This is a genomic window from Microbacterium faecale, assembly GCF_014640975.1.
Classification (GTDB): Bacteria; Actinomycetota; Actinomycetes; order Actinomycetales; family Microbacteriaceae; genus Microbacterium; species Microbacterium faecale.
Genome location: NZ_BMHO01000002.1, coordinates 169,689 through 346,695 on the forward strand (window position 1 = coordinate 169,689; position 177,007 = coordinate 346,695).

At 68.9% G+C, this 177,007-nt stretch carries 172 protein-coding genes (1 of these 172 running past the window's edge); 72 read left to right on the forward strand and 100 right to left on the reverse strand.

Translation table 11 applies throughout. The annotated features are described in order from the left end of the window. Together IEW87_RS13755 and IEW87_RS13760 are read left to right on the forward strand one after the other, a co-directional pair. Positions 1-294, forward strand: the 3' end of a protein-coding gene (locus IEW87_RS13755) for a L,D-transpeptidase family protein (RefSeq protein WP_188712966.1). The gene continues 1,224 nt to the left of window position 1, outside the view; only the last 294 of its 1,518 coding nucleotides appear in the window; the start codon falls outside the window, past its left edge; it ends in the stop codon at positions 292-294. 50 nt (positions 295-344) lie between these two features. Further along, a complete protein-coding gene (locus IEW87_RS13760; protein WP_188712967.1) occupies positions 345-800 on the forward strand; it encodes a GNAT family N-acetyltransferase in 456 nt (151 codons plus the stop codon). Between the two features lie 90 nt (positions 801-890). On the opposite strand, the gene IEW87_RS13765 is transcribed toward IEW87_RS13760, so the two are convergent. From IEW87_RS13765 to IEW87_RS13800, 8 genes are all read right to left on the reverse strand, one after another. Next, positions 891-2,705: an ABC transporter ATP-binding protein gene (locus IEW87_RS13765; protein WP_188712968.1), complete on the reverse strand. Its 1,815-nt coding sequence runs from the start codon at positions 2,703-2,705 to the stop codon at positions 891-893. Then, on the reverse strand, positions 2,702-4,564 hold the full coding sequence (locus IEW87_RS13770; RefSeq protein WP_188712969.1) for an ABC transporter ATP-binding protein: 1,863 nt from the start codon (positions 4,562-4,564) through the stop codon (positions 2,702-2,704). The genes IEW87_RS13765 and IEW87_RS13770 overlap by 4 nt, the downstream gene beginning before the upstream one ends. An 83-nt stretch (positions 4,565-4,647) precedes the next feature. Next, positions 4,648-6,255 carry a bifunctional phosphoribosylaminoimidazolecarboxamide formyltransferase/IMP cyclohydrolase gene (purH, locus tag IEW87_RS13775; RefSeq protein WP_188712970.1) on the reverse strand — a complete coding sequence of 536 codons (1,608 nt, stop codon included), beginning with the start codon at positions 6,253-6,255 and terminating at the stop codon, positions 4,648-4,650. Between the two features lie 23 nt (positions 6,256-6,278). Further along, on the reverse strand, positions 6,279-6,857 hold the full coding sequence (gene purN / locus IEW87_RS13780) for a phosphoribosylglycinamide formyltransferase (RefSeq protein WP_188712971.1): 579 nt from the start codon (positions 6,855-6,857) through the stop codon (positions 6,279-6,281). Positions 6,858-6,866: 9 nt separating this feature from the next. Continuing rightward, positions 6,867-8,165 carry a cell division protein PerM gene (locus IEW87_RS13785; RefSeq protein ID WP_188712972.1) on the reverse strand — a complete coding sequence of 433 codons (1,299 nt, stop codon included), beginning with the start codon at positions 8,163-8,165 and terminating at the stop codon, positions 6,867-6,869. Between the two features lie 145 nt (positions 8,166-8,310). Continuing rightward, positions 8,311-9,213, reverse strand: a complete 903-nt coding sequence (gene sucD, locus IEW87_RS13790) for a succinate--CoA ligase subunit alpha (RefSeq protein WP_188712973.1) — start codon at positions 9,211-9,213, stop codon at positions 8,311-8,313. A 16-nt stretch (positions 9,214-9,229) separates the two neighbouring features. After that, positions 9,230-10,396: an ADP-forming succinate--CoA ligase subunit beta gene (gene sucC / locus IEW87_RS13795; protein WP_188712974.1), complete on the reverse strand. Its 1,167-nt coding sequence runs from the start codon at positions 10,394-10,396 to the stop codon at positions 9,230-9,232. A gap of 17 nt (positions 10,397-10,413) precedes the next feature. After that, on the reverse strand, positions 10,414-10,587 hold the full coding sequence (locus IEW87_RS13800) for a hypothetical protein (protein ID WP_188712975.1): 174 nt from the start codon (positions 10,585-10,587) through the stop codon (positions 10,414-10,416). 100 nt (positions 10,588-10,687) lie between these two features. On the opposite strand from IEW87_RS13800, the gene IEW87_RS13805 reads away from it, so the two are divergent. After that, the gene (locus IEW87_RS13805; protein WP_188712976.1) at positions 10,688-11,920 is read left to right on the forward strand and encodes an acyl-CoA dehydrogenase family protein; all 1,233 of its coding nucleotides are present in this window, start codon (positions 10,688-10,690) and stop codon (positions 11,918-11,920) included. A 9-nt stretch (positions 11,921-11,929) separates the two neighbouring features. Here IEW87_RS13805 and IEW87_RS13810 read toward each other — a convergent pair whose 3' ends face one another. Further along, positions 11,930-13,132, reverse strand: a complete 1,203-nt coding sequence (locus tag IEW87_RS13810; RefSeq protein ID WP_188712977.1) for an SseB family protein — start codon at positions 13,130-13,132, stop codon at positions 11,930-11,932. A gap of 35 nt (positions 13,133-13,167) precedes the next feature. Further along, positions 13,168-15,552 carry an ATP-dependent helicase gene (locus IEW87_RS13815; RefSeq protein WP_188712978.1) on the reverse strand — a complete coding sequence of 795 codons (2,385 nt, stop codon included), beginning with the start codon at positions 15,550-15,552 and terminating at the stop codon, positions 13,168-13,170. 169 nt (positions 15,553-15,721) lie between these two features. Between IEW87_RS13815 and IEW87_RS13820 the strand changes: the two genes are divergently transcribed. Beyond that, entirely contained in the window at positions 15,722-16,387 is a 666-nt protein-coding gene (locus tag IEW87_RS13820; protein ID WP_188712979.1) for a GntR family transcriptional regulator, read from the forward strand. On the opposite strand, the gene IEW87_RS13825 is transcribed toward IEW87_RS13820, so the two are convergent. Further along, positions 16,388-17,341 (reverse strand): glycerophosphodiester phosphodiesterase family protein, encoded by a 954-nt coding sequence (locus tag IEW87_RS13825; RefSeq protein ID WP_188712980.1) that lies wholly within the window; start codon positions 17,339-17,341, stop codon positions 16,388-16,390. A 120-nt stretch (positions 17,342-17,461) separates the two neighbouring features. Here IEW87_RS13825 and IEW87_RS13830 point away from each other — a divergent pair, with 120 nt between their 5' ends. The 3 genes from IEW87_RS13830 (at position 17,462) to IEW87_RS13840 (ending at position 20,399) form a co-directional block, all read left to right on the forward strand. Further along, positions 17,462-18,361, forward strand: coding sequence for a Bax inhibitor-1/YccA family protein (locus IEW87_RS13830; protein WP_188713123.1), 900 nt, complete (start codon positions 17,462-17,464; stop codon positions 18,359-18,361). 212 nt (positions 18,362-18,573) lie between these two features. After that, the gene (locus tag IEW87_RS13835) at positions 18,574-19,122 is read left to right on the forward strand and encodes an ArsR/SmtB family transcription factor (protein ID WP_188712981.1); all 549 of its coding nucleotides are present in this window, start codon (positions 18,574-18,576) and stop codon (positions 19,120-19,122) included. A gap of 86 nt (positions 19,123-19,208) precedes the next feature. Further along, complete coding sequence (locus IEW87_RS13840; protein ID WP_188712982.1) at positions 19,209-20,399, forward strand: MFS transporter; 1,191 nt, start codon at positions 19,209-19,211, stop codon at positions 20,397-20,399. Between the two features lie 85 nt (positions 20,400-20,484). Here IEW87_RS13840 and guaA read toward each other — a convergent pair whose 3' ends face one another. The 6 genes from guaA to IEW87_RS13870 form a co-directional block, all read right to left on the reverse strand. Beyond that, positions 20,485-22,062, reverse strand: coding sequence for a glutamine-hydrolyzing GMP synthase (gene guaA, locus IEW87_RS13845; RefSeq protein ID WP_188712983.1), 1,578 nt, complete (start codon positions 22,060-22,062; stop codon positions 20,485-20,487). After that, positions 22,059-22,613 carry a DUF3817 domain-containing protein gene (locus IEW87_RS13850; protein ID WP_188712984.1) on the reverse strand — a complete coding sequence of 185 codons (555 nt, stop codon included), beginning with the start codon at positions 22,611-22,613 and terminating at the stop codon, positions 22,059-22,061. Before IEW87_RS13850 ends, guaA begins: the two co-directional genes overlap by 4 nt. 46 nt (positions 22,614-22,659) lie before the next feature. Beyond that, positions 22,660-23,505: an SURF1 family protein gene (locus IEW87_RS13855; RefSeq protein WP_229731215.1), complete on the reverse strand. Its 846-nt coding sequence runs from the start codon at positions 23,503-23,505 to the stop codon at positions 22,660-22,662. Continuing rightward, on the reverse strand, positions 23,502-24,614 hold the full coding sequence (locus IEW87_RS13860; RefSeq protein ID WP_188713125.1) for a GuaB3 family IMP dehydrogenase-related protein: 1,113 nt from the start codon (positions 24,612-24,614) through the stop codon (positions 23,502-23,504). Before IEW87_RS13860 ends, IEW87_RS13855 begins: the two co-directional genes overlap by 4 nt. A 20-nt stretch (positions 24,615-24,634) precedes the next feature. Further along, entirely contained in the window at positions 24,635-26,137 is a 1,503-nt protein-coding gene (guaB, locus tag IEW87_RS13865) for an IMP dehydrogenase (protein ID WP_188712985.1), read from the reverse strand. A 148-nt stretch (positions 26,138-26,285) separates the two neighbouring features. After that, a complete protein-coding gene (locus IEW87_RS13870) occupies positions 26,286-27,485 on the reverse strand; it encodes a class I SAM-dependent methyltransferase (protein ID WP_188712986.1) in 1,200 nt (399 codons plus the stop codon). Positions 27,486-27,626: 141 nt separating this feature from the next. Here IEW87_RS13870 and groES point away from each other — a divergent pair, with 141 nt between their 5' ends. Together groES and IEW87_RS13880 are read left to right on the forward strand one after the other, a co-directional pair. After that, positions 27,627-27,923, forward strand: a complete 297-nt coding sequence (gene groES, locus IEW87_RS13875; protein WP_188712987.1) for a co-chaperone GroES — start codon at positions 27,627-27,629, stop codon at positions 27,921-27,923. A gap of 80 nt (positions 27,924-28,003) precedes the next feature. Continuing rightward, positions 28,004-29,098 carry a mechanosensitive ion channel family protein gene (locus tag IEW87_RS13880; RefSeq protein ID WP_188712988.1) on the forward strand — a complete coding sequence of 365 codons (1,095 nt, stop codon included), beginning with the start codon at positions 28,004-28,006 and terminating at the stop codon, positions 29,096-29,098. Here the strand turns inward: IEW87_RS13880 and IEW87_RS13885 are convergent. From IEW87_RS13885 to coaA, 9 genes are all read right to left on the reverse strand, one after another. Continuing rightward, positions 29,095-29,511 carry a hypothetical protein gene (locus IEW87_RS13885; RefSeq protein ID WP_188712989.1) on the reverse strand — a complete coding sequence of 139 codons (417 nt, stop codon included), beginning with the start codon at positions 29,509-29,511 and terminating at the stop codon, positions 29,095-29,097. The two genes, IEW87_RS13880 and IEW87_RS13885, sit on opposite strands and share 4 nt — an antisense overlap. Continuing rightward, the gene (gene tsaD, locus IEW87_RS13890) at positions 29,508-30,587 is read right to left on the reverse strand and encodes a tRNA (adenosine(37)-N6)-threonylcarbamoyltransferase complex transferase subunit TsaD (RefSeq protein WP_188712990.1); all 1,080 of its coding nucleotides are present in this window, start codon (positions 30,585-30,587) and stop codon (positions 29,508-29,510) included. Before tsaD ends, IEW87_RS13885 begins: the two co-directional genes overlap by 4 nt. Further along, the gene (gene rimI / locus IEW87_RS13895) at positions 30,584-31,072 is read right to left on the reverse strand and encodes a ribosomal protein S18-alanine N-acetyltransferase (RefSeq protein WP_188712991.1); all 489 of its coding nucleotides are present in this window, start codon (positions 31,070-31,072) and stop codon (positions 30,584-30,586) included. Before rimI ends, tsaD begins: the two co-directional genes overlap by 4 nt. After that, positions 31,069-31,761, reverse strand: a complete 693-nt coding sequence (gene tsaB / locus IEW87_RS13900) for a tRNA (adenosine(37)-N6)-threonylcarbamoyltransferase complex dimerization subunit type 1 TsaB (RefSeq protein WP_188712992.1) — start codon at positions 31,759-31,761, stop codon at positions 31,069-31,071. Before tsaB ends, rimI begins: the two co-directional genes overlap by 4 nt. A gap of 25 nt (positions 31,762-31,786) precedes the next feature. Then, positions 31,787-32,263, reverse strand: coding sequence for a tRNA (adenosine(37)-N6)-threonylcarbamoyltransferase complex ATPase subunit type 1 TsaE (gene tsaE / locus IEW87_RS13905; RefSeq protein WP_188712993.1), 477 nt, complete (start codon positions 32,261-32,263; stop codon positions 31,787-31,789). Between the two features lie 111 nt (positions 32,264-32,374). Then, positions 32,375-33,475, reverse strand: a complete 1,101-nt coding sequence (gene alr / locus IEW87_RS13910) for an alanine racemase (protein ID WP_188712994.1) — start codon at positions 33,473-33,475, stop codon at positions 32,375-32,377. After that, positions 33,472-33,831, reverse strand: a complete 360-nt coding sequence (locus IEW87_RS13915) for a holo-ACP synthase (RefSeq protein ID WP_188712995.1) — start codon at positions 33,829-33,831, stop codon at positions 33,472-33,474. The genes alr and IEW87_RS13915 overlap by 4 nt, the downstream gene beginning before the upstream one ends. A 36-nt stretch (positions 33,832-33,867) precedes the next feature. Next, positions 33,868-35,718: a glutamine--fructose-6-phosphate transaminase (isomerizing) gene (glmS, locus tag IEW87_RS13920; protein WP_188712996.1), complete on the reverse strand. Its 1,851-nt coding sequence runs from the start codon at positions 35,716-35,718 to the stop codon at positions 33,868-33,870. A gap of 50 nt (positions 35,719-35,768) precedes the next feature. Beyond that, on the reverse strand, positions 35,769-36,713 hold the full coding sequence (gene coaA / locus IEW87_RS13925; protein WP_229731216.1) for a type I pantothenate kinase: 945 nt from the start codon (positions 36,711-36,713) through the stop codon (positions 35,769-35,771). Between the two features lie 95 nt (positions 36,714-36,808). Here coaA and IEW87_RS13930 point away from each other — a divergent pair, with 95 nt between their 5' ends. The 4 genes from IEW87_RS13930 to IEW87_RS13945 are packed head-to-tail and all read left to right on the forward strand — an operon-like array spanning position 36,809 to position 39,447. Further along, complete coding sequence (locus IEW87_RS13930) at positions 36,809-37,738, forward strand: Ppx/GppA family phosphatase (RefSeq protein WP_188712997.1); 930 nt, start codon at positions 36,809-36,811, stop codon at positions 37,736-37,738. A 22-nt stretch (positions 37,739-37,760) separates the two neighbouring features. Continuing rightward, positions 37,761-38,750 carry a formylglycine-generating enzyme family protein gene (locus IEW87_RS13935; protein WP_188712998.1) on the forward strand — a complete coding sequence of 330 codons (990 nt, stop codon included), beginning with the start codon at positions 37,761-37,763 and terminating at the stop codon, positions 38,748-38,750. Beyond that, entirely contained in the window at positions 38,747-39,106 is a 360-nt protein-coding gene (locus tag IEW87_RS13940; RefSeq protein ID WP_188712999.1) for a YidH family protein, read from the forward strand. Before IEW87_RS13935 ends, IEW87_RS13940 begins: the two co-directional genes overlap by 4 nt. Continuing rightward, the gene (locus tag IEW87_RS13945) at positions 39,106-39,447 is read left to right on the forward strand and encodes a DUF202 domain-containing protein (RefSeq protein ID WP_188713000.1); all 342 of its coding nucleotides are present in this window, start codon (positions 39,106-39,108) and stop codon (positions 39,445-39,447) included. Before IEW87_RS13940 ends, IEW87_RS13945 begins: the two co-directional genes overlap by 1 nt. Positions 39,448-39,541: 94 nt before the next feature. On the opposite strand, the gene glmM is transcribed toward IEW87_RS13945, so the two are convergent. From glmM to rplM, 3 genes are read right to left on the reverse strand one after another with little or no spacing between them, the layout of a single operon-like run. Then, a complete protein-coding gene (gene glmM, locus IEW87_RS13950; RefSeq protein ID WP_308420930.1) occupies positions 39,542-40,897 on the reverse strand; it encodes a phosphoglucosamine mutase in 1,356 nt (451 codons plus the stop codon). 10 nt (positions 40,898-40,907) lie between these two features. Continuing rightward, the gene (gene rpsI / locus IEW87_RS13955) at positions 40,908-41,378 is read right to left on the reverse strand and encodes a 30S ribosomal protein S9 (protein WP_188713001.1); all 471 of its coding nucleotides are present in this window, start codon (positions 41,376-41,378) and stop codon (positions 40,908-40,910) included. Between the two features lie 25 nt (positions 41,379-41,403). Beyond that, positions 41,404-41,850, reverse strand: a complete 447-nt coding sequence (rplM, locus tag IEW87_RS13960) for a 50S ribosomal protein L13 (protein ID WP_188713002.1) — start codon at positions 41,848-41,850, stop codon at positions 41,404-41,406. Positions 41,851-42,071: 221 nt separating this feature from the next. On the opposite strand from rplM, the gene IEW87_RS13965 reads away from it, so the two are divergent. Continuing rightward, positions 42,072-42,845 (forward strand): HAD-IIB family hydrolase, encoded by a 774-nt coding sequence (locus IEW87_RS13965; RefSeq protein ID WP_188713003.1) that lies wholly within the window; start codon positions 42,072-42,074, stop codon positions 42,843-42,845. Between the two features lie 3 nt (positions 42,846-42,848). Here IEW87_RS13965 and IEW87_RS13970 read toward each other — a convergent pair whose 3' ends face one another. Genes IEW87_RS13970 through IEW87_RS14005 form a run of 8 tightly spaced genes read right to left on the reverse strand, consistent with a single transcriptional unit; the run spans position 42,849 to position 50,867 of the window. Further along, a complete protein-coding gene (locus IEW87_RS13970; RefSeq protein ID WP_188713004.1) occupies positions 42,849-43,529 on the reverse strand; it encodes an endonuclease/exonuclease/phosphatase family protein in 681 nt (226 codons plus the stop codon). A gap of 47 nt (positions 43,530-43,576) precedes the next feature. After that, positions 43,577-44,470 (reverse strand): tRNA pseudouridine(38-40) synthase TruA, encoded by an 894-nt coding sequence (gene truA, locus IEW87_RS13975; protein WP_188713128.1) that lies wholly within the window; start codon positions 44,468-44,470, stop codon positions 43,577-43,579. A 47-nt stretch (positions 44,471-44,517) separates the two neighbouring features. Continuing rightward, on the reverse strand, positions 44,518-45,207 hold the full coding sequence (mtnN, locus tag IEW87_RS13980; RefSeq protein ID WP_188713005.1) for a 5'-methylthioadenosine/S-adenosylhomocysteine nucleosidase: 690 nt from the start codon (positions 45,205-45,207) through the stop codon (positions 44,518-44,520). After that, complete coding sequence (locus tag IEW87_RS13985; RefSeq protein WP_229731217.1) at positions 45,204-45,686, reverse strand: S-ribosylhomocysteine lyase; 483 nt, start codon at positions 45,684-45,686, stop codon at positions 45,204-45,206. Before IEW87_RS13985 ends, mtnN begins: the two co-directional genes overlap by 4 nt. Positions 45,687-45,695: 9 nt before the next feature. Continuing rightward, positions 45,696-46,700 (reverse strand): ABC transporter permease, encoded by a 1,005-nt coding sequence (locus tag IEW87_RS13990; protein ID WP_188713006.1) that lies wholly within the window; start codon positions 46,698-46,700, stop codon positions 45,696-45,698. Between the two features lie 29 nt (positions 46,701-46,729). Continuing rightward, on the reverse strand, positions 46,730-48,211 hold the full coding sequence (locus IEW87_RS13995; RefSeq protein WP_188713007.1) for a sugar ABC transporter ATP-binding protein: 1,482 nt from the start codon (positions 48,209-48,211) through the stop codon (positions 46,730-46,732). Between the two features lie 11 nt (positions 48,212-48,222). Continuing rightward, positions 48,223-49,374 carry a sugar ABC transporter substrate-binding protein gene (locus IEW87_RS14000; RefSeq protein ID WP_188713008.1) on the reverse strand — a complete coding sequence of 384 codons (1,152 nt, stop codon included), beginning with the start codon at positions 49,372-49,374 and terminating at the stop codon, positions 48,223-48,225. 38 nt (positions 49,375-49,412) lie between these two features. Further along, positions 49,413-50,867: an aldehyde dehydrogenase family protein gene (locus IEW87_RS14005; RefSeq protein ID WP_188713009.1), complete on the reverse strand. Its 1,455-nt coding sequence runs from the start codon at positions 50,865-50,867 to the stop codon at positions 49,413-49,415. A 200-nt stretch (positions 50,868-51,067) separates the two neighbouring features. Between IEW87_RS14005 and IEW87_RS14010 the strand changes: the two genes are divergently transcribed. Then, the gene (locus tag IEW87_RS14010; RefSeq protein WP_188713010.1) at positions 51,068-52,003 is read left to right on the forward strand and encodes an AraC family transcriptional regulator; all 936 of its coding nucleotides are present in this window, start codon (positions 51,068-51,070) and stop codon (positions 52,001-52,003) included. On the opposite strand, the gene IEW87_RS14015 is transcribed toward IEW87_RS14010, so the two are convergent. Beyond that, a complete protein-coding gene (locus IEW87_RS14015) occupies positions 51,921-52,343 on the reverse strand; it encodes a MerR family transcriptional regulator (RefSeq protein ID WP_188713011.1) in 423 nt (140 codons plus the stop codon). The two genes, IEW87_RS14010 and IEW87_RS14015, sit on opposite strands and share 83 nt — an antisense overlap. 101 nt (positions 52,344-52,444) lie before the next feature. Between IEW87_RS14015 and IEW87_RS14020 the strand changes: the two genes are divergently transcribed. Continuing rightward, on the forward strand, positions 52,445-53,944 hold the full coding sequence (locus tag IEW87_RS14020) for a SulP family inorganic anion transporter (protein WP_188713012.1): 1,500 nt from the start codon (positions 52,445-52,447) through the stop codon (positions 53,942-53,944). Between the two features lie 30 nt (positions 53,945-53,974). On the opposite strand, the gene IEW87_RS14025 is transcribed toward IEW87_RS14020, so the two are convergent. Then, entirely contained in the window at positions 53,975-54,463 is a 489-nt protein-coding gene (locus tag IEW87_RS14025; protein ID WP_188713013.1) for an FBP domain-containing protein, read from the reverse strand. Between the two features lie 31 nt (positions 54,464-54,494). On the opposite strand from IEW87_RS14025, the gene IEW87_RS14030 reads away from it, so the two are divergent. From IEW87_RS14030 to IEW87_RS14040, 3 genes are all read left to right on the forward strand, one after another. Beyond that, positions 54,495-54,989 carry a YajQ family cyclic di-GMP-binding protein gene (locus tag IEW87_RS14030; protein WP_188713014.1) on the forward strand — a complete coding sequence of 165 codons (495 nt, stop codon included), beginning with the start codon at positions 54,495-54,497 and terminating at the stop codon, positions 54,987-54,989. A gap of 216 nt (positions 54,990-55,205) precedes the next feature. Then, positions 55,206-55,487 (forward strand): hypothetical protein, encoded by a 282-nt coding sequence (locus IEW87_RS14035; RefSeq protein WP_188713015.1) that lies wholly within the window; start codon positions 55,206-55,208, stop codon positions 55,485-55,487. A 182-nt stretch (positions 55,488-55,669) separates the two neighbouring features. Beyond that, positions 55,670-56,347, forward strand: a complete 678-nt coding sequence (locus IEW87_RS14040) for an amino acid deaminase (RefSeq protein WP_188713016.1) — start codon at positions 55,670-55,672, stop codon at positions 56,345-56,347. 211 nt (positions 56,348-56,558) lie between these two features. On the opposite strand, the gene IEW87_RS14045 is transcribed toward IEW87_RS14040, so the two are convergent. Then, a complete protein-coding gene (locus IEW87_RS14045; protein WP_188713017.1) occupies positions 56,559-57,338 on the reverse strand; it encodes an ABC transporter permease in 780 nt (259 codons plus the stop codon). Continuing rightward, positions 57,335-58,372, reverse strand: a complete 1,038-nt coding sequence (locus tag IEW87_RS14050; protein WP_188713018.1) for an ABC transporter ATP-binding protein — start codon at positions 58,370-58,372, stop codon at positions 57,335-57,337. Before IEW87_RS14050 ends, IEW87_RS14045 begins: the two co-directional genes overlap by 4 nt. A 62-nt stretch (positions 58,373-58,434) precedes the next feature. On the opposite strand from IEW87_RS14050, the gene IEW87_RS14055 reads away from it, so the two are divergent. The 12 genes from IEW87_RS14055 (at position 58,435) to IEW87_RS14105 (ending at position 68,552) form a co-directional block, all read left to right on the forward strand. Next, positions 58,435-59,211 (forward strand): helix-turn-helix transcriptional regulator, encoded by a 777-nt coding sequence (locus IEW87_RS14055; RefSeq protein ID WP_188713019.1) that lies wholly within the window; start codon positions 58,435-58,437, stop codon positions 59,209-59,211. Between the two features lie 81 nt (positions 59,212-59,292). Beyond that, the gene (locus IEW87_RS15165; RefSeq protein ID WP_268234610.1) at positions 59,293-59,421 is read left to right on the forward strand and encodes a hypothetical protein; all 129 of its coding nucleotides are present in this window, start codon (positions 59,293-59,295) and stop codon (positions 59,419-59,421) included. 90 nt (positions 59,422-59,511) lie between these two features. Then, on the forward strand, positions 59,512-60,201 hold the full coding sequence (locus tag IEW87_RS14060) for an HAD family hydrolase (RefSeq protein WP_229731218.1): 690 nt from the start codon (positions 59,512-59,514) through the stop codon (positions 60,199-60,201). A gap of 5 nt (positions 60,202-60,206) precedes the next feature. Beyond that, positions 60,207-61,205: a PhnD/SsuA/transferrin family substrate-binding protein gene (locus IEW87_RS14065; RefSeq protein WP_188713020.1), complete on the forward strand. Its 999-nt coding sequence runs from the start codon at positions 60,207-60,209 to the stop codon at positions 61,203-61,205. A gap of 5 nt (positions 61,206-61,210) precedes the next feature. Then, positions 61,211-62,035 (forward strand): phosphonate ABC transporter ATP-binding protein, encoded by an 825-nt coding sequence (gene phnC / locus IEW87_RS14070; RefSeq protein WP_188713021.1) that lies wholly within the window; start codon positions 61,211-61,213, stop codon positions 62,033-62,035. Further along, positions 62,032-62,826 carry a phosphonate ABC transporter, permease protein PhnE gene (phnE, locus tag IEW87_RS14075; RefSeq protein ID WP_188713022.1) on the forward strand — a complete coding sequence of 265 codons (795 nt, stop codon included), beginning with the start codon at positions 62,032-62,034 and terminating at the stop codon, positions 62,824-62,826. Before phnC ends, phnE (IEW87_RS14075) begins: the two co-directional genes overlap by 4 nt. After that, complete coding sequence (gene phnE / locus IEW87_RS14080; protein ID WP_188713023.1) at positions 62,823-63,635, forward strand: phosphonate ABC transporter, permease protein PhnE; 813 nt, start codon at positions 62,823-62,825, stop codon at positions 63,633-63,635. The genes phnE (IEW87_RS14075) and phnE (IEW87_RS14080) overlap by 4 nt, the downstream gene beginning before the upstream one ends. Continuing rightward, positions 63,613-64,482: a MurR/RpiR family transcriptional regulator gene (locus IEW87_RS14085; RefSeq protein WP_229731219.1), complete on the forward strand. Its 870-nt coding sequence runs from the start codon at positions 63,613-63,615 to the stop codon at positions 64,480-64,482. Before phnE (IEW87_RS14080) ends, IEW87_RS14085 begins: the two co-directional genes overlap by 23 nt. 104 nt (positions 64,483-64,586) lie before the next feature. Continuing rightward, positions 64,587-65,117, forward strand: a complete 531-nt coding sequence (ectA, locus tag IEW87_RS14090; RefSeq protein WP_188713024.1) for a diaminobutyrate acetyltransferase — start codon at positions 64,587-64,589, stop codon at positions 65,115-65,117. Between the two features lie 96 nt (positions 65,118-65,213). Further along, the gene (gene ectB, locus IEW87_RS14095; RefSeq protein ID WP_188713025.1) at positions 65,214-66,491 is read left to right on the forward strand and encodes a diaminobutyrate--2-oxoglutarate transaminase; all 1,278 of its coding nucleotides are present in this window, start codon (positions 65,214-65,216) and stop codon (positions 66,489-66,491) included. A gap of 50 nt (positions 66,492-66,541) precedes the next feature. Continuing rightward, positions 66,542-66,937: an ectoine synthase gene (locus IEW87_RS14100; RefSeq protein WP_188713026.1), complete on the forward strand. Its 396-nt coding sequence runs from the start codon at positions 66,542-66,544 to the stop codon at positions 66,935-66,937. A 226-nt stretch (positions 66,938-67,163) separates the two neighbouring features. Next, complete coding sequence (locus IEW87_RS14105) at positions 67,164-68,552, forward strand: DEAD/DEAH box helicase (protein ID WP_188713027.1); 1,389 nt, start codon at positions 67,164-67,166, stop codon at positions 68,550-68,552. Positions 68,553-68,691: 139 nt separating this feature from the next. On the opposite strand, the gene rhaS is transcribed toward IEW87_RS14105, so the two are convergent. From rhaS to IEW87_RS14145, 8 genes are all read right to left on the reverse strand, one after another. Continuing rightward, positions 68,692-69,732, reverse strand: a complete 1,041-nt coding sequence (gene rhaS / locus IEW87_RS14110) for a rhamnose ABC transporter substrate-binding protein (protein WP_188713028.1) — start codon at positions 69,730-69,732, stop codon at positions 68,692-68,694. A 31-nt stretch (positions 69,733-69,763) separates the two neighbouring features. Further along, entirely contained in the window at positions 69,764-70,816 is a 1,053-nt protein-coding gene (locus IEW87_RS14115; RefSeq protein WP_188713029.1) for an ABC transporter permease, read from the reverse strand. Next, on the reverse strand, positions 70,813-71,808 hold the full coding sequence (locus IEW87_RS14120) for an ABC transporter permease (protein ID WP_188713030.1): 996 nt from the start codon (positions 71,806-71,808) through the stop codon (positions 70,813-70,815). The genes IEW87_RS14115 and IEW87_RS14120 overlap by 4 nt, the downstream gene beginning before the upstream one ends. Next, entirely contained in the window at positions 71,808-73,331 is a 1,524-nt protein-coding gene (locus IEW87_RS14125) for a sugar ABC transporter ATP-binding protein (RefSeq protein ID WP_188713031.1), read from the reverse strand. Before IEW87_RS14125 ends, IEW87_RS14120 begins: the two co-directional genes overlap by 1 nt. 292 nt (positions 73,332-73,623) lie before the next feature. Further along, positions 73,624-74,997, reverse strand: coding sequence for a ferredoxin--NADP reductase domain-containing protein (locus tag IEW87_RS14130; protein WP_188713032.1), 1,374 nt, complete (start codon positions 74,995-74,997; stop codon positions 73,624-73,626). 34 nt (positions 74,998-75,031) lie between these two features. After that, positions 75,032-76,093, reverse strand: coding sequence for a polyprenyl synthetase family protein (locus tag IEW87_RS14135; protein ID WP_188713033.1), 1,062 nt, complete (start codon positions 76,091-76,093; stop codon positions 75,032-75,034). Between the two features lie 31 nt (positions 76,094-76,124). Beyond that, positions 76,125-76,841, reverse strand: a complete 717-nt coding sequence (locus IEW87_RS14140) for a demethylmenaquinone methyltransferase (RefSeq protein WP_188713034.1) — start codon at positions 76,839-76,841, stop codon at positions 76,125-76,127. 29 nt (positions 76,842-76,870) lie between these two features. Beyond that, positions 76,871-78,136, reverse strand: coding sequence for an isochorismate synthase (locus IEW87_RS14145; protein ID WP_229731229.1), 1,266 nt, complete (start codon positions 78,134-78,136; stop codon positions 76,871-76,873). 64 nt (positions 78,137-78,200) lie between these two features. On the opposite strand from IEW87_RS14145, the gene IEW87_RS14150 reads away from it, so the two are divergent. Then, positions 78,201-78,755, forward strand: a complete 555-nt coding sequence (locus IEW87_RS14150) for a DUF402 domain-containing protein (RefSeq protein ID WP_188713036.1) — start codon at positions 78,201-78,203, stop codon at positions 78,753-78,755. Positions 78,756-78,770: 15 nt separating this feature from the next. Here the strand turns inward: IEW87_RS14150 and IEW87_RS14155 are convergent, their stop codons facing one another. From IEW87_RS14155 to IEW87_RS14200, 10 genes are all read right to left on the reverse strand, one after another. Then, positions 78,771-79,268, reverse strand: a complete 498-nt coding sequence (locus IEW87_RS14155) for an MFS transporter (RefSeq protein WP_188713037.1) — start codon at positions 79,266-79,268, stop codon at positions 78,771-78,773. A 154-nt stretch (positions 79,269-79,422) separates the two neighbouring features. After that, positions 79,423-81,372 (reverse strand): glycoside hydrolase family 127 protein, encoded by a 1,950-nt coding sequence (locus IEW87_RS14160; RefSeq protein ID WP_229731221.1) that lies wholly within the window; start codon positions 81,370-81,372, stop codon positions 79,423-79,425. Positions 81,373-81,384: 12 nt separating this feature from the next. Further along, positions 81,385-82,215: a carbohydrate ABC transporter permease gene (locus tag IEW87_RS14165; protein WP_188713038.1), complete on the reverse strand. Its 831-nt coding sequence runs from the start codon at positions 82,213-82,215 to the stop codon at positions 81,385-81,387. Next, positions 82,212-83,159, reverse strand: a complete 948-nt coding sequence (locus tag IEW87_RS14170; RefSeq protein WP_188713039.1) for a carbohydrate ABC transporter permease — start codon at positions 83,157-83,159, stop codon at positions 82,212-82,214. The genes IEW87_RS14165 and IEW87_RS14170 overlap by 4 nt, the downstream gene beginning before the upstream one ends. Positions 83,160-83,184: 25 nt before the next feature. Further along, entirely contained in the window at positions 83,185-84,441 is a 1,257-nt protein-coding gene (locus IEW87_RS14175; RefSeq protein WP_188713040.1) for a sugar ABC transporter substrate-binding protein, read from the reverse strand. 83 nt (positions 84,442-84,524) lie between these two features. Further along, positions 84,525-85,550 carry a LacI family DNA-binding transcriptional regulator gene (locus tag IEW87_RS14180; RefSeq protein WP_188713041.1) on the reverse strand — a complete coding sequence of 342 codons (1,026 nt, stop codon included), beginning with the start codon at positions 85,548-85,550 and terminating at the stop codon, positions 84,525-84,527. Positions 85,551-85,669: 119 nt separating this feature from the next. Continuing rightward, complete coding sequence (locus IEW87_RS14185; RefSeq protein ID WP_188713042.1) at positions 85,670-86,782, reverse strand: glycerate kinase; 1,113 nt, start codon at positions 86,780-86,782, stop codon at positions 85,670-85,672. 38 nt (positions 86,783-86,820) lie between these two features. After that, positions 86,821-88,515: a 2-succinyl-5-enolpyruvyl-6-hydroxy-3-cyclohexene-1-carboxylic-acid synthase gene (gene menD, locus IEW87_RS14190; protein WP_188713043.1), complete on the reverse strand. Its 1,695-nt coding sequence runs from the start codon at positions 88,513-88,515 to the stop codon at positions 86,821-86,823. Next, entirely contained in the window at positions 88,502-88,906 is a 405-nt protein-coding gene (locus IEW87_RS14195; RefSeq protein ID WP_188713044.1) for a PLD nuclease N-terminal domain-containing protein, read from the reverse strand. Before IEW87_RS14195 ends, menD begins: the two co-directional genes overlap by 14 nt. A 38-nt stretch (positions 88,907-88,944) precedes the next feature. Continuing rightward, positions 88,945-89,700, reverse strand: a complete 756-nt coding sequence (locus tag IEW87_RS14200; RefSeq protein ID WP_188713045.1) for a GntR family transcriptional regulator — start codon at positions 89,698-89,700, stop codon at positions 88,945-88,947. Between the two features lie 180 nt (positions 89,701-89,880). Here IEW87_RS14200 and IEW87_RS14205 point away from each other — a divergent pair, with 180 nt between their 5' ends. The 5 genes from IEW87_RS14205 to IEW87_RS14225 all read left to right on the forward strand — a co-directional run bounded on the left by IEW87_RS14205 (position 89,881) and on the right by IEW87_RS14225 (position 93,400). Next, entirely contained in the window at positions 89,881-90,804 is a 924-nt protein-coding gene (locus IEW87_RS14205; protein ID WP_188713046.1) for a transporter substrate-binding domain-containing protein, read from the forward strand. A 21-nt stretch (positions 90,805-90,825) separates the two neighbouring features. Further along, a complete protein-coding gene (locus IEW87_RS14210) occupies positions 90,826-91,539 on the forward strand; it encodes an amino acid ABC transporter permease (protein ID WP_229731222.1) in 714 nt (237 codons plus the stop codon). Continuing rightward, positions 91,536-92,189, forward strand: coding sequence for an ectoine/hydroxyectoine ABC transporter permease subunit EhuD (gene ehuD / locus IEW87_RS14215; protein WP_188713047.1), 654 nt, complete (start codon positions 91,536-91,538; stop codon positions 92,187-92,189). Before IEW87_RS14210 ends, ehuD begins: the two co-directional genes overlap by 4 nt. Beyond that, complete coding sequence (gene ehuA / locus IEW87_RS14220) at positions 92,179-92,994, forward strand: ectoine/hydroxyectoine ABC transporter ATP-binding protein EhuA (protein ID WP_373285135.1); 816 nt, start codon at positions 92,179-92,181, stop codon at positions 92,992-92,994. Before ehuD ends, ehuA begins: the two co-directional genes overlap by 11 nt. A 97-nt stretch (positions 92,995-93,091) precedes the next feature. After that, entirely contained in the window at positions 93,092-93,400 is a 309-nt protein-coding gene (locus IEW87_RS14225; protein ID WP_188713048.1) for a DUF4229 domain-containing protein, read from the forward strand. Here IEW87_RS14225 and IEW87_RS14230 read toward each other — a convergent pair. The 3 genes from IEW87_RS14230 to IEW87_RS14240 are packed head-to-tail and all read right to left on the reverse strand — an operon-like array spanning position 93,356 to position 96,394. Continuing rightward, positions 93,356-94,306, reverse strand: a complete 951-nt coding sequence (locus IEW87_RS14230; protein ID WP_188713049.1) for a 1,4-dihydroxy-2-naphthoate polyprenyltransferase — start codon at positions 94,304-94,306, stop codon at positions 93,356-93,358. The two genes, IEW87_RS14225 and IEW87_RS14230, sit on opposite strands and share 45 nt — an antisense overlap. A 35-nt stretch (positions 94,307-94,341) precedes the next feature. Further along, positions 94,342-95,463: an AMP-binding protein gene (locus tag IEW87_RS14235; protein WP_188713050.1), complete on the reverse strand. Its 1,122-nt coding sequence runs from the start codon at positions 95,461-95,463 to the stop codon at positions 94,342-94,344. Between the two features lie 19 nt (positions 95,464-95,482). Then, on the reverse strand, positions 95,483-96,394 hold the full coding sequence (locus IEW87_RS14240; RefSeq protein WP_188713051.1) for a 1,4-dihydroxy-2-naphthoyl-CoA synthase: 912 nt from the start codon (positions 96,392-96,394) through the stop codon (positions 95,483-95,485). Between the two features lie 239 nt (positions 96,395-96,633). On the opposite strand from IEW87_RS14240, the gene IEW87_RS14245 reads away from it, so the two are divergent. The 12 genes from IEW87_RS14245 to IEW87_RS14300 are packed head-to-tail and all read left to right on the forward strand — an operon-like array spanning position 96,634 to position 109,348. Beyond that, positions 96,634-97,263, forward strand: coding sequence for a sugar transferase (locus tag IEW87_RS14245; RefSeq protein ID WP_188713052.1), 630 nt, complete (start codon positions 96,634-96,636; stop codon positions 97,261-97,263). Then, positions 97,263-98,051 (forward strand): WecB/TagA/CpsF family glycosyltransferase, encoded by a 789-nt coding sequence (locus IEW87_RS14250; RefSeq protein ID WP_188713053.1) that lies wholly within the window; start codon positions 97,263-97,265, stop codon positions 98,049-98,051. The genes IEW87_RS14245 and IEW87_RS14250 overlap by 1 nt, the downstream gene beginning before the upstream one ends. Beyond that, entirely contained in the window at positions 98,048-99,556 is a 1,509-nt protein-coding gene (locus tag IEW87_RS14255) for an oligosaccharide flippase family protein (RefSeq protein ID WP_188713054.1), read from the forward strand. Before IEW87_RS14250 ends, IEW87_RS14255 begins: the two co-directional genes overlap by 4 nt. Beyond that, positions 99,553-100,317 (forward strand): hypothetical protein, encoded by a 765-nt coding sequence (locus tag IEW87_RS14260; protein WP_188713055.1) that lies wholly within the window; start codon positions 99,553-99,555, stop codon positions 100,315-100,317. The genes IEW87_RS14255 and IEW87_RS14260 overlap by 4 nt, the downstream gene beginning before the upstream one ends. Before the next feature lie 13 nt (positions 100,318-100,330). Continuing rightward, entirely contained in the window at positions 100,331-103,201 is a 2,871-nt protein-coding gene (locus IEW87_RS14265) for a fibrinogen-like YCDxxxxGGGW domain-containing protein (protein WP_188713056.1), read from the forward strand. Continuing rightward, positions 103,198-103,914 (forward strand): CDP-alcohol phosphatidyltransferase family protein, encoded by a 717-nt coding sequence (locus IEW87_RS14270; protein WP_188713057.1) that lies wholly within the window; start codon positions 103,198-103,200, stop codon positions 103,912-103,914. The genes IEW87_RS14265 and IEW87_RS14270 overlap by 4 nt, the downstream gene beginning before the upstream one ends. A 32-nt stretch (positions 103,915-103,946) precedes the next feature. After that, positions 103,947-105,317: a GumC domain-containing protein gene (locus IEW87_RS14275; RefSeq protein WP_188713058.1), complete on the forward strand. Its 1,371-nt coding sequence runs from the start codon at positions 103,947-103,949 to the stop codon at positions 105,315-105,317. Beyond that, positions 105,307-106,593 carry an O-antigen ligase family protein gene (locus tag IEW87_RS14280; RefSeq protein WP_188713059.1) on the forward strand — a complete coding sequence of 429 codons (1,287 nt, stop codon included), beginning with the start codon at positions 105,307-105,309 and terminating at the stop codon, positions 106,591-106,593. The genes IEW87_RS14275 and IEW87_RS14280 overlap by 11 nt, the downstream gene beginning before the upstream one ends. Next, entirely contained in the window at positions 106,590-107,495 is a 906-nt protein-coding gene (locus IEW87_RS14285) for a glycosyltransferase family 2 protein (protein ID WP_188713060.1), read from the forward strand. Before IEW87_RS14280 ends, IEW87_RS14285 begins: the two co-directional genes overlap by 4 nt. A gap of 1 nt (position 107,496) precedes the next feature. Beyond that, positions 107,497-108,405: a glycosyltransferase family 2 protein gene (locus IEW87_RS14290; RefSeq protein WP_188713061.1), complete on the forward strand. Its 909-nt coding sequence runs from the start codon at positions 107,497-107,499 to the stop codon at positions 108,403-108,405. Next, positions 108,402-108,914: a serine acetyltransferase gene (locus tag IEW87_RS14295; RefSeq protein WP_188713062.1), complete on the forward strand. Its 513-nt coding sequence runs from the start codon at positions 108,402-108,404 to the stop codon at positions 108,912-108,914. The genes IEW87_RS14290 and IEW87_RS14295 overlap by 4 nt, the downstream gene beginning before the upstream one ends. Further along, positions 108,911-109,348 carry an FAD synthase family protein gene (locus IEW87_RS14300; RefSeq protein WP_188713063.1) on the forward strand — a complete coding sequence of 146 codons (438 nt, stop codon included), beginning with the start codon at positions 108,911-108,913 and terminating at the stop codon, positions 109,346-109,348. The genes IEW87_RS14295 and IEW87_RS14300 overlap by 4 nt, the downstream gene beginning before the upstream one ends. Here IEW87_RS14300 and IEW87_RS14305 read toward each other — a convergent pair. From IEW87_RS14305 to IEW87_RS14320, 4 genes are all read right to left on the reverse strand, one after another. After that, positions 109,345-111,903, reverse strand: coding sequence for a CHAT domain-containing protein (locus IEW87_RS14305; RefSeq protein WP_229731223.1), 2,559 nt, complete (start codon positions 111,901-111,903; stop codon positions 109,345-109,347). The two genes, IEW87_RS14300 and IEW87_RS14305, sit on opposite strands and share 4 nt — an antisense overlap. Continuing rightward, positions 111,900-113,516 carry a S8 family peptidase gene (locus IEW87_RS14310; protein ID WP_188713064.1) on the reverse strand — a complete coding sequence of 539 codons (1,617 nt, stop codon included), beginning with the start codon at positions 113,514-113,516 and terminating at the stop codon, positions 111,900-111,902. The genes IEW87_RS14305 and IEW87_RS14310 overlap by 4 nt, the downstream gene beginning before the upstream one ends. Positions 113,517-113,534: 18 nt before the next feature. Beyond that, positions 113,535-114,122, reverse strand: a complete 588-nt coding sequence (locus IEW87_RS14315) for an RNA polymerase sigma factor (RefSeq protein WP_188713065.1) — start codon at positions 114,120-114,122, stop codon at positions 113,535-113,537. Positions 114,123-114,292: 170 nt separating this feature from the next. Next, on the reverse strand, positions 114,293-114,748 hold the full coding sequence (locus IEW87_RS14320; RefSeq protein WP_188713066.1) for a hypothetical protein: 456 nt from the start codon (positions 114,746-114,748) through the stop codon (positions 114,293-114,295). Between the two features lie 151 nt (positions 114,749-114,899). Here IEW87_RS14320 and IEW87_RS14325 point away from each other — a divergent pair, with 151 nt between their 5' ends. After that, the gene (locus IEW87_RS14325; RefSeq protein WP_188713067.1) at positions 114,900-115,886 is read left to right on the forward strand and encodes an o-succinylbenzoate synthase; all 987 of its coding nucleotides are present in this window, start codon (positions 114,900-114,902) and stop codon (positions 115,884-115,886) included. Here IEW87_RS14325 and IEW87_RS14330 read toward each other — a convergent pair. Beyond that, positions 115,871-116,542 (reverse strand): TetR/AcrR family transcriptional regulator, encoded by a 672-nt coding sequence (locus IEW87_RS14330; RefSeq protein ID WP_373285136.1) that lies wholly within the window; start codon positions 116,540-116,542, stop codon positions 115,871-115,873. The genes IEW87_RS14325 and IEW87_RS14330 overlap by 16 nt on opposite strands. 65 nt (positions 116,543-116,607) lie before the next feature. Between IEW87_RS14330 and IEW87_RS14335 the strand changes: the two genes are divergently transcribed. Both IEW87_RS14335 and IEW87_RS14340 read left to right on the forward strand, forming a co-directional pair. Beyond that, the gene (locus IEW87_RS14335) at positions 116,608-119,349 is read left to right on the forward strand and encodes an MMPL family transporter (protein ID WP_188713069.1); all 2,742 of its coding nucleotides are present in this window, start codon (positions 116,608-116,610) and stop codon (positions 119,347-119,349) included. Beyond that, complete coding sequence (locus tag IEW87_RS14340) at positions 119,346-122,234, forward strand: YhgE/Pip family protein (protein ID WP_188713070.1); 2,889 nt, start codon at positions 119,346-119,348, stop codon at positions 122,232-122,234. The genes IEW87_RS14335 and IEW87_RS14340 overlap by 4 nt, the downstream gene beginning before the upstream one ends. 92 nt (positions 122,235-122,326) lie before the next feature. Here IEW87_RS14340 and ccsB read toward each other — a convergent pair whose 3' ends face one another. The 5 genes from ccsB to IEW87_RS14365 all read right to left on the reverse strand — a co-directional run bounded on the left by ccsB (position 122,327) and on the right by IEW87_RS14365 (position 126,933). After that, a complete protein-coding gene (gene ccsB / locus IEW87_RS14345; RefSeq protein WP_188713071.1) occupies positions 122,327-123,328 on the reverse strand; it encodes a c-type cytochrome biogenesis protein CcsB in 1,002 nt (333 codons plus the stop codon). A 9-nt stretch (positions 123,329-123,337) separates the two neighbouring features. Next, the gene (gene resB / locus IEW87_RS14350; RefSeq protein WP_188713072.1) at positions 123,338-125,005 is read right to left on the reverse strand and encodes a cytochrome c biogenesis protein ResB; all 1,668 of its coding nucleotides are present in this window, start codon (positions 125,003-125,005) and stop codon (positions 123,338-123,340) included. Continuing rightward, positions 124,986-125,735, reverse strand: coding sequence for a cytochrome c biogenesis CcdA family protein (locus tag IEW87_RS14355; protein ID WP_188713073.1), 750 nt, complete (start codon positions 125,733-125,735; stop codon positions 124,986-124,988). Before IEW87_RS14355 ends, resB begins: the two co-directional genes overlap by 20 nt. Then, on the reverse strand, positions 125,732-126,340 hold the full coding sequence (locus IEW87_RS14360) for a TlpA family protein disulfide reductase (protein WP_308420932.1): 609 nt from the start codon (positions 126,338-126,340) through the stop codon (positions 125,732-125,734). Before IEW87_RS14360 ends, IEW87_RS14355 begins: the two co-directional genes overlap by 4 nt. 212 nt (positions 126,341-126,552) lie before the next feature. Then, the gene (locus IEW87_RS14365; protein ID WP_188713074.1) at positions 126,553-126,933 is read right to left on the reverse strand and encodes a DUF3054 domain-containing protein; all 381 of its coding nucleotides are present in this window, start codon (positions 126,931-126,933) and stop codon (positions 126,553-126,555) included. A gap of 118 nt (positions 126,934-127,051) precedes the next feature. Between IEW87_RS14365 and IEW87_RS14370 the strand changes: the two genes are divergently transcribed. After that, on the forward strand, positions 127,052-127,675 hold the full coding sequence (locus tag IEW87_RS14370; RefSeq protein ID WP_188713075.1) for a histidine phosphatase family protein: 624 nt from the start codon (positions 127,052-127,054) through the stop codon (positions 127,673-127,675). Between the two features lie 85 nt (positions 127,676-127,760). Here IEW87_RS14370 and IEW87_RS14375 read toward each other — a convergent pair whose 3' ends face one another. Next, on the reverse strand, positions 127,761-128,696 hold the full coding sequence (locus IEW87_RS14375) for a DUF368 domain-containing protein (RefSeq protein WP_229731224.1): 936 nt from the start codon (positions 128,694-128,696) through the stop codon (positions 127,761-127,763). Between the two features lie 233 nt (positions 128,697-128,929). On the opposite strand from IEW87_RS14375, the gene aspS reads away from it, so the two are divergent. Continuing rightward, entirely contained in the window at positions 128,930-130,699 is a 1,770-nt protein-coding gene (gene aspS, locus IEW87_RS14380) for an aspartate--tRNA ligase (protein WP_188713076.1), read from the forward strand. A gap of 180 nt (positions 130,700-130,879) precedes the next feature. On the opposite strand, the gene IEW87_RS14385 is transcribed toward aspS, so the two are convergent. From IEW87_RS14385 to IEW87_RS14435, 11 genes are all read right to left on the reverse strand, one after another. Beyond that, entirely contained in the window at positions 130,880-131,179 is a 300-nt protein-coding gene (locus IEW87_RS14385) for a Dabb family protein (protein WP_188713077.1), read from the reverse strand. A gap of 39 nt (positions 131,180-131,218) precedes the next feature. Beyond that, positions 131,219-132,760 carry a molybdopterin-dependent oxidoreductase gene (locus tag IEW87_RS14390; RefSeq protein WP_188713078.1) on the reverse strand — a complete coding sequence of 514 codons (1,542 nt, stop codon included), beginning with the start codon at positions 132,758-132,760 and terminating at the stop codon, positions 131,219-131,221. A 74-nt stretch (positions 132,761-132,834) separates the two neighbouring features. Then, positions 132,835-133,086, reverse strand: coding sequence for a glutaredoxin family protein (locus tag IEW87_RS14395; protein WP_188713079.1), 252 nt, complete (start codon positions 133,084-133,086; stop codon positions 132,835-132,837). Further along, positions 133,083-133,373, reverse strand: coding sequence for a rhodanese-like domain-containing protein (locus IEW87_RS14400; RefSeq protein WP_188713080.1), 291 nt, complete (start codon positions 133,371-133,373; stop codon positions 133,083-133,085). The genes IEW87_RS14395 and IEW87_RS14400 overlap by 4 nt, the downstream gene beginning before the upstream one ends. A gap of 95 nt (positions 133,374-133,468) precedes the next feature. Next, the gene (locus IEW87_RS14405; RefSeq protein WP_003792170.1) at positions 133,469-133,567 is read right to left on the reverse strand and encodes a 30S ribosomal protein bS22; all 99 of its coding nucleotides are present in this window, start codon (positions 133,565-133,567) and stop codon (positions 133,469-133,471) included. A 119-nt stretch (positions 133,568-133,686) separates the two neighbouring features. After that, entirely contained in the window at positions 133,687-133,890 is a 204-nt protein-coding gene (locus tag IEW87_RS14410; protein WP_188713081.1) for a helix-turn-helix domain-containing protein, read from the reverse strand. 88 nt (positions 133,891-133,978) lie between these two features. Beyond that, on the reverse strand, positions 133,979-134,587 hold the full coding sequence (locus IEW87_RS14415) for a response regulator transcription factor (RefSeq protein WP_188713082.1): 609 nt from the start codon (positions 134,585-134,587) through the stop codon (positions 133,979-133,981). After that, the gene (locus IEW87_RS14420; RefSeq protein WP_188713083.1) at positions 134,581-135,750 is read right to left on the reverse strand and encodes a sensor histidine kinase; all 1,170 of its coding nucleotides are present in this window, start codon (positions 135,748-135,750) and stop codon (positions 134,581-134,583) included. The genes IEW87_RS14415 and IEW87_RS14420 overlap by 7 nt, the downstream gene beginning before the upstream one ends. Before the next feature lie 72 nt (positions 135,751-135,822). Further along, the gene (locus IEW87_RS14425) at positions 135,823-136,587 is read right to left on the reverse strand and encodes an ABC transporter permease (RefSeq protein ID WP_188713084.1); all 765 of its coding nucleotides are present in this window, start codon (positions 136,585-136,587) and stop codon (positions 135,823-135,825) included. Beyond that, positions 136,584-137,501 carry an ABC transporter ATP-binding protein gene (locus tag IEW87_RS14430; protein ID WP_188713085.1) on the reverse strand — a complete coding sequence of 306 codons (918 nt, stop codon included), beginning with the start codon at positions 137,499-137,501 and terminating at the stop codon, positions 136,584-136,586. Before IEW87_RS14430 ends, IEW87_RS14425 begins: the two co-directional genes overlap by 4 nt. Before the next feature lie 89 nt (positions 137,502-137,590). Then, entirely contained in the window at positions 137,591-138,514 is a 924-nt protein-coding gene (locus tag IEW87_RS14435; protein WP_188713086.1) for a TetR/AcrR family transcriptional regulator, read from the reverse strand. An 80-nt stretch (positions 138,515-138,594) separates the two neighbouring features. Here IEW87_RS14435 and IEW87_RS14440 point away from each other — a divergent pair, with 80 nt between their 5' ends. Both IEW87_RS14440 and IEW87_RS14445 read left to right on the forward strand, forming a co-directional pair. Next, positions 138,595-139,464 carry an ATP-binding cassette domain-containing protein gene (locus tag IEW87_RS14440; RefSeq protein WP_188713087.1) on the forward strand — a complete coding sequence of 290 codons (870 nt, stop codon included), beginning with the start codon at positions 138,595-138,597 and terminating at the stop codon, positions 139,462-139,464. Then, positions 139,461-140,246: an ABC transporter permease gene (locus IEW87_RS14445; protein ID WP_188713088.1), complete on the forward strand. Its 786-nt coding sequence runs from the start codon at positions 139,461-139,463 to the stop codon at positions 140,244-140,246. The genes IEW87_RS14440 and IEW87_RS14445 overlap by 4 nt, the downstream gene beginning before the upstream one ends. 151 nt (positions 140,247-140,397) lie before the next feature. On the opposite strand, the gene IEW87_RS14450 is transcribed toward IEW87_RS14445, so the two are convergent. After that, a complete protein-coding gene (locus tag IEW87_RS14450) occupies positions 140,398-140,817 on the reverse strand; it encodes a winged helix-turn-helix transcriptional regulator (RefSeq protein ID WP_188713089.1) in 420 nt (139 codons plus the stop codon). Between the two features lie 75 nt (positions 140,818-140,892). On the opposite strand from IEW87_RS14450, the gene IEW87_RS14455 reads away from it, so the two are divergent. Together IEW87_RS14455 and IEW87_RS14460 are read left to right on the forward strand one after the other, a co-directional pair. After that, on the forward strand, positions 140,893-141,813 hold the full coding sequence (locus tag IEW87_RS14455; RefSeq protein ID WP_188713090.1) for an SDR family NAD(P)-dependent oxidoreductase: 921 nt from the start codon (positions 140,893-140,895) through the stop codon (positions 141,811-141,813). Next, positions 141,810-142,823, forward strand: a complete 1,014-nt coding sequence (locus tag IEW87_RS14460) for an IS481 family transposase (RefSeq protein WP_188713091.1) — start codon at positions 141,810-141,812, stop codon at positions 142,821-142,823. Before IEW87_RS14455 ends, IEW87_RS14460 begins: the two co-directional genes overlap by 4 nt. On the opposite strand, the gene IEW87_RS14465 is transcribed toward IEW87_RS14460, so the two are convergent. After that, on the reverse strand, positions 142,820-143,224 hold the full coding sequence (locus tag IEW87_RS14465) for an ArsR/SmtB family transcription factor (protein WP_188713092.1): 405 nt from the start codon (positions 143,222-143,224) through the stop codon (positions 142,820-142,822). The two genes, IEW87_RS14460 and IEW87_RS14465, sit on opposite strands and share 4 nt — an antisense overlap. Positions 143,225-143,323: 99 nt before the next feature. Here IEW87_RS14465 and IEW87_RS14470 point away from each other — a divergent pair, with 99 nt between their 5' ends. Together IEW87_RS14470 and IEW87_RS14475 are read left to right on the forward strand one after the other, a co-directional pair. Beyond that, positions 143,324-144,784 carry a TrkH family potassium uptake protein gene (locus tag IEW87_RS14470; protein ID WP_188713093.1) on the forward strand — a complete coding sequence of 487 codons (1,461 nt, stop codon included), beginning with the start codon at positions 143,324-143,326 and terminating at the stop codon, positions 144,782-144,784. Then, positions 144,777-145,448 (forward strand): potassium channel family protein, encoded by a 672-nt coding sequence (locus tag IEW87_RS14475; protein ID WP_188713094.1) that lies wholly within the window; start codon positions 144,777-144,779, stop codon positions 145,446-145,448. The genes IEW87_RS14470 and IEW87_RS14475 overlap by 8 nt, the downstream gene beginning before the upstream one ends. A 2-nt stretch (positions 145,449-145,450) precedes the next feature. Here the strand turns inward: IEW87_RS14475 and proC are convergent, their stop codons facing one another. After that, a complete protein-coding gene (proC, locus tag IEW87_RS14480; protein WP_188713095.1) occupies positions 145,451-146,290 on the reverse strand; it encodes a pyrroline-5-carboxylate reductase in 840 nt (279 codons plus the stop codon). Positions 146,291-146,327: 37 nt separating this feature from the next. On the opposite strand from proC, the gene IEW87_RS14485 reads away from it, so the two are divergent. Both IEW87_RS14485 and IEW87_RS14490 read left to right on the forward strand, forming a co-directional pair. Further along, positions 146,328-147,299, forward strand: a complete 972-nt coding sequence (locus IEW87_RS14485; RefSeq protein ID WP_188713096.1) for a cation diffusion facilitator family transporter — start codon at positions 146,328-146,330, stop codon at positions 147,297-147,299. Between the two features lie 24 nt (positions 147,300-147,323). Then, positions 147,324-148,253, forward strand: coding sequence for an LLM class F420-dependent oxidoreductase (locus IEW87_RS14490; RefSeq protein ID WP_188713138.1), 930 nt, complete (start codon positions 147,324-147,326; stop codon positions 148,251-148,253). A gap of 51 nt (positions 148,254-148,304) precedes the next feature. On the opposite strand, the gene IEW87_RS14495 is transcribed toward IEW87_RS14490, so the two are convergent. Then, positions 148,305-148,742, reverse strand: a complete 438-nt coding sequence (locus tag IEW87_RS14495; protein WP_188713139.1) for a nucleoside deaminase — start codon at positions 148,740-148,742, stop codon at positions 148,305-148,307. A gap of 90 nt (positions 148,743-148,832) precedes the next feature. Here IEW87_RS14495 and upp point away from each other — a divergent pair, with 90 nt between their 5' ends. Next, on the forward strand, positions 148,833-149,468 hold the full coding sequence (gene upp / locus IEW87_RS14500) for a uracil phosphoribosyltransferase (protein WP_188713097.1): 636 nt from the start codon (positions 148,833-148,835) through the stop codon (positions 149,466-149,468). Here upp and IEW87_RS14505 read toward each other — a convergent pair. After that, positions 149,450-152,980: a TM0106 family RecB-like putative nuclease gene (locus IEW87_RS14505; RefSeq protein ID WP_188713098.1), complete on the reverse strand. Its 3,531-nt coding sequence runs from the start codon at positions 152,978-152,980 to the stop codon at positions 149,450-149,452. The genes upp and IEW87_RS14505 overlap by 19 nt on opposite strands. A 107-nt stretch (positions 152,981-153,087) precedes the next feature. Here IEW87_RS14505 and IEW87_RS14510 point away from each other — a divergent pair, with 107 nt between their 5' ends. Continuing rightward, a complete protein-coding gene (locus tag IEW87_RS14510; RefSeq protein ID WP_188713140.1) occupies positions 153,088-155,136 on the forward strand; it encodes an NAD(+) synthase in 2,049 nt (682 codons plus the stop codon). 61 nt (positions 155,137-155,197) lie between these two features. Here the strand turns inward: IEW87_RS14510 and IEW87_RS14515 are convergent, their stop codons facing one another. Beyond that, positions 155,198-155,635 carry a hypothetical protein gene (locus IEW87_RS14515; protein WP_188713099.1) on the reverse strand — a complete coding sequence of 146 codons (438 nt, stop codon included), beginning with the start codon at positions 155,633-155,635 and terminating at the stop codon, positions 155,198-155,200. A 138-nt stretch (positions 155,636-155,773) separates the two neighbouring features. Beyond that, positions 155,774-156,907 (reverse strand): phosphotransferase, encoded by a 1,134-nt coding sequence (locus tag IEW87_RS14520; RefSeq protein ID WP_188713100.1) that lies wholly within the window; start codon positions 156,905-156,907, stop codon positions 155,774-155,776. Positions 156,908-157,022: 115 nt separating this feature from the next. Here IEW87_RS14520 and IEW87_RS14525 point away from each other — a divergent pair, with 115 nt between their 5' ends. Together IEW87_RS14525 and IEW87_RS14530 are read left to right on the forward strand one after the other, a co-directional pair. Beyond that, entirely contained in the window at positions 157,023-158,600 is a 1,578-nt protein-coding gene (locus IEW87_RS14525) for a sensor histidine kinase (RefSeq protein WP_188713101.1), read from the forward strand. Then, positions 158,578-159,240: a response regulator transcription factor gene (locus IEW87_RS14530; protein ID WP_188713102.1), complete on the forward strand. Its 663-nt coding sequence runs from the start codon at positions 158,578-158,580 to the stop codon at positions 159,238-159,240. Before IEW87_RS14525 ends, IEW87_RS14530 begins: the two co-directional genes overlap by 23 nt. A gap of 1 nt (position 159,241) precedes the next feature. Here IEW87_RS14530 and IEW87_RS14535 read toward each other — a convergent pair whose 3' ends face one another. The 7 genes from IEW87_RS14535 to IEW87_RS14565 all read right to left on the reverse strand — a co-directional run bounded on the left by IEW87_RS14535 (position 159,242) and on the right by IEW87_RS14565 (position 168,668). After that, positions 159,242-159,421 (reverse strand): hypothetical protein, encoded by a 180-nt coding sequence (locus IEW87_RS14535; protein WP_188713103.1) that lies wholly within the window; start codon positions 159,419-159,421, stop codon positions 159,242-159,244. Positions 159,422-159,465: 44 nt separating this feature from the next. Next, the gene (locus tag IEW87_RS14540) at positions 159,466-162,645 is read right to left on the reverse strand and encodes an AAA family ATPase (protein ID WP_188713104.1); all 3,180 of its coding nucleotides are present in this window, start codon (positions 162,643-162,645) and stop codon (positions 159,466-159,468) included. Next, a complete protein-coding gene (locus tag IEW87_RS14545; protein ID WP_188713105.1) occupies positions 162,642-163,805 on the reverse strand; it encodes an exonuclease SbcCD subunit D in 1,164 nt (387 codons plus the stop codon). Before IEW87_RS14545 ends, IEW87_RS14540 begins: the two co-directional genes overlap by 4 nt. An 84-nt stretch (positions 163,806-163,889) precedes the next feature. Continuing rightward, positions 163,890-165,401 (reverse strand): arabinosylfuranosidase ArfA, encoded by a 1,512-nt coding sequence (gene arfA, locus IEW87_RS14550; protein WP_188713106.1) that lies wholly within the window; start codon positions 165,399-165,401, stop codon positions 163,890-163,892. Between the two features lie 107 nt (positions 165,402-165,508). Continuing rightward, a complete protein-coding gene (locus tag IEW87_RS14555) occupies positions 165,509-166,837 on the reverse strand; it encodes an ABC transporter substrate-binding protein (protein WP_188713107.1) in 1,329 nt (442 codons plus the stop codon). Positions 166,838-166,884: 47 nt separating this feature from the next. Further along, complete coding sequence (locus IEW87_RS14560; protein ID WP_188713108.1) at positions 166,885-167,772, reverse strand: carbohydrate ABC transporter permease; 888 nt, start codon at positions 167,770-167,772, stop codon at positions 166,885-166,887. Further along, positions 167,769-168,668: a carbohydrate ABC transporter permease gene (locus tag IEW87_RS14565; RefSeq protein WP_188713109.1), complete on the reverse strand. Its 900-nt coding sequence runs from the start codon at positions 168,666-168,668 to the stop codon at positions 167,769-167,771. The genes IEW87_RS14560 and IEW87_RS14565 overlap by 4 nt, the downstream gene beginning before the upstream one ends. 169 nt (positions 168,669-168,837) lie before the next feature. Between IEW87_RS14565 and IEW87_RS14570 the strand changes: the two genes are divergently transcribed. Continuing rightward, entirely contained in the window at positions 168,838-169,869 is a 1,032-nt protein-coding gene (locus IEW87_RS14570; protein WP_188713110.1) for a LacI family DNA-binding transcriptional regulator, read from the forward strand. 5 nt (positions 169,870-169,874) lie between these two features. On the opposite strand, the gene IEW87_RS14575 is transcribed toward IEW87_RS14570, so the two are convergent. Further along, positions 169,875-172,085 (reverse strand): alpha/beta hydrolase-fold protein, encoded by a 2,211-nt coding sequence (locus tag IEW87_RS14575; RefSeq protein WP_188713111.1) that lies wholly within the window; start codon positions 172,083-172,085, stop codon positions 169,875-169,877. 258 nt (positions 172,086-172,343) lie between these two features. Between IEW87_RS14575 and IEW87_RS14580 the strand changes: the two genes are divergently transcribed. Then, entirely contained in the window at positions 172,344-173,123 is a 780-nt protein-coding gene (locus IEW87_RS14580) for an SseB family protein (RefSeq protein ID WP_188713112.1), read from the forward strand. A 20-nt stretch (positions 173,124-173,143) separates the two neighbouring features. Here IEW87_RS14580 and IEW87_RS14585 read toward each other — a convergent pair whose 3' ends face one another. Beyond that, positions 173,144-173,437, reverse strand: a complete 294-nt coding sequence (locus IEW87_RS14585; RefSeq protein WP_229731225.1) for a GNAT family N-acetyltransferase — start codon at positions 173,435-173,437, stop codon at positions 173,144-173,146. A 373-nt stretch (positions 173,438-173,810) separates the two neighbouring features. Between IEW87_RS14585 and IEW87_RS14590 the strand changes: the two genes are divergently transcribed. The 4 genes from IEW87_RS14590 (at position 173,811) to IEW87_RS14605 (ending at position 176,920) form a co-directional block, all read left to right on the forward strand. After that, complete coding sequence (locus IEW87_RS14590; RefSeq protein WP_188713114.1) at positions 173,811-174,584, forward strand: winged helix-turn-helix domain-containing protein; 774 nt, start codon at positions 173,811-173,813, stop codon at positions 174,582-174,584. A gap of 50 nt (positions 174,585-174,634) precedes the next feature. Further along, positions 174,635-175,549 carry a DNA-3-methyladenine glycosylase family protein gene (locus tag IEW87_RS14595; protein WP_188713115.1) on the forward strand — a complete coding sequence of 305 codons (915 nt, stop codon included), beginning with the start codon at positions 174,635-174,637 and terminating at the stop codon, positions 175,547-175,549. A 33-nt stretch (positions 175,550-175,582) separates the two neighbouring features. After that, entirely contained in the window at positions 175,583-175,783 is a 201-nt protein-coding gene (locus IEW87_RS14600; protein ID WP_188713116.1) for a hypothetical protein, read from the forward strand. Positions 175,784-176,098: 315 nt separating this feature from the next. Further along, entirely contained in the window at positions 176,099-176,920 is an 822-nt protein-coding gene (locus tag IEW87_RS14605; protein WP_188713117.1) for an aggregation-promoting factor C-terminal-like domain-containing protein, read from the forward strand. The last annotated feature ends 87 nt before the right edge of the window (positions 176,921-177,007 follow it).

Here is a 177,007-nt window from a genome sequence, read left to right on the forward strand (position 1 = left end):
CACGACACGGTCAACGGCACGTACCCCGTGTACGGCCAGCTCACGATCCAGGACATGGGCTCGTGCGACGCAGAAGGCGAATACGTGCCCGGCGGTCGATTCGACTACTGCACGGCCGACGTCCCCTTCGTCACCTACTTCAACGGCGACCAGGGCTTCCACGGCACGTACTGGCACAGCAACTTCGGCCCGGGCGCGTACATGAGCCACGGCTGCGTGAACCTCACCGAGAGTGCCGCCGAGTGGGTCTACTACTTCCTGCAGACCGGTTCACCCGTCACCGTCCAGAATTAATGCAGGGAAACGCCGCCCCGTCCCGCCGCCGAGTGCTCTACGCTGAGGGCATGAGCGAGCTGCACGTCGAAGAACTGTCCGCCGCCACAATCGTCGCGGCCAACAGCCTGAGCCTGAAGCCAGGCCAGGAAGAGTTCATCGCGCCCACGACCTACGCGGTCGAAATGGGCGTCGCCGACCCGCAGAAGACCTGGCAGCGGGTCGTGATCGACGCCGAGGGCGGTGTCGTCGCCTTCATTCGCGCGTACTTCGATCCCGAGGCACCGAGCGACTACCTGCGTGCCGCGCTGTGGCGCATCAACGTCGACGCCGAGGCCCAGGGTCGCGGCGCGGGTCGATTCGCCGTCGAAGCGGTGCTCGACGAGGCGCGCCGTCGTGGCTCCGATCGCCTCACGGTCGTCTATGAAGCCGGAGAACTCGGTCCGGAGGCCTTCTTCCGCCGCGTCGGTTTCACGCCCGTCGGCGAATCCGAGTACGGTGAAGTAGTCGCCGAGATTCTGCTATAGCCTCGGCCCCACAGACTGGCGGCGGAGCTCCGATACCCTTCCTCCCCCATAGGTCGGAGCGCCGCCGCCAACCCTTCGCTTTCGCGAGATTCAGACCAGTGAGTCCTGCCATGCCTTGTGCAGTTGCGCGAATTTTCCGGTCCCCTGCTTGAGCGCCTCGGGGCTGTCGTCCTCGATGATCTCGCCGTACTCCATCACCAAGACGCGATCGGCGATCTCCACGGTCGAGAGGCGGTGGGCGATGATGATCGCCGTACGATCCGCCAGCAGCGTCTGCAACGCGTCCTGAATCGCGCGTTCGGACGGGATGTCCAGCGATGCCGTCGCCTCGTCGAGGATCAGGACAGCCGGATCCGCGAGGAACGCCCGCGCGAATGAGACGAGCTGTCGCTGCCCGGCAGAGACACGTCCGCCGCGCTTGTTGACGTCGGTGTCGTAACCGTCGGGAAGCTGCTCGATGAACTCGTGCGCGCCCACCGCCTTCGCGGCCGCGATGATCTCTTCCGGCGAAGCGCCGGGGCGTCCGAGGGCGATATTGTCGGCGACGGATCCGCTGAACAGATACGCCTCCTGCGTCACCATGACGATCGCGCGGCGCATGTCTCCGGGGTCGAGGTTGCGCAGGTCGATGCCGTCGAGGCGCACGGCGCCGCGCGTCGGGTCGTAGAACCGCGACAGCAGCTTCGCCAGCGTCGACTTGCCCGCGCCGGTCGTGCCGACCAGAGCGACCGTCTGCCCCGCGGGGATGTCGAGGCGGAAGTGCGGCAGCACCGTCCGCCCTTCGCCGTACCCAAACGTGACGTCGTCGAACAGCAGGTGGCCACGCGCCGTCTCGATGGCGACCGGCTTCGTGGGATCCGGTACCGAGAGCCCCTCTTCGAGCACGCCCGACACCTTCTCGAGAGCGGCGGATGCCGACTGGAAGGAGTTGACGAACATCGCCACCTCCTGCAGCGGGGTGAAGAAGTTGCGCACGTACAGCACGACGCTCAGCAGCAGACCGACGGAGAACTCGTCCCACGTGATGCGCACGCCGCCCCAGAGGACGACGATGCCGATCGCGAACGCAGAGATCGCCATCAGCGCAGGCTCGAAGGTGCCGAACAGGCGGATCACGCGCATGTTCGCCTCGCGGTAGTTCCATGACAGCTTGCCGAAGGTCACCTCGTTACGCGGCTCGCTGCGGAATGCCTTGCCGGCGCGGATCCCGGTCATCGTCTCGACGAACTTGACGATCACCTGCGCGCTGATGACGCGCGTCGCACGGTAGGCGAGCTGCGAGCGGCGGTAGAACCACCGCAGCAGCAGCGTGAGCGGCACGAGCATGACGACGATGACGAGGCCGGACTGCCAGTCCACGATCACGAGCGCGATGAAGGTAAAGACGCCGTAGAGCACGCCGTTGACGAGCTGCGTGAGCCCGCCGTTGAGCAGCTCGCGGATCGTGTCGAGGTCGCTCGTCTGGCGCGAGATGATGCGCCCCGAGGTGTACGTCTCGTGGAACTCGAGACTCAATCGCTGCGTGTGACGGAACACCCGCGTGCGCAGATCCAGCAGCACCGTCTGCGTGACCCGGGCCGCCAGCATGTCGTACCAGGCGAGGAGGGCCGCACCGACGATGGCCGTGCCGGCGTACGCCCCTGCGATCAGCCACGTCGGTCCCCAGTCCTCGCCCTCGAGCACGGCCGGCAGCGCTGCGTTGAGACCGAGGCCGAGCAGAGCGGGGCCGAGCACACGCACGGCCGTCTGCGCGACGACGACGACCGCCGTGAGGATCACGCGCCACTTCATGGGCGCGATGAGGGACAGGAGCAGCCGCCAGGAACGACTCCGGATCGCCTTGCTCTCCGCCTTGGTGTAGTCGCTGCGGTCTTCGCCGGCGACGCCGTGGACGGTTCCGCTCATCGCCCCGCCTCCTTCTGCTCGTCGAGCTCCTGCGCGGGGTCGAGGCGCTGCGCGCTCTCCTCGCGGTCCTCGGCCTCGAGGCTGGAGAGCACCCGTCGGTAGCTCGCCGACCCGGCCAGCAGTTCGCTGTGGGTTCCGACGGCGGAGATCCGGCCGTCTTCGAGAAGCGCGACGCGGTCGGCGAGCGCGACCGTCGACGGCCGGTGCGCGATGATCAGCGCCGTGGTGCCGGCGAGCACGCGCTTCAGCTCGACCTGCACGCGCTCTTCTGTGTTGACATCGAGCGCCGACAGCGGGTCGTCCATCACGATCACGCGCGGCCGGGCGGCGACCGCGCGGGCGAGAGCGAGGCGCTGGCGCTGTCCGCCGGAGAGACTCATCCCCTCCTCGCCGATCATCGTCTCGGTGCCTTCCGGCAGATCGTCGACGAACTCCGCCTGGGCGACCCCCAGCGCCTCGCGGAGGACCCTTTCGGCTTCCTCCGAGAACACGTCGAGGTCGTCGCGGCCGAGCAGCACGTTCTCGCGCACCGACGCGGAGAACAGTGTCGCGTCCTCGAAGGCGGTCGCGATGTGCGTACGCAGCTCGACAAGCGCGAGGTCGCGCACGTCGACGCCGTCGAGCGTGACGCTTCCCTCGGTCACGTCGTACAGCCGGGTCGGCAGCGTCGTCAGCGTCGTCTTGCCGGATCCCGTCAGCCCCACGAGCGCCATCGTCTCGCCCGGCTCGACCGCCAGCTCGATGCCGTTGAGCAGATCGCGTTCATGATCGCGCGCGTCCTGGTAACGGAAGTGCACGTCGTCGAAGACGAGCGCGCCCCGTGGCTCGGCGATGGTGACGGGCTCGGCCGGGTCGGTGATCGTGTCGACCGCATCGAAGATCTCGAACACGCGGTCCGTCGCCGTGCGGGCGTCGAGCATGAAGGAGAACAGAAACCCGATCGACTCGATCGGCCAGCGCAGGATCGTCGCCATCGCGAAGAATGCGAACAGCTCGGAGATGGCGATCTGTCCCGTCGCCGCGAGCCAGATCCCCAGCGCGAGCGACGCCGCGAAGGCGAGCTCCGGCATGAGGACGAGCACGAAGTCGATGCCGGCGATCGCGCGAGCCTTCTGCATCTCGGTGCCGCGGAGTGTCTCGGCCTGTCGACGGAACTTCTGCAGCGCGTACGGGCCGCGGCCGAACGCCTTGAGCACGCGGATGCCATGCACGCTCTGTTCCACGCTCGTCGCGATGTCGCCCTGCTGGTCCTGACTCATGCGCGCCAGGCGCCCGTAGGTCCGCTCGAAGCGCACGGCGCTGATCCACAGCGGAATGCCCGACACCACAAAGATCGTGCCGAGCATCCAGTGCCACTGGAACAGCAGCACCGATCCGAGCACGACCGTCAACAGGTTGACCACGAGCATGATGAGACCAAACGCCATCCAGCGACGGATCACGCCGAGGTCCTGCATCATGCGGCTAAGCAGCTGCCCGCCCTGCCACCGGTCGTGGAACTCGATCGGGAGCTTCTGGAGGCGGTTGTAGAACCGCTGCCGGAGGTTGTACTCGATCGCAGTGGCCGGGGCGAGCACGAGCCAGCGGCGCAGCCAGACGAGCCCCGCCTCGACGAGCCCGAGGCCGAGAACGGCGACAGCCCCCCACACCACCGCACTCGTCGCACCGCTGGAGATCGGTCCGCCGACGATCCATTCGAGTGCGGTCGGGATCAGCAGCGCCACGATCGACGCCCCCAGCGCCGAGAACCCGCCGAGCGCGATACGCGGAAGGTCTTTCCGGGCGAACGGCAGGAGTCGCAGGAGGGCGCGGTGGAGCGGAAGGCGCGGACGCGCGCCAGAGGCGTTTTGAGAAGACATGGATCCCCACAGATGATTGCGCAGAAAGCGACAGCCTTTCAGCATACGTCATGCTGAAAGGCTGTCGCCCGTGGTGCCGCGGATCAATGGAAGAAGTGGCGCTCCCCCGTGAAGTACATGGATACACCACGCGACTTCGCGAGTTCGATGGTCTCTTCGTCCCGCACGGACCCACCGGGCTGGATGATGACCTTGACGCCCGCGTCCATCAGGACCTCGGGGCCATCGGAGAACGGGAAGAACGCGTCGGACGCGGCGATGGTGCCCGCTACGCGGTCGCCGGCGCGCTCCACGGCGAGGCGACAGGAGTCGACGCGGTTGACCTGCCCCATGCCGATTCCGACGGTCGCCATGTTCTTCGCGAGGACGATGGCATTCGACTTGACCGCACGGCTGCTCTTCCAGGCGAAGACGAGGTCGGCGAGCGGCATGTCTGGCTCCTCACCCGCGACGAGCTCCCAGTTCTTCGCGACCGATTCGAAGTCGTCGTCGGGAAACAGATCGGCATCCTGCAGGAGGAGCCCGCCGGAGACGAGCCGAATGTCCATGCGCTCCTGCTGCCAGTTCGACGGCAGCTTCAGCAGACGCAGGTTCTTCTTGGACCGGAACATCTCGAGGGCGTCGGGCTCGAAGTCAGGAGCGACGATGACCTCCGTGAAGATGTCGCGCAGGTTCTCTGCCATCTTCAGCGTGACCGGGCGGTTGGCGGCGATCACGCCGCCGAACGCCGACAACGGGTCGCACTCGTGGGCGCGCAGGTGCGCGCTCGCGATCGAGTCGAGCGCCTTCGGGTCGGCGATCGCGATGCCGCACGGATTGGCGTGCTTCATGATCGCCACGGCCGGCAGGACCATGTCATACGCCGCACGGAGCGCGGCATCGGCATCGGTGTAGTTGTTGAACGACATCGGCTTGCCCTGCAGCTGCTCGGCCTGAGCGATGCCGTACCCGCCGACGCGCGTGTAAATCGCGGCGCGCTGGTGCGCGTTCTCGCCGTAGCGCAGGTCTTCGATCTTCTCGGCCTGAACCGTGAGGTGGTCGGGAAGGACGGTCTCGCCCTCCATCGTCTCCTCCGCGAACCACTGCGCGACGGCGGTATCGTAGGAGGCGGTGTGTGCGAACGCCCGCGCGGCGAGTTCCTTGCGCTCCTGCAGTGACGTGCCGCCCTTCTTCACCGCGTCGATGATCGAGGTGTACGACGACGGATCCACGACGATCGCGACGTTCGCATAGTTCTTCGCGGACGCGCGCACCATCGCCGGGCCGCCGATGTCGATCTGGTCGACGACGCCTTCGCCCTCGGCACCGGACTGCACCGTCTCGACGAACGGATAGAGGTTGACGACGACGAGCTGGAACGGCTCGATGCCGAGGTCGTTCAGCTGAGACTCGTGGTGCTCGAGGCGCAGGTCGCCCAGCAGCGCACCATGCACGTTCGGGTGCAGCGTCTTGACACGCCCGTCGAGCATCTCGGGCACGCCGGTCACCTCAGCGACGTCGGTGACGTCGTGGCCCGCTGAGCGGATCTTCGCAGCGGTGGAACCGGTCGAGATGATCTCGACGCCCGCGCCCGCGAGCGCGGCGGCGAGCGGAAGCAGGTCGGTCTTGTCGCTGACGGACACCAGCGCCCGCTTGATCGGAACCACGTCGCGGTGGCGATAGAGCGAAGGGTCGTTGCTCGGACCGGCCATGGGATCTCCTTGTGATGTCGGGGTCAGGTCAGGATGAGGTCGCCGGTCGCGATCCGACGCACCACGTCGGAGAGGAGGCGGCGTTCGACGGGCTTGATGCGGGCGTGCAGCGTCGGCTCGGTGTCACCGGGTTCGACCGGCACGCGCTCCTGGGCGAGGATCGGTCCCGAGTCGACTCCGCCGTCGACCTGGATGACGCTCGCCCCGGTCTCGACGGCGCCGGCGGCGAGTGCGTCGCGCACGCCGTGCGCTCCCGGGAACTCGGGGAGGTAGGCGGGGTGTGTGTTGACGATGCGCGGGGCGAACTCGTCGACGACAGCCTGCGGCAGCAGGCGCATCAACCCGCTCAGCACGATCAGGTCGGGCGCATACGTGCGAAGCTGCGCGGCCAGCGCGGCGCCCCATTCGTCCCGCGAGGCGAAGTCGCGAAACGGCACGGAGAACGTCGGCACCTCGAAGTGCGTGGCGTGAGAAAGGCCGTCGGCGTCGCGGTCGGCCCCGACCGCCACCACACGCGCCGGAAAGGTCGACTCAGACACCGTCTCGAGAAAGGCACGCAGGTTGGAACCGGCGCCCGAGATGAGGACCGCGACTTTCAGCACACGTCCAGTCTAGGGGGCGCTGCGTACTCCGCCCTCCGGGGCCGGTTCGTCGGCATCGTCCGCCTCATCGTCAGAGAGATCGTCCCACGTCAGCGGGCGCCGCACGGGCGCGAGCAGCAGGATCGCGGCGCCCACGAGCACCTCGATCCCGACGGTGAGCGCGACGGGCCCGGGGTCAGCGCCCACCACGGCCAGGCGCTCAGGCCCCATGGATCCGGCCGAGACGGCGGCGATGAGCGCGGCGAGTGCGCCCGAGCAGACGGCGATGCCGACCGCGATGACGACGCGCGGCGCGAAGCGCTCCTCGCCGTCGCCATCAAACGCCCATTCTTCGGCGTACGAGCGCCGCGCGATCCATCCGGCGAGCGCGCCGAACGCGACCGGGACGAGCACGATGAGCAGCATCCAGCCGGATCCGCCCTCCGGGATGATGCCGAACATCGGTACGCCCGGCAGCACGCCCAGCGACGTCCCCGACGGCGAGATGGCGGTGTCGGCGCCGATCGCGAAGCCGGGGCCCGCGATCCACGCGATCCCCCACGCGATGAAGGTCGGGAGGTAGGCGAGCTGGGCGAGGGTGAGCGTCGTCACGCCCACGAGGTCCACGTGCGCCCGTTCGAAGAGGTTGATGACCTCGCCGCCGCGGAGGGCGATGAGGACAGCGAGCAACAGGGCAGCCGCTCCGACGAGTCCGACGACGACCGTGGCCGTTCCACGAACGACGAGCGTCGGCGCCACGCGCCACGCGGGACTCCAGCCGTCGACCACATCGTGGATCCGGTCGATGACGCCGTCGTCGCCATCGCGCCACGCCGCACGGACCGCACCCGTCGCGGCGCCCACAACATACACAGCGGTGGGGAGCACGATCCCCTGCCAGGTGGTGATCGACGCCACGGGGTTGGCGCTCGTGACGGCCACCACCCCGGAGATGAGCGCGATGACCGCGGTCCCGGTCACGACGCCGATGATCGGCGCGCCGGACCCCGCCGCTCGCGCCCCCGAACGGGCGGCGAAGATGAGGGTGAAACAGGCGAAGAGCAGCGGTGCGATGCTCACCCAGAACGTGGCGCCCCGATCGGGCACGCCGAGCAGACTCGCGGAATCGCCGAGGTCGAGGTGCACCGGCACGAGGTGTCCGAGCTGCCAGACGCGCGCGGTCGCGGGCCACAGCGCATCCCACGCGTCGACATCGCCGAACGCGGCAATCCACAGGAGAGTGAACGGCGCGAGGACCGCGACGAGCCCGACCGCAGCCGCGACGAGCGCGTCGACGGCGGCCAGGACGGCGACGAGGACACGGTGCATAGGCGTATGAGGCTACCGGGAGCAGACTGCGGATCCGGTGATCCCACCCCGGCGTCGGCGCACTTGGTCGACGTCGGGGTGGGATCGGGAAAGGAACGCGAAGGGGCTCCGGCGGATGTTCCGCCGGAGCCCCTTCGCGCGTCGGTCAGCTCGCCTGCAGGATCTCCCGCATGAGCTGAGCCGTCTCGCTCGGGGTCTTGCCGACCTTGACGCCGGCGGCCTCGAGGGCTTCCTTCTTCGCGGACGCCGTGCCCGCCGATCCGGAGACGATCGCACCGGCGTGCCCCATCGTCTTGCCTTCGGGGGCGGTGAAGCCGGCCACGTAGCCCACGACCGGCTTGGTGACGTTGTCCTTGATGTACTCCGCGGCACGCTCCTCAGCGTCGCCGCCGATCTCGCCGATCATCACGATCGCCTTCGTCTCGGGGTCGTTCTCGAACGCCTCGAGCGCATCGATGTGCGTCGTTCCGATGACCGGGTCGCCGCCGATGCCGATCGCCGTCGAGAAGCCGAAGTCGTTCAGCTCGAACATCATCTGGTACGTCAGCGTGCCCGACTTCGAGACGAGGCCGATCGGCCCCTTACCCGTGATGTTCGCGGGCGTGATGCCGGCGAGCGCCTCCCCGGGAGTGATGATGCCCGGGCAGTTCGGACCGATGATGCGCGTCGTGCCGCCCTTGCTCTTGGCGTGCGCCCAGGCCTCTGCGGCGTCGCCGACGGGAACGCCCTCGGTGATGACGACGAGGAGCGGGATCTCGGCGTCGATGGCCTCGATCATCGCGTCCTTGGTGAACTTCGGCGGCACGAAGGCGACCGACACGTCGGCGCCCGTCGCCTCCATCGCCTCGCTGACGGAGGCGAACACCGGCAGCTGGACTTCGCCCGCACCGGGCTTCTCGTGTGTCACGGTCGTGCCGGCCTTGCGCGCGTTCACGCCGCCGACGACGTTCGTCCCCGCCTTGAGCATCAGGGCGGTGTGCTTGCTGCCCTCACCGCCGGTGATGCCCTGGACGATGACCTTGGAATCCTTGTTGAGGTAGATCGACATCGAATAAGTCCTTATCTCACGCGTTCGCCAGCTGGGCGGCCTTGTCGGCGCCTTCGTCCATGCCTGCGGCCAGGGTGACGAGCGGGTGGTTCGCCTGGGCGAGGATCGCACGCCCCTCCTCGACCTGGTTGCCGTCGAGGCGCACGACGAGCGGCTTGGACGCCGCGTCGCCGAGGATCTCGAGGGCCTTCACGATGCCCTCTGCGACCGCGACGCAGCTGGTAATGCCGCCGAAGACGTTCACGAAGACGCTCTTGACCTGCGGGTCGCCGAGGATCACGTCGAGGCCGCTGGCCATGACCTGTGCGTTGGCGCCGCCGCCGATGTCGAGGAAGTTCGCCGGCTTCACGCCGCCGTGGTTCTCTCCCGCGTATGCGGTGACGTCGAGCGTCGACATCACGAGACCTGCACCGTTGCCGATGACGCCGACCTCGCCGTCGAGCTTGACGTAGTTGAGGCCGGCCGCCTTGGCCTTCGCCTCGAGCGGGTCGGCCGCGCCCTTGTCCTCGAGCTCGGCGTGCTCCGGGTGGCGCACCTCCGAGGCGTTCTCATCGAGCGACACCTTGCCGTCGAGCGCGATGATGTCGCCCTCAGCAGTCAGGACCAGCGGGTTGACCTCGACGAGGGTGGCGTCCTCGCCGGTGTAGACCTCGTAGAGCTTCACGAACGCGTCGGAGACCTTCTCGATCAGCTCGGCGGGGAAGTTCGCCGCCTTCGCGATCTCGAGCGCCTTCTGCTTGTCGATGCCCGTCAGCGGGTCGACCTCGATCCGTGCGAGCGCCTCCGGCTTCTCGACGGCGAGCTGCTCGATCTCCATGCCCCCCTCGACGCTGCACAGCGACAGGTAAGAGCGGTTGGCACGGTCGAGGAGCACGGAGAAGTAGAACTCGCGGTCGATGTTCGCCCCCGCGGCCACCATGACGCGGCGCACGACGTGCCCCTTGATGTCGAGACCGAGGATCGCCTGTGCGGCCTCGTAGGCCTCGTCGGCGTTCTTCGCGACCTTCACACCGCCGGCCTTACCGCGGCCGCCGATCTTGACCTGGGCCTTGACGACAACGACGCCGCCGAGCTTCTCCGCGGCCGCCTTCGCTTCCTCGGGGGTATCGGCGACGATACCGGCGAGCACCGGCACCCCGTACTTCTCGAAAAGGTCTCGTGCCTGGTACTCGTACAGATCCACCTTGCTTTACCTTCTATCTACTTGTTGTGGTTCGTTCGCCACTGGCTACGGAACATCGGAATCGCCATCGCGAGGCACACGGCGAGGATTCCGAGCGTGAAGATGAGCCCGTTGAAAGCCGGCGCGACGAATGCGACGCCGAAGAGGAACAGGCCGCCGATGAAGAGGATCAGCGACAGTATGAACATCATGTGAGACAGCCCTCCGAAAAGATCCGTTCTTCAGTCTACCGACTGTGGGCGCACGACAAACACATCGCGCTCTCGGCGCTCCAGCTCCTAGCGTGGCGGCATGGCAGATGAGACGTTTCCCGGCGAGCGCGTGCGCTCCTATTCCGTGACCTCTCCCCTCGACACCGACTACTACGGCGTCTTCGATGACGTCGCCGGCGCCGACCTCGACGCGTGGGAACGTGCCCGGGCCGTCGTGCGTGAGGTCGCCGACGACCTGCTCGCGGCGTGGGAGACCGCCGCCTACCCGCACGAACAGGTCCTCGAGGCTCTCGGCCGACACGACGTGATGTCGGACGGCGTCGAGCACGAGGGGCTCACGCACCTCTCGCCCCTCGCAGCGGGGCTCGTGAACATGGAGCTCTCCCGCGGCGATGGCTCCCTCGGGACGATCCTCGCGGTGCAGGGCGGACTCGCGCTGCGGACCCTCGCGCTGTTCGGGAGCGACGCACAGAAGGACGCATGGCTCGCACGGCTCGACAGCGGTGAGGTGCCCGGGTCGTTCGCGCTCACCGAGCCAGATCACGGCAGCGACTCGACCGGTCTCGAGACGAGCGCGACGCGCGAGGGCGACGCCTGGGTGCTCCGCGGCGCGAAGAAGTGGATCGGCAACGGCGCCTCGGGCGGGATCACCTTCGTCTGGGCGCGGCTCGTCGATCCATCGGATCCCGATGACGGTCGCGTGTGCTGCTTCCTCGTCCCGCAGGAGACGCCGGGCTATCGCGGGGAGGTCATCGAGGGCAAGGTGTCGCTTCGCGCGATCCACCAGGCGCGCATTGTGCTCGACGACGTGCGCGTGCCGCTCGACGCGCGTCTGCCGGGCGCGCACTCATTCGCGGACACGTCCCGCGTGCTGTACGCGACGCGATCCGGCGTCGCGTGGTCGGCGCTCGGCCACGCAACCGCGTGCTATGAGGCCGCGCTCCAGTACGCGGGCGAACGCACGCAATTCGGCAAACCGCTCGCCGCGTTCCAGCTCGTGCAGGAGCGACTGACGCGGATGCTCTCGCAGCTGACCGCAATGCAGCTCTACTGTCGCCGACTCGCCGACCTCGAAGCAACGGGCGACCTGCGCCCGACGCAGGCGTCGCTCGCGAAGTACACCAACACCCGAGCCGCACGCGACATCGCTCGCGACGCCCGCGACCTCCTGGGCGGCAACGGGATCCTGCTCGAGAATCGCGTCATGCAGCACCTCGTCGACATCGAGGCGATTCACACCTACGAGGGCACGGAGAGCGTGCAGGCGCTGCTCATCGGCCGCGACGTCACCGGCGTCGGGGCGTTCGTCTAGGGGCGTCTCCTACTGGTCGGTCGAGGACGGACCCTCGGTGATGGGGTCTGCCTCCGACGCGAGCGGCATGACCGGCGTGAGTTCGTCGCGCGTCAGCGTCATCAGCGGGCCCGCGGGATCGAGGAGGATCCCGCCGAGCTCCGCGTGATCCGTCAGCAGCTTCGCGACCTTCTCGATGCCGAACGGCATCGCGCGTTCGCTGCGCCCCTGGGCGACGACCTCGAGCGGGTGCGAATACACCTGCAGCAGACGGGTGCCGTTCGCGAGACGCGCCTCCGCGATGCCCATCTTCGTCTCGTCCTGCGGCGACGGACCGACGGCGACCCACAGCGGGGGGCGCTGGCCGAGGATCTCGACGATCTTCTTCGGCGTCTCGGTGTCGCGCGGCTGGGCGAGCGCAGTCTTGACGCGCAGCTGCGGATCCGCCTGCTCGCGGGCGCGCTCGAGGACCTCGCGCGGGAGCACGATGCGGTTCTGACCCGACGCGTTGTCGATGATGATGCCGTCGAAGTCGTTGTCGACCATGTGCGCGAGGATCTGGGGCACGGGCTGCGCGATCGCCGATGTCTGCGTGTTCCCGTCGCCCTGAACGGCCTTGCTCAATGCGCGCCCGGAGCTGAACACGAGCATGTAGGTCTTGTCGGCCGTGCGCGCGACACCGAACTTCAGCTGGGCGCTGCCCTTCTCCTGCATCTGCTCGCGCACGTCACCGTCGACGCGCAGGAACACATGGCCCTGCAGCAGCTGTCGCGCGACGCCGAGGAGTTGCTGCGGTTGCGGCTTCTCCGGCAGCGCGGCGAGCGCGTCGCGCACGAGGCCGTTGTCGCGCAGTCCCTTGACCGTCTCCAGCTCTGTCGGCGGAGCGGCCGGTGCGAACGGCAGCTCACGCGGCGGCACGGGACGGCCCCCCTCGGGCGTCGGCGCGGATCCGCTCGGGCGAGTCGCCGCCTGCGGTCCGTCCTGCGCCGCAGCCTGCGCTTCCTGTGCACGCTTCGCGTCTTCGGCACGCTTCTGCTCCGGAGACTGCACCTCCGGCCCCGATTCGGCGCCGACGCCCTGGTAGGCGGAGAAGGAGATGTTCACCTCGGGCACGCTCTCCGCGGCGGGGGCGTCGCTCGTGGTGTCCTGCGGGGCCGCAGATTCCTCCGACTGCGGCGCCGCGGCGGCGTCATCGCTGCGATCGGACTTCTTCTTGCGCGAGAAAAGACCCATGCCCCCAGCGTACGGGAGGCGCGGAGGGCGGGCCGTTACAGCTTCTCGATCGGCGCGACCTTGATGAGGAGCTTCTTCGCGCCGGCGGAATCGAAACGGACGTGGGCGATGCGCTTCGCCCCCTGCCCCGTGATCGCGTCGACGACGCCCTCCCCGAAGTCGTCGTGACGGATCCGGTCCCCCGGGTCGAGCTCGAGGTCGCCGTTGTCGCGCACCTTGCCGGTGACGCGGTTGGTGAACTCCGCCAACGACGCCTTCGATCGCGAAGGTTCGAGCGGTTTGACACCCCACCGGTTCTCCCGCGGGGCCGTCGCGTTGAGCGCGCGGGAGCGCATGCCGCCGCGTGAGTTCACGTCGCCCGGAGACTGTCGCCAGTCGACCAGACCCGCCGGGATCTCCTGGAGGAAGCGGCTCGGCATCGCGACCGAGACCTCGCCGAACTGCGCACGCGTCATCGCGAGCGAGAGGAAGAGCCGCTGCCGCGCCCGCGTGATGCCCACGTAGAACAGACGTCGCTCCTCCTGCGGACCGCCGGGCTCGCCCGCCGAGATGCGGTGCGGGATCAGATCCTCTTCGACACCGGTCAGGAAGACCGTGTCGAACTCGAGGCCCTTGGCGGTGTGCAGGGTCATGAGGGAGACCGTGCCCGACGCATCGTCGAGGTTGTCGCTGTCGGCGACGAGCGCGACCTCCGTGAGGAAGTCGATCACCGTGCCGTCGGGGTTGTTCCGTGCGAATTCGCGGGTCACCGCGACGAGCTCGTCGAGGTTCTCGACGCGCGCCTCGTCCTGAGGATCCTGCGACTGCCGCAGCGCATCGAGGTAACCCGAGCGGTTCAGCAGCACCTGCATGCCCTCGGCGACGGCGCTCGGCGGCGCGTCGTCCCCGGACGCCGGCAACAGGATCTCCTGTGCTTCGCGCAGCACCGCGTCGAGATGGTCGAGGACCTTCTGCTGCTTCGGCCCGAGCCCGATCTCCCCCGCGTGCGCCAGTGCGTCGCGGAACGTGAGGTCGTTGTCTGCGGCGAATCGCGCGATGTTCGTCTCGGTCACCGCGCCGATGCCCCGCTTCGGCTTGTTGAGGATGCGACGAACCGCCATCTCGTCGGCGGGGTTGACCACGGCGACGAGGTACGCGAGCGCGTCCTTGATCTCGGCACGGTCGTAGAACTTCGTGCCGCCCATGATCCGGTACGGGATCGCCGAGCGGATGAAGATCTCCTCCAGCGCTCGCGACTGCGAGTTCGTGCGGTAGAACACGGCGATGTCGTCGTAGCCGACACTGCTGGAGCGGAGAGACTCGATCTCATCGGCGACGAACTGCGCCTCGTCGTGTTGCGAGTATCCGGTGAAGCCGATGACCGTGTGCCCTGCGCCCTGGTCAGTCCACAGCTTCTTGTCCTTGCGGTCGAAGTTATTGCTGATGACCGCGTTCGCCGCGTCGAGGATGTTCTGACTCGACCGGTAGTTCTGTTCGAGGAGCACCACCCGCGCGCCGGGGAAGTCGCGCTCGAACTCCGTGATGTTGCGGATGTCGGCGCCGCGGAAGGCGTAAATCGACTGGTCGGAATCTCCCACCACGGTGAGGGAGGCGCCGGCCTCGGCCGCGTCCGGAATCAGCGCGATCATTCCGTCGCCGACGTCGACGCCCTCGCCGGAGGCCGGCTTCGTCAGTTCGCGGATGAGCTGGTACTGCGCGTGGTTCGTGTCCTGGTACTCGTCGACGAGGATGTGCCGGAAGCGCCGACGGTACACGTCGGCGACCTGCGGAAACGCCCGGAACAGATAGACCGTCTGCGCGAGCAGATCGTCGAAATCGAACGCGTTCGCCTGGCGCAGTCGGCGCGTGTAGTCCTGGAAGATCTCGACGAAGACCCGTTCAGCTGGATCCGTCATGTTCGCCTGACGCGCGTACGCGTCGGCATCCTGCAGCTCGTTCTTCAGCATCGAGATCCGCGCCTGTGTCGACGCCGGCGTGAGACCGTAGGCGTCAGCCTCATGCTCTTTCACCAGCCGCTTCATGAGGGCCCGGACATCGCCCGAGTCGTAGATCGTGAATGCTTTGGTGAAGCCGAATTGCTCGGCCTCGCGACGCAGGATGCGCACGCACGCCGAGTGGAACGTCGAGATCCACATCCCCTTCGCCTGCTCACCCACGAGCTCCTCGACACGCTCGCGCATCTCGCCCGCGGCCTTGTTCGTGAACGTGATCGCGAGGATCTGGCTTGGCCAGGCCTCGCGGGAACGCAGCAGTGACGCGATGCGGTGCGTCAGCACGCGGGTCTTGCCGGATCCGGCACCCGCGACGATGAGCAGAGCGGGACCGCGATGGAGCACCGCCTCGCGCTGCGGCTCATTGAGGCCGTCGAGTAAGGGGTCGCGATCGGTCGGAACGAGGGGTGCGTCGTGAGGATGTGCCATGGCTCCTGCAAGCTTAGGAGAGACCTCGGACGAACGAGCGCTTGGCGTGAGTTTCCTGCCAACTACCGAATTCTGGAGATGACAGTCAGGGTCGTCTGTATAAAGTTACGGGATCGAGACCGAACACCGAGCAGGGGGAAAAACGGTGCTGAGCGATGAGAAGCCGGTGATGGCGGAGACCAAACGTCTCGCCGATGTCGTGTATGAACGTCTGTGCGAGTCGATTGTCGACGGCACCCTTGCGCCCGGACAGCGTGTGCGCGACGGCGAACTCGCCGACCGCCTCGGCGTCTCCCGAATGCCGGTTCGCGAAGCGCTGCAACGCCTCGAGCGGCAGGGCCTGATCGAGATGGTGGCGAGCCGGTACACGCGCGTCACCGACGTGACGCCGGAGATGCCCGCGAAGTCGCTCGAGTTCATCGGCTACCAGCTGGGCATCGGCCTGCACCTCACTCTCCCGCGGATGAGCGAGGAGGAGCGCGCTCATGCCTCGGACCTGACTCGCGAGATCGCACGCGCGCTCGCCACGGATCCGAAGAGCGCATACGCCGCCTACAGCACGCTGAACGACTACATCGCCGAGCACAGCGGCAACTCCGTCTACGCCGCGACGATCTCCGACAGCTGGCTGCACATGACGCGCAACCTGCGCGGCACGTTCCCGCTCGTCAAGGACGCGGCGGCGCTGACGAGCGACTTCGAGCGCCTCGCCGATCTGATCGGGACGGGCGATGCAATCGACGCCGAGAGCCAGGTGCGCGATATCTTCCTGCTCGGCCCGGGACAGGGCGGCACAGCCCACGCCGTCGCCAACCTCTGGGACGACGCCCAGTAATCACTCTCGCGGGAACAGCTCGCGCGCGAGATCGGGGTGGTCGGCGAACAGCGCCGTCGCGCCGACGTCGCGCAGTTCGCGCCATTCCTCGCGCCATCGGCCGTGCGCCGTGCGCCCACCTGGGCCCCGGAAGCGGCGTTCGAGGAAGGCGTTCTCGGGGCGGCACGTCCAGGTGAACAGCTCGAGCCCCGCGTCGCGGACGCGGGCGGCAAGCTCGGCGCCGTTCGCGGCGAGGAGGAGGTGCTTGTGCACGCTCACGCCGTCGACGGCGGGGGCGAGCACGGCGGGCGCGCCGAACTGGTCCCGATACGTCGGGGCGGCCCGTCCGTCGCGTGCGATGCGATCGGCGGGCGATCCCGTGCGCTCGATGAGATAGACGTATCGTGCGCGGATCCCCTCCTCGCGCACGCGCTCGAGCGCGCTCTGCTCAAAGGCCTCGATCACGAGCGCGGGATCGCCGTCCCACCCGCTTGCGCGTATGTCGCGCGCGACGAGAGCAGCCAGATCGATACCGATCGACGCGAAGTACGTCGCGTGCTTGAGCTCGACGACCACGCCGACACCACCGTCGCGCGCGAGCGTGAGGACCTCCGGGAGCGCGAGGATCGGTTCGTCGTTATCGTGAGCCGCGCTCGTGGGGCGAATCTCGGGGATCCGCTCGCGCGCTCGCAGCGTGCGCAGCTCGTCCCACGTGAAGTCGTCGGTGAACCAGCCGTCAGTGGTGCGCCCGTCGATCACCTTGCGGGTGCGGCGGTCGGCATATTCCGGACGCGACGAAACGTCGGTGGTCGACGAGATGTCATTCTCGTGCCGCACGACGAGCACCCCGTCGCGCGTGGCCACGACATCCGGTTCGATCGCGTCGACACCCTGCGCGATCGCCAGCAGATAGGACCCGCGCGTGTGCTCCGGCAGGTGTCCGGGAGCACCTCGGTGGCCGATGATCGCGATCATCGCTCCAGCGTACGAGCGCGACGCGCGAATCCACCGGAATACAGCCGAGACATAGTAATTGGCGGATACGCTTGACGAATCGCGAAACGCGACCGGCAGATCAGGAGTGTGACCGCAGCAATGGCCAGCACCGGATTCAATAACCCTTACTTCTCGAACGAGCGTGGCGCGTCCCAGGGCGCATACGCCACGCCGCTCGCTCCGCAGCCCGCGCAGGCGCCGTCCGCTGGCGAACAGGCCCACATCGAGGGCATGTACGCCGCCCCGTCCGCGGGAACGCCGCAGACGGGCCGCATGACGTACGAGGACACGATCGTCAAGACGGCGGTCCTGTTCGCGATCATGCTCGCCGTCGGCGCCGTGAGCTGGTTCATCACGCTCGGCGGCAACTTCTCCCCGATCGAGGCGCTGCGCACCGGCAACGTCAACCTGATCCCCGCGATCGTCGGCGCCATCGGCACGCTCGTCATCAGCCTCGTCTACGCCTTCGGGATGCGCCGCAAGATCGCTCCCGCTGGCCTCGCCGTGGCCTACGCCGTGGCGGAGGGACTCTTCGTCGGCGGCATCTCGGCGTTCTTCGAGATGGTCTGGCCGGGCATCGTCATGCAGGCGGCCCTCGCATCGATCGCCGTCATCGGCACGACGCTCGCCCTCTTCGCCAGCGGCAAGATCCGCGCGTCCGCGAAGATGACCAAGATCGTGCTGATCGCGCTCGTCGGCTACGCCGTGTTCTCCCTGCTCAACATCGGCCTGATGATGTTCGGCGTGCTGCCCGGGGAGATGGCCTTCGGTCTGCGCTCGATGGAGGTCTTCGGCATCCCGCTCGGCCTGATCCTCGGCGTGGTCGTCGTGCTCATGGGCGCCTACATGCTCGTGCTCGACTTCGACGCGGTGCAGCGCGGCGTGCGCAATGGCGCCCCCGCGAAGCTGGCGTGGACCGCGGCGTTCGGCATCATGGCGACGGTCGTCTTCATCTACATCGAGATCCTGCGGATGCTCGCGATCATGCGCGGCGACTGAGTCGCACCGTCAAAAAGGCCCGCTCTTCGGAGCGGGCCTTTTTGCGCGCGACGAAATGCGGAGATCTCACGAACCGCGGGCGGATCCGCAGATTCGGCCCGAGTTTCGTGAGATCTCCGAGTTACGTGACGTCGAAGGAGCCTCCCGCGCCGCGCGCGGGTTCTTACTCAAGCTGACTTGTAGAATTCCCATCTCGGGCTTACCGTCGCCGCATGGCCTCCATCGACACCCTGCGCGTGTTCCTCCATCCGGACCGGCGCCGCATCATCGATCACCTCACGGCGCACGGCCCCTCTCGCGTCGGCGATATCGCGGCCACTCTCGGCCTGCAGGTCGGGAGCGTCAGTCATCACCTCCGGATGCTGGAGCGCGAGGCCCTCGTCGAACGCGCCGCTGATCTGAGAACCGACGGCCGCACCAGTTGGTGGCGCAACGTCCCGAAGTCGGTCAGCTGGTCGGTCGACGACTTCGCCGAAGACGGATCCGCCCAGGCGGTCGCCCGCGACATGGAGCGCGCGAACATCCAGTACCAGGTCGATCGACTTGCCGAATGGAAGCGCCGGGCGCCGCACGCACCCGAGGCGTGGCGACAGGCAGCCCACAGCTACGATTACGTTCTGCGCGCGACGCCGGAGGAGCTACTCGCCCTCGGCGACGCCATCGCCTCCACCATCCGCGCCTGGCGCGAGGGCATCGATGACGACGACGGCGCGGACCGCGCGGCCGTGCGCATGTTCCTCCACGCCTTCCCCCTACTGTGACGGCCCTGGGCGGTGCCACCGTCCGGTCGCCATGAATTTATACAAGAAGTCTTTTCGAATGCGCGCGGCGCGCTTAGCGTGCTCGTATGACTACCGTCGCTCCCCCGTTCCATCGCGATCGCGCCGTCCACGGCTGGATCCTCCTGAAGGCGATCTCCGATGCCGGCGACGCCGCTTGGATCCTCGCGATCGCCTGGTCGGCCGTTACCGCTGCCTCTCCCGCGATCGCCGGACTCGTGATCACCGCAGGAACGATTCCGCGGGCCATCGCGCTGCTCGTCGGTGGGGTGCTGGCTGATCGCTGGGATCCACGGCTCCTCATGATCGCCACAACGGTCGCGCGCGTCGGCGTCCTCATCGCCACGCTGGTCGCCATCAACGTCTCCGGCGAGACGTTGCCGCTCCTGTTCGCCGTCGCGATCGCGTTCGGCATCTGCGACGCGATCTTCGAACCGTCCAGCACCTCGCTGACGCGGCAACTCGTCCGCGAGGAGGACTTCGCGGCGATCGCGGGCGTCGGCCAGACGGCGTCGCGGATCGGGCACATGCTCGGCGCGGCGTCCGGCGGAGTCCTCGTGGCGTGGGGCGGCCTCGCCGCCGCCGCGGCCGCGAACGCCGTCGCCTACGTCGGCGTGATCGTCTACCTCGTCTTCGTCCTGCGCGCGAGGTATCCCCGCACTCCGGCACCGCCCGAGCCGATGCTTCGCGCGATCGCTGGCGGCTTCCGCTACCTCCGGCGTGACGAACTGGCGCGCACGCTCGTGCTGTCGCTGCTCGGGCTCAACCTCTGCGTCTCGCCCGCGATGAGCGTCGGGCTCGCGCTGCTCGTGAAGTACATGGGAGCCGGATCCGCCACCCTCGGCGCTCTCGAGGCGACATTCGGCGTCGGCGCGATGGTGGGCGCGCTCGTCTTCGTACGGTTCAAGCCCACGCGCCCCGCGCTCGTCGGCTTCGTGCTGCTCGTCGTCCAGGGTCTCGCCGTCGCGTCCTTCGCCATCGGAATCGTTCCGGCCGCCTTCGCGACGTGCGCCGTGATCGGACTGACCGCGGGTGCCGCATCGACGCTCCTCGCCGCCCTGTTCATGCGCACGATCGCCGCCGACGGGATCGGTCGCGTCGTCTCGATCCAGAAACTCGGCGACGATGGCCTCATGCCGGCCGCGACGGCCGCGTTCGGAGCGATCGCCGCGACCTCGCTGCCGGTGACGTTCGTGCTGTTCGGTGGCGCGATGTCGGTCTACATGGCGACGACCGCGCTCCGCTGGCGCCGCCGCTGACCGCGATCCCCGCCCATATGACGCAAATGCACCTTCCCGCCGGGGCGGAAGGTGCATTTGCGTCATATGGAGCGTCGGGTGGGAGCTACTCCCACTCGATGGTCGCGGGCGGCTTCGACGTGACGTCCAGGGTGACGCGGTTGATCTCGGCGACCTCGTTTGTGATGCGGTTCGAGATGCGCGCCAGCACGTCGTACGGCAGTCGCGTCCAGTCGGCGGTCATCGCGTCCTCGCTCGAGACGGGGCGCAGCACGACGGGGTGACCGTAGGTGCGCCCGTCACCCTGCACGCCGACGCTCCGGACGTCCGCCAGCAGCACCACGGGGCACTGCCAGATCTCGCCGTCGAGGCCCGCTGCGGTCAGCTCGGCCCGCGCGATCGCGTCAGCGTCACGGAGAATCTCGAGCCGCTCGCGCGTCACCTCGCCGATGATGCGGATCCCGAGCCCGGGGCCCGGGAAGGGCTGACGGCCCACGATCGCCTCGGGGAGACCGAGCTCGCGCCCGATCTCGCGCACCTCGTCCTTGAACAGGGTGCGCAGCGGCTCGATGAGGTCGAAATCGAGGTCGTCGGGAAGCCCGCCGACGTTGTGGTGGCTCTTGATGTTCGCGGTGCCGGCTCCGCCGCCGGACTCGACGACGTCCGGGTACAGGGTGCCCTGCACGAGGAACTTGACGGGCTCACCCTCGGCCTTCGCCTCAGCCACGAGATCGCGCTGGGCCTGCTCGAACGCGCGGATGAACTCACGACCGATGGTCTTGCGCTTGGTCTCCGGATCCGTGATGCCGGCGAGGTGGCCGAGGAATGTGTCGGCGGCATCGACGGTGACGAGTCTGACGCCGGTCGATGCGACGTAGTCGTTCTCGACCTGCTCGCGCTCGCCCTTGCGGAGGAGACCATGGTCGACGAACACCGCCGTGAGCTGGTCGCCGATCGCGCGGTGCACGAGTGCGGTCGACACCGCGGAGTCGACGCCGCCCGATAGGGCGGAGATGACGCGCGCGGACCCGACCTGCTCGCGGATCCTCGCGACCTGTTCGTCGATGACGGATTCGCTGTTCCAGCTCGCGGGGAGGCCGACGGCCTTGTGGAGGAAGTTCTCGATGATCCGCTGCCCGTGGTCGGAGTGTTTGACCTCAGGGTGCCACTGCACGCCATAGAAGCAGGTGTCGGCGTTACCGAACGCCGCGACCGGCGTGGCCTCAGTCTGCGCGAGCACCTCGAAGCCGTCCGGCGCGGTCACGACGGCGTCGCCGTGGCTCATCCACACGGTCTGCGCGGCCGGGGTGCCGGCGAGCAGCACGCCGCCGTCTCCGGCGAGCGTCGCGTCGGTCGCCCCGTACTCGCGCTGTCCGGTCTCGGCGACCTCGCCACCGAGCGCCTTCGCCATCACCTGGAAGCCGTAGCAGATGCCGAGCGTCGGGATCCCGAGGTCGAACACGCTCGTGTCGAACTCCGGTGCCCCCTCGGCATACACCGAGCGCGGTCCACCCGAGAGGATGATCGCGACGGGGTTCTTCTGTCGGACCTCGTCGGGCGTGATGCTGTGCGGCACGAGCTCGCTGAACACACCCGCTTCGCGCACGCGACGTGCGATCAATTGGGCGTACTGTGCGCCGAAATCGACGACGAGAACCGGGCGCTGGGCGGTGTCGGTGCTCACGGGGTGGGCTCCTCGGAAGGGGTGGTGGGGGTCGATACGGACGCGCCGAGTTTCGCCGCGCGCTTCTCGGCGGCGCGCTCTTCGCGGCCGGCGAGGTAGTCCTTCACCTCACGGGCGACGATGGACTCCATGATGAACGACAGGAGCGGAACGACGCCGCCGCCGGCGAGCGCGAGAAAGCGCCCGAAGCGCCAGCGCATGAGGCTCCACAGCCAGAAGATGCTCGCGAGGTAGACGACGTAGAACCAGCCGTGCACGATGAGGATGCCGAGCGAGAGGTTCAGCCCGTCACCGGTCGAGACGATCTCGCAGCCGCCGGCGCCCATCGCGAACTGCGAGTACCAGAGGCAGTCGCCGGCGGGAATCACGGGGGCGAACCACAGGAAGCCGCCGGATCCGCCCAGGTAGAGCTCAAGGTGCAGGGGCGTGTACTTCAGCACCATCTCGGCGACGAGCAGCAGCAGGCCGATGCCCGTGACGACGCTCGTGATCTGGTAGAAGCGCAGCGCCCGACGGATCTTCGGGAAGGTCGAGAGCCGGGGCTGAGGCATGAGATCAATCCTACGCGGCGGATCCTGAGCGATCGGACGAGGCGCCTCAGCGCTCATCGTCGAGATCGTCCGGGTCGATGCCGGCGAGTTCCTCGAGTTCGCGCTCCCACGCGTCCTTCGCGAGGCGGTACCAGAGGTAGAACGAGAACGCCGCGAACAGAGCCCACTCGACGGCGTAGAACACGTTGAGCCAGTTGAGCGTCGACTCGTGCGTCGGCGCCGTCGCGATGATCTCCTCGAGCCCGGCGTCGGCGAGCTGCGCGGTCGGATCCGTGGTGGCCAGGAACTGCCGATAGACGTCGCCGTCCACGTCGGTCCACTGGCCGAGGTGCGCCGCTGGCGACATGCGGATCATCTCGTACGGATCGTCCCCCGGTGCGGGCACCGGGCCCTCGTCGGCGATCAGTCGGCCGCTGAGCTCGCGCGGCTCATCATCGGCGGTTGCCGACAGGACCTCGATCGCGTCCTGGGCGGCCGCACGGTCCGGCGCCCAGCCGATCGCCGTGGCGAGCGCCGCCCCCTCGTCGGTCACGAAACGGCCCGTCACCCAGACGCCCTCGACTCCGTCGTTCATCCGCTGCGACACGGTGAGGAAGTTGTCGGGATCCCACGTGCCGGTCACGTCGATCCGCTGGCCCACGAGCGGCCCCGGCAGATAGTCGCCGGGCTCGACCACCTCGGAGATGGGCAGGACTTCTTCCGTCGCCCCTTCAGGGACGACCTCGGGTGCGAGCGCACGAGAGAGCTGCCACTGCAGCAGCCACGCGAAGATTCCCGCGACGACGAGACACACGAGGAGCATGCCGATCCACCGCGGGCGAAGCATGACCTCGCGCAGCGTCGGGGGGAACTCCTCGAGGTCCGGATCCTCGGCGGGTGCCTGATCGATCATTCGTATGGCGAGACCACGACCTCGACCCGCTGGAACTCCTTGAGATCGGAGTAGCCAGTGGTCGCCATCGACTTGCGCAATGCGCCGATGAGGTTCGTCGTGCCGTCGGCCGCCTGGGCCGGGCCGTACAGGACCTCCTCGAGCGTGGCCGTCTGGTCGACCGCCACGCGTCGTCCGCGCGGCAGCGTCGCGTGATGCGCCTCCTGACCCCAGTGGAAGCCGCGGCCGGGCGCATCGGTCGCACGTGCGAGAGAAACGCCGAGCATCACGGCGTCGGCGCCCATCGCGATCGCCCGAACGATGTCGCCGGATGTGCCCACGCCGCCATCGGCGATCACGTGCACGTAGCGTCCGCCCGACTCATCCATGTAGTCACGGCGCGCGCCCGCAACGTCGGCGACCGCAGTCGCCATGGGCGCGTGAATGCCGAGCGTCGTGCGCGTGGTGGAGGCGGCACCGCCGCCGAAGCCGACGAGCACCCCCGCGGCTCCCGTGCGCATGAGATGCAGGGCGGCGCGGTACGTGGAGGCTCCGCCGACGATGACCGGGACGTCGAGGTCGTAGATGAACTGCTTCAGATTGAGCGGTTCGTCGCTCGACGAGACGTGCTCAGCCGACACCGTGGTGCCGCGGATCACGAACAGGTCGACGCCCGCTCCGACCACCGTCTCGTAGTGCTCGGCCGTGCGCTGCGGCGACAGAGCGCCCGCCACGACGACGCCCGCGTCGCGGATCTCCGCGATGCGCTGGGTGATGAGGTGCGGCTTGATCGGCTCGGCGTACAGCGCCTGCATGCGCTTGGTCGCGGATTCGGCCGGCAGCGACGCGATCTCGGCGAGCATCGGGTCGGGATCCTCGTACCGCGTCCACAGCCCCTCGAGGTCGAGCACGCCGACGGCGCCCATGCGTCCGAGGGCGATGGCGGTCGACGGACTCACGACGGAGTCCATCGGCGCTCCGAGGATCGGGGTGTCGAAGGTGAAGGCGTCGATCGTCCACGCCGTCGACACATCGCCGGGGCTGCGCGTGCGGCGCGAGGGCACGACCGCGATGTCGTCGAACGTGTACGCTCGCCTGCCGCGCTTGCCGCGGCCGAGCTCGATCTCCATACTCATCGGCTCTTCCTCCGTCAGCGCGTGTAGTTCGGGGCTTCGACGATCATCTGAACGTCGTGCGGATGCGATTCCTTGAGCCCGGCGGGCGTGATCCGCACGAACCGTCCCGTGCTCTTCAGCTCGTCGATCGTGCGGGCGCCGACGTAGAACATCGACTGCCGCAGCCCGCCCGTCAGCTGGTACGCGACGGCCTCGACCGGTCCGCGGTACGGCACCTGCCCCTCGATGCCCTCGGGGATGAGCTTGTCGTCGCTCGGCACGTCGGCCTGGAAGTACCGGTCCTTCGAGTAGGAGGTCTTCTTGCCGCGCGTCTGCATCGCACCGAGCGACCCCATGCCGCGATACTGCTTGAACTGCTTGCCGTTGGAGAACACGAGCTCTCCGGGCGACTCAGCCGTGCCCGCCAGCAGCGAGCCGAGCATCACGGTGTCGGCGCCTGCCACGAGCGCCTTCGCGATGTCGCCCGAGTGCTGCAGACCGCCGTCGGCGATGAGCGGGATCCCTGCGGCGCGGCACGCGAGGGACGCCTCGTAGATGGCCGTGATCTGCGGCACCCCGACGCCGGCGACGACGCGGGTCGTGCAGATGGACCCCGGTCCGACGCCGACCTTGACGGCGTCGACTCCCGCGTCGATGAGCGCCTGTGCGCCCTCGCGGGTGGCGACGTTGCCGCCGACGATGTCGATGTGGGCGAACGATTCGTCGGCCTTGAGGCGCGTGACGATGTCGATGACGCCTTGCGACTGACCGTTCGCGGTGTCGACGACGATGACGTCGACACCCGCGTCGCGCAGTGCCTCCGCACGCGTCCACGCGTCACCGAAGAAGCCGATGGCCGCGCCGACGCGCAGGCGACCCTGATCGTCCTTCGTCGACGAGGGGTACTGCTCGCGCTTGTCGAAGTCCTTGATCGTGATGAGGCCGACGAGTGCGCCGTCGTCGTCGACGAGCGGGAGCTTCTCGACGCGGTGCTTGCTGAACAGCGCGACCACCTCGTCGCTGCCGATGCCCGGGCGCCCGGTGATGAGGCCTTCCTGCGTCATCACCTCGGAGACGAGCGTCGTCTTCTTGTCTTCGTCGGACACGAACCGCATGTCGCGGTTGGTGACGATGCCGACGAGTTTGCCGTTGCCATCCACGACCGGGAGACCGGAGATGCGGTACTCGGCGCAGGCCGCGTCGAGCTCGGCGAGCGTCGCACTGGGCTCGATCGTGATGGGGTCGGTGACCATGCCCGATTCGCTGCGCTTGACGCGGTCGACCGCGGCCGCCTGCTCCTCGATCGACATGTTGCGATGCAGGATCCCCATACCGCCCTGACGGGCGATCGCGATCGCCATCCGGCTCTCGGTCACCGTGTCCATCGCCGCGGAGAGCAGCGGCATCTCGACCCGGATCCGCCTCGTCAGCTGCGAGGAGGTCTCTGCCTCACTGGGGATGACGTCGGTGTGCCCCGGCAGGAGCAGCACGTCGTCGTAGGTGAGTCCGATGAAGCCGAAGGGATCGTGATCCGTCATGGGGTGGTCTCCTGGTGCGCGCAGTCGGGTGGGGCCATTCTATGGCGTTCCACCTGGGCGAGCGCCGCGCTGCCCTACGAACAGGGTCGCCACACTTTGCAGGCGCGCGGGGTGCGTACCTGCATTCTTTGGCGACCCAATGGCGGGGTCACGAGGTGACGCGGTCGGCGAGGATCGCGGTGCGCTTGTCGCCGATCCGCGTGAGGATGAGGGTCGCCGATTCGCTACCCGACAGCTTGAGTCGGCGGCGCAAGGCGGCGGGATCCACGTCGACGCCGCGCTTCTTGATCTCGAGCGTGCCGATGTCGCGCGCCCGCAGCTCGCGCGCGAGCCGTTTCGGATCCGTCGACAGCGTCTCGCGCACGCGGAACGTCGACGCGAAGACGCTCGTCCTCGCCGCGTCGCCGGTGAGGTACGCGATCCGTTCCGAGACGGGGCCCGCGTCGAGCTCGCGGGCGACGTCGCCGACGAGCCGTGCACGGATCACGGCCCCCTCGGGCTCGTGGAGGTACGCGCCGAGTGCGCGCACGGGCTCGTCCTCCGTATCCGCGGACGCGGTGAGCTCGCGCGCGGATCCGTCGCGGAGCACGAGCGCGGCACGACGCACGCCGTCGCGTGCGAGCGCGCCCGTCCACACGACGAGTTCGACGGTCGAGCCGTCGACACTGATCCACTGGGTTTCGGCATCGGCGGGCAGGGCGTCGCGATCGTGGGCCGGACCGAGCTTCATGCCCGTTGGCAGACGACGCGCGAGGTCGAACGCCCAGGTCAGGGATGGCGAGTAATCGTCGGCGGAGAGCCGCCGGGTCTCCGTGTGGCCGGAGGTCCGGCGCGCCGGATCGAGCCAGATCGCGTCGATCCCCTCGAGGCCGGTCTCCTCCGCGCGTCCGTGGCGCACGTCGACACGACCGCCATCCCGGAACGGCGCCAGGTTGTATGCGGCGAGGGCCGCCGTGACCTCGTCGGCGTCGACGGCGAGGACCCCGAGGCCGAGGGAGGCGAAGGCGAGGCTGTCGCCGCCGATGCCGCAGCCCAGGTCGGCAACGCGCGTCACGCCGGCGTCGATGAATCGCCCGGCGTGATGCGCCGACACCGCCATGCGCGTCGCCTGTTCGAGCCCCGCGCGAGTGAAGAGCATCCGGTCCGCGAACTCCCCGAACTTCGCGCGGGCGCGCTGCCGCAGCCGCACCTGTCCGACGACGGCGGAGACGAGGTCGGGGCCGTGCCCTGCCGCGCGCAGCCGCGAGACCGTACGCGCCACGTCGGAGGTCGTCTCGACGGGGTCCAGCTCATCGATGAGCCGCATCGCGTCGCGGGTGAGCAGCGCGTCGAGCTCAGCGTGGTCCATTCCTCCAGCGTAGAAGGTGGCCCCGCATTGGCACTCACGTTGCGAGAGTGCCAACCGCCGTCATACACTAATCATTAGCACTCTCGGGGTGAGAGTGCGAACCTTACGTCTTCTGTCAGGACAGGAAAGCAGAGGTACACCGTGTCGGTTTCCATCAAGCCGCTCGAAGACCGCATCGTCATCAAGCAGGTCGAGGCTGAGCAGACCACGGCCAGCGGTCTCGTCATTCCCGACACCGCCAAGGAGAAGCCCCAGGAGGGCGAGGTCGTGGCGGTCGGACCGGGTCGCATCGACGACAACGGCAACCGCGTTCCGCTCGACGTGTCGGCCGGGGACGTCGTTCTGTACAGCAAGTACGGCGGCACCGAAGTGAAGTTCGGCGCTGACGAGTACCTCGTGCTCTCTGCGCGCGACGTGCTCGCCATCGTCGAGCGCTGACGCTCACGATCGACTGAGAACCCCGGATGCATTGCATCCGGGGTTCTTCGTCTGTCGGGGATCCTCTTTAGGGTGGGGGCATGCATTCTGACGTGAGCGACATCGCAGAGAGTGTGACCGCAAACCCCTGGACGGCCTGGGGCGCCGTCGCGATCGCGATCGCCGTGGTCGTGGTCGTCGCCTTCGTCGTCGTCTGGGTCTTCAAGGCGGTGACGAACCGGCTCGGCCGCCGAGCGCGCGTCTTCGCCGAGCTCAACACCCGCTTCTCACAGCCGATCTTCTGGCTGTTCGTCGTCGTCGGTGCGAAGGCGACCGTCGTGACGCTCTTCCCGGACGGGTTCGAGACGCTGCGCGGAGCGCTGAGCTACGCCCTCACGCTCGCCATCATCGCCGTGGTCGGCTGGATCATCGGCAAGGTCCTCGTGTTCCTCATCGACGGGGCGAGCGTCAAACAGGAGGCTTCCGGGTACGACGAGTTCATCGCGCGGCGCCGTCGCACGCAGCTGCGGATGATCCGACGACTCGTGATGGCGCTGGTCGCGGTCCTGACCGTCGCCGCGATGCTCCTGACGATCCCCGGCGCCGAGACATTCGGGGCGTCGTTGTTCGCGTCCGCTGGTGTCGCGTCCATCGTGGCCGGTCTCGCCGCGCAGTCGACGCTGGGCAACGTCGTCGCGGGCATCCAACTCGCGTTCACGAATGCGCTCAAGGTCGGCGACACCGTCGAAGTCGACGGTCAGTACGGCACGATCGAGGAGATCACGCTGACGTACGTCGTCGTCCAGATCTGGGACGACCGGCGTCACATCATGCCGTCGACCTACTTCACGACGACGCCGTACACGAACTGGACGCGCAACCAGAGCGCGGTCACCGGCACCGTATTCCTCGACGCCGATTACACGGTGGACGTCGACGCCGTCCGCGCCGAGCTGGAGCGGATCGTGGATGCCGCCCCCGAGTGGGACCGGCGCAGCTGGGGTCTCATCGTCTCCGATGCGACGGGTGGCGTCGCGAAGCTGCGCGCGTCGATGACAGCGGCCGACGCCGACCTCCTCTGGTTCCTGCAGTGCCGTGTCCGAGAGCAGCTGCTGAAGTTCATCGCGACGCAGCGTCCGCAGGAGCTCGCTCGTTCCCGCGTGGTCGTGGATCCCGCGGCAGACTCGTCGTCTTAGACGGGAAGCTGTTCGAGCTGGGTGAGCGCCCACAGGACCCAGTACGCACTGAAGGCGGCTGAGGCGATGCCCGCGCCGATCGCCGTCCAGCACCACCCGCGTGGCTGCGCTCGCCGAGCCAGCGCGACGACGCCGAGCACGGCACCGACGAGGCCGAAACCTGCGCCCCACGGTCCGAACCATGACACGACGACGCCGATCACGGCGAGCGTCACCGCGACGAGGCCGAAGCGCGTGACGTTCTGCTGACGGGCGCGTCGTGCACGCGGGCGGTCCGCGACGTCCGGGTGGATCCAGCCGAACGTCTCGGCCGCGACGACCTCGATCGGGCCTGAGGTGGTGGGATCTGCCACGGACTTGCGCTCCTCGGCGCCTCGGCCGGGGAGCGTCTCGTGTGACGTCGTGTCGGTCACGCGACCGCCGCCTCGCGGGACGCGACCTGAATCTCCGTGACGGGGAGCGTCGAATCCGCCCCGAACGCGAGGGTCGACGGCGCGCGGCCATCCATGATGAGCTGCGACGCGAGCGCCGCGATCATCGCGCCGTTGTCGGTGCACAGACTGAGCGGCGGGATCCGCACGGCCACGCCCGCATCCGCGGCACGTTCGAGCGCGACGTCGCGGAGCCGCCGATTGGCGATCACTCCCCCGCCGAGCAGCAGGCGAGGGACGCCGCGCTCCGAGCACGCGTCCAGAGCCTTGGTGACGAGGACATCGACGACCGCCTCACGGAAGCTCGCTGCGACATCCGCGATGGGAAGCTCGTCGCCGCTGTCCGCGCGCTGCTCGACCCAACGGGCGACCGCGGTCTTCAGGCCCGAGAACGAGAAGTCCCACCGGTGTCGTTCGCGCTCGCTGGCGCGACTCAGGCCGCGCGGGAAGCGGATCGCGGCCGGGTCTCCGCCCACGGCGGCGCGATCGATCTCCGGGCCTCCCGGGTAGGGCAGTCCGAGGATCCGCGCGACTTTGTCGAACGCCTCGCCGGCCGCGTCGTCGATCGTCTCGCCGAGCAGTTCGACGTCGGTCGTGAGGTCGCGCACGTGGAGCAGCGATGTGTGTCCGCCGGACACGAGCAGCGCGATCGTCGGCAGCTCAAGACGTTCCGCATCGGGCGCGACGAGGTCGGCCGCGATATGACCGACGAGATGATTGACCGCGTACAGCGGCTTCTCCAGCGAGACCGCCAGCGCCTTCGCCGCGCCGACGCCGATCATGAGCGCGCCCGACAGACCGGGACCGCTCGTGACCGCGACGGCATCGAGATCGCTCAGCGCGATGCCCGCCTCGGCGACCGCACGCTCGATCGACGGCTGCAGTGCCTCGAGATGCGCCCGCGCGGCGACCTCCGGCACGACGCCGCCGTAGCGCGCGTGCTCGTCCATGCTGCTGGCGATCGTGTTCGACAACAGCGTCGTGCCGCGCACGATCCCGATCCCGGTCTCGTCGCAGCTCGTCTCGATCCCGAGCACGAGGGGCTCGTCACGGTTCATGCGCGCACCTCGCTTCCGATGGCACCGTGCGACGATCGTGGTGCCGCCAGTTCCAATCGCATCACGACGGCGGCGACGTCATCGGGCTGGTAATAGCGCTCGCGCCGCCCGATCTCGACGAACCCCTCACTCTCGTACAGGCCGATCGCGACCGGATTGTCGGCGCGCACGTCGAGGAAGATCTCTCGCGCGCGCCGTTCGCGCGCCGTGTCAATGAGACTGCGCAGCAGCGCACGGCCGTGCCCGCTCCCCCGTGCGTCCGCTGCGACCGCGATCGTCTGCACGTCGGAGTCCCTGCCGCCCGCGAGATGGCGCAGCCCCGCGTATCCCGCGACGCGTCCGTCCTCCTCGAGGACGACGTAGCGGCCGTGGTCGCTCTCGAGCTCCGCGCGCATCATCGTCTCGCTCCACGCGTCGGTCGGGAAGCTCTGCCGTTCGAGCGTCATGATCGCGTCCAGATCGCTCATCGTTGCCGGGCGGATCATGTGCTCACCCGCTTCACGACCCCGGGCGGGCGCGCGTCCGGCGCACGCAGGTAGAGCGGTTCGATCTCGACGATCGCGTTCTGCCGGATCATCCGCGCCGCGATCCGTGCGATGTTCGCCGCCGGGATGCGCGTCGTGGGGACCGCCCCTGCTTCGTCATTCTGCACCCGGTCGCGGAGTGACTGCGGAACCGACGACCCGGGGGTGGACGGTGAGTGCACAGCGAGCCAGGCGAACGGGTCCTCGGTGTGAGGGAGGAGTTCGGGGCCCGCGGTACGGTTCGGCAGGTCGCCGACAAGACCTGCGTAGGCGCTCACGGCGTTCTCGCGACGGCGTGCGTCGGTGACGATGACGAATAGGGCCGACGGATCCTCGTCGAGCACTGCGAGCGCGGCCGCGTCGTGACTCGCGACCGGCACGACGGGGATGCCCCGCCCGATCGCGAACGCGCGCGCGGCGGCGATGCCGATGCGGAGCCCGGTGAAGGGTCCCGGCCCCATGCCGGCGGCGACGTGCGTGATATCGGCTGGCGTCACGTTCGCCTCGGCGAGCGCCTGCTCGATGAGCGTGCCGATGACCTCCGCGTGGCCGCGGGGCGCCTCGCTCGACGCCTGACCGCGCACCTCATCTGACTCCGCGTCGACGATCGCGACGCCGGAGCCGATCGAGGAGTCGATTGCGAGGATCATCTTCTCCAGAGTAGGCACCGGCAGCTCAGAACCCGCCCGATGAGTATTGCGTTACGACAACGGTCCGAGGTGCGTCGAGATCAAGGTTCTCCGGGTCGCCGGCGTCCCCGACCGGACGCTCGATCTCGACCTCCCACCACGTGTCCGCGATCTGGTCGACGAGGCCCCGGCCCCACTCGACGATGGTGACCGATGACGCAAGGTCGAGGTCGAGATCCTCGAGCTCGACGGCGTCGCCGAGGCGGTAGGCGTCGGCGTGCACGAGCGGCGCGCGGCCGATGAGCGACGGGTGCGTGCGCGCGATCACGAACGTCGGCGACTGCACCGGACCGCGCACGCCAAGCCCCTCCGCGATCCCCCGCGTGAGGGTCGTCTTCCCGGCGCCCAGCGGTCCGGTCAGCACGATGACGTCGCCGGCCGTGAGAGTGCGCCCCATCTGGCGTCCGAGGTCCTCCATCGCCGCCGACGTCGCGATGGCGTGGCTGCCGGCGAGAAGCTCCATGCGTCCATTCTCCCCCGTTGTGGGCGGTGTGCCATTCCGGTCGCGCAAAAGCACCTTCGGCGGCAGATGTGGGTGCTTTTGCGCGACCGGAGTCGACGCGAGCGCCGGCTGTCAGTTCGCCGTGGTGCGGGGGACGCGCGGGCCGATGCGCGTGACGATCTCGTAGTTGATCGTGCCGGCCGCGTCGGCCCAGTCCGTTGCCGAGGGGGCGCCGGTGAGCGGATCCCCGAACAGCACGGCAAGGTCGCCCACCTCGACCGGGGTATCGCCGACGTCGACGACGAACTGGTCCATGGCGACGCGGCCTGCGACGCGGAACTTCTGACCGTGGATCCGTACGGGCCCCGCGTTCGATGCCTGGCGCGGCACGCCGTCCGCATAGCCGAGCGGCACGAGCGCGAAGGTCGTGTCGCGTTCGGCGCGATAGTCATACCCGTAGGAGGCGCCCTGGCCCGCCTTCACGTGACGCACGGCGGCGATCGGCGCCCGCACCGTCATAGCGGGGCGCAGCCCGAGGTCGGCCGAGGATCGGTCGTCGAAGGGCGACAGCCCGTAAACGCCGATACCGGCACGGATCGCGTCGAGGCGCGTCGACGGCAGGTCGATCGCGGCGGCGGTGGCGGCGAGGTGGCGGATCCGAGGTGAGAGCCCCGCGTCCTGTGCGGCGGCGATCGCCCCCTCGAACAGCGCCAGTTGCGCGAGATCGTCGGCCTCGGAGGCGCCCGAGACGTGACTGAAGAGCCCCTCGACGCGCAATCGGCCTGCGCGCTCGAGCTCCGAGGCTTCCGCGATGATGGCGCCCCACTCCCGCGGCGACGCCCCGTTTCGGCCGAGACCGGTCTCGAACTTGATGTGCACCGCGGGCGCGGTGGAGGCCGCGTGCGACACGACGCGGCGCAGCTGGTCGAGGCTCGACACCCCGATCTCGACGTCCGCGGCGAGCGCCGGGGCGAAGTCGGCGTCCGCCGTGTGCAGCCACGCGATGATCGGAACGCCGATGCCAGCGGCTCGCAGCTCGAGCGCCTCCGCGAGATCCGCGACCCCGAGGCGTGACGCGCCGCCCGCGATGGCGGCACGGGCGGCTGTGAGCGCGCCGTGACCGTAGCCGTCGGCCTTCACGACCGCGATGAACTCCCGCGTCTGCGCGGTCGCACGCAGCGCGCGCACGTTGTGCTCGATCGCGCTCGGGTCGACGAGCGCTTCGCGCATCATGCGCCGGACTCCAACACCGCGTACGCGAGGGCCAAACCGCCGTCATGAGAGAGCGACAGGTGCTGCCGGGTCACGCCGCGCCCGGCAAGCGTCTGCGCTGTGGACCCGGTGATCACGTAGTTCGGTGCCTGGCGCTCCCCGAGACGCGGGACCTCGATCTCCTGCCACCGCACGCCGTCGGATCCGCCGAGGGCTTTGATGAGCGCCTCCTTGGCGGCGTAGCGCGCGGCCAGCGAACGGAGCGGCAGCTCCCGTTCGTGCGGGGTGAAGAGGCGTTCCATCAGACGGGGAGAGTGGGCGATCTGCCCCTCGAATCGTTCGATGTCGACCATGTCGACGCCCACCCCGATGATCATCTTCCCAGCCTACGCCGCGCGCCGCGGCACCCCGCGTCACTCGACCGTGACCGACTTCGCGAGGTTGCGGGGCTGATCGACATCGAGTCCCTTCGCGGTGGCCAGGCCCATCGCGAAGATGTGGAGCGGCACGACGGCCAGGAGCGGCTCGAACAGCGGACTCGCGAGCGGGATCCGCAGCACCTCATCGGCCGATGGCAACACGGCCGAGTCGCCCTGTTCGGCGATCGCGATCACGCGGGCGCCGCGCGCTCGGATCTCCTCGATGTTCGAGACGACCTTCTGGTGCATCGTGATCGACCCGCGCGGCGACGGCACGACGACGAACACCGGCTGACCGGGCTCGATCAGTGCGATCGGGCCGTGCTTGAGCTCGCCGGCGGCGAAGCCCTCGGCGTGGATGTAGGAGATCTCCTTGAGCTTCAGCGCACCCTCGAGGGCGATCGGGAATCCGACGTGGCGGCCGAGGAACAGCACGGACCGGGTGTCGGCCATCCAGCGTGCGAGCTGTTCGATGCGCTCCTGCTCGTTGTCGAGGATCCACTGGATCTTGTCCGGCAGCGCCTCGAGCTGCGCGACCGCCTCGATCGCGACGTCGTCGGCGAGCGTCCCGCGCACGTCGCCGACGTGGAGGGCGAGCAGGTAGAGCGCGGTGATCTGCGCCACGAACGCCTTGGTCGAGGCGACCGCGACTTCGGGTCCGGCGTGGGTGTAGACGATCGCGTCGGACTCGCGCGGAATCGTCGCACCCTGCGTGTTGCAGATCGACAGCGTCTTCGCGCCGAGGCGCGCGGCTTCCTTCACCGCCATGAGGGTGTCCATCGTCTCGCCCGACTGGCTGATGGAAACGACGAGCGTCGACGGCGACAGAATCGGATCCCGGTAACGGAACTCGTGCGCGAGCTCGACGTCGACAGGGATCCGGGCCCACTTCTCGATCGCGTATTTGCCGACGAGGCCCGAGTAGTACGCCGTGCCGCAGGCGAGGATCACGACGCGGTCGATGTCGCGGAAGAGGTCGTCGAGACCGTCGAGCTCCGGCACGCGGATCCGGCCGTCATGGATGCGGCCCCGCACGGTGTTGGCGACGGCCTCGGGTTCCTCCGAGACCTCCTTCGCCATGAAGCTCGACCAGCCGCCCTTGTCGGCCGCGGACGCATCCCAGGACACCTCGAACGGCTGCGGCTCGGCCGGGTTGCCCGCGAAGTCGGTGACCTCGACGGCATCCGGGGTGATCGCGACGATCTCGTCTTGGCCGACCGCGAGCGCACGTCGCGTGTGCTCGACGAACGCGGCGACGTCGGATCCGAGGAAGTTCTCGCCGTCGCCGAGTCCGATCACGAGCGGCGAGTTGCGGCGAGCCCCGACCACGAGGTCCGGGTGATCCTGGTGCGTGGCCAGCAGCGTGAACGCCCCTTCAAGGCGGTTCACGACGGCGCGGAACGCGGCGACGAGGTCACCCGTCTCCCGGTACGCGCGAGCGATGAGCGCCGCGGCGATCTCGGTGTCGGTCTGGCTCAGGAAGGTGACGCCGTCGGCGACGAGCTCGCGCTTGAGGTCGGCATAGTTCTCGATGATGCCGTTGTGGATGACCGCGAGACGGCCATCGTCGGCGAGATGCGGGTGCGCGTTCTCATCAGTGGGGCCGCCGTGGGTCGCCCACCGCGTGTGTCCGATGCCGGTGGTGCCAGCGCGCAGCGGATCCGTCTCGAGCGCCTCGCGCAGACGCGCGAGCTTTCCCGCGCGCTTGCGCATGCCGAGGGACCCGTCCTCGCCGATGACGGCGATCCCCGCGGAGTCGTAGCCACGGTATTCGAGCCGCGCAAGCCCGGCAACAAGGATGTCCTGACTGTCACGCGAGCCCACGTATCCAACGATTCCGCACATGTCGCTCATCCTAGAACCGCGGGGCTGTCAATCCCGCGAGCGGCACGACCTCAGAGCTTGCGGAGGAGCACGCGTTCAACGGCGTGCTGGGCGCCCTTGCGGAGCACGAGCGTGCCGCGATGCTTCGTGGGCTCGACGTTCGTGACGAGGTTCGGCAGGTTGATGTCGTCCCAGATGCCGCGGGCGGTCGCGATCGCCTCGTCGTCGGAGAGGTGCTGGTAGACATTGAAGTACGACGCGGGGTTCGAAAACGCGCCCTCGCGGAGCTTCAGGAAGCGGTTGATGAACCACTTCTCGATGTGCTCGGTGTCGGCGTCGACGAAGATCGAAAAATCGAACAGATCGCTGACCGCCACGTCGTTCGGCGTGGGCGGCGGCTGCAGCACGTTCAGCCCCTCGACGATGAGCACGTCCGGCCGACGCACGACGACGGACGCGTCCGGCATGATGTCGTACTTCATGTGCGAATAGAACGGCGCCCGCACCTCCGTCTCGCCGGACTTCACGCGGGTGACGAAGTCGACCAGCGCGCGCCGGTCGTAGGACTCGGGGAAGCCCTTGCGGTCCATGATCCCGCGCTGTTCGAGCTCCGCGTTGGGCAGTAGGAAGCCGTCCGTCGTGACCAGTTCGACCCGCGGGGTGTCGCTCCAACGGCTCATCAGCTCCCGCAGCAGACGCGCGACGGTCGATTTTCCGACGGCGACGGATCCGGCGACGCCGACCACGAACGGGATCCGCGGCTGCTCCTCCCCCAGGAACTCCGCGACCTCGGATCCGATCTGCCGTACGCCGCGCGCCCATGCGCTCAGCAGCCGGCTCATCGGCAGGTAGACGTCGCGCACCTCGCCAACGTCGAGGCGATCTCCGAGACCGCGGATCTGCACGATCTCCTGCTCCGTGAGCGGCTGCGGCATGCCCTTCGCCAGGCGCGCCCATTCCGCTCGAGGAATGTCTCGATAAAGGGAGGGCTGCAGGGCGCTACTGGCGGGATCCATCCGCGTCATCATACTTCGCGGTCGCCCCTTCCCCTGTCACGCGCGCCTCCCGACTGCGGTTTTCCACGGTCCGCCTGAACGCTATTGTTTCCCCCATGCGACTCGGCGTTCTCGACATCGGTTCCAATACGGTGCACCTTCTCGTGGCCAATGCGCAGCCCGGAGGGCGCCCCCTCGCCAAGACGAGTGAGAAGTCCATGTTGCGGGTCATGCGGTACCTCGAGCCCGACGGCTCCATCTCACGCGAAGGCGTCGACGGGATCCTCACGGCCGTGCGGAGCGCACGCGAGGTCGCCGAGCAGGAGAACGTGACGGAGCTGCTCGCGACCGCGACAAGCGCGATCCGCGATGCCACGAACGGTCCAGAGGTCATCGCGGAGATCGAGCAGGCCGTCGGGCAGAGCCTGCAGGTGCTCGGCGGATCCGAGGAGGCGCGCTTCACGTTCCTCGCCGTTCGCCGGTGGTTCGGCTGGTCGGCGGGACAGATCCTGCTGTTCGACATCGGCGGCGGATCCCTCGAGATCGCCGGCGGCGCCGATGAACTTCCCGACCTCGCCGAATCGGTCCCGCTCGGCGCGGGGCGCATGACGGTCGAGTTCCTCCCACAGGATCCGCCGGGTGATGCCGCCGTCGAACGGCTCGCCTTCCATGCCGAGGAGACTCTTGCGGCCGTCGCGACGCGCTTCGGGCGGATCCCGCGACCCGACCACATCGTGGGCAGCTCGAAGACGATTCGATCGCTGTCGCGGCTCGTCGGCTACAAGCGCCCTGGTTGGTCGGGCACCCCGCGCTGGATGCTGCCGCGCGCGGCACTCGATGCGTGGATCCCGGTGCTGGCACGGGTGCCCGCCGAGTCTCGGCAGGAGCTGCCGGGGATCACGCCCGAGCGCACATTCCAGATCACGGCGGGCGCGGTCGTGCTCCGCGCGGCCATGGAGGCGCTCGACGTCGACGAGCTCGAGGTATGCCCGTGGGCACTGCGCGAGGGCATCCTGCTGCGGTACACGGAGGACATGGGGTGGTGATCCCGGTCGGTAGGCTGGTCGCATGACCTCCCCTGCCGAATCCGCCGGATGCGGGTGCGGATGCGGCGCGCCGTCGCGCGAGGCCTTCGTGTCGCTGACTCCCCGCCGGGCCGCTGCGCCGAACACCGACCCGGCGGCACAGCACGCGGTCGCGCAGGCGCGGATCCCCGCCGGCACGTTCACGATGGGCGATTCCTCTGGCGACCGCAATCCCGCGGATGGCGAGGTGCCGCTCCACGCGGTCACGCTGTCGGCATTCGACATCGACGTCACGAGCGTGACCAACGCGGACTTCGCAAAATTTGTCGCGGCGACGGGCTACGCCACGGAGGCGGAGTCCTTCGAGTTCTCGGCGGTGTTCCACCTCGCGCTTCAGGCCGACGAGGGCGACGTTCTCGGGGTTCCGCCGGCCACACCGTGGTGGTACGGCGTGCGCGGCGCGGACTGGCGCCACCCGGCGGGAAGGCATTCGTCGATCGACGGCCTCGACGATCACCCCGTCGTGCACGTCAGCTGGAACGATGCCCAGGCCTACTGCGCGTGGGCAGGCAGGCGCCTCCCGATAGAGGCGGAGTGGGAATACGCGGCTCGCGGCGGGCTCGACGGGGCAACGTACCCGTGGGGCGATGACGCTGTCGACGCCGACGGCTGGCGCGCGAACATCTTCCAGGGCACGTTCCCGGACGCCAATACCGCCGAGGATGGCTTCGCGACCACGGCCCCCGTGCGTTCCTTCGCTCCGAACGGGTATGGCCTCTGGCAGACGGTCGGCAATGTCTGGGAGTGGTGTGAAGACTGGTTCGATCCGAATGCCTACCGGTCCTCACCGGTGCGGGATCCGCGGGGACCGGCCCGTGGGCAGTCGCGCGTGCTGCGCGGCGGTAGCTACCTCTGCCACGATTCATACTGCAACCGCTACCGAAACTCCGCGCGATCACAGAACACGCCCGACTCCTCCATGGGCAATGCGGGGTTCCGCACGGTGTCGTTGCGAGACGGGAGCTCGGCGTGACTGACAGAAGATTCCCGCGGCGCGTCTACCGCCAGGGGGGCGAACCGGATCCGCGGTTCAGCCTCGCGAACGAGCGCACCTTCCTCGCGTGGTTGCGCACGGCGCTCGCGATGTACGCCGGCGCGTTCGCCCTCGAGGCGATCGACCTGCCCGCGGCTCCCGGCTGGCGCGTCGCTGCGGCGGCGGTGTTCCTCGTGCTCGGAACGATCTGCGCCGTGCAGGCGCTGCTCGGATGGGCGCGGACAGAGACATCGCTCCGGCGTAACGAGCCGCTGCCCGGGCTCGGCATGGGCGGCGTCATCGTCGTCGGCGTGCTCGTCGCGGTCGCGATCGTCATCATCGGCATGTTCGTGTGATGACCGTTCAGGGCGTCTACGATCCGGGGCTACAGGCCGAGCGCACGCTGCTGGCGTGGCGCCGCACGTGCCTGTCGTTCGCGATCGCGAGCCTCATCGGCGCCCGGTACACGCTCGACGTCTTCGGACTGTTCGCGATCGGGTTCGGCGTTCTCGGATCCGCTCTCGCCGCGGGCGCCTACTTCGCGGCGGCACGCGGCTACCAGCGCGCCCAGCGCTCGCTGCACGAGGCGGACTCGCCCGGCACGAGCGGCACGCCCGTCCTGCTGGCGACGCTCGCCGCGCTGCTCGTCGGCGCGGCATGTGCTGTGTTCATCGCGTTCGGCTCGAGCACGCTCTAGCGCCCGGGCGCGATGAGACGCGAGCGCGGCTCCGCCCTTTGTCGCGCAGGAAAGGACGGCCATGCACTCGCGAACGCGAGCCTCGAACGCGGCGTCAGAGCGCCAGGCGCTCCCGGACGACGGTCGCGAGGCGTTCGGCGGCGTCTTGGGCGATCTCGTGCGTCGATGCCTCGACCATGACGCGCACGAGCGCCTCGGTGCCGGAGGGGCGCAGCAACACGCGGCCGCTGTCTCCCAGCTCGGCCTCGACGGCGCGTACGGCGGCCTGCACCTCTTCGTCACCGACGCCTTCCTTGTCGACGCCGTCGACGTTGATCATCGTCTGCGGCAGCACCGTCATGATCGAAGCGAGGTCGGCAAGCGACCGTCCCGTGCGCGCCATCTCGGCGGTTAGCTGCAGACCGGTCAGCAGGCCGTCGCCGGTCGTGGCGTACTCCTTGATGATCACGTGCCCTGACTGCTCGCCGCCGAGGGCGTAGCCGCCAGCGTTCATCGCCTCGAGCACGTAACGGTCGCCGACAGACGTCTGGAGCACGCGGATCCCGTGGCGCTCCATCGCAAGCTGCAACCCGAGGTTGCTCATCACGGTCGCGACGAGCGTGTTATCGACGAGCCTGCCGCGCTCGTGCATCGACACCGCGAGGATCGCCATGATCTGGTCGCCATCGAGCACCTTACCCGACGCGTCGACGGCCAGGCATCGGTCGGCGTCGCCGTCGTGCGCGATGCCGATGTCGGCGCCGTGCCCGACGACCGCGCGCTGCAGGACCTCCAGGTGGGTGGAGCCGACGCCGTCGTTGATGTTCATGCCGTCCGGGTCCGCGCCGACAACGGTCACGCGCGCGCCGGCATCGGCGAACAACTGCGGCGAGACGCCGCTCGCGGCGCCGTTGGCACAGTCGAGGACGACGTGCAGGCCGTCGAGTCGTGCAGGCAGCGCGCCCAACAGGTGCAGCAGGTAGCGGTCCTCGGCATCGGCGAATCGCGCGATGCGACCGACGTCACGGCCGGTCGGCAGCAGCTTCTCTGTGACGAGATGCTCTTCGATGCGCTGCTCGACGACGTCGGGCAGCTTCACACCGCCGCGCGCGAAGATCTTGATCCCGTTGTCGGGAGCCGGGTTGTGCGACGCCGAGATCATGATCCCGAAGTCGGCGTCGAAGTCGTTCACGAGGAACGCGAGCGCCGGGGTCGGGATCACGTCGGCGTCGTAGACGTCGACACCACTCGCGGCGAGGCCCGCTGCGACGGCCGCACCGAGGAAGTCGCCGGAGATGCGGGAGTCGCGCGCGATGACCGCCTTCGTGCGACGGCCTTCCGCACGGCGCGCCTCCGCGAAACGGCCCTGGCCCAGGACGACCGCGGTCGCCTGGGCCAGGTTGAGTGCAAGGTCGGCGGTGAGGGTGCCGTTGGCGAGCCCCCGGACGCCGTCCGTGCCGAACAGAGCCATCAGGGCTCGATCAGCGCTTCGAGAACTGCGACGCCTTGCGGGCCTTCTTGAGGCCGGCCTTCTTGCGCTCGATGACGCGAGCGTCGCGCGTGAGGAATCCGGCCTTCTTGAGCGAGGGGCGGTTGTTCTCGCGGTCGATCTCGTTGAGCGCACGGGCGATCGCGAGGCGCAGCGCACCGGCCTGACCCGAGGGTCCGCCGCCGCCGATGCGCGCGATCACGTCGTACGAGCCGGTGAGGCCGAGCAGCGTGAACGGGTCGGTGATGAGCTGCTGGTGCAGCTTGTTGGGGAAGTACTCCTCGAGCGTGCGGCCGTTCACCGTGAAGGTGCCCGCACCGGGGATCAGGCGCACGCGCGCGATGGCGCGCTTGCGACGACCCACGGCAGCGCCGGGGACGCTGACGACGGGGCGCGGGGCCTCGGCGTCAGCCTCGACCGTGGCCGGGGTCTCAGTGGAGTAGTTCTGAACGTCTTCAGTCACGAGTTAGTCCTTAAAGCCGCGGCGCTTACTGGGCGACCTGGTCGAAAATGTACGTCTGGGGCTTCTGAGCGGCGTGCGGGTGCTCGGCACCGGCGTACACCTTCAGCTTCTTGAGCTGCTCACGGCCCAGCGTGTTCTTGGGGAGCATGCCGCGGATGGCCTTCTCGACCGCGCGGACGGGGTTCTTCTCGAGAAGCTCCTCGTAGCTGATCGACTTCAGGCCGCCCGGGAAGCCCGAGTGGCGGTAGGCCATCTTGCGCTGCGCCTTGTTGCTGGTCAGGACGACCTTTTCGGCGTTGACGATGATGACGTGGTCGCCCATGTCCATGTGGGGGGCGAAGGTGGTCTTGTGCTTGCCACGCAGAAGGATGGCGGCGTGCGAAGCGAGGCGACCGAGAACGACGTCGGTGGCGTCGATCACGAGCCACTCGCGCTGGGCGTCACCGGCCTTCGGGGTGTAAGTGCGCGTCACGATAGTGCTGCTTTCTTGTCGAACGGAGGAGTTCGTGAATCCCGCTCCGGGGCGGTTGTCGGCGAAAACCGGGCAACTCAGCCGGTGGAGGGCTCACGTTCGTGGCACACGCGGGAGCGCGCGCCAAAGCTCAACCTTACCGGATCCGGTGGGCGAGCGCGAACGCAGACCCTGCCTCTCACCTGGGAGTTCAGCGAACAATGTCGGTCACAATGGAGAGCATGACCGCTTCTCAGCCGCTCGTCGTCGCGTTCGATCTCGACGATACGCTCGCCCCGTCGAAGTCGCCCGTCGATCCGCGCATCGCGCAGCAGCTCGTCGACCTCGCGCGCCGCGTGGAGGTCGCCGTCATCTCCGGTGGCCAGATCACACAGTTCCGTTCGCAGCTCGTCGACCGCCTGCCCGACGCCGCCAACGCGCTCGCGCACATCCACCTGCTGCCGACGTGCGGCACGGCATATTACCGCCACGACGGATCCGAGTTCGCGCTGCTCTACTCGCGCGACCTCACCGACGACGAGAAGTCACGCGCGCTCGCGGCCGTCGAGGAGGAGGCAAAGCGCCTCGGCTACTGGGAGACAGACACCTGGGGCGAGATCCTCGAGGACCGCGGCTCGCAGATCACCTTCTCGGCGCTCGGCCAAGCGGCCCCCGTCGACGCGAAGACGGCGTGGGATCCGACGAGCGAGAAGAAGTCGGCCCTCCGCGACGCCGTGGCGGCTCGGATCCCCGACCTCGAGGTGCGTTCGGGCGGATCCACGTCGGTCGACATCACCCGCAAGGGCATCGACAAGGCGTACGGCATGAATCAGCTCTCCGAGCAGACGGGCGTCTCGCTCGACGACATGCTGTTCTACGGCGACCGCCTCGACGAGGGCGGCAACGACCGCCCCGTGCTCGACATGGGCGTCGAGTGCGTCGCCGTCACCGGGTGGGAAGACACGGCGGAGAAGCTCGACGTGCTGCTCGCGGGGCTACCGCAGCGGATCGCCTGACCCCTACCGCCGGTCGCGGCGGTACTCGGCCTCGATCAGGATCGGCAGGTGGTCGCTCGCGCCCTGCGGCAGCGTGATGACCTCGCCGATCGAGAGCCCGCGGCTCGTGACGAAGTCGTAGTGGCCCTTGAAGAAGCGGTACCGCGTGTAGGTGCGCGTGTCGCTGAGGGTCATGTCGTAGCCGTGTTCGCGGATCTGGTCGCCGAGGCGCTCCTTGAACACGGGGTAGTTGTAGTCGCCGGCCATGAAGGTCGGCGTGCCGGGACCGAGGTGCTCGAGCGCCTGCAGCGCCGATCGGATCTGCGAGCGCCGCAGCGAGTTGAGGGCCGTGAGCGGCGCCGCGTGGAACGACGCGAACGTGATCTCGCGGCCGCCGTCGATGTCGAACAGCTGCACGCCGAGCAACCGCTCGTGCGCGGGACGCAGGACGATGTCGTGGAGCGACTTCTTGAGCCCCATCGAGACAGACTCGACGAAGTGGTACGAGCTCTCGCGGTAGTAGATGGCGAGTCCGAGGCGGTTGCGGTCGGTCGCAGCGGCGAGCCGCAGACCCTCGATTCGGCTCGGGAGGTTCTCGACATCGGCCTCCTGCAGGCACATGACGTCGGGGTCCCAGCGCTCGGCCCTGGCATCGAGCTCGGCCGCGGCTGCGTGCTTGCGAAGGTTGTACGACAGGATTCGCATGGTCCTCTCACGGTAGCCCCGCGGGCTGTGCCGCCGATACCGTCTCGCTACGAATCGTCTATGACATCAAGCGGATCCCTCCGGGCGCGTGTCTGCTCGGCGCGCGCCGCGAGCTGATCGTCCGGTGGATAGCCCACCTCGGTCAGCGTGAGTCCCCGCGCATCAAGCACAGTGAAGGCGCTCGTGCGCGTACGCTCGTCGCGCAGCTGAGCGACGTCCGCGACGTCAAGGCGCCCCTCCCCCACGGCGACGCACGCGCCGACGAGCGCTCGCACCATCGAGTGGCAGAAAGCGTCGGCCTTCACGTTCGCGACGAGCACGCCGTCGGCTCCGCGGCGCCAGTCGAACTCGAGCAACGTCCGGACGGTCGTCGCGCCCTCACGCGGCTTGCAGTAGGCGGCGAAGTCGTGCAGCCCGACGAGCGTCGAGGCGGCGGCGTTCATCGCCTCACCGTCGAGCGGGACGCGCACGAACGTCGTGTCGCGGCGCTGCAGGGGGTTGTATCCCACGGTCCGATCGGCGATGCGGTACGTGTACCGTCGCCACGCGGCCGAGAACCGCGCATCGAAGCCCTCCGGAGCGATGCTCGTACGCGAGACGGCGACGTCGGCATAGGGCCCCAACACCCCTTGCAGCTTGCGCGCGAGCGGTGCGGCGGGGTCCGGGTCCGACGATCCGCCGCGGCTCAGACGCGTGGCACGCGCCCACTGTTGTTCGTCGAGATCGACGTGCGCGACCTGCCCCGTGGCGTGCACCCCGGCATCGGTACGCCCGGCGACCACGAGACGCACGTCGCTGCGCAGGATCCGCCACAGTGCGTCTTCGAGCGTGCCCTGCACCGTGCGCAGACTGGGCTGCGTCGCCCAGCCGCGGAACTCGGCCCCGTCGTACGCGATGTCGAGCCGGACCCGGCGCGATTCCGGTCGCGCAAAAGCACCCATCTGGGGGTCCGGAAGGTGCTTTTGCGCGACCGGAGTCGACGGATCCGTCATGCCGCCAGCCGCGTGAGCGCCTCGATGACGACCTGCGCCGAGCGGGCGGCCGCGTCGTCGATGTGGGTGGCGAACTCGTCCGAGTCGGGGGCGCACAGGTCGCTGATCGCCCGGCACGCGGCGAAGCGGACGCCGTGGTTGTGCGCGATCTGCGCGATGGCGGCCGTCTCCATGTCGACGGTCCGCACCGCTGGGAAATCCCGCCGCAGCACGTGGGCAAGCTCAGTCGTGACGAACTTCTCGCCGGACCCCATCGCCGCTTCACGCACGTCGCCCGCGGCGTCGGTGAGCGCCGCGACAAGGGCCGGATCCGCGGCATAGGACGCCGGCATCCCGGGCACTTGCCCGAGCTCGTAGCCGAAGGCGCGCGCGTCCGCGTCGAGATTCACCACGGATCCGCCCACGACGACATCGCCGACGCGAGCATCCGACGCGAGCCCGCCCGCGGAGCCGACGCTCACGAGGATCACGCCCTCCGGTCCGTAGCGGTGGAGCGCACCGGCGGCGGCGTCAGCGGCGTTGACCATGCCGATGCCGCTGATCACGAGCACGACAGTCGCGTCACCGAGCACGATGCCACGGTGGACCGCGCGCCCGACGGGGATCGGGTCACTCGCCTCGCGCGCGGCGTCGAGGAACGGCTGCGCCTCCTCCTCCATCGCGACCTGGAGGACGATTGCGGTCATGCCGAGCCGTCCGCGAACACCGTCAGCCACTCGTCGCGCTTCGCGAGGAACGCACGCACAGCGGTCTTCGCGCCGTCCAGCGAGTGGCTCGCTCCCCATCCGCACTGCACGGTGTTGGCGGCGGGTACCTCGGTCGCGTCGAGGATGTCGGTGAGCGTCGCGGCAACGAGGTCGGCGACCTCCTCGGTCGTGTGCTCGCCCTCGACGATCAGGTAGAAGCCCGTCTGGCATCCCATCGGCGAGAAGTCGAGGACGCGGCTCGAGTGGTCGCGGCTCTTCTCGGCGAACAGGTGCTCGATCGAGTGGATCACCGGCATCTCGAGATGGTCGACGTTCGGCTGCGCGAACCGCACGTCGAACTTGACGATCACGTCGCCCGCGGGGAGCGTCTTCCGGTCGGCCACCCGCAGATACGGCGCAGCGACCTTCGTGTGGTCGAGGTTGAAGGATTCGACGTTCATCCGGCCCTGATCAGTCACGCCCCCAGGTTACCGGCGCAACACCGCGTTCACGATGCGTCCGACCGCCGACGTACGGCGGGCGGTCTTCTCCCACTTCGAGAGCGCAACGGCGAGAAGCAGCGCGAGACCGTAGAAGAGGTCATTCACCCAGTTGGGGAGCCCCGCAAGCTGCAGCCCCTTGATTCCCACCGCGAGTACGTACATGGCCACGACCGTGCCCCAGACGTTGAACCGACCGCCCTTGAACTGGGTAGAGCCGAGGAACACGGCGGTCAGCGCAGGGAGCAGGAAGCTCGGTCCGACCGTCGGATCCCCTGCGTTGATGCGGCTCGTCAGAACGGCTCCGGCGAGTGCGGCGATGGCGCCGCCCGCCGTCAGACTCCAGATCTGCATCGACTCGACGCGGACGCCCGCGAGCCGCGCGGCCTCGGGGTTGAATCCGGCCGCGTACATTCGCCGACCGGCGGGCGTGCGTTCGAGCACGTACCAGCTCGCGAACGCCACGATCAGCAGGAGGTAGACGGGGACGGTGATCCCGAAGATCTGCGTCGCCGCGATCATTCGATAGTCGGGACCGAGATCCAGGATCTGTTGACTGTTCGACACCCATGCCATTCCGGCGAGGAGAATCGAGCTCATCCCGAGCGTGGCGATGATCGGCTCAACGCGGAGCTTCGTGATCACGATCGCCGTGACAAATCCGATTGCGGCGCCGACGACCAGCACGAGCGGCAGCTGGATCGCGATCGGGAGGCCGGCACGCGCGAGCATCCAGGCTGAGACGATGGCGGCGAACCCGACCTGGGCGCCGATCGCGAGGTTCAGCGAACCGGCGATGAGCGGAACGAGCGCACCGATCGCGGCGATGCCCGTCAGCGCCTCGGCGTCGAGTAGAGAGCGCCACACTCCGAGCTGGAGGAACCTGTCGGGGATCCAGATCGAGAAGACGATCACCATCACGGCGAGGATGTAGATCGCGCTGATGTTGCGGAATGACAGGGCGTGCAGGACTTCTTGGCGGGAGATGCTCACGGGGGATCCTTCGGGTAGGAGGAGAAGTGTCAGGCGAGCCCGTAGCCCTCGGCGACGAGTCGATGTTCGGTGAGGTCGGCGCCAGAGAGCGTGACGGCGTGGTGCCCGTCGCGCATGACGATGACGCGATCGCAGAGGCGCAGGAGTTCCTTCGCGTCGCTGGAGGCCACGACGACAGCGGTGCCGCGAGCGGCGGCAGCGTCGACGGAGGCGTAGATCGCGGCCTTTGCTCCGATGTCGACGCCCTGGGTCGGTTCGTCAAGCAGGAGGATGTCCGGGTCATCGCGGAGGGCGCGCGCCATGACGATCTTCTGCTGATTGCCGCCGCTGAACTGTGACAGTCGCTGCTCTGTCCGGGGCGGCCGGACGCCGAACTCCGACATGAGTCGTCCGGCTTCGGCGCGTTCGCGTCCGACGGAGATGGCTCCGAAGCGTCCCGTGAGCGTGCGCAGCTGCGGAAGCGTCGTGTTCTCGCGCGCGGTGAACTCCGCGACCGAACCGAGTCGGGCGCGGTCGGAAGGAACGAAGGTGATGCCGCGGCGCAGGCTCGCCCGTGGCGACCGGTGCTGATAGTCGCGACCGGACACGACAACGCGGTCCGCGGCGGCGTCTTCTGCGCCGAACACCAGCGACGGCACCGCTTCGCGTCCGGAGCCAAGGACACCGGCGACGCCGACGATCTCGCCGCGCCGCACGTCGAAGTCGAGGTGTTCGACGGTGCTGCCGCGGAGGCCGCGGACGATGAGCACCGCGTCAGCTTCGGAGTCGAGAGCGCGGGCACCGCTGGGGTCGGTCGTCGCGTGAGCGGCCGCGCCCGTGATCAGCTCGACGAGACGCGCGTGATCGAGCTCGTCGATGCGCTCGTCGGCGACGGTCTGTCCGTCGCGGAGTACGATCGCTCGGTCGGCGAGGTTCAAGACCTCGTCGAGTCGGTGTGAGACGAAGACCACACCTGCGCCGTCGGACGCGAGGCGTCGAACCGCGTCGAACAGCACCTCGACCTCGTTGCGATGAAGCGACTCGGTCGATTCGTCGAGCACGATGACGTTCGAGGGGTGGTCCCAGCCGTCGAGTGCGCGACAGATCGCGACGACGGCGCGTTGCGCGGGCGACAGCTCGCGCACCGGCCTGTCCACGTCGAACGGTGCGCCGAAACGCGAGATCAGCTCGATCGTGCGCGCCCGCTCCGAGGCGGCGCGGAGCGGTGCGGCCGCCCCCGCGCCCTCGTCCTTCACGAGCGCGAGGTTCTCGGCGGCGGAGAGCTCGCCGATCAGCGCCAGATCTTGGTGGATGAAGTGGAGCTCCACCTCGTCGGCGAGCTCCACTTCGCCCTCGTCGCGCGCGTAGACCCCGGCGAGCACTTTCACGAGCGTGGATTTCCCCGACCCGTTGTGCCCCGGCACCGCCACGATCTCGCCGGGGTTCACGTCGAGACTCACGCTGTCGAGCGCGACCAGGTTCGAGAATGCCTTGACGATCCCCGTCGCGCGAAGAAGCGGCCCGGTGCCCACACGCGCGCCCATCAGCCGACGAGCCAGTTCTCGGCGAACCGGTCCTGGTAGTCGGGGATGCTGACGTAGCCCTCGCTCGCGTTTGCCGGTGCTGATTCCTGATCGATGACATGGGTGATGGTGCTCGCGCGGGTCGCGACGTCCGGCCACTCATAGCTCTGTCCTGCCATCTCGCGGAGGAGCTGGTCGAGCACGGTCCACATCATGAGATTGAGGTCGACCGCGAGCGTCGCGTCCTGCTCTCCGTTCGCGATCTGCTCATAGTTGGGCGGTGCCGGCCACATCGCGATACCGCCGACGTCGAGGCCAGCGAGGGAGATCCGCTGCGGCAGGCCGATCTGCACCTCATCGACAGCGGCGATGAAGTACTCGGTGTCGGGGTTCGACTGCAGGTCGCTCACGACGCGATCGGCCGCGGTCGAGCCGAGTTCCGCGATCGGGATGTCGACGACGCGCATCGTGCAGCTCGGGCACAGCTCCTCCATCTTCGCTTCGGCGCCCTCGAGCTCCAGAGCGGAGAACGGGAACTCCGGCACGTTGTAGAAGACGAACTCCTCCGCGCCGCCCGAGCGCATGATCGCGGCCGCTGCGAGTGCTTCGCCGTTGATCCGCATCCATTCCGCACCGTTGAACGCCTCCGGCAGTCCGAACTCGGTCGAATTGACGATCGAACCGCTGGCGATCGGGGCGCCCATCTCCTCGAGCTGCGCAATCTGTGATTCGAAGAAGACCGGGTCGAGCGTGATGTTGATCACGCCGTCCGGCTCGAGCTCGACGACCGTGTTCATCGCGCTGTTGATGCTCTGGGCGTCGCGACCGGTCTCAACCCTCTCCAGGTCGATTCCGAGGAGTTCGGCCGGCGCCTGCAGGTTCTCCCACATCACGGCGCTGACGGGGGTGCCCACGTCGAGATAGACGATCTGCGCGCCTTCTTCGACAGGCTCGTCCAGGGGCTCGTCGATCAGCAGGTCCTTGTCCGACTCGACGGCCCAGGGCTGGAGGAACTCTTCAGCGGCGGCGAGGGCACCCGACGCGTCCGTGGATTCGGATTCTGGTTCGGGCTCATTAGCGTCGCTGGTCGCCGAGCACCCCGCGAGGGCGATCGCCCCGATCGAGACGAGGGCTGCTGCTCGGATTCGGCTCTTACTGTGATGTACGCGCATCGTCGCACGTCCTTTCCTGTGTGTGATTGGTGCTGTCGTCAGAATGGATAACGCTGGATTCGCGACTGGAGCGTCGCCCATTGGCCGGTCGTGAAGGCCTCGATGTTTGCCTCGTGCCCGCCGAAGCGCGCCCCGGTGCCAGAGGCGCCCGTCCCCCCGAACGGCGCCTGCGCCTCGTCGTCGACGGTCTGGTCGTTGATGTGGAGGATGCCGGTGTCGATGCGCTCGGCGAGCTCATACGCGCCGAAGGCATCGGACGAGAGGATTCCAACCGAGAGCCCGTACTCGCTGGCATTGATGATGTCGATGGCTTCGCCGACGTCATCGAATCTCAGCACCGGTGCAACCGGCCCGAAGATCTCTTCGACGAATGCCGGATGATCGGCGCGCACATCACCGAGCACCGTGGGTCGGTAGAACAGATCGGTGTATTCGCCTCCGGCGAGCACGCTCGCGCCGGTCTCGACGCTGCGCGTGACGATGTCGTGCACCCTGTCGCGCTGCGACGCGTCGATGATCGGACCGAGCGGAGTTCCCGTCGACGGGTCGCCCACGCCGAGCGCCGCGGCCTTCTCCGCGAGAAGACGGGTGTACTCGTCGTAGATGTCGGCGTGGACGAGGTGGCGCCCCGTCGTCATGCAGATCTGTCCCTGGTGGAGGAAAGATCCCCACGCTCCCGCCGCGGCGGCCGCGGCGACGTCGACGTCGGGCATCACGAGCAGAGCGTTGTTGCCGCCGAGCTCGAGATGCACCCGCTTGAGGAGCCGGCCCGCGCGTTCGCCGATCGCGCGACCGGCCACGGTGGATCCGGTGAAGGAGATGACCGGCACATCCGGGTGGTCGACGAGCGCCGCGCCGGTCTCGGATCCGCCAGGAACGACCGCGAGCACTCCCTCGGGGAGCCCGGCCTCCACGAGCGCGGCGGCCAGGATCAGTCCGCCGGAGACGGCGGTGCGCGGATCCGGCTTCAGGACGACGGTGTTGCCGAGCGCGAGCGCCGGAAAGACGGACCGCGACGACAGGATTGCGGGGAAGTTGAAGGGCGAGATGACCCCCACGACGCCCACAGGACGCCGACGCGACAGGCTGAGGCGCGGATGGGTGGACTGCAGCAGCTGCCCGTACGGCATCATCGCCGTCGCGGCGGCGGCGTGGGCTTCGCTCACGACGATGCCGACTTCGAATTCGGCCTTCCCGCGACCGGATCCTGCCTCGCGCACGAGCCAGTCGGCGACCGTGTCGGAGTTCTCCTCGAGGATCACTGCCGCGCGGCGCAAGACGGCCGCACGCTGCTCCGCCGGCCTCGCCGCCCATTCGCGCTGCGCCGCTGACGCTCGGCCGACCGCGTCGTCGAGGTCGGCGGGCGTGCCAGAACCGACCTCCGCGATCTGTTCTCCCGTTGCCGGGTTCACGACCGGCCGGGTCTCCTCCACCGGCGACCACCCACCGATGTATGCGCGTCCGCGCCACTCGCGCTCCTCGAAGAACGTCATCGTCTCTCCCATCCACGCCGCCCTCTGCGACGACTGGATCCGACGTTAGGAGCGCGCTCACGTTCGGCACCCGGCGTTTTGTGCACAGTGGGCCGTTCTCACGACCGGATCGGCGTTTTGTGCACGAGGCCCTCACACGCGATAGCCGCCGGCGGTGGGGCGGGCTACGCTCAGCATTCACTAATGGAGGTGACGCGACCGTGTTTGTTCTCGAAGCAGAGACGGCCGATGACTGGGAATCGGTCGTGAGCCGATGTTTCGTTCCCCTGCGTTGCGCGGGCTTCGAAAAGACCTTCACGGGACGGATGGAACACACGCCCCTCGATGAGCGGATCTCGATATCGCGTGTCACGACGGGCGGCACCAGCGCCGAGCGCACCGAGCGTCTCGCGCGCGGATCCGGATCCGACGATGTCCATATCTCGCTGCAGCGGTCGTCGCGCGGGATCGTTGCCGGTGACGGCTCCGCGACGAGCGTCGCGCCGGGCGCGGTGTCCATCTACGCCACCGACCGCCCGTACTACCTGGACTACTCCTGGCCCGAGCAAGAACAGCTGATCGTCCAGGTCTCGCGCGAATCTCTCGGTCTCCCGGAGCGCATGCTCGAAGACACGATGAATCGCCTCGCCGTGCCGGGCGGGATCCGCGACGTCGCCGCACGCGGTCTCTTCAGCTATGTCGCGGATCCGCCGATCACCGCCTCACCGCTGGAGTCAGCCGATGTCGCACGCGATCTCGCGTACGTGATGATCCGATCGTCGTTCCGAGAAGGCACAGTGGCGCCGCGCACGTCCGGTGGTCTGCGGCACATGGCACAGCAGTTCCTGCGCGAGCACGCGACCACGCCGGGGATCGATATGGCGGACGTCGCACAACACCACTTCGTGTCGCGACGGCGGCTGTATCAGGCGTTCGAGAAAGCGGGAACAACGCCCGCGGCATATCTCCGCGCCGAGCGCGTACGCCGCGCCACCCGGCTGCTCGAGGACCCCGAGAACACGTTGTCAATCGAACGGATCGCGCAGGCGAGCGGATTCGAGGACGTCACGACCTTCACGCGCGCGTTCCGTCGTGCACACGGCCAGACGCCGCGCGATTGGCGGGCGGCTGCAAAGGCGACGCAAGGCGTTCGATGAGTTCCTCCGCCGCTTCGAGCTGAGCAGCGAGCTTCTCGCGCCGCTGTTCCGCATCGGCCACGAACGAGTCGAGTGCCGCGCGAGCGGTAGCGTCGGACGGATCCTTCGCCAATGCGGCGCTCGCGGTGAGGACTTCGCCCATCTGATCGAGCGAGAAACCGAGCGGTTTCATCCGCCGGATCAGCAGGATCCGTTCGACGTCGGCGTCCGTGTACAGGCGGTACCCGGCATCGGTGCGGTCACTCGGCTTGACGAGGCCGACGTCGTCGTAGTGGCGGAGCGTCCGCAGCGAGAGACCGGTGCGTTCGGCGACCTCGCCGATGTGGATGGTTCCGGCCACGAGCTCGGCTCCTCAATTTGGTGGTCAACCCTCACGTAACGGTAGGGTTCAGTGTGGGCGTTCGCCCGACCATCTTCCCCCACTCCATTCTGGAGGCAGCAATGTCCGCGCCCGCCCGCGAGAAGGACCGCTACCGTCCGCGCCCCACCGTGATGGATGCGCTGCGGTCGCCGAAGCTCCTCACTCGAGAGATCCTCGCCGGCGTCGTCGTCGGGCTCGCCCTCATCCCCGAGGCGATTGCATTCGCGCTGGCGGCCGGTGTACCGGCCGAGGTCGGACTGTTCTCGTCGATCGTCATGGCGATCTCGATCTCGTTCCTCGGCGGTCGGCCAGCGATGATCACCGCCGCGACCGCGGCCATCGCGCTCGTGGTGCGCCCCGTCGCCGATCAGTACGGTCTCGACTACCTCATCGCGACGGTCATCCTCGGCGGCATTATCCAGATCCTGCTCGGCGTACTCGGGGTCGGCAAGCTCATGCGGTTCATCCCGCGCAGCGTCATGGTCGGGTTCGTCAACGCGCTCGCGATCCTCATCGCCGTCGCCCAGCTCGAGCATTTCGAGGGCGCGTCGTGGATGATCTACCCGATCATCGGCATCGGCCTGCTGATCCTCTGGCTGTTCCCGAAGCTCACGAAGGCCGTGCCCGCGCCGCTCGTCGTGGTGATCGTCATGACCCTCGCGGTGTGGGCGTTCGACTTCGACGTGAAGAGCGTCGGCGATCTCGGGGCCCTGCCCGGCGGTCCGCCGCTGCCGTTCTTCCCCGACGTGCCCCTCACGCTCGAGACGCTGCAGATCATCGCACCCTTCGCTCTCGGTGTCGCCGCTGTCGGGCTCATGGAGTCGCTCATGACGGCGAAGCTCGTCGACGACATCACCGACACGCGCTCGAGCAAGACACGCGAAGCGGTGGGCCAGGGCGGCGCAAACATCCTGTCGGGCCTGTTCGGCGGCATGGGCGGCTGCGCCATGATCGGCCAGACGATGATCAATGTGCGCGCCTCCGGCGCCCGCACGCGCGTGTCGACGTTCACCGCCGGCGTGTTCCTGCTGATCCTCGTGTGGTTCCTGGGCCCCATTATGAGCCTGATCCCGATCGGCGCGCTCGTCGCGGTGATGTTCATGGTCGCGTTCCTGACCTTCGACTGGCATTCGATCGCGCCCTCGACGCTGAAGCGCATGCCGAAGAGCGAGACGATCGTGATGCTCGTGACGGTGATCCCCGTGATCATCACCCACAACCTGTCAATCGGCGTCGTGATCGGGGTGTTCGTTGCCGCGATCCTGTTCGTGCGTCGCGTGGCGCACTTCACGAGCGTCTCCCGCACGGTCTCGTCCGACGGATCCGCGGCGCGGTACGTCGTCGACGGCGAGCTGTTCTTCGCGAGTTCGAACGACCTCACCACGCAGTTCGAGTACGCCGACGACCCGAAGAAGGTCGTGATCGACATGTCGAAGTCACACGTATGGGATGCCTCGACTGTCGCCGCGCTCGACGGCATCGAGCAGAAGTACCGCGACCACAACGTCGAGGTGACGATCGTCGGCCTAAACGAGGCCAGCGGCACGTTCCACGGTCGTCTGACGGGTAACCTGCCGTAGCGCAGGCCAAGTCCGCACGTTCCCGCCAGGTCAGTCGGCGTCGCGCACCTGGCGGACGAAGTCGCGCATCCGGCGCGCGGTGTTGTCGATGCGGAAGTCGACGTCGGCGCGGAACTCGCCCGGCGCGAGCGGATGGGCGATCCTCACGTTCTGGTGACACGACGCGTCGGCGCACATATAGGTGGCGATGCTCTCCTCACGCCGTCCCGCCTCGCCTCCCTTGCGCGCGCTCATCATCGACACCTGAGTGCCGGGCTGCATGGTGCGACAGATGTTGCAGATCCCGGTTCGCGCCCGCGCCGGCGACTGCGCGACGCGCAGCACGATCCCCGTCGGCTCGCCGTCGAGCTCGACGATGACGTAGCAGCGTGCCGGCGTCGATGGATCCCTCCATGCCAGGAAGTCGAGGTGGAACCAGTCGACGAAGAGCAGCTCGGGGGCGACGTCGAGGATCTCGAGTTCGCGGTCTGTGGCGTTGACGAACGCCCCGCGAATGTCGTCGACGGTGAGCACCTGCATGATTCGGCCAGTTTAGAACTACGCTGGGGGTATGGCGGACAGCAGCTTTGATGTGGTCAGTGAGATCGATCGTCAGGAAGCGGACAACGCGCTCAACCAGGCGCGCAAGGAACTCAGCCAGCGGTATGACTTCCGCGGCACCGACACCGACGTGTCGTGGTCGGGCGAGCAGATCCTCATTGTCGCGAATTCCAAGGATCGCGCGGTGGCGGCGCTCGACGTGCTCCAGTCGAAGATGATCAAGCGCGGCATCTCCCTCAAGAGCCTCGACAGCGGTGAGCCGTTCGAGAGCGGCAAGCAGGTGAGGATCGTCACCTCGCTCAAGGAGGGCATCGCGCAGGATGTCGCGAAGAAGATCGGCAAGATCGTCCGGGACGAGGCGCCCAAGGGAGTGAAGAGCCAGATCCAGGGCGACGAGATCCGGATCAGCTCGAAGAGCCGCGACGACCTGCAGTCGGTCATCGCGCTACTGAAGGGTAAGCAGGACGACCTCGACGTCGCCCTGCAGTTCACGAACTACCGGTAGCACGACGCTCTGACCTGGAGTTTTTAGCTTCCAGTCCGCAGCGAGCCCGCAGCACCGAGGATTCCGCGCGAAGCCGGTGTCGCTTGCCTCGTGCATCGGTTCGATCTGTGCCCCGGGCCGGTCACCCTCCTACATGAGTTTCGGCAGGAACAGCGCTGTCCGTGTCTCCGTAGCTGGTCGCAGAGAGGCATCCGGTCGCTGGTGCAATATTGATCCGTGAAGAACATCCCGGATGCACCGCGTAGACGACGCGATATCGGCAGTTACGGGTTGCTCCTCGGCTTCGTGTCCGCCGTGTTCCTTCTCGTACCGTTCATCGGGGACGCCCTCGCGGTCGTTCCATCGGTCGGCGCGCTGGTGCTGGCGTTCATGACGATCAGTCGCCACGAGGTCGACAGAACGGTTCGAGTGTGGCCGGCCATCGTCGGCGCGCTCCTCGGTGTGGTTGTGCTGTTCATCGTGGGATCGATGCTCCTTGTGACGACCTCGTTCGACTGAACCGGCAGCCGCCCTCGTCTCCGCCTCGCGCGCCGTTGCGCCGCGCCCGTGAAACCTGCATAGTCGGAGCGTATGGACGAGACAGAGATTCGGCTGCGCATCGGTGGGGAGAAGATCGTGCTGCGGCGGTGTGACGCGGCATTCGGAACCGCGCACGACGTCCTCTGTCGCACGCCAACCACATGAGCACCGCTGACGACGGGCCAATGACCCCTCCGCCGATCGAGGCGGTCCTGGCATGCATCGAGGCAGACGCTCGCGCTGGTCGGGTGGACGGCTGGTCGTGGTCGACCGTCATCGACGAGAAGGTCGGCGAGGCGGTCGTCGAACGCGAACTGTTCGAGCGGATCCACGAAGTCGGCGGCGTCGATGCTCGCTTCCCCGTCGGCAACGCGGGACTCATTCACGTCTACGGCTATCTGTTCTCGACGGTGCGCACGCCATACGGATACAAGAGCGACCGCTGGAACGACGGCGTCCTCGCCGGCGCACTCGGCTTGCCGGACGGGTGGTTTCGCCTCGGCGACAGCGCGACGGAGACGCCGCTCCAACGGGTGAGCGATGCCGCGCGGCCGCTCCTGGCAGACCCGTCGCGCTCGTCGCAGGTCGCGGAATGGGAGGCCGATGGAATTCGACAGCGCGCCGTCATCACGCCACCCGCGGGCGGCGGATCCGCCGCTCTCGTCTCCGGGATCGACGACGGGTCCGGAATGAAGCTGCTCACGATCTTCCCCGTCGGCGACACGGCTGCCTTCTTCCGTGACACGCTCGCCGGCGAACCACGCCTCCGCTGGAACGCTGCGCGTCCGCCCTCGCCCTGGCCGCAAACGCGGAGGCGAGTCCCGGTCACGGATGCGTGACCCCACTCCATGGACCGGACCATGCGTGCGCATCCACCCTCGTCGTGACCGCGAGCGCAACCGCGGAGATGAGTCGCATCCGCGGACCGGCCCTCGGATGCGGATCCGCGCGAAGTGCCCCACTCTTCGCCTGCGCTGGAACACCGCGCCTGCGCCGTGATCATGTCTCGCGCGTCACCACGACGCGGGCACGGCCGCTCCTCGCGCCTCGTCAGTTTCTCCGGCGGATCGCCCCCACACCGATGGCGAGACCCATGGCAGCCACGGCGGCCGCGGAGAGAGCTCCCCACGCCACGGAGGGGTCGAGGAAATCTCCGGCGATGAGCGCCCGCTCGGCATCGACCACCCAGCGCACCGGGTTGACCGCGGCGACCGCACGCATCCACGCCGGAGCCTCTTCGAGCGGCAGCAGCATGCCCGACAAGATGAGGAGCGGGAAGATGAGCGTCTGCTGCACTCCCCAGAACAGCCATTCCCGGCGCTTCGACGCCAGCGCGAGCGAGTACGACAGCGCGCCCAGACCGACCCCGAAGACGGCCAGCAGCACGAGACCGATGACGAGGCCCATCGGGTCAGCCGTGAACCCGAACGGCCAGGCGATCAGCGCGATCAACAGCGCCTGAACGATGATCGGCGCGATCTCCTTCAACGCTCGCCCGATCAGCAGTGCTGGGCGGGATAGCGGCGCCACGAGGGTGCGCTCGTGCGATCCCGTCGACATCTCGTACTGCAGATTGGATCCGATGGCGCCGGTCCCGAACAGAACGAGCATCACCAGCACACCGGGAACGAACCACCGCAGCGTCTCGGGCGTCGATCCCCCGATCTCACCGACGAGCAGCGGCGCGAACAGTCCGAGGAACACGAGCGGCTGCAGCAGGCTGAAGATCAGCGAGAACGGATCCCGCACGACGGGCTTGAGCTCACGGATCAGCACGTGGCGGCTGTCTCGGACGAGGCGCGGGCGCACCTGGGTGTCGGTCAACATCATCGAACTCCTGTCGTGTCGGGTGCGACGGCCTCGGTCGTCGCGTCGGTGGTGTCCGTCCCCGTGCCTCGATCGTCTGCGTCACGGAGCGTGCGGCCGGTGAGGGAAAGGAACACGTCGTCCAACGTCGGCGGCACGCCCGTGGCGCTGGCCACGGGGCTCCCCGCGGCCTCCGCGTCGCGCACGAGCCGCGGAAGCAGACGGTCAACGTGCGGCGCAGTCAGCGTGAGCGATGCGTCGGTCTGGTGCGCGTCGGATCCGGCGAGCGCGCTCACGACCGATCGCGCGCGCGTCGCCTCCTCGTCACGCGCGAATCCGAGCGTGACGGTCCCACCGGCGAGGGTCTCCTTCAGCGCCGCGGGCGCGTCGTCCGCGATGATGCGGCCACGGTCCATGATCATCACGCGCTCGGCGTAGCGATCGGCCTCATCGAGATAGTGCGTGGTGAGGAAGACCGTCGTGCCATGTCGCCGTCGGAGTTCAACGATGTGCTCCCACAGGTTCGCTCGACTCTGCGGGTCGAGCCCCGTGGACGGCTCGTCGAGGAAGATCAGCGGTGGTGCGTGCATCAGCCCGAGGGCGATGTCGAGGCGCCGTTTCTGTCCGCCGCTGAGGTCCTGCACCGTGCGAGTGGCGAACCCGGTGAGGTCAAGCGACTCGATCAGTTCGTCGGCCCGGCGGACGCGCTCGCGCTTGCCCATGCCGTAGAACGCCCCCTGGCTCATCAGTTCGTCGCGCACGCGCTGCGAGAACGCCCCGCTCGTGTGCTGCCCGACGTATCCGACGCGGGCGCGCACGCCAGCGGGCTCGCGGCGCACGTCGTGCCCAACCACACGTGCCGCCCCCGCGGTTGGCGGCAGCAGAGTGGTGAGCATCCGAAGGCTGGTGGACTTGCCCGCGCCGTTCGGTCCGAGGAAGGCGACGAGTTCCCCGGGTCGCACCGTGAAGGTGACGTCGGCGACGGCAGTGACCCGCCTCTTTCGCGCGGTGAAGACCTTGGTGAGCCCTTCGGCTTCGATGTGATTGTCGTCAGTCATGCGGGAAGCGTAGAAACTCATGCGGACAGACCGTGACCGCAATCTGTGACAGCCTGAGTCGCATGACGGGAACGACCTCGCGCGCCCTCGCTCTGCTCAACCTGCTGCAGACGCATCGCCACTGGCGCGGCTCCGACCTCGCGGCGCGACTCGGCGTCACCCAGCGCACGGTTCGCCGCGACGTCGATCGATTGCGCGAGCTCGGCTATCGCGTCGAGTCGCCCCCGGGATCCGCAGGCGGATACCGCCTCGAAGCGGGCAGCGCCGTTCCCCCGCTCCTGCTCAACGATGACGAAGCCGTCACGATGGCGATCGGGCTCCGGATCGCCGCGACGCAACAGCCGGTCGGCGGCCCGGAAGTGACCCTCACCGCGCTCGCGAAACTGGAGCAGGTGCTGCCGTCGGCGCTGCGCCGCCGGGTGAATGCGCTCGCGTCCTCCGTGCACTCCCCTCGAGCACCGGAAGGCCGCACTGTGTCACCAGCGGTGCTCGGCGAGCTCGCGCTCGCCGCGCGCGACCGGGAGCGAGTGCGCCTGAGGTACCGGAATGCGCGCGGGCAGGAGAGCACCAGACGCGTCGAGCCACACGCGCTCGCGCCCGCCGGCCACAGGTGGTTCCTGCTGTCGTGGGATCTCGACCGCGACGATTGGCGTACGTTCCGCCTCGATCGCATCGAGAAGATCGAGCACACCCGTGTGATCTTCACGCCGCGCGACATCTCCGACGATGAGGTGGCGGAACGCGTGCTCATCGCATCGTCTTGGACGCCGCATCAGATCGAGGCAGACGTCGTCATGGACCTGCCGTTCGTGCCGATGAACGAGCACTTCGGCGTCTAGGCGCAGGGCGCGACGCGCGAAGACGACACGCACACGCGCTGGCCGGTCGGCGGCTCCGACTGGCGCGAGGCGTTGTACGGGATGACGTGGATTCCCGAGGGGGTCGAGTACGCGACCGATCTCGCCGAACCGGCGCGGTCGGAGCTGCGCGAGGCGCTCGAGCGCGCGCTGCGGGCTCTCGACGCGCCCGTCCCTCCGGCCCGTCGTTGAGGACACCAGAAGTTCACCTTCCCGTAAGCGCTCCGTCCATATACGGTGCTTATCGTGGACGCATCGTCCACCGAGGCTTTGGGAGCGCATGTGACATCGACAATCGTGTTCGACTTCGACGGGACGGTTGCCGTTGGCGCGGGGCCCGTGGTCGCCTATGCGCGCGAGGTCGCGCGGCACGCGGATGAGGCGTTCCTCGCGCGCGTGGAGGCAACGATCCGCGCCTTCGACGCGGGCGAGACCGACCGGTTCCGTGACGGATACGACATCGTCGGCACCCTTGCCGAGGAGTCGGGGATCGATCCCGAGGCGCGCCAGCGCGCGTACCTCGCCAGTCGCGGCCTGCTCGGCACGCCGGACGCCGCGGCGGAGCTGGCGCCCGGCCTGGCGGAGATCCTCGCGGACCTCCCCCGCGAGACGCGCGTCGTCCTCGCGACGAACGCGCCCGCCGCCGGCGTGGAACCTGCCCTCACCGCGTGGGGCGTGCGCGACCGCTTCGACGAGCTGATCTACGACACCGGCAAGCCGGCGGGGCTCGCCCCGATCATCGAGCGCGCGCTCGCCGACGGCCCGGTTCTCGCGATCGGCGACATCGTCGAGAACGACCTCTCCCCCGCCACCGCGGTCGGAGCGGACACCGCCCTCGTCGGCGCAACCGCCGCGACGAGCACCGCCGAGGTGACGATGCGGGCGGAGACGCTCGCCGACCTCGCGGACCAGATCGTGGCGTGGGCACGCGCCGCACAGCAGACCCCCTTCACTACCCCCTCCGAAAGGTGACCCCCATGCGCACGTCCCTGCTCGCCGCGAGCTCCGTCGCGGTCCTCTCCCTCGGCCTCGCCGGCTGCGCCTCTGGCGGCGACGCCGCCGCTGACGGCGAATGGCCCGAGACCCTCACGATCTCGCTCGTCCCGTCCGTCGAGGGCGCCGACCTCGCCGAGGCGCTGGATCCCCTCACCGCCCACCTCTCGGAGGGCCTCGGCATCGACGTCGAGGGCAAGGTCGCGACGAACTACACGGCCACGGTCGAATCGCTCGGATCCGGCGGCTCGGACGTCATCATCACGGACGCGGGCTCGCTCTACAACGCGATCGAGCAGTTCGACGCGGAGCTCATCCTCCGCGACGTCCGCTTCGGCGCGACGAGCTACGCCGCTGTCGCCTACACGAACGACCCCGATACCTACTGTGACGACGAGCCCGTCATGGCCGCGTACGACGCCAGCGGCATCGAGCTGTCGTACTGCAACGGCCTCGAAGAGGCGGGCAGCTCGGCCATGGGCGAGGGCCCGGTCGGCACCGAGAAGTTCGCCGAGGCCGCTGGCGCCAAGGTCGCCCTGCAGTCTGCGACCTCGCCCGCTGGCTACCAGTACCCCGTCGTCGCCATGCGCGAGGCCGGACTCGACACCGACGCCGACATCGACCAGATCCCGGTCGAGGGCAACAACAACGCCGTCATCGCGGTCGCGAACGGCGACGCCGAGATCGGCTTCGCCTACTGGGATGCCCGCACGACGGTGACCGAGGAGATCCCGGACATCGCCGACAAGGCCGTCGCCTTCGCCTACACCGAGATGATCCCGAACGGCGGCGTCGCCGTGACGAACACGCTGCCGGGCGACCTCGTCGCCGAGCTGACGACGCTGCTCGACGACTACGCGGACTCCTCCGACGAGGCGGCCGACGTCATGTTCGATCTCGTCGGCCTGTCCGACTGGACGAGCGAGACCGCGGAAGAGGAGATCACCCGCTACGGCGAGATCCTCGAGCAGTTCGCGGGCTGACGCGCATGTCCTCTGCCACACCACGCGCCGAGGCCGGGAACAACCCGGCCTCGGCCGCGTGGTCGATTCGCCTCGACGGTGCATCGGTCACCTACCCCAACGGCACGACGGCGCTGAAGGACGTCTCGCTGACCATCGCGCCCGGTGAGATGGTGTCGATCGTCGGCCTCAGCGGATCCGGCAAGTCGACCCTGATCCGCACGATCAACGGTCTCGTGCCGGTCACCGCGGGGACGGTCGAGGTCGGGCCGCACACCGTCTCGTCCCTCTCCGGCCGCGCGCTGCGCTCGCTGCGCGGCGACGTCGGGATGATCTTCCAGGCGTTCAACCTCGCCGAGCGCGTCGACGTCTACCGCAACACGCTCGTCGGCCGCTTCGCGCGCTCGCACCCGCTGCGGACCCTCCTCGGGATTCCGAGCCCCGAAGACCGCCGGATCGCTCTCGCGGCGCTCGACGCGGTCGGCATGCTCGAGAAGGTCTGGACGCGAGCCGGATCCCTCTCGGGCGGCCAGAAGCAGCGCGTCGCGATCGCGCGCGCCCTCTCGCAGGAGCCGCACGTCATGCTCGCGGACGAACCCGTCGCGAGCCTGGATCCGCCCACCGCGCACGCCGTGATGAACGAGCTCGTCACGCTCAACGCCGAGCGCGGGCTCACAGTACTCGTCAACCTGCATCTCATGGACCTCGCACGTGATTACACGACCCGCATGATCGGGCTGCGCGCGGGCGAGATCGTCTACGACGGTCCGGCCGCCAGCGCCACGGACGCGGACTTCGAGCAGATCTACGGCCGCCGGATCCAGCCGCAGGACCGCCTGGGAACGTCGTGAGCCTCGCTGTCCCACCCCGGCCGCGCACGTGGCCGAAGACGGCCCTCGTTGCGGCCGCCCTCATCACGTTCACGGTGCTCACCTGCCTGCCGGCCATCGGCGGCGTCGAGCTCGATTTCGCCTCGATCGCGCGCAACTGGCGCAACGGCGCGAACAAGATGCTGCAACTGCTGCAGCCCGACTTCACCTTCCTGCCGCGCACGCTCATGCCGATGCTCGAGACACTGCAGATGGCGCTGGTGGGGGCGGCGTTCGCGGCGGCGGTGTCCGTCCCACTCACTCTGTGGGCGGCGCGCCCGACGAACCCGAACGGGGCGACGCGGCGCGTCGTGCGCGCCATCATCAACGTGATCCGCTCGGTCCCCGACCTCGTGTACGCCACGATCCTCGTCGCGCTCGTCGGCGTCGGCGCGCTCCCCGGCCTGCTGACGCTGTTCCTGTTCGACCTCGGCGTGATCGTCAAGCTCGTGTCCGAGGCAATCGACTCCGAGCGCCACCCGTACTTGGAAGCCGGCCGCGCCGCGGGCGGGACGCAGTCGCAGCTGAATCGCGCGCTCGCGATCCCACAGACCCGCCCGCTCTTCTGGAACCAGTGGCTCTATGCCCTCGAGCTGAACGTGCGTATCTCTGCGGTGCTCGGCATCGTCGGCGCCGGCGGCATCGGGCGCCTGCTCAACGAACGATTCGGCTTCTACGCATACGACGACGTCGGACTCATCATCCTCGAGATCCTCGTCGTCGTGATTCTCATCGAAGTGTGTTCGAACGTGCTGCGACGGAGGCTCACATGACCGCGCTGCCGAAGGCCCCCTCTCGCGCCGGGACCACGACGTGGACGATCGCCGTCGGCGCCGTCATCCTCGCGGCCGTGGCCTTCCTCGACGTCGACTGGGGTGCGCTGCTGAACCTGCCGCGTTCCTCGTGGGAATACGGCACGCTCATGTTCGCGAGCCCCGATTGGGAGAAGCTGCCACGCGCCCTGTTCGAGACCTGGCGATCGATCTCGATGGCGTGGCTCGGCGCGATCCTCTGCGTCGCCCTGTCGATTCCCCTCGGGATGCTCGCCGCTCACGGGGTCGGTCCCGCGTGGCTGCGCCCGATCCTCCGCGGGATCTTCGCCATGATCCGCGCGGTGCCCGAGGTGATCATCGCGCTCATCCTCCTGACGGTGACTGGGCTCACCCCCTTCACGGGCGCACTCGCGCTCGGGATCGCGGGCGTCGGCACGCAGGGCAAGTGGACCTACGAGACGATCGAGTCGCTGAGTGACAACGCCGCCGAAGCGGTCGAGGCCGCTGGCGGCGGACGAATCGCGGTGCTGCGGTGGGCGCTGTGGCCGGCTGCGCTCCCCTCGCTGATGTCGTTCGCGCTCTATCGCTTCGAGCTCGGCATCCGCATGTCGGCGGTCCTCGGCCTCGTCGGCGCCGGCGGCATCGGATCCATGCTGTCGAACTACACCAACTATCGTGAGTGGGCAACGGTGGGCATGCTGCTGATCGTCGTGATCGCCGCGACCATGCTCGTCGACGCCGTCTCGGGGGCGATCCGCCGCCGCATCATGGAGGGAGCCCGCGTCCGTGGGATGGTCAGGAGCCGATGACGCCCCCGCGACCGCGCGGATCCGTGCGCTCGCGCCCTCGATGCACGCGGGCGAGCGACGGGTCGCCGAGGCGATCGCCGCGGATCTCGCGACGACCGTGGAATCGACCGCGCAGGATCTCGCGGATGCCGTCGGCGTCGGTCGCGCGACAGTCGTGCGTACGGCACAGACGCTCGGCTACGACGGGTACCCACAACTGCGCGTCGCGGTGACACGCGAACTCGCGCTCGCGACCCCCGCGCACGCCCCCGAGGATCCCTCGTTGCTCGGCAGGCTGCGCCGATCGGTGAGCCACTTCGCGTCGCGGCTCGATCACACTGTCTCCGGGCTCACGGAGGAGGCGCTCGCCTCCGTCGTTGCGGCGCTTGATGCCGCCCCGCGCGTGCTCGTCGTCGCGAACGGTCTCAGCTCGCCCCTCGGCCTCGATCTTCACCTGCGGCTGACGGCGGCAGGGCGCCCCGCCGAGTTCATCCACGACTCACTCGCCCAGCGCATCGCGGCCCGGCAGATGACGCCCGCCGATGTGTGCGTCGTGATCTCCGGATCCGGCGCGAGCGACGCCACCCTGGCTGTGATGCGCGCCGCGGGCGACTCGGGAGCGCACGTCATCGCCGTCACGTCGTTCGCACGGTCTGCCGTCGCCGAGAAGGCGGACACGGCGCTCATCGTGCCGCCTGTCGGAGAGTCGTTCCGCGACGAGCTGCTGCACACCTCGCGCGCCGCCCTCATGCTCATTACCGAGGCGCTCGTCGACGCCGTCGTCACCCATCGCGGACGCCGCGGTGTCGCCGCGCGCGATGCCATGCTGCGCGAGGTCGAGAGCGCCATCCGAGAGTCCGAACGCTGACCGTTTCTGCCGTGTCAGCAGCACCGCGAACGCCCCCGTTTCGGCCCTCGAATGCGTCACGGTCAAGTTGCGATCGATATTCAAACCGGTATCGTCGGGGAGACATGTCATTGCAGAACGAGCAGGATCCTCTGTCGACCGGTGATGCGCCGGTGGCGCTGAGACCCCCTCGGCTTGATGACGGAGGTGGCATGTGGCGAGTCGCCCGCGACTCGCAGACTCTCGATCTGAATTCGTCGTATTCCTACGTGCTCTTCGCCCGCGACTTCGCGCGCTCGTGCCGTGTTGCCGTGCAGGACGATCGTGTCGTGGGCTTCGTGCTCGGATACCGTCGCCCTGACGACCCCACACGCCTGTTCGTGTGGCAGGTCGCGGTAGACGCGGACCAGCGCGGACGCGGCCTCTCGGGCCGCATGCTCGACGATCTCGTCACCGCCGCCGGCGATGACGACCCGATCCGCTGGGTCGAGACGACGATCACCGACGACAACATCGCCTCCCAGCGACTGTTCGCGTCGTTCGCCCGGCGGTGGAACGTCGGCGAGAGCGTCGAGCCTCTCTTCGAAGCCGATCACTTCCCCGATGGTCACGACCCGGAACCCGTGCACCTCATCGGGCCGTTCATGCCCGCATAGATATGTGAAGCCTGGGTCCGACGGGCCCAGCCGCGAGATGCGAGAGCGTCACGTGTCATTGCCCCGTGCCGGGGCGTTCCCTGGAGGATAAACACGATGTCCCTCACCGAAGATCCCACGTTCGCCGCGTTCACCAGCCAGGAGTCGAACGTGCGCAGTTACTCGCGTTCATGGCCGGTCGTTTTCGATCGCGCTCTCGGCTCATACCTGTACGACACGGACGGCCGTGCGTACCTCGACTTCTTCGCCGGAGCCGGCGTGCTCAACTACGGGCACAACCACCCCGTCCTGAAGAAGGTGCTGGTCGACTACATCTCGAGCGACCGCATCCTGCACTCGCTCGACATGTTCACCGAGGCGCGCCGCGACTTCCTGCAGACGTTCAACGACCTCATCCTCGAGCCGCGCGACCTCGACTACCGCGTCGTGTTCCCCGGCCCGGGTGGCGCGAACGCCGTCGAGGCCGCGCTCAAGCTCGCGCGCAAGATCACCGGTCGCGAGTCGGTCGTGAACTTCACGAACGCGTTCCACGGCATGACGCTCGGCGCACTGTCCGTCACGGGCAATTCGCTGAAGCGCGGTGGCGCGGGCATCCCGCTCGTGCACGCGACGCCGATGCCGTACGACGATTACTTCGACCGCGACTACCCCGACTTCTTCTACTTCGAGCGTCTTCTGACCGACACGGGCAGCGGGCTGAACAAGCCGGCCGCCGTGATCGTCGAGACGGTCCAGGGTGAGGGCGGCGTGAACACCGCGCGTGCCGAGTGGCTGCGCGGACTGTCGGAGCTGTGCAAGAAGCACGACATCCTCTTGATCCTCGATGACGTGCAGATGGGCTGCGGCCGCACGGGCGGCTTCTTCAGCTTCGAAGAGGCGGGCATCGTCCCCGACATGGTCTGCATCTCGAAGTCGATCTCGGGCGTGGGCCTGCCGATGGCGCTCACCCTCGTGCGTCCCGAGCACGATGTCTGGGAGCCGGGCGAGCACAACGGCACGTTCCGTGGCAACGCCCCCGCGTTCGTCACCGCTGCCGAGGCGTTCCGCACCTTCTGGAGCGACGACGAGCTCGAGAAGGCCACGATCCGCAAGGGTGCCTACGTCGAGAGCCGCCTGAATCAGATTGCGGCGAAGCACCCCGACGCCGGCCTCGTCGCGAAGGGTCGCGGTCTCGCTCGCGGCCTGCAGTACGCCGACGGTGAGACCGCTGGCCGCGTGGCCTCGGGCTCCTTCGACCGCGGCCTGCTCGTGGAAACGTCCGGCCCCGAGGACGAGGTCCTGAAGCTCCTGCCGCCGCTGACGGTCACCGAGGAAGAGCTCGACAAGGGCCTCGCGATCATCGAAGCCGCCACGGACGAGGCCCTCGCGGCCTGAGTCGTCGCGCGGCACACCTGGACGTCGACCCACTACGAAAGGACCACTCCATGATCGTTCGCACTCTCGACGAGATCACCGACACCGAGTACGACATCAAGAGCGAGAACTGGCGCAGCAAGCGCATCGTCCTCGCGAAGGAGGGCGTCGGCTTCTCCGTTCACGAGACGACGCTCTACGCCGGCACGGTCAGCGAGTTCTGGTACGCGAACCACATTGAGGCCGTGTTCATCACGACCGGCGAGGGCGAGATCGAGGATGTCGCCACCGGTGAGGTGCACGAGCTGAAGCCCGGCACGCTGTACCTGCTGAACAACCACGACAAGCACATCGTGCGCCCGCGCACGGAGATCAAGTGCGTGTGCGTGTTCAACCCGCCGGTCACCGGCAAGGAGGTGCACGACGAGAACGGCGTGTACCCCCTCGTGACCGAGGACGTCGCGTAAGCGCCATCCCCTGACGAAAGCCGCCGGAGAGCATTCAGCTCTTCGGCGGCTTTCGCACGTTAGACTACGGAATGAGCGCCGACGTGCGCTCGTCGTCGCGGTCTGCTCGAGCAATCCATGCTCGCACCGCTCCCGTGGCGAATCGGATTCGGCTTCCGCCGCGTTCGCCCTCTTCCCGGCCAGTCGCCATCGCCGCGTGCGCCGGGCTCAATCGAGAGAGTTCTTCATGACCGCTGCCCCTGCGCAGACCCCTTCCTTCGCCGACCTCGGCGTTCCTGCCCGCATCGTCGACGCGCTCATCGCCGTCGACCGCCCGACCCCCTTCCCGATTCAGACCGCGACCCTGCCGTCCACGCTCGCGGGCCGCGACGTGCTCGGGCGCGGCAAGACCGGATCCGGCAAGACGCTGGCATTCGCGATTCCGCTCGCCGCGCGCCTCTCCGACGAGAAGCGGACCCCCCGCCGCCCGACCGGCCTCATCCTCGCTCCGACCCGCGAGCTCGCCACGCAGATCGCGAAGGTCGTCGCACCGCTGGCTCAGGCCGAGGGCCTCACCGTCACAACCGTCTTCGGCGGCGTCTCGCAGCGTCCGCAGGAGCAGGCGTTCGCGCGCGGCGTCGACATCGTCGTCGCGTGCCCCGGCCGGCTCGAAGACCTCATCAACCAGAAGATCGTCTCGCTCGACCGCGTGCAGATCACCGTGCTCGACGAGGCCGACCACATGGCCGACCTCGGCTTCCTGCCGGGCGTCACGCGGATCCTGTCGCAGACGCCGTCCGGCGGCCAGCGCATGCTGTTCTCGGCGACGCTCGACCGCGGCGTCGCGGGGCTCGCGAAGCGCTTCCTCTCGTCCCCTGTCGAGCACTCCGTCGACCCAGCCGACTCCCCCGTCGCCGACATGACGCACCACGTGTTCGAGGCGGCCGACCAGGACGCCAAGAAGGCGATCGTGCGCGAGCTCGCCACGGGCGCCGGCAAGCGGATCCTCTTCTCGCGCACGAAGCACCAGGCCAAGCGCATCGCCAAGCAGCTCACCGCTGCAGGGATCCCCGCCGTCGACCTGCAGGGCAACCTGTCGCAGAACGCGCGTGACCGCAACCTCGCGGCGCTCTCCGACGGCAGCGTCAAGGTGCTCGTGGCGACCGACGTCGCGGCGCGCGGCGTCCACGTCGATGGCATCGACCTCGTCGTGCACATGGACCCGCCCGCCGATCACAAGGCGTACCTGCACCGCTCGGGCCGCACCGCTCGCGCCGGTGCCTCCGGTGACGTCGTCACCCTCATGACCCCGGACCAGCGCTCCGACGTGAAGCAGCTGCTGCGTCGCGCCGGCATCACCGCTCAGCCGCAGCGTGTCACGCCCGACAGCCCCGCACTCGTCGAGTTGATCGGCGATCGCGCCGAGCACGTCGCCCCGCGCCCGGGCGGTCCCGGATCCGGCAACGCTCCGGCACCGGGGTCGCAGGGCGGTGGCACCTCACAGGGCGCGAACGCGCGCCGCAAGCGCGCTCAGCGCCAGGGTCAGGGCGGTCATCCGCAGGGCGGCGCCCGTCGTTCGCGCGGTGGACGAGGCGGCTCCGGCCGCTCCCACGCTCCGCGCCAGAACCAGCGCTGACGACTCCGCACGTCTCCGACAAGTCCGTCGCTGTTCGCAGCGGACTCGTCGGAGACTTGCGGACTGAGGCGTGGGTGACGCGGTCGACGCATGAATGAGGGCCGGCCGGATGCTTTCCGGCCGGCCCTCATTCATACGCTCAGAAGTCGAAATCTTCGATGTTGTCCGCGTCGAACACGAACGGCTCGCCGAGCACGACCTCGCCATCGGCGCCGACCGTGTATTCACCGAGCTCGCCAGCCTCGAACGTGCTGCCCTCGGATCCGTCGGTCTCGCCCGTCACGAGGGCGTTCGCCGCGTAGGCGGACAGGTAACCCAGCTCCTCCGGGTTCCACAGCGCGAACGCCGTGACCGTGCCGTCGGCGACGTACTCGCGCATCTGGTTCGGCGTGCCGAGGCCCGTCAGCGCGACCTCGCCCTGGTACTCCGACGTGGAGAGGTAACGCGCGGCCGCCGCGATGCCGACCGTGGTGGGCGAGACGATGCCCGCGAGGTCGGGGTGCGTCTGCAGCAGGGCGGCCGTCTGGTCGAACGACTTCTGGTCGTCGTCGTCGCCGTACACCGTGTCGACGACCTCGATGTCGGGGTGGTTGGCCTCGAGCTCGGCGTTCATCATGTCGATCCAGGCGTTCTGGTTCGTCGCGTTCGCGGCAGCCGACAGGAACGCGATCTCGCCTTCGCCGCCGATCTGCTCGGCGATGAGGTCGACCTGCGCCTGGGCGATCAGCTCGGCGGACGACTGGTTGACGAACAGGTCGCGGCACTCGGGATCGGTGTCCGAGTCGAACGTCACGATCTTCGTTCCGACGGAGCTCGCCTCCTCGAGAGCGTCGCAGATCGCGCTCGGGTCGTTCGCGGACACGACGAGCGCATCGACCTGCTGCTGCGCAGCCGTCTGGATGTAGCTGACCTGCGAGGTCGGGTTCGCCTCCGCAGGGCCGACCTCGTCGAAGGATCCGCCGAACTCTTCGACCGCGGTCTCGCCGCCGACGCGCGACGTCTCGAAGTAGGGGTTGCCGAGGTTCTTCGGGAGGAAGGTGATCGAGGCGGCTTCGTCGCCGGATCCGCCTTCTTCGCCCGTTCCGCCGTCGTCGCTCGAGCAGCCGACGGCGACCAGGGCGACGCTCGCGGCGATCGCGCCGGCGCCGAGGAGGCGACGGGAAGTGCTGTGTCCAAACATCGTTGTTCCTTTCGTGGTGAGGTCTCTCGGGTCAGGTGGGGAGCTTCGCCCGTTCGCGGAGCTGTCGGCGCCGCCCGAGGGCGGCCTCTCGCCGTGAGCGCGCCCCGGCAAGGACGGCGGCCGAGATGACCGACAGAATCAGGAGCACGCCCGTGATGATGTTGATCACGGCGCTCGAGACGCCCGCGATCTGCAGCGCCCTGCTGAGCGTGCCGATGAGCAGCACGCCCGCGATGACGCCGTGGAGGGCGCCTCGTCCGCCGAAGATCGATACGCCGCCCAGTAGGACGGCCGCGATGATCTGCAGCTCCATGCCCATCGCGTTCTGACCGCGGGCGCTGCCATAGTCAAGCGTGAAGTACACCCCGGCGAAGGCCGCCATGGCGCCGCTCAGCACGAAGAGCGTGAACTTCGAGCGCGCCACGTCGATGCCGGCGAAATGCGCCGCCTCCTTGTTCAGTCCGATCGCATACAGGGCGCGGCCGAACGGCGTCGCGTGCAGCACGACGGCGAACACGATCGCGAGGACGAGGAAGGGGATCATGACGCCCGGGATCGGCGTGCCCGGGATGTTGGCCTTCGCCAGATCCGTCCAGAACTCGGGGAAGTCGGTGACTGCGGCCGTGCCGAGCAGCCCGACGGCGATACCGCGGAACAGCGCGAGGCTGCCGATCGTCACGGCGAGCGAAGGCAGGCCCACGACGGTCACGAGGAAGCCGTTGATCGCACCGCACACAGCTCCTCCCGCGATCGCGAGGACCGCGGCGACCGGAAGCGGCAGACCCGCTTGGACGAACATGCCCGTCAGCACGCTCGACAGCCCGACGACGCTCGCGACGGAGAGGTCGATCTCCTCCGTGATGATGATGAGCGTCATCGGCAGCGCGATGAGGAGGATCGGTGCGATCTCGCGCAACATGTAGGTGACGGTCAGGGGGCTGTCGAAGTTCGGCACCACAGCGAGGGCCACCACGATGACGATTGCGAGCAGGCCGATGACGGCCGCTTCGCGCGTGAGAAGCGCGCGGCGCCAGAACGGATGCGCGTGCGGGGGCGTCACGCCCGTGACGAGCGTCGTTGTCATCGTGAGACCTCCCTCTCAGCGGCGAGTCGTCGATGGCGTCGGACGGCGAGCACGCGGTCGAGCACAATGGCGCCGATGATGAGCGCGCCCACGACCGCCTGCTGCCAGAAGTCAGCGATGCCGATGATGGGCAGCGCCCGGTTGATCGTGAGCAGCAGGAACGCGCCGATGGCCGCGCCCCAGACGGTTCCGAGCCCACCCGCGATCGCAACGCCGCCGATCACGGCCGCGCCGATCGCCTGGAACTCCCAGCCGAATCCAGCGTTCGAGCTGACGGTCCCGTAGCGCGCCGCATACAGCACGCCGGCCAGGCCGGCCAGAGCGCCGGACATCACGAAGGCCGTGATGACACGTCGCGTCACGGGCAGTCCGTAGAGGTTCGCGGCGGCCGGGTCGGATCCGATGGCGTACATCTCCCGACCCGCGCGCTGGTTGCGCAGGTACCAGGCGGCGGCGACGAGGACCCCCGCGGCGATGATCGTGAGGAACGGAATCGACAGGATCTGTCCGGTGCCGAGTCCGCGGAATGAGGCGGGCATGTCGGACGCGTTGACGCGGTCGCCGCCCGTCCACCACACGTTGATACCGCGATAGGCGTACATCGTGCCGAGCGTGATGACGAGCGCGGGCACGCGAGCGTAGGCGACGAGCGCGCCATTGATGAAGCCGAGGACGGCGCCGAGAGCGACACCGCACAGCACGACGACGATCACTGGGATGCCGGGCAGGTCGATGAACAGGCGTCCCGTGAGGTAGGCGGTTAGGCCGACGACCGAGCCGACCGACAGGTCGACACTGCGGGTGATGATGACGAACGCCTGGCCGATCGCGACGAGCACGAGGATCGATGGCGTCAGCAGCAGGTCGCGCCACCCGTCGTGTGAGAACACGAACGCGGGGTTGATGGCGGTCGCGACGGCGATGACGATGACGGCCGCAAGCAGGATCCCGGTCTCGCGGGCTGAGAAGACGCGGCGGATCGCGGCGAACATCACGCGGCCTCCTCGTCGGCGGTCGCGGCGTGCATGATCGACTCGGGCGTCGCCTCGTCTCGGTGGAACTCCCCCGCGATGCGCCCTTCGCGCATCACGAGCACGCGGTCGGCCATGCCGAGCACCTCCGGCAGCTCGGACGAGATCATGAGGATCGCCATGCCCTCCTGGGCGAGCTGAGACAGCAGACGGTGGACCTCCGATTTCGTGCCGACGTCGATGCCGCGGGTCGGCTCGTCGATGAACAGTACGCGCGGGTGCGTCGCGAGCCACTTGCCGAGGACGACCTTCTGCTGATTGCCGCCGGACAGCGTGCCGGTCACGGTGTCGAGCGCGGAGGTCTTGACCGCCAGACGACTCGCCCACTCGCGCGCCGCAGCGGACTCAGCGGCGTCCCAGAGCAGCCCCCATTTCGCCAGTCGGGAGCGGATCGCTGCGGTCGCGTTGCGCGTCACCGACTGGTCGAGCACGAGGCCCTGGCGTCGTCGGTCTTCCGGGACGAGCGCGAGACCGCGCGCGATGGACGTGCGTGGGCTGCCCGCAGGCAGTTGCCGACCGAACAGTTCGACGGATCCGGCGTCGTACGTATCGACGCCGAAGATCGCGCGCGCGACCTCGCTGCGGCCCGCGCCGACGAGGCCCGCAAGACCGAGGATCTCGCCCTGGCGGAGCTCGAACGAGATGTCCTGGAAGACGCCGCTGCGCGAGAGGCCGTCGATACGGAGCACCGCGTCGCCGATCTCGGCGTCGAGCTTCGGAAAGAGCTCGTCGACGTCGCGTCCGACCATCTGCCGGACGAGGTCGTCGACCGAGGTCTCTGCGACGGGGGTCGTGTCGATGTAGGTGCCGTCGCGCATGACCGTGACGGTGTCGCACAGATCGAAGACCTCATCGAAGCGGTGCGAGATGAACATCAACGCACGTCCCTCGTCGCGCAGGCTGCGGGCGACTGCGAACAGCCGGTCGACTTCGACGCCGCTGAGCGCGGCGGTCGGCTCGTCCATGATGAGCACGCGTGCGTCGAGGGAGATCGCCTTCGCGATCTCGATGAGCTGCTGGTCAGCGATCGACAGGCCGTCGGTTGGGCGGTCGGGATCAATGCTCACGCCGAGCCGCTCGAAGATCTGGGTCGCCTCATTGCGCATCGCCCGGCGGTCGATGCGGCCGGCCCCACGGGTGGGCTGGCGCCCCATGAAGATGTTCTCGGTGACCGACAGGTCGGGAAAGAGCGTCGGCTCCTGGTAGATGACGGCGATGCCCTCGGCCTTCGACTCCGCCGTGCTGGCGAAGTCGATGCTCTCGCCATCGAGCGTGATCTCCCCCGCGTCGCGCCGATAGAGGCCGGCGATGATCTTCACGACCGTCGACTTGCCCGCGCCGTTCTCGCCGATGAGTGCGTGGATCGAGCCGGCCCTGAGGGAGAGGCTCGCCGACCGGAGGGCGACGACGGCGCCGAACGACTTCGTGACGTCATCGAGGACGAGGACAGCCTCGCCCAGCTGGGCGCGCGGGTGTTCTGCCATGGGGACGCTGACACTCTCCTTCGAGTTCGTCGCAACACGCCGTGAAACGATTCACGAAATGCTAACACGACGCGTCGACGCGGCACGGGGCCGCGAAGCCACGGTTCGATAACGTGCCGAACATGCGTCAACCGAGGAGAACGACGCGGCCCGGCCTCACCACGCGGTTCGCGAGTGCGCCGACCGCAAGGCCCGACGAGGGCAGGCGCACGAACGTGCGTCAACCGAGGAGAACGCCGCGGACGGCGTGCTCGCGGGCCGCGTGGCGCGGGCCGCGTGGCGCGTGGCGCGTTTACTCGGCGCGGGAGATGCGAATCATCTCGTCGCGCGGTACGACCTTGATGCGCTCGCGCTGCTCGGCTTCTCCGAGCGCGACCTCGTGCGCGTCGAGGCGGTGCCAGCCGTCGAGGTCGGTCCACTTCACGCCGCGGCTCTCGAGCAGGGCGGTGACCGCTTCCTCGGTCGGTTCCTCGGGCTGCCACCAGGATCCCTGGTCGTTCACGAGGTGTGAGACGGTCTCGGACGCGTCGGACTTGGTGTGTCCGATGAGGCCGACCGGGCCGCGCTTGATCCAGCCGGTCGCGTACACGCCGGGGAGGATGTCGTTGGAGTCCTCCGCGAGCACCTGGCCTTCGTGGTTGGGGATGACGCCATGGCGCTCGTCGAAGGGGATGCCGGGCAGCGGCGATCCGAAGTATCCGACGGCGCGGTAGAGCTGGCCGAGGGGCTGCTCGCGAATCTCCCCGGTGCCGATGACGCCGCCGGCGCCGTCAGACGTCGTGCGCTCGTACACGAGGCTCGTGACGCGTCCGGCGTCGTCGGTGCGCACCTCGAGAGGCTTCGCCCAGAAGTGCAGGTGCAGGCGGCGGGAGGCGGATCCCCCGGCGTTGTTCGCGCTGGGCAGCTCGCGCCACTTCTGCAGCACGCGGTCGATGACCTTGACCTGCTTGTTCGTCGCGATCGCCTCGCGCGAGGCCTCGTCGTAGTCGAAGTCTTCGTCGTACACGACGACGTCCACGTCGTTCAGCTCGCCGATCTCGCGCAGCTCGAGCGGCGTGAACTTCACCTGTGCGGGGCCGCGGCGCCCGAACACGTGCACATCGGTGACGGGCGACGTCTTGAGGACGTCGTAGACGTTCGCCGGGATCTCGGTCGTCAGCAGATCGTCGGCGTGCTTCGCGAGAATGCGGGCTGCGTCGAGCGCGACGTTGCCGTTGCCGATCATGCCGACGTGCTGCGCGTCGAGTGTCCACGTGCGCGGCACGTCGGGGTGGCCGTCGTACCAACTGACGAAGTCGGCCGCACCATAGGAGCCCTCGGCGGTGATGCCAGGGAGGTCGAGGTCGGCGTCACGGATCGCGCCGGTCGAGAAGATCACCGCGTGGTAGTGACGCTTCAGGTCGTCGAGCGTGATGTCGGTGCCGTACTCGACGTTGCCGAACACGCGGATGTCACCGCGGTCGAGCACGCCACGCAGCGCGCCCACGACCCCCTTGATCCGCGGGTGGTCGGGCGCGACTCCGTAGCGCACGAGGCCATACGGGGCGGGGAGTCGCTCGAAGAGGTCGATCGACACGTCGAACGCGCGCTCGGTGCGCAGCAGGATGTCCGCGGCGTAGATGCCGGCGGGGCCAGCCCCGACGATGGCAAGGCGAAGCTTCGTCATAAATGAGGAACTTTCTCGTGATTCGGCGTGGACGTCAGCTGGCTCGCTCGGCGAGGTGCCGTGCGAATCGCGTGAGCGCGTCGCGAATGGATCCGCGAGGCAGGACCGCGAGGGCCGCTACCGCCTCGTTGGTCCAGGAGACCGCGAGCGCTTCCGTTTGGGCTGTCGCATCGTGTTCGCGCAGCTCGGCGAGCTCGCCGTCGAGGATCGAGGGATCCTCTCCGGCGCGGATCCGCGCGACACCGTCGTCGATGCGCGCGCGAAGGTCGGTGTCGCGCGGGTCGTCGCTCGCGCCGAGCAGCAGGTAGGGCATGGTGGCGACTCCGGCGCGCAGGTCGGTGCCGGGGACCTTCCCCGTCTCCGCGGCGTCTGCGGAGAGGTCGATCACGTCATCGGCGAGCTGGAAGGCGACGCCGATCTTCTCGCCGTAAGTGCGCAGCGCGTCTCGGTACTCTTCACTCGCGCCTCCGAAGAAGGCGCCGGCGCCGGCGGCGGCCGCGATGAGAGAGCCGGTCTTGTCCGACAGCACGCGCAGGTAGAAATCGATCGGGTCTTCGCCCTCGCGGTTGCCGACCGTCTCGTTCAGCTGCCCCATGACGAGACGCTCGAAGGTCTCGGTCTGCAGGTCGACGGCTTCTGCGCCGTGGCGCCCCATCACGCGGCTCGCTCGCGCGAGCAGCAGGTCGCCGGTGAGGATCGCGGTTGAGTTGTCCCAGACGCGGTGCGCCGCGGGAACGCCGCGTCGGCGGTCGGCGCCGTCCATGACGTCGTCGTGGTACAGGGATCCGAGGTGCATGAGCTCGAGGGCGACGGCCACGTCGCGCACGGCGGGCGAGAAGCCCTCGCCGAGCTGGGCCGTGAGTATCACGAGCATGGGTCGCACGCGCTTGCCGCCGGCCTCATAGAGGTATCGGCTCATCGCGTCGACAAGGGGGTCGGCGCTGCCGAGTTCGGCGGCGATTGCCTGCTCGACCTCTTCGAGCCCAGACTCGATCGTGCGCGCGAGGCGCTGGGCCGCGCGGCCGACGAAAATGCGGTCGCTGAGACCGAAGCGGCTCGCCAGTCGCGAGCCCGAGGAAACGGGGCCCGTAGTCACCCGACCAGCCTACCCGCCGGCACCTGGGCTGTTACGCCGTGCGACGGTACCCGCGGTGCAGCGCCGCGATGCCGCCCGCGAGATCACGGTGGGCCACGTCGGTCCACCCGGCCTCGCGCATCCAGGCCGCGAGCTCGCGCTGGTCGGGCCAGGCGCGGATCGACTCGCCGAGGTAGTCGTATGCGTCGCCGTTCGACCCGACCACGCGCGCCACACGCGGCAGGATGGCGTCGTTATAGATGCGGTACAGCGTGCGGAAGAGGCGGGCCGGCGGGGTGGAGAACTCGTTGATGACGATGCGCCCGCCCTCCCGCGTCACCCGCCGCATCTCGGCGAGCGCTACCTTCGGCTGCTGCACGTTCCGCAGACCGTACGAGATGGTGACCGCGTCGAACTCGCCGTCGTCGAATGGCAGCGCCATGGCGTCGGCCTCGACGAAACGCAGTCCGCGCACGTCGGCGTACCGGCGGCGTCCCTGTTCGAGCATGCCCGGTGAGAAGTCGGCCGCGACGACCTCGGCGCCGCGGCGCGCGAGCGACGCGGACGAACGGCAGGTGCCGGCCGCGAGGTCGAGGATCCGTTCGCCCGGCTGCGGATCGACCGCGTTCGTCGTCGCGCGACGCCAGACGGCGTCGAGTCCGAAGGTCATCGCGATGTTCGTCAGGTCGTAGCGCTCGGCGACCTGGTCGAACATCCTGCTGACGGTGCGCGGATCCTTGTCGAGGTCGGCGCGCTGCGCTGAGGTCATGGGTCGATCCTATTCGCGGGCGGGTGGCGCTACGCGAGCGCGTCGACGATGGGACGGAACTTCAGGCGCGTCTCGTCGAGCTCCGCATCGGGCACGGATCCTCGGACGATCCCGCCGCCCGCGTGCGCCGAGACGGTGCGCGTCGTCGCTGCAGGCTCGGCGGGGGCGAACTGCGCGCTGCGCAACGCGATCGCCCACTCGCCGTCGCCGTCGCCGTCGATCCACCCGACGGGGCCGGCGTAGCGCCCGCGGTCGAACGGCTCGATGCGGCGGATCTCCTCGATCGCGCGGTGTGTGGGGGTTCCGGCGACCGCCGCGGTCGGGTGCATCGCGCGCACGAGGTCAAGAGCCGACGCGCCGTCGCTGAGGGTGCCGCTCACGTCGGTGGCGAGGTGCCACAGGTTCGGCAGCTCCAGCGCGAACGGCTCGTCCGCGGCGCGCAGGTCGCTGACGTGCGGCCGGAGCGTGTCGAGGACGCTGTCGACGGCGAAGCGGTGCTCGGCGGAGTTCTTCGTGCTCGCGCGCAGCTCGCTTGAGACCATCTGATCTTCGTGCAGGCCCGTGCCGCGTGCGTGCGTTCCGGCGAGCACGCGAGCCGAGACGGCTCCCTCCCGGACCGTCACGAGCGTCTCGGGGCTGGCGCCGATGAGCCCGTCGACGGCGAACGTCCAGGTGTCGGGGTAGTCGGTCGCGAGCGAGCGGACGAGACGGCGCAGGTCGGCGCCGGCGGGAACGGTTCCGACGAGGTCGCGGGCGATGACGATCTTCTCGGCGGTGCCCGCCTCGATGACGGCGAGAGCGCGACGGACGGCGGCCTCGTGAGCGGGCGGATCCATTGCCCCGGGGCCGAGCGTCGCCGACCACGCGCCGCCGAGATCGGCCGGTGCGGGTTCGGCGAGCTGGTCGGTGGTGTCGGGCACGCGGATCCGCGTCTGCCACGCGCGACCGCCGCGCCAGCCGATGAGCGCCGACGGCACGATGAGGGTCGAGGGGCGCTCGGATGCATCATCGAAGGCGAAGGCGCCGAACCCGATGAGACCCGTGCCGGGCACCCGCACCTCGTCGTGAACGTGGGCGGCCTGCGAGAGCGCGCGCCAGAGGTCCGCGAGCGCCGCGATGCGTCCCTCTTCGGCGACGTCGATGTGCAGCAGGTCGGGGCCGGCGGCGACGAGTCCGTCGCCCTTTCGCGTCCACGCGAGAGGATCTCCCGGGTCCGCGAACAGCAGCGCGTCGACGGGGTCGATCTCTCGTGTGGTCGCCTGGAGGATCGGCAGCGAGAGCGGTTCGGTCACGATGCCGATCCTATTGAGGAGTGGATTCATTCCGCCTGGGAGACGGACGAGGTCATATTGTCGAAGGATGACCACCTCGATCCGACCCGGAGCCAAAACGCACATCAACTGGCGAAAATGGGACGGGGCTCCGCACTGGATCCACGAGGTCGTCTACCTGGGTCGCGACGAGTGGGGGTCGTGGTTCGGCCAGTGCGCGGGATGGCGAAGTCACCGCCCGGGGCGCGACACGCTGCTGAAGACGTCGTGTGTCATGCTGCTGCCGGATCCCGAGCCGGGCAGCGATCACGGCGCCGAGTGGATACTCACGGTGAACGCTCCTCCGCAGCGCACGCGGATCTATATCGACGTCGCGTGGGATGCGCGCTGGGACGGTGAAGAGCCGCACGCGATCGATATGGATCTGGATGTCGTGCGTCGCACCGATCAGCGCGGCATCTACATCGACGACGAGGACGAGTGGGAAGAGCATCGCATCGAATACGGCTACCCCCTGCACGTCGTCAATCGTCTCGAGATCGTCGCCGCGGAGCTCAAGCGCAAAGTCACCGAGCGTGCCGCGCCCTTCAACGAGGCGACGACGCACACGTGGTTCGACGTGCTCGACGCGCTCGAGCTGTAGGACCTCGAGGACTCTTCACTCCACGGTCGTGAATAAGGCAGCCGGGACGAGCACGAACGCGAGCAAGCTGGGGAGCAACAGCGATATCCCCATGCCGAGGCTTCCGGCCACGCTGAGCCCGACCCCGGCGATGACGGCGCCCGCGAAGACGCCGAGGCTCATGCCTGCGGCGTTGATGCTGTAGGCGGGCGCGGTCAGGTCTCCCCCGCGGTCTGCAATCATCGTCGTAACGAGGGCCGCGACGATCGCGTGGCTGAAGCCCATCCCCGTCGTCGCGACCAGTGCTACGGGCAGATTGTTCGTCGTGAAGACCGCGATGACCGCGACGGCCGCGCCCGCCAATCCGCCCCAGAGGAGCCCGCACCGCCGACGCACCGGTCCTCTCGCCCAGCGGCCCGCGAGATAGTTCCCGACGAAAAACGACGCGCCGCTGAGCGTCCAGACGAGCGTGAGCGCGACCGGCAGGGCGATGGCCGCCCGCCGTGATCGGCGCCGTAAAGGTGTCGTCCTCATCATCGAGTGCCTTCCATGTGTTCGTGGATCCGTCGTGCGGTGCACGCCGGCGTCGTCAACTGCTCGGCCTCAGGGTCCGTGGTACTGCGGAGCGGAGCTTCCTTTCATCGAACCGGTTCGCGCGACGGCGCGCGCTGAGTGTCCCCGAGGCGTTTCAGGCCACGGGCAAAAAGACGCGCATCGTCGATGGGCCACGCTCCGCCCACCGGTGATACGGGATGAGCGGCACCTCGAACGCGCGTTCGTGTCGCGCGTCCCCGCGACCGGGATTCGGGCGCGCCGAGACGAACGGCGGCCGACCGTCCCCGTGCGCGGGCAGGGACACGGTGCGAGCGTGGACGATCGCGCCGTCGCCTCGATCCGTCGGCAGAGAATCGACGCTGAGGGCGAGACCGTCGATCGACACGTCGTCGGGCAGATCGACCGATTCGAGGCAGAGCACGACCGGTCCGCGTTCGACCGCGACCGTTCCTCGGGCGCCGTCGATGCGCAGATCCGGCCAGGTCAAGCGCGGCCGCACGGGAAGGTCGAGCACGATCTCATCACCGGCCGCTACCGGACCCACGACATCGATCCAGCCCGGTGCGCACGAGGTCACGGCCTCGTCGTGACTGCGTATGCTCGCCCCATCGGCCCAGTGAGGTACGCGCAGACGAAGCCCGACGCGTCCGGCGGGCGCCTCGCGGACCAGGAAGCGCACGACGCCCTCTTTGGGATACGCCGTCTCGACGTCCACGGCGAGTGTGCCGCGCTCCGTTGCGACGTGCATCGCGCCGGCGGCGTACTGCGCGATCGTCACAACCGGATCCTCACCCGACTCGTCGACGAAAACCGCGCAGCTCTGCCAGGAGGCAAGCGTCCTGGCGACATTGGTCGGGCAGCACGACACGTCGAACCAGGGCGCGCGGATCCCACCCTCGGCCCGCGGATTGACCTCGTCCAGCCGTACATCACCGCCGGGCTCGCGCTGATGCAGCGGATTGGCGTAGAAGAAGGCGCGACCATCCTCGCGCGGGGACGTCGCGACGACGTTGTACATGGTTCGCTCGATGAGGTCGGCGTACTTCGCCTCGCCCGTCGCGAGCAAGAGGCGCCACGACACCATGACCGAGGCCACGCCCGCGCAGGTCTCGCAGTACGCGCGATCGGAGGGGAGCTCCCAGTCGTCGCCGAAGCCCTCGTCCTGATGACGCGAGCCCATACCCCCCGTGAGGTACGTGCGACGCTCGACCGAACTCGTCCACTGGCGTTCGATCGCACTGACGAGCTCGCGGTCGCCCGTCGACGTCGCGACATCGAGTGCGCCGGCCGCCAGGTACAGGGCGCGCACCGCGTGACCGCGCCAATGGTCGGCGTCGCGGACCGGAACGTCGTCCTGGAAGTACGCGGGACTGAGCAGCGCGATCGGGGCAAGGATTCCGCGTCCGCGGCGTTCGACGAACAGGCGCGCCTGTTCGATGTAGGTCGGTTCGCCGAGCGCGCGACCGAACTCGACGAGTCCGACCTCGATCTCCGGATGCCCGCAGATGCCCGGCCGCCCGTTCGCTCCGAACTCACGGCACACGTGGTCGGCGGCACGGCGGGCGACACGGACGAGTTCGTCCTCACCGTGGGTGCGCACACGCGCCACAGCGGCCTGCAGCAGGTGGCCCGTGCAGTAGAGCTCATGCCCCATCGACAGGTCGGAGTAGCGCGCCGGCTGGTGAGCGTGGCCGAAGCACGTGTTGAGGTATCCGTCGTCGTCCTGCGCGGCCGCGATCCGATCGACGAGCTGCGCCCAGATCCTCTCGACCGCCGGATCCGGCGTGTGCCCCTGCTGCCAGGCCACCGCCTCGAGCAGCTTGTAGACCTCCGAATCGGAGAACTGCCAGCCGGGGCGATCGTCTCCTGTTGAGCCGCTCGCAACGCGATCGAAGTTCGCGAGCCAGCCGAGTCGCTCCATCCAGTCGTAACAGTGCCGAAGTGTGGCGCGCGCGTTGGTCATTTGGCGCGCGCCCCAGAAACCGCCGTCGAGGTGCATCTCGCCGACACCGATTCCGCGTCGCGTTCCCGGTGCGTCCACGGGGCGGGCGAGAGAACCGGAGCATGTCATGTCGATCGTCACGAAGAATCCTTGTCAGTCTTTGACGGCGCCCGCCGTGACACCGGCCGCGACGTAGCGCTGGGCGATGACGAGCAGGACGGCAGCAGGTACGGACGCGACGACAGCGGTCGCCATGATCGCGTTCCACTGCGTCGTGTTGTTGCCGATGTAGTTGTAGATGCTGAGGGTGATGGGGATGAGGTCGCCGTTGCGATTGAGGGTCGAGGCGAAGATGAAGTCCGACCACGCCCAAAGGAAGGCGAAGAGCGCGACCGTGAGCATCGAGTTGCGGCTCATCGGGAGCACGATCGAGACGAACGTGCGCCATGCCCCGGCGCCGTCGACGCGCGCCGCCTGCAGCAACTCGCGCGGGATTCCTCCCATGAACGCTGTGAACAGCAGAACACCGAAGGGGACCGCGATCGTCGAGTCGGCGATGATCAGCCCCCAGACCGTGTTGAGCAGGCCGAGACTGTTGTACACGGCGTAGAAGCCCATCGCCATGACGACAGCCGGGATCATCTGCGCAACGAGAAGCACGAAGTTGAGCGGCCCGCCCCCGCGCAGGTTCAGCAGCGCGAGCGCGTACCCGGCCGGAGCCGCGATCACGAGGGTGACCGCAACGCATCCGAGGCCGACGATCAGGCTCGTTCCGAGAGCCGGGAGCTGTTGCGCGAAGACGGCCGTGTATCCCTCGAACGTCGGGTCCCAGGGGAACCAATGCGGCGGTGTGCGGCGCAGGTCGCTGGTCCGAGTGAACGAGACATTCACCATCCAGTAGACGGGAAACAGCATCGCGAGCGTGAACACGACGCCGAGGGCGGTCTTCCACCAGGTGCGCCGAATCGAACGGGCAGGAGTCATGAGCGGGCCCCCTGTCGGTGCTGGAGCTTCAGATGCAGGAACCCGAACACGAGTGCGATGACGATGAGGAGGTTGCCCACGGCCGCGGCCGGCGAGAACGACGGCATCCCGGTGCCGAACGCCTCTTGGTACGCCCAGATCGACAGTGTGGTCGACGCGCCAGCCGGGCCGCCCGCCGTCATCACCCATATCACGTCGACGACTTTCAGTGTGTAGATGAGGCCGAGCAGGAGCGTGATCGCCGACACGGGCCGCAGCAACGGGAGCGTGATGCTCGAGAACTTCCGCCACGATCCGGCGCCGTCGAGCGAGGCCGCCTCATACATCTCCTCCGGAATGTTCTGGAGACCCGAGTACAGGACGACGAGGTTGAACGGCACGCCGAGCCAGATGTTCGCGATCGTGACCGACAGCAGGGCCGTCTCGGGAGAGGTGAGCCAGTTGATCCGGTCGCCACCGAAGGCGAGAAGCACCGAATTGACGATTCCGTTGTCGCTGTTGAGCATCCACGCCCACGTCGACGCGGACACGATCAGCGGCAGCAGCCACGGCACGAGAAATAGCGCGCGCAGCAGGTTCGACAGCCGAAAGTTCTGCCGGAAGAACACCGCGAGCGCGAGGCCGACGGCGAACTGCACGATGATAGACCCGAACGTGAACAGCAGGGTGTTCACCAGGGCGACGGGGAATGTCGACGACCCGAACACCTCCACGTAGTTCGCGAAGCCCACGAACTCGGCGTCGCCCTGCACGAACGCGCGGATCGTGAAATCACGGATCGACAGATCGATGTTGCGCCACAGCGGGTAGGCGTAGAAGACGACGAGGTAGCCCAAGAGCGGCGCGGCGAAGCCGACGGCGGCCCACTGGCTCGCGTCGAGCCGCCGTCGGTGGCGCCGCGCGCCCGGCCGCCGCACCCCGAGGAGCGTCGCGGTGGTGGTCATGGATCGGTTCTCTCTCGTGCGCGGATCAGCTGGTGGTTGCTTCGGCGGCCGCCTGCGCGGCCTCGAGCGCCTCTTGGGGACTCTCGGCGCCCGACAGCGCGCTCTGCACGGCCGTCCACAGTGCCTCCGAGATCAGCGGGTAATCCGTCCCGAGCCCGTCACTCGTGCGACCCTTCGCGTTCTGTACCGCGGTCACCCACGGCTCGAGGTCGGGATTCTCTACGAGGAGCTGCTCCTGCCCCTCGGCTGTCGGTGGGATGTAATACGCGAAGGTGTTCGCCGTCTCAACGAAGCCCTCGGGCGTCGTCATGCACTCGACGATCTGGCGCGTGACCTCGTACCGTGCGTCATCAGACTGCACGGGGGCGACGATGAACTCGCCACCCGTCGGTGCGGGCGCGACGCCTCCATCGCGCCCAGGCAACTGCACGATGCCGGTGGCGAAGTCGGCCTCGGCGGCGCTGTTGACCTGCCACGTTCCGTTCTCGGCGAAGGCGAAGTCGCCCGTGAGGAACTCCTCCCACACGGTGTTCTGCGAGTTGCCGATGACGGAGTTGGGCGCATACCCCTCGTCGAGCCACGTCGTCCACAGTTCGAGCGCCGCGACCGCCTCGGGCGAGTCGAGCTGCTCGAGATCGGCGCCGGAACCCCAGAACCATGGGAGGAACTGGAAGGTGCCCTCCTCGGTGCCGATTCCCGCGAATGTGATGCCGCGATGCCCGGCTTCGTCGACCTTCGTCAACGCCGTCGTCAGGGTCTCCCAGTCGGTGATCGACGCGGGGTCGACGCCTGCTGCGTCAAGGATGTCGGCGTTGTAGTAGAGCGAGAGCGTATTCGCGCCGACCGGAATCCCGTACGCGGACCCGTCGATCACACCCGCGTCGAGCAGGTTCTCATCGATCGCCGACGTGTCGAGGCCGAGCTCCTCGACCGTCGTCAGCATACCGGTCTCGGCAAGCGTCGAGACGGCCGGGTTGTCGAGCAGGATGATATCCGGTGACGTCCCCTCCTGCGCGGCGAGCAGCGCCTGATTCGTGAGGGCCGTCGTGTCGTAGGCGGTGCGCTCGATCGTGACGCCGGCGTCCTCACCACACTGCTGCGCGCGCTGTTCCCAGTCGGACGAGCCCTCATGCTGCGGATACGGATCCCACCACGTATAGGTAGCGGACGCGGCGTCGGGTCCGCCGTCGGATCCACCTCCTCCGGCGGACGAGCAGGCGGCAAGGGCTCCGACCGCGACGAGCGCCGTGGCCGTGGCGAGAGCTGTGCGGGTGGGATTCATGAGTGTTCCTCCTTGAACAGGTACCGGATTATTCGAACCGGTTCGATTTGTGGTGTGGTGGGTCTGACTGTCCGGATGTGCGGTCAGGTTCGCCGTCGCGGGGCAGCCGTACTGCCGCGATCGACGAGTTCGGGAGAGACGTAGTGCACGATATGCGGGTCATCGTGACCGGTCTGCCCTTCGATCCGCCGCACGAGAGCGCGCACCGCCATCCCTCCCAGACGATCGGGGGCGCTCTCAATGGCCGAGTAGGGCAGCGAGAAGGTGCGTGCGAACTCATCGGAGTAGCGACCGATGACCGACAGATCGCGCGGCACGGTCAGCCCGCGCTCGTGCATCACGGTCGGCAGCGCAGCGGCGGCCGCTTCGTTGTTCACGAGGAGGCCCGTGACGCCGGGGTGCGCCTGCAGCAGCTCGCCGACCGCGCGCCCCACCTCGGGCTGGCGTGCGGGGGCGAACGCGGTGTCGAGCCGGATGCCGCGCACACGCGCCTGCTCGACAGCCGCGTTCTGCAGCCGCCACACGTAGGCGCCGCCGCGCTCGACGACGTGTTCGGGCTGTGACACCAGCAGCAGCTGACGATGTCCGAGGTCATACAGGTGGTCGACCATCTGGCGGCCGGCCTCTTCGAAGTCGAGGTCGAAGACGTCGACCCCCGCGCAATCGGCGGGCCGCCCGACGAGCGCTCCGGGCTGCGCAGCCGCACGGAGGACGGGCAGCCGCTCATCGTGCTCAGCGACGTTGAGCAGCACGATGCCGTCCACCATCCGCGTCGAGGTGAGGCGGCGCAACGCGCTGCGGCCGTCGGACTCCGTCACCAGAAGGATGTCGTACCCCAGGTCTCGAGCGACGTTGGACACACCCTGTATGTACTGCATCATGGCCGGCGCGAACTCGTCGTCGTAGAACTGCGCGAGCAGTCCGATCGTCCGGGTGCGCGCCGTCGCGAGCGCTCGAGCGCCCGCATTCGGCGAGTAGCCCAGCGTGCGCACGGCCTCCTCGACGCGGTGGCGCACCTCCTCGGAGATCGACCGCTTGCCGGACAGAGCGTACGACGCGGTACTGCGCGACACGCCCGCCTCGCGGGCGACGTCCCCGATGGTGACCACGGCGTCTCCTGTTCCGACCTCGTTGATGCGAACCGGTTCGACGATACATGGCGCTCGCCTCGCGACGCAAGGATCGGATCCGGAAGCGCCGCGACTGCCCGACCATCGTGACGTCGGACTCAGTCGGCGAGCGTCGCGCCCGCCTCGCGCAGCCAGCGGTCGGGCTCGGCGAGCGCGGCCGAGACGGATCCGGCGAGATCCGTGAGCGATACCGCGCGACGGAAAGCGCTCGCATCGCCGTCGATCACGCCCGCGACGAGGGCGACCGGCGCCCCCGCCTCCGCGGCGAGCGCGGCGACGTGCGCGGGCGCCTTCCCCGCGGCCGACTGGCCGTCGTAACGGCCTTCGCCCGTGATGACGAGGTCGGCGCCAGCCAGATCGCGGGCGAGACCCGTGAGATCGGCGATCGCGGCGGATCCCGGCACCATCTGCCCACCCCAGATGAGCAGACCGAAGCCGGTCCCGCCTGCCGCGCCTGCCCCGGGCCTGACCGCGAGGTCGAGACCGTCGGCCGCGCGAGCGAGCGCGGCAAGCCCCGCCTCGGCCCGCGCGACGCCCGCGGAATCGAGGCCCTTCTGCGGCCCGAAGACGGCGGCGGCCCCGGTCTCCCCCAGCAGGGGGTTGGTCACGTCGCTGAGCACGGTGAGGCCCCCGGCGGGTGGTGGACGCAACGCCGTGACGTCGAGGGTCGTGATCTCGCCGAGCCCGTCGACGCCGGGCGGCACCGAGGCGCCGAAGTCGTTCATGAAACGCGCACCGAGCGCGGTGAGCATCCCGACACCACCGTCCGTCGAGGCACTCGAGCCGATGCCGACGACCAGGCGCGACACCCCGGCATCGAGGGCGGCGGCGATGGCCTGCCCGAAGCCGAGCGTCGAGGCGGTGAGTGGGTGGCGGTCGTCGCCGAGCAGCTCGATCCCGGAGGTCGAGGCGAGCTCGACGACGCCGACACCTCCCGGCCGACCGTCCGTCGCGGGCAGGCGCACCCAGAACGCGTCGACGGGAACTCGCGCGGGGCCAGTCACCCGTACGGGGACGCGCTCGGCGCCCGGCACGGACTTCTCGAACGCGTCGAGTGTGCCCTCGCCGCCGTCGGCCATCGGGCGGAGGACGACGTGGTCGGTCGGGCGGCGGCGCACCCAGCCCTCCGCAATCGCGACGGCCGCATCTGCGGCGGGGATCGACCCCTTGAAGCTATCGGGGGCGATCACGATGCGCCGTGCGGTGGTCATGGGTCCATCCTGCCCGATTCCGCAGCCACGCCCGGTCCCTACCGCTCGAGTGGCACCTCGAGGAGCTGCGGCCCGGAGATGGGCGCCGTCAGCGCGACATCGAGCTCGGAACGCGTCGCCGCGCGCGTATACTCCCAGCCGTACGCCGCGGCGAGCGGCGCGAGGTCGACCGACGGCGGGGTGAGCAGCACGCGCGTCATCGACGCGGGATCCGCGACACTCGCGACCTCGAGCCCATCGAAGATCGTGCCGCCGCGGTCGTTGCCGACGATCACCTGGATCCGTGGCCGCGGCTCGCCCTCGGCGAAGAGGAGCGAGCCGATGTCGTGCAAGAGCGCGAGATCACCGAGGAGGACGCGCGTGACGCCCGCCGCCCCGTCCTGCTGGCTGGCCAGGGCGATGCCGAGGCCGGTCGCAATCGTGCCGTCGATGCCCGCCAGTCCGCGGTTCGCGTGCACGGGCACCTTCTTGCCGCGCAGCACGTCGTCCGCGACCCGCACGAGGCGGCTCGACCCGAACACGAGGCGGTCGTGCGGCCACGTCGCGCGCCAGACGCCCGCCACGAGCTGCGCGCGATCGAGCGGTGTCCGCACGGCATCGAGCTCTGCCCGGACCGCACCGAGCCGGGTCTTCGGATCCGTCGACGCGAGCCCGGCAGAATCCGGCGCGGGCGGCTCCAGGTCGATCGCGTGCTCGCGTCCGTGGATCCGCCACGCGCGCAGCCACGCCTCGTCGACGTCACCGGGCGCGATCTGCACGGCGTGCGCGACGCGCGTGGACCCATTCAGGTCGAGAGATTCGCCCGCTCCGGCGAGCGCGACGATGTCGATGTCGTCTCGGGCGAGCAGACGTGCCGTCTCGCGCTGCAGCGTGGGGTGTCCCACGACGACGACGCGCTCGACGCGTCCACCGAGTTTCGGATCGGCGAGCGCCGCGCGGTAGCCAGCCACAGCGAGCGCGCCGTACCGCGACCCGCTGACGATCTCCGCAACGAGCGGCCACCCGCCCTGATGAGCGAGAATCTCGGCATCGTCGCCCGCATCGGCCCCGGCCACCACGATCGTGCGCGGGCCGCGGTCGAGCACGGTGGGCTCAGGCGGATCCGGCAGCATCGCACGCGCCTGCGCGATGACGGCATCGGCGTCGCGCACGCGACCGCCGCGGAACCACTCCGGAAGCTCGCCGGCGAGCGGCTCACGGAAGGGCAGGTCGAGATGAGCGACGCCCTGCACCGACTCGCCCGCCGCGGCGACGAATGCGCGCGCCGCGAGCTCCTGCGCCGGCCAGGCCGATCCGTCGGGCACGGGAGCGTCGATCGCCAGGCGCGCGAAGGACGAGAACAGGGACGGCTGATCCGTCGTCTGGTTGGCGCCGACGCCGCGCAGCTCGGGCGGTCGGTCGGCCGTAAGCAGCAGCAGCGGGATCCCGGAGTGATGTGCCTCGAGTGCGGCCGGCAGCAGGTTGGCGGCAGCGGTTCCGGACGTGCAGATGACGGCCGCGGGCACGCGCGTCTCGCGGCCGATGCCCAGCGCTGTGAATCCCGCCGAGCGCTCGTCGATGCGCACGTGCAGGCGGACGCGTTCCGTCCGTTCGAGATCCGCTGCGGCGAGCGCGAGTGCTTGGGATCGCGAGCCGGGGCTCACGACGATGTGCCGCACCCCCAGCGTGACGAGGGCGTCCAGCAGCGCGCACGCGGCCTCGGTCGCGGGCGAGGCCCCGTCAGGCGCGCTCATCCCGCGGGCCGTCTCCGTGGTCCTCGTCGGAATCGGCGGCCCTCTCATCGGGCGCCTCGTCGTCGCCGGCGCTCGGCGAGCCAAAGGCCTCCTCGGCGTCAAGCATGGCGAGCTCCTCCTCGAGGCGACGAATGCGCTCATCGGAGGCGGTGAAGCGGGGGTCGTCATCCGGCGCGACCGGCTGTCCCGCGGACGACTGCGGCTGCGCATCGCGCGAGCGGCCGATGACCCACCACAGGATGCCGCCGATCACGGGAACGAGCGTGATGAGGATCCAGACCCGCTTCGAGGCGCCACGATGCCGCGTCGGCGGCTGGATGGCACAGTCAACGATGCTGAACACCCAGAACGCCAGGGCAACGAGTGCCAGAGGAATAAGGAGTCGACCCACAAGACCAGTCTATTGCCGAGCAGATCGGCGGGACCTGACTACTCCGACGATTCGATGCGGCTGAACCTCGGCGGTTCGTCGCCCGTCGGCGATTCGACGGTCTCAGCGGAGTCGTCCTCGCCCGTCAGGCGCGCCACCGCGGCCTCGAACTGGCGCGAGAGCGCTTCGGCTGCGGCGTCTCCGTCGCCCGCCGCGATCGCGTCGACGAGCTCGCGGTAGGTCGGCGAGACCGATCGGCGGACGTGAAAGCCGTCCTCGGCGCTCAGGCTCGCCACGCGGGTCTCCGCGAGGAGCGTCTCGATGCGCATCGAAAGTCGGCGGCTGCCGACGAGATCGACGAGCTGACGGTGGAAGGCGAGGTCAGCATCGCCGATCGGCATCGCCGCATCGGCTGCGCTCACGGCAATGAGCCGCGCGAGACAGGCCTCGAGTTCTGCGATCTGGGTTGGCTCCGGGCGCTGGGCGAGGCGACGCGCAGCGTGCGACTCGAGCGCCAGACGCGACTCATAGAGGTCGGGCACCTCTGTCGACAGGATCCGCCGTACGCGCATGCCGCGCCCGGGCACGGACACGAGCAACCCCTCTTGCACGAGGCGTTGCGCGGCCTCGCGCAGCGGACCGCGACTCACGCCGAGCTGGGAGGCGATCTCGACCTCGCCAAGCGGGGCACCGACGGCCAGGTTCCCGGCCAGAATCGCCTTGCGCAGCTCGATCACGATCAGGTCGACTGTCGACATGCGCGACACGGGCACGACGGAGCGTGCCGCGTTGAGACGCGAAGCCGACTTCGACACGTGATCCCTCCTGGATCCGAGAAGTTCTCTCACCCGTTTATTCTCCCATTGTCGCAGGGTGTCCTCGTGTAGGACAACCGGACAGGAAGATTGCCCTTGCGCTGACATTGTGAAACGGTTGTACTGCCCTTATACCGAGCGCCCGCTGGGCGTGACAGCACATCACGGAGAGGAATCATCATGATTCGACGCACCAAGTGGACCGCGGGTATCGCGGGAGCCGGTATTCTCGCGCTCGGCCTCGCCGGCTGCGCGTCCGGCGGCGACGACGGCGGCGGTGGCACCGACGGCGGCGGCGGCGACGCGAGCACGCTCGAGCGCCTGCAAGAAGAAGGCACCATCACGGTCGCCATCAACGGCGAACAGCCCTACTCCTGGGTCGACGATTCGGGAGAGCCCACGGGCGCGACCATCGCGATTCACGAAGAGGTCTTCGGCAACCTCGGCATCGACAACATCGAGGTCGAAGAAGTTGCCTGGGACAACCTCATCCCCGGACTCATCGCCGGCCGCTGGGACGCGGTCAGCGCCGGAATGTCCATCACCCCCGAACGCTGCGAGCAGGCGGCGTTCGGCGACCCCGAGATCATGTACACGACGACCCTGGCCGTCCCGGCGGGCAATCCGATGGGTCTCACCGATCTCGACTCCGTGCTCGAGTCGGACGGCGACGTCAAGCTCGCGCTCCAGTCGGGTGCGATCGAGGATGGCTACGTGGATCAGCTCGGCGGCTATAGCAACGTCGTCCAGGTCGACGGTGCCGCATCAGGCCTCGAGACCGTCCAGGCCGGCCGCGCCGACGCGTTCGCGCTGACCGCGGTCTCGCTCGCCTGGATGACCGAGAACATGGACGACCTTGAGACCACCGAGGCGTTCGTGCAGGAGATCGACGGCATCAAGCAGATCGGTGCCGGAGCCACGGTCTTCCGCCCGGCTGACTCCGACCTGCTCGAGGCCTACAACGAGGAGCTCGCGAACGTCACGGGCGACGAGTCGGCGTACCTCGGCCTCGTGGAGCCCTTCGGCTTCTCGGCTGAGAACCTGCCGCCGCAGGACCTCACCACCGACCAGCTCTGCTCGGGCGATCTCGAAGAGCTGCAGTAAGCAGGAATCGATACCCCAGTCGTGACTGACTACATCGAAACGCTAGGACGGCGCCTCCCGCAGGTCCTCGACGGTCTCCTGATCACCGTCGAGCTGACCATCGGGGGCGCCGTCCTCGCGCTTCTCATCGCCATCGGACTCGGGCTGCTCGCCCGTGTCCAAAATGTGTTTCTGCGCGGGTTCGCCCGCGTCGTGATCGAGTTCTTCCGCGGCACCTCGCTCGTCGTGCAGCTGTTCTTCCTGTTCTTCGTGCTGCCGCTGCCGCCGTTCAACCTCGATCTTCCTCCCCTCGTAGTCGGCCTCATCGGCCTCGGCCTCAACTACGGTGCGTACGGCGCGGAGGTCGTACGCGGATCCATCAACTCGGTACCCAAGGGCCAGTGGGAGGCCACGACCGCGCTCAGCATGTCGCCCACTCAGCGCATGGTGCGCGTCATCTTCCCGCAGGCGTGGGCACTGATGATCCCGTCCCTGAACAACCTGCTGATCCAGCTTCTGAAGGGAACGGCCGTCGTGTACACCATCACGATCGTCGAGCTGACAAAGGTCTTCAACGACCTGCGCCAGGACACGGACGTGTTCTTCGCATACTCTGTGGCGCTGGTCATCTACTTCGTCCTGGCATACATTCTGTCGACGCTGATGGGACTGCTTGAGAAGCGCGCTGTCGCGAAGCTCGGGCGTGGGACGAAGAAGCTCAAGATGGTTCCGGACACGAAGGGGGTCGCAGCATGATCGACGACTCTCTCTGGAACTGGGAGCACGTCTGGGCGGCGTTGCCGGACATGCTCGCGGCCTTCGTCAAGGTGACGTTGCTCGTCACCATCGTCGGCAGTATCATCGCCGCGGTCCTCGGGCTCGTGATCGCCCTCGTCCGCCGCACCGCGCCGCAACCGATCTCGGGCATCGTGACCTTCCTGATGAACTTCGTCCGCATGACGCCGATCGTCGTGCAGCTGCTGTTCGTCTACTACGCGATACCGAGCATCTCCGGCCTCACCGTCGGCATCATCGTGTTCGGCATCCACTACGCCACCTTCATGGCAGAGGTCTACCGATCCGGAATCGACGCCGTACCGAAGGGCCAGTGGGAAGCAACCACTGCCCTCAGCATGTCGCCGGGCCGGACCTGGATCGCTGTCATCATCCCGCAGGCGGTGCGCGCAACCGTTCCCGCCCTCGGAAACTACGTCATCTCGATGTTCAAGGAGACGCCGTTCCTCGTCACGATCGCCGTGATGGACATGGTCGGTGCAGCGCGCGAATACGGCGCGGGCACCTTCCGGTTCACCGAGGTGTTCATCGTCGCGGGCATCCTGTTCCTTGTCGCGAGCTATCCCACCTCTCTCCTCATTGGGCGATTGGAGAAGCGTCTTGTCTACTGAACCCCACACTCACACTGGTGCGGTCGAACTCGCGGAGGGTGAAGTCCCCGCGATCCGCTTCGAGCAGGTCGTGAAGCGCTACGGCGACAACACCGTGCTCGACCACCTCAACTTCACGGTCCGCAAGGGCGATCGCGTCACGCTGATCGGCCCCAGTGGATCCGGGAAGACGACCATCTTGCGTCTCGTGATGACTCTCGAGGACTCGACGGACGGCTACATCCTGGTGGACGGAAATCCGCTCACGCACCTCCAGCGCGATGGCAAGCGGGTCGTCATCAAGGACAGGGAGCGCGCCCAGATGCGTAAGCGCATCGGCATGGTGTTCCAGCAGTTCAACCTGTTCCCGAACATGACGGTCCTCGAGAACATCATCGAGGCTCCCGTGCATGTGCTGGGACGGTCGAAGGCGGAAGCCATCAAGCGGGCGCACGAGCTGCTCGAGCAGGTCGGCCTGCCCGACAAGGCGAACGCGCACCCCACATCGCTCTCGGGCGGTCAGCAGCAGCGCGTCGCGATTGCGCGGTGCCTCGCGATGGATCCCGAGATCATGCTGCTCGACGAGGTCACGAGCGCGCTCGACCCCGAGGTCGTCGGCGAGGTGCTGGGGATCCTCCGGAACATCGCCGAGACGACCGACGTGACGATGCTGATCGTCACGCACGAGATGCAGTTCGCGCGCGACGTGTCGAACCGCGTCCTCATGTTCGACAAGGGGCGGATCGTCGAGGAGGGGGCACCCTCCGACATCTTCGACAATCCGCAGGAGCAGCGCACGAAGGACTTCCTTTCGGCCGTCGCCTGATTCTCCGCTCGCACGACGAGGGGCGTCGCACCGGCTGGTGCGGCGCCCCTCGTCGTGCGTCCCGGCCGCTGTCAGGCGCGGAATCTAGAATGGCCCTATGAAGGCCCGCTCCGTCATCACGTACACGCTGCTGCGCCTGGCGTTCTTCCTGGTGCCCCTGGGCATCATGATGCTGTTCCCGGCCTTCTGGAACATGTGGTGGCTCGCGATCCTCTTCGCAGGTCTCATCGGCGTGAGCCTGTCGATCATCTTCCTGCAGAAGCCGCGCTCGGAGTTCTCCGAGGGCCTCTATGAACGCCGCCGCACGACGAAGTCCGCCCGCGAGATCGACGAGGACATCGAGAACGAGGCGAATGCCCGGCTAGCCGACGAAACTCCACGCGAGGAAGATTCCGTAGATCGGTGAGCTGATCGAGGTCAGCGCGAGCGCAGTGACGAGCTCGCGCGGCACCCGGAAGCTCCACACGATCGCGATCGCGGGACCGACGGCGACGAGGCCGAAGAAGCACAGCCACGCGATCGGATACAGCAGCGCGATGAACGCGGCGATGCCGTACGCCGCTGCGACGAGCAGCGTATAGAGGATCTTCGTACCCAGCGGCCCGATGATCACCGAGAGCGTGCGCTTGCCGGCCGCGCGGTCCTGTTCGATGTCCCGGAGGTTATTCGCGAGCAGCACCGCGCAGGCGAGGAACCCGGCCGCGACCGCGCCGAACCACGCCTCCTGCGGCAGGTACAGCGCCTGCACCCACGTCGTGCCGAGCGTGGCGACGAGCCCGAAGAAGACGAAGACGAACACCTCGCCGAGGGCGTTGTAACCGTATGGGCGGCGGCCGCCGGTGTAGAACCACGCGGCCACGATGCAGAGCGCGCCGACCGCGATCATCCACCACTGCCCGGTGCGGATGACGATGGCGAGTCCGGCGAGCGCGGCGAGGCCGAAGAATGTCAGTGCGACGATGAGCACGGTCTTCGCGGGGACGCGCTTCGACCCCGTGATGCGCGCCGGGCCGACGCGCAGGTCGTCAGTGCCGCGGATGCCGTCGGAGTAGTCGTTGGCGAAGTTCACGCCGATCTGCAGCAGCACCGACACGGCGAGGCAGAAGAGCGCGATCACCCAGTGGAACTGACGGTCGACGTCCGCGAGCACCGCGGCGCCCGTGCCGATGACGACCGGCGTCACCGCGAGCGGCAGCGTGCGCAGCCGCGCGGCGCCCACCCAGTCGCCGAAGGTCACCGGCTTCGGCGGCGGCGCCTTCGTCGTGCCGCGCTTCGCCGGATTTCCGCTCACGTTCCTGGAGTTCTTCGCCACGGACCCCCATCGTAGTCGGGCCGTGCGGCCCGCGCTCAGATGACGCGGGCGCGGAGTGCCCGGCGGTCCGGCTTGCCGCTCGCCAGCCGCGGGATCGTCGCGACGCGCACGACGCGGTCTGGTCGTCCCGGGGCTCCGAGCTCGCGCTCGACGGCCGCGCGCGCAGCGCCCAGCGCCTCGACCCGCGAGGCGGTGACGATGACGGGGACCTCGCCCCAACGCGGGTGTGGCGCTGGCACGAGGACCGCGTCGGCGAGGCCGGGAACCTCACGCACGATCGCCTCGACGCGGTCGAGCGAGACGTTGACGCCGCCGGAGACGATGACATTGTCGATGCGCCCCGTGACGCGCACGCGACCGTCGGCGACGGATCCGGCGTCTCCCGTGCGGTACCAGCGCATTCCGGAGGCGTCGACGACGAATGCCGCAGCGGTGCGGTCCGGATCCCCGAGATAGCCGTCGGCGAGGTGCGGACCGGCGATGCGCAGCTCCCCGTCGACGACCTCGACGCGGACGTCGTCCAGCGGTGCTCCGTCGTAGACGCAGCCGCCGCTCGTCTCGGTGGAGCCGTACGTGCGCACGAGGCGCGCCCCGAGCGCGAGCGCGCGTTCACGGAGAACATCAGGAAGGCGCTGCCCGCCGACGAGGATCGCCTCGAACGAGGCCAGCGCCTGCGCGACGGGCGGGGCCTCCTCGGCGGCGTCGACGAGCGTCAGCAGCTGCGCCGGCACGAGCGAGGTGAAGGTCGGGATCCGCTCGCCGCCGACGGTCGAGCGCATGCCGCTCGCGGCATGTGCGAAGGCCGGCGCGGAGAATCGGCCCGCGAGGATCGCCGGATCGCGCCCCGCGACGAGCGCGCGCACCATCACCTGGATGCCCGCGATCGTGCCACCGCTGAGCGGCAGAAGCCAGTGCCCCTCACCGATGCGCGCGGCGGTCGCCATCGCCGACGCCGTCAGCGCCGAACGGGACAGCGCAACCGACTTGGGCACGCCCGTGGAGCCCGAGGTCGTCACGACGAGCGCCGTCCCCGCGGGGACCTCGAACGGCAGGTCGCCGCCGCCGAGCGCGATCGCGGGGCCCGCGCCGAGGACCGCGCCGCGCACCGCGCGCAGCACGTCGCGCGGATCCGCCGCCTCGACGCGTTCGAGTCTCACGTCACACCCATGGCGCACATCAGAAGTGGTAGGGGAAGCCGGTCCAGTCCGGGTCGCGCTTGTCGAGGAAGGCGTCGCGCCCCTCGACCGCCTCATCGGTGCCGTAGGCGAGGCGCGTCGTCTCGCCCGCGAACATCTGCAGTCCGACCATGCCGTCGTCCGTCGCGTTGAACGCGTATTTGAGCATCCGGATCGCGGTCGGCGACTTGCCCAGGATCGTCCGCGCCATCCCGATCGCTTCACGCTCGAGGTCGGCGTGTGCGACGACGCGGTTCACCGCGCCCATCTCGTAGGCGCGCTCGGCCGAATACTCCTCGGCGAGGAAGAACACCTCACGCGCGAGCTTCTGACCGATCTGCTTGGCGTAGTACGCGGACCCATAGCCCGCGTCGAAGGACCCCACGTCGGCGTCGGTCTGCTTGAACCGGCCGTGCTCCCGCGACGCGATCGTGAGGTCGCAGACGGCATGCAACGAGTGCCCGCCGCCGGCAGCCCAGCCAGGCACCACCGCGATGACGACCTTTGGCATGAAGCGGATGAGCCGCTGCACCTCGAGGATGTGCAGTCGGCCGGCGCGCGCCGGATCCGTGACGGCAGCCTCGTCCTCGGAGTACTTGTAGCCGTCGCGTCCGCGGATCCGCTGGTCGCCGCCCGAGCAGAATGCCCAGCCGCCGTCCTTCGGACTCGGGCCGTTGCCGGTCAGCAAGACGCAGCCGATCGCCGGATCCGTCCGAGCCGTCTCGAGTGCGTGATACAGCTCGTCGACGGTGCCGGGGCGGAACGCGTTGCGCACCTCCGGTCGGTTGAACGCGATGCGCGAGATTCGGCCATCCGTCGAGACGTGCGCCGTGATGTCGCGGTACGTCGCCGAGCCCGGAGCGGGGCGCCATTCGGCGGCATCGAACAGGTCGGAAACGTTGGCGGAGGTCACGAACCCAGCCTACGCCGCGCGGCGCAGACGTCGCCTGAAGAGCCTCGTCACGCGTGCTCGGCGCGGGCGCGAAAAAGATTTTTCCGATCCGATGTATCAGAACCGACCGAGGGTGCTCTTTCTCGATAACGGCATCCCCTGGTCTCGCCCGGGGTGCTGCGGCCGCGGGGCGTCACCCGACGGCAGATGTCCGTGCGGAGAGGCGCGAAGCAGATGCACATCACTCGAGGGAACGCGGCATGACCGCCCTAGCCGGCGACGTTCGCGCCGACCAGGAGGCGGCCAAGCGCGCGCTCGACATCGTCGTCGCCCTGTGCGGGCTCACGATCGTCGCGTTCCTGCTGCCGATCATCGCGCTGGCGATCACCCTGGACTCTCCCGGTCCCGTCCTCTTTCGGCAACAACGACTCGGCCGCGACGGCCGGCCGTTCCGCATCGTCAAGTTCCGCTCGATGTTCCTCGACGCCGAGGACGAACTGGCCGCGCTGGTGAGCGCGAATCAGGCCGACGGGCCACTGTTCAAGCTCCATCGCGACCCCCGCGTCACCCGCGTCGGGCGATTCCTGCGCCGCTACTCGATCGATGAGCTGCCGCAGTTCTGGAACGTGCTCGTCGGCGACATGAGCGTCGTCGGGCCGCGGCCCCCGCTTCCCGTCGAGGCGCAGACCTATGACGGGATCGTCGTCCGGCGACTCGCCGTGAAGCCCGGCATCACGGGCCCCTGGCAGGTGAGCGGACGCAGCGACCTCTCCTGGGAGCAGAGCGTCCATCTCGACCTCCACTACGTCGACAACTGGTCGATCCAGACCGACGTGATCTATATCGCGCGCACCGTCGCCGTGATCGTCAGCCCGAAAGGAGCGTACTGATGTCCTCCACCCTCACGTCCCCTCACGCCCCCGGCATCACGCGCATCGACGGCGTCCCCGTCGCCGCCGTGACCCTCCGCGAGGCGACCGCCCGCATCCTCGAGATGTCCGCGACCGGCACGACCGACATCCTGGTCGGCGTCAACGCCCACGTCGTGAATCTCGCCCGGCACGACGAACGACTGCGCACGTTCCTCAACACCACGACCTTCAACTACGCCGATGGGCAGTCCGTCGTCTGGGCTGCGCGCTCACTCGGCACGGTCCTTCCCGAGCGCGTCGCCACGACCGACCTCGCCCCCGCCGTCATCGACGGGGCCGCTCGTGAAGGCGCTCCCGTCTTCTTCCTCGGCGGCGCCCCCGGCGTCGCCTCGGCTGCGGCGAACCGCATGCGCGAGCGCACCCCCGAGGTGGTGCTCGACGCCGCGCACGGCTTCTTCGACGCACGCGAGACCGACCGCGTGCTCGGCGAGATTCACGACCACGGCACGCGGATCCTCTTCGTCGGCCTCGGGGACCCGCTGCAGGAGCGGTGGATCGAGCGAAACCGCGCGTCACTGCCGCCGGTCGTGCTCACGTGCGGTGGTCTGTTCGATTGGCTCAGTGGCGCCCACCGTCGCGCGCCGAAGGTCATGCAACAGGGCGGCCTCGAGTGGCTGTGGCGGCTCGCAATCGAGCCGCGCCGACTCGCGCACCGCTACCTCGTCGGCAACCCCGCGTTCGTCGCGGCCGTGATGCGCCAGCGCGCCGCTGGGCGCGTGTCCGGAGCGAAGCGCCGATTCGCATGAGCACCACGACCGTCGCCCCGCACCGCGCGGTCGCCCGCGCGAGCATCGTCAGCTTCGCCGGATCCGCGGCGAACGCCGTGCTCGGCATCGTGCTCGTCATCGTGCTCGGGAGGCTCCTCGGCGACGCCGGAGCGGGGGTCGTATTGCAGGCGATTGCGACGTTCGCCATCGCGCTCGGCGTCGCCCGGTGCGGCATGGATTCGGCGGCGCTCTGGATCCTGCCGCGCCTCGCCGAGCAGACGCCCGCCGCGCTCCGCCCGACGGCGATTCGTCTCGTGAGCGCATCCGGCGTCGCCGGGACGATCTGCGCGATCATCCTGACGACGAACCCGTTCGGGGTCGGCGCCGTCTCCGATGCGGTCGCCCGGATCGCGTGGTTCCTGCCCGTCGTCGCGATGCTCGTCACCGCGCTCGCCTGCACACGCGCACTCGGCGGCGTCGTGCCCTACACGCTGGTGTGGAGCGTCGGCCTCCCCCTCGCGCGTCCGGTCGCGATCGCGATCGCCGTGGCGGTGGGAGGCGGTCTGATGACCGTGGTGTTCGCCTGGGCTCTTCCCACGGTCGTGGGTCTCGTCGCGGCGATCGCGATTCTCGCGTATGAACTCTCGCGACGTGCGACGGCGACACACGCCCCCTTCGTGTTCCGGGGGTCCGGCCTGAGCGCGCGCATCGGGCGCTACGCCGCGCCTCGCATCGTGTCCGAGTCGCTCTCGCAGCTGCTCGTCTGGCTCGATGTGCTCATCGTCGGCGGCATCGCCGGTCCCGCTGCGGCCGGCGTCTACGGGGCGGCGACCCGTATCGCGTCCGCGGGCTCACTCATCGATCAAGCCATCCGTGTCGTGGTCGCCCCGGTCTTCAGCCGACTTCTGCACCGCGACGACCGCGCCGGGATCGCCCGCGTGTTCCGCGCCGCGACGACATGGCTCGTCCTCTTCAGCGCGCCGATCTACGTCCTGCTGGCCGTATTCGCGCCGGTCGCGCTCTCGATCGTCGGTCCGTCGTTCGTCTCCGGCGAGGTCGCGCTGGCGACGCTCGCGGTCGGATCCGTGGTCACCTTTCTCGCCGGGAACGTGCACTCCGTCCTGCTGATGAGCGGTCGCAGCGGACTCGCCGCCGGCAACAAGGCGTTCGCGGTCGCACTCGATGTCGCGTTGCTGTTCCTCCTCGTTCCCCACTGGGGAATCACAGGAGCGGCTGTCGCCTGGGCGGTCGCCTGCGCGGCCGACGCTCTCATCGCAACGATCGAGGTCCGCTACGTGCTCGGTCTGCGCCTGCCGCTCGCCGCTGGCCTGCGCGCGCTGGCAATCGCCACCGCGACGGTCGGCGTCGCCGCGGTGGCCGCGCGGCTGGTCTTCGGCGCGACGTGGCTCGGACTGGCGGTCGCCATCCTCGTCGGTGGCGGCGCGCTCGTCATCTGGGCGCGCGCCGCTGCCTCCGTTCTCGACCTCGACGCCTTCGTCTCACACGCGCGAATCGCGCCGCGTACGACAGGAGCATCCTCATGACCACTCGTCTTTCTCGCCGACGCGCATTGACCGCCGGCATCGCCGTCGTTGTCGTCGCGATCGGCGCGTCCTCCGTCGCTCTGGCGACGCAATCAAGCCCCGTTGCCGAGGGGGACTCCCCTCTTCTCCCCGTCACGGCAACGGACGCTCCGGGCAGTGCGCCTGGAGCCGCGGAGAGCGTGACGCCCTCTCCCACCGCCCTGGCGTCGCCTCCGAACGCGGCGCCAGGGCCCTCCCCCACCCCGGATCCGGACGAGACCGCCGAGCCCAAGGCGCCGCAGGCCACGCCGAGTCCCGGTCCCGCCCCGGACGAGGAGCCCAGCATCTTCGCAGCCCCCTTCGAGCCGATCGAGAAGATCGATCCGAGATCGGCCGAGGTGCTGATCGGTGCGGCGCTCACGGCGCCGAACAGCACGCATGCGGCGGCCACCGTCGATCTCGAACGCGCGTTCGCCGACATCGCGGCCGACGCGTTCCAGGAGGAGATCGAGTCGGAGTGGCTGGAGCTCGCGAGCTCCGGGTGGACGCTCTCCGGCGAGCGCCGGGTGACAGACCTGGAGATCACCGAACACGAGGGGAATGTCGCGACGGTCGTCGCCTGCATCGATTCGAGGGACGTCACGCTCGTCGACGCATCGGGCGACGCCGTCGGTTCCGACTCTGCTCGGGCACCGCGCGCAAGCCACATCTTCACGCTCGTCCGCGAAGACAGCGTGTGGCGCGTGACGGACCGCACCTTCCCCGACGACCCGACCTGTTGACGAGAAGATGACCATGAACCTTCGCCCCCATTTCGGAGTGCTCGCCGCGGTCGGCGTGCTCGCCGCGATGCTTCCTGCGGCCACGACCGAACAGCTCCCGACGCCCGACGGCCTCACCGAGGCCACCGCCGCCGCCTCCTGCTGGGAGATCGCGCAGCTCACTCCCGACGCACCGAGCGACGTGTACTGGATCGCGACTCCCACGCTGGGGTCCGCAGAGCGGTTCTATTGCGACCAGGAGACCGACGGCGGCGGCTGGGCGCTCGTCGGTCGCGGCCGCGAGCGCTGGTCAGAGTCGATGCTGGGGTCAGGCACTCCGGCTCAGGTGAGCGATCACGTCTCGGGACCGGCGGCCTTCACCCCGCGACAGCTCGCCGCCGACGTGATCGACGGGCTCGCGGACGGCGGGCGGATCGACGACCTCGTCGACGGGATCCGGCTCACGCGCGCGACGAACCGCGAGGGCACCGCGTGGCAGGACGTCCGGTTCCACCTCGAGAGCCCCCGCGACGGCTGGACGTGGCAGTTCAACAACGACCAGCGCATCGATACCGCCTCCTTCGACGGGACCGTCATCTCCGGCGGCACCACCAGCAATTTCGGAACCGGGAACGGGATCGAGCGCGTGCGCACGATCACCGGAGCCGCCGAGGGGTGGGCGATGGGCTTCGGGTTCGGCCGCGACGTCACCGGATCGCCAGCGGCGACGAGTCATCTCTGGGCCAGTTCGGAGGGCGGTCGCTACGCGCGCCCGTTCACCCAGGTCTTCATCCGACCACGGATCCTCAGCGAAGACGTCTACGGCGCTCTTCCGGCAGGCGGTACCGAGGAGGCGACAGGCGTCAGCGTCGCGGAGAGCTTCGCGCTCCCGCAGCCGTGGGGCGTCGCCGGGCTCGGCGCGGGCCCGGCGTCGCGCGAAGGCAGCAACGAGGTCTCGGCGTTCACCGAGAGCGGCGACACCGTGTTCGTCGGTGGGAACTTCACGTCGGTCCAACGGTCGGCGGGCGGACAGGACGCCACCGACCAGGCCTACCTCGCGGCGTTCGAGCGCGACAGCGGCGAATGGAACTCGTCGTTCCGCCCCACGTTCGACAACCAGGTCAAGGCGCTCGCGACCCTTCCCGACGGACGAATCGCGGCGGGTGGATTCTTCTCCGAGGTCAATGGCGAGGAGCACCCCGGTCTCGTCGTCCTCGATGCGCAGACGGGCGAGGTCGACACCGCCTTCACGGGACGCCTCATCAACTACCTGTCGGGCGGCGTCCCCTCCGTGCGCACGCTCGATGCGCAGGATGGCTGGCTCTACGTCGCCGGCAGCTTCACGCACGCGACGTCGGACGGCGGCCCTCAGGCGTACACGCGCGGCGCGGCGCGATTCGACGCCGCCTCGGGCGCACCGGACTCCTGGAACCCCGAGTTCAACGGCACGGTCATGAGCATCGACGCGTCGGACCGCGGCGACCGCGTGTACGCCGCCGGGTTCTTCAGCCAGTCCAAGGGTCGCACCGCAGACAAGGCGGCCGCGATCTCGGCGACGGACGAATCACTCACCGAGTGGCCGGTCGTGTTCTCGAACCGCGACCAGGGACGACAGGGGTACCAGCAGGCGGTGCTCGAAGTCGGCGATCGCGTCTGGCTGGGCGGTGCCGAGCATTCGCTGATGAGCTACGACCGCGACACCTTCGAGATGCTCAGCGCGAACATCACCCTCCCCGGCGGAGACTTCCAGGCAATCGCCTCCGACGGTGCGGCCGTCTACGCCGGCTGCCACTGCTTCGGCACGAGCTACTCCGGCGCCACGAAGTGGCCGTCCATCGGTTCGGCGTGGACCGACGCTGAGGCGATCTACGCGAGTGGCGCGTGGAGCGCTGCCACCGGCGAACGATTGCCCTCCTTCAATGGCAACTTCGACACCCGCGCGGGCGCTGGCGCCTGGGCGCTGTTCGTCGACTCCGTCGGCACGCTCTGGCAGGGCGGCGACCTGCGCTACTCCACGCGTCGCGGATACGTGCGCCAATGGTCCGGCGGGTTCGTGCGACACCGCACGTCCGACGTGACGAGCCCCTCGACCCCGCAGGGCTTCCAGGTGCAGGCCACGGACGATGCCGTCGCGCTCAGCTGGAACGCGTCCACCGACGATCGCGGCGTCAGCGCCTATCAGGTGCTGCGCGCGAACCGCGTCGTCGCCACCGTCGAGGACACGCACGCCGAACTTGCCGCGGCGCCCGCCGACACCGTGTACGCGGTGCGCGCGGTCGACGAGGCCGGCAACCGTTCGGCGTCGACACCCCCCGTCACAGCAGCCGTGGATCCCGAGCCGGACCCCGAACCCGAACCCGAACCCGAACCCGATCCCGATCCGGAGCCGGAGCCGGAGCCCGAACCCGCGGCATCGGCGCTCATCGCGCCGGGCGCGACCTGGGCATCCTTCTGGTCGAACGACGCGGTCGCGGATGGATGGAACACGACCGAGTTCGACGACTCCGGGTGGACGCTCGGCGCCGCGCCGATCGGGTGGGGAACGAGCGATATCGAAACGCAACTCGACCGCGCGCTCAGCCCGCGCCCCGTCACGAGCTACCACCGCGCGACGTTCGAGGTGCCCGATGGCACCGCGTCGGTGCAGCTCTCGGTCCGCTCCGACGACGGCGTCGTCGTCTACATCGACGGAGACGAGGTGCTGCGCGACAACATCGACGACGGCCCCGTCACCGGATCCACGCGCGCGAACCGAAGCGTGTCGACGTCGGCCGCACCCGACAACCTCGTCGAGCTCGACGTGCACGGTCTGACCGTCGGCTCACACACGGTCGCCGTCGAGGTGCATTCGAACTACCGATCGGCCGTCAGCCACAGCTTCGAGATGACGGTGATGGCATCATGACCCGCGTCACCCTGACCCGGCGGAACCGCGTGCACGAGCTGCGCGCCGAGCTCCGCGCGGCACAGAAGAGCGGCGCCGGCGTTCCCGCCTACACCCGATGGATCAACCGGCGCCTCGCCCGGAGCGTCGCCCCGTTCGCCGCTGCGTGGGGGGTGACCCCGAACGCCGTCACGTTCCTCAGCGCGGCGCTCACGGTCGCCGGCATCGCCGTGCTCGTGTTCGTCCCACTCAGCCTCGCTGTCGGCGTTGCCGCCGCGATCCTCCTGGCGGCCGGTTACGTCCTCGACTCGGCGGACGGGCAGGTCGCGCGCCTGACGAGATCCGCCGCACCGGCCGGCGAATGGCTCGATCACGTCGTCGATGCGTTCCGCACACCGCTGATCCACACGGGCGTCGCGATCGCGTACTACCTGCACCGCCCGGACGAGGTGTGGGTGATGGCCATCGCCCTCGCCTACGCGTTGCTGTCGTCCGGGCAGTTCATGAGCCAGATCCTCGCCGAGCAGCTCTCCGCGAGGCACGGCCGATCGATGGTCGAGGCGAGTGGGCGCGTCAAGTCGCTCGTCCTCCTCCCCGTCGATCCCGGGACGCTCTGCTGGGCGTTCGCACTCTGGGGAACCGAGGCCTTCGCACCGCTGTACGCGCTGCTGTTTGCCGCGAACCTCGTGCACACCGCGGCGTCACTGCGCCGGAAACATCGGCGACTCGTCTGACGAGAGCCGGAATCACCAAGAGGGGAGACGTCATGTCACACGTCGAATCAACCACCACCATCGGAATCGATCATCACCTTCGCGTCCTCGCGAGGCAGTGGCGCATCATCGTCGCCGTCACACTTCTCGGCATGGTCGTCGCGGGCGGGTTTCTGCTCGTCACGACCGACCGCATCACGGCGATGACGCAGGTGAATCTGTCGGTCATCACGACAGAGCCGTTCAGCCCGCAGCGCGCGGCGTCCGGACTGCTCGACGACGCCACCGAGGCCGCCATCGCGAGCTCGTATGTCGTCGCGCGTCGCACCGCCTCCGAACTCGACGACGGCACAACCGCGGGCGCGCTCCACGAGGCGATCGACGTCACCATCTCCGAGGACGGCACGATCGCCCGCGTCTACGCCACCGCGGCAACGCGGGAGGACGCCATCGCTCACGCGGACGCCGTGACGTCGACCTACCTCGGTTACCGCAGCGATGAGGCCGAACTGCGCCGCGATGCGATCGTCGCGAACCTCACGGAACGCGTCGACGCACTCAACGCCGATCTCGCCGAGGTCAATGAGTCGCTCGCCTCGGCGGGTTCCGCGCATCAGGAGGCGCAAGCCGCCAGCGACCGCGAACAGATCCTCGCGGAGCTCACCCAGATTCTGTCCGAACGCACGTCGCTCAGCAGCCTCGTGACGACGGGCGGTAGCGTCCTCACGAGCGCCGCGCAGAACCCCGTCACAGTGGCACCGTCGCGCAAGATCGCGGTCGCGACCGGGATCGGCGGGGGTCTCGCGCTGGGAATGCTCCTCGCGTTCGTCCGGGACCCGCGCGACCGTCGCCTGCGCACCGCCGCCGAGATCGCGCGCGCGACCGGCACACGGGTGCTCGCGCGCATGCAGAACCCCTCCGCACGTCCCCCGCTCTCCGATGCCGACGCCGAGAACCTCGCCGTAATTCGCGAACGCATCATCGCGAACCTCCCGGCAACTCGGCGGCTCCTCGTAATCGACGATGCGGACGTCGCGTGCGGGACCGCCGCCGAGCTGGTCGCCACACTCGCCGAGACCGGGAAACGCGCGCGCCTCGCCGACCCCGGGATGCCGGACGCTGCGCACCTCGATGGCGACGGAGTCGTGATCGTGACGCCGTACGCCACCTCGGACGGGCAAGCGGAGCTGCTGGCCGCCGTCCGGCAGGCAGACGCCGCGATTCTCGTCGCGCGGGAAGGGACGACGACGAGCACGACGACGCGCGCGGTGCTCGACGAGCTCCACCACGCTGGCGTCCGGTTCCTCGGGACCGTCGTCTATCGCCGCCTGCGCGGAGCACGCCGTCTCGTCACGGCGTCGACCGGGCGGCCCGTCCTTCGTCACCTGCGCCCCGAACTGCGAGTGCTCGCCGATGCTCGCTAGTTCCCCCCTCGCGATCGCGAGTCGGTCGCGATCCCACCCCCGCGACGCGCGCGGCGAACTGCCCCGGTGGCCCGTCACCGCGATGTTCGCGCCGTTTCCGCTGTGGTGGGCGAGCGGGGCCGCAGATATGGTCTGGATTCCGCTCGCGGGCGTCATGGTCGTTCTTCTGGCGCGCCGCGGCGACGTTCGCCTGCCGCGCGGATTCGGCGTCTGGCTGCTCTTTCTCGTGTTCGTCGCGATCTCGGTGATCGGAATCGACACCGGCGGTCGCCTCATCGGGTTCGTGTATCGCGCCGCTCAGTACGCAGCCGTCACCGTCGCGGTCATCTACGTGTTCAACGCCCGGCGGACGATCACGGCCGGGTGGATCCTCGGCCTCCTGACCGTCTTCTGGCTGTATGTCGTCGCCGGCGGATTGCTCGGCATCGTGGCACCGGAGTTCTCGTTCCGCACCCCACTCGCGTACATCCTCCCGGACGCGCTCCTGTCCAACGAGCTGATCGGCGAGATGGTCGTGCGCCGTACCACGCAGTGGAATCCCGATGCCTGGGCCGTGCTCGAACCACGGCCGTCCGCCCCGTTCCTCTACACCAACGGCTGGGGCCTCGCCTACTCGCTGCTGCTGCCGCTCGTGCTCGAGTACATGTCCCGGATGCGGCGCGACCTCCGCTTCGTCGGGCTGCTCGTCGCGCTGCCGATCTCGATCGTCCCCGCGGTGTTCACGCTGAATCGTGGCATGTTCCTCGGGCTCGCGGTGGCCGCGGTCACGGCCGTCGCGCGCGCCGCCATCGCCGGCCGACACCGCGCGCTCGTCGGCCTCGTCCTGGTGTGCGCAGCCGGGATGGCCGCCGCGGTCACCCTCAACGTCGCGGACCGCGTCCTCGGACGCGTCGAAACGAGCTCCTCGACCGAGGACCGTGCGCACCTGTACGAGGAGACCTTCGTCCGCACTCTGGGCTCGCCGCTGTTCGGCTTCGGCGCCCCGCGCCCGTCGTGGACGGAGGGGGCGCCGTCTGCTGGCACCCAGGGGCACGTGTGGATGGTCATGTTCTCCCACGGCTTCCCCGCCCTGGTCGTCTTCCTCGCCGCTCTCGCTTGGTTCGCGTGGAGAACCGCTCGCGCGGCACGCGGACGCATCTCGGCAATCCACATCGTCCAGGTCGTCCTGCTCGTCGAGGTCTTCTACTACGGCGCGCTCCCGACGGGATTCATGCTCGCCTTCCTCCCCGCCGCCGCGGTTCTGCCGCACGACACACAGTTAGAGAGGTCATCATGACCACGCACGTATCCGTCGTCATCCCGACCCGGGATCGGCCGCAGCTGCTGCGCCGCGCGATCTCCTCGGTCCTCGCCCAGTCCTCCGACGTGACCGTCGAGATCATCGTCGTCTTCGACGGATCTGCCGTGGAGTCCCTCGCCGATCTGGACGCCGGACGCCATCGCATCCGCACGCTGCCGAATAACCGCACGCGCGGCCTCGCCGGTGCGCGCAACACCGGGATCGCGGCCGCCTCGAACGACTATGTCGCCTTCTGCGACGACGATGACGAGTGGCTCCCCGGCAAGCTCGCCGCGCAGCTCCCCCTCCTCGACGACCCTCACGTGCCACTCGTCGCCACCGGGATCCGCGTGCTCACGACGCGTGGGGCGCACGACCGCCCGTCGCCGGCGCGCGCCACGCACGAGGATCTGCTGCGCTCCCGCATCACGGAGCTGCACCCCTCGTCGTTCCTGTTCCGCACGGCCGACGCCCGCGGACGACTCGGCGGAATCGACGAGGACCTCCCAGCGTCGTACGGGGAGGACTACGACCTGTTGTTGCGCGCCGCCCAGCTCGGCGACATCGTCGCCGTACCGGAGCCACTCACGCTGGTCCACTGGGATCGGTCGTCGTACTTCACCGACAGATGGCGCGGCGTGGCCGACGGCCTCGGCTACCTGCTCGACAAGCATGCCGGCTTCGCGACCGCCCCGGTCGGACGCGCGCGCATCGAAGGCCAGATCGCGTTCGCGCACGGTGCGCTCGGCGAACACCGCTCCGCCCGCACCTGGGCGGGACGCGCCCTTCGCGACGACTGGCGGCAGCTGCGTGCGTACCTCGCGCTGATCGTGAGCCTGCGGATCCTGTCGGGTCGCCGCGTCATCGCGGCGCTCAATGCGCGTGGACGGGGCGTGTGACATGCCCCGCCTCTCCGTCCTCCTCCCCGCTCGGAACGCCAGCACGAGTATCGGCGACGCCGTGCGGTCGACGCTCGCGGATCTTCCGGACGATGCCGAGCTCATCGTCGGCGACGATGCGTCGACCGACGGTACGCCGGAGGTCCTCGCGGGCATCGACGATCTGCGCCTGCGCGTCATCTCCTGTCCGGGTCGCGGGCTCTCCGCCGCGCTCAACACGCTCCTCGACGCCACCGACAGCGAGTTCGTCGCGCGCATGGACGCGGATGACGTCGTGATCCGCGGCCGCTTCCACCGCCAGATGCGTGCACTGCGGACGGCCGATACGGTGTTCACGACTGTCGCCACGCAGCACGGCTCCGGCGTGCCGCGCCCCGCCTGGCCGGTCGGGATCGGCGCGGGCGAGTTCGGCTTCCACCTGCTGCTGACGAACCCCGTCGCTCACTCGACGATGGCAGCGCGGCGCGCCACCATCGTCGACGCGGGGGGCTACCGCGCCGTGCCGAGCGAAGACTACGACCTGTGGCTGCGCCTGCAGTCGCGCGGCGCCCGCATGCGGCGGCTCGCCACTCCGGGGCTGGTGTATCGCGTGCACGCGGATCAGGTCACAGCCGCGGACGGCTGGCGGATGTCGTCATGGCAGGACGACCGCACGCAGCAGGCCTTCGCCGAGCTCTCGGAGCGGCTGCTCGGAGTGCCCCAGATGCGCATCTCGTCGCTCGCCGTCGCCCCGTTGACCCGCGGAGCGAAGCTCGCGCGGATGGCGGACTTCGATCGTCACTTTCGATCCGCCGTCCGACGCGTTCCTCTTCCCGCCCGCGCCGCGCTCCTGCGTCGACTCGCGGCGCGCGCCGAGTGGCTGTGGCAGCGCACGGACGCGACCCCCGGCCTCATCGGAGCGGCGACGTGAACGAGACGCTCCGCGCCGACCGCGCCGCGAACCGCGGGTACGTCAAGAGCAGATTCGTCCTGCGCTGGTTCCGCTCGTGCCAGCGGTGGCGGGATGACGCCGGGCTCCTCGCCCGATGTGCGTATCTCGTCACGGCGGCGGGCTACAAGCTCGTGACGGAATGGATTCTCGGGATCGAGCTGCCGCCGTCCACGCGCATCGGCGCCGGCCTGCGCCTGCGTCATGGCATCGGCATCGTCGTGAACCCCGCGACCGTCATCGGTCGCGGGGTCATGCTGCGCCACGGCGTCACCCTTGGAAATCGCCGCACGGCCGACGACTGTCCCGTGATCGAAGACGACGTCGAGCTCGGCGTCGGTGCGGTGGTCATCGGCGCCGTCACGATCGGGAAGGGCGCTCGCATCGGACCGCACGCGGTCGTGACGCGCGACGTCCCCCCGGGAGCTGTGGTGTACTCGCCGCGGCCCGAGGTCCGTGAACACGCCGCCGTTCGGGGTGGCCGCTCGTGACCCGCATCGGTTACGCCGCCGGTGCGTTCGACCTCTTCCACGTCGGCCACCTCAATCTCCTGCGGCACGCCAAGGCGCGCTGCGACGTGTTGATCGCGGGCGTCGTGAGCGACGAGATGCTTCTCGAGGTGAAGGGCACCGCCACCGTGATCCCCACCGCGGAACGCGCCGAGATGGTGGGCGCCTGCCGGTACGTCGACGACGTGCACGTCGAGACCGTTCCCGACAAGCTCGACACGTGGCGTGAGGTGGGCTTCACTCACTTCTTCAAGGGGGACGACTGGCGCGGCACTCCGAAGGGTGTCGCGCTCGAGCGGCGCTTCGCCGAGGTCGGCGTGGAGATCGTGTACTTCCCCTACACGGCGCACACGTCGAGCACTCGGCTGCGCTCGGCGCTCGACGCTCTCGCCGCGCCCCGAGAGGCGCTCGTCTAGAACCCGGTTCCGAACGCGGCGAAGGGCGTGACGAGGCCCGTCTCCTCCGTCGCCATGGCGAGCGCCTCAGCGGGTTCCAGTCGCGCGGCGAGGCCCTCGTGGAGAACGCCGAGGAGCTCGCAGGCGATGTCGTCGGCGACGATCACGGGCGAGGCGATCACGCTGCGCGATCCCGCGTGCAGCCACGCGCGCGTCATACCGACCGCCTCCTCCCCCCAGCGGACCGATGAGCGTCCGACCTCGCACGCCGACAGCACAACCGTTTCGGGTGCGCGCGGGATCTGGTCGATGTCGTAGCCGAACAGGGTGCCGTCCGCGAGTGTCAGGCCGGAGAGCATGGGCGCGTACGCGGCGTGCTCTCCGTGCGCGACGACGTGCAGCACATCCACGTCGTCTGCGAGGGCGGCGACGTCGGCGGTCCCCGCCCGGTCGCCGCTGAGCATCCGTACGGACGTGAGCCCGGATCCGGGCTCACGCCGCTCGGCCGCCGCCCGCCAGGCAGCAGCTCCGCGCTCTGCTTCCTCCGCACCGCGTGCCACGTCCGGCCCCACGGCGAAGCCGGGAACAGGATTCGCCGCGCGCTCCTCACGCGTCCGCGCGTGGAACCATCGGGACGCGGAACGCGAGACGGTGACCACTTTGCCGCGCAGCTCCGGGAGCATCATCCACGGCACGCGACGCAGCTCCCCGGGAGACGTAATGACGACCCGCCGCGCGGCGCCCACCGCCGCAAGCGCGGGTTCGACGAGCATTCGCGAGATCTGACCGAGGCGCTCGTCGAGCGACGCACGCACGAGACGCGCGGCCGAGCCGCTCATCACGGCCGCGGCTTCGAGCTCCGTGTGAATGCCCTTCGTCGCGGCGCGGATCCGCTCCCACGGCAAGTCGACAATGACGGGCGCCGCCCGGCCGTTCACGGCGAGACAGGAGAGGCGGTTCGCGACGTAGACGAACGCGAGCATCGCCGTGTCGTCGTCGAGTTCCGAACGCACCTCGTCGAGGCTCGCACGGCGCGGCCCCACGGATCCCGGCGTGTTCGTCCACTGCCTGTCCGCGATCCGGTACCGCAACTCACGTACTCGCCTGTCGGCGAACCAGTCGGTTCCGGACAGCTCGCTGCGCAGGACCCGCAGCTCGGTGAGGTCGGCGGCAAGCTCGGCGTCCGGCGGCGGGCGCACCGGCGTGACCTGCTGGGTGAAGTGTCTAGCGCGCTCGGACCACTCGAAGAGCGTGTCCGGCCGCCGCGAGCGAAGCGCGCCGGCGACCCCCTCCATCAAGACGCCGGACGCGTGCATCGCGACGGAGGAGAGCATGTCAAGCGAGCCGAATGACGACTGCCACGCCGACAGCTCCGCGAGCCCCGCGGCTGCGTGCCGACGGGCGCCCGCGTCGTCTCCGCGCGCCGTCGCCCGCGCGGCATGCGCCTCGTGCGCGAGCAGCCGCACGTCGAGCGGGTCGTCGTGGCGGCGCGCGGGAAGTCGGGCCGGAGGTTGCCGCATCCGTGAACTCGCCGCGGCGGTTGCAAACGCGAGCGCGCGCGACTCGCTCGTGTAGCCGAAGCGTCGGAGAGCCCGACGCGCGCCGGGCGCCCGGTCATGCGCCGCCGCTCGAGTGCGTGCGTCGTCACCCGCCAGCGCGGCACGCAGGGCGACCGCGTCGGCGCGCGCCGCCCATGCCTCGCTGCCCAGCTTGCGGAAGCGCTTCGCGGCGGCGCGCGCCACGCGGCGAGCCTCACGGCGATCGTGGGTGAGGAGGGAGAAGGATAGCTGCAGTTCCGCCTCGGCGCGCGCCTGAGACATCCGCTCGGCGCCGAAAACCCGCGCGGCATCACGGAGCACGCGTTCGGCTTCGATGGTGGCGCCGGCCTCGCGGAGAACCTCCGCCCGGTCCGCGTCGCAGACAGCTTGCGCCACGGCCGATGCCGCGGCGGCGACGGGCCGGGCCTCCGCCATGAGCCGCAACGACGCGACGATGTCGCCCGCGAGATGAAGCACGTAGCCGAGGTTGTGGGTGGCCTGAGCCTGTCCGAGCTCGTCACCGGTCGCCTTGTAACAGGACGCGGCCGCCGCCAGGTCCTTCAGGGCGAGGTCGGTGTCGTGAACGCGCATCGCCACGACGCTCCGATTCAGCAGCACGTTCCCCAGCAGCTCGGGGAGGTCCGCGAGCTTCTCGATGGCCTCGTCGAGCGCGGCGCGCGCCTCGTCGAGGCGTGCGGCATCCAGAAGCACGGCGCCGAACTGTCCGAGGACGATGCCGCGCGTCTCCGCCGTGAGCTCGCGCAGCGCCAATGCCTCGCGACACAGAGCTTCCGCCTCGGCAGCCGCACCGCGGCGCGCGACGACGTAGGCGAGCGACCCGCTGACGCGAGCGCGCGTGTCGTCGCTGCGCGCGCGCGCCAGCGCGAGACGGAAGGTGCGCTCAGCGCGCGCGAAGTGCAGGCGATTGCCCTCCTCGAGTCCGCGCGCGTGCAGCACCTCGGCCGTCAACGACGTGCGCTTCGCTTCGTGGTCGGACCGCGGAGCGCCCGTGGTCGGTGTCGTCACCTCCATCGTCATCGTCGTGACCCGTCGTGAGACGCAAGCGTTTCGAGGGCCGATCTCGCGGCCTTCCGTGCGCGGCTGATCTGCTGCGCGCGTTCCGCACGAGCGGGCACGTCTCCGAGCGCGGCGGCGACGAGTCCGGCAGCATACGGCGCCGCGAAGGAGGTGCCGCTCCACGCCGCGAAGCCGCCGCGGTAGTCGTCGGGGCCCAGCGTCGCGCGATGTCGGCCGTAGCGATCGTCGCACGACGCCGCCTGCCGGCCGCCGTCGAAGTCGGGCGTCGTGCTGACGACCGCCGCGCCCGGAGCGTATGTCGTCACCCACGGCCCGACGTTCGAGAACAGGGCGACCGAGTCGGACGACGGGTTGAGCGCGCCGACGGCGACGTGCAACGCCGCCTTGTCCTGCGCGATGCCGTTGTCCGCCCCCGGCCACGCCCACAGCGACGCGGGAAACGTCGGCCGATCGATCGCGTCGTTGCCCGCCGAGCACACCACCGTGCACCCCATCTCGCGCGCAGCGCGCAGCAAATCCGAGAGCGTCGTGGAATAGAGGCCGTCCTCCGGCGTCTCGTGGTAATAGCCGAGCGACAGCACGAGAACATCGATCGCAACGCCGTCATCGTGACCGTCGCGTTCGCGCTGCAGGAGCGTGACGACGTCGGCGACCGTCTGCAGCAGGTCTCCCTCGTCCACGGTCCCGAGCGCATTCGCGAGGCGGAGTGACAGCAGGTCGGCGTCAGGTGCGAGCTGGCGCACGATCCCGGCGATGAACGTACCGTGCCCGGCTACCGGGTCGATCTCGCCATCGAGCTGCCCGTAGAGGTCCGCGTACACCTCCGGATCCGCGTCGTCCGTGAGCCCGATGGGCCTGCCGTCGAGTTCGGCACGCCGCCGGACGATCTGCTCGGGAAGCCATTCGTGCACGCCGCACCCCGTGTCGAGGATCCCGACCACGGGACGTCGCCGGGCGCGCTTCGGCTCGCTGCCGCGGAGCGGCCCGGCGCCGAGTCGAGCGATCGGCTGTCGAGAGCCGCGGCCGGGCCGCAGATAGTCTTCGGCGCCGAAGGGGTTCGTGCGCGTGAAGGGATTCGTTCGGGTGAACGGGTTCGTCGTCGTGAAGGGGTTCAGGCCCACCGGATCGACCGAGAGCACGTGTTCGAGCCCCAGGAACGGGACCGCCCAGTGCGCGACGCCCGCTTCCTGCGCGAGTCGCCTCGTCCGCTGCAGCACCCGCCAGGCGTCGGGCGCGCCGGGCACGATGGCGGCGTTCGGGTCGAGCGCCGTCGCGATCCGCAGGCGCAGCACGCCCGCGCTTCCGAGCAGACCCGGGGCGTCCGGGAGCAGCGGGGGCGGGGCGTCGCCGGGCGGGAGCGGGTCGCCCAGGAGGCTCTCGACCGACACGTCCCAGCCGAAGGCGCTCGCCGCGTCCGCTGTCAGTTCGAGCACCTCGGCGGCCTCGCCGGGCACATACGTCAGCAACAGGGTGTCGGAGCGATACACCGTCGGGTAGGCCCGGATCCCGTCGATCGGATCGACCTCGGGGTCGAGCACCTTTCCCGCCGGGATCGACCCCGACGCGCGATCTTGCCAGTCCCATCCCTTCGGTTCGGGGGTTTCATCGGACATGCGTGGTGCTCCTCCGCGTCACTGACTTCGTGTCGACGCGGGATCGCAGTCGATGGGGCTTTCCTGCAGCAGCTTCTTCAGCTTCGTCAGGCAGCGGCGCCGTGTGGGCCCGATACTGCCCACGGGCATATCCAGCTCCACGGCGAGGTTCTCGTAATCGGGCCGCACGGAGAACGCGACGACGCGTAGCAGGCGCCGACAACGATCGTCGAGCGTATGCACGGCCCGCCACAGGTGCTGTTCCTCCTCGCGCACGACGATCTCCTCCTCGACGGAAGCAGCGGGCGGCAGCCTTCGTTCGAGGTCGTCCTCTGACACGGAGCGCCTGGCGCGCCCCGCCGCGCGCCACGCTTCGCGGCGCACCGTCGTGATGAGCCATCCCGCCACGGCGGCGGGATCCTCGATCATGTCGTGCTTGCGCACGAGAGCGAGCCACGTCGACTGCACGACGTCTTCGGCGACCGACGCCGAGACGGAGTACGAGCGCGCAATGTGCCACAGCACGGGAGTCATCTCGCGCACGAGTTCGTCCATCGCGCGCGCGTCGCCATCGCGCCATCGCGCAAACCAGTGCGCGGCATCGCCAGAAGTCGGTAATGCAGTCATCGATGTTCCTCGAACACCCTCGGGGAAGTTCAGGCTCTGGCCTCTGCCGCACTCAGGGTAGTTGCACGATCCGCCATGGATACGGGCCCTGACGCCATTTTCAGGGCCCCATCATCGGCTTATCCTAGCGATCGAATGCCTGCCCGTAAAGAGTCGGTCTGACAATTACCTCAGAACTCGAACCACGGGGTGGCGACCTCGCGGATCCGGTCGGCGCCGCGCACCGCCATCCGCAGGTGGGTCCGGCCGCGCGCGACGCCGTCGAACGTGAAGCGCCCCGAGTTCGATACGTCGGCCTCCCACTCACGCTCGGCCTGCGCCAGGCGTGCCGCAACGACGGGCGGATCCGACCACCCGTCCACCCGACACCTGCCCTCACGCGATGTCACGCGCACGAGCACATTCGCGTGGCCGTCGCCGAATTGGAGGACGCTCTCATCCGCCGCCGCACGAACCGGCGCGCGCTCCGGGACCTCGAGCAGATCGAGGAGCGCGAAATCTCGCGAAAGGTCATCCACGGCAACCGCGGCAACCATGCGGTCCGCGAGGGTCACGGGAACGGGGTCCGAGAACTCCCACATCTCGCGGAGCGCATCGAGGAGGACTGCCTCGTCGTGTTCAGCCATGCGTCCGCACTCCCTGCTCGAGGCACCGCCACCTGCCACGCCGGGGGGTGTGCGCAGAGGCGTCAGTGCCGCTTACGGCAGATCGTATCAACTCGCGCCGGTGAACGGTGGCATCCGCACGAATCGCTTCCACGCAAGGCAGGATGGGGCCATGCCCCTGCCGCCGCTGCCCCCTGTCGCCGATGTGATGCAGACGCTGCACGTCGTGGCCCTTCCCCTGACCACACGCTTCCGCGGCGTCGATCACCGCGAGGCCGCCCTGTTCGAGGGCCCGGAGGGCTGGGCGGAATTTTCGCCGTTCGTCGAGTACGGCAATGCCGAGGCCACGACCTGGCTGCGCGCCGCGATCGACTTCGCCTGGAACCCGCAACCGACGCCGCACCGTACCCACATCGGCGTCAACGCCACCGTTCCGGCGGTCACGGCCGCCCGGGTATCCGAGATCCTCGACCGTTACGGTCCGTGCCGCACGGCGAAGGTGAAGGTCGCCGAGTCGGGGCAGACGCTCGATGACGACATCGCGCGTGTCGCGGCCGTGCGCGACGCGCTCGGACCCGAGGGTCGGATCCGCGTCGACGCGAATGCCGGCTGGAACGTCGACGAGGCCGAGCGCGCCCTCCACGCGCTTGCCGAGTTCGACCTCGAGTACGCGGAGCAGCCGTGCGCGAGCGTCGAGGAACTCGCTGAGGTGCGCTGGCGGCTGCGGAAGTGGGACATCCCCATCGCGGCCGATGAATCGGTGCGCAAGGCCGAGGATCCGATTGCCGTTGCCCGGGCGGGCGCCGCCGACATCGTCATCATCAAGGCGCAGCCGCTCGGAGGCGTGCGTGATGCCCTCGACATCGTCGAGCGATCCGGGCTCCCCGCCGTCGTCTCGTCGGCACTCGACACGAGCATCGGCCTCGCGCAGGGCGCGCACCTCGCCGCCGCGCTGCCCGCACTCGAGCACGACTGCGGCCTCGGCACGGGGGCGCTCTTCGCCCGCGACGTCGTCTCCCCCGCGCTCGTCCCTACGGACGGACGGATCCGCGTCGAGCGCCTCGTCCCCTCTCTCGACGCGCTCGCGGAGACCGCGGCGACTCCCGAGCGGCGCGCGTGGTGGGAGTCGCGGATTCGCTCCTGCTACGCGCGGCTCTGAGCCGCGTTCGGGCGCTCGAGGAGCAGTTCGACGACCCCGCTGAGCCTCCGCGTGCGCATCTCGGTCGCCGCGGCAGCGTCCAGCCCCGAGACTGCGGCGCGCGTGGCCGCATCCGTCCACACCGCGAGGATGATGACCGCCGCCGCACGTGAATCCGCGCGCAGCGCGAGACCCTTCATCTCGACGATGTCGTCCATCAGCTGCACGACCTCCGCGAGAATCTCCTCCTCCTGTGCCCGATAGGCCACCGCGAATTCCGCATCACGCATGGCCTTGATGCTGATCTCGTGCATGAGCAGGGTCGAGTGCCGGTCATCGCCGACGACGTCGAGCGCTCGGATGATGACGCTCGCATCCGTCGCCTGCGGATCGAAGCGATCCGCGGCGGTGAGATCCGCGACGCGCACCCGCACTCCGGCGACGCGCTCGCGCGCGACCTCGCCCGCCAGCTCCAGGAACATCTCGTCTTTCGAGGCGAAGTTCGAGTAGAACGCCCCGCGCGTGAAGCCTGCTCGGTCGCAGATGCGCTCGACGGACGCCTCGCCGAGGCCGACCTCGGCGAACACCTCGGACGCCGCGGCGAGCAGGCGCGCGCGCGTGGCGGCGCGGCTACGCGTGGCGGGCTGCGGCGGATCCACAGGGGGGCGTTCAGACACGACCATTACGATACACTTTCGTACTGGATACACTTCTGTATCGAGATCTCCGGAGGCCCCCACCCGTGTCCACCCTGCTCTCGTCCCTCGGACGCTGGTCCTTCCGCAACCCCTGGCGCGTTATCGGATCCTGGATCCTGCTGCTGCTCGTCGCCGGCGGCGCCGCCCTCGGGCTCGGCAAGGGCTTCGACGACTCGATCACGATCCCCGGCACCGAGGCACAGGACGGAATCGAGCAGCTCGAGCGCACCTTCCCGCAGGTGTCGGGCACGGCGGCACAGATCATCGTGGTCGCCGCCGACGGCGACAGCGTCGACGCGGCTTCCTATCGGGATCCCATCGAGACGGCGGTCGACGAGTTCAGCGAGTTCGAGACGATGTCCAATGCCACTTCACCGTACGACGAGGTCGTCGAGGGGCTCGTCTCAACCGACGAGACCGCCGCGATCGTGCAACTCCAGCTCGAGGGTCAGGCCACGACGATCTCGGACGAGGTCAAGGACGCGATCACCGAGCGCGTGCACGAGCTCGGTGACGAGTTGCCGGACGGGTCGACGACGAAGCTCGGCGGCGACCTGTTCAGCACGGAGCTGCCGGCGATCAGCGCGACGGAAGCGGTCGGCGTGCTCATCGCACTTCTCGTGCTCATCGTCACCTTCCGCTCGTTCGTGATGGCCGGACTTCCGCTGGTGACAGCGCTGATCGGCGTCGGCGTCTCGATGCTCGGCGTCGTCGCGGTCACGGCGTTCACGGAGGTTAGCTCGACCACGCCCCTGCTCGCGCTCATGCTCGGTCTGGCCGTCGGTATCGACTATGCGCTGTTCATTGCGGCCCGCCACCAGGACCAGGTGCGCGGGGGCATGGATCCCGAGGACGCGGCGGCGCGCGCGACGGGCACCGCGGGCAGCGCGGTCGTGTTCGCCGGCGTCACGGTGCTCATCGCCCTCGTCGGGCTCGGGTTCGCGGGGATCCCGTTCCTCACCGTCATGGGTATCGCCGCGGCCGTCGCCGTGGCGGTGGCCGTCGCGATCGCGGTGACGATGACACCGGCTCTGCTCCGCTTCGTCGGCCACCGCGCCGCTGGCCGACCGCGCAAGGAGCGCCCGCAGAAGGTGCGTCACGCCAGCTTCTCGCAGCGGTGGGTCAAGACGGTCACCGCACACCCGGTCGTCACCACGATCGCGGTCGTGGTCGGGCTCGGCGTCGTGGCGCTGCCGGCGACGCAGCTCGGCCTCGCCCTGCCGAACGCCGGGTCCCTCCCGCAGGACAGCGAGGCGCGCCAGGCGTACGACCTCACGGATCAGCACTTCGGCGAGGGTTTCAACGGCCCACTCATCCTCACCGGCTCCATCATCACGAGCACCGACCCTCTCGGCCTCATGGAGGATCTCGCGGACGAGGTCGAGCGTCTCGACGGGGTGAAGGAGGTCGCGCTCGCGACACCGAACGAGACGGCGGACACGGGGATCGTGCAGATCATCCCGGAGACCGGGCCGTCGGATCCGGCCACGAGCGAGCTCGTGCACGAACTGCGGGATCACCACGACGAGTGGCTCGACGAGTACGGCGTCGATCTGACCGTCACCGGCTTCACGGCGGTGGCGATCGATGTGTCGGCAAAGCTCGGGCAGGCGCTCCTCCCCTTCGGAATCTTCGTCGTCGGCCTCAGCGTCATCCTGCTGATGGTCGTGTTCCGCTCGATCTGGGTGCCGCTGAAGGCCGCCGTCGGGTACCTGCTGTCGATCGTCACGGCGTTCGGCGTCGTCGCGATGGTGTTCCAGTTCGGCTGGGGCGCCGATCTGCTGCACGTCACGAAGACGGGCCCGGTGATCGCCTTCATGCCGATCGTCGTGATGGGCGTCCTGTTCGGGCTCGCGATGGACTACGAGGTCTTCCTCGTCTCGCGCATGCGCGAGGACTACGTGCACGCGATCCGCCGCCGACCGGCGACGCGCGAGGTCGCCGTCGATGCCATCCGCACGGGCTATGCCGCATCGGCGCGTGTCGTGACGGCGGCCGCCGTGATCATGTTCGCCGTCTTCGCTGCGTTCGTCCCCGAGGGCGACATCAACATCAAACCGATCGCACTTGCGCTCGCCGTGGGCATCGCGGTCGATGCTTTCCTCGTGCGGATGACGCTCGTGCCCGCCGTCATGGCACTGCTCGGGAAACACGCGTGGTGGATGCCGGCCTGGCTCTCGCGCCGCCTCCCGAGCCTCGACATCGAGGGCGAGGCCGTCGAGCGCGAAGACCGGCTGGCCGACTGGCCCGAGCCGGACTCGCGCTCCGTGCTCGCCGCCGAGGATGTCACGATCACCGCGGACGGCGAGGCCCTCGTACAGGACCTGCAGGCGCGCGTCGAGCCGGGCGACGCCCTCGTGATCACGGCGACGGATCCGCGTTCTTCCCGCGCCGCGCTGCTCGCGTTCGCCGGACGCATCACGACTGACGAAGACAGTCGACTGCGGGTGGCCGGTCATCTCCTGCCGGGACGCGCATCGTGGGTACGCGCCCACGTCGGCGTCGCGCTGCTCGACGACTCTCCGGATCCCGAATCGGCTCTCGCCGAGGCGCTCTCCGGATCCGCGACGATCGTCGCCGTGAGCGGCCTCGATCGCGCCTCCGCGGCCTCCCTCTCCGCCCTGAGCGCGGCCCGCGAGCGGTCCACCGGATCCCTCACCGTCGTCGCGACCGCGGCCGATGCCGCCCGCGCCACCGACCTCCTCGACGACGCCGGCTGGTCCGGTGCGTCGGTTCTCGATGCCACGCCGCACGCCGCGGCCCGTCCCTCCGAGGTGATCGCATGACAACCTCCCTCGAACGCCCCACCACGAAGCGCCCCGTCACCTGGCTGACGATCGCGGGCCTGGTCGCGCTGCCCGCCGTTGTCGGCGGCGTGCTCGTCGCCGCGCTCGACGACCCGACCGGTCGCCTCGACAACATGACCGCGGCCATCGTGAACCTCGACGACGGCGTGGAGATCGACGGTCGGCTCACACCGCTCGGCCGCCAGCTCGCGGCGGGGCTCGTCGAGGGCTCCGACGACGTCGACAGCAACATCGAGTGGGTGATCTCGAACGCACAGGACGCGTCTGACGGCGTCGCCGACGGCACCTATCAGGCGATCGTGACGATCCCCGAGTCGTTCAGCACCGCGGCGATGTCGTCCGCAAACGCGATTCAGGGCGAGGAGGATCCCTCGACCGCGACCATCGACGTCGACACCGCGAGCGATGCGCTGATCTTCGACGAGGCGATCATGCAGCAGGTCTCCACGGTCGCCGCGGGCGAGATGAGCGCCATGCTCTCCGAGGCGACGCTCGAGAACGTCTTCGTCAGCTTCACGGACCTCGGCTCACAGCTGGGCGACGCGTCGGACGGGGCGACACAGCTCGCGGACGGCGCGGGCGAGGCCCAGAACGGGGCCGAGGAGCTCTCGGGCGGAGCGGGCGAGCTCGCGGACGGCGCCGGGGAGCTCGCGGGCGGGATCTCGCAGCTCGCAGGCGGGGCCACCGATGCCTCTGTGGGCGCGGGCGAACTCGCGGACGGCACCGCTGCGCTGGCGGACGGCGCGGCCGGGGTGGCGGACGGATCGAGCGCGCTCGCGGGCGGGGCGAGCCAACTGCGCGATGGCCTCGGGCAGCTCGACGCTGGCATCTCCCCGCTCGCGGAGGGCGCGACGCAGGTCGCTGGCGGCGTCGCTGCCGTGGACGTCGGGCTGAACGGGTCCGGCGACGAGCCGGGGCTCGCGCAGGGTGCGGCTTCGATTGTGGCGGCGCTCGGCGACATCTCCGGCGCGATGAACGGATCAGACGACCAGCCCGGCCTCGCGGGCGGATCCGCCGACGTGGCGGACGGCGCGGCCGAGCTCGCGACCGGGGCGCGGCAGCTGTCGGACGGGGCGACGCAGATCGCCGACGGCGTCGACGGACTGGCGACCGGGGCGAACGACCTCGCCGGCGGCGCCGGTCAGGTCGCGGACGGCGTCGACGGAATCACGACCGGCGCGAATGACCTCGCGGGCGGGGCGACGCAGATCGCCGACGGCGTCGACGGACTGTCCTCCGGCGCGAATGACCTCGCGGGCGGGGCGACCCAGGTCGCCGACGGCGTCGACGGACTGGCGACCGGGGCGAACGACCTCGCCGGCGGCGCCGGCCAGCTCGCGGGTGGTCTGGCGGAACTCGCCGACGCCTGCGACCAGGCGGGCGCGACGCTGGAGTTCTGCGAGCAGCTCGGCCAGCTTGTCGGATCCGCGCAGGGCGTCGCCGACGGCACCGCCGGGCTGGCCGCGGGCGCCGAGGACCTCGCTCCGGGTGCGCGCGGCGTCGCGACGGGCGTGACGGAGCTCTCAGCCGGCGCCGCCGACCTCGCCCCGGGTGCGCGTCAACTCGCCGACGGGGCGGCGGAACTCTCTGACGGGGCGGCACAGCTCGCCCCCGGCGCACGCCAGGTTGCCGACGGGGCGGCAGGACTCTCGGATGGGGCCGCGCAGCTCGCCCCGGGCGCACGCCAGGTCGCTGGCGGCACGACCGACCTCGCACACGGTGCCGAACAGCTCGCCCCGGGTGCACGCCAGGTCGCCGACGGGGCCGCGCAGCTCGGGTCCGGCCTGACCGAGGTCACCGACGGCGCGGCGCAGATCGCCGATGGAACGTCTCAGCTCGCGGGCGGCACCGCGCAGCTCACCCCCGGCGCACAGCAGGTCGCCGGCGGGCTCTCGCAGGTCGCCGGGAACACGCCCGCGCTCGTGGACGGCGCGGCGGCTCTCGCGACGGGAGCGGGCGACCTCAGCGGGGGCGCGGCGCAGCTTGCGGCCGGCGCGACCGAGGCCTCGACCGGAACGTACTCGCTCGCGGACGGCATCGCCGCCCTCGGCGATGGCGCGCGCGAAGCCTCCTCCGGGGCCGGGGCGCTCGGCGAGGGCGTATCCGCGCTCTCGGAGGGAGCAGCGGACCTCGGCGACGGCATCGGCCAGCTGGGCACCGGGGTGAGCGAACTCGGCGACGGTCTCGGCACCGCGGTCGATCAGCTGCCCACCTTCACCGACCAGGAGGCGTCCGATGTCGCCGCGAACGTGCGCGAGCCGGTCACGTCCTCCTCGAGCGGCCTGTCGATGTTCGGCGCGAGCGCGGTCCCGCTGCTCGCCGCGATCGTGCTGTGGTTCGGCGGCCTGGCGACGTTCCTCGCCGTGCGGCCGGTGACTGCCGCCACATTGACGTCGCGGCGCTCGTCGGTCGCCCTCGCGGCGCGTGGTTTCCTCCCCGGCGGCCTCATCGGCCTCGTCCAGGGTCTGCTCGTGGGAGCGATCCTCGTGTGGGTGGGCGACCACTCGACCGCGACGTCGTTCGCCCTCATCGGGATCTCCGCTCTCGTGGGCGTCGCCTTCAGTGCGGTGCACCAGGCGCTGGCGGCGGCCCTCGGCGGCATCGGCCGGTGGATCGCAGCGATGGCCGGCGCGCTCGCCGTCGCGGTCGGCATCGTCTCGGCCGTGCCGGGCGTCCTCGTGGGTCTCGCGGGGATCCTGCCGACCGCGCCCGCGCTCGAGGCGCTACTCGCGCCGACCACCGGATCCGCTGTCGGCGGCGCGATCGCCGCGCTCGTGACGTGGGCGGTCCTGGCCTTCGCCGCCACGACCCTCGTCACGGCGACCCGGCGCACCACCACTCCGGTCGCCCTCGCTGCGGCCTGACCGCCCGCGGGGTGCCCTGCTCCGGTCGCGCAAAAGCACCTTCGTTCTTGAACGAAGGTGCTTTTGCGCGACGGGAGTGAGGCGTGGGCGCGTCAGCTGATGCCCGAGTAGGCGTGGAGCCCCTCAAAGAACATGTTCACGATCGTGAAGTTGAACAGCACCGCGGCGAAGCCGACGATCGAGAGCCAGGCCGAGCGCGTGCCGCGCCATCCGCGCGTCGCACGAGCGTGGATGTATCCGGCGTAGAGCACCCAGATGATGAAGGTCCACACTTCCTTGGTGTCGAAACCCCAATAGCGGCCCCACGCATCCTGCGCCCAGATCGAACCGGCGATGAGGGTGAAGGTCCAGAAGATGAAGCCGATGATCGCCACACGGTACGCGAGCGATTCGAGCTCGTCGGCGTTCGGAACCGTCCGCAGCAGCGACCGCTTCTCACCTCGCGACGCATCCTCGCGCACGCGACGCTCGCGACCCGTCTGGAACAGCTGCAGCACGCTCAGCGCGAAGGCGAGGCCCATGAACGCGGTGGCGAGCGACGCGACGAACACGTGGATGACGAGCCAGGCCGACTTGAGCGGGTCCGCGAGCGGCACGATCTCGGTGTAGATCGCGGGCAGCGCGGCCGCGCCGAGCAGCACGGCGACGAGCCCCGTCATGAACGCGCCCACATAACGCAGGTCGCGCCAGAAGAGCACGCCGAGGTAGACGGCCGTGAACAGCAGCGTCGACGTCATCGCGAACTCGTACATGTTCGACCAGGGCACGCGGCCCGCGCCGATTCCGCGCAGGATCGTCGCGGCCAAGTGCAGCAGGAATGCGATCGCCGTCAGGGTGGTGCCGATGCGGCCCATGACGTTGTTTGTGTGCGGCACCGGGGCGCTGTCGCGCTCGAGGACCGCGGTGGCTGCGCCTCCGGCCGACGTCGTTCCACCGGCGGCGACGAGCTCGCGATCCTTCTGCCGGATCGAGGCGTCGGACCGTTTCGCGAGGTCCACGGCGTAGCACACGAAGGCAAGCACGTACACGATGATCGCGGTCCACAGCGAGATGACAGACCACGTGTCGAACATGAGGGCGTTCGCGGAGGGCATGCGCTGATCCTAGTTCTTCGATTCGGGCAGGAGATGTGCGCGGTGCGCATCCGCGAGGTCGTCGACGGCGCGGCGGATCGCGGGATCCTCGCCACGAGCGAGGCCGGCGTACTCGATGAGGACGCCATCGTCGTCGGGCGTGACCTTCACCCACATCCGCCGTCGCGGTACGAGCAGCGCGGTGATGAGTCCGGCGACGATGAGCACGGCGAAGGCCAGCACCCACGTCTTCGACGCGTCGTGGTGCATCTGCAGCGAGACGAAGCGCTTGACCGACTCGGTCATGCCGATCTCCGCGGCGTCCGCACCCTCGGGAGTCTCGTCCTCGAACGTGATCGAGCCGCGGTCGCCCGGCAGATCGACGGTCTCGCCCGGCGTCAGCTCGATCGAGGTCAGCTCGGAGTCCGGGCCGGCGATCTCCTCCATGTCACTCGGGTCGAGCTCATACACCGACCGCGGGGTGCCGCCGTCGATGCCGAGGTCGCCGACGTACGCCCGGAACGTGAGGACCGGGTTCAGCAGGTCGGAGTAGCCGGACGTGTACGCGCCGGTGTCGAGGTCCATCTTCGTCGGGTAGAAGAAGCCCGCGAGGCCGAGCTGCTCCTCGAGCCCGTCCGGCACCTTCACGACGCCGCTGGACGTGAGGTTGTCGTCCTGCGGCAGGAACGGCACGGAGTCGCGGAACACGACGTCGCCCGCGGGGTCGCGCACCGTGACCGTCGGGGCGTATCCGTTGCCGAGCAGGTAGATCGAGTCGCCGTGCACGGTGAGCGGGTGGTTGACGCGCACGACCCCGTCCTCGGCGGATCCGTCCGGCTCGCGAATCGTGACGTTCGCGGCGAAGTCGCCTGCCTGCCCGGCACCGTTCTGGCCGAACGGCACGTACGAGACGTCGAAGCGTTCAAGAGTCATCGAATAGGGCGCGAGGGCGTCGTCCGCGACGAGGCGGCCCTTGTTCATGGAGGAGTAGTTGATGAGCGAGTTGACGAAGGTCGTGCCCTCGATGATGACGCTCTGTCCCGTGTACGCGAACTGGCCGCCGAGGCCGACAGCGACGAGGAGGCCCACGAGCGATGCGTGGAAGACGAGGTTGCCCGTCTCGCGCAGGTAGCCGCGCTCGGCCGACACCGACAGGGATCCGCGGGCGTCGTATCGCTCGACGCGATACCCCTGTCGCTTCAGGTGCTGCTCGGCGCGCTGGACCGCAGTCTCCGGATCCGCTTCGATGCGCTCGCGCCGGTAATCCGCGAGGCGCGCAAGGCGCGCGGGGGTGCGCGGAGGTCGCTGCCGGAGGGCCTTCAGGTGGTGCTTCGTGCGCGGCAGGATGCAGCCCACGAGGGAGACGAACAGCAGGAGGTAGATCGCCGAGAACCAGACCGACGAGTACACGTCGAACATCTGGAGGTTGTCGAGTATAGGAAACGCCTCAGGGTTATCGCGTTCCCACTGCGTGACGCCGTTTGGGTTCGCCATGCGCTGCGGGAAGATCGATCCGGGGATCGCCGCGACCGCGAGGATGAGCAGCAGCACGATCGCCGTGCGCATGCTGGTCAGCTGACGCCAGCCCCAGCGCAGCCACCCGACGAATCCGAGCTTCGGCTGCCTGATCTGCTCGCGCGAGCTGTCGACGTGGTCGGCCGGGCGCAGCGGATCCGTGTCAGAGCGGGAGTTCGACACCCGCGATCACCCCCTGGAGTCGCGACATGATCATGGTCCAGACTCCCGACACCATCAGCACACCGATCAGGATCAGCAGCGCACCGCCGATGACGTTCACGGTGCGCACGTGGCGGCGCAGGACGGCGACCGACTTCGCGGCCCATCCCAGTCCGAGTGCGATGAGCAGGAACGGAAGCCCTAGCCCGAGCGAGTAGGCGAGACCGAGTGCGGCGGCCCGCCACACGTCGCCCGTGTTCCACGACAGTCCCATGATCACGATGAGCGTCGGGCCGATGCACGGCGCCCATCCGATGCCGAGCGCGAGGCCGAGCAGCGGGGCGCCCGCGAGCCCGAGGTTGGAGTTCATCGCGGGGCGGGCCTGTCGCTGCATGAGCCGAAACATGCCGAGGAACACCAGGCCCATCAGGATGATGATGGCGCCGAGCACCCGGGTAATGACGTCGTTGTACTGCAGGAAGAACCGGCCGAGGCCCCCGGAGAAGATGTTCATGGCCATGAACACGACGGTGAACCCCGCGATGAACAGCAGCACCCCGCCGACGAGGCGACCGCGCGGGGCGAGCGACTCCTGCGCGTCGCGCGGCAGCACGGATCCGGAGATGAAGCCGAGGTAGCCCGGCACAAGCGGGAGGACGCAGGGCGACAGGAACGAGAGCAGACCGGCGGCGAGCGCGATCGGCAGCGCCAGCCAGAGGGATCCGGCCCCGACGAGCTGCTCGAGACTCACGCGGACTCTTCGAGGACGTCGCTGACAAGCGTGTCGAGGATCGACGCCCCCTCGAGCTTGCCGATGATGCGGGCAGCGACGCGGCCGTCACGGTCGAGCACGAGCGTGATGGGCGTCGACTGGAGCGGTGACTCGGCGGCGAAGGCGAGCTTCACGGATCCGGTCTCGACGTCCATGATGCTCGGGTAGGTGATGCCGTTGTCCTTCGCGAACGAGATCGCGGATTCGGGCTGGTCGTAGATGTTCACGCCGACGAACTTCACGCCGTCGTCCTTGTGGGTCTGCCAGACCTGCTCGAGGTCGGGCGCCTCGACGATGCAGGGCGGGCACTCGGCGTACCAGAAGTTCACGACGGTGACGTGCCCGGCGGTGTCGTCGCTCGACAGCTCGTCGCCGTGCTCGGTGACGCCGGCCCATTCGACGGAGTCGCCGCGTTCGTCGGCCGGGATCTCCTGCACCTGGAACTGGCCGGCGATGTATCCGGTGTTCTCCCCCGCGAGGTACTGCTCCGAGACGGGGTCGTTCGCGCATGCGGCGACCGACGCGGCCAATGCGACCGCGGCCAGCGCGGCGGCGACGCGACGGATCCGATAAGTCAGGGGCACGCCCGTAATTCTACGCGGCGTAGTAAGAGGAGGCTGAGTGCGGCCCGCCGCCTGGAGATGGGTCGCCAGAGTTTGCCGGGCGCACGCCTCTCATCCCGTCATCTCTGGCGACGCTTACCTCGGGGCGGGGTCGCCGACGAATGGGTCGCCAGAGTTTGCGGCTCACTGGCCGCTCGCGTTGCCATCTCTGGCGACCCTCACGCTGGGTGGGGTCAGGTGCGCGCGCGACGGCGGGCGAGGATCCTGTCGATTCCGGCCACGACGAGGCGCCAGCCGACGATCCCGGCAAACAGCACGAGTGCGGTGACGAGGAAGAACGTCCACGCGAAGCCGCCACCCGTGGCCACCCGGAGGATCATGCCGCAGCCGACGGCGAAGAACCAAACGGTCACCCCCGCGCGGATCGGTGCGGCGGGCGCCCTCCAGGCGATCGAGACGAGCCACCCGAGCGCGGCGCCGACGGCGAATGGCCAGACGACGCGCAGGAGGTCGGCGATGATCTCGCCACTGTGGGTGGAGATGCCCGTGGTGGCGAAACCGACGATGACCACCGCGTCGAGGAGCGCAGCGAGGGTCCACGGGAAGCGGCGCATGATCCCAACGTACCGTCCGCACGTGGACGGCCGCCGCGACCGCTGGCGACGACGGATCCGCGGTTCGCAGTGTTCGCCGGTGCCGTCTGCCGTGGTCCCGTCCGGGTAGCGTGGCCGTATGCCCGCCGCGCGCCTGCACCTCGTCCGCCACGGAGAAGTCCACAACCCCCAGCGACTGCTCTACGAGCGGATCCCCGGATACGGTCTGAGCGAAGCGGGCCGCGAGATGGCACGCGCGGCGGCCGAGCACGTGAACTCCGAGGGGCGCGCCGTCTCGCGCCTCATCTCCTCGCCGTTGCAGCGGGCCCGGGAGTCGGCCGAGCCGTTCGTCGAGCTGTTCGACCTCACGCCGGAACAGGACGAGCGTGTCATCGAACCGTGGAACTCGTTCGCTGGCAAGCGCATGAAGCGGGCCGTTCTGAACCCGATCAACTGGCGCCTGCTCATCGACCCGTCGAAGCCGAGCTGGGGCGAGCCGTTCGCTGCGACGGCAGAGCGCATGGTCGAGGCCATGGAAGATGCGTGGGAGTCGACCGATTCCGGAGACGTCGTGATCGTCTCGCACCAGGCTCCGATCTGGATCGCGCACCTCGCGATCGCGGGCGAGAAGCTCGCGCACTCCCCCACGAAGCGCCGCTGCGCCCTCTCGAGCGTGACGACCTTCGAGCGCACGGGCGGATCCTTCACCGAGGTCGCCTACGCGGAACCTGCGGCCGCAGGCATCGACCTCGGCGCGGTGTGAGCGGAGTTCTTCCCTTCCGGTCGCGCAAAAGCACCTTTATCGCGCGACGAAGCTGCCTTTGCGCGACCGGAACGGACGGTGCGGGCTACTCCGGGAGTTCGCCGACGCGGCGCTTCGTGATCGCGTGCTCGATCGCGACGAGGATGAGCACCACGATCGCTCCCGCGACCGCGAAGACGGTCGGCCAGAGCGGATCCGAGGGAGCGAGAAGCGCTCCGTGCCCGTCCTCGCTGCCCGCGCCTCCCTGCCATGGCCACAACGCGCGCAGGGACCCGAGCATGAGTCCCGCCATGATGATCAGCGTCATGCGACGGTGCTTCTCGAGGAGGACCCGCATCACGCGGACGACCGTGAGCAGTCCGAGAATGGCGCCCACCGCGAAAACGCTGATATAGGTCATGTCGCGCTCGTCGACGGCCTGGAGCGTCGGCGAGTAGAGGCCGACGGCGAGCAGAAAGAAGGATCCGGAGACGCCAGGCACGACGAGGGCGCACACCGCCACCGCGGCCGCGGCGAAAACGAACACGAGGTTCGGATTCTCGACGGTGCCTCCGCCGGCGAAGCCGACGAGGAAGAACGCCACGGCGACCGCAAGGATGAACGCCACGATGTCGACCGCGAGGTTCTTGCGCTTCGGCAGCAGCCGGTACGGCACGACGAGGCTCGCCGCGACGAGCCCGAAGAAGAGTCCGCGCGCGTTGACCGGGTTCGAGGAGACCAGGCTCTCGATGGTTCCGGCGGCAAAGAGGACGGCGCTCGCCATGCCGATGAGCATGGGGAGAACGAGCCACCAGTCGACCTCGGCGATGCGTCGACGGAAGCCGGCCGCGCGGTCGGGCCCGGTGACAAGGGTCTTGAAGGCGCCGCCCAGCGCGCTCGCCGCGTGCAACGCTCGCTCGTAAACGCCTACGACGAGCGCGACGGTCCCCCCGGAGATCCCGGGGACCAGCTCCGCCATCCCGATAAGGAATCCGCGAATCGCGTTCCACGGGGTGTGGATCGGCTTGGCCGTGTCGTTCACGTTGTCTCGCTTCCGTCGTGCGCCACGTCGACACTACCCATCGCGTGCACGTGCGTCCCTGGGGAAAACCCGCGCGCCGCCAGGGGAAGTCCCGACGCGGCGGCGGGGGACGGATCCGCGAAACGCGCCGCGGACAACATGGATCCGCCGCCCGCACCACAGTCGGGTCGCCTCCACAGCCGCTGCGGATAGGATCGTGCCGTCCCTTTCGCCTCACCAGAAGGATCGTAGAAGTGCTGCGCACCCACACCGCTGGCTCGCTCAGAGCCGCGCACATCGGTCAGACCGTCACCCTCACGGGTTGGGTCGATCGTCGCCGCGATCACGGCGGGGTGGCATTCATCGATCTGCGTGATTCGTCGGGCATCGCCCAGGTGGTCATCCGTGACGAAGAGGTGGCCCACCCGCTCCGGAGCGAGTTCGTCCTCAAGGTCACCGGCGAGGTGTCCGAGCGCCCCGAGGGGAACGCGAACGAGAACCTGCCGACGGGCGACATCGAGGTGATCGCGACCGACGTCGAGGTGCTCAACGCCTCGGCCCCGCTGCCGTTCCAGGTGTCGACCGCTCTCGACGGCCAAGAGACCGTCGGCGAGGAAGCGCGCCTCAAGCACCGCTACCTCGACCTGCGCCGCCCCGGTCCCGCCGCAGCCCTGCGCCTGCGCTCCAAGGCCAACCAGGTCGCGCGCCGCGTGCTCGACGAGCACGAGTTCGTCGAGATCGAGACGCCCACCCTCACGCGTTCGACACCCGAGGGTGCCCGAGACTTCCTCGTCCCGGCGCGGTTGAACCCCGGATCCTGGTATGCGCTTCCGCAGTCCCCGCAGCTCTTCAAGCAGCTGCTGATGGTCGGCGGCATGGAGCGTTATTACCAGCTCGCGCGCAGCTATCGCGACGAGGACTTCCGTGCCGACCGTCAGCCGGAGTTCACGCAGCTCGACATCGAGATGAGCTTCGTCGACCAGGAGGACGTCATCGCGCTCGGCGAGCAGGTCGTCGCGGAGCTCTGGAAGCTCATCGACGTCGAGATTCCGACGCCGATCGAGCGGATCACGTTCGCCGACGCGATGCGGCTGTACGGATCCGACAAGCCGGACCTGCGCTTCGGCAACACGATCGTCGAGCTCGCCGAGTACTTCGCCGACACGTCCTTCCGCGTCTTCCAGCAGGAGTATGTCGGATCCGTCGTCATGCCCGGCGGCGCCTCGCTGCCGCGCCGCCAGTTTGACGCCTGGCAGGACTGGGCGAAGTCGCGCGGCGCGAGGGGGCTCGCGTACGTCACGTTCGCCGAGGACGGCACGCTCGGCGGTCCTGTCGCCAAGAACCTCACCGACACCGAGCGCGACGGACTCGCCGCAATCACGGGGGCACAGCCCGGTGACGCCGTGTTCTTCGCCGCGGGCAAGACGAACGAGGCGCGTGCGCTGCTCGGCGCCGCGCGCGTCGAGATCGCCCACCGCACCGACCAGATCTCGGACGACGACTGGGCGTTCGTGTGGGTCGTCGACGCACCGCTGTTCAAGCCGACCGGTGAGGATCCGGAGGACGTCGACCTCGGCAACTCGGCATGGACGGCGGTGCACCACGCATTCACCTCGCCGAAGCCAGAGCACCTCGACACGTTCGACAAGGATCCCGAAAGCGCCTTGTCGTACGCGTACGACATCGTCTGCAACGGCGTCGAGATGGGCGGCGGCTCGATCCGTATCCACCAGCGCGACGTGCAGGAGCGCATCTTCCAGGTGATGGGCATCGGCGAGGAGGAGGCGCAGGAGAAGTTCGGCTTCCTGCTCGACGCCTTCGCCTTCGGTGCGCCCCCGCACGGCGGCATCGCGTTCGGCTGGGATCGCGTGCTGCAGCTGCTGACCAAGACCGACTCGATCCGCGAGGTCATCGCCTTCCCCAAGTCGGGCAACGGTTACGACCCGCTCACCGCGGCTCCTGCTCCGATCACGCCGGAGCAGCGCGCCGAGGCCGGCGTCGACTACGAACCAGAAGAGGACTGACCCTCTGAACTGACGAGGTGCCCCCGCTCGCTCGAGCGGGGGCACCTCGTCGTTTCGGAAGGAGATTTCGCCTTCGGAAGGGGGTGTCGCCTTCGCCGGGCCTTACCGGCGAGAATGCCCCTTCGTACAGGGAAATCTCCTTCCGGGTCGACCCCGTGCCGGGTACGGGGCGGGCCCCGCCTACAGCTCGATGTCGATAGCGGCGCGGCGCGTCTTGAACGTGCCGATGAGGGCGGCGACCTCGAGGTGCGCCGGGTGCGTGGCGTACGTTTCAAGGGCGGCGGCGTCGTCAAGATCCGCCACGAGCGCGAAGTCGTAGTTGCCGTCGAGTTCGACGGCGTTCGCGCCGACCGTCATCGAGCGCAGGCCGGGCACGACGCCGACCAGCTGCTCGAGCCGCACCGCGGCATCGGTGATCTTGGCGTTACGGTCCTCGGCGGTCTCGGCGTCGACGCCGAACATCACGATATGGCGGATCATGCTCCCACCCTAGGGTCCTTCCCGTCGCGAAGGGAACGCTCACGCCGCCGTCACCCCCACGCTGTGCCAGCCCTGCGCTCCGTCCGGCGCGGGCGGCAGCTGCGTCGCCGACTGCGTCTGGCCGCGGCGGCTCAGCGCGCGGCACGTGAGCGTGTGCGCGCCGGACGGGATGTCGATCGGCAGGCTCCACTGCACCCACGTGTCGTCGGAGGTCGCCCGCGCGAGTTCGGCGCGCTGCCAGGTCCCCTCGTCGACGCGCACCTCGACGCCCGCGATGCCCGTGTGCGGCTGCCACGCGATTCCCGCGACGATCGTTTCGCCCGCCGCGATATCGGTGGACCGCGGCACGTCGATCCTCGACTGCAGCTTGATCGGCCCCCGTGCGGACCAGCCGCGGTCGGTCCAGTAGGCGCGGGCCTGGTCGAACCGCGTGACCTCGAGGTCGACCACCCACTTCGTCGCAGATGCGTACCCGTAGAGCCCCGGCACCACCATCCGCACCGGGAAACCGTGCTGGATCGGCAGCGGATCACCGTTCATGCCGACGGCGAGAATCGCGTTGCGGCCATCGGTGAGCGCCTCGAGCGGTGTGCCCGCCGTGAACCCGTCGTGCGAGCGAGACAGCACCATGTCGGCCGAGCCCTGCACCCCGGCGTCGGTGAGCAGGTGATGGATCGGATAGCCGAGCCATCGCGCGGTTCCGACGAGGTCGCCGCCAACCGGGTTCGACACGCACGCAAGCGTCGTGACGGACTCCTCGAGTGGCAGGGCGAGCAGGTCGTCCCACGTGAGGGTCAGCTCGCGGTCGACAAGCCCGTGGATCCGCAGGCTCCAGTCGGCGGGGTCGATCTCGGGCACGATGAGCGCCGTGTCGATGCGGTAGAAATCGCGGTTCGGCGTGAGGTACGGGGCGAGCCCGTCGATGCCGAGATCCGCACCCGCGGGGACGTTCGCGATGCGTGCTGCGGTCGGCAGCCGCAGTCCGTCGCGGATCGCGCGCACCGATGCGCTCGCGGTCCGTCCCGTGGCCGCCCAGGCGACCGCGCCGGCCCCGATGACCGCGGCGCCCACACTTCCGAGCACAAATCCACGGCGAGAAAGCGCCGCCGTCGCCCCCGCGGATGGCGTGACGGCCGCTGCGGGGTCTGCGGTGGTCGGTCGCACGAAGATCCACACGCCGACGGACCCGATCACTCCCGCGAGCACGGAGGGAAGCGCCGCGAGCGCGTCCGCATCGGCACGGGTGATCGCCGCCGCCGCTCCGACGAATCCGAGGATGCCCGCGCCGACGGCGCCCCACGGTGGCCGGGCCCGTTGGACCAGTCCCGCGGCCACGGCGACCGCGAGCAGCATGATCGCGATGAGCACGAGTAGCGCGAGCTTGTCGTTCGTCCCGAACACGGCGATCGCGACGTCCTTCGCCCAGGTGGGCGCCGCGTCGATGAGTGCGGATCCGATCGCGGCGAACGGGCTTGATCGCGGTGCGACGAGAGCGGCGAGGATCTCTCCGGCACCCGCACCCGCGATCGCGGCGGCGATTCCCGCCCACGCCGCCGCACCGCGCCCGATCCGCGCCTCCATGGGCACGAGGCTACGCCCGGATCACACGCGGAGCGCGAATCCTGACGAAACCGTTGCCGTGAGCGGGAGAGGCCCTACGTCAATGCCGCGGCAAGCCGATCGGACGAGACTCGCCAGTGGGCGTGAAGAGCGCCGTCGATCAGCACCACCGGAATCTTCTCCCACCATGCGTCGTAGAGCTCCTCGTCGTCGACGATCGACAGCTCCGTGACCTCGACGCGTTCGGCGACCGCATCGGGAACGGTCGCGAGCGTCTGGTCGATCACCTCGCGCGCCACGTCACAGAGGTGGCAGTCCGGCTTCGTGATGAGGGTGAGCGCGGTCACCGCTCGACCTCGTAGCCGGCCTCGATCCAGGCATCGGTGCCGCCCGCGACGTTCGTCGCGTCGTATCCTCGCGAGTCGAGCGCGATCGCGGCCTGGCTCGACCGTCCACCGACCTTGCAGATCACGTCGAACTCGTCGGGCAGCTCGTCGAGACGTGCCCCGAGCTGCGAAAGCGGGATGTTGATCGCGCCGGGCACGCGGCCGGCCGCGAACTCGTCCTCTTCGCGGACGTCGATGAGCGGGGTGGCCGTGCGCGCCTTCAGTTCGGCGACCGTGATCTCCTGCATGGTTCCATTCTCGCGCACCACGCGCGGGGCGGCGTTCGCGCGCACAACGAAAACGCCGGCCCGATCAGATCGGAGCCGGCGTTCGGTGTTGTCGCTTACTTCTTGTTGCGACGCTGGTGGCGAGTCTTCCGCAGTAGCTTGCGGTGCTTCTTCTTCGCCATGCGCTTGCGGCGCTTCTTGATGACAGAACCCACTTGAAACCTCACTAATTCGGGGGCTGGATGCCTGGCACGAACGTGTGCCGACGTCCATGAACGATCGCGGCAGAAAGAGTGCCTGGGAGTACTTTAACGTATGCGCGGGGGCGCTCCTGTCAGGAAGCGGCCGTCCCACGTCCGTCGCCGGGCAGTTGCACGTACTGCGTGACCGCACTCTCGGGGACGCGATAGCTGCGTCCGAACCGCACGGCGGGCAGTTCGCCCGAGTGCACAAGGCGGTACACCGTCATCTTCGAGACGCGCATGATGTCGGCGACCTCTGCGACAGTGAGGAACCGCACGTCGGGCATTTCGGCCATATTCAACTCTCCCCCGAGACTCTGGTTCCCTCACCATATGGGGAAGAGGGTGCTCGTGTAAACCCGCGTGACGGGTGATGTCCCATGTTCAGAGCCATCCTTTGGCCTCTGCGGTGCGTGCGGCCCCCACTCGGTTCGCCGCCCCGGTCTTCGCGATCGCATCCGAGAGATAGTTCCGCACGGTGCCCTGCGACAGGTGCACGCGGCGCGCGATCTCGGCGACGGGCTCACCCGCGAGCGCCACTCGCAGGATCTCGCGCTCGCGTTCGGAGAGCGGGTTCGAGCCGCCGATGAGCGAGTCGGCGGCGAGAGACGGATCCACGACGCGCTGTCCCGCGTGCACGGCGCGCACGGCGTCGGCCAGCTCGCCCGCCGGGGTGTCCTTGACGACGAATCCGCTCGCGCCCGCTTCCAGCGCACGGCGCACGTAGCCGGGGCGCCCGAACGTCGTCACGATGAGCGACCGCACTGCCGGCAACTCGTCCCGCAGCCGCTCCGCGACCTCGATGCCGTCGGCGCCCGGCATCTCGATGTCAAGCAGGCACACGTCGGCCTCGGCAGCACGCGCGGCCGCCACGACCTCGTCGCCGCGCCCGACCTGGGCGACCACGTCGATGTCGCCCTCGAGTTGGAGCAGCGCGGCGAGCGCGCCCCGCACGAGAGCCTGATCGTCGGCCAACAGGATCCGGATCACCATCGCACCTCCACGCGCGTCCCGCGCCCATCGCCCGCGGAATCGACCAGCAGTCGAGCGCCGGCCGCGTCGACGCGCTCGCGGATCCCCCGTAGCCCCTTCTCGGCAACAGCCGCGGGCGTACCGACGCCGTCGTCCTCGACGACGATCCCGTGCGCGTCGAGCGAGACGATGCAGCGAGAGGCTCGCGAATGTCGAACGATGTTCGTGATCGCCTCGCGCAGCACCCAGGCGACGACGATCCGGTGACGCGGATCCACCGTGTCGGCCGCATCGGGAATCTCGGCGGCGATACCGGCTCCTTCCAGCGCCATGCACGCAGATTCGAGCTCGTCGGCGAGACGCGCGACGCGCAGCCCCGACACGGTCGCCCGTACTTCGGCGAGCGCCTCCCGCGCCAGGCTGCGCACCTGGGCGATCTCTTCCTTCGCGCGTCCCGGATCGAGGTCGACGAGCCGTTCGGCGAGCTCGGCCTTGACGGTCACGACGGTGAGGCTGTGGCCGAGCACGTCGTGCACGTCGCGCGCCACCCGTTCACGCTCGGCGACGAGCGTCACCTGCTTCTCAATCTCATCGTGCCGCTCCTGCGCGCTCGTGATGAGGCGGATGCAGCCGACCGTGACGAACACGATCGCGAAGGGAATGAAGAGCACGCCGAACGACTCGAATCCATTCGGATAGTTCGAGAGCACGATCGCGAGCACGATGCACTGCACGACGAACGCGGCCCCGGCGAGCGCGAACGCGAACGCGACGGGGCCGGAGAACATCGCGATCGAGATCAGGAAGGCTCCCGCACCGAGGGATCCGGGCCCGGTGAGGATCGCCGACGCCGCCATCAGCACGACCATCACGACGAGGCCGAGCGCGCCACGACGCGCAGCGATGTGCCACTCGGGAGAGCGGATCATCCACGTGTACGTCGCGATGTACACAGCCGAGTAGACGACGAGCACCGTCACGGACGCGACGCGCGCGGGCTGTGACGCTGAGCTCCCCCAGGCAGACCCGATCGGGAACATCATGAACACGATCCAGACGGTTCCGAACAACCAGGCGAACCGCTCCCACGGTCCGCGCACGTTCTCCCCCGCGATCTGCCACGTCCGCCCCGTCGTCACGTCTGCGTCACGTGCGGGAGGAGGTTCGGAGGCCGCCGCGGTCATGATCCCCATGGTGTCACTCCGTTCGACGACGCGGAGCGGGCGACGCTTCTCCACGCCGCCCGCACCGTCTGCTCACTGCCTGGCGCGTCCGCGCCGCGAGATGAGGATCGTGGCGACGATGAACACCGCCGCCCACACGCCCATATTGACGATCGGCAGCCACAGTTCGTCGCGCTCGGGTTCGGCACCGGCCGACATCGCAGCGAGATACCCGTCCGTCAGTGGGTAGCGTGCGAGCGCGACGAATCCGTACAGCGGGGTGAACCGCGCGATGTCGAGAAGTGCACCCTCGAGCGGGAAGAAGAGGTTCCCGAGGAAGGCGAGGATCACGAGGGATCCGCTCGCCGCGCCAACCGCGCCCTCGCTGCGGAACAGCACGCCGGCCAGGAGGCCGAAGAAGGAGAACATCGCCGCGCCGAGGAGTACGACGAGCCCGCTGACGATCCACACGTCCGCGTTCGCCTCGGCCCCCGTGAAGGCGCCGAGGATGTAGATCAGCGCGACGGGGATGATCGCGACGACGAAGCCGACCGCGGCTTTCGTGACGATCCGCTGCGTGTCGCTCATCGGCGTCAGGCCGAGCTGCCGACCCCAGCCCTGCATCTGCTCGACCGCTGCCATGCCGCCGACGCCGACCGTCGCCGTGACCGCGCCGTACGCGGCCATGCCGATCATGACGTACGCGGTCACGTTGCCGTTGCCGATGTCGGTGGATCCATAGTCCTGCGCCGCACCGAAGATGACGTACATGAAGGCGGGCAGGATCGCGACGAAGAACATGGTGACGAAGTCGCGCCCCACCCGCGCGAGCTCGATGCGGAAGTAGGTGACGTTCATCGCTCGGCTCCCTCGGTGATCATGCGGAATGCGTCGTCCATGCTGCCCGCGGCGATCTCGAGATCGTGCGCTCCGAGCTCCGTCAGCAAGGTCCGCGCGACGGCGTCGGAGTCCCCTGCGCTGATGGTGAGGCGTCCGACATCGGCCGAGACCGACAGCACGTCGGAGCGCTGTTCCAGGGCACTCACGACCTGCGCCTCGCGCTCGGCCGGGACGTACGCGGTGATGCGACGGCCCGTCGCGCGTTCGCGGATCTCGGCGGTCGTCCCGTCGGCGACGACGCGCCCGCCGGCCATCATCACGATGCGCTGCGCGAAGGCATCGGCCTCCTCGAGGTAGTGCGTGGCGAAGATGACGGTGCGTCCGGCACGCGCGTCCTCGCGCATGGTGCTCCAGAACGCGCGTCGTGCCGTGACGTCCATCCCGGCCGTCGGCTCATCGAGGATGAGCAGGTCCGGATCCGGGAGCAGCGCGAGCGCGAACCGCAGACGCTGCTGCTCTCCGCCGGAGCACTTCGAGACTCGGCGCTTCGCGATCTCCGTGATCCCGGCGCGCTCCATCACCTCGTCGACGGGAAGCGCGTTGGGGAACGTCGAGGCGATCAGCGAGACGGTCTCCTGAACCGACAGGTCCCGCAGCAGACCTCCCGACTGGAGGACGGCGGATACGCGCCCCGCACGCACGGCGCGCCGCGGGGCGTTGCCGAACACGGACACGTCGCCGTCCGTCGGGTTCGTGAGCCCCACGACCATGTCGAGCGTCGTCGTTTTGCCCGCGCCGTTCGGGCCGAGCAGGGCGACGATCTCTCCCCGGTTGATCGTGAGGTCTATGTCGTCGACGGCGCGGAAGGCGGATCCGCCGGAGCGGAACTCCTTGACCGCGCCGCGGATCGATACCGCATGTGTGTCTTTCATACGGCCATTAAAGCGCCCGCCGCATCCACGTGCCGATCCCCGACTGTCATGTTTCGCGGGTGACGAATGTCACGTGGACACGCGGTTGACTACCCGCGCGCCTCGCGAATGGCCTGCTCCTCGAGCCGACGCGCCTGACGAAGCGCCTTCTCTGCCTGACGCACGTCCTTCTCCGCCGCGAGGCGCGCCTTCACGGCCGCGCGGTACTTTTTCTCGTCGGCAACGTCCGATAGGTCGTCGATCGATTCGACAACGCGCGGAGGCGCGACATCCGCGCGGTCGGTGACGAAGGCCTCGACACCGTCGAGCGTCCGGTCGAGACCGAAGCGGAACGGGTCCGCCTCGGCCACGAACCCGCCAGCGTCCACCAACGCACGCAGCAGCGGATAGTCGTCGGCGTCGACCACGCGCTCGTACAGGCGCTGCTCGCGAGTCGCGACCTCGTCGGACGTCAGGCCCAACTCGCGCGCGGTGGCGTCGTAGCCGGCGTACACCATCCCCTGCCACCTCGCCGTCCCGGTCACGGCGAGGACGACGGCGAGCTGGTCGGTGAGATCGAGCGGCAGACCGTTGATGGCTTCGAGGCCCGCTTCGATCCACCGCGAACTGTTGGGCGTGACGGGAGATCCCGTGATCGGCAGCGAGAGGATCCACGGATGCCGCAGGTAGATCGCGACCTGCTCACGAAACAGCACGTCGAGCTTCGCGCGCCAGCCCTCGGCATCGCGATACGCGAGCGTCGGCACCCCCGTCGCCTCATCCTGCATGAGGAGGAGCAGGTCGTCTTTCGCTGTCACATACCGATACAACGACATCGGTGTGAAGCCGAGCCGCTTGGCGACGGCGGCCATCGACACGGCTCCGATCCCTTCGGCATCGGCGAGCTCGACCGCGGCCTCGACGATCCGCTCGACGCTCATCTCGCGTTTCGGCCCGCGTTGCGGATTGGCGGCGATGCCCCACGCGAGGGCGATGCTCCGCGGGAGCTCGATGTCTTCCAGGTCTTCGGGCATGACACCAGCCTATGAAGTATATGAGGTAAACAGTGTGTTATGGTCATAAACAGTTTCACTCATACACAGAAAGGATCCTCATGTCCCTTGCCATCGATGTTCGGAATCTGCGGAAGCGATTCGGGACGCACACCGTGCTCGACGGCGTCGATCTCGACGTCCGGCGCGGCGAGATCTTCGCCCTTCTCGGCCCGAACGGGGCGGGAAAGACCACCATCGTGAACATCCTGACCACGCTCGTCCGCCCGGACGACGGCCACGCCCATGTGGCCGGTATCGACGTCGCCGCGGATCCCGTGTCGGTCACGCAGCGAATCGCGTTCACGGGGCAGGCCGCCGCGGTCGATGAGCGGCTGACCGCGCGCGAGAATCTCGTGATGTTCGCGCGCCTGTCCGGACTCCCCGGTCGCGCCGCCGGCGCGCGCGCCGAGGATCTCCTCGACCGCTTCGCCCTCTCCGAGGCGAGCGGACGGCGCGTGGGCACCTTCTCCGGCGGGATGCGTCGCCGCCTCGATCTCGCACTGAGCCTTGTCGCGCAGCCGGAGGTTCTCTTCCTCGACGAGCCGACGACGGGACTGGACACCCGCAGTCGACGAGAGCTGTGGCAGATCATCGCCTCACTTGCTGGCTCGGGCACGACCGTCTTCCTCACGACGCAGTACCTCGAGGAGGCCGACCAGCTCGCCGATCGCATCGCCGTGCTGAACGACGGCCGCGTGGCGGCGCTCGGTACGGCCGACGAACTCAAGGCACGCATCGGGGGCGGATCCGTCGTGCTGCGGGAGCACGACGGCACCCTGCGGCGGGAGGTTCCGACCGACGGCACCATCGCGTCGATCCGTCGCGCGCTCGACGACCTCGAGCAAGACAACGTGGACGGCGAGATCGCCATCGAGCACCCGACGCTCGATGACGTCTTCCTCGCCCTGACGGAGAAGGAGACCGTATGACGACCATCGCCCCTCGCCCCCGGCTCCGCGGGCTCACCGCAGAAGCCGTATTCATCGGCCGGAGCCTCAGGCACGCGTTGCGCGACGCGGAGTCGATGCTGATGTCGATCGCGTTGCCCGTGCTCATGATGCTCATGTTCACGTACGTGTTCGGCGGAGCGATCGACCCCAGCGGCGGCTACGTGGACTACGTCGTGCCGGGAACGATCCTCACGTGCGCGGGATTCGGAGCCGCGACGACCGCGACCTTCGTCGCGAACGACATGACGGGCGGCATCATCGACCGCATCCGCACCATGCCGCTCCGGCCGGGCGCTGTTCTCACAGGCCACGTCGTGGCATCGCTGGCCCGCAACCTCGTCGCGACGGGCGTGGTGTTCCTCGTCGCGGTCGCGATCGGATTCCGCCCGACGGCGACCCCCCTCGAGTGGCTCGGCACCTTCGCCATCATCGCGCTGTGGATCTTCGCGATCACCTACCTGTTCGCGGCGATCGGGCTCGCATCGGGATCCGCGGAGGCCGCGAGCGGTTACGGCTTCATCCTGCTGTTCCTGCCGTACGTCTCGAGCGGCTTCGTGCCGACCGACACTATGCCGAACTGGCTGCGCGTCTTCGCCGAAGTGCAACCGGTCACGCCCGTCATCGAGACGATGCGCGCGCTGCTGATGGGAACCGATCCGGGTGCGGCACCGCTCGCCGCGGTCGCCTGGTGCGTCGGCATCGTCATCGTGGCAGCCATCTGGGGCGCCTGGCTTTTCCGCCACAAGGCGGGAAGGCGCTAGCGACTGCCAAGCGATCGCAACTGCAACTGCAAAGCGCAGCGGGTGACCTGGCGGCGCCGCTGGCATCGGGCCTGGCGGGAGGATCCGCCCCGCGGATCCGGGGGACTGCGGCGCCGCCAGGTCACCCGCGCAGCGGCAGCGGCGGCGAAATCTAGGTGTTGCGGGATGGGAGGTTGTTGACGCGTCTGCTCGCGGCGATGGCAGGTTGATTCGCGATGGCCCATTTGGCGAGGCCCGACAACGGCTCCAGTAGGGACTTGCCGAGGGGTGTGAGGCTGTACTCAACGCTTGGTGGGATGGTCGCGAAGACCTCCCGGTGGACCAGTCCGTCTTCTTCCAGACCACGCAACGTGCGGGTGAGCATGCGTTGACTGATCGTTTCGATGCCGCGGTGAAGTTCGTTGAACCGATGTGCTCGTTGGCCGAGCAGGACCACGACAAGCACGGTCCATTTGTCGCCGACTCGGCGCAGGACGTCAGTCACCGGACACTGCTCGTGCTCGTCGCCGGGCACCGGGCTCGGCAATGCGGTGTCAAGTGGAGCGGGCACATGCATGTTCGCTGCTGACATCAAACTGCCTTCTTTCGCGTTCGGTGTCGGTTACCGATGATGGAGGTACTTACCAAGAGTAACTAGGGAGAATCGATGGTCAATCAACATCATGGCGGTACGGGCCCGGATGCGGAAGGGCGGGCGGGCCAGACGGTCGTAGTTACCGGCGGCAGTGACGGCATGGGACGGGGCATCGCGCTCGGCCGGGCGGCACGGGGCGACCGAGTCCTCGCAGTCGGGAGCAACCCGATGAAAGGCGAGCGGCTGCTCGCTGACGCCGCGGCGTCGGGGTTGGGTGATCGGGTTGAGTTCCTGACTGCGGATCTAAGCACGATCGCGGGCAACCAGACGGTGATCGACCACGTCGCGGCCAACTACAGGGCCATCGATGGCTTGGTGATGGCGGCGAACCGTCAGTCACCGCAGCGCGTCCAGACGAGCGACGGGCTCGAGTCGACCTTTGCGCTCTACTACCTGAGTCGCCACGTGCTGGGCCACGGCCTGATGCCCGCGTTGTCGGCCGGCTCGAAGCCCGTGATCGTCAACATCGCCGGAGTCGGACTCGCCTCCGGAAAGATCAACTGGGATGACCTCCAATTGCGGCACCGCTACCGCACCATCGCCGCGCAACTCCAGGCAGGACGTGCCAACGATCTCCTGGGAGTGGCGATGGCGGCGCAGTTCGGCGAGCAGGTTCCCTACGTCCTCTACCACCCCGGGTTCACCCGCAGCGGCGACTCGGCGATGGAGCAGATCAACCCGCTGACCCGGGCAATCATCAAGACCGTCGCTATGGTTGCTGCCCGGTCCGTTGAACGGGCCATCGCGCCGGTGCACGGTTTTCTCGACTCGCCACCCACGGTCCCGTTGACGGCGGTCGACCGCGGCAAGCTGCTGCCGTCTGAACTGAAGACGCTCGACCCCGCCGCAGCGCGACGTCTCGCCGACGCGACCGACCAGATCCTGGCCGAAGCCGATCCGACGGCGGTCAAGCGCGAGGACGGCACCCGGTGAGCCAGACTGGGCACGCGAACGCCCCGTTGAGTCGTGAAGGCAGACGGCGGCTGGTGGAGCGCTGCACCACTCGTCCCATCGCGCACGTTGCGGCCGAGATGGGCATCTCCCGTGCCTGCGCGTCGAAGTGGGTCAACCGGTGGCGTCGTCATGGCGACGCCGGATTGCTCGATCGTTCCTCGAGCCCCCACCGCAGTCCGAGCGCGACACCAGCCTGGGTTATCAACAAGATCGAGTCCTCACGACGCGAGCACAAGTGGTCCGCCCAGCGCATCACCGACGAGCTCGCAGACCTCGGATTCACGATCAACCGACGAACCGTCACTCGGCACCTGACCAGACTCGGTCTCGGCAGACGCAAGTTCATCGACCCCGGCGGAGACAACAACCGCAAGCCCGGGAAGATCACCGCCCGCTGGCCCGGTCACATGGTGCACCTGGACGTGAAGAAGGTCGGCAGGATCCCCGACGGCGGAGGGTGGCGTGTCCATGGGCGTGACAGTGACCAGGCCAAGACCGTCGATCGAGCGAAGTCGGCTGGTGCACGGCGTGGGTACACCTACTTGCACTCCGCCATTGACGGGTTCTCCCGGCTCTCCTACACCGAGCCACTACCCGATGAGAAGGGAGCCACCGCGGCAGCGTTCCTAGGCCGAGCCAAGGTCTGGTTCGCCGCCCATGGCATCACCCACATCCACCGTGTCGTGACCGACAACGGCGCGTGCTATCGCTCGGGGGACTTCGCCCGGATCGTTGGCAATCAATCCCGGCACCAGAAGACCAAGCCCTACACCCCTCGCCACAACGGGAAGGTGGAGCGTTATCAGCGGATCCTGGCCGAAGAACTGCTCTACGCCCGACACTTCACCAGCGAGGAAGCTCGCTCAGCTGCGATCGCGGTCTGGAACATCCACTACAACTACCACCGACCACACTCCGGCGCGGAAGGTCAGCCACCGGCATCCCGACTGTCGGAAGGCGTCACCAACGTCCAGCCCTCATACATCTAGGCCCCGAGCCGCTTAAGGGCCGTCTGCACGACGGCGGCCGTGCGACCGAGCGACTCGGCGAAGCGTGTGGCCGGCTCTGGCAACGGCGCGTAGATCGACTGAGCGGCCTGCGTCGCGAGCTCTCCCTCGTCGACGAAGAACGGCATGAGCCAGTCGTCGACCTCCTCGAGAGGAACGGGGTCGATGCTGTAGAACCGGTGCTGGCCCTCTTCTCGCACCGTGACGAGCCCCGCCTCGCGCAGCACCTTGAGGTGCTTCGACACCGTGGGCTGACTGACGGTGAGCTCAGCGACGAGCTGCGAGACGCTCGTACCGCCGTCCGAATCCTGATCGCGACGCTGCAGAACGCGCAGGATCTCGCGCCGGGTCCCGTCGGCTATCACGTCGAAGATGTCGGCCATAACGCTCAGCGTATGCCATGGCAGCGATATGCGGCACGGCGGGCGCGTCGGAGATACGATGTTCGCTGTTCGTCTCGGACGAGGAGAGGCGGTCGGCCGATGTCCGGCAGGCAGCATGCCCGCGGTGATGCCTGGCCGCAGCGCGTCGCGCGGCGGCTCGGGCAGTGGTTTCGCGCGTTCACGACGCACTCGCCGTCGCGCTTCGCGATCGTCGTCTTCGCCAGCCTCGTCCTCGTGACGACGGCGCTGCTCTCCCTGCCCATCGCATCGGCCGACCGCACGGTCACGCCGCTCGCTGACGCCGTCTTCACCGCGGTCTCGGCCGTGTGCGTGACGGGCCTGACGAGCGTCGACATGACGAGCCACTGGTCGCACTTCGGCGAGGCGGTCATCTACGGCGCGGTCAACGTCGGGGGGATGGGTGCGCTCACGCTCGCCTCCATGCTCGGATTGATCATCTCGAAGCGCATGGGGCTACGCGCGAAGCTCATCGCCGCTGGCGACACGAATCCGCTGCGCGCGCACGGCGGCGCGGTGAACGAATCGCAGACGGTCCGCCTCGGCGAGGTCGGATTGCTGCTGCGCACGGTGGCGCTGTCGACCGTGATCATCGAGGTCGTCGTCGGGCTCCTGATCTATCCGTCGATGCTACAGAAGTTCGGCTGGGCCGCGGCCCTGTGGGAAGCACCGATGTACGCCGCGATGGCGTTCACCAATACGGGCTTCACCCTCAACGAGGGGGGCATCGGCATCTTCGCCGACGACTACTTCTTCATGACGGTCATCATGATCACCGCGTTCATCGGCAGCGTCGGTTTCCCCGTGCTGTTCGCCCTGTCCCGCCACCTTGTGACGCCCGGCAGGGCGGCACTCCTGAGGCCGTCGACCTGGTCGCTCCACGTGAAGCTCACGCTGATCACCTCCGGGCTGCTGCTCGTCGGCGGCGCGGTCTCGTTCCTCGCGCTCGAGTACGACAATCCGCACACGTTCGGCCAGCTCGACGTCACCGACACGATTTTCCAATCGTTCTTCCTGTCGACGATGACGCGCTCGGGCGGCATGACGTTCATCGATCCGGGCGAGCTGTACGGATCCGGGATGGTCGTCGGCTCGATGCTGATGTTCGTCGGGGGCGGATCCGCGTCGACTGCAGGCGGGATCAAGGTCACGACGCTCGCGGTCCTCGCGCTCGCGGTGTGGTCAGAGGCGCGCGGACGCCAGTCGGTGCAGGCGTTCGGACGGCGCATCCCCTCGGACGTGCAGCGCGTCGCGGTCGCCGTCCTCGCCTGGGGCGCGACGATCTGCGCGGTCGCGACGATCGTCATCGCGCAGATCACGCACGCGCCGATCGCCGAGGTGCTGTTCGACGTCATCTCGGCGTTCGGAACGGTCGGCCTGTCGACCGGGCTGACCGAGGCGCTTCCGGATCACGCGCTCTACGTGATGGGGATCACCATCTTCATGGGGCGCGTTGGTACAGTCACTCTGGCCGCGGCGGTTGCCGCGACCTCCCGAACGCAGCATTACGCACTGCCTGTCGAAAGGCCGATCGTTGGTTGAACGGATCCACGGCGACTCCCCGGTCCTGGTCATCGGTCTCGGACGATACGGTGCGGCGTGCGCGGGAGAGCTCGATCGTCTCGACCGCGACGTGCTCGCCGTCGACGCCGACCTCGCACTCGTCCAGAAATGGTCCGAACGCGTCACCCACGCGGTGCAGGCTGATGCGCGCAATCTGGAGGCGCTGCAACAGATCGGCGCGCAGGACTTCGACGTCGCAGTCGTCGCGACGGGATCGTCGATCGAAGCGTCCGTACTCATCACCGCGAACCTCGTCGACCTCAAGGTGCCGCAGATCTGGGCCAAGGCGACAAGCCAGTCCCACGGCAAGATCCTCTCCCGCGTCGGCGCGAATCACGTGATCTACCCCGAGCGCGAAGCCGGGGAGCGCGTGGCGCACCTCGTCAGCGGCCAGATGCTCGACTTCATCCGCTTCGACGACGACTTCGTGCTCGCGAAGATGTTCCCCCCGAAGTTCATCCGCGGCGTGAGCCTCGCCGACTCGGGTGTGCGGACGAAGTACAACGTGACCGTCGTCGGCGTGAAGTCACCCGCGCGCGCGTTTCACTACGCCGAGCCGACGACCGTCGTGACCAATCACGATCTCATCATCGTCTCCGGCACGAACGCCGACGTCGAGCGGTTCGCCGCGCTCGACCGCTGAGGTCAGCCCTCTTCGGCCAGTTCCTTGGCGCGTGCGTAGGCGGCATCGGACGCCCGGCGGAACAGGTCGTCGAGCCCCGCGGCTTCGAACACCTCCACCGCGCGTTCCGTCGTTCCCTTCGGGCTCGTCACGCGGCGACGCAGCTCGGCGGGAGGAAGATCGTCCGCCTGGAGGAGCGCCGTCGCTCCGGTGAACGTGCCCGCCGCAATCTCGAGCGCGGTCGCGTCATCGAATCCGCGGTGCTTCGCCGCCTCCACGAGCTTCTCGATCAGCAGGAAGACGTAGGCGGGCCCGGATCCGGAAATCGTCGAGATCGCGTCGATGCCGTCGTCCCCGTCGACCTCGACCACGGTTCCCACCGTCTCGAAGAGCCGTCGCACAAGGGCGATGTCCTCGTGCGTCGCGCGCGTTCCGCCGGCGATCCCGGTCACGCCCCGACCGACGGTGGACGGCGTATTCGGCATGGACCGCACGACGGCGACCTCGCCGAGCCGCTCTTCGAACTGCGCGAGCGTGATCCCCGCGGCGAGGCTGACGACGATCGCGTCGTCTCGCAGATGCGGCGAGATGTCGGCGAGCAGGTCGGCGACCATGGACGGCTTCACGCCGACGACGACGATCCGCGCGTCGGCGACGGCTCTGACGTTGCCGTCCGGCGTGTCCTCGAGCGCGATGCTCGTCACGCCCTCGAGGCGCGCGAGATCCTCGGCCTTCGCCGCGGTGCGGTTCGTGACGGTGAGTCCGCCATCGATCTCGAGGCCGCTCGCGACGATGCCGCGCAGGATCGCACCCCCCATGGATCCGGCTCCGACGAACGCGATTGCGGGAAGACTGTGGGCCATACCTCCCACGGTACCGCCGACCCTTACACTCGGTGGCATGAGTGCACATGGGGGCGGCAAGGCCATACTCGCGGCGTTCATCGCCAACATGGGGATCGCCATCGCCAAGTTCGTCGGCTGGCTGCTGTCGGGGTCGACCTCCCTCCTCGCGGAGGCGGTTCACTCGCTGGCCGATTCGGGCAACCAGGTCCTGCTGTACGTGGGCGGCCGGGTCTCGCGACGAGAAGCCGACCGCGAGCATCCGTTCGGCTACGGACGCGAGCGTTACGTCTATGCCTTCGTGGTGGGCATCATCCTCTTCTCGGTCGGCGGCCTCTTCTCGATCTATGAGGGCGTCAACAAGCTCGTCCACCCTCACGAGTTGAACGAGCGATGGTGGTGGCTGCCCATCGTGATCCTCGTGTTCGGCATCCTGCTCGAGATCTATTCGCTGCGCACGGCCATCAAGGAGGCGAATGAGATCCGCGAGCGCGGCCAGTCGTGGTGGGAGTTCATCCGCCGTTCGCGTTCGCCCGAGCTGCCGGTGCTCCTGCTCGAAGACACCGGCGCGCTGCTCGGACTCGTCTTCGCCCTCACGGGCGTCTCGCTCACGGTCGCCACCGGGGATCCGATGTACGACGCCGCGGGCACCCTCGCGATCGGCGTCCTGCTCATCGTCATCGCGATCGTCATCGGCATCGAGATGAAGAGCCTCCTCGTCGGTGAGGGCGCCACGAAGAAACAGCTGCACGCGATCATCGCTGCGATCGAGACGGGCGCCGAGCCCCCGAAGGTCATCCACATCAAGACGCTCTACGTCGGCCCGGAAGAACTGATGGTGGCCGCGAAGATCGGCCTCGCGGCGGACAAGCCGCTGGGGGCAGCCGCGCGCGACATCGACGAGATCGAACAGCGCGTACGCACCGCCGTGCCGCACGCCCGGATCATCTATCTCGAGCCCGACGTCTACCGCGAGGTGAGCGGAAAGAAGCCGAGCACGGAAGCATTCGTCTTCCCATCGAGCGATTAGTGCCACGATGGACGCATGACCACTCTGGAGTTCTGCGTCTTCACCGAGCCCCAGCAGGGCGCCTCGTACGACACCCAGCTCGCATTCGCCCAGCAGGCGGAGGAGAGCGGATTCGACGGGTTCTTCCGCTCGGACCACTACCTCGCGATGGGCGACTTCTTCAGCGGTGAGCCCGGGCCGACGGATGCGTGGACGACGCTCGCCGGTCTCGCACGCGAGACAACGTCACTGCGCCTCGGCACGCTCGTATCGAGCGTGACCTACCGCTCCCCCGGCGTGCTCGCGATCCAGGTCGCGCAGGTCGACCAGATGTCGGGCGGGCGCGTGGAGCTCGGCCTGGGCACGGGCTGGTTCGAGGCGGAGCATGCGGCCTATGGAATCCCGTTCCCGCGCCGCCGGTTCGATCTGCTCGAAGAGCAGCTCGAGGTCGTCACCGGCCTGTGGGGCACGCCGGCGGGTGAGACGTTCTCCTACGACGGATCGCACTATCAGCTCACCGACTCGCCCGCGCTGCCCAAACCGGTCCAGAGTCCGCTGCCGGTGATCGTGGGCGGCGCGGGCCTCAAGCGCACCCCGAGTCTCGCGGCGCGCTTCGCCGCCGAGCACAACATCGCGTTCCAGCCCGAGGACGTCGTCGTGGACCGCTGGGCGCGCGGCCGCGCCGCGTGCGAGGAGATTGGGCGCGACCCGGCGACGCTGCGGCAGACCGTGGCGCTGACGACACTCGCGGGCGCGAACGAGGCCGAGGTCGCCCGCCGGGCGTCCGCCACGGGCGTCGCGCTCGACGACTTCCGCACCGGGCACACGTTCTGCGGATCCGCGCAGGAGATCGTCGACCGCGCGGGCCGGCTCATCGAACTGGGCGCGAGGCGGATCTACTTCCAGATGATCGATATGACCGACCTCGATCACGTCGCATTCCTGGGCGAAGAGGTGCTGCCTCAGCTGCGCTAGGGCGCGTTGCTGACTTCAGCGCCTCGGCGGGGCCAGGTCGAGCAGCGCGCCCTATTCGCCACGCCGCGAGCGGAAGAACGTCTCGAGCCTCGATCGCGCGTCGGCCTCGAGTACGCCGCCGACCACCTCGGCGCGGACCGGAAGGCGGCGGTCGCGCACGACGTCGTAGAGGGATCCGGCAGCGCCGGCCTTGTCGTCCCACGCGCCGAACACCAGGCGCGCGATGTGCGCCTGCAGAAGCGCGCCGGAGCACATGAGGCACGGCTCGAGCGTGACGACGAGCGTGCACTCGCCGAGGTTCCAGCTCCCGAGGGTCCGGGCCGCCTCACGCATCGCGACGACTTCCGCGTGGGCGCTCGGGTCGGTCGTCTCCTCGCGGCGGTTGCGACCGGATCCGATGATCGCGCCGTCGGGGCCGAGAACCACCGCGCCGACCGGCACTTCCCCGGCCGCGGCAGCCTCATCGGCAAGCACGAGTGCTCGGCGCATGTGGGCGACGAGCTCCGGTGGGGCGTTCACGTGCCTCAGCGTACGCGCGATCCGAAGGAACTTCCCGCCCGCGGCACGTACGCTGATCACATGCGCGTGCACATTGCCGACCATCCGCTCATCACTCACAAGCTGACCGTCCTTCGCGACGCGACCACTCCTTCGCCGATGTTCCGTCAGCTCACGGAGGAGCTGATGACGCTGCTCGCCTACGAGGCCACGCGCAGCGTGCGCGTCGAGGAGTGCGAGGTCACCACGCCCGTCACGACGACGACTGGCGTGAAGATCGCCGACCCGAAGCCGCTGGTGGTGCCGATCCTGCGCGCCGGGCTCGGCATGCTCGAGGGCATGACGAAGCTCATCCCGACGGCGGAGGTCGGGTTCCTCGGCCTGGTCCGTGATGAGGAGACGCTCAAGCCGACGACGTACGCGGAGCGGCTACCTGACAACCTGGCGGGGCGGCAGTGCTTCGCGCTCGACCCGATGCTCGCGACCGGTGGATCCCTCGCGGCTGCGATCACCTACCTCTTCGACCGCGGCGCGACAGAGGTCACCGCGGTGTGCCTGCTCGGTACGCCGGAGGGCGTGCACGCCATCGAGAGCCTCGTGGGGGACCGCGACGTGACGCTCGTGCTCGGCGCACTCGACGAGCGCCTCGACCAGAAGGGCTTCATCGTTCCCGGGCTCGGCGACGCCGGAGACCGCCTCTACGGCACGACGGTATAGCCGCCGCGCGCACGCGTCAGCCGCACGAACGCGCTGAGCCGTGCGACCGCGTCGCCACGGTGGGGCAGATCGTCGATGAGCCCCGGACTGAACACGAGATACGCCGCCACCTTTGCGCGGCTGATGCCGACGTTGAGGCGGTTCTCGAGCAGGAGGAACTCCGGCCCGCGCGGCGCGTCTCGACCGGAGGACGCTGCGAGCGTGAGGATCGCGACGGCGGCCTCCTGCCCCTGGAATCGGTCGACGGTGCCGACGCGCACGTCGGCGAAGCCGGCCTCGATGAGCGCCTGTTCAACGAGTCTCTGCTGAGCGTTGTAGGGGGCGACGACGATCACGTCGGCTGGCGTCAGCGGCCGCGCCGGGCGCGCCGTCACCCCCTGTGCGCCGTCGATCGAGATGTCGACGTAGTCGCGGCCGACGACATCGCGCACGATCCGGACGACCTGCTCCGCCTCTTCGGCGGACTCGGTCGCGTTCCCCCGGTGCACCACGGGGACCGGGTGCACGCCCGGCTCGATGCCGGCCACTGAGCGGTGTTCGGTTCCGGGGCGAGCCTGCAGCTTGCCGCCGTATGCCAGCGCCGACACCGCCTGCGCGACGCTCGGGTGCAATCGCCACGTCTGCGCGAGGAACGCGCCGTGGCCGCTCGGCAGCACGGCGGCGTCGCCCATCAGCCATCCCAGCGCCGAGGTGTCGACGGGTGCCGGGTGCGTGCCCTGGCTGACCTGTGGCAGCTGCTGCGGGTCGCCGAGCAGCAGAAGTCGTCTCGTCGACTGCGCGACGGCGATCGTCGAGGCGAGCGAGAACTGTCCGGCCTCGTCGACGACGAGCAGGTCGAGGCTGTGTCGCGCGACGCGCCCCGGGTGCGCGAGATCCCAGGCCGTGCCGCCGATCACGACGCCAGCGGAAGCCGACCGTTGGAAGGCGGCAAGCTGGGTCTTGGGCACCGCGGTGAAACGCACCTCACGGGCGTCGTCCTTCACCGCCTTGCCAACCTGTTCGGGCGGGACGCCGGCGGCCACGACGCGGTCGAGCAGGTTCTCCACCACCGCGTGCGACTGTGCCACGACCCCGATTCGCCACCCGTGCTCGTTCACGAGGCGCGCGATGACGTGCGACCCGACGTATGTCTTGCCGGTGCCGGGCGGCCCCTGCACGGCGAGGTAGGTCGGCACGCTGAGGAGCGATCGCACGATCGCGTCGACCTCGCCTCCGGGCGCCGGGTCGGCGATGTCCCCCGCATGGTGATCAGCCCGCACGCGACGCAAGATGTCGGTCGCGGCGTCGACGGGGAAGGACTCCCCCGCGTCGAGGAGCCGGTCTGCCCACTCGTCGATCGCCTGCTGCTGTGCGCCGGCCACGGGCGGTGACGGCGGCGTCAGCGCGATCGGGAGGTCGTTCCACGTCTCGCCGTCGATCGCGAACTCCTCGACGATCGCGCCGTCCTCGAGTTCCTCGACGACGGTCACCTGGCGCGGCACGTGGATCCACCGATTCGACGGGGTCGCGGGGAACGGCGCGGGCACCGGATACAGCGCGAACGGGCGCGATCCGACCGCCAGTCGGGTCCCCGGCCCCGGCGCGCCGCGCAGCTCGACGCGACGGCGGTCAGAGCGGGCGCCGTCGGGTCGGTGCCAGTCGTCGCGAACGGCGCTGCGCGGGCTGTCCGTGACGATCACATCGCGCGTCTCCGCCCAGAGGGAGACGGGCTCGCGCAAGCGCGAGAAGTGCGACTGCCAGAACGCCTTCGCCTCGCGCGGGTAATAGTCGATCGCGGCAGCGGCCAGGCGCAGTGCGGCTTCGTCGTCGGTCACCGGATCCGCGGGATCGGCGGCCGCGCGCAACGTATCGGCCCGCGCGACGAGGGCGGTCGCCCGGGCCGAGGGCGCGTAGGTGTCCTGGCTCTCCTCGTCGGGCCGCGCGGGCGTCGCCCCCGCCTCGCGCGCCCGATCGACCAGCCAATCGCGCAGGCGCCGGGTCGACACGCAGTCGTAACGGTTGTAGTCGGCGAGGTCGTCGAGGATTCGCTGACCGGCATCAGCCTGCCCCGCGGCGATCAGACCACGCGCCTCGACGTACTGGACGATGGAGTCGTCGCCCTTCTGAACGTCCTGCGTGCGCACGTCGGCGCCCATATAGAGCGGTTCGAGTTTCTTGATCGAGTACGAGCGCGATCCGACGCGAAGCGCGTTCTTCACGATCGGGTACAGATCGACGAACAGCTCGTCGCGCAGCATGCGGTCGACGTCGGCCTCTCGCACGCCGTGACGCGCCGCCATCGCCGCCAGGTGCGTCGGCTCGTAGGGCGCGTAGTGGTAGATGTGCATGCCCGGATGCGCGCGTCGCTGCGCAGCCACCAGGTCGCAGAAACGCTCGAGCGCGCGGCGCTCGGCGTCGAGGTCGTGCGCCCACAGCGCGGTGTACTGCTCGCGCACGTCGACCCACCCGAACAGGTAGTCGAGACCCCACACGACGGCGCCGCCGGGGGTCGCTTCGCTGTGGAGCGGATCGCCCTCGAAGTCGAAGAAGATGTCGCCCTCATCGGGGCGCGGCATCGCCCCGAACCCCGTCGGATCCACGATCTCGTACAGCGGCGCGGCGCTCCCGTCGCGCTCCGTGGCGAGCTGCAGTCGGGCCTGCGTGCGCAGCCGCGCGAACGTCTCGGCGTTCATGCGATCCGGGCCCTGCTCTGCCGCGGCGAGCGCGTCGATCGTCATGATGCCGGCCGAGCGCAGCCGCTCCCGCTGCGTGGGGCGCATGCTCGCGACGAGCAGGACGTCGCGGTGCGCGTGCACCTGCTCGTCGCACGTCGCGCAGCGGCCGCAGGCGCGCACCTGCAGGGGCCCGCGTTCATCTCCCCAGGTGACGGGCTCGGCGTCGGCGCGCGCGCCGAGGCGGCGGTCGGCGACGAGCGCGCGGAGGCGGTCGCGGCGCACCTCGAACAGCGGCAGCAGGTCGTCGGCAGCGTGCGTCGAGATCGACCCGTCGCCGAGGAGAAGGTCGACCTCGTCTGCGCGCGGCACGCCTTGTGTATCGAGCTGATCGACGTATGCCGCCAGCTGCATGAGCGCGGTCGACCGCGCTCTGCGCGCGAGCTTCGTGTCTTGCACGCGCCACCGGCCGTCGGCGTCGCGCACGAGGAAGTCAGCGAAGCCGACGAAGTCATCGGCCGCGAACGCCGCCTGGAAGACGACGCGTGCGCCCGGATCCGCAAATGCGCGCCGCGTGCGCTCTGTCGCCTCGGCGAGCGCGCCGGCGTCGGCCGACGATACGCGCTCGATCTCGATGACCGCGTCGCCGTACGCCTCACGGTAGGCGGCGAGCGTGCGCGCCTCATGCGCATCGCCCAGTGCGGCGGCCCGAGTCAGCATGGCATCGGCGGGATCGTCGACGGGGGCGCAGCGACCCAGCCTCGCGTCAATCGCCCGCAGCCACGCGAACTCGCATTCGGCTGCAGCTTTGAGATCGCTGGCGCTCCAGATCAGCCGGGCGTCGTCACGGAGGATTCGCATGCGTCAACGGTAGTTCCCACCTCCGACATCGCGAGCGGAGTTCTCGCCGAGGCGCGACGCCGCGAAGGCAGGCGTGGAAGACTGGCGGCGTGACGGACTTCGATTTCATGAGCGCCTACGGCCACGGCTTCGCGCGCGTCGCGGCGTGCCACGTGCCGATCGCGATCGCGGACCCCACTGCGAACGCCGACGCCGTGCTCGACACCGCCCGCCGGCTGCACGACGACGCGGTCGCCGTCGCCGTCTTCCCCGAGCTGACTCTGACCGGCTACTCCGCAGACGACCTCGTCCTGCAGGACGTCGTGCTCGACGACGCGCGCGTCGGCATCGAGCGAATCCGTGCGGCGTCCGCCGACCTGATGCCGCTCCTTCTCGTGGGCGCGCCCCTCGCGCGCGGCGGGCGCGTGTTCAACTGCGCGGTCGCGATCCACCGCGGGCGGTTCCTCGGCGTGGTCCCGAAGTCGTATCTGCCCACGTACCGGGAGTTCTATGAGCGTCGCTGGTTCGCGCCGGGCGACGACCAGCGCGGCACGATCCGCCTCGGCGACGACGACGTTCCGTTCGGCCCCGACCTCCTCTTCGACGCCGCCGACGTGCCCGGCCTCGTCGTGCACGCGGAGATCTGCGAAGACCTGTGGGTGCCGGTCCCCCCGTCCGCCCAGGCCGCGCTCGCCGGCGCCACCGTGCTCGCGAACCTGTCGAGCAGCCCCATCACGATCGCGCGCGCAGAGGACCGCCACGCGCTCGTGCAGTCCTCTTCCGCCCGATACCTCGCGGCCTCGGCGTACGCGGCGGCCGGCCTCGGCGAATCGACGAACGACGTCTCCTGGGACGGCCAGACGATGATCTGTGAAGCGGGCGAGCTGCTCGCCGACACCGAGCGGTTCCCTCATGGCGCGACGCACGCGGTCGCCGACGTCGACCTCGATCGGATCCGGCAGGACCGCCTCCGCCAGGGCACCTTCGACGACAACCGGCGCACGCACGCTCCGGAGTTCCGTCGCGCGACGTTCGAGCTGAATCCGCCATCAACCGATGTCGGCCTGCGCCGACACGTCGAGCGGTTCCCGTTCGTGCCGAACGATCCCGCCCGCCTCGCGCAGGACTGCTACGAGGCCTTCCACATCCAGGTCTCTGGCCTCATCCAGCGGATGCGCGCCATCGGGGATCCGAAGCCCGTGATCGGCGTCTCGGGCGGGCTCGATTCGACGCACGCGCTGCTCGTGATTGCACGGGCGATGGATCGCATGGGTCGCCCGCGCAGCGACATCCTCGCGTACACGATGCCCGGCTTTGCGACGAGCGAGCACACGAAGTCGAATGCCCTCGCACTCGCAGCGGCGGTGGGGGCTTCGATCGAGACGATCGACATCCGGCCCGCTGCGAACGAGATGCTCGCGCAGCTCGGCCACCCGGCCGCGGCGGGCGAGCCCGCCTACGATGTGACGTTCGAGAATGTGCAGGCGGGTCTGCGCACGGATTACCTCTTCCGCCTCGCGAACCACCACGGGGGCATCGTCGTCGGCACGGGCGACTTGTCGGAGGCGGCACTCGGCTGGTCGACGTACGGCGTCGGCGACCACATGAGCCACTACGTGGTCAACAGCGGGGTACCGAAGACGCTGATGCAGCACCTGATCCGCTGGGTCATCTCCGAGGGTGACGCTCAGGGCATCTCCGACGACGCACAGCGCGTGCTGCGCTCGGTGCTCGATACCGAGGTCTCCCCCGAGCTCGTTCCCGCCGACGCGGACGGCCGCACGCAGTCGACGGAGGACACGATCGGGCCGTACGCGCTGCACGACTTCACCCTCGCGCACGTGCTGCGCCGGGGATCGCGCCCCTCGAAGATCGCTTTCCTCGCCACGCACGCCTGGAGCGACGCCTCGCGCGGAGCGTGGCCAGCAGGGTTCCCTGCCGACGAGCGCCCCGAGTACGACCGCGACACGATCGTCCGGTGGCTGCGCGTGTTCCTGAAGCGCTTCTTCGGCTTCGCACAGTTCAAGCGGTCCGCCGTTCCGAACGGCCCGAAGGTGTCACACATCGGGTCCCTCTCACCTCGGGGTGACTGGCGCGCTCCCTCGGACGGGAACGCGCGCGCCTGGCTCGCCGAGCTCGACCGCGCCCTCGGTGATGCGTCGTCTCCCACGCCCTGACCCCACACGAACGCGAACAGCGCCCCCACACAGAGCGAGGGCGCTGTTCGCGTATCGTCGGTCAGTCGGATCCGGCTGAGGCGACCGAGCCGGCGCTCGGAGCCGACTGCGCACTCGGGGGCGAGGCCGGGCTCGGAGGCGTGACGGGGCTGGGGACGGACTGCACACTCGGCGCCGACTGCACGCTCGGTGCAGATGCCTGCGCCGGCGCACTCGCCGCGCTCGGCGCGCTGTCGGTGTTGGCGGCACCCCGCTGATCGGCGGGAGATGCCGTGCTCTTCGGCGTGACGACGGACATGCCCTCGCCCTTCTCGGACGGACGCAGCTGCACGGACTTCGCGAGGTCGAGCGACCACTGCGGTCCCGTGAGCGCGGGGATCGATTCGCTCGACGTGCCCGTACGCAGGTCCATGCTCGCCGCGGCGGCAGCCGCGCCACCCGCCACCACGCCGACGCCGACGAGTCCGGTGACGCCGTAGGCGATCCACTTCTTGGTCATGATGTCTCCTCCTGGGTCCGGCGGGTGAGTGCTGTGTGAAGAGCCCGATCCCCGATGCTGTCTCCAGTCTGGCAACGACTCCTAAACTTGCTCGCAAGATCCGATGAGACGGTTCTTATCTTCGCTCGGTGCGCGCGCTCAGACATCGAGCGGTCCTCCCGTGGCCGCCTGCTCCGCGCACGCGAGAAGACGCGCGGCCCGTTCCTGATCGCCCGTGAGTTGTGCGCCAAGAGCGTGTCCGAGCAGATGCGTCCCGGTGAGTGCGCCCGTTCGCGGGCCCGCCCAGCGTGCCACGGCATCGGCGACGAGAGCGCGCATTCGTGCCCTCCCGTCCGATGCGGGCGTAATCAGGGCGCTTGCCACGGCGTGGGAGAGAAACGCCGCGGCATCTTCTGCCGGGTCTCCGATGCCGGCGGTGTCGACGTCGATCACGTCGCTCACCCGGGGCGCCCGGTCGCTGCCCGTGAGAAAGAGCTGCCCGATGTGCAGGTCCCCGTGGATCGTACGGGCAGGCCCGGGATCCGTCGCGAAGCCGCGTTCACAGGCGTGGCCGATCCGTGCCACTCGGTCGGCGTGGCCGCGGAGGACGACGCGTGCCTGTCGCTCGTACCAGGCCAGACGTTCGGGGATCCCCGTCTTCGCCGCGCGCGTGAGCGGCACCGCCGCGAGGTGCTCGCGCAGCCGGTCGACCTCGTCGAGCAGCCCGCGGGGGTCCCAAGCGACATCCGTCGCGGCAATTCCGTGCGCGTCGTCGAGCACGATGATGCCGTCGGGGGCCCAGCCGCGTACGCGCGGCGTCGGGATGCCCTGCTCGAGCAGCGCGCGATGGGTGTCGACGATGCGCTCGATACGGCTCGGGAGGACGACCTTGAGCCAGACGCGTCCGGATTCCGTGGGAACGCGCACGACGGCTCGGCGGCCGGGGCGGTACGCGATGATTTCGGGGGCGCCCACCGCGCGAATCCCGATACGTTCGAGCAGCACGCTGACGGCGCCGCCGAAGGCGACGGGCGCGAGCGCGGGCAGGTGCGGATCCGCCGGGTGCGTCCAGATGCGGGCGACGCCGTCGAGCACCAGCCCTGTCTCGGCGGGCACGGCGATGCCCGAGGTGTCGACGTATGCGATCGTCGTCTCGGCCGCGGCGCCGGCTCCGTGGGCGACGTCGAAGCCCGCGACGGTGCCGTCGCCGAGCGGCTCCTTGCTGATCAGGCGGAGCGCACCTGCTGACACGGCGAGCGCGTCGGAGAGGAGCTCAGAGTCGCGATCGGGCATGCCCTCAGTCCAACACAGCGGCCGTCGCGGCCCGGGAAGGGACCCATGAGACAGTTCTTATCTTCGGCTGGGCCGCCAACCCTCATCAGGACGATTCGGGATACTGAGAGGTGTGATGACGCCGGAACAGAAGCGACGCCGCCGACCGCGGTGGCGGCTGCCCGTGCTTTCGGTGCGCACGCGGCTGCTGACGGTCATCGCCCTGGTCGCCGCGATCGGTCTGCTCGGCGTCGGGCTGACGGTCTACGTGACCGAGCGCCAGCGGATCCTGGCGAGCACCGACGACCTGCTCCGCAGCAACCTCGAATCGGCGCAGATGCTCATCGAGCAGCACACCGAAGAGGAACCCGACACCACGGCCGAGGAGGCGCTGCGCATCATCGTGCAGCGGGTCAGCCCTGACGACAACATGGGCGTGCTGGGCGTCGTCGATGGCACGGCGAGCCTCGTTCCCGGGGTGGCGCTGGACCTCAGCCTCGAATCGCGCCCGGATTTCGTCTCGCACGTCGTCTCGGCGGCCGACCGGCGGGGAGGACACCTCGGCCGATATGCCACCGACGACGTCGCCTGGGCGTACTTCGCGACGCCCGTACTCCTGTCTGGTCTGCAGGAGGAAGACGTGCTGTTCGTCATGGCGTACGACCTGCAGGCAGAGCTCGGGGAGATCAATACGGCCGGCCGCGCCTACCTCGTCGCGTCCGCGGCGATGCTCGTATTCATCATCGCGATCGGTGGGGCGGTGGCCGGTCGCCTGCTGCGCCCGCTGCGGCAGATGCGCGAAACCGCCGAACGCGTCTCCGGTCAGGCCCTCGATGAGCGTCTGCCGATCGTGGGACGTGACGACGTCTCGGAGCTCGCGCGCACGATGAACGACATGCTCGACCGCATCGACGCGTCGCTCGGGGCGCAGCGCAAACTCGTGAGCGACGTACGGCACGAGCTGCGCACCCCGATCACCATCGTGCGCGGTCACCTCGAGCTGATGGATCCCGCGCACCCGGACGACGTCGCGGACACCCGTGAGCTGACGATGGACGAGCTCGACCGGATGAGCTCCCTGGTACAGGACCTCTCGGAGATGGCGGCCCTCGAAGGCCGTCCGGAGCTGCGGCCCGAGCCGACCGACGTGGGCGATCTCATCGATCAGATCGTCCGCAAAGCGAGGGCGATCGATGGGGCGGCCGTCTCGCGGCGCAGTTCCGTGACGCTCGTCGCTGATGTGGATCCCGGTCGCATCACACAGGCGATGCTCCAGCTCGTGCAGAACGCCGTGACGCACGGTGGCGGCCAGATCGAGATCGGCAGCCGGGTCACGTCCGACGCTCTCGAACTGTGGGTGCGCGATCACGGACCCGGCGTTCCGGAAGACGCGAAGCAGAAGGTCTTCGATCGCTTCTTCCGCGGATCCGAATCGACGTCCGGAAGCGGCCTCGGTCTGCATATCGTGGGCGCGATCGCCCGGGCCCACGGCGGCACGGCGCGGGTGCACGACGCGAGCGGCGGCGGCGCCGTGTTCGTGCTGTCGGTTCCACTCTCGCCCGCTGCGGCGAGTGCTGCGGTGAGCGCGCCGGATGTGCCGGATCCCGGCACAATTCCCCCGCGGCCCCCGCTTCCGGGCCCGGGCGGACTGCGACGCGCGCCTGACGCGCACGGAGACAAGGAGATGACCGATGGCATCGATTCTGATCGCTGACGATGAAGCGCGGATCGCGGGGTTCATCGAGAAGGGCCTGCGCGCAGCAGGCTACGCGACCCGCATCGCGTCGAATGGCACGGACGCGCTCGCGCTCGCCCAGACCGACGAGTTCGACCTGCTCGTGCTCGATGTGAACATGCCGGGCATGACCGGGTTCGAAGTGCTCGAAGCGCTGCGCGGCCAGGGGTCGCGGATGCCGATCATCATGCTCACGGCGCGCACCGACCTCGGCGACACGATCGCGGGCCTCGAGGGCGGGGCCGACGACTACCTCGGCAAGCCGTTCCGATTCGACGAGCTGCTCGCGCGGATCCGCGTGCGCATGCGCCCCGCCAGCGAACAGGTCACCTCGACTGAGCTGCGGCACCGCGACCTCACGCTCGACGTGCATGCCCGTCGCGTCACCATCGATGACGGTACGTCCGTCGAGTTGTCGGCGCGCGAGTTCGCGCTGGCGGAGGAGCTCATCCGGCACGCGGGGATGGTGCTGAGTCGCGAGCAGCTACTGAGCCGGGTGTGGGGGTACGACTTCGATCCGGGGTCAAACGTCGCCGACGTCTACATCGGGTATCTGCGCCAGAAGCTCGGCTCGAACCGCATCGAGACGGTGCGCGGGGCCGGCTACCGCCTGGTGTGAGTCAGGACTCGCGGCGGCGGAAGACGGAGCGCAGCACGAAGAAGACCACGAGCGCAACGACCGCGACGACCGCGACTTTGAAGAGGAACCACATCACGGAGAACAGCGCCTGCACGAGAATGATGGCGATGATGATCGACGCGATAACGCCGAGCACCGTCCAGATGGTTCCCTTAGCCATGGCTCCAGTCTACGGCGCGAATCGGACGCCGTCCCCGTGCGCCGTCAGCGTTGGTCGATCACGCTCCATCCGCCGTGGGCACGCCGCACCTGCAGCTGCGTGAGGATCTGCTCCTTCATGGATTCCACGTGGCTGATGAGACCGATCGTGCGTCCGCCCTGCCGGAGGTCCTCGAGCGTGCGCATCGCGACGTCAAGCGTCTCGGCGTCGAGGGAGCCGAAGCCTTCGTCGATGAAGAGGGTGTCGAGGCGCAGGCCACCGGCGCGGTTCGTGACGACTTCAGCGAGGCCGAGCGCGAGCGCGAGCGAGGCGAGGAACGTCTCGCCGCCGGAGAGCGAGTGGGGCGGCCGTGCACGGCCCGTGAACGCGTCGAACACCTCGATGCCGAGCCCGGAGGCGGCGTTGCGGTGAGCGCGCGCGTCGGAGTGCCGCAGCTCATAGCGGTTACCACTCATCTCGGCGAGGCGCAGGTTCGCCGCCTGCACAATCTCTTCCAGCTCGGCCGCGAGCACGAAGGTCTCGAGATTCATCCGCAGCTCGTTCGGCGCCCGGCCGGCGACAGAATGGGCGAGCCGCGTGATGACGTTCGCACGTGCGAGCACGTCGTGCACGCGTTCGAGCGCCGCGTGCGCACGCTGCGCTGCAGAGGCCAGCGAGGACGCCGCCTGCCGCGTCGCCTGCACGCGCTCGAGGGCGTTATCGTGGGCAGTCCGCGCCGCGGCGAGCGCCGCGGCCGTCGCGTCGACGTCGACGCGCTCGTCGGGGAGCTCGAACTCCGTCAGCTCGGCGAGGTCGCGTTCGGCGGAGGCCCGTGATGCATCGGCGTCGGTGATCCGCTTCTCGAGGCGCACGATCTCGTCGGCCGACCGCCGGGCGAGCTGGGCTGCGTCCACCGACGCGAACTCGGCCTCGGCGAGCGCTGCGTCGCGCGCGGAGGCCGCTTCTTCTTCCGCGGTGCCGGCCCGTTCCCGCTCACGCGTGGCCGCAGCGCACGCCCGCGCGGTTGCGGCACGACGCTTTACCGTCTCGATACGCGCGGTGACCGAGTCGAACGGGCCGCGCGCCGCGTCGATCGCCTCCCGCTCGGCGGCGAGGAGCTTCTCGGCCGTGATGATCTCGCTGTCGGCGCCCGACCGCGCTTCGAGTGCGGCCGTGCGGTCCTCATCGAGACGGGCACGCTCCGCGTCGAGCTCGCGGATCCTCTTTTCGCGCTCGTCGGTCTCGCCGCGCGCGCGTTCGGCGTCGTCGCGTTGTTCGCGGGCCGCTCCCAGAGCCGCCTCGACGTCTTCGACGGTGCGACCATCGGCGCGCTCCTGCACGGCACGAAGCTCCGTGTAGGAGCGTTGCCTCGCTTCGACGGCCTGGTCGTGGGCGCCCGCGGCAGCCGCACGCGCCTCTCCTGCGCGGTCGATCTCGCCGTCGGTGACGCGATCGTCCGCGGGATCGGCGGGCGAGGGGTGTGCGGTGGATCCGCACACGGTGCACGGCTCGCCAGGCGTGAGGCTCGCAGCGAGCTCGCCGGAGTATCCCGCTAGCCGTCGGCGCTGCAGGTCGTTGAGGACGTGATCGGCTGCATCACGTTCGCGGGCGGTTTGCTGCGCGGCCTTCTCCGCCTCGGCGTAGGCATCCGTGCGCGGGGCGATCTCTCGCGCGGCGCGGAGGCGCAGACCGAGCTCGTCGATGCGGTTCCGGGCGCTGTCGGCCGTCGCGGCGCGCGCGATCGCCGCGTCACGGTGAGCGCGCTCTTCGTCAAGCTCGACGGGGATCTGTTCCCCGCGCTGCTGCAGCCTCGCGATCCGCTCGTCGTGCTCCGTACGCTGAGCACGCAGGCGCACGATCTGCTCGGCCCGCTCGTCGAGCTGCGCCTCGCGATCGCGCAACGGCTCCCACCGGCCGATGCGCTGATGGCACGCGTCGTCGAAGTCGTCGAGGACGTCGGGGAGAGCGTCCGCAGCCGGCAGCGCGGGGTCGTCGGCGCCGTGCAGGTCAGCGGCGGCCTGGCGTTCTTCCGCCCACGCCTGGCGGGCGTTCTCGGCCGCATCGGTCCGACGTTCGCGTTCGGCGTGCGCCCGGGCGAGGGCGTCGATCGCGGAGGTAACGGTCGTCGCCCGACGTGCGGCGGCGAGCTCCCGCCGCGCGGCGTCGAGCGCGTCCCGCTCGGCGTCGAGGGTGCCGATCCGCGCCCGCGCGGCGTCGCGCCGCTCTTGTCGTTCGGCGGTGCGGCGGCGTTTCTCGTGCGCGGCCTCCGCCGCGTCGCGGGCCACTGTCGCATCGTCCTGGGCGCGGCGCGCCGCGGCGGCGTGCTCGTCCGCGCGCTCCATCGCAGCGTCGACGGAACCGATCCGCGCGTCGACGTCGCCGGGATCCGCGCCGCCCGCGTCGTTCGGTTCCTCGTTCGTGCTCGCGCCGTTCGCGTCGGTGTCGGCATCCGGCTCCTCGGATGCCTCCGGTGTCTCGTCCTCCCCCGCGCCGGTCCGGCCCTCCGTGTCTGTGAGGTCGGCGGAGTCCTCCTCGGCGTTCTCATCCGTGCGTTCCGCGGCGTCGCGTTCGCGGACCTCCGCGAGGAGATCCTCCACCTGGTCAAGAATCGCCTGCAGGTCGCCGGACCGGCGTGCGACATCAGCCTCGGCCGTCTTGCGCCGCTCATCGAGCGTGCGTTCGTAATCCTCGAAGCGGCGAGTTCCGAACAGCGACCGGAGCAGGCGCTGACGTTCGTCGTTCTTCGCCAGGAGGAAGCGCGCGAACCGGCCCTGCGCGAGCAGGATCACCTGCTGGAACTGTTCGCCGTTCATGCCGACGATCTCCGCGATGCGGCTCGCGACCTCCCGCTCGCGCGCGGCGACGCCGATCCACTCGCCGCCGTCCTTCCGAAACAGCGTGACAGCGGACGGCTCGGTCGTCGTGCCCTCGCCACGCAGCTTCGGTCGCTCGTACTGCGGCCGACGTTCGATGCGCCATCGGTCACCGGCGACGCCGAACTCGAGCGCGACCTCGGTCGGGTCGCCGACCTCGGCGTAGTCGCTGCGCAGGCGCTTCTCGGAGTCGTCGTAGCGCGGCGCCGATCCGTAGAGCGCGAAGCAGACGGCGTCAAGGATGCTGGACTTTCCGGCGCCGGTACGTCCGGCGATGAGGAAGATCCCCTCGCCCGTGTAGCGCTCGAAGTCGATCGTCTGCAGGTCGCGAAACGGCCCGAAGCCGCGGATCTCGAGGCGGTCAATCCTCATCGCGCGACCTCCGCTCCGTGCGCGGCGACGACGTCTGCGATGATGCGTGCCTCATCATCCGTCGCCGCTTCCCCGCGACGGACGTGCCGCAGGAAGCCGTCGACGATCTGCGGATCGGGCGTTCCGCGCCCCACACGGTCGCGATAGCTGGCCGCGCGCTCGTCTGCGTCACCGTCCGGGCGTCGCTCAATCGTTGCGCAGAACGGGAAGCGCTGACGTAGCCGCCGCATGGGTTCGAGCGGAGCCGTGCGATCGGTCAGGACCGCGCACACCCAGGAATCCGCGTGGGCGTCGTACTCCGGCGCGCTCAGCAGTTCCTCGATCGTGCCGTCGAGCGTGACGAGCGGACGCGGAACCGCGAAGTCGATCCAGTCGGTGGCGGCGAGGCCCTCCGCGTCGAGCTCGACGAGCCAGGCGCCGCGCGGTTTGTCAGCCTCCCCGAAGCTGTAGTGCAGCGGGGCCCCCGCGTAGCGGACGCGGTCGGAGAGCTGCGCACGCCCGTGGATGTGGCCGAGCGCGATGTAGTCGGGCCCCTCGAGATCGGCGACCGGGACGACGTCGAGCGTGCCCTGTGTGAGGCTCTGTCGCACCTCGCGTTCGAGCTGCGGGGTCGCCTCGACGCCCGCGGCAAAGATGTGGGCGATCGCGACGGATCGACCGCCCCGCGCCGCACGGTCGTCGTTGATGAGGCGCATCGCGTGACGCACGACCTGTTCGTGCGTGCGCAGCGTCTCCTCGGGCCAGAGGTGCCGCACGAGAGCGGGCTCGAGGTAGGGGATCGGGTAGATGTGCACGGGACCGTGCTCGTCGTCCAGCGTGATCGGCGTGCCGACGGCGCTCGGATCCGTCGCGACGTGGATCCCCTCTCGGAGGAGCGGAGCCTGGAAGCCGAGCCGCGCGGGCGAGTCGTGGTTGCCGCTCGTCACAACGACGCGGGCGCCTGCCTCACGGATGCCCGTGAGCATGTCCGTCAGGAGGCGGTAGCAGTCAGCGGCCGGCATCGCGGAGTCGAACACATCGCCCGCGACGATGACGAGGTCGACCGCGCGCTGGCGCACCTCGCTCACGAGACCGTCGAGCACCCTCCGGAGCGCGTCGAGCGTGGAATGGCCGTGAAACGATCTCCCAATGTGCCAGTCGGAGGTGTGGAGGATCCGCATGCCTCCACGTTATTGGTCTGCCCCGACAAACGGGGACGGCGGGGGCGCGCCGAAGTGAACCGCGGCGCGCCCCGCCGTCCACGATCAGCGGCGCGCCAGGCGCAGCATCGACCACGACACGGGCGGGAGCACCGCGGTCAGCCGCTCCCCCGTGATCGTGGCGCTGTCGTTCGCGCGCGGGAGAACCGTGTCGGGGTCGTCGGCCGTGGCCTGCCACATCGGGTCACTGTGCGCGAACGTCACGGCCTCGACGAGCTGCAGGTCGCTGGCACCGCGCACGTCAACCGCGAGCTCGAGGTCCTCGCCCGTCGCCCGGTTCACGGCGAACACCACGATGTCGCCCGAGGCCGGGTCGTGGGTGGCGACGGCGTCGATCACCGGCACCGCTCCGAACTTCGCCGTCTCCTGCGTCGGCGCATCGATCGCGAGGCGCAGCACCTCCCCTGCGGCATGCCGCGCGGTCAGCGCGAACGGGTGGAAGATCGTCTGGCGCCAGCTCCGGCCGCCGGGCTCGGTCATGATCGGCGCGATGACATTCACCAGCTGCGCAAGCGACGCGGAGTGCACGCGGTCGGTGTGTCGCAGCAGCGAGATGAGCAGGTTGCCGACCACGACGGCGTCGGCCACGTTGTACTTGTCCTCGAGGAGGACGGGAGCAACCGGCCAGTCGTCGCCTTCCGGCACCTTCGACTCGGCTCGCTTCTGGTACCAGACGTTCCACTCGTCGAAGGAGATCGCGATCCGCTTGCTGTGCTTGCCCGACGCCCGAACAGCGTCGGCAGTCGCCGCGACCGAGTCGATGAAGTGGTCCATATCGATCGAGGAGGCGAGGAACGATGCGAGGTCACCGTCCTCCTCGTAGTAGTAGGCGTGGGCCGACACCATGTCGACGTGCTCGTACGACTCGGTCAGCACGACCCGTTCCCAGTCGCCGAACGTCGGCATGGCGGATTTGGACGAACCGCACGCGACCAGCACGAGGTCCGGATCCATCATCCGCATCGCGCGCGCGGTCTCGGCCGCGATCCTGCCGTATTCCTCGGCCGTCTTGTGACCGATCTGCCACGGGCCGTCCATCTCGTTTCCGAGGCACCACATCTTGATGTCGTACGGCTCGTCGGATCCGTTCGCCCGCCGGAGGTTCGCGAAGTGCGTGTCCCCGGCGCCGTTGCAGTACTCGAGCAGATCGAGCGCCTCCTGCACTCCGCGGGTGCCGAGGTTGACGGCCATCATCGGCTCGACATCGGCCGATCGGCACCAGCGGATGAACTCGTCGACGCCGACGAGGTTCGGCTCCGTGGAGTGCCACGCCAATTCGGGGCGCCGCGGACGCTCGTCAACCGGACCGATCGCGTCCTCCCAGCGGTACCCGGAGACGAAGTTGCCGCCCGGGTAGCGCACCGTCGTCACGCCGAGCTCACGCAAGAGGTCAATGACGTCGTGCCGAAAGCCATCCGCGTCCGCGGAAGGGTGCTCCGGTTCGAAGATGCCGGTGTAGACGCAGCGCCCGAGGTGCTCAACGAACGAGCCGAACGTTCGCGGGCGCACGGGCCCGACGACGAAGGCGGGGTCGACCGTGACGGAAGCAGTCAGCATGAAGGGATCCTTTCAGCAGTTTCCGTCGACGCGCGTCGACGGCGGAGGGAGAAGATGCGCCCGCTGGCAGCGCGTGACGAGCGCTGCCAGCGGGCGTGTGGGGCGTGCTAGCCGAGTTCGTTCTCGAGATCGGCCTGGGCTTGTTCGAGAGCGTCCTCGGCGGGCACGCCGTTCTCGAACACCTCATTGAGGGTCACCGTGCGGAAGAGGTTGTCCACCGACGGCCAGTTCGGCCACGAGAACGACTCCCAGTGCCCGATGTCTCCCTTGACCTCGTTCAGAACATCGAACAGGTTCGTCTGGAAGTACTCGTTGAACTTGTTGTCGGGGTTGTGTGTGACCTCTTCGTCCTCCCACACCGCCATGTTCACCGGGTCGAAGCCGAGTTCCTCCCACACCGCGACGTTCGCCTCGGGCGAGAGCTTGGCGAACGCCAGCCACTCCGATGCAAACTCCGCGACCGGCGACGAGCCGACGACGGCAGTACCCGTGCCGCCACCGCCGATGGTCTTGACCGTCGCGTCTTCGGTCACCGGAGCGGGCGCGATCGCGACCTTGCCTGCGAGGTCCGGCATGTAGTCGACGAAACGCGAGGTGTACCAGGCGGGGTACACGACGGCGGCGAAGTCGCCGGCGTTGATCGCGCCGAACGCTTCCTCGTCATCGGGGCTGCCGCCGGGGATGGTGGAGATCGCTCCGGCCTCCTGCATGTCCTGGAGCATCGAGATCGTCTCGATGGCTTCCGGGCTGTTGACGAGCGGATTGCCCTCGTCATCCATCCACTCGCCGCCGAGCTGCGCCGTGATCAGCGGCTCGACGAACGTGACGCCCGTCTCGGCGATGCCGAAGTTCTTGTCGGTGGCTTCGTTGTAGGCCTGGCCCGCCTCGCTGAAGTCGGTCCACGTCTCGATCGTCGTGTAGTCGATCCCCGCGCCCTCGAGCAGCTCGGTGTTGTAGAAGGCGACGAACGCTCCCACGTGCGTGGGGTAGGCGTAGACCGCTCCGTCCTTGGAGTACAGGTCGAGGCGCGCCTGAACCACATCGTCGACGTACGGCTCCGCTGCCGCGGTGAGGTCGGCGAGCGGCGGGTTCTCGCCGCGCATGAAGTTCGCGAACTTGTTGACCTCGATGTCGACGACATCGGGGAGGCCCTCGCCCGCGTTCAGACCGAGCTGCAGCTTGTTGTGCATGTCTTCATACGGGTAGATCGTCATCTGGAGGTCGATCGCCTTGTCCGGGTTCTCGTCGTTCCAGGCCTCGGCCATGGCCTCGTAGAACGCCGCGTGGACCTCAGCGAAGACCCACATGTCGACGACGGTCGAGCCGTCGTCATTGACCGCGGCCTCCTCGGGCTCTCCCCCGCCCCCGCACCCGGCAAGAGTGATGGCTCCGAGCGCGACGACCGCCGCGACCGGCGTGATCCTGCGTCTGTTCATGATGTTCTCCTTGAGCGTGCTGTGTGTGAGGGATAGACGGATATTGCTCACCCTTTGACCGCGCCCGCGGTCATGCCTTCAATGAAGTAGCGCTGGAAGGCGAGGAAGAGCACGAGAATCGGAATCAGCGAGAAGAACGCGCCGACGATCAGCAGGTCGTAGTTGTTGCCGTGCGGCGTCAGCAGCGCGTTCAGACCGATCGGCAGGATGAACTTCTCGGAGCTGCGCAGCACGAGCAGCGGCCACAGAAAGTTGTTCCAGCACAGCATGCCGTTCAGGATCGCCATCGCCGCAATGGCCGGCTTGGCGATGGGCAGCACGAGTCGGAAGAAGATGCCGAACTCTGTCACGCCGTCCACACGGCCCGCTTCGACGAGTTCGTACGGCACCCCGAGGAAGTACTGGCGGAAGAAGAAGATCGTCATCGCGTGGGCGAGGAACGGGAGGAAGATCACGATGAAGGTGTCGGCGAGGTCGAAGTCGTTGATCTGCACGTACAGCGGGAGCATGATCATTTCGAACGGCACCGTCATCACGATGAGCACAGCGATGAAGACCGCTTGCTTGCCGCGGAAGTTGTACATGGCGAGGCCGTACGAGACGAACGAACTGACCAGCAGCGTGAGCACGACCTGAACGGCTGTCAGCCAGAGGCTGTTCCAGAACCAGATGAAGTAGTCACCCGAGTCGGTGAAGAGCACCTCGTAGCTGTCGAGATCGAACGACCCGAAGTCAATGGAGAAGGTGACGCCACTGCGCAGGAGCGTCCCGCCGTCCTGGAAGGAACCGAGGAAGATCGCAATGATCGGGACCAGCGCGACGAGCGCCATAAGGATCAGCAGCCCCGACTGGATCCGGCCCGCCCAGCGCACCGACCAGGGAAGCTGCGGGCGCTCGCCCTCGACGATCGTGATGCTTGCGCGTGTATCCGTCATCGCGCATCCGCCTTCCGGAAGGTGCCCGTCAAGGCAAGCTGCGTGATGTTGATGGTCAGGACCACGACGAGCAGCACGACGCCCACCGCCGAGGCGAAGCCCATGTCGTTCTTCTCAATGCCCTGTCGGTAGAGGTATCCGACGATCGTCAGGCCCTGGTTGTTCGGGGAGTTGTTGCCCGCGTAGAGCATGAAGCTCTCGGTGAACATCGCCAGCCCGCCGTAGATGCTGATCGTGACGACGTACACGATCGTCGGCTTCAGGTTCGGAATCGTGATCTGGAGGAACTGCTGGACGCGCCCCGCCCCGTCGATCGAGGCGGCCTCGTAGTACTCACGCGGAATCGACTGCATCCCCGCGAGGAAGTACATCGTGTTCACACCGGCCCAGCGCCAGAGCGCAAGGGCGAGCAGCACGAGCAGGCCCGGGATGTCCTCGCGCAGCCACCGCACGGGGTCGAGGCCGATCGACGTCAGGATCTGGTTCATCATGGCCGTCTCGCTCTCGGAGAACATCAGCCGGAAGACGAGACCGGCGACGACGAGAGACGTGAGCGCGGGGACGAACAGCGACGCTTTGAAGAACGTCTTGACGCGGTCGCTGCCGATCTTCGAGTTGAGAATCGCAGCCAGCACCATGGGGATCGGCACCAGCAGGATCAGAGTGAACACCATGTAGCGGAAGCTGTTGCCCATGGCCTGCCAGAAGACGCGGTCGCCCAGCATCCGCTCGTAGTTCTTGGCGCCGATGAAGGTCTCTTGGCCGTAGAGCACCTCGTGGAAGCTCAAGACGAACGAACGTCCGATCGGGAGTGCCCAGAAGAGCAGCAGCGTGATCACGAACGGCAGCACGAACAAATACGGTGCGGCCTTCGTCGAATAAAGCAGTCGCTTCATTGCGCCTTCCAGGGTATGCGGCGGCGTCGCCAGCAGGTCGTTACAACGCTGTAGATTTTACAACGCTGTAAACTCGTGCGCAAGAGCGGTCGCGAGTCGAGGGATCCCGCCCCGATTAGAATGGCCGGAAGTTGCGGGATGGGCGATCGACGGGATTTTGGGGGGCGAAATGGCATCCACGTTGCGTGACGTCGCGCGCCTCGCCGACGTCTCGATCAAGACAGTCTCCAATGTCATCCACGACTATCCGCATGTACGGCCGGCGATGCGCGAGCGCGTGCAGGCTGCGATCGACGAGCTCGGCTACCGCCCCAACATGTCGGCACGAGGCCTGCGCTCCGGACGCACCGGGGTGATCGGACTCGCCGTACCCTCGCTTCGAGAGAATTACTTCGCCGAGCTCGCGGACTCGGTTATTCGTGCGGCAGATAGCCGCGGGCTCAGCGTCGTCGTTGAACAGACGGGCGGGGAACGCGAACGCGAGCTCGAGGTGCTCGGCGACAAGCGCGCACGACTCACGGATGGATTGCTGTTCAGCCCGGCCGCACTGGGACAGGGTGACCTCCCGAAGCTTCACACCACGTTCCCGCTCGTCCTCCTGGGCGAGCGCATCTTCGGTGGGCCGACCGACCACGTCACGATGCACAACACCTCGTCGGCACGCGCGGCAGTCGAGCACCTGATCGACATCGGACGGCGCCGCATCGCCGTGATCGGCGCAGACCACCAGGACGGTGAGGGGGCGAGTTCCGCCACGCTTCGCGTATCCGGGTATCTTCAGGCGCTCGAGGGCGCCGGCTACCCTGTCGATCCGGAACTCATCCGCACCGGTGCGCACTGGAGCCGCGCGACCGGTGCCGAATCGATCCGCGAGCTCCTCCGCACCGGCGTCGAGTTCGACGCGGTGTTCGCGCTCAACGATTCGCTCGGACTCGGGGCGCTGCGCGCGCTCGGCGAGGCGGGTCTACGCTCCCCGGAGGACGTTGCGGTCATCGGATTCGACAACATCGACGAAGCACAGTTCACCATTCCGTCGATGTCGAGCGTCGACGTCGGTCGCGATCAGATCGCGACCGACGCCGTCGAGATGCTCATCGAACGCATCGAGGACAAGGAACCCGGACGACGCCCACGCGTCGCGAAACCCGATTACCGGATCGTCCGGCGCGAGTCGACCGGGTTCCCCGCCCACGAGCGGTAACGCCTCTACTCGCCCGCAGTGAATAGGTCCGGCAGGAAGTCGATGAGCGACTTCTGCCACACGTCCCAGCTGTGCGGACCGGGAATCAGCGGGTGGAAGACGTGGTCGACACCGTTCTCCTCCAGAGACTCCACGAGCGCCAGCGTGGGCTGAAGGGTGAAGTCCTGCACGTCACCGGAATAGATGCTGAGCAGTTCCGTCCCCTCGTTGAGGGCGTCGACGTCGGCGTCGTCCGGCACCGAGCCGAACGTGGAGAACAGCCCGACGTACGCGAACTCACCGGGGTGCGCCAGGAGCGTGCTGAACGCGTGACCCGATCCCATCGACAACCCCGCCAACGCACGGTCAGCGCTGTCTCCGCTCACGTGGTAGTTCTGCTCGGCCGTCGGCACGATCACCTCGGTGATCTCCGTCGGGAAATCGACGCCGTTGCCGTTCGCCATGACGACGACCATCGGATCGATGCTTCCACGCAGATAGTGGTTGTCGAGGATCTGCGCGGCCCGCCCGACCTGGATCCAGTCACTCCAGGTCTGTCCCCCGCCGTGCTGCAGATACAGCACAGGGTAGGCTTCGGCGCGCGCGGGGTCATAGTCGGACGGTGTCCACACATACGCGGAGCGACTCTCGTCAGCCGTGCTGTCGTAGGACATCGTCGTGACTTCGCCGCGATTCTCGGGTGCCACGTCTGCCGTGTACTTGGCGCGCGGACCCTCGCCCGCGACGTAGAAGGTGCTCCACGTGGGTTCGGAATTCACGAAGGTCGGGTTCGACTCGTCCTTCATGTCGACGCCGTCGCCCGTGAACTTGTAGTAGTACGAACCGCCGTCCAGCGGTCCGACCGTCAACCGCCACCGGTCGCCGTCGCGGACCATCGGGATGCGCAACCAGTTCCCGGCGGGGCCCCAGTTCGCCCACACCACAACCTCCGACGCCTCCGGGAATTCGTCGGTCTCGAACGTCACGATCCCGTTCTCGTCGATCCATGGCGTCGGCGTCGTCCCCGCGTCGGGCAGTGAGTGCTCACCGTCGAGCGCGAGGTGCCCCTCGCTCATCTCGCCGTCGCTGCCCTGGAACAAGCGTGGCGCGAAGTCAGCCAACGCCTCCTGCCACGTGTTCCAGATGTCGCCGTACGCGGGGTTCGAGCCGTCCGTCTCATACTCGACACCAGCGGCGTCGAGCGTCTCCGACAGCGCGACATTGTCATTGTAGGAAGCGTCGGTGGTGTTTCCGACGTACAGCCTGACGAGGTCTGCGTTCCGGTTGATCTGCTTCGCGTGGCCGTTGCTGATGAAGCCGTCGAAATGCCCGGAGAAGGAACCGAAGCTTGAGAACTCCTTCGACTTCTTCACCATCAGTTCCAAGGTCTGAGCGGCCCCGCGCCCAATACCCGCGAGTGCACGCTGATCCGAATCGGACGAGACGTGGAAGCTCTCTTCCACGGCCGGAATCAGATTGCGCAGCACCTCCCCGTCCACCCTGGACGTGTCCCCATCGCCCATCACGACAACCATCGGTTCGATCTCGCCGTTGCTCACGAGATTGTCGAAGATCTGCGCGGCGCGCCCGAGCTCGGTCCACTCGCTGTAAGCCTGGCCCTCGTCCTGCAGGAGGTACAGCACCGGGTACGGTTCCGTGCGGTTCGCGTCGTAGTTCGGCGGCGTCCACACCTGAGCCGCCCGGTCGGCGTGTGCGACGCGGCTGTCATAGTCGAGGGTCGTCAGCTCGCCGCCGTTCGGAACGTCTTGCAACCATTCGGCCGATTCCCCCTCAACGAACAAGGTCGACAGGCTCGGCTGTGCGGTGACGGCCTGCGGCGTCTCCGGATTCCGGAACTCGACAACTCCCCCGCCGTCGACCTTCGCCTCGTAGTGGAATGAGTATTGTCCAGGGTCAAGCGGGCCGATCTTGGCCGACCAGATATCGCCGTCTCGACCGAGACTCAAGCGTGACGATTGGTGACCGGGGCCGAAGCTGCCCTCGACCGCGAAGCTGTCCGGAACAGCACCGACTTCGTCCACCACCACCGAGTGAGGGACCGAGAACTGGTAGATACCGTCCGAGATCTCGGAGATCCAGGGGTCGTCAGCGATCAGGTCGGCCGCGGCGGGTTGAACCGCCAGCAATGCGCCCGCGCTGATCGCTCCCGTCGCGATCAGCGCTGTCCATCTGCGGCTCACGCCGCGACGGCGGCGGACGCGTGTCCGAGTTGTCATCACCATTGATTCCTCTCTGTACGCGAGTGCTGCGGCACTCTCCGCCGTGGTCCTTTCCACGGCGAAGACGATGAAACCGGCCGTCCATTTACAACGTCGTACATCGTCCTGTGTGCAAGGATGGAACCAACGAGCGGATAAGTCAACAGAAATTACTACGTTGTATATGCGCTGGGCGTGACACAGGTCTCACCCAACGCGCTGCGCCGCCTAGCCGACAATTACCGCTCATCCCCGCAGGCCGCGTACCGTGGCCGCATGTCCGGCACCCCGAAGAACGTCGTCCAGAACGCACGCGTGCAGGAGGCCCTCGACGTGTGGGCCGACACCAAGGATCCCCAGACGCACAGTGACGTCCTCCGGCGCGCAGCCTCCGGGTGGCTGCTGCTCGACATCTCGCACTCCGAGTTCGCGGATCCCGACAACCCGATGCAGGAAGGCGACAAGCTCGCGCTCACGAGCGTGAGTGACGGCGACGGCAACGATCTGTTGCTCGCCTTCACGGACAATCCGCGCCTCGAGGAATTCGCGGGCGAGGGCACGGTGCGGTCGCTCGCGCAGCGCGCGTCGAGCGTGCTCGCCCAGGCCGTGAGCCAGCACGACGGCCTCGCGATCGACGCGGGAACCGACGGCGCCTTCATCGCGTACAGCGACGAGATCCGGCGCGCCTTCGGCGACGATCAGGACAGCGCCACGCGACTCGCATCGGCGATCGTCGACGGCGAGCACGACCTCGGCCAGTTCGTTGCGTTGCTCCGCGAGTCCGTCGTCTACATCGGCGGGATCCCCGTCACCGGCGACGATGGCGACACGGTCGGCTACAACATCGCGAGCGCATCGCGCGACGACGGATCCGTGTTGCATGCGGTCTTCACGAGCCCCGCGGAGCTGTGGGCGTGGCAGCCAAATGCGGTCGCCCAGCCGACCACGCTCGACGCGATTGTCCTCTCGGCTCGGCAGGACGAGATGGTGGGCCTCGTCGTGAACCCCGTCGGCCCGGCCGCGGAGATCCCACTCGAGGCGTTCGACGCCGAGTAGGCGCTGACCGTGCCAGCGGGTCAGGCGTCGGCGAGCAGCTTCGCGCGCTCCGGGTGCGCGTCGAACCATTCGGCGACGTACCAGCACACGGGCGACACTCGGTGCTCCCCCGCGCTCTCGATCGCGTCGACCGCGCGCTCGGTCACGATCGCGGCGTAGCCGCTGCCACGCTTGGCGGGGTTCGTGAAGGCGCGCGTGAGCGCGATCGTGTCGCCGTTGATCCGATAGTCGAGCACGCTGACGAGCTCGCCCGCGTCTCGCAACTCGAAGCGCGACTGCTCGACGGCGTCGGTGAAAGTCAATGAATCGGTCACACCTGGTGCAACGTGCGGTCTCCGATGTTCATTCCACGACGCGCGACGACATGTTTCGTCATGAAGACCGTCATTCGTTGACATGTGACGAGATGCGCCGCCACAATTGCACTCATGACTGACGACACGCTGCTTCTGTCCGCCCGGGAGGCGAACGGAGTGACCGGTGCGATGATGCCGCACCGGGTCGTCATGTGTTGTCGAATGTGTCGCTGAGCGAACCCCGCCTGCTGCACCACAGATCCCCCGCGCGCTGATCATTCGCGCGCCCGGCCGGTGATCTGATCCGCACGCCGCCCCTCCGGGCCGCGCGAACACCGACACGCATTCCGTGGATCCGACGGATCCGCGCCCTTCGAAGGACACATTCGTCATGACCGTTCTGGCCACTCGCCGCCCCACGACCACCACCCGAACGACGCGCTCGCCCCACCTGCACGCGGTACCCTCTCTGCGTGAGCAACAGGCAGCGCGTGCGGCGCACCCCGCAAAGGTCAGGGTCGTGACCAGCGACGCCGCGCCGACACCGCCCACCTCTCTGCCGGCCGGAACCTCCGAGCCGCGCGGATTCGCGCTGTACGTCGGCCTCGACGAGGCGCAGGCCGCCTCCGACGGCATCAGCCTCAACGTGCTGGTCGACGCCCTTCGACGCACGATTGGCGAGCTCGCACCGCACGCCGAGACCTACGCCACCGTCGCGCTCGCCCCGCAGTCTGCCGGCGGCCGGGACATCGACGTCGTGCGCCTGGCTCTGAAGGAGCCGGGTGCCGTGGCGCGCGTTCGCGCCGAGGCGCCCGCCCGCAACACAGACACCGGAGTCACCGTCGACATCTCGCGCAAGCGGGTCACGATCGACGGCGAGAACGCGTCGCTCACGTACAAGGAGTTCGAACTGCTGCAGTACCTCGTGCTGCGTGAGGGCCGCACGATCGAGCGCTCCGAGCTCGTCGACTCGCTGTGGCAGGCGGGCGACGACTCCGCCCCCGGCGAGCGCACGATCGACGTACACGTGCGTCGGCTGCGTTCGAAGCTGAGCCGTTACGAGGACATCGTGCGGACCGTGCGCGGCGTCGGGTATCGATTCGACCGTCACGCCGACGTCGTCATCCGATACGGCACCGGCGCCCCCTCGCCCGACAGGTTCTGAGGCCCGCCGCTCACGGCTCGTTTGTCGGACGTCGCGCGTAGCGTGACGGCATGACCCTCCCCCTGCAGACCACCTACCGGCCGCGCACCGCGGTCGACCTGGGCACGACGGTCGGCAGTCTGCAGCGCGGGCCCGGCGATCCGACGCAGCACCGGTCCGGCGGCGTGATCTGGCGCGCGTCCCGCACCCCCGCGGGGCTCGCGACGGTTGCGCTCGCGCAGCGACCAGACGGATCCATCAGGGCGGCCGCGTGGGGCGCCGGACGAGAATGGGCACTCGCGCAGGTGCCCGCCCTCTGCGGCGCACACGACGACGCCCGCGGCTTCGACGCCGCGCTCCACCCGGTCGTGGCGCGCGCGGCGAGCCGACGGCCGGGCATGCATCTCGCGCGCACCGACCTCGTCTTCGACGCATTCGCGCAGGCCATCCTCGAACAGAAGGTCACCGTGCGGCAGGCCTTCGGCGCGTGGCGTCGGCTCGTCACCTGGCAGGGTGACCGCGCCCCAGGGCCGACTCCCCGCCCGCTGTTCGCCCCGCCAGCGCCCGACGCCTGGGGGCAGATCCCGTCCTGGACGTGGCATCGCGCGGGGGTCGAGCCGCCACAGTCGAAGACCATCGTCGGCGCGGCCCGGCGCCCCGACGCGGTCGAGCGCGCGACCCGCGGTGCAACGGGCCGGCCCACCGATCCCCTGACGTCGTTCGCCGGTGTCGGTGCGTGGACGGCCGCCGAGACACGGATTCGCGCCCTCGGGGATCCGGACGCGGTGAGTGTCGGCGACATTCACCTCTCGCACGAGGTGGGTTATGCGCTCACGGGCCAGCGCACCGATGACGCCGGCATGCTCGCCCTGCTCGAACCGTGGCGCGGCCACCGACAGCGCGTGATCCGCCTGCTGTTGGCCTGCGGCCCGCGAGAGCCGCGCCGCGCGCCGAGGCTCCACATCGAAGATCATCGCGCCCGCTGAGCCGGGCGGCGCGGATCGCGAGACAATGGAGGCATGTCCCCTCGCGTCCGCCGGATCCTCATCACCGTCGGCCTGTTCGCCCTCGCAGTCCTCGTCGGCACCGTCCTCGGCAACCCGTGGCTCGGCGTCGCGCTCGGGATCCTTATCGGCATCGGCGCGCTGATCGGCATGTCTTCAAAGGCGGCCGGCAACCAGGGCATCTACGACCGCGACGACGACGGAACCGAACTCTGACCAGCCGCGCGAGAACCGTTCTCACCACTCTCGAAGCGGATTCCGAGGCGCCCACCGTTATCGGTTCGTTATAGAGTAACCGGCAGCGCTGCGATCGGCATCGTGACGCGGATCCGGCACCTCTCGGCCGCGTTCTCAGGTTCGACGACTCCCGGCCGAGCCACGAGCGCGATTTCGGCTCGCACCGGGTGATTTCTACGGCCCCGTTCAGGATCAGATCGCATTCTCGTCAGGTCCCCCGACCGAGCCAGCGTCGTCATCGGTCCCGCCGCGCGCGGCAACCCACCGCGCCGCACAGACCGTGAGAGCACCCGCATGACGCACGACGACGCCCCGTTGCCCCTGACCCCTTACCCGCGACCGAGCCACATCATCCGCCTCCGACAGGAGCGCGAGCGCCGCCGTCGCCGGATCAGCATCGGCGTCGCCGTCGCGACCGCCGCGCTCGCTGTCGTGAGCGGAACGGCCGCGGCATCCCTGGGATCCGCGACGCCGCGCGAATCGGCCGGACCCGTTCAGCTCGCGAGCGGCGACATCGCCAAGCAGGCGGCAAAGACGCTCGATTCCGCCACCGACCTCCTCACCCGCGCCGAGAAGACACGCGTCGATGCCTCGTCCCTCACTGGATACGTGGAATACCTCGAGGACTACGAAGGGCTGCCCGCGTCCGTCGCGAGCAACGTGACCGCCGACGCCAACGCCGAGATCGACCGACTCGAGCCGAACGTCACGAAGGCCGAGAAGAAGCAGGAGCGCCGCGAACGCAAAGAACGCGAGGAGCGCGAAGCGCGCGAGGCCGAGGAAGCCGCCGCTCTCGCCGAGGCCAACACCGTCGAGGGCGCGAAGGCCACCGCGAGCGAGCTGATGTCATCGACCTACGGCTGGGGAGCCGACCAGTTCGGCTGCCTCGACGCGCTGTGGACGAAGGAATCCGGCTGGAATTACCAGGCGACCAACCCCTCCAGCGGCGCCTACGGGATCCCGCAGTCCCTGCCCGGCAGCAAGATGGGGACCGTCGCCGGCGACTGGGCGACCAACGCCACAACGCAGATCACCTGGGGCCTCGACTACATCTCGCGCGCCTACGGCACCCCCTGCGCCGCCTGGGGGCACTCCCAAGCCGTCAACTGGTACTAATGCTGAGGCGCCGGGGCGTGCCGCCTGCGGCGTTGTCGTCGATCGACGTACATTCGTACGCCTTCACTCCTCCGCCTTGCACGCGAC

Bases quoted from the DNA above. Each gene is read 5' to 3' on its own strand.
- IEW87_RS14445 (WP_188713088.1), top strand. From the start codon at position 139,461: ATGACGACCATCGCCCCTCGCCCCCGGCTCCGCGGGCTCACCGCAGAA.
- IEW87_RS14555 (WP_188713107.1), bottom strand. From the start codon at position 166,837: ATGAACAGACGCAGGATCACGCCGGTCGCGGCGGTCGTCGCGCTCGGA.
- IEW87_RS13880 (WP_188712988.1), top strand. From the start codon at position 28,004: ATGCATTCTGACGTGAGCGACATCGCAGAGAGTGTGACCGCAAACCCC.
- IEW87_RS13765 (WP_188712968.1), bottom strand. From the start codon at position 2,705: ATGAGCGGAACCGTCCACGGCGTCGCCGGCGAAGACCGCAGCGACTAC.
- IEW87_RS13770 (WP_188712969.1), bottom strand. From the start codon at position 4,564: ATGTCTTCTCAAAACGCCTCTGGCGCGCGTCCGCGCCTTCCGCTCCAC.
- IEW87_RS14280 (WP_188713059.1), top strand. From the start codon at position 105,307: ATGCTCGCTAGTTCCCCCCTCGCGATCGCGAGTCGGTCGCGATCCCAC.
- IEW87_RS14540 (WP_188713104.1), bottom strand. From the start codon at position 162,645: ATGAGGATTGACCGCCTCGAGATCCGCGGCTTCGGGCCGTTTCGCGAC.
- IEW87_RS13945 (WP_188713000.1), top strand. From the start codon at position 39,106: ATGACCGTTCAGGGCGTCTACGATCCGGGGCTACAGGCCGAGCGCACG.
- coaA (WP_229731216.1), bottom strand. From the start codon at position 36,713: ATGGATCCCGCCAGTAGCGCCCTGCAGCCCTCCCTTTATCGAGACATT.
- IEW87_RS14100 (WP_188713026.1), top strand. From the start codon at position 66,542: ATGATCGTTCGCACTCTCGACGAGATCACCGACACCGAGTACGACATC.
- IEW87_RS13915 (WP_188712995.1), bottom strand. From the start codon at position 33,831: ATGATCATCGGGGTGGGCGTCGACATGGTCGACATCGAACGATTCGAG.
- rhaS (WP_188713028.1), bottom strand. From the start codon at position 69,732: ATGTTTGGACACAGCACTTCCCGTCGCCTCCTCGGCGCCGGCGCGATC.
- IEW87_RS14130 (WP_188713032.1), bottom strand. From the start codon at position 74,997: ATGACGAAGCTTCGCCTTGCCATCGTCGGGGCTGGCCCCGCCGGCATC.
- IEW87_RS14430 (WP_188713085.1), bottom strand. From the start codon at position 137,501: ATGAAAGACACACATGCGGTATCGATCCGCGGCGCGGTCAAGGAGTTC.
- IEW87_RS15165 (WP_268234610.1), top strand. From the start codon at position 59,293: ATGACGTGGATTCCCGAGGGGGTCGAGTACGCGACCGATCTCGCCGAA.
- IEW87_RS14255 (WP_188713054.1), top strand. From the start codon at position 98,048: ATGAGCACCACGACCGTCGCCCCGCACCGCGCGGTCGCCCGCGCGAGC.
- IEW87_RS14470 (WP_188713093.1), top strand. From the start codon at position 143,324: ATGTCCGGCAGGCAGCATGCCCGCGGTGATGCCTGGCCGCAGCGCGTC.
- ehuD (WP_188713047.1), top strand. From the start codon at position 91,536: ATGATCGACGACTCTCTCTGGAACTGGGAGCACGTCTGGGCGGCGTTG.
- IEW87_RS13830 (WP_188713123.1), top strand. From the start codon at position 17,462: ATGGCCAGCACCGGATTCAATAACCCTTACTTCTCGAACGAGCGTGGC.
- IEW87_RS14250 (WP_188713053.1), top strand. From the start codon at position 97,263: ATGTCCTCCACCCTCACGTCCCCTCACGCCCCCGGCATCACGCGCATC.
- IEW87_RS14270 (WP_188713057.1), top strand. From the start codon at position 103,198: ATGACCCGCGTCACCCTGACCCGGCGGAACCGCGTGCACGAGCTGCGC.
- IEW87_RS14435 (WP_188713086.1), bottom strand. From the start codon at position 138,514: ATGCCCGAAGACCTGGAAGACATCGAGCTCCCGCGGAGCATCGCCCTC.
- IEW87_RS14455 (WP_188713090.1), top strand. From the start codon at position 140,893: ATGGTCAATCAACATCATGGCGGTACGGGCCCGGATGCGGAAGGGCGG.
- tsaD (WP_188712990.1), bottom strand. From the start codon at position 30,587: ATGAACCGTGACGAGCCCCTCGTGCTCGGGATCGAGACGAGCTGCGAC.
- IEW87_RS14155 (WP_188713037.1), bottom strand. From the start codon at position 79,268: ATGAGGACGACACCTTTACGGCGCCGATCACGGCGGGCGGCCATCGCC.
- IEW87_RS14310 (WP_188713064.1), bottom strand. From the start codon at position 113,516: ATGTCCGATGAAACCCCCGAACCGAAGGGATGGGACTGGCAAGATCGC.
- guaB (WP_188712985.1), bottom strand. From the start codon at position 26,137: ATGACGGATCACGATCCCTTCGGCTTCATCGGACTCACCTACGACGAC.
- IEW87_RS14565 (WP_188713109.1), bottom strand. From the start codon at position 168,668: ATGAAGCGACTGCTTTATTCGACGAAGGCCGCACCGTATTTGTTCGTG.
- IEW87_RS14265 (WP_188713056.1), top strand. From the start codon at position 100,331: ATGAACCTTCGCCCCCATTTCGGAGTGCTCGCCGCGGTCGGCGTGCTC.
- IEW87_RS14485 (WP_188713096.1), top strand. From the start codon at position 146,328: ATGAGTGCACATGGGGGCGGCAAGGCCATACTCGCGGCGTTCATCGCC.
- IEW87_RS14580 (WP_188713112.1), top strand. From the start codon at position 172,344: ATGTCCGGCACCCCGAAGAACGTCGTCCAGAACGCACGCGTGCAGGAG.
- IEW87_RS13820 (WP_188712979.1), top strand. From the start codon at position 15,722: ATGGCGGAGACCAAACGTCTCGCCGATGTCGTGTATGAACGTCTGTGC.
- arfA (WP_188713106.1), bottom strand. From the start codon at position 165,401: ATGCTGACTGCTTCCGTCACGGTCGACCCCGCCTTCGTCGTCGGGCCC.
- IEW87_RS13800 (WP_188712975.1), bottom strand. From the start codon at position 10,587: ATGATGTTCATACTGTCGCTGATCCTCTTCATCGGCGGCCTGTTCCTC.
- IEW87_RS14535 (WP_188713103.1), bottom strand. From the start codon at position 159,421: ATGGCTAAGGGAACCATCTGGACGGTGCTCGGCGTTATCGCGTCGATC.
- IEW87_RS13810 (WP_188712977.1), bottom strand. From the start codon at position 13,132: ATGGGTCTTTTCTCGCGCAAGAAGAAGTCCGATCGCAGCGATGACGCC.
- IEW87_RS14040 (WP_188713016.1), top strand. From the start codon at position 55,670: ATGAGCACCGCTGACGACGGGCCAATGACCCCTCCGCCGATCGAGGCG.
- IEW87_RS14275 (WP_188713058.1), top strand. From the start codon at position 103,947: ATGTCACACGTCGAATCAACCACCACCATCGGAATCGATCATCACCTT.
- IEW87_RS14045 (WP_188713017.1), bottom strand. From the start codon at position 57,338: ATGATGTTGACCGACACCCAGGTGCGCCCGCGCCTCGTCCGAGACAGC.
- IEW87_RS13835 (WP_188712981.1), top strand. From the start codon at position 18,574: ATGGCCTCCATCGACACCCTGCGCGTGTTCCTCCATCCGGACCGGCGC.
- IEW87_RS14285 (WP_188713060.1), top strand. From the start codon at position 106,590: ATGACCACGCACGTATCCGTCGTCATCCCGACCCGGGATCGGCCGCAG.
- purH (WP_188712970.1), bottom strand. From the start codon at position 6,255: ATGGCCGGTCCGAGCAACGACCCTTCGCTCTATCGCCACCGCGACGTG.
- IEW87_RS14575 (WP_188713111.1), bottom strand. From the start codon at position 172,085: ATGACAACTCGGACACGCGTCCGCCGCCGTCGCGGCGTGAGCCGCAGA.
- phnC (WP_188713021.1), top strand. From the start codon at position 61,211: ATGTCCTCTGCCACACCACGCGCCGAGGCCGGGAACAACCCGGCCTCG.
- IEW87_RS14325 (WP_188713067.1), top strand. From the start codon at position 114,900: ATGCCCCTGCCGCCGCTGCCCCCTGTCGCCGATGTGATGCAGACGCTG.
- ccsB (WP_188713071.1), bottom strand. From the start codon at position 123,328: ATGCCCTCCGCGAACGCCCTCATGTTCGACACGTGGTCTGTCATCTCG.
- IEW87_RS14495 (WP_188713139.1), bottom strand. From the start codon at position 148,742: ATGCGCCGAGCACTCGTGCTTGCCGATGAGGCTGCCGCGGCCGGGGAA.
- IEW87_RS14370 (WP_188713075.1), top strand. From the start codon at position 127,052: ATGCCCGCCGCGCGCCTGCACCTCGTCCGCCACGGAGAAGTCCACAAC.
- IEW87_RS14050 (WP_188713018.1), bottom strand. From the start codon at position 58,372: ATGACTGACGACAATCACATCGAAGCCGAAGGGCTCACCAAGGTCTTC.
- IEW87_RS14185 (WP_188713042.1), bottom strand. From the start codon at position 86,782: ATGACCACCGCACGGCGCATCGTGATCGCCCCCGATAGCTTCAAGGGG.
- IEW87_RS14530 (WP_188713102.1), top strand. From the start codon at position 158,578: ATGGCATCGATTCTGATCGCTGACGATGAAGCGCGGATCGCGGGGTTC.
- IEW87_RS14105 (WP_188713027.1), top strand. From the start codon at position 67,164: ATGACCGCTGCCCCTGCGCAGACCCCTTCCTTCGCCGACCTCGGCGTT.
- IEW87_RS14055 (WP_188713019.1), top strand. From the start codon at position 58,435: ATGACGGGAACGACCTCGCGCGCCCTCGCTCTGCTCAACCTGCTGCAG.
- IEW87_RS14560 (WP_188713108.1), bottom strand. From the start codon at position 167,772: ATGACGGATACACGCGCAAGCATCACGATCGTCGAGGGCGAGCGCCCG.
- IEW87_RS14120 (WP_188713030.1), bottom strand. From the start codon at position 71,808: ATGTTCGCCGCGATCCGCCGCGTCTTCTCAGCCCGCGAGACCGGGATC.
- IEW87_RS14440 (WP_188713087.1), top strand. From the start codon at position 138,595: ATGTCCCTTGCCATCGATGTTCGGAATCTGCGGAAGCGATTCGGGACG.
- truA (WP_188713128.1), bottom strand. From the start codon at position 44,470: ATGGGTGCTTTTGCGCGACCGGAATCGCGCCGGGTCCGGCTCGACATC.
- IEW87_RS14590 (WP_188713114.1), top strand. From the start codon at position 173,811: ATGACCGTTCTGGCCACTCGCCGCCCCACGACCACCACCCGAACGACG.
- IEW87_RS14205 (WP_188713046.1), top strand. From the start codon at position 89,881: ATGATTCGACGCACCAAGTGGACCGCGGGTATCGCGGGAGCCGGTATT.
- tsaB (WP_188712992.1), bottom strand. From the start codon at position 31,761: ATGATCCTCGCAATCGACTCCTCGATCGGCTCCGGCGTCGCGATCGTC.
- IEW87_RS14150 (WP_188713036.1), top strand. From the start codon at position 78,201: ATGACCACCTCGATCCGACCCGGAGCCAAAACGCACATCAACTGGCGA.
- IEW87_RS13855 (WP_229731215.1), bottom strand. From the start codon at position 23,505: ATGATCGATCAGGCACCCGCCGAGGATCCGGACCTCGAGGAGTTCCCC.
- IEW87_RS14320 (WP_188713066.1), bottom strand. From the start codon at position 114,748: ATGGCTGAACACGACGAGGCAGTCCTCCTCGATGCGCTCCGCGAGATG.
- IEW87_RS14260 (WP_188713055.1), top strand. From the start codon at position 99,553: ATGACCACTCGTCTTTCTCGCCGACGCGCATTGACCGCCGGCATCGCC.
- IEW87_RS14510 (WP_188713140.1), top strand. From the start codon at position 153,088: ATGAGCGCCTACGGCCACGGCTTCGCGCGCGTCGCGGCGTGCCACGTG.
- IEW87_RS13840 (WP_188712982.1), top strand. From the start codon at position 19,209: ATGACTACCGTCGCTCCCCCGTTCCATCGCGATCGCGCCGTCCACGGC.
- IEW87_RS13805 (WP_188712976.1), top strand. From the start codon at position 10,688: ATGGCAGATGAGACGTTTCCCGGCGAGCGCGTGCGCTCCTATTCCGTG.
- IEW87_RS14410 (WP_188713081.1), bottom strand. From the start codon at position 133,890: ATGGCCGAAATGCCCGACGTGCGGTTCCTCACTGTCGCAGAGGTCGCC.
- IEW87_RS14400 (WP_188713080.1), bottom strand. From the start codon at position 133,373: ATGCAGGAGATCACGGTCGCCGAACTGAAGGCGCGCACGGCCACCCCG.
- menD (WP_188713043.1), bottom strand. From the start codon at position 88,515: ATGAGCGCGCCTGACGGGGCCTCGCCCGCGACCGAGGCCGCGTGCGCG.
- IEW87_RS14140 (WP_188713034.1), bottom strand. From the start codon at position 76,841: ATGACCTCAGCGCAGCGCGCCGACCTCGACAAGGATCCGCGCACCGTC.
- glmS (WP_188712996.1), bottom strand. From the start codon at position 35,718: ATGTGCGGAATCGTTGGATACGTGGGCTCGCGTGACAGTCAGGACATC.
- IEW87_RS14420 (WP_188713083.1), bottom strand. From the start codon at position 135,750: ATGACCGCGGCGGCCTCCGAACCTCCTCCCGCACGTGACGCAGACGTG.
- sucD (WP_188712973.1), bottom strand. From the start codon at position 9,213: ATGTCGATCTACCTCAACAAGGATTCCAAGGTCATCGTCCAGGGCATC.
- IEW87_RS14465 (WP_188713092.1), bottom strand. From the start codon at position 143,224: ATGGCCGACATCTTCGACGTGATAGCCGACGGGACCCGGCGCGAGATC.
- IEW87_RS14005 (WP_188713009.1), bottom strand. From the start codon at position 50,867: ATGACGTTCTTCGAGGAGCGCGAGTGGCGCGGACGCGCATACATCGGT.
- IEW87_RS14125 (WP_188713031.1), bottom strand. From the start codon at position 73,331: ATGGCAGAACACCCGCGCGCCCAGCTGGGCGAGGCTGTCCTCGTCCTC.
- IEW87_RS14115 (WP_188713029.1), bottom strand. From the start codon at position 70,816: ATGACAACGACGCTCGTCACGGGCGTGACGCCCCCGCACGCGCATCCG.
- IEW87_RS14340 (WP_188713070.1), top strand. From the start codon at position 119,346: ATGACAACCTCCCTCGAACGCCCCACCACGAAGCGCCCCGTCACCTGG.
- IEW87_RS13760 (WP_188712967.1), top strand. From the start codon at position 345: ATGAGCGAGCTGCACGTCGAAGAACTGTCCGCCGCCACAATCGTCGCG.
- IEW87_RS14315 (WP_188713065.1), bottom strand. From the start codon at position 114,122: ATGACTGCATTACCGACTTCTGGCGATGCCGCGCACTGGTTTGCGCGA.
- IEW87_RS14305 (WP_229731223.1), bottom strand. From the start codon at position 111,903: ATGACGATGGAGGTGACGACACCGACCACGGGCGCTCCGCGGTCCGAC.
- IEW87_RS14520 (WP_188713100.1), bottom strand. From the start codon at position 156,907: ATGCCCGATCGCGACTCTGAGCTCCTCTCCGACGCGCTCGCCGTGTCA.
- IEW87_RS14165 (WP_188713038.1), bottom strand. From the start codon at position 82,215: ATGACTCCTGCCCGTTCGATTCGGCGCACCTGGTGGAAGACCGCCCTC.
- IEW87_RS14505 (WP_188713098.1), bottom strand. From the start codon at position 152,980: ATGCGAATCCTCCGTGACGACGCCCGGCTGATCTGGAGCGCCAGCGAT.
- IEW87_RS14570 (WP_188713110.1), top strand. From the start codon at position 168,838: ATGGCATCCACGTTGCGTGACGTCGCGCGCCTCGCCGACGTCTCGATC.
- IEW87_RS14000 (WP_188713008.1), bottom strand. From the start codon at position 49,374: ATGCGCGTACATCACAGTAAGAGCCGAATCCGAGCAGCAGCCCTCGTC.
- glmM (WP_308420930.1), bottom strand. From the start codon at position 40,897: ATGGCTCTGTTCGGCACGGACGGCGTCCGGGGGCTCGCCAACGGCACC.
- upp (WP_188713097.1), top strand. From the start codon at position 148,833: ATGCGCGTGCACATTGCCGACCATCCGCTCATCACTCACAAGCTGACC.
- IEW87_RS14415 (WP_188713082.1), bottom strand. From the start codon at position 134,587: ATGGTGATCCGGATCCTGTTGGCCGACGATCAGGCTCTCGTGCGGGGC.
- IEW87_RS14385 (WP_188713077.1), bottom strand. From the start codon at position 131,179: ATGATCCGCCATATCGTGATGTTCGGCGTCGACGCCGAGACCGCCGAG.
- IEW87_RS14065 (WP_188713020.1), top strand. From the start codon at position 60,207: ATGCGCACGTCCCTGCTCGCCGCGAGCTCCGTCGCGGTCCTCTCCCTC.
- IEW87_RS13860 (WP_188713125.1), bottom strand. From the start codon at position 24,614: ATGGAGATCGAGCTCGGCCGCGGCAAGCGCGGCAGGCGAGCGTACACG.
- IEW87_RS14390 (WP_188713078.1), bottom strand. From the start codon at position 132,760: ATGGAGGCGCGGATCGGGCGCGGTGCGGCGGCGTGGGCGGGAATCGCC.
- IEW87_RS14515 (WP_188713099.1), bottom strand. From the start codon at position 155,635: ATGACCAAGAAGTGGATCGCCTACGGCGTCACCGGACTCGTCGGCGTC.
- IEW87_RS14600 (WP_188713116.1), top strand. From the start codon at position 175,583: ATGTCCCCTCGCGTCCGCCGGATCCTCATCACCGTCGGCCTGTTCGCC.
- IEW87_RS13870 (WP_188712986.1), bottom strand. From the start codon at position 27,485: ATGGACCACGCTGAGCTCGACGCGCTGCTCACCCGCGACGCGATGCGG.
- IEW87_RS14245 (WP_188713052.1), top strand. From the start codon at position 96,634: ATGACCGCCCTAGCCGGCGACGTTCGCGCCGACCAGGAGGCGGCCAAG.
- IEW87_RS14175 (WP_188713040.1), bottom strand. From the start codon at position 84,441: ATGAATCCCACCCGCACAGCTCTCGCCACGGCCACGGCGCTCGTCGCG.
- IEW87_RS14290 (WP_188713061.1), top strand. From the start codon at position 107,497: ATGCCCCGCCTCTCCGTCCTCCTCCCCGCTCGGAACGCCAGCACGAGT.
- IEW87_RS14365 (WP_188713074.1), bottom strand. From the start codon at position 126,933: ATGCGCCGCTTCCCGTGGACCCTCGCTGCGCTCCTCGACGCGGTGGTC.
- rimI (WP_188712991.1), bottom strand. From the start codon at position 31,072: ATGATCCGCCCGGCAACGATGAGCGATCTGGACGCGATCATGACGCTC.
- IEW87_RS14525 (WP_188713101.1), top strand. From the start codon at position 157,023: ATGACGCCGGAACAGAAGCGACGCCGCCGACCGCGGTGGCGGCTGCCC.
- IEW87_RS13785 (WP_188712972.1), bottom strand. From the start codon at position 8,165: ATGCACCGTGTCCTCGTCGCCGTCCTGGCCGCCGTCGACGCGCTCGTC.
- proC (WP_188713095.1), bottom strand. From the start codon at position 146,290: ATGGCCCACAGTCTTCCCGCAATCGCGTTCGTCGGAGCCGGATCCATG.
- IEW87_RS13965 (WP_188713003.1), top strand. From the start codon at position 42,072: ATGACCGCTTCTCAGCCGCTCGTCGTCGCGTTCGATCTCGACGATACG.
- IEW87_RS13815 (WP_188712978.1), bottom strand. From the start codon at position 15,552: ATGGCACATCCTCACGACGCACCCCTCGTTCCGACCGATCGCGACCCC.
- IEW87_RS13935 (WP_188712998.1), top strand. From the start codon at position 37,761: ATGACCTCCCCTGCCGAATCCGCCGGATGCGGGTGCGGATGCGGCGCG.
- IEW87_RS14020 (WP_188713012.1), top strand. From the start codon at position 52,445: ATGTCCGCGCCCGCCCGCGAGAAGGACCGCTACCGTCCGCGCCCCACC.
- phnE (WP_188713023.1), top strand. From the start codon at position 62,823: ATGACCGCGCTGCCGAAGGCCCCCTCTCGCGCCGGGACCACGACGTGG.
- IEW87_RS14030 (WP_188713014.1), top strand. From the start codon at position 54,495: ATGGCGGACAGCAGCTTTGATGTGGTCAGTGAGATCGATCGTCAGGAA.
- ectA (WP_188713024.1), top strand. From the start codon at position 64,587: ATGTCATTGCAGAACGAGCAGGATCCTCTGTCGACCGGTGATGCGCCG.
- IEW87_RS14425 (WP_188713084.1), bottom strand. From the start codon at position 136,587: ATGAACGTCACCTACTTCCGCATCGAGCTCGCGCGGGTGGGGCGCGAC.
- IEW87_RS14450 (WP_188713089.1), bottom strand. From the start codon at position 140,817: ATGTCAGCAGCGAACATGCATGTGCCCGCTCCACTTGACACCGCATTG.
- IEW87_RS14025 (WP_188713013.1), bottom strand. From the start codon at position 54,463: ATGCAGGTGCTCACCGTCGACGACATTCGCGGGGCGTTCGTCAACGCC.
- tsaE (WP_188712993.1), bottom strand. From the start codon at position 32,263: ATGGAGCTTCTCGCCGGCAGCCACGCCATCGCGACGTCGGCGGCGATG.
- IEW87_RS14545 (WP_188713105.1), bottom strand. From the start codon at position 163,805: ATGCGGATCCTCCACACCTCCGACTGGCACATTGGGAGATCGTTTCAC.
- IEW87_RS13930 (WP_188712997.1), top strand. From the start codon at position 36,809: ATGCGACTCGGCGTTCTCGACATCGGTTCCAATACGGTGCACCTTCTC.
- IEW87_RS14170 (WP_188713039.1), bottom strand. From the start codon at position 83,159: ATGACCACCACCGCGACGCTCCTCGGGGTGCGGCGGCCGGGCGCGCGG.
- IEW87_RS13970 (WP_188713004.1), bottom strand. From the start codon at position 43,529: ATGCGAATCCTGTCGTACAACCTTCGCAAGCACGCAGCCGCGGCCGAG.
- IEW87_RS14605 (WP_188713117.1), top strand. From the start codon at position 176,099: ATGACGCACGACGACGCCCCGTTGCCCCTGACCCCTTACCCGCGACCG.
- alr (WP_188712994.1), bottom strand. From the start codon at position 33,475: ATGATGCGCGAAGCGCTCGTCGACCCGAGCGCGATCGAGCACAACGTG.
- ectB (WP_188713025.1), top strand. From the start codon at position 65,214: ATGTCCCTCACCGAAGATCCCACGTTCGCCGCGTTCACCAGCCAGGAG.
- IEW87_RS14225 (WP_188713048.1), top strand. From the start codon at position 93,092: ATGAAGGCCCGCTCCGTCATCACGTACACGCTGCTGCGCCTGGCGTTC.
- mtnN (WP_188713005.1), bottom strand. From the start codon at position 45,207: ATGACCGCAATCGTCCTCCAGGTCGCGATGGAGGAGGAGGCGCAGCCG.
- IEW87_RS13850 (WP_188712984.1), bottom strand. From the start codon at position 22,613: ATGCCTCAGCCCCGGCTCTCGACCTTCCCGAAGATCCGTCGGGCGCTG.
- IEW87_RS14595 (WP_188713115.1), top strand. From the start codon at position 174,635: ATGACCCTCCCCCTGCAGACCACCTACCGGCCGCGCACCGCGGTCGAC.
- IEW87_RS13825 (WP_188712980.1), bottom strand. From the start codon at position 17,341: ATGATCGCGATCATCGGCCACCGAGGTGCTCCCGGACACCTGCCGGAG.